This window comes from Streptosporangium sp. NBC_01639, from assembly GCF_045209755.1.
Lineage (GTDB): Bacteria > Actinomycetota > Actinomycetes > Streptosporangiales > Streptosporangiaceae > Streptosporangium.
In genome coordinates this window covers 4,175,884-4,402,983 of the sequence record NZ_CP109272.1, presented here as the reverse complement: position 1 = coordinate 4,402,983, position 227,100 = coordinate 4,175,884, and the positions used below count along the sequence as shown (strand labels likewise).

205 protein-coding genes and 5 pseudogenes (1 of these 210 only partly in view) are annotated in these 227,100 nt (G+C 69.2%); 97 read left to right on the top strand and 113 right to left on the bottom strand.

Annotated elements, in window-relative coordinates; genetic code table 11:
* The 11 genes from OHA77_RS19990 to OHA77_RS19940 all read right to left on the bottom strand — a co-directional run.
* Positions 1 to 756: the 5' portion of a tyrosine-type recombinase/integrase gene (locus OHA77_RS19990; protein WP_406319600.1), read on the bottom strand. Its footprint begins 456 nt before the window's first position; 756 of the gene's 1,212 nt are visible here — the first part of the coding sequence; it begins with the start codon at positions 754 to 756; its stop codon lies off the left edge, out of view.
* Positions 753 to 947: a helix-turn-helix domain-containing protein gene (locus OHA77_RS19985; RefSeq protein ID WP_406319598.1), complete on the bottom strand. Its 195-nt coding sequence runs from the start codon at positions 945 to 947 to the stop codon at positions 753 to 755. The genes OHA77_RS19990 and OHA77_RS19985 overlap by 4 nt, the downstream gene beginning before the upstream one ends.
* Complete coding sequence (locus OHA77_RS19980; RefSeq protein ID WP_406319596.1) at positions 944 to 2,614, bottom strand: replication initiator; 1,671 nt, start codon at positions 2,612 to 2,614, stop codon at positions 944 to 946. The genes OHA77_RS19985 and OHA77_RS19980 overlap by 4 nt, the downstream gene beginning before the upstream one ends.
* The gene (locus OHA77_RS19975) at positions 2,611 to 2,772 is read right to left on the bottom strand and encodes a hypothetical protein (protein WP_406319595.1); all 162 of its coding nucleotides are present in this window, start codon (positions 2,770 to 2,772) and stop codon (positions 2,611 to 2,613) included. The genes OHA77_RS19980 and OHA77_RS19975 overlap by 4 nt, the downstream gene beginning before the upstream one ends.
* Positions 2,765 to 2,965, bottom strand: coding sequence for a hypothetical protein (locus OHA77_RS19970; protein ID WP_406319593.1), 201 nt, complete (start codon positions 2,963 to 2,965; stop codon positions 2,765 to 2,767). Before OHA77_RS19970 ends, OHA77_RS19975 begins: the two co-directional genes overlap by 8 nt.
* Positions 2,962 to 4,416 (bottom strand): FtsK/SpoIIIE domain-containing protein, encoded by a 1,455-nt coding sequence (locus OHA77_RS19965; RefSeq protein ID WP_406319591.1) that lies wholly within the window; start codon positions 4,414 to 4,416, stop codon positions 2,962 to 2,964. Before OHA77_RS19965 ends, OHA77_RS19970 begins: the two co-directional genes overlap by 4 nt.
* An 88-nt stretch (positions 4,417 to 4,504) precedes the next feature.
* Complete coding sequence (locus OHA77_RS19960) at positions 4,505 to 4,825, bottom strand: hypothetical protein (protein ID WP_406319590.1); 321 nt, start codon at positions 4,823 to 4,825, stop codon at positions 4,505 to 4,507.
* Positions 4,822 to 5,265: a plasmid replication, integration and excision activator gene (locus tag OHA77_RS19955; RefSeq protein WP_406319589.1), complete on the bottom strand. Its 444-nt coding sequence runs from the start codon at positions 5,263 to 5,265 to the stop codon at positions 4,822 to 4,824. The genes OHA77_RS19960 and OHA77_RS19955 overlap by 4 nt, the downstream gene beginning before the upstream one ends.
* 121 nt (positions 5,266 to 5,386) lie before the next feature.
* Positions 5,387 to 6,118, bottom strand: a complete 732-nt coding sequence (locus OHA77_RS19950; protein ID WP_406319587.1) for a GntR family transcriptional regulator — start codon at positions 6,116 to 6,118, stop codon at positions 5,387 to 5,389.
* Positions 6,119 to 6,261: 143 nt separating this feature from the next.
* Positions 6,262 to 6,510 (bottom strand): hypothetical protein, encoded by a 249-nt coding sequence (locus OHA77_RS19945; RefSeq protein ID WP_406319586.1) that lies wholly within the window; start codon positions 6,508 to 6,510, stop codon positions 6,262 to 6,264.
* A 35-nt stretch (positions 6,511 to 6,545) separates the two neighbouring features.
* Complete coding sequence (locus OHA77_RS19940; protein WP_406319584.1) at positions 6,546 to 6,890, bottom strand: hypothetical protein; 345 nt, start codon at positions 6,888 to 6,890, stop codon at positions 6,546 to 6,548.
* A 316-nt stretch (positions 6,891 to 7,206) separates the two neighbouring features.
* Here OHA77_RS19940 and OHA77_RS19935 point away from each other — a divergent pair.
* Positions 7,207 to 7,413 (top strand): annotated as a pseudogene (locus OHA77_RS19935) (hypothetical protein); the annotation flags it as partial.
* Positions 7,414 to 7,689: 276 nt separating this feature from the next.
* Complete coding sequence (locus tag OHA77_RS19930) at positions 7,690 to 8,700, top strand: XRE family transcriptional regulator (protein ID WP_406319986.1); 1,011 nt, start codon at positions 7,690 to 7,692, stop codon at positions 8,698 to 8,700.
* On the opposite strand, the gene cutA is transcribed toward OHA77_RS19930, so the two are convergent.
* The 3 genes from cutA to OHA77_RS19915 all read right to left on the bottom strand — a co-directional run bounded on the left by cutA (position 8,666) and on the right by OHA77_RS19915 (position 12,615).
* Positions 8,666 to 8,929 (bottom strand): divalent-cation tolerance protein CutA, encoded by a 264-nt coding sequence (gene cutA / locus OHA77_RS19925; protein ID WP_406319583.1) that lies wholly within the window; start codon positions 8,927 to 8,929, stop codon positions 8,666 to 8,668. The genes OHA77_RS19930 and cutA overlap by 35 nt on opposite strands.
* Before the next feature lie 368 nt (positions 8,930 to 9,297).
* On the bottom strand, positions 9,298 to 11,706 hold the full coding sequence (locus OHA77_RS19920; protein WP_406319581.1) for a tetratricopeptide repeat protein: 2,409 nt from the start codon (positions 11,704 to 11,706) through the stop codon (positions 9,298 to 9,300).
* Positions 11,707 to 12,354: 648 nt separating this feature from the next.
* Positions 12,355 to 12,615 carry a hypothetical protein gene (locus OHA77_RS19915; protein ID WP_406319579.1) on the bottom strand — a complete coding sequence of 87 codons (261 nt, stop codon included), beginning with the start codon at positions 12,613 to 12,615 and terminating at the stop codon, positions 12,355 to 12,357.
* A gap of 395 nt (positions 12,616 to 13,010) precedes the next feature.
* On the opposite strand from OHA77_RS19915, the pseudogene dnaA reads away from it, so the two are divergent.
* Both dnaA and dnaN read left to right on the top strand, forming a co-directional pair.
* Positions 13,011 to 14,042 (top strand): annotated as a pseudogene (gene dnaA, locus OHA77_RS19910) (chromosomal replication initiator protein DnaA); the annotation flags it as partial.
* A 574-nt stretch (positions 14,043 to 14,616) separates the two neighbouring features.
* Positions 14,617 to 15,618, top strand: a complete 1,002-nt coding sequence (dnaN, locus tag OHA77_RS19905; protein WP_406319577.1) for a DNA polymerase III subunit beta — start codon at positions 14,617 to 14,619, stop codon at positions 15,616 to 15,618.
* An 891-nt stretch (positions 15,619 to 16,509) separates the two neighbouring features.
* On the opposite strand, the gene OHA77_RS19900 is transcribed toward dnaN, so the two are convergent.
* Positions 16,510 to 16,905 carry a hypothetical protein gene (locus OHA77_RS19900; protein WP_364268872.1) on the bottom strand — a complete coding sequence of 132 codons (396 nt, stop codon included), beginning with the start codon at positions 16,903 to 16,905 and terminating at the stop codon, positions 16,510 to 16,512.
* Positions 16,906 to 17,193: 288 nt separating this feature from the next.
* On the opposite strand from OHA77_RS19900, the gene OHA77_RS19895 reads away from it, so the two are divergent.
* The 5 genes from OHA77_RS19895 to OHA77_RS19875 all read left to right on the top strand — a co-directional run bounded on the left by OHA77_RS19895 (position 17,194) and on the right by OHA77_RS19875 (position 20,956).
* A complete protein-coding gene (locus OHA77_RS19895; RefSeq protein WP_406319575.1) occupies positions 17,194 to 17,817 on the top strand; it encodes a DUF6000 family protein in 624 nt (207 codons plus the stop codon).
* A 601-nt stretch (positions 17,818 to 18,418) separates the two neighbouring features.
* On the top strand, positions 18,419 to 18,826 hold the full coding sequence (locus OHA77_RS19890) for a hypothetical protein (RefSeq protein WP_406319573.1): 408 nt from the start codon (positions 18,419 to 18,421) through the stop codon (positions 18,824 to 18,826).
* 431 nt (positions 18,827 to 19,257) lie between these two features.
* Positions 19,258 to 19,644: a hypothetical protein gene (locus OHA77_RS19885; RefSeq protein WP_406319572.1), complete on the top strand. Its 387-nt coding sequence runs from the start codon at positions 19,258 to 19,260 to the stop codon at positions 19,642 to 19,644.
* Positions 19,645 to 20,123: 479 nt separating this feature from the next.
* Positions 20,124 to 20,600 (top strand): hypothetical protein, encoded by a 477-nt coding sequence (locus OHA77_RS19880; protein WP_406319570.1) that lies wholly within the window; start codon positions 20,124 to 20,126, stop codon positions 20,598 to 20,600.
* Between the two features lie 182 nt (positions 20,601 to 20,782).
* Complete coding sequence (locus OHA77_RS19875; RefSeq protein ID WP_406319569.1) at positions 20,783 to 20,956, top strand: hypothetical protein; 174 nt, start codon at positions 20,783 to 20,785, stop codon at positions 20,954 to 20,956.
* 210 nt (positions 20,957 to 21,166) lie between these two features.
* Here the strand turns inward: OHA77_RS19875 and OHA77_RS19870 are convergent, their stop codons facing one another.
* Positions 21,167 to 21,457 (bottom strand): hypothetical protein, encoded by a 291-nt coding sequence (locus OHA77_RS19870; RefSeq protein WP_406319568.1) that lies wholly within the window; start codon positions 21,455 to 21,457, stop codon positions 21,167 to 21,169.
* A gap of 4 nt (positions 21,458 to 21,461) precedes the next feature.
* Positions 21,462 to 21,671, bottom strand: coding sequence for a hypothetical protein (locus tag OHA77_RS19865; protein ID WP_406319566.1), 210 nt, complete (start codon positions 21,669 to 21,671; stop codon positions 21,462 to 21,464).
* A gap of 96 nt (positions 21,672 to 21,767) precedes the next feature.
* On the opposite strand from OHA77_RS19865, the gene OHA77_RS19860 reads away from it, so the two are divergent.
* On the top strand, positions 21,768 to 22,004 hold the full coding sequence (locus OHA77_RS19860; protein WP_406319564.1) for a GntR family transcriptional regulator: 237 nt from the start codon (positions 21,768 to 21,770) through the stop codon (positions 22,002 to 22,004).
* A 140-nt stretch (positions 22,005 to 22,144) separates the two neighbouring features.
* A complete protein-coding gene (locus OHA77_RS19855; protein ID WP_406319562.1) occupies positions 22,145 to 22,792 on the top strand; it encodes a DUF6461 domain-containing protein in 648 nt (215 codons plus the stop codon).
* A gap of 269 nt (positions 22,793 to 23,061) precedes the next feature.
* Here OHA77_RS19855 and OHA77_RS19850 read toward each other — a convergent pair whose 3' ends face one another.
* Positions 23,062 to 23,886, bottom strand: coding sequence for an IS3 family transposase (locus tag OHA77_RS19850; RefSeq protein ID WP_406312888.1), 825 nt, complete (start codon positions 23,884 to 23,886; stop codon positions 23,062 to 23,064).
* Between the two features lie 47 nt (positions 23,887 to 23,933).
* Positions 23,934 to 24,221, bottom strand: a complete 288-nt coding sequence (locus OHA77_RS19845; protein WP_406312792.1) for a transposase — start codon at positions 24,219 to 24,221, stop codon at positions 23,934 to 23,936.
* Between the two features lie 842 nt (positions 24,222 to 25,063).
* Between OHA77_RS19845 and OHA77_RS19840 the strand changes: the two genes are divergently transcribed.
* The 3 genes and pseudogenes from OHA77_RS19840 to OHA77_RS19830 form a co-directional block, all read left to right on the top strand.
* On the top strand, positions 25,064 to 29,818 hold the full coding sequence (locus OHA77_RS19840; protein ID WP_406319561.1) for a DEAD/DEAH box helicase: 4,755 nt from the start codon (positions 25,064 to 25,066) through the stop codon (positions 29,816 to 29,818).
* 41 nt (positions 29,819 to 29,859) lie between these two features.
* Complete coding sequence (locus OHA77_RS19835; RefSeq protein WP_406319559.1) at positions 29,860 to 30,363, top strand: hypothetical protein; 504 nt, start codon at positions 29,860 to 29,862, stop codon at positions 30,361 to 30,363.
* A 59-nt stretch (positions 30,364 to 30,422) separates the two neighbouring features.
* Positions 30,423 to 30,755 (top strand): annotated as a pseudogene (locus tag OHA77_RS19830) (transposase); the annotation flags it as partial.
* A 63-nt stretch (positions 30,756 to 30,818) separates the two neighbouring features.
* On the opposite strand, the gene OHA77_RS19825 reads toward OHA77_RS19830, so the two are convergent.
* The 7 genes from OHA77_RS19825 to OHA77_RS19795 form a co-directional block, all read right to left on the bottom strand.
* Positions 30,819 to 31,436, bottom strand: a complete 618-nt coding sequence (locus OHA77_RS19825; protein WP_406319557.1) for a signal protein — start codon at positions 31,434 to 31,436, stop codon at positions 30,819 to 30,821.
* 51 nt (positions 31,437 to 31,487) lie between these two features.
* Positions 31,488 to 31,919: a hypothetical protein gene (locus OHA77_RS19820; protein ID WP_406319556.1), complete on the bottom strand. Its 432-nt coding sequence runs from the start codon at positions 31,917 to 31,919 to the stop codon at positions 31,488 to 31,490.
* Between the two features lie 509 nt (positions 31,920 to 32,428).
* Positions 32,429 to 33,478: a hypothetical protein gene (locus OHA77_RS19815; protein ID WP_406319555.1), complete on the bottom strand. Its 1,050-nt coding sequence runs from the start codon at positions 33,476 to 33,478 to the stop codon at positions 32,429 to 32,431.
* Positions 33,479 to 33,966: 488 nt separating this feature from the next.
* Positions 33,967 to 34,662, bottom strand: coding sequence for a hypothetical protein (locus OHA77_RS19810; RefSeq protein WP_406319553.1), 696 nt, complete (start codon positions 34,660 to 34,662; stop codon positions 33,967 to 33,969).
* Positions 34,659 to 35,060, bottom strand: coding sequence for a hypothetical protein (locus OHA77_RS19805; RefSeq protein WP_406319551.1), 402 nt, complete (start codon positions 35,058 to 35,060; stop codon positions 34,659 to 34,661). Before OHA77_RS19805 ends, OHA77_RS19810 begins: the two co-directional genes overlap by 4 nt.
* Positions 35,061 to 35,072: 12 nt before the next feature.
* On the bottom strand, positions 35,073 to 35,429 hold the full coding sequence (locus tag OHA77_RS19800; protein ID WP_406319550.1) for a hypothetical protein: 357 nt from the start codon (positions 35,427 to 35,429) through the stop codon (positions 35,073 to 35,075).
* Positions 35,430 to 35,455: 26 nt separating this feature from the next.
* The gene (locus tag OHA77_RS19795) at positions 35,456 to 35,629 is read right to left on the bottom strand and encodes a hypothetical protein (protein WP_406319548.1); all 174 of its coding nucleotides are present in this window, start codon (positions 35,627 to 35,629) and stop codon (positions 35,456 to 35,458) included.
* 132 nt (positions 35,630 to 35,761) lie between these two features.
* On the opposite strand from OHA77_RS19795, the gene OHA77_RS19790 reads away from it, so the two are divergent.
* Positions 35,762 to 36,148 carry a hypothetical protein gene (locus OHA77_RS19790; protein WP_406319546.1) on the top strand — a complete coding sequence of 129 codons (387 nt, stop codon included), beginning with the start codon at positions 35,762 to 35,764 and terminating at the stop codon, positions 36,146 to 36,148.
* 147 nt (positions 36,149 to 36,295) lie between these two features.
* Here the strand turns inward: OHA77_RS19790 and OHA77_RS19785 are convergent, their stop codons facing one another.
* Complete coding sequence (locus tag OHA77_RS19785; protein ID WP_406319545.1) at positions 36,296 to 37,330, bottom strand: hypothetical protein; 1,035 nt, start codon at positions 37,328 to 37,330, stop codon at positions 36,296 to 36,298.
* Between the two features lie 310 nt (positions 37,331 to 37,640).
* Between OHA77_RS19785 and OHA77_RS19780 the strand changes: the two genes are divergently transcribed.
* The 4 genes from OHA77_RS19780 (at position 37,641) to OHA77_RS19765 (ending at position 41,366) form a co-directional block, all read left to right on the top strand.
* A complete protein-coding gene (locus OHA77_RS19780) occupies positions 37,641 to 38,489 on the top strand; it encodes a phosphotransferase (protein ID WP_406319543.1) in 849 nt (282 codons plus the stop codon).
* Between the two features lie 288 nt (positions 38,490 to 38,777).
* Positions 38,778 to 39,218, top strand: a complete 441-nt coding sequence (locus OHA77_RS19775) for a hypothetical protein (protein ID WP_406319542.1) — start codon at positions 38,778 to 38,780, stop codon at positions 39,216 to 39,218.
* 302 nt (positions 39,219 to 39,520) lie between these two features.
* The gene (locus tag OHA77_RS19770) at positions 39,521 to 39,916 is read left to right on the top strand and encodes a hypothetical protein (protein WP_326826807.1); all 396 of its coding nucleotides are present in this window, start codon (positions 39,521 to 39,523) and stop codon (positions 39,914 to 39,916) included.
* A gap of 16 nt (positions 39,917 to 39,932) precedes the next feature.
* The gene (locus OHA77_RS19765) at positions 39,933 to 41,366 is read left to right on the top strand and encodes a hypothetical protein (RefSeq protein ID WP_406319540.1); all 1,434 of its coding nucleotides are present in this window, start codon (positions 39,933 to 39,935) and stop codon (positions 41,364 to 41,366) included.
* Here the strand turns inward: OHA77_RS19765 and OHA77_RS19760 are convergent.
* From OHA77_RS19760 to OHA77_RS19740, 5 genes are all read right to left on the bottom strand, one after another.
* A complete protein-coding gene (locus tag OHA77_RS19760) occupies positions 41,350 to 42,165 on the bottom strand; it encodes a hypothetical protein (RefSeq protein ID WP_406319539.1) in 816 nt (271 codons plus the stop codon). The two genes, OHA77_RS19765 and OHA77_RS19760, sit on opposite strands and share 17 nt — an antisense overlap.
* Positions 42,166 to 42,175: 10 nt before the next feature.
* Entirely contained in the window at positions 42,176 to 45,508 is a 3,333-nt protein-coding gene (locus OHA77_RS19755; RefSeq protein ID WP_406319537.1) for an NB-ARC domain-containing protein, read from the bottom strand.
* A 507-nt stretch (positions 45,509 to 46,015) separates the two neighbouring features.
* Positions 46,016 to 46,735, bottom strand: coding sequence for a hypothetical protein (locus OHA77_RS19750; RefSeq protein WP_406319535.1), 720 nt, complete (start codon positions 46,733 to 46,735; stop codon positions 46,016 to 46,018).
* A complete protein-coding gene (locus OHA77_RS19745) occupies positions 46,735 to 50,217 on the bottom strand; it encodes a hypothetical protein (RefSeq protein WP_406319533.1) in 3,483 nt (1,160 codons plus the stop codon). Before OHA77_RS19745 ends, OHA77_RS19750 begins: the two co-directional genes overlap by 1 nt.
* Before the next feature lie 12 nt (positions 50,218 to 50,229).
* The gene (locus OHA77_RS19740) at positions 50,230 to 50,553 is read right to left on the bottom strand and encodes a hypothetical protein (protein ID WP_406319531.1); all 324 of its coding nucleotides are present in this window, start codon (positions 50,551 to 50,553) and stop codon (positions 50,230 to 50,232) included.
* 629 nt (positions 50,554 to 51,182) lie between these two features.
* Here OHA77_RS19740 and OHA77_RS19735 point away from each other — a divergent pair.
* The 3 genes and pseudogenes from OHA77_RS19735 to OHA77_RS19725 all read left to right on the top strand — a co-directional run bounded on the left by OHA77_RS19735 (position 51,183) and on the right by OHA77_RS19725 (position 54,806).
* A complete protein-coding gene (locus OHA77_RS19735; RefSeq protein ID WP_406319529.1) occupies positions 51,183 to 53,051 on the top strand; it encodes an FAD/NAD(P)-binding protein in 1,869 nt (622 codons plus the stop codon).
* 342 nt (positions 53,052 to 53,393) lie between these two features.
* Positions 53,394 to 53,747 (top strand): annotated as a pseudogene (locus OHA77_RS19730) (hypothetical protein); the annotation flags it as partial.
* A 234-nt stretch (positions 53,748 to 53,981) separates the two neighbouring features.
* On the top strand, positions 53,982 to 54,806 hold the full coding sequence (locus OHA77_RS19725; protein ID WP_406319846.1) for a putative PEP-binding protein: 825 nt from the start codon (positions 53,982 to 53,984) through the stop codon (positions 54,804 to 54,806).
* Between the two features lie 226 nt (positions 54,807 to 55,032).
* On the opposite strand, the gene OHA77_RS19720 is transcribed toward OHA77_RS19725, so the two are convergent.
* Complete coding sequence (locus tag OHA77_RS19720) at positions 55,033 to 56,649, bottom strand: ADP-ribosyltransferase domain-containing protein (RefSeq protein WP_406319527.1); 1,617 nt, start codon at positions 56,647 to 56,649, stop codon at positions 55,033 to 55,035.
* A 202-nt stretch (positions 56,650 to 56,851) separates the two neighbouring features.
* Here OHA77_RS19720 and OHA77_RS19715 point away from each other — a divergent pair, with 202 nt between their 5' ends.
* Positions 56,852 to 57,526: a macro domain-containing protein gene (locus tag OHA77_RS19715; protein WP_326826817.1), complete on the top strand. Its 675-nt coding sequence runs from the start codon at positions 56,852 to 56,854 to the stop codon at positions 57,524 to 57,526.
* A 368-nt stretch (positions 57,527 to 57,894) separates the two neighbouring features.
* On the top strand, positions 57,895 to 59,718 hold the full coding sequence (locus OHA77_RS19710) for an ABC transporter substrate-binding protein (RefSeq protein ID WP_406319526.1): 1,824 nt from the start codon (positions 57,895 to 57,897) through the stop codon (positions 59,716 to 59,718).
* A 14-nt stretch (positions 59,719 to 59,732) separates the two neighbouring features.
* Here OHA77_RS19710 and OHA77_RS19705 read toward each other — a convergent pair whose 3' ends face one another.
* From OHA77_RS19705 to OHA77_RS19685, 5 genes are all read right to left on the bottom strand, one after another.
* Positions 59,733 to 60,545 carry an SDR family NAD(P)-dependent oxidoreductase gene (locus OHA77_RS19705; protein WP_406319525.1) on the bottom strand — a complete coding sequence of 271 codons (813 nt, stop codon included), beginning with the start codon at positions 60,543 to 60,545 and terminating at the stop codon, positions 59,733 to 59,735.
* Positions 60,542 to 61,390, bottom strand: coding sequence for a polysaccharide deacetylase (locus OHA77_RS19700; RefSeq protein WP_406319523.1), 849 nt, complete (start codon positions 61,388 to 61,390; stop codon positions 60,542 to 60,544). The genes OHA77_RS19705 and OHA77_RS19700 overlap by 4 nt, the downstream gene beginning before the upstream one ends.
* On the bottom strand, positions 61,383 to 62,585 hold the full coding sequence (locus OHA77_RS19695) for a C45 family autoproteolytic acyltransferase/hydolase (RefSeq protein ID WP_406319522.1): 1,203 nt from the start codon (positions 62,583 to 62,585) through the stop codon (positions 61,383 to 61,385). The genes OHA77_RS19700 and OHA77_RS19695 overlap by 8 nt, the downstream gene beginning before the upstream one ends.
* A gap of 63 nt (positions 62,586 to 62,648) precedes the next feature.
* Positions 62,649 to 63,941, bottom strand: a complete 1,293-nt coding sequence (locus OHA77_RS19690) for an MFS transporter (RefSeq protein WP_406319520.1) — start codon at positions 63,939 to 63,941, stop codon at positions 62,649 to 62,651.
* Between the two features lie 94 nt (positions 63,942 to 64,035).
* Positions 64,036 to 64,785, bottom strand: coding sequence for an SDR family oxidoreductase (locus tag OHA77_RS19685; RefSeq protein ID WP_326826823.1), 750 nt, complete (start codon positions 64,783 to 64,785; stop codon positions 64,036 to 64,038).
* Between the two features lie 215 nt (positions 64,786 to 65,000).
* Between OHA77_RS19685 and secY the strand changes: the two genes are divergently transcribed.
* On the top strand, positions 65,001 to 66,314 hold the full coding sequence (gene secY, locus OHA77_RS19680; protein ID WP_406319518.1) for a preprotein translocase subunit SecY: 1,314 nt from the start codon (positions 65,001 to 65,003) through the stop codon (positions 66,312 to 66,314).
* On the opposite strand, the gene OHA77_RS19675 is transcribed toward secY, so the two are convergent.
* The 6 genes and pseudogenes from OHA77_RS19675 to OHA77_RS19650 all read right to left on the bottom strand — a co-directional run bounded on the left by OHA77_RS19675 (position 66,289) and on the right by OHA77_RS19650 (position 70,245).
* Positions 66,289 to 66,894, bottom strand: coding sequence for a response regulator transcription factor (locus tag OHA77_RS19675; protein WP_326826959.1), 606 nt, complete (start codon positions 66,892 to 66,894; stop codon positions 66,289 to 66,291). The two genes, secY and OHA77_RS19675, sit on opposite strands and share 26 nt — an antisense overlap.
* Positions 66,895 to 66,984: 90 nt before the next feature.
* On the bottom strand, positions 66,985 to 68,139 hold the full coding sequence (locus tag OHA77_RS19670; protein ID WP_406319516.1) for a sensor histidine kinase: 1,155 nt from the start codon (positions 68,137 to 68,139) through the stop codon (positions 66,985 to 66,987).
* A gap of 228 nt (positions 68,140 to 68,367) precedes the next feature.
* The gene (locus OHA77_RS19665) at positions 68,368 to 68,493 is read right to left on the bottom strand and encodes a hypothetical protein (RefSeq protein ID WP_406319514.1); all 126 of its coding nucleotides are present in this window, start codon (positions 68,491 to 68,493) and stop codon (positions 68,368 to 68,370) included.
* Positions 68,490 to 68,666 (bottom strand): tannase/feruloyl esterase family alpha/beta hydrolase, encoded by a 177-nt coding sequence (locus OHA77_RS19660; RefSeq protein ID WP_406319513.1) that lies wholly within the window; start codon positions 68,664 to 68,666, stop codon positions 68,490 to 68,492. Before OHA77_RS19660 ends, OHA77_RS19665 begins: the two co-directional genes overlap by 4 nt.
* A 99-nt stretch (positions 68,667 to 68,765) precedes the next feature.
* Positions 68,766 to 69,108: pseudogene (locus tag OHA77_RS19655) on the bottom strand (hypothetical protein); the annotation flags it as partial.
* A 369-nt stretch (positions 69,109 to 69,477) separates the two neighbouring features.
* Complete coding sequence (locus OHA77_RS19650) at positions 69,478 to 70,245, bottom strand: SDR family NAD(P)-dependent oxidoreductase (protein WP_406319511.1); 768 nt, start codon at positions 70,243 to 70,245, stop codon at positions 69,478 to 69,480.
* Between the two features lie 302 nt (positions 70,246 to 70,547).
* On the opposite strand from OHA77_RS19650, the gene OHA77_RS19645 reads away from it, so the two are divergent.
* Complete coding sequence (locus tag OHA77_RS19645; RefSeq protein WP_406319509.1) at positions 70,548 to 70,739, top strand: hypothetical protein; 192 nt, start codon at positions 70,548 to 70,550, stop codon at positions 70,737 to 70,739.
* On the top strand, positions 70,736 to 71,674 hold the full coding sequence (locus OHA77_RS19640; RefSeq protein ID WP_326826829.1) for an RNA polymerase sigma-70 factor: 939 nt from the start codon (positions 70,736 to 70,738) through the stop codon (positions 71,672 to 71,674). The genes OHA77_RS19645 and OHA77_RS19640 overlap by 4 nt, the downstream gene beginning before the upstream one ends.
* A 170-nt stretch (positions 71,675 to 71,844) precedes the next feature.
* Here OHA77_RS19640 and OHA77_RS19635 read toward each other — a convergent pair whose 3' ends face one another.
* From OHA77_RS19635 to OHA77_RS19615, 5 genes are all read right to left on the bottom strand, one after another.
* The gene (locus tag OHA77_RS19635) at positions 71,845 to 72,378 is read right to left on the bottom strand and encodes a hypothetical protein (protein WP_326826830.1); all 534 of its coding nucleotides are present in this window, start codon (positions 72,376 to 72,378) and stop codon (positions 71,845 to 71,847) included.
* Between the two features lie 193 nt (positions 72,379 to 72,571).
* A complete protein-coding gene (locus OHA77_RS19630) occupies positions 72,572 to 73,777 on the bottom strand; it encodes an ABC transporter permease (protein WP_406319506.1) in 1,206 nt (401 codons plus the stop codon).
* Positions 73,774 to 74,475, bottom strand: coding sequence for an ABC transporter ATP-binding protein (locus tag OHA77_RS19625; protein WP_406319504.1), 702 nt, complete (start codon positions 74,473 to 74,475; stop codon positions 73,774 to 73,776). Before OHA77_RS19625 ends, OHA77_RS19630 begins: the two co-directional genes overlap by 4 nt.
* Positions 74,472 to 75,605 (bottom strand): efflux RND transporter periplasmic adaptor subunit, encoded by a 1,134-nt coding sequence (locus OHA77_RS19620; protein WP_406319502.1) that lies wholly within the window; start codon positions 75,603 to 75,605, stop codon positions 74,472 to 74,474. The genes OHA77_RS19625 and OHA77_RS19620 overlap by 4 nt, the downstream gene beginning before the upstream one ends.
* On the bottom strand, positions 75,602 to 76,132 hold the full coding sequence (locus OHA77_RS19615) for a hypothetical protein (RefSeq protein ID WP_406319500.1): 531 nt from the start codon (positions 76,130 to 76,132) through the stop codon (positions 75,602 to 75,604). The genes OHA77_RS19620 and OHA77_RS19615 overlap by 4 nt, the downstream gene beginning before the upstream one ends.
* 224 nt (positions 76,133 to 76,356) lie before the next feature.
* On the opposite strand from OHA77_RS19615, the gene OHA77_RS19610 reads away from it, so the two are divergent.
* The 6 genes from OHA77_RS19610 to OHA77_RS19585 all read left to right on the top strand — a co-directional run bounded on the left by OHA77_RS19610 (position 76,357) and on the right by OHA77_RS19585 (position 83,145).
* On the top strand, positions 76,357 to 77,013 hold the full coding sequence (locus tag OHA77_RS19610; RefSeq protein ID WP_326826835.1) for a response regulator transcription factor: 657 nt from the start codon (positions 76,357 to 76,359) through the stop codon (positions 77,011 to 77,013).
* Between the two features lie 85 nt (positions 77,014 to 77,098).
* The gene (locus tag OHA77_RS19605; protein WP_406319497.1) at positions 77,099 to 78,346 is read left to right on the top strand and encodes a sensor histidine kinase; all 1,248 of its coding nucleotides are present in this window, start codon (positions 77,099 to 77,101) and stop codon (positions 78,344 to 78,346) included.
* Between the two features lie 392 nt (positions 78,347 to 78,738).
* Entirely contained in the window at positions 78,739 to 78,951 is a 213-nt protein-coding gene (locus tag OHA77_RS19600; RefSeq protein ID WP_406319496.1) for a hypothetical protein, read from the top strand.
* A gap of 183 nt (positions 78,952 to 79,134) precedes the next feature.
* Positions 79,135 to 81,552, top strand: coding sequence for an MFS transporter (locus OHA77_RS19595; protein WP_406319494.1), 2,418 nt, complete (start codon positions 79,135 to 79,137; stop codon positions 81,550 to 81,552).
* Positions 81,553 to 81,728: 176 nt separating this feature from the next.
* On the top strand, positions 81,729 to 82,583 hold the full coding sequence (locus OHA77_RS19590; RefSeq protein WP_326826838.1) for a YceI family protein: 855 nt from the start codon (positions 81,729 to 81,731) through the stop codon (positions 82,581 to 82,583).
* 82 nt (positions 82,584 to 82,665) lie between these two features.
* Positions 82,666 to 83,145 carry a MarR family winged helix-turn-helix transcriptional regulator gene (locus OHA77_RS19585; RefSeq protein WP_406319492.1) on the top strand — a complete coding sequence of 160 codons (480 nt, stop codon included), beginning with the start codon at positions 82,666 to 82,668 and terminating at the stop codon, positions 83,143 to 83,145.
* 100 nt (positions 83,146 to 83,245) lie between these two features.
* On the opposite strand, the gene OHA77_RS19580 is transcribed toward OHA77_RS19585, so the two are convergent.
* Complete coding sequence (locus tag OHA77_RS19580; RefSeq protein WP_406319490.1) at positions 83,246 to 83,683, bottom strand: hypothetical protein; 438 nt, start codon at positions 83,681 to 83,683, stop codon at positions 83,246 to 83,248.
* 10 nt (positions 83,684 to 83,693) lie between these two features.
* The gene (locus OHA77_RS19575) at positions 83,694 to 84,776 is read right to left on the bottom strand and encodes a DUF6745 domain-containing protein (RefSeq protein ID WP_406319488.1); all 1,083 of its coding nucleotides are present in this window, start codon (positions 84,774 to 84,776) and stop codon (positions 83,694 to 83,696) included.
* A 456-nt stretch (positions 84,777 to 85,232) separates the two neighbouring features.
* On the opposite strand from OHA77_RS19575, the gene OHA77_RS19570 reads away from it, so the two are divergent.
* A complete protein-coding gene (locus tag OHA77_RS19570) occupies positions 85,233 to 85,634 on the top strand; it encodes a spore-associated protein A (RefSeq protein ID WP_406319486.1) in 402 nt (133 codons plus the stop codon).
* Between the two features lie 586 nt (positions 85,635 to 86,220).
* The gene (locus OHA77_RS19565; protein WP_406319485.1) at positions 86,221 to 86,616 is read left to right on the top strand and encodes a spore-associated protein A; all 396 of its coding nucleotides are present in this window, start codon (positions 86,221 to 86,223) and stop codon (positions 86,614 to 86,616) included.
* Positions 86,617 to 86,739: 123 nt separating this feature from the next.
* Here the strand turns inward: OHA77_RS19565 and OHA77_RS19560 are convergent, their stop codons facing one another.
* Positions 86,740 to 87,372: a DNA-binding response regulator gene (locus OHA77_RS19560; protein ID WP_406319483.1), complete on the bottom strand. Its 633-nt coding sequence runs from the start codon at positions 87,370 to 87,372 to the stop codon at positions 86,740 to 86,742.
* Between the two features lie 94 nt (positions 87,373 to 87,466).
* Here OHA77_RS19560 and OHA77_RS19555 point away from each other — a divergent pair, with 94 nt between their 5' ends.
* The 4 genes from OHA77_RS19555 (at position 87,467) to OHA77_RS19540 (ending at position 92,927) form a co-directional block, all read left to right on the top strand.
* A complete protein-coding gene (locus OHA77_RS19555; protein WP_406319481.1) occupies positions 87,467 to 88,336 on the top strand; it encodes an oxidoreductase in 870 nt (289 codons plus the stop codon).
* 484 nt (positions 88,337 to 88,820) lie between these two features.
* On the top strand, positions 88,821 to 90,827 hold the full coding sequence (locus OHA77_RS19550; protein WP_406319479.1) for an endo-1,4-beta-xylanase: 2,007 nt from the start codon (positions 88,821 to 88,823) through the stop codon (positions 90,825 to 90,827).
* Between the two features lie 361 nt (positions 90,828 to 91,188).
* Entirely contained in the window at positions 91,189 to 92,292 is a 1,104-nt protein-coding gene (locus OHA77_RS19545) for a sensor histidine kinase (RefSeq protein WP_406319478.1), read from the top strand.
* Positions 92,283 to 92,927: a response regulator gene (locus OHA77_RS19540; RefSeq protein WP_406319476.1), complete on the top strand. Its 645-nt coding sequence runs from the start codon at positions 92,283 to 92,285 to the stop codon at positions 92,925 to 92,927. The genes OHA77_RS19545 and OHA77_RS19540 overlap by 10 nt, the downstream gene beginning before the upstream one ends.
* 68 nt (positions 92,928 to 92,995) lie before the next feature.
* Here OHA77_RS19540 and egtD read toward each other — a convergent pair whose 3' ends face one another.
* The 4 genes from egtD to egtA form a co-directional block, all read right to left on the bottom strand.
* The gene (egtD, locus tag OHA77_RS19535; RefSeq protein WP_406319474.1) at positions 92,996 to 93,976 is read right to left on the bottom strand and encodes an L-histidine N(alpha)-methyltransferase; all 981 of its coding nucleotides are present in this window, start codon (positions 93,974 to 93,976) and stop codon (positions 92,996 to 92,998) included.
* A gap of 162 nt (positions 93,977 to 94,138) precedes the next feature.
* Positions 94,139 to 94,846 (bottom strand): ergothioneine biosynthesis protein EgtC, encoded by a 708-nt coding sequence (gene egtC / locus OHA77_RS19530; protein WP_406319472.1) that lies wholly within the window; start codon positions 94,844 to 94,846, stop codon positions 94,139 to 94,141.
* Positions 94,847 to 96,148 (bottom strand): ergothioneine biosynthesis protein EgtB, encoded by a 1,302-nt coding sequence (gene egtB, locus OHA77_RS19525; RefSeq protein WP_406319471.1) that lies wholly within the window; start codon positions 96,146 to 96,148, stop codon positions 94,847 to 94,849. It abuts the gene before it with no gap.
* On the bottom strand, positions 96,145 to 97,371 hold the full coding sequence (gene egtA / locus OHA77_RS19520; protein ID WP_406319470.1) for an ergothioneine biosynthesis glutamate--cysteine ligase EgtA: 1,227 nt from the start codon (positions 97,369 to 97,371) through the stop codon (positions 96,145 to 96,147). The genes egtB and egtA overlap by 4 nt, the downstream gene beginning before the upstream one ends.
* 122 nt (positions 97,372 to 97,493) lie before the next feature.
* Here egtA and OHA77_RS19515 point away from each other — a divergent pair, with 122 nt between their 5' ends.
* Complete coding sequence (locus OHA77_RS19515) at positions 97,494 to 97,778, top strand: anti-sigma factor family protein (RefSeq protein WP_406319845.1); 285 nt, start codon at positions 97,494 to 97,496, stop codon at positions 97,776 to 97,778.
* On the opposite strand, the gene OHA77_RS19510 is transcribed toward OHA77_RS19515, so the two are convergent.
* Positions 97,743 to 98,015, bottom strand: a complete 273-nt coding sequence (locus OHA77_RS19510) for an anti-sigma factor family protein (RefSeq protein ID WP_406319468.1) — start codon at positions 98,013 to 98,015, stop codon at positions 97,743 to 97,745. The two genes, OHA77_RS19515 and OHA77_RS19510, sit on opposite strands and share 36 nt — an antisense overlap.
* An 8-nt stretch (positions 98,016 to 98,023) precedes the next feature.
* A complete protein-coding gene (locus OHA77_RS19505) occupies positions 98,024 to 98,674 on the bottom strand; it encodes an RNA polymerase sigma factor (RefSeq protein WP_406319466.1) in 651 nt (216 codons plus the stop codon).
* 250 nt (positions 98,675 to 98,924) lie between these two features.
* Here OHA77_RS19505 and OHA77_RS19500 point away from each other — a divergent pair, with 250 nt between their 5' ends.
* The 6 genes from OHA77_RS19500 (at position 98,925) to OHA77_RS19475 (ending at position 103,012) form a co-directional block, all read left to right on the top strand.
* Positions 98,925 to 99,377: a hypothetical protein gene (locus OHA77_RS19500; protein WP_406319464.1), complete on the top strand. Its 453-nt coding sequence runs from the start codon at positions 98,925 to 98,927 to the stop codon at positions 99,375 to 99,377.
* A complete protein-coding gene (locus OHA77_RS19495) occupies positions 99,374 to 99,676 on the top strand; it encodes a transcriptional regulator (protein WP_406319462.1) in 303 nt (100 codons plus the stop codon). Before OHA77_RS19500 ends, OHA77_RS19495 begins: the two co-directional genes overlap by 4 nt.
* A gap of 114 nt (positions 99,677 to 99,790) precedes the next feature.
* Positions 99,791 to 100,756: an asparaginase gene (locus OHA77_RS19490; protein WP_406319460.1), complete on the top strand. Its 966-nt coding sequence runs from the start codon at positions 99,791 to 99,793 to the stop codon at positions 100,754 to 100,756.
* 97 nt (positions 100,757 to 100,853) lie between these two features.
* Complete coding sequence (locus tag OHA77_RS19485; RefSeq protein WP_406319458.1) at positions 100,854 to 101,189, top strand: PadR family transcriptional regulator; 336 nt, start codon at positions 100,854 to 100,856, stop codon at positions 101,187 to 101,189.
* The gene (locus OHA77_RS19480) at positions 101,186 to 102,070 is read left to right on the top strand and encodes a hypothetical protein (protein WP_406319456.1); all 885 of its coding nucleotides are present in this window, start codon (positions 101,186 to 101,188) and stop codon (positions 102,068 to 102,070) included. Before OHA77_RS19485 ends, OHA77_RS19480 begins: the two co-directional genes overlap by 4 nt.
* Positions 102,071 to 102,145: 75 nt before the next feature.
* On the top strand, positions 102,146 to 103,012 hold the full coding sequence (locus OHA77_RS19475; protein WP_406319454.1) for a hypothetical protein: 867 nt from the start codon (positions 102,146 to 102,148) through the stop codon (positions 103,010 to 103,012).
* 23 nt (positions 103,013 to 103,035) lie between these two features.
* On the opposite strand, the gene OHA77_RS19470 is transcribed toward OHA77_RS19475, so the two are convergent.
* From OHA77_RS19470 to OHA77_RS19450, 5 genes are all read right to left on the bottom strand, one after another.
* Positions 103,036 to 103,365 (bottom strand): DUF3140 domain-containing protein, encoded by a 330-nt coding sequence (locus tag OHA77_RS19470; RefSeq protein WP_406319453.1) that lies wholly within the window; start codon positions 103,363 to 103,365, stop codon positions 103,036 to 103,038.
* A 1-nt stretch (position 103,366) separates the two neighbouring features.
* Complete coding sequence (locus OHA77_RS19465) at positions 103,367 to 103,594, bottom strand: DUF2945 domain-containing protein (protein ID WP_326819245.1); 228 nt, start codon at positions 103,592 to 103,594, stop codon at positions 103,367 to 103,369.
* 273 nt (positions 103,595 to 103,867) lie between these two features.
* Positions 103,868 to 104,803 (bottom strand): NADP-dependent oxidoreductase, encoded by a 936-nt coding sequence (locus OHA77_RS19460; protein WP_406319450.1) that lies wholly within the window; start codon positions 104,801 to 104,803, stop codon positions 103,868 to 103,870.
* A gap of 105 nt (positions 104,804 to 104,908) precedes the next feature.
* Complete coding sequence (locus OHA77_RS19455; RefSeq protein WP_406319448.1) at positions 104,909 to 105,508, bottom strand: TetR family transcriptional regulator; 600 nt, start codon at positions 105,506 to 105,508, stop codon at positions 104,909 to 104,911.
* Complete coding sequence (locus OHA77_RS19450) at positions 105,508 to 106,518, bottom strand: aldo/keto reductase (RefSeq protein ID WP_406319447.1); 1,011 nt, start codon at positions 106,516 to 106,518, stop codon at positions 105,508 to 105,510. Before OHA77_RS19450 ends, OHA77_RS19455 begins: the two co-directional genes overlap by 1 nt.
* A gap of 234 nt (positions 106,519 to 106,752) precedes the next feature.
* On the opposite strand from OHA77_RS19450, the gene OHA77_RS19445 reads away from it, so the two are divergent.
* A complete protein-coding gene (locus tag OHA77_RS19445) occupies positions 106,753 to 106,968 on the top strand; it encodes a hypothetical protein (RefSeq protein WP_406319445.1) in 216 nt (71 codons plus the stop codon).
* Positions 106,969 to 107,013: 45 nt separating this feature from the next.
* Positions 107,014 to 107,910 (top strand): DMT family transporter, encoded by an 897-nt coding sequence (locus OHA77_RS19440; protein WP_326819250.1) that lies wholly within the window; start codon positions 107,014 to 107,016, stop codon positions 107,908 to 107,910.
* A gap of 16 nt (positions 107,911 to 107,926) precedes the next feature.
* Here OHA77_RS19440 and OHA77_RS19435 read toward each other — a convergent pair whose 3' ends face one another.
* Complete coding sequence (locus OHA77_RS19435; RefSeq protein ID WP_326819251.1) at positions 107,927 to 108,436, bottom strand: VOC family protein; 510 nt, start codon at positions 108,434 to 108,436, stop codon at positions 107,927 to 107,929.
* Positions 108,437 to 108,510: 74 nt separating this feature from the next.
* On the opposite strand from OHA77_RS19435, the gene OHA77_RS19430 reads away from it, so the two are divergent.
* Positions 108,511 to 108,960, top strand: coding sequence for a MarR family transcriptional regulator (locus OHA77_RS19430; protein ID WP_326819252.1), 450 nt, complete (start codon positions 108,511 to 108,513; stop codon positions 108,958 to 108,960).
* 18 nt (positions 108,961 to 108,978) lie between these two features.
* Here the strand turns inward: OHA77_RS19430 and OHA77_RS19425 are convergent, their stop codons facing one another.
* The 4 genes from OHA77_RS19425 to OHA77_RS19410 all read right to left on the bottom strand — a co-directional run bounded on the left by OHA77_RS19425 (position 108,979) and on the right by OHA77_RS19410 (position 111,657).
* Complete coding sequence (locus tag OHA77_RS19425; RefSeq protein ID WP_406319442.1) at positions 108,979 to 109,902, bottom strand: RNA polymerase sigma-70 factor; 924 nt, start codon at positions 109,900 to 109,902, stop codon at positions 108,979 to 108,981.
* A 155-nt stretch (positions 109,903 to 110,057) separates the two neighbouring features.
* The gene (locus OHA77_RS19420) at positions 110,058 to 110,531 is read right to left on the bottom strand and encodes a carboxymuconolactone decarboxylase family protein (RefSeq protein WP_406319440.1); all 474 of its coding nucleotides are present in this window, start codon (positions 110,529 to 110,531) and stop codon (positions 110,058 to 110,060) included.
* The gene (locus OHA77_RS19415; protein WP_406319439.1) at positions 110,516 to 110,782 is read right to left on the bottom strand and encodes a hypothetical protein; all 267 of its coding nucleotides are present in this window, start codon (positions 110,780 to 110,782) and stop codon (positions 110,516 to 110,518) included. Before OHA77_RS19415 ends, OHA77_RS19420 begins: the two co-directional genes overlap by 16 nt.
* Complete coding sequence (locus OHA77_RS19410) at positions 110,779 to 111,657, bottom strand: SCO6745 family protein (RefSeq protein ID WP_326819256.1); 879 nt, start codon at positions 111,655 to 111,657, stop codon at positions 110,779 to 110,781. The genes OHA77_RS19415 and OHA77_RS19410 overlap by 4 nt, the downstream gene beginning before the upstream one ends.
* A 115-nt stretch (positions 111,658 to 111,772) precedes the next feature.
* Here OHA77_RS19410 and OHA77_RS19405 point away from each other — a divergent pair, with 115 nt between their 5' ends.
* A complete protein-coding gene (locus OHA77_RS19405; RefSeq protein WP_406319437.1) occupies positions 111,773 to 112,303 on the top strand; it encodes a CGNR zinc finger domain-containing protein in 531 nt (176 codons plus the stop codon).
* 217 nt (positions 112,304 to 112,520) lie between these two features.
* Here the strand turns inward: OHA77_RS19405 and OHA77_RS19400 are convergent, their stop codons facing one another.
* Entirely contained in the window at positions 112,521 to 113,855 is a 1,335-nt protein-coding gene (locus OHA77_RS19400; protein WP_406319435.1) for an ROK family protein, read from the bottom strand.
* A 77-nt stretch (positions 113,856 to 113,932) separates the two neighbouring features.
* On the opposite strand from OHA77_RS19400, the gene xylA reads away from it, so the two are divergent.
* The 6 genes from xylA to OHA77_RS19370 all read left to right on the top strand — a co-directional run bounded on the left by xylA (position 113,933) and on the right by OHA77_RS19370 (position 120,526).
* On the top strand, positions 113,933 to 115,084 hold the full coding sequence (gene xylA / locus OHA77_RS19395; RefSeq protein WP_326819259.1) for a xylose isomerase: 1,152 nt from the start codon (positions 113,933 to 113,935) through the stop codon (positions 115,082 to 115,084).
* Positions 115,081 to 116,472, top strand: a complete 1,392-nt coding sequence (gene xylB, locus OHA77_RS19390; RefSeq protein WP_406319433.1) for a xylulokinase — start codon at positions 115,081 to 115,083, stop codon at positions 116,470 to 116,472. Before xylA ends, xylB begins: the two co-directional genes overlap by 4 nt.
* A 183-nt stretch (positions 116,473 to 116,655) precedes the next feature.
* Entirely contained in the window at positions 116,656 to 117,366 is a 711-nt protein-coding gene (locus tag OHA77_RS19385) for a DUF998 domain-containing protein (RefSeq protein ID WP_406319431.1), read from the top strand.
* A gap of 101 nt (positions 117,367 to 117,467) precedes the next feature.
* A complete protein-coding gene (locus OHA77_RS19380; protein ID WP_406319429.1) occupies positions 117,468 to 119,675 on the top strand; it encodes a nitrate- and nitrite sensing domain-containing protein in 2,208 nt (735 codons plus the stop codon).
* A gap of 93 nt (positions 119,676 to 119,768) precedes the next feature.
* Complete coding sequence (locus OHA77_RS19375) at positions 119,769 to 120,158, top strand: roadblock/LC7 domain-containing protein (RefSeq protein ID WP_326819263.1); 390 nt, start codon at positions 119,769 to 119,771, stop codon at positions 120,156 to 120,158.
* The gene (locus tag OHA77_RS19370) at positions 120,155 to 120,526 is read left to right on the top strand and encodes a DUF742 domain-containing protein (RefSeq protein ID WP_326819264.1); all 372 of its coding nucleotides are present in this window, start codon (positions 120,155 to 120,157) and stop codon (positions 120,524 to 120,526) included. Before OHA77_RS19375 ends, OHA77_RS19370 begins: the two co-directional genes overlap by 4 nt.
* Positions 120,527 to 120,586: 60 nt before the next feature.
* Here OHA77_RS19370 and OHA77_RS19365 read toward each other — a convergent pair whose 3' ends face one another.
* The 4 genes from OHA77_RS19365 to OHA77_RS19350 all read right to left on the bottom strand — a co-directional run bounded on the left by OHA77_RS19365 (position 120,587) and on the right by OHA77_RS19350 (position 124,388).
* Positions 120,587 to 121,162: an ATP/GTP-binding protein gene (locus OHA77_RS19365; RefSeq protein ID WP_326819265.1), complete on the bottom strand. Its 576-nt coding sequence runs from the start codon at positions 121,160 to 121,162 to the stop codon at positions 120,587 to 120,589.
* Complete coding sequence (locus OHA77_RS19360; RefSeq protein ID WP_406319427.1) at positions 121,143 to 121,478, bottom strand: DUF742 domain-containing protein; 336 nt, start codon at positions 121,476 to 121,478, stop codon at positions 121,143 to 121,145. Before OHA77_RS19360 ends, OHA77_RS19365 begins: the two co-directional genes overlap by 20 nt.
* A gap of 76 nt (positions 121,479 to 121,554) precedes the next feature.
* Complete coding sequence (locus tag OHA77_RS19355; RefSeq protein ID WP_326819266.1) at positions 121,555 to 121,962, bottom strand: roadblock/LC7 domain-containing protein; 408 nt, start codon at positions 121,960 to 121,962, stop codon at positions 121,555 to 121,557.
* A complete protein-coding gene (locus OHA77_RS19350) occupies positions 121,962 to 124,388 on the bottom strand; it encodes a nitrate- and nitrite sensing domain-containing protein (RefSeq protein WP_406319425.1) in 2,427 nt (808 codons plus the stop codon). Before OHA77_RS19350 ends, OHA77_RS19355 begins: the two co-directional genes overlap by 1 nt.
* 157 nt (positions 124,389 to 124,545) lie before the next feature.
* On the opposite strand from OHA77_RS19350, the gene OHA77_RS19345 reads away from it, so the two are divergent.
* On the top strand, positions 124,546 to 125,367 hold the full coding sequence (locus OHA77_RS19345) for an SDR family NAD(P)-dependent oxidoreductase (protein ID WP_406319423.1): 822 nt from the start codon (positions 124,546 to 124,548) through the stop codon (positions 125,365 to 125,367).
* Between the two features lie 162 nt (positions 125,368 to 125,529).
* On the opposite strand, the gene OHA77_RS19340 is transcribed toward OHA77_RS19345, so the two are convergent.
* Complete coding sequence (locus OHA77_RS19340; protein WP_406319422.1) at positions 125,530 to 127,503, bottom strand: NAD(P)-binding protein; 1,974 nt, start codon at positions 127,501 to 127,503, stop codon at positions 125,530 to 125,532.
* 252 nt (positions 127,504 to 127,755) lie between these two features.
* On the opposite strand from OHA77_RS19340, the gene ccmA reads away from it, so the two are divergent.
* Positions 127,756 to 128,397, top strand: a complete 642-nt coding sequence (gene ccmA, locus OHA77_RS19335; RefSeq protein WP_406319420.1) for a heme ABC exporter ATP-binding protein CcmA — start codon at positions 127,756 to 127,758, stop codon at positions 128,395 to 128,397.
* Entirely contained in the window at positions 128,394 to 129,896 is a 1,503-nt protein-coding gene (locus tag OHA77_RS19330; protein ID WP_406319418.1) for a DUF6297 family protein, read from the top strand. Before ccmA ends, OHA77_RS19330 begins: the two co-directional genes overlap by 4 nt.
* 100 nt (positions 129,897 to 129,996) lie before the next feature.
* Here OHA77_RS19330 and OHA77_RS19325 read toward each other — a convergent pair whose 3' ends face one another.
* The 3 genes from OHA77_RS19325 to wecB form a co-directional block, all read right to left on the bottom strand.
* Positions 129,997 to 131,676: a DEAD/DEAH box helicase gene (locus OHA77_RS19325; RefSeq protein WP_406319416.1), complete on the bottom strand. Its 1,680-nt coding sequence runs from the start codon at positions 131,674 to 131,676 to the stop codon at positions 129,997 to 129,999.
* Positions 131,677 to 131,999: 323 nt separating this feature from the next.
* On the bottom strand, positions 132,000 to 134,057 hold the full coding sequence (locus tag OHA77_RS19320) for a glycosyltransferase (protein ID WP_406319414.1): 2,058 nt from the start codon (positions 134,055 to 134,057) through the stop codon (positions 132,000 to 132,002).
* A gap of 63 nt (positions 134,058 to 134,120) precedes the next feature.
* Positions 134,121 to 135,290, bottom strand: coding sequence for a non-hydrolyzing UDP-N-acetylglucosamine 2-epimerase (wecB, locus tag OHA77_RS19315; RefSeq protein WP_406319412.1), 1,170 nt, complete (start codon positions 135,288 to 135,290; stop codon positions 134,121 to 134,123).
* 56 nt (positions 135,291 to 135,346) lie between these two features.
* On the opposite strand from wecB, the gene OHA77_RS19310 reads away from it, so the two are divergent.
* The 5 genes from OHA77_RS19310 (at position 135,347) to OHA77_RS19290 (ending at position 142,179) form a co-directional block, all read left to right on the top strand.
* Positions 135,347 to 137,014 (top strand): glycosyltransferase family 4 protein, encoded by a 1,668-nt coding sequence (locus OHA77_RS19310; protein ID WP_406319410.1) that lies wholly within the window; start codon positions 135,347 to 135,349, stop codon positions 137,012 to 137,014.
* Between the two features lie 243 nt (positions 137,015 to 137,257).
* Entirely contained in the window at positions 137,258 to 138,475 is a 1,218-nt protein-coding gene (locus OHA77_RS19305; protein WP_326826961.1) for a nucleotide sugar dehydrogenase, read from the top strand.
* 19 nt (positions 138,476 to 138,494) lie between these two features.
* Positions 138,495 to 139,583 carry a glycosyltransferase gene (locus OHA77_RS19300; protein ID WP_326819276.1) on the top strand — a complete coding sequence of 363 codons (1,089 nt, stop codon included), beginning with the start codon at positions 138,495 to 138,497 and terminating at the stop codon, positions 139,581 to 139,583.
* A gap of 60 nt (positions 139,584 to 139,643) precedes the next feature.
* Positions 139,644 to 141,494, top strand: a complete 1,851-nt coding sequence (locus OHA77_RS19295; RefSeq protein WP_406319408.1) for a DUF4434 domain-containing protein — start codon at positions 139,644 to 139,646, stop codon at positions 141,492 to 141,494.
* 19 nt (positions 141,495 to 141,513) lie between these two features.
* Entirely contained in the window at positions 141,514 to 142,179 is a 666-nt protein-coding gene (locus OHA77_RS19290) for an NUDIX hydrolase (protein WP_406319407.1), read from the top strand.
* Positions 142,180 to 142,191: 12 nt separating this feature from the next.
* On the opposite strand, the gene OHA77_RS19285 is transcribed toward OHA77_RS19290, so the two are convergent.
* Positions 142,192 to 142,788: a Uma2 family endonuclease gene (locus OHA77_RS19285; protein ID WP_406319844.1), complete on the bottom strand. Its 597-nt coding sequence runs from the start codon at positions 142,786 to 142,788 to the stop codon at positions 142,192 to 142,194.
* A gap of 83 nt (positions 142,789 to 142,871) precedes the next feature.
* On the opposite strand from OHA77_RS19285, the gene hisC reads away from it, so the two are divergent.
* The gene (gene hisC, locus OHA77_RS19280; protein ID WP_406319405.1) at positions 142,872 to 143,933 is read left to right on the top strand and encodes a histidinol-phosphate transaminase; all 1,062 of its coding nucleotides are present in this window, start codon (positions 142,872 to 142,874) and stop codon (positions 143,931 to 143,933) included.
* 63 nt (positions 143,934 to 143,996) lie between these two features.
* On the opposite strand, the gene OHA77_RS19275 is transcribed toward hisC, so the two are convergent.
* The 6 genes from OHA77_RS19275 to purD all read right to left on the bottom strand — a co-directional run bounded on the left by OHA77_RS19275 (position 143,997) and on the right by purD (position 152,513).
* Positions 143,997 to 145,286 carry a GTP cyclohydrolase IIa gene (locus OHA77_RS19275; RefSeq protein ID WP_326826963.1) on the bottom strand — a complete coding sequence of 430 codons (1,290 nt, stop codon included), beginning with the start codon at positions 145,284 to 145,286 and terminating at the stop codon, positions 143,997 to 143,999.
* Between the two features lie 224 nt (positions 145,287 to 145,510).
* Positions 145,511 to 146,779, bottom strand: coding sequence for a UDP-N-acetylglucosamine 1-carboxyvinyltransferase (murA, locus tag OHA77_RS19270; RefSeq protein ID WP_406319404.1), 1,269 nt, complete (start codon positions 146,777 to 146,779; stop codon positions 145,511 to 145,513).
* Positions 146,780 to 147,094: 315 nt separating this feature from the next.
* On the bottom strand, positions 147,095 to 148,237 hold the full coding sequence (locus OHA77_RS19265; protein WP_406319402.1) for a type II toxin-antitoxin system HipA family toxin: 1,143 nt from the start codon (positions 148,235 to 148,237) through the stop codon (positions 147,095 to 147,097).
* Positions 148,238 to 148,284: 47 nt separating this feature from the next.
* Positions 148,285 to 149,928 carry a DUF262 domain-containing protein gene (locus OHA77_RS19260; RefSeq protein WP_406319400.1) on the bottom strand — a complete coding sequence of 548 codons (1,644 nt, stop codon included), beginning with the start codon at positions 149,926 to 149,928 and terminating at the stop codon, positions 148,285 to 148,287.
* Between the two features lie 56 nt (positions 149,929 to 149,984).
* Complete coding sequence (locus tag OHA77_RS19255; protein WP_406319398.1) at positions 149,985 to 151,019, bottom strand: hypothetical protein; 1,035 nt, start codon at positions 151,017 to 151,019, stop codon at positions 149,985 to 149,987.
* Positions 151,020 to 151,202: 183 nt separating this feature from the next.
* Positions 151,203 to 152,513 carry a phosphoribosylamine--glycine ligase gene (gene purD / locus OHA77_RS19250; RefSeq protein ID WP_406319396.1) on the bottom strand — a complete coding sequence of 437 codons (1,311 nt, stop codon included), beginning with the start codon at positions 152,511 to 152,513 and terminating at the stop codon, positions 151,203 to 151,205.
* Between the two features lie 385 nt (positions 152,514 to 152,898).
* Here purD and corA point away from each other — a divergent pair, with 385 nt between their 5' ends.
* Entirely contained in the window at positions 152,899 to 154,017 is a 1,119-nt protein-coding gene (gene corA, locus OHA77_RS19245) for a magnesium/cobalt transporter CorA (RefSeq protein WP_406319394.1), read from the top strand.
* Between the two features lie 111 nt (positions 154,018 to 154,128).
* On the opposite strand, the gene OHA77_RS19240 is transcribed toward corA, so the two are convergent.
* The 4 genes from OHA77_RS19240 to fbaA all read right to left on the bottom strand — a co-directional run bounded on the left by OHA77_RS19240 (position 154,129) and on the right by fbaA (position 158,182).
* Entirely contained in the window at positions 154,129 to 155,055 is a 927-nt protein-coding gene (locus tag OHA77_RS19240; RefSeq protein WP_406319392.1) for a glycerophosphodiester phosphodiesterase family protein, read from the bottom strand.
* Positions 155,056 to 155,140: 85 nt separating this feature from the next.
* The gene (locus OHA77_RS19235) at positions 155,141 to 156,424 is read right to left on the bottom strand and encodes an adenylosuccinate synthase (protein ID WP_406319391.1); all 1,284 of its coding nucleotides are present in this window, start codon (positions 156,422 to 156,424) and stop codon (positions 155,141 to 155,143) included.
* Between the two features lie 128 nt (positions 156,425 to 156,552).
* Positions 156,553 to 156,975 carry a DUF3151 domain-containing protein gene (locus OHA77_RS19230; protein WP_326819286.1) on the bottom strand — a complete coding sequence of 141 codons (423 nt, stop codon included), beginning with the start codon at positions 156,973 to 156,975 and terminating at the stop codon, positions 156,553 to 156,555.
* 184 nt (positions 156,976 to 157,159) lie between these two features.
* On the bottom strand, positions 157,160 to 158,182 hold the full coding sequence (gene fbaA / locus OHA77_RS19225; protein ID WP_406319389.1) for a class II fructose-bisphosphate aldolase: 1,023 nt from the start codon (positions 158,180 to 158,182) through the stop codon (positions 157,160 to 157,162).
* A gap of 166 nt (positions 158,183 to 158,348) precedes the next feature.
* Between fbaA and OHA77_RS19220 the strand changes: the two genes are divergently transcribed.
* Positions 158,349 to 159,074 carry a DedA family protein gene (locus OHA77_RS19220; RefSeq protein ID WP_406319388.1) on the top strand — a complete coding sequence of 242 codons (726 nt, stop codon included), beginning with the start codon at positions 158,349 to 158,351 and terminating at the stop codon, positions 159,072 to 159,074.
* A 53-nt stretch (positions 159,075 to 159,127) separates the two neighbouring features.
* Positions 159,128 to 159,553 carry a hypothetical protein gene (locus OHA77_RS19215; RefSeq protein ID WP_406319386.1) on the top strand — a complete coding sequence of 142 codons (426 nt, stop codon included), beginning with the start codon at positions 159,128 to 159,130 and terminating at the stop codon, positions 159,551 to 159,553.
* Between the two features lie 18 nt (positions 159,554 to 159,571).
* Here OHA77_RS19215 and pyrE read toward each other — a convergent pair whose 3' ends face one another.
* Positions 159,572 to 160,108 (bottom strand): orotate phosphoribosyltransferase, encoded by a 537-nt coding sequence (pyrE, locus tag OHA77_RS19210; RefSeq protein ID WP_326819290.1) that lies wholly within the window; start codon positions 160,106 to 160,108, stop codon positions 159,572 to 159,574.
* Positions 160,109 to 160,327: 219 nt separating this feature from the next.
* On the opposite strand from pyrE, the gene OHA77_RS19205 reads away from it, so the two are divergent.
* Positions 160,328 to 162,760, top strand: coding sequence for a zf-HC2 domain-containing protein (locus OHA77_RS19205; protein WP_406319384.1), 2,433 nt, complete (start codon positions 160,328 to 160,330; stop codon positions 162,758 to 162,760).
* A 246-nt stretch (positions 162,761 to 163,006) separates the two neighbouring features.
* The gene (locus OHA77_RS19200) at positions 163,007 to 164,203 is read left to right on the top strand and encodes an NYN domain-containing protein (RefSeq protein ID WP_406319382.1); all 1,197 of its coding nucleotides are present in this window, start codon (positions 163,007 to 163,009) and stop codon (positions 164,201 to 164,203) included.
* A gap of 589 nt (positions 164,204 to 164,792) precedes the next feature.
* Here OHA77_RS19200 and OHA77_RS19195 read toward each other — a convergent pair.
* Positions 164,793 to 165,671, bottom strand: a complete 879-nt coding sequence (locus OHA77_RS19195) for an alpha/beta fold hydrolase (RefSeq protein WP_406319380.1) — start codon at positions 165,669 to 165,671, stop codon at positions 164,793 to 164,795.
* A 94-nt stretch (positions 165,672 to 165,765) separates the two neighbouring features.
* Here OHA77_RS19195 and OHA77_RS19190 point away from each other — a divergent pair, with 94 nt between their 5' ends.
* Together OHA77_RS19190 and OHA77_RS19185 are read left to right on the top strand one after the other, a co-directional pair.
* Entirely contained in the window at positions 165,766 to 167,718 is a 1,953-nt protein-coding gene (locus tag OHA77_RS19190) for a BTAD domain-containing putative transcriptional regulator (RefSeq protein ID WP_406319379.1), read from the top strand.
* 454 nt (positions 167,719 to 168,172) lie between these two features.
* On the top strand, positions 168,173 to 168,502 hold the full coding sequence (locus OHA77_RS19185) for a cupin domain-containing protein (RefSeq protein WP_406319377.1): 330 nt from the start codon (positions 168,173 to 168,175) through the stop codon (positions 168,500 to 168,502).
* Positions 168,503 to 168,722: 220 nt separating this feature from the next.
* Here the strand turns inward: OHA77_RS19185 and OHA77_RS19180 are convergent, their stop codons facing one another.
* Both OHA77_RS19180 and OHA77_RS19175 read right to left on the bottom strand, forming a co-directional pair.
* Complete coding sequence (locus OHA77_RS19180) at positions 168,723 to 169,550, bottom strand: alpha/beta fold hydrolase (protein ID WP_406319376.1); 828 nt, start codon at positions 169,548 to 169,550, stop codon at positions 168,723 to 168,725.
* Positions 169,551 to 169,572: 22 nt separating this feature from the next.
* Positions 169,573 to 170,418, bottom strand: coding sequence for an alpha/beta fold hydrolase (locus OHA77_RS19175; RefSeq protein ID WP_406319374.1), 846 nt, complete (start codon positions 170,416 to 170,418; stop codon positions 169,573 to 169,575).
* Positions 170,419 to 170,625: 207 nt separating this feature from the next.
* Between OHA77_RS19175 and OHA77_RS19170 the strand changes: the two genes are divergently transcribed.
* Entirely contained in the window at positions 170,626 to 170,970 is a 345-nt protein-coding gene (locus OHA77_RS19170) for a hypothetical protein (protein WP_406319372.1), read from the top strand.
* 257 nt (positions 170,971 to 171,227) lie between these two features.
* On the opposite strand, the gene OHA77_RS19165 is transcribed toward OHA77_RS19170, so the two are convergent.
* The gene (locus OHA77_RS19165) at positions 171,228 to 171,908 is read right to left on the bottom strand and encodes a DUF899 family protein (RefSeq protein WP_406319370.1); all 681 of its coding nucleotides are present in this window, start codon (positions 171,906 to 171,908) and stop codon (positions 171,228 to 171,230) included.
* Positions 171,909 to 172,386: 478 nt separating this feature from the next.
* Here OHA77_RS19165 and OHA77_RS19160 point away from each other — a divergent pair, with 478 nt between their 5' ends.
* Entirely contained in the window at positions 172,387 to 173,415 is a 1,029-nt protein-coding gene (locus tag OHA77_RS19160) for an LLM class flavin-dependent oxidoreductase (protein WP_326819301.1), read from the top strand.
* A 658-nt stretch (positions 173,416 to 174,073) separates the two neighbouring features.
* Here OHA77_RS19160 and OHA77_RS19155 read toward each other — a convergent pair.
* Positions 174,074 to 174,706 carry a response regulator gene (locus OHA77_RS19155; protein WP_326819302.1) on the bottom strand — a complete coding sequence of 211 codons (633 nt, stop codon included), beginning with the start codon at positions 174,704 to 174,706 and terminating at the stop codon, positions 174,074 to 174,076.
* Positions 174,707 to 174,708: 2 nt separating this feature from the next.
* A complete protein-coding gene (locus OHA77_RS19150; protein ID WP_326819303.1) occupies positions 174,709 to 178,884 on the bottom strand; it encodes a HAMP domain-containing protein in 4,176 nt (1,391 codons plus the stop codon).
* A gap of 122 nt (positions 178,885 to 179,006) precedes the next feature.
* Here OHA77_RS19150 and OHA77_RS19145 point away from each other — a divergent pair, with 122 nt between their 5' ends.
* Positions 179,007 to 180,545: a SpoIIE family protein phosphatase gene (locus OHA77_RS19145; RefSeq protein WP_326819304.1), complete on the top strand. Its 1,539-nt coding sequence runs from the start codon at positions 179,007 to 179,009 to the stop codon at positions 180,543 to 180,545.
* Positions 180,546 to 180,643: 98 nt separating this feature from the next.
* On the opposite strand, the gene OHA77_RS19140 is transcribed toward OHA77_RS19145, so the two are convergent.
* From OHA77_RS19140 to rho, 3 genes are all read right to left on the bottom strand, one after another.
* Positions 180,644 to 182,410, bottom strand: coding sequence for a prolyl oligopeptidase family serine peptidase (locus OHA77_RS19140; protein WP_406319368.1), 1,767 nt, complete (start codon positions 182,408 to 182,410; stop codon positions 180,644 to 180,646).
* 174 nt (positions 182,411 to 182,584) lie between these two features.
* Positions 182,585 to 183,415 (bottom strand): putative RNA methyltransferase, encoded by an 831-nt coding sequence (locus OHA77_RS19135; RefSeq protein WP_406319367.1) that lies wholly within the window; start codon positions 183,413 to 183,415, stop codon positions 182,585 to 182,587.
* 70 nt (positions 183,416 to 183,485) lie between these two features.
* On the bottom strand, positions 183,486 to 184,691 hold the full coding sequence (rho, locus tag OHA77_RS19130) for a transcription termination factor Rho (protein WP_406319366.1): 1,206 nt from the start codon (positions 184,689 to 184,691) through the stop codon (positions 183,486 to 183,488).
* Positions 184,692 to 184,925: 234 nt separating this feature from the next.
* On the opposite strand from rho, the gene OHA77_RS19125 reads away from it, so the two are divergent.
* A complete protein-coding gene (locus tag OHA77_RS19125) occupies positions 184,926 to 185,672 on the top strand; it encodes an MBL fold metallo-hydrolase (protein ID WP_406319365.1) in 747 nt (248 codons plus the stop codon).
* Positions 185,673 to 185,843: 171 nt separating this feature from the next.
* On the opposite strand, the gene OHA77_RS19120 is transcribed toward OHA77_RS19125, so the two are convergent.
* Entirely contained in the window at positions 185,844 to 187,064 is a 1,221-nt protein-coding gene (locus OHA77_RS19120) for a nitrate/nitrite transporter (RefSeq protein ID WP_406319364.1), read from the bottom strand.
* Positions 187,065 to 187,751: 687 nt separating this feature from the next.
* Between OHA77_RS19120 and OHA77_RS19115 the strand changes: the two genes are divergently transcribed.
* The gene (locus OHA77_RS19115) at positions 187,752 to 189,263 is read left to right on the top strand and encodes a S1 family peptidase (RefSeq protein WP_406319363.1); all 1,512 of its coding nucleotides are present in this window, start codon (positions 187,752 to 187,754) and stop codon (positions 189,261 to 189,263) included.
* Between the two features lie 317 nt (positions 189,264 to 189,580).
* Here OHA77_RS19115 and OHA77_RS19110 read toward each other — a convergent pair whose 3' ends face one another.
* Positions 189,581 to 190,171, bottom strand: coding sequence for a helix-turn-helix domain-containing protein (locus OHA77_RS19110; RefSeq protein WP_406319362.1), 591 nt, complete (start codon positions 190,169 to 190,171; stop codon positions 189,581 to 189,583).
* Between the two features lie 144 nt (positions 190,172 to 190,315).
* On the opposite strand from OHA77_RS19110, the gene OHA77_RS19105 reads away from it, so the two are divergent.
* Positions 190,316 to 191,539, top strand: a complete 1,224-nt coding sequence (locus OHA77_RS19105) for a benzoate/H(+) symporter BenE family transporter (protein ID WP_406319361.1) — start codon at positions 190,316 to 190,318, stop codon at positions 191,537 to 191,539.
* A 173-nt stretch (positions 191,540 to 191,712) separates the two neighbouring features.
* On the opposite strand, the gene OHA77_RS19100 is transcribed toward OHA77_RS19105, so the two are convergent.
* Positions 191,713 to 192,237, bottom strand: coding sequence for a hypothetical protein (locus tag OHA77_RS19100; protein ID WP_406319360.1), 525 nt, complete (start codon positions 192,235 to 192,237; stop codon positions 191,713 to 191,715).
* A 111-nt stretch (positions 192,238 to 192,348) separates the two neighbouring features.
* On the opposite strand from OHA77_RS19100, the gene OHA77_RS19095 reads away from it, so the two are divergent.
* The 5 genes from OHA77_RS19095 to OHA77_RS19075 all read left to right on the top strand — a co-directional run bounded on the left by OHA77_RS19095 (position 192,349) and on the right by OHA77_RS19075 (position 195,676).
* Positions 192,349 to 192,561, top strand: a complete 213-nt coding sequence (locus OHA77_RS19095) for an FAD-dependent monooxygenase (protein WP_406319358.1) — start codon at positions 192,349 to 192,351, stop codon at positions 192,559 to 192,561.
* 112 nt (positions 192,562 to 192,673) lie between these two features.
* The gene (locus OHA77_RS19090; protein WP_326819317.1) at positions 192,674 to 193,312 is read left to right on the top strand and encodes a hypothetical protein; all 639 of its coding nucleotides are present in this window, start codon (positions 192,674 to 192,676) and stop codon (positions 193,310 to 193,312) included.
* An 11-nt stretch (positions 193,313 to 193,323) separates the two neighbouring features.
* Positions 193,324 to 194,304, top strand: coding sequence for a hypothetical protein (locus OHA77_RS19085; protein WP_406319357.1), 981 nt, complete (start codon positions 193,324 to 193,326; stop codon positions 194,302 to 194,304).
* Between the two features lie 98 nt (positions 194,305 to 194,402).
* Positions 194,403 to 195,371, top strand: coding sequence for a magnesium transporter CorA family protein (locus OHA77_RS19080; protein ID WP_406319356.1), 969 nt, complete (start codon positions 194,403 to 194,405; stop codon positions 195,369 to 195,371).
* 62 nt (positions 195,372 to 195,433) lie between these two features.
* Positions 195,434 to 195,676, top strand: coding sequence for a hypothetical protein (locus OHA77_RS19075; protein WP_406319355.1), 243 nt, complete (start codon positions 195,434 to 195,436; stop codon positions 195,674 to 195,676).
* Positions 195,677 to 195,730: 54 nt separating this feature from the next.
* Here OHA77_RS19075 and OHA77_RS19070 read toward each other — a convergent pair whose 3' ends face one another.
* Entirely contained in the window at positions 195,731 to 196,384 is a 654-nt protein-coding gene (locus OHA77_RS19070; RefSeq protein WP_326819320.1) for a response regulator transcription factor, read from the bottom strand.
* Complete coding sequence (locus OHA77_RS19065) at positions 196,372 to 197,502, bottom strand: sensor histidine kinase (RefSeq protein ID WP_406319354.1); 1,131 nt, start codon at positions 197,500 to 197,502, stop codon at positions 196,372 to 196,374. The genes OHA77_RS19070 and OHA77_RS19065 overlap by 13 nt, the downstream gene beginning before the upstream one ends.
* 131 nt (positions 197,503 to 197,633) lie before the next feature.
* Between OHA77_RS19065 and OHA77_RS19060 the strand changes: the two genes are divergently transcribed.
* The 3 genes from OHA77_RS19060 to OHA77_RS19050 all read left to right on the top strand — a co-directional run bounded on the left by OHA77_RS19060 (position 197,634) and on the right by OHA77_RS19050 (position 199,725).
* Positions 197,634 to 198,011 (top strand): DUF6069 family protein, encoded by a 378-nt coding sequence (locus OHA77_RS19060; protein ID WP_326819322.1) that lies wholly within the window; start codon positions 197,634 to 197,636, stop codon positions 198,009 to 198,011.
* Positions 198,012 to 198,110: 99 nt separating this feature from the next.
* Positions 198,111 to 198,992, top strand: coding sequence for an ABC transporter ATP-binding protein (locus OHA77_RS19055; RefSeq protein ID WP_406319351.1), 882 nt, complete (start codon positions 198,111 to 198,113; stop codon positions 198,990 to 198,992).
* Complete coding sequence (locus OHA77_RS19050; RefSeq protein ID WP_406319350.1) at positions 198,985 to 199,725, top strand: ABC transporter permease; 741 nt, start codon at positions 198,985 to 198,987, stop codon at positions 199,723 to 199,725. The genes OHA77_RS19055 and OHA77_RS19050 overlap by 8 nt, the downstream gene beginning before the upstream one ends.
* A gap of 248 nt (positions 199,726 to 199,973) precedes the next feature.
* Here OHA77_RS19050 and OHA77_RS19045 read toward each other — a convergent pair whose 3' ends face one another.
* The 6 genes from OHA77_RS19045 to OHA77_RS19020 all read right to left on the bottom strand — a co-directional run bounded on the left by OHA77_RS19045 (position 199,974) and on the right by OHA77_RS19020 (position 207,239).
* Complete coding sequence (locus OHA77_RS19045; RefSeq protein ID WP_326819325.1) at positions 199,974 to 201,089, bottom strand: sn-glycerol-3-phosphate ABC transporter ATP-binding protein UgpC; 1,116 nt, start codon at positions 201,087 to 201,089, stop codon at positions 199,974 to 199,976.
* 45 nt (positions 201,090 to 201,134) lie between these two features.
* Positions 201,135 to 202,163 carry an NAD(P)-dependent alcohol dehydrogenase gene (locus OHA77_RS19040; RefSeq protein WP_406319349.1) on the bottom strand — a complete coding sequence of 343 codons (1,029 nt, stop codon included), beginning with the start codon at positions 202,161 to 202,163 and terminating at the stop codon, positions 201,135 to 201,137.
* Between the two features lie 12 nt (positions 202,164 to 202,175).
* Complete coding sequence (locus OHA77_RS19035) at positions 202,176 to 203,096, bottom strand: carbohydrate ABC transporter permease (protein WP_406319348.1); 921 nt, start codon at positions 203,094 to 203,096, stop codon at positions 202,176 to 202,178.
* Positions 203,097 to 203,104: 8 nt separating this feature from the next.
* Positions 203,105 to 204,040, bottom strand: a complete 936-nt coding sequence (locus tag OHA77_RS19030) for a carbohydrate ABC transporter permease (protein WP_406319346.1) — start codon at positions 204,038 to 204,040, stop codon at positions 203,105 to 203,107.
* The gene (locus OHA77_RS19025; RefSeq protein ID WP_406319345.1) at positions 204,041 to 205,504 is read right to left on the bottom strand and encodes an extracellular solute-binding protein; all 1,464 of its coding nucleotides are present in this window, start codon (positions 205,502 to 205,504) and stop codon (positions 204,041 to 204,043) included.
* Between the two features lie 247 nt (positions 205,505 to 205,751).
* On the bottom strand, positions 205,752 to 207,239 hold the full coding sequence (locus tag OHA77_RS19020) for a mannitol dehydrogenase family protein (protein WP_406319344.1): 1,488 nt from the start codon (positions 207,237 to 207,239) through the stop codon (positions 205,752 to 205,754).
* A gap of 309 nt (positions 207,240 to 207,548) precedes the next feature.
* Between OHA77_RS19020 and OHA77_RS19015 the strand changes: the two genes are divergently transcribed.
* Complete coding sequence (locus tag OHA77_RS19015; protein WP_406319343.1) at positions 207,549 to 207,719, top strand: hypothetical protein; 171 nt, start codon at positions 207,549 to 207,551, stop codon at positions 207,717 to 207,719.
* Positions 207,720 to 207,744: 25 nt separating this feature from the next.
* Here OHA77_RS19015 and OHA77_RS19010 read toward each other — a convergent pair whose 3' ends face one another.
* Positions 207,745 to 208,389 carry a LysE family translocator gene (locus OHA77_RS19010; RefSeq protein WP_326819331.1) on the bottom strand — a complete coding sequence of 215 codons (645 nt, stop codon included), beginning with the start codon at positions 208,387 to 208,389 and terminating at the stop codon, positions 207,745 to 207,747.
* 238 nt (positions 208,390 to 208,627) lie between these two features.
* A complete protein-coding gene (locus tag OHA77_RS19005; RefSeq protein WP_406319342.1) occupies positions 208,628 to 209,506 on the bottom strand; it encodes a DUF4429 domain-containing protein in 879 nt (292 codons plus the stop codon).
* 121 nt (positions 209,507 to 209,627) lie between these two features.
* Here OHA77_RS19005 and OHA77_RS19000 point away from each other — a divergent pair, with 121 nt between their 5' ends.
* The 3 genes from OHA77_RS19000 (at position 209,628) to OHA77_RS18990 (ending at position 214,574) form a co-directional block, all read left to right on the top strand.
* Positions 209,628 to 210,905 (top strand): aminotransferase class I/II-fold pyridoxal phosphate-dependent enzyme, encoded by a 1,278-nt coding sequence (locus OHA77_RS19000; protein WP_406319341.1) that lies wholly within the window; start codon positions 209,628 to 209,630, stop codon positions 210,903 to 210,905.
* A 150-nt stretch (positions 210,906 to 211,055) separates the two neighbouring features.
* The gene (locus OHA77_RS18995; protein ID WP_406319340.1) at positions 211,056 to 212,297 is read left to right on the top strand and encodes an MFS transporter; all 1,242 of its coding nucleotides are present in this window, start codon (positions 211,056 to 211,058) and stop codon (positions 212,295 to 212,297) included.
* Between the two features lie 393 nt (positions 212,298 to 212,690).
* Positions 212,691 to 214,574 (top strand): ABC transporter ATP-binding protein, encoded by a 1,884-nt coding sequence (locus tag OHA77_RS18990; RefSeq protein WP_406319339.1) that lies wholly within the window; start codon positions 212,691 to 212,693, stop codon positions 214,572 to 214,574.
* 128 nt (positions 214,575 to 214,702) lie between these two features.
* On the opposite strand, the gene OHA77_RS18985 is transcribed toward OHA77_RS18990, so the two are convergent.
* Positions 214,703 to 216,121: a rhamnulokinase family protein gene (locus OHA77_RS18985; protein ID WP_406319337.1), complete on the bottom strand. Its 1,419-nt coding sequence runs from the start codon at positions 216,119 to 216,121 to the stop codon at positions 214,703 to 214,705.
* 2 nt (positions 216,122 to 216,123) lie between these two features.
* Complete coding sequence (locus tag OHA77_RS18980; RefSeq protein WP_406319336.1) at positions 216,124 to 217,173, bottom strand: LacI family DNA-binding transcriptional regulator; 1,050 nt, start codon at positions 217,171 to 217,173, stop codon at positions 216,124 to 216,126.
* A 296-nt stretch (positions 217,174 to 217,469) separates the two neighbouring features.
* Between OHA77_RS18980 and OHA77_RS18975 the strand changes: the two genes are divergently transcribed.
* The 7 genes from OHA77_RS18975 to OHA77_RS18945 all read left to right on the top strand — a co-directional run bounded on the left by OHA77_RS18975 (position 217,470) and on the right by OHA77_RS18945 (position 227,072).
* Positions 217,470 to 218,933: a sugar ABC transporter ATP-binding protein gene (locus OHA77_RS18975; protein ID WP_406319843.1), complete on the top strand. Its 1,464-nt coding sequence runs from the start codon at positions 217,470 to 217,472 to the stop codon at positions 218,931 to 218,933.
* Between the two features lie 64 nt (positions 218,934 to 218,997).
* Positions 218,998 to 220,020, top strand: coding sequence for an ABC transporter permease (locus OHA77_RS18970; protein WP_406319335.1), 1,023 nt, complete (start codon positions 218,998 to 219,000; stop codon positions 220,018 to 220,020).
* A complete protein-coding gene (locus OHA77_RS18965) occupies positions 220,010 to 221,074 on the top strand; it encodes an ABC transporter permease (RefSeq protein WP_406319334.1) in 1,065 nt (354 codons plus the stop codon). The genes OHA77_RS18970 and OHA77_RS18965 overlap by 11 nt, the downstream gene beginning before the upstream one ends.
* A gap of 11 nt (positions 221,075 to 221,085) precedes the next feature.
* Positions 221,086 to 222,171, top strand: a complete 1,086-nt coding sequence (rhaS, locus tag OHA77_RS18960; RefSeq protein WP_406319333.1) for a rhamnose ABC transporter substrate-binding protein — start codon at positions 221,086 to 221,088, stop codon at positions 222,169 to 222,171.
* A gap of 111 nt (positions 222,172 to 222,282) precedes the next feature.
* Positions 222,283 to 223,458 carry an L-rhamnose isomerase gene (gene rhaI, locus OHA77_RS18955; protein ID WP_326819342.1) on the top strand — a complete coding sequence of 392 codons (1,176 nt, stop codon included), beginning with the start codon at positions 222,283 to 222,285 and terminating at the stop codon, positions 223,456 to 223,458.
* 91 nt (positions 223,459 to 223,549) lie between these two features.
* Complete coding sequence (locus OHA77_RS18950) at positions 223,550 to 225,592, top strand: bifunctional aldolase/short-chain dehydrogenase (protein ID WP_406319332.1); 2,043 nt, start codon at positions 223,550 to 223,552, stop codon at positions 225,590 to 225,592.
* A gap of 52 nt (positions 225,593 to 225,644) precedes the next feature.
* Positions 225,645 to 227,072 carry an L-fucose/L-arabinose isomerase family protein gene (locus OHA77_RS18945; RefSeq protein ID WP_326819344.1) on the top strand — a complete coding sequence of 476 codons (1,428 nt, stop codon included), beginning with the start codon at positions 225,645 to 225,647 and terminating at the stop codon, positions 227,070 to 227,072.
* The last annotated feature ends 28 nt before the right edge of the window (positions 227,073 to 227,100 follow it).

The window sequence follows — 227,100 nt, the reverse complement described above, 5'->3', positions numbered from 1 at the left end:
GAGTTCGGCGATCACGAGCTTGGTCTTCCGTTCGGTGTCGGCATCGCGGTTCTTGATCCGCTTCACCGCGTGCGTCACGCGCAGGGTCCGGGTTTCCGGGTCGAAGCCGCTCCACATCAGCCCGAGTGCCTCACCGCGGCGGAGCCCGAAGACGAGCGATAGCAGGACGAGCACGCCCATCCGATGCTCTGCGACCGAGTCGAGGAGCTTGTGCGACTGGTCGACCGTGAGCGTCCGGCCCTCGTCGGTGTTGAGCCGGGGAGGCATGGACAATGCCGCGACGTTCCGCGCCACCAGGCCCTCACGTTCGGCCTGCCCCAGAGCCTTCCGGAGTACGGCCCGCATGATCCGGACGCTATTGGGCTTGTACTTCTCCCGCTTGGTCTGCCAGAGGGCATCGACGTGGGCGACGGTCAGCGCGGTGAGCTTGTGCCGCCCGAGTCCCGGCTTGAGGTGGAGCCGTACCGTGTCTTCGTAGTCGTCCAAGGTCGAGTCCGCGATGTGACCGGGAAGCGTGGACAGCCACCGGTCGAGGAACGCCCCAACGGTGATTTTGTCGTCGGGAACGGGAAGGCCCTTGGCGATGCCTTCTCGGATCTTCCGGATCTTCTCGACGACCTCGGGCCGGGTCTTGCCGGAGACCTTCTTGCGGATGCGCTTTCCGTTCGACCCGTATCCGATGGAGATGGCCCCGCGCCACCGGTCACCGTCCTTGTAGATCGAGTCCTCGTTGTGGCCACGCTTCTTCGTGCTCATGCTGCTTGCTCCTCTTCCAGGTGTGCGACGTACTCGGCGAGCGCGGTCGGGGGGATCCTGCGGAGGGTGCCGACACGGACCGAGCGGAGAGCGCCCGATCGCATCAGCGCGTAGACCGTGGTCCGGCCGACGCTGAGAAGCTCCGCCGCCTTCTCAGGCCGCAGAAGCAGGGGATCGAGGTCATCGGTCATGCCGCCTCCCTCATTGCCGAAAGATCTTGGGTGGGTTGCCCGGTCGCTTTGGCTTGCAGGGTGATGAGGGTTGCTCGCCAGCGTTGGCGTTCGGCGACCATCCGCAGCAGCCGCAGGGCAAGGGACGGGATGGTGTCGTCGCCGGCTGGGGCTGGTTTCCAGATGTAGCGGTGCGGGTCGGGGATCTCGTCGGCCAGGCCGAGGGCTTCCATGACCCAGGTGCGGCGGTCGCGCTTGTGCTCGGCCAGGGTCTTGTTCGACCACTTGCGCGAGACCAGGACGCGGCGTCCGGCGTAGCCGAGGTGTTCGGGCTTGTGCGCCTTGCCCCGGCATCGGCCCGGAGCCATGCCCGCCTTGGCTCCCTTGGGCTGCACCCCGTATCGGAGCCAGTTCGGGCAGGCCGGAGAGCAGGGTTCGTAGCGGAGTGCTTCGGTCATCCGGGCGGCATGCGCGCGCTGGGCGGGGTTGTCGGTGTCGAGGGTGTCGCCGAGGCTCTTGGTCAGGTACTTGGACAGGTAGCGGATGCATTGGTCAGCGTCGGGGGTTCCGGCGAGGATGCCCTGCACGTCGACTTGGGGGCCGAAGCGGAGCACGTGCAGGGGTTCGGCCTCGTCGTCGGCGTCGAGCCGGTCGAGCGCCTCTCGCCAGGTCGGCAGGAGTTCCCCGGTGGCTGGGTCGAGGTAGTCGCCGTCCTGACCGTCCGCGTGGGTCTGTCCGTCGGGGAGGTCGGTCCGCGGCGTCCATACCGGCAGGTGATCGCCGTCGAACTTGACCTCGTCGACGGCTGGCCACCACACCTGGTGGTACGTAGCCGCCGCGATGGCCTTGATCTCCGCGCGCGGCATGGTGCCCCGTACAGCCATGTGCAAGTGCGGGGCGAGCCGTTTTTGTGGTTCGACGGAGGAGAAGTACTGCACGTCGTAACCCGCGACCCGGCGCAGGTTCTGCACGAAGCGGTCGACCAGCTTGGAGAAGTGCAGGGCGTCGCGAGCCGCCCGCGGGTAGTCGTAGGTGTCCGGATCGACGGGCACCCCGTGACCCGCCCGGACACGACCGTAGGAAGGAAGCGTCAGGGTGACGAACAACGACGGCCGGTAAGCCTTGCCGTCGGAGCTGGTGAAGGTCCGGCCGAGGGTGGTGTTCTGCCGGGCCCGCTTGGGCAGATCAGGGGCGTCCTGGCGGCGCCGGGTGGAGCGGTTGCGCTTGCCGGTCGTACGGCCGAGCAGGTTGCCCCGCATCCCCGCGGCGTTGATCTCCTCATCCAGTCCGGTGAGTACCGCGTCGAGGTCGGTGGTGTCGTCGCCGGCCTGTTCGGCGGTATCGCGCTGGGCTTGCATGTCGGCGCGGAACTCCACCAGCCAGCGCTGTTCCTCGGTCGGCTCATCCGGGGTGATCGCCGGTTCGTCCTCCAGGTGCCAGCCTTCGCGGCATTGGGCCATCCGCAGGTAGCGGTTGCGCTTGGCGCACGGCGGACACTTGGCCTCCATCGTGGCCCCGCACGGCACGTTGACGTCCTCGGTGAGCCCGGTGTGGACATCCAGCCGTCGCAAGACGACCGGGCGGATGCACACCCCGTTGTGCTTGGCGATCTCCACCGCGACGTCCAGCGCTACCGGCATGGCCTGTCGTGCGGCCCGGGAGAGGCTGCGGTCGTTCGGGTCGGTCATGCGTCCTCCCATTCGTCGTCGGGATCGAGGTCGATGAAGGCGCCCTGTCCGCACTCGTGGCACTCGACCAGGCCGCGGATCAGGTCCAGCCAGAGCGTGTTGACCGCGCCGCAGGCCGCGCAGCGCAGCCCGTCGAGGATGTGCGCCAGCTCAGTCACGGCCGCTCCCCTCCACCTCGGTCAGGTCGGCCGCCAGCCGAAAGACGCTGCCGTAGGGGTCGGTGGTGACGCGGACGTTGAACAGTTCGAAGGCCAGCACGGGCTGAGAGCGGCGCGGCCCCAGCAGCGCGAGCACGGGCCGTTCGCACAGCCGGGTGATCTCCTCATCGGTGCCGTAGAAGCAGATCCTCATCGGGTCACCTCCACCGCGGGCAACGGAACCGTGTCCGGACCGGGAGTGAAGCCGGCGGCCATGGTGTGGATATCGGTGTCGGAGACGTAGGCGGCGCGGACCCGGATCGGATCGGGCGAAGACTCCAACCGCACGTAGGCGATGCCCGCGCCTTGGTCGGGGATCGGGGAGATGTGATCGGCCAGCGCGCCCCGGTCACGGGCGCCGTCGCCGAGGACCATGTCCACCTGTTCGGACTCATCGAGCCGGAGCGCGATCTTGTCGGGGAACAGGTTGCGGATGTTCAGCACGTCTTTCCGCGGATCCTGCAACGCCGCCATGACACCGACGCCGACCGCCCGCCCTTGGGTGGTGAGCGTGGCCAGGGCGGCGGAGATACGGAGTTTCAGGCCTTTGTCGGACTGGTAGGCGGTGAGGAACGCCACCTCGTCGACCATGACCAGGACGAACGGGTCATCGAGGGTGGGGGTGTGGTTGCGCTGGAGTCCGGCGAATCGGTCGGCCCGTTCCTGCATCACCGCGACCGCGGCTTCCAGCAGCTCGGCGCAGCCGGCCGGGCTTGCGGCGTAGCGGTCGCCGAACAGGTCTCGGCCGAAGGACAGTTCCATCCGTTTGGGATCCAGCGCCCAGATCTCAACGAGGCCCGCGCGGACGGCGGGCAGTAGGCCGCGGATGGTCGACCAGATGACCGACCCCTTGCCCGCCCCGGTGGCCCCGGCGACCAGGACGTGCGTGCCATGGACCTTCAGCCGCCACGGGGTGCCGTCCTCACAGGTGCCGATCTCCACCGGCCCCACCGACGCCGCATCAGGGATCGGTAAGGCAGGCAGAGGTGTGGCGAGGGGATCGTGGCGGGGGAAGACGAGCAGCAGCCGACCGGCACGAGCGACCGAGACCCGGCAGGAGCGCGCGCCGAACCCGTGCGCGAGGTGCTCGGTGCGGTCGGTCCAGTCTTTGACCGCTTGGCCGTGCAGCATCTTCACCGTGACCAGGTCGGCCCATGAGGTGCACCGGATGGAGACCAGGCGGGGTAAGTAGTCCCGGCCGCGTAGGTGCCGCCCGAGACCGGAAATGATCATTACTGGTTGCCAGTGCCGCCGGTACACCCACACCAGTCGCCAGAAGGCCAGCAGCCACCAGCCGATCCAGTGATTGAAGGAGGCCCGGCCGAGCAGCGCCCAACCGGTGAGGCCGAGCAGCGCCAGGGCGACGAGGCCGAGGCCGTACTGCCAGCCGTACAGCCAGGCCAGCACGCACGGGGCGGTGGCGACGGCCGAGGCGATCGGGTGGCGCCAGACCAGCCGCACCAGGCCGGCCAGCAGCCGCCAGACGAAGATGACAATGGTCACGAACGCCGGAGTACGGAGCACAGCCGGGCGGAACACGACGGCGGTATCCGGGGTGGTGGAGACGAGCTGTTGCGCCTCGTCGCCGGGCAGTTTCTTGAACATTAGACTGAAGCTCTCTTCCTTGATGTGGTGTCGGGGGAGAACCGAGGGGCCGCCGGAAGTTGCACCTTCCAGCGGCCCCGCTTACGTCTCAGGCCGGGATCTCATCCAGGCCCGGCAGGGTCGGACTGGCCGCCTGCTCGGCGTGCAGGCGTTCGCAGTCGGCCAGGTATCGTGCGGACGCGTTGAAGATCTCCCGAGCGAGGGACACGTCCTGCTCGGTCACCGGCCCGCCGCCGGTGGTCGAGACCGAGATCTGGGCCTCAGGGGTGGCCAGGTCCAAAAACGGCCGCTTGTCGCCGGTCACCGCGGCCAGCACGCCGATCTCCGGAGTACTGAAGGCGACATCGAGCCGGATGGACCCGTTGCGTAGTACGGCTGTGACGTAGGTGTAGGGCTTGGGGGTGCTCATGCCGCGACCTCCTTACCGGCCGCCGCAGCGGCGGTGTGCTTGGCCGAAGCGGGAACCGCACCAGCTCGGGGAGCGCGCATCGCCCGTGCCCGGATGGACCAGGCCAGCCGGCCGGTGTTCTGGCCGACGTAGGGGGTGACGGTCATGGCGTCGAACTCGACCGGGACGAACGGCAGGCCCGGCAGCGAGGCCGGGGGAACCGGTTGCACCGCGGACAGGATCTTGACCGCTACCGTTTTCTGTCCGGCCTTGACGGTCGGGTCGGCGTCCATGACCGCGACCTGCCACACCGGTTCGCCGGTGGTCTTGTCCTTGGCGTAGACGGTTCGCCCGCCGGTGGAGGCGGTGAAGTCCTTGACCTGCTCGACCTCGCCGACGATGTAGCAGCCGTGCGGGAAGACCTGGTCGAAGCTGATGGGGATGGGGCCTTGGATAGCCATGGCGCAACTTCTCCTCTTCTTGACTGATCAGCATGCTTGACTGACCAAGTTGCATCTCTATTAAGCACGAAGCCCGCTTGGTTAGTCAAGTGCACCAAGCGGGCTCGTGAGGAAAGTTGGATTACCGGATCGGGTAGGCGTCTTCCAGCTCGTGACGATCGCCGGGGAGAACGGTCTCCACCACGACCCACGGTTTGCCGGTCGCATCACAGGCGACGGCGTAGACGGTCAGCAGCGCGGCCGAACTCTTCACGTCCAGCAGCTTGCGCTCTTCTACCGTGGGGTTGCGTGCCGTGATGTGCTCGATGATGTGATCCAGGGAGACGCCGGCCGCGCTCTCCACATAGCGTCGGATTCCCTGCCGGAGATCGGCCTCCTCGGCCAGGGCCGTACCTTCACCGACCCCGGCCGGAACCCAGGTCGCGGAGATCTCGGTTGGCTCGCCGTCGCGTTCCACCAGGATCTTGCGCAGGATGACGGGGGACTTCGGTTCGATGCCGAGGTAGGCCGCGATGCGGTTGGGAGCCTCCACCGGTCCGGCCGTGAGCAACCTGCTCGCGGCTTGGGTCTCTGTCCGGTCGAGGAGATCGCGGCCCGTCCTGGCCTGTTGGTTCGTGGGCATCGCCGGGCGACCACGTACGAAACGGCCCTTGCCCTGTTGGGTGACGATCCAGCCTTGATCGCGAAGTACGCCGAGTGCCTTGACCACCGTGGGCCGTGCCATGCCGAACTCCGCCATGAGCGTGTGTTCGCTGGGCAGCAACGAGCCCGCAGCGTACTCGCCGGAATCGATGCGCCGTTCAAGCTCGGCGATCAACTGCGCGTACTTGGGAGGCGTGTACTCAAACGACATTAAAGCCTCACATTCAACATGCTTGCCTAGCCAAGCAGGCTATCAGCGCATGTTAAAGATGCGAAGGGCTTCGTCCGACAGGAAGTCATCACCCCGCGACGCGGCGGCATGGGCACGGGGGTGAACCATGCCGCCGCGCCCGCCTATCGGGCCTCGCCGGAGAGCAACGCCCTCCATACATCGTCGGCCTCACGGATCGACCAGCGATAGGTCTCATGGACTTGCGTGGCGTCTTTGTGCCGGAGCGTGCGACGGATGAATGCCTGCCCCCCGGCCTGGCACAACTCATACAGCGTGCTGCGGCAATCGCACGTCCAGGTGACCACCCGCAGGCGCATCACCCCCTTGTACGGCGCACGCCAGACCAGCCGCATGTGATCACGCAGCGGCATCGCCGCATGCGGGCTCAGGCACCCGCCTTCCCCGATCACTGCGGAGCCCCGGTGCTCGGCTCCGGACGGGGGTGTTTCTTCAGTAGTTCGGCGTAACGACCGGCCACGCGGCGAGCAGCCGTCACCGGGTCATCGGCAGGAGCGAAGGCATGCCATCCGGGACGACCACGCCACGGCCGCTGGCCCGAGCCCCAGCGGAAGACGAGGCCATCGGTCCAGACGACCAACTCATACCAGACCGACACCAGAGCGAGCCCGTATCCGTCATGAACGTCAGCGTCGATCTCAAGGGCGGCCAACTCATCTCGTAACCGCTGCGCCGCATCCACGGGTGCGATGATCTTGTCTCGGCCGGTGGCCGCAAACTGGTGCGTCTCCATCACGCCGCCACCTCGCCGAGGCCGGCGCAGTCGAAGCACTCGACCCGGACCGGCTTGACCACCTGGCCGTCGATGCGGCATTCAACGTCCGCGCGGCTCCTGCGGATCCAACGCCAGCCACTACCACGGCAGGCCTGGCACCCCTCATTCGTCGGTTCGCCCTCGGTAATCATGGGTCAAGGGTGATCACCTGGGATTACTCAACCCATCCCGAGCCGGAATCCTTGCGCCGAATAGTCGATATCCCTTGACGGGATACCCCTCAGCGACAAGCGTTGGATATCCGACAGTCGAGGCACCAAAGGGGTTACGTCATATGCCCGCAGAAGCGGCTGGACCAGTCGTTATCCTGCCGGAACTATGGCAACGCCCGGAAATGCTAGCGGCCCTCCAAAAACGCAATATCGGTCATGTCTTCCGGTTGATCCGCCAATACGCCGGGGTCAGTCAGACACGTATCGGCGTCGCGGTGAATCTCAGCCAGGGCAAAGTCAGCGAGATCATGAAAGGGACCGTCCAGGTCACCTCATTCGACGTGTTCGAGCGCGTCGCCGAAGGCCTACGCATGCCCGACTCCGCCCGCATGGCCTTGGGTCTTGCCCCTACCCGACCCACGTCGCCACGGCTGATCAGCGCCGTTCCCCATCCCGCCGCAGTCATCCCGTCGCGGGATGGAACGGCAACAAGTGCCCCGCCTAGCGTGGAGAACGTTGCTGCCGTTGGCCTACCTCAGATCGCCGACCCTTGGGACGTCGACGTTCTGACCCTGGCCTGGATCGTGGGAAGGCTGGACTCACACGTGGATCGCCGAACGATGCTCATCCTCGCCGCCGGAATGACCGCCGAAGCCGCGGCCACCATCGCCGACCCCTGGGAACGCCTCTCCCGCGCCCTGTCCGGGCCGCAGACACTCGACGAAGACACCATCGAACGCCTTGAAGCCCGCACCATCGGATTCCACCGCCTGGAATACGTCCTGCCCGCCCGAGCCATCTACCAAGGACTCACCACCCACATCAACGAACTGAGCAACCTGCTCCAGAGTGGCCCGCCCGATCGCTTCCGCCGCCGCCTGGCCGCCACCGCCGGCGAAGCCGCCACCCTCGCCTCCTGGATCGCCTGGGACCTCAAGCAGCCCGGCCAGTCCGCCTCATTCGAGCGCGTCTCCGCCCTGGCCGCCAAGGAGAGCGGGCACCCGATCATCCAGGCCTGCACTTACGCCTACAAGTCCTACGCCGTCGAAGGGCACGCCGCCTACGAGGCCGTACGGCAGGCACAGCAGTTCCTCCCCACCCAGGGAGACGACGCCACCCGGGCATGGCTACTCAGCCGAGAAGCCGAAGAGTTGGCCGCACTCGGCGACCGCCGCGCCATCGACCTGCTGCACCAGGCCGAAGAGGCCTACGGCCGAGCACGACCCCACCGCGAACGCGCCTGGACCCGCTTCCTCGACCCCGGCCGCATGGCCGCCTTCCAGCTATCCACCTACGTGCGACTCGGCGACGAACACCGGGTGATCGAAGCCGGCCAGGCCGCACTGTCGGCCATCTCCCAAGACGCCGACCACAAGAAAGTGGCCGTCATCTACGCCGACATCGCCCAAGCCCAGCTTCAGATAGGCGACGTTGCCGAAGGAACCGCCTACGCCCGCCGCGCCCTGGAATCCGCCCAGCGCAGCGAATCAACCTGGGGACTACAGCACCTCACCAAGGTGGAGAAGGCCCTCGCCACCCAGCCCGAGCAGGCAGCCAAGGAGCTCCTTGGCGACATCGCCTCTACTCGCCGGACCCTGGGATCGTCTCCCGCCTGATCCACTCCATGTAGTCAGCGGTGCCAGCTACCAAGGGCACCGCGACGATCTGCGGCACCTCATAGGAGTGCAGCCCCCGCACACACCGGGCGAGCTCCTCGAAGCGCACCGCGGTGGTCTTCATCAGCAACAACCACTCCTCAGAGCGCCGGATCTCACCCGCCCACCAGTAGGTGGACTCGATCGGGGAGACGATCTGACAGTCAGCGGTGAGTCGTTGCCCGACCACTGCCGAACAGATTCGATCCGCCTCCTCACGGCTGCTGGCAGTGACACGGACCTCGAAGCAATCCGAAGCATTTTGAAGCATGCCGATACATTGCCGAATTGTTCTCATAGGTATCAAGCGGCGGCGCGCCGCGCCGCCGTACCCGGCCCTCTGCCACACGCCGACCGGGCGTGCGGCGTGGGCGCCGGTCCCGGTCGGCGGCGACCCGGGCCGTCCACCGACCCGCGCACCGCCGTAACCGATGTTGCTCACCAATGTCAGCGGCACGCCGCCGTACTGCTTTCGTCCCTACGATCGCCCGAGCGTGGTTGGTCTCCGCCTGGGTTCGGGGCGATCGACGATCCAGGACTTCGTTCCTCAGTTCTGGATCACCGGGCAGCCCGAGCCAAGGCCAGATTCGTCCGCACAGTCGCAGTCAAGAGATGCTCAGTACTCAAGATCCGGACGCAGTCGATGAGGGTTTGCTCATACAGGCGGATGGCGCGGTCCAGGTCCCCGGCCGCTTCGTAAGCACCGGCGAGGTTGTTGCGGCTGGTTAGGGTGTTGGGGTGGTCTTCGCCCAGGATCCGGATGCGGTCGGCGAGGGTTTGCTCATACAGGCGGATAGCACGGTCCAGATTTCCCGCTGACTTGTAGGTATAGGCGAGGTTGTTGCGGCTGCCCAGGGTGCCGGGGTGGTCTTCGCCCAGGACCCGGATGCGGTCGGTGAGAGTCTGCTTGAACAGGCGGATGGCGCGGTCCAGGTCCCCAGCCGCTTCGTAGGCCTTGGCGAGGTTGTTGCGGCTGGTCAGGGTGTCGGGGTGGTCTTCGCCCAGGACCCGGATGCGGTCGGTGAGAGTCTGCTTGAACAGGCGGATGGCGCGGTCCAGGTCCCCAGCCGCTTCGTAAGCGCCGGCGAGGTTGTTGCGGCTGGTCAGGGTGTCGGGGTGGTCCTTGCCCAGGACCCGGATGCGGTCGGCGAGGGTTTGCTCGAACAATGGAATGGCACGAGCCAGGTCCCCAGCCGATTGGTAGGCACTGGCGAGGTTGTTGCGGCTGGTCAGGGTGTCGGGGTGGTCCTTGCCCAGGACCCGGATGCGGTCGGCGAGGGTTTGCTCGAACAATGGAATGGCACGAGCCAGGTCCCCAGCCGATTGGTAGGCACTGGCGAGGTTGTTGCGGCTGGTCAGGGTGCCGGGGTGGTCTTCGCCCAGGACCCGGACGCAGTCAGCGAGGGTTTGCTCATACAGGCGGATAGCACGGGCCAGGTCCCCGACCGCTTCGTAAGCGCCGGCGAGGTTGTTGCGGCTGCCCAAGGTGTCAGGGTGGTCCTTGCCCAGGACCCGGATGCGGTCAGCGAGGGTTTGCTCGAACAAGCGGATAGCACGGGCCAGGTCCCCAGCTGCTTCGTAAGCGCCGGCGAGGTAGTTGCGGCTGCCCAAGGTGCCGGGGTGGTCTTCGCCCAGGACCCGGATGCGGTCAGCGAGGGTTTGCTCGAACAATGGAATGGCACGAGCCAAATCCCCAGCCTCCTCCAGGTAGCGAGCTGCGAGGTTTTGCACGGTCAGAACGCGGGCCATGGTCGTTGGGGTGATAGTGGATTGTGGGCTGAGGGCGTACTGGTGCAGAGCGGCAGCTTGGTCGATGAAGGCATCCCGGTCCAGACGATCCCACATCACTCTTGCTATTGGCGGGCCACAGTCCTCGGCCCACTCGGCAGCAGTCAGCAGCACCTTGTCCAAGCGGTTCTTCTTGCGTGCACTGTCGCTGATCACTCGTTGGATGAAGCGGTGCATGCTCACCGTCGATCCATCCACGCTCACCACGATCAGCGACGCATCGGTCAAGATCCCAATCGCGGTATCTACTCGTGCGCTATCACCGGTGGTGATCTTTCCCAGCAGGCCTGGATGAGAGGCGGCCCGATGCAGCCACGAGCGCGGCACACCCGAAGGCGACAGCACGGCCAACAGGTCCAGCAGCCCTCGTTCTACCCGGACCTTGCTCCCCGAGCCGAGCTGAGCCAACGACAGCAGGACGGCTTGCGCGGCCCCGTGCGGGTAGCTCTCACCCGGAATCGGCTGCAACATCTGCTCCAGCGATACCGACCGCAGACGCTTGATGTAGGTGGCGTAATCCAGATGCTCACGGCGGATCACCCACGCCGCCTGAGCCAGCGCCAGCGGCAGCTGATCCACCTCCGCCGCTAGAGCCAGCGCACCGGCCTCATCGTCACGGCCGGATCGCTCCCGTAGGAACGCTACTGCTTCCGTCTGAGTGAACACCTCGACCGCAACCGCGACCCCGAGGTTTTCCACCTGCCGGTTGTTACTGGAGATCACCACCTGGACTGCGCCCAGCGCTGGCAACCACCGTCCCGCCAGGTCGGCATCGGTCAGGTTGTCCAACACCACCAGACAGCGGTCTTTGCGGCTACTTAGCCACTGCTTCAATCGGCGCGCCCCAGCAGCGGCGTCCTCTCCCTCAACACGGATCCCGACTTCCTCCGCCACAGCGTTCAAGCCGGCCAGGAACTGATCGTCGGTTTCAGCGTTTACCCAGGCCACCAGTGGCCAGCCCTCGTCGGCTCGTTTACGCGCATACGCTGCCGCGATCTGTGTTTTGCCCACACCCCGGGCGCCGGTCAACGCGCACACCACCGCCGCCCGGCCCGATCCGGCCGCTTCTTCCAAGGCGTCCATCAACCCCGGGCGAGGTTGAAACGCCACCGGCCGCCGCGGGATGTCCCCCACGATCATTGGTTCACTGCGACTGGCATTGGCCAGTTCCTTCAGCACCGGTGGGCCCGCGGCAGGAGCCAATGCCACTTCTACTCGTACCGGAACGGGTACGGGCTCAGCAGCAGGCACAGCAAGAGGCGCGGGTCCCGCCGACGCCTTTGAAGACAACCACGCGCCGGTGCACACACAGATCGCGCCTCCGGCGTACCAGAGCGCTTGAACCCACCCCGGGCCGTTGACCTGGTTGGTAGCAACCCCAGCACCGACCGTCACCAAGCCGCTCGCGGCCGTCAGCCACCAACGCTTGGCCCGATTCACTCCCATAAATCCAGCAAACCCTTTGCAGCCCCCTCCCCGGGCTAGGGAAGCACTACAGAGATCAAACCGGGATCAAACCACTTGACGTCAGGCCGTGCCACTCGCATGCCAGTACGGGCGGGTAACCAGAGGGACTCATGGGGGCTCACGAAGAGAGCCGAACCCGCTCTGACCTGGAACGCATCAGGCCAGCGGGTCGCATACCGAAGTCTTCCAAACTGGTCGTCACGAACAGCCTTGGCTGTTCTCTGTTCAGAGAAGGTTAGCTAGCCAATTCGACAGCGGCCGGCTCCCTTGCTGTTGAGCGAAATCTTCGCCCTCGATGTAAACGAGAAGCGGAGGGTCGTCACCTTCGTTGATCACGACGAACGCGAACATGTAGCCCTGTCATGTCGACACCACCAGGGCGTTAGGTGGCAGTTCGTACGAGGTGGGCATGTCGGCCACGATGGCTCTCGCTTTAGCGGAATTTTCGGGGATCTCGGACATGTAAGCGATGCCGCTTTGCTTATGAAAGATCGGGTTGCGTCCCGGGCCACGACCGTACTGCCGAAGCCAGTCCTCATAGACATAAGGCATATGGCTGAGGCCGTGATCCTGGAGGATGGCACTGATATCCGCGTCGGTGCATCCTTCCCAGGTCAGCATGCCCACGATGGTATGCAGAGAGCGCGACGGTATACCACGGGATATATGCGGGATGATCTTCTCTAGCAACGTTGGGACAAGGGTCGTATGACGAGGTCAGAGGCATAGCCCAGTGAAGAACTGCAGCTCACTGTAAAACCACTGGCAGTATGTATCGCCCTCAAGATCGTCTGATGGTGACTGGTCTTCCTATGTGGTCGGGGAATCGGCGAGCCGGTATTTCGTCCCGGAGTGTCGGCTCGCTGGTTATCTTGATGTGTCGGGCCTAAAAGCATTTTTCCTCCAGTCCAGCAGCTTGACTGATTCGCAGGATCCGGTTCCTTAGTCCTCATGAACGACACTGTGGTGCTCGTTGCCCTCACCGGCTTTGCCAGGAATGTTCTGAGGAGTCCGCCCGGCTGAATCCGAAGTACACCTTCGAGACCTTCGTCATCGGTTCCAGCAACCGGTTCGCGCACGCGGCCGCGGTCGCGGTGGCCGAGGCCCCCGCCAAGGCCTACAACCCGCTGTTCATCTACGGCGACTCCGGCCTGGGCAAGACCCACCTGCTGCACGCGATCGGCCACTACGCCCAAAGCCTCTACGACGGCGCGCGGGTGAGATACGTGAGCTCGGAGGAGTTCACCAACGACTTCATCAACTCCATCCGCGACCACAAGGCCGACAACTTCCGGGGCCGCTACCGGGCCGTGGACATCCTGCTCGTGGACGACATCCAGTTCCTGGAGGGCAAGGAGCAGACCCAGGAGGAGTTCTTCCACACCTTCAACACCCTGCACAACGCCAACAAGCAGATCGTCATCTCCAGCGACCGGGCCCCCAAGCAACTGGTCACCCTGGAGGACCGGCTCCGCAACCGGTTCGAGTGGGGTCTGATCACCGACGTCCAGCCGCCCGAGCTGGAGACCCGCATCGCGATCCTGCGCAAGAAGGCGATCCAGGAGGGCCTGGCCGCGCCGCCCGAGGTGCTCGAGTACATCGCCAGCCGGATCTCCACCAACATCCGCGAGCTGGAGGGGGCGCTGATCCGGGTCACCGCGTTCGCCAGCCTCAACCGGCAGTCGGTCGACCTGCAGCTCACCGAGGTCGTGCTGAAGGACCTGATCAGCGAGGACGCCGGGTCCGAGATAACGGTCGCCACGATCATGGCGTCCACCGCCGCCTACTTCGGCCTGTCGATCGACGACCTGTGCGGCGGCTCGCGATCGCGTGTCCTGGTGACCGCCCGGCAGATCGCCATGTATCTGTGCAGAGAGCTCACCGACATGTCGCTGCTGAAGATCGGTCAGCAGTTCGGCGGGCGCGACCACACCACCGTCATGCACGCCGACCGGAAGATCCGTTCCCTCATGGCCGAGCGTCGTTCGATCTACAACCAGGTCAACGAACTCACCACAAGGATCAAGCAGCAGTCGCGTAATGGGTGAGAATTTCTCTCTCATGATGCGCGGCTGTGGAAAACCTTGTGGATCAGGGGCAAGGCCATGGCCGGAGCAAGCCATCTGAGCGACCAACCGCCATCGTCCAAAGACTGGTCAGCCTAAGTTCCCTTCGAGACGTGGGGATAACTTTGGGGAGAAGTCGGGGACAACTTGGGGACACCTCGTGGATAACCTGGGGACGCCCTATGAAAAGAGTGTTCCCCAAGGACAAGACGACCTCTTACCCCGTGGAAAACCTGGGGAAACCTTGGGGATAACCGGTGGACAGACTGTCCATGATCTGGGGACGGCCTGTGGGTACATCGCTGTTTTCCCCAGCACCACGAGTTGTCCACATCGTTCACCCACAACCTCGGTGGATGAAAAAACCCTAGTTGACCTGCGAAAACAACGTCCTTCCACAGTTTCCACAGCCCCTAATACGATGACCCCTTGTATCTCTAACTAGAAAAACCAAGAGCCAAAGAAGGGGCTCCCGGGGAGCGCACGTGCGGGACAGTGAAGACCCGAACCCAAGGCACCGAGCGAAGAGCGCTCGACACACAGGAGGCAGATCCACGTGATGTTCCGGATCGAGCGAGACGTGCTCGCTGAGGCGGTCGCATGGACGGCACGCAGCCTTCCGGCACGTCCTTCCGTGCCGGTGCTGGCCGGCATGCGTCTCGAGGTCACCGAAAAGGGGCAGCTCAAGCTCTCCGGCTTCGACTACGAGGTCTCCGCCGAGGTGACCCTCGAACCGCAGAGCGGCGAGGCGGGCGTGGTGCTCGTCTCGGGAAGGCTGCTGGCCGAGATCACCCGGGCGCTCCCCGCACAGCCGGTGGACTTCGTCGTGGACGGCGCGAAGGCGGTCGTCACCTGTGGCAGCGCCCGGTTCACCCTGCTGACCATGCCTGTGGAGGACTACCCCTCCCTGCCGACGATGCCCCCGGCCGCCGGACGGGTGGGCAGCGACGTGTTCGCCTCGGCCGTCGGTCAGGTCGCCGTCGCCGCGGGCAAGGACGACACCCTGCCGATGCTGACCGGCGTGCGCATGGAGATCGAGGGCGACACGGTCACCCTCGCCGCCACCGACCGCTACCGCCTGGCCGTACGAGAGCTGAAGTGGCAGCCGGGCCAGCCCGACTTCTCGGCGATCGCCATGATTCCCGGCAGAACGCTCGCCGACGCCGCCAAGGCGCTGGGGAGCACCGGTGCCGAGGTCGAGGTCGCGATGAGCTCCGCCGGAGGCGCCGGCGAGGGCATGATCGGTTTCTCCAGCGCCGGACGGCGCACCACCACCCGGCTTCTCGACCCGGAGTTCCCCAAGTACCGGTCGCTGCTGCCGACCCAGTTCTCCGCCCGCGCGGACCTGTCCACAAGCACCTTCGTCGAGGCCGTCAAGCGCGTGGCGCTGGTCGCCGAGCGCAACACCCCCGTCCGGATGGCCTTCCGCGGCGGCGAGGTCGTGCTGGAGGCGGGCAGCGGCGACGAGGCCCAGGCGGTCGAGGTGCTGCCGGTGGACTTCGACGGCGACGACATCAACATCGCCTTCAACCACCAGTTCCTGCTGGAGAAGACTTAGGGCTTAACCCCCCCTACCCACGGAAGGAGCAACGTCCTCCAGGGTGGAGCAGCCGAAAGTGTCATGCTCACCACCCAGACTCTCTACCTGAGAACCGGCGAGGCCGTCGCCCTAAAGCGAACGACCCCCTGCGCCAACAGGGAGCCGCTCTCACGCCCGATCCACTCAGCTAGTACGAAGGGACGTCTCATCATGAGGTTATTCCAAGGATCCTCACGGAGTAACACCGAATCTGCCACCAAACCGCCCGGCCTTCCTCACCGCTGGGTAACCATCCTCGGGTTCTCCGGACTCGTTGGAGCTCTCGTTGGTGTGGTGGCCGGCTTCGCAGTGGGTGGCATCGCAGGTCTAGGCGCTGGTTTGACTACGGGCATCGGGATCGCTGTGCTCCTCGCGACCTGGCTCCAGAAGGCGATCGACTGACGTAAGGTTCTCCCGTCCTCCTCCCTAGACAAGAGCCCAGGCCAAGCACACTGAGTCAAGGGCGCCCATGGCGTCGCTTCGCGATCAGCTTCATTGACCCTTGACTCAGCAGTCTCATCTTGAGATCGGCAGCTCCGAGGAGGACGGGAAAGACCAGGGGATGGGGCAGTACTGCAACGAGTACTGCAACAGTCCCTCACAATGGCTCACGATCACACCCATCCAGCACCATTCGGGGGCAGGTCGGAAGCCCTTGACCGTGGCCGGAATGGTCCTGATAAGGAAGCGGTCTTGAAGGTCAGGCCGTTCCGGTTGCGTACCCGATGGGGCGGGCAATCGCGGGAGGTTGTAGTTGACTTGACTGAAGTGGCACGTGAATGGCCGCCGGCACGCACACAACGCTGAGGTCGGCGCTCGAGCAGCTCGCGGTCCCGGTTATGCGCCCTTCCATTAGGAGGTGCGATCGCTCTATTTGGCAATGAGATCAATCGTAGCGACGACGGCCGAGATCATGCCGCAGAAGGCAGCGGTGGTGGCCACCGACTTCTCTGGCGCAACCCATAGTCCTCGGTTGAGTTCACGCCACTTCGGCGGCACTACAGCGAACTTCAGCTTCTGCCACTTGTGCTGCTGATACGAGCACCCCATCAGGAGGCCGTGAGAGTTTTTCCGGCAGGGTTCTCTACCGCGTGTGAGGGCGCCGCACCACACCGGCACGCGAAAGAGAAAGAACACCGTGGTCAACCCGGATAGAGCAAGCAAGCCCGCAGGGCCGACTGATTGAGTCAGCCAACCTGTGATCACCACCACAAAGAGCAGGTAACCCCAGTACTTCCCGAGTGATCCCGATTTTCGTTTGGTCACGTCCGGACACTACTGAATGCATCAGAGCATGAACAGAGAGCAAGTATTCACCCCAAAGCTACGCGCATGTCACGTTGACGAGGCTCGCCTCCTAGGGGTAGGCGGCGCAATGCCGGAGGCCGTCCTCAATGAGGGTAACGCCGTGCCCATTGCGTGCCCGATGGGACGGGAAACGAGGGGGAACAGCGGGGAGTCATGAGGGACGCGATCAGGGCGCGGAGCTGCGTTTTCACAGGTCGAGCAAGATTGGCATGCGTCTTTGCGAGCAGGATGTCAGAAGATGTGTCGGTGACTGACCCGATGGATGACCCGGGATTCGAGATCGTTGAGCGCTACGTGATCGGCACACCAGGGTCGGAGGCCGACCGCTACCTCGATCTCCTCCACGGCAATTTTCTCAACCTGCCCGATTGGAAACGAGCTGAGTTCTTCCAGGCGCTGGTCCGCGATGCCCGGCAGGTCACTGACACTGAGCTTGAAATCATGCTCGCACCAGGAGAGTTCGCCGGCTGGCGGGAGCGGCTCACTGCCGCGTGGCTCATCGGGCTCGACCAGCGCACCCAGTTCCGGGGCGTCCTGGCCGACCTGCTCTTGGAGAGCGACCTCGTTTACGCCGGTCAGGGTTACAGCTTCGCTCTTACCCGGTTCGGGCAGCCCCGGGATGCCGACATTCTGACCGGATACCTGGAGCGGTACCTGCCGCAGCGTGATTGTCACTACGACCAGGATTGGGTTCTCGGCGGGCTGCTCCACCTCGATGAGGTGCTGGGTATGGACCGCGCCGGGAGGTTCCTCATCCCCGGAGGGCTCTGGAGTGGCTCCTCCATTTCCCGTGAGAACCCGCTTGACTGTCACCTTCGGATCGCCGAGCTCCTGCGTTTCGCCGACCGAGCGATGGAAGCCAGTGCTTGAGAGCGCTGGAACGGCGATCGCAGGGTTGAAGGCGGTCGCTCACGAGCTGTGGGATATGCGCGGGATGATCTTCTATGGTCAAGGGCGCATGAGGTACTTTCACCCAGGTGGGAGGGCATGTCGCCGCTGGGAATGTAGCCCTCTTGAAAACCGCTATGCCTCCGGCAGGGGCGCTCGACTCCGGGATGATCGTCAGTACGCGGCCACAGGGCCGTATTTGGCTGAGGTGGGCCTGATCATCCCGTCTGCCGCGACCCAGGCAAGCCCAGCAGGCCAACTCCTCCGGCTCAAGCCCGTCTGTGACTGTTGGCATCCCATGACCGAGGAACGGCGACCGGCGAACGGACACACGAAGACGGGCTTGCCCCTCCGTCGCCGGCCCGCTGCCGCTTCGCGGTGGGTCGAGGCAGACGGGATGATCAGACAGGCGGAGGCATGCGCGGCGCGCAGTTCGAACCCTGTGCGGGTTGCAGTTTGGGTTGCAGTTCACCGCCGTACCAGCTCGTTCCAGGAAGACCACCGAGGGGCATTGGTCCAGGTGGGACTGTCCTGAACGGTCACGCCCTGAGCTGCTAATGCGGATTGTGCCTACAGTTCGCCTATGTCTCTCTTCAGAAGCCTGGCCACCGCCAAGGCGGGCCATGTAACCGTCAGTAAGGTGTTCATGGCGTCGATCATTCTTGTCTCGGCGGTTGTTGGTGGCGTGGTGGCGAGCTTGCTGCCGCTGGGCAAAGTCCCGCTGATCCTCGCTGAGGGGCATGCTCAGCTCACCATTGACGGGTCGGGTTCGTTCCAGCCGGATGATGGAGTGTTGGCCTTACTTCCGGCTGACGTGTGGTGGACCGACAGCAGCGGTGGCGATCATGTCGGAGGTCGTCCCTCGTGTCTTTGGGACGATAAGGACAAGGGCAATGAGAACAAGTGGTCTCGGGTTGAGGCCGGTTATCGGTGGATGGAGATGCCGAGCGGTGGATCTTATCCCTTGGTCGCGTGGCTCAAGTGCCCGTAGCCTGCGGAATATACGCGGAATGATCTTAGTGGTCGGGGTCGTACAGCATGGCCACGCCGCAGGTTAGGAGTTACGAACAGGCGGGAACGGTCACGCACTGTAAACCGTCGGCACTCCGATTTTGGGAGCCAACTTGGGAGCCAACGGGCCGTATGACCCCGAACCGAGCTGGATTGATACGAACAGGCGGCCCGTCCGCGACCTGCGTGGCGAACTGGTCTGAACGCTCTCGGACGTTGTTTGGGGACCTACGGATCAGAAGGTTGGGGTTTCGAGTACCTCCGGCCGCACAGCAGGTCAAAGGCCCTCTGGGATCATCCCGGAGGGCCTTTTTCATGTCCGTACAGCAACGGGGTCTAACGGCCGCTACCGATCGAGTGCCCTGGGTCTGCTCCACATGAGAGGTATCCGCCGCAGAGGAGAGGGAGAGCGTGACCGGGATTCGCATCCTCACGTTCAAAGCCTGGCGAGAGAAGCGCTATGTCGGCCTGGCGGAGGTTCTTATCTCCCTCGGCCCCGTGCTCGAAGGCTATCGTTGGCAATTGATCATCGACTGGCTGGTCTCTCCACAGGCTGAAGCGATCACCGAGGCCACGGCGGACTCGCTGGTGACCACGGGTCGTCTCATCGAACTGTTCAGCGTGGAGTGCCAGCTCATCGATGGAGAGCTTGTCGGCCACGGCGACAGCCCGTCGGTGCCGGAGGTGAGGATCCGAGCGTTCGACAGCGGCCACTGGGATGTGCAGACAGACAGCTCTGAGCTGTTGGAGAAGATCGTCACGCTCTATCCCGACGCACAGGAGCTTCCCGAGTGGTGAATCCGCGAGACATGCTGCGGAAGGCCCTCCAGGAGTGGCGCATCCTGGAGGGCCTTCGTCGGTCGTTCCGTGTGGGTGATGCCGTCCAGCGGTCGCCTTCCTCGGTGTCGAGACTGGCGTTCAAGCGATCGAGCGCTTTGCGGGTCTCGGGTGACGGGATCTGCGTGTAGACATCCATGGTCATCGAGATCTGCGAATGGCGCATGATGCGCATGGCGACCCGGGGGTGAACGTCGAGCAATCTTGCTAACGCCAGTGCTAACAACAGGTCTGAACGAACCTGGACGACCGTGGACCGAGGGACTCCGTAGAGCCTGCCCAAGCAGGCCCGGAAAACGGCAGTGGACGGTCCTGAACGATCGTGTTCTAACTCGTAATGAAGAGGCCACAGGCCGAGCCTGAGATAAGAGGCATCCAGAAGCAGCAGTAACTACATCACACCTATCAGGTGGATATTTGTGGCCGTTAGGCTCTGGGTCATGAAGCGTTCGATCATCGCGATGTTGGCACTTGTCTGGATGGGCATCGTCATGATCGGTGCTGGTGTAGCCGCTCATGCCGGCCTGTTCCCTTACGGGTGCACCGCTGACGATGACCGGCTCGCCGCCTCTCTGAGCATTCTCAGCATCCTCGACGCCCATCCGGCAAACGCGACACCGCAGAAGGGGCGCAGTAGCTCCTGTGACAGCGATGATCGGATAACGTCCGTCGGACAGACGTATCGGCCCTCGGGGCCGCGAGCCGACGTGCTGTCCTTCTACCGAGATGTTGCGATCAAGGATGGGTGGGCGCCCCCTCTGGATGATGACGGTGAAGGGGTGAGTTGCTTCACCAAATCCGTCGGCGGGAGAGGGGTTGAACTCTCGGTGTGGTTTTTGGACGAACTGGGAGAGGAGTACGGCGATGACTACGACGTGGACGTGACCTCTTCCCTGGACGGGGGAGGCTGGTGTTGACGCTTGGATGCTCCTGGCGAGGTGTCTGCCCTTGCCTACGGATCAGAAGGTTGGGGTTTCGAGTACCTCCGGCCGCACAGCAGCAAGAAGGCCTCTGAGTAGGGATTATCCGCTCGGGGGCCTTCTTCTTTTCTTAGTCGTCCGGGGTTCTTGCTAACACCCTTGCTAACAGGGGCTCTCGGGTGGCTCCCACTACTGGCCGATGGCATTGGGAGGCCAACACCGACGCCGGGTTCTTTCATCTGCGCATCCACACCGACAGGCTCAGCGTGAACGCAGTCGCGGACGAGATCATGAACGCCTACGACCGGCTACGGACGGCCGAGTCTCCTCACGGGCAGGAGCGCCATCCGTGAGCCGTGCCGCAACCTCAGTCGGAATCAGATCGAGCTGCCACTAGGTTCCGCAGTTCCGGCACCGGGCACCATCCGGTAGAGGACGCTGATAAGACCGCTCGACACGGCTGTGCTCACACTCGGTGCCGCCTGGATAGCTGCGGCCACAGCGCTTCGCCGTGACATCGATGATCACGACAAGCGGCACTTCTCTGGAACTGGTCTGCCCGCTCATCGGGCTTGCCCTAGAAGGATCCGTAGCCACAACTGCTCGGTCTCGCGGGTCTGCAGCCAGGAACTTTCATGTACGGCGATGCCGTCGTGCCGGTAGGTCCGGCGGACGAATGCCAGGCCGCCGGCCATGCAGAACTCATAGGTGATGCGTCGGCACGGGCAGGTGTGCTCCCGGATCCGGTCGGCGCGCGGAGCCTGCGAGCGCCATGCCACGCGCTCATGCTGGCTTTGCAACGGAGCAACGTGGAGCGAATGGTAGGTCTCGGTCAGGTGGCCCAGATCGCTCATGGCCTCACCGCCGCGCGTCTTGTTCGCGGAGGAGCACGACGAAGGTGGGAAGGTCGTCGGCGCAGACGGTTTGCAGGAGACCTGCCTCGACTTGTGAGTTGGTGAGCATCTCGCCTCGTCGGGTGCCGTAGAAGACGCCGGCATCGCTGCGGAACACTGCCCAGGCCGGGAAGGTCGTACGGAGCGTGTCGAGGTCGCTGGTCACGGAGGTCATGGCATGACAGTAGGCCAACATGTCCTATCCTGTCTATACCATTCCTAGGAATTGTTGTTCTATGTTCGCAGGTAGGAGCATACCTAGAGTCGTCTTGTGATCGAATGGGACCCCAGGCTCTACAAGTGGGAGCAGATAGCGAACACCGTTGCCGAGCGCATCAAAGACGGCACCTACCCACCCCTGACGCTGATCTCCGAGGTGAAGCTCCAGGAGGAGTTCGACGTTGCCCGGATCACCGTCCGCAAGGCCATGGAAGCCCTACGAGGGCAGAAATTGATCACGACCAAGCCCGGCAAGGGATCGATTGTCACGCCTGCCGACGGTTCGTGACCGGATAGAACGCTAGCCTCGGCACGCTGAGTCGAGACGGCAAGCCGAAGGGCAGACCGAGCATCGGCATGCTCAGGGCGAACCCTCACCGGTGAACCGCCTGCGCCCGTTGTGTCGGTGGGCGCTGCGAGCATGACGGGATGATCGCGACCCCTGACGACTACTCCCGGTTCCCCTCCGAGCACCTCCCCGATCTGGGGGGCGCCTACTGCTTCACCTACGTCCGCGGCCGGACGCCTGAGGAACTGGTGACCCGGCTCGGCGTCCGGGTTGAAGACCGCTCTCACATGACGCTTGACGAGCTGACCCGGGATTCCTACTCCAGCGCTTACGAGCGGCGAGCCTTCGGTGCCGTCGCTGTCGGAGACTGGGTGCTCATGGTCGAGGCCAACGGCTCGCTCGGCGTCACCGACGAGATCATCACACCGCTGTCGGCGGGCACCCGCCTCGTCTCCCACTTCTACCTCGACATCAAGTGCATGGACTACTTCCACTGGCTCGAAGACGGAAAGACCCGATTCGAGTATCTGAACCAGGACGGCTACTCCCACTGGATCAAAAACGGAAAGATCCAGCTTGAGTTCCCGCACTATGAAGGCTACTCAGAGGAGATGCCGGACGAACTCGCAGAGACCATGAAGCGGATCGACTCCGTCTACCCACCACACACCTACCCCCACGAGGGGCCGGCGTTCCTCCTGGCCGAGCGCCTCACCGGGATCACGATGACGCCGCGGTTGCTGGAGGAGTCCACCTACCTGTGCGGAGCCGTTTCCGAACCGAGGTGAGCGGAACCCATCGGCAGCGACCCCGGCGAATCGGCCGCGGCCGGTGGATCACTCTGCTGAAAGTCCCTGCGGAGTCCACGAAGGCTCTCTACTTGCAGACCTGTCGTGCCAGGCCATCAGGACGAGAAAGCCTCAGCGGACGTGACGCCAGATCTCCGAGGGAACAGTGCCAACCGAGCCAAGATCATCATGAGTCATGGGCTGCGGATGAGAACTTTCTGTACGTCTTCTGAGGTTCCCCCCGTACTACAGCCACCGATGGTGTGGGATCACGAGGTTGCGTCTGAGGGCTTGTAGAGCTCCTCGAACGCGATTGGGCTGTTCATGTCGATGCTGGAATGACGCCTATACGGGTTATACCAGCACTCGATCCATTCAAACATCGCGCTGGCCAACTCGGCTCTTGTTGACCATTTGTTAACGTCGAGCAGTTCGAGCTGCATCGTTCCCCAGAACGATTCCATCATGGCATTGTCGTAGCAATCGCCGACGGTTCCCATCGAGCCGAGGAGTTCAGCATCACGGAGCCGTTTCCCGTACGAGAACGATGTGTACTGTGTTCCGTGGTCAGAATGCAGGATCGTCTTCCTGCTGGGCGGGTTACGGCGGGCGACGGCCATGACCATCGCGTCGACGACCAGAGCGCTGGTCTGGCGTATGTCGATAGAATGGCCGATGATGCGACGAGAATAGGCGTCCATGACAGCGGCGCAATACAGTTTCCCTTCGTCGGTGGGGTGCTCGGTGATGTCGCTGACCCACAGCCGGTCCGGCGCTTGCACCGTGAAGGCCCGGCGGACCAGATCCTCCTCGGTGGCGGCGTTGACGAGGTTGCGGCGGCCCTTGCGCCGGTAGATGCCCTGGATGCCGGCCTCACGCATGAGCCGTTCGACGCGCTTGCGGTTGACCTCCAGGTCCAGGCCGAGCGTCAGCTCCGCGTGGATCCGCGGCGAGCCGTAGCTGTAACGTGACGTCTCATGGATGTCACGGATCAGCTTCAGTAGTTCGGTGTTTCTTTGGTCGCGTGGTGACTGCGGCCGGCCAACCCAGTCTTTGTAGCCCGATCTGGAAATGTTCAACACCCGGCAGGCCACCGCGACAGGAAAGTCGTCATCGGCGAGTTCACGGACCAGCGCGTACCCTATTTTGGGAGCACGTTCTCCCGGGCGAAATACGCAGCCGCCCGCTTGAGGATCTCATTCTCCAGCTCAAGCTGCCGGGTTCGGCGCCGCAGATCGGAGAGCTCCTTCTTCTCCGCGCTGGTCAGCTGCGCACCGCCGTTGTCATCGGTGTCGGCCTGGCGCATCCAACTCCGCAGACAGGAATCGCTGATACCCAGGTTTTCAGCAAGGACAGAGACCGGTTTATCACCCTTACGGGCAAGTTCGACGGCACGCTGACGGAACTCGATCGGGTGAGGTGCAGGCACGAAGCACTTCCTTCCCAGCCGACACAGGGTCAACTCAGGTGAGGTGGCCGTGCTACGGGGGGAAGCTCATTCAAAGGCGATCCTCCTGCGGCGACCCGCCGCGCTGCGGGCGGTCGCTGGCCGCGCTGCGGCTCTTCGGCCGGTCGCGGCCAGCACCACCCACGCGCTTAAGATCACCAGACGGCAGACCACGAGAGACCAAGAAGCTTTTTGTCAGCGTCGTTGCGGTAGCGGCCGTGACGATCGCCCACTTCGGCGATGGCCGTAGCCGGTTGGGCGATCGGCTGCTGCGGCCTTCGTTCCTCAGGCCTTGCCACCGGGCAAGTGAGGGCGGCTGACGGCAATATCCGCCACAGCTGCACGTCAGGCAGCATCGATACTCTCTATCTCAGTTCCCGGTAGATGAGCAAGGGAGATTGTCGAACCTGAAAAGCACGAGGTCGGCAAGTCGATTCCGCCTGGATTACCTTCGCCGAGAGCGCGGATGCCCAGCGCAGATCATCGGTCGGCCATCGGGTTAGCGGCGATCCTTCGGGCGATCCAGGCCCGCAGCATCCCCGCTCAATGAATGTCCCCTTTTAATCCATTTATGATCTATGTTGTATTTTAGTGTGTATATAATCAAACCTGTGCTCGTTGTCAATAATTTTTCTTGTCCGTAAGAGGACAATTATTTCCTTACTTTATGGTCAACCTCCGCGTGTTTTGTGGCGTCTTTATCCGGCAAGAGCCGGGCGCGCAAGGGCAGGAATCAGACGTTGGCGACAAGTATTCAAGAAGTTCTTGAAGAGCTAAATATCTCCTCGACCAGCTGGTGGGACAAGGGGGATAAGTTCGAGCGATTGATCGCGGCCTACCTGCGTACGGACCCCTCGTGGTCCAGCCGGTTCGGTCAGGTCTGGCTCTGGAACGACTGGCCCGGACGGGCCGGAAAGCCCGACACGGGCATTGATCTCGTCGCCCAGGAGCGCGAGACGGGCGACCTGGCCGCCATACAGTGCAAATTTTACGACCCCAGCCATTCTCTCCAGAAAAGCGACATTGATTCGTTTTTCACCGCATCCGGCAAGAGTGGCTTCTCTTCACGCCTTATCGTGTCCACAACGGATAAATGGACCAAGCATGCGGAAGATGCCCTAAGAGGCCAACAAATCCCCGTAACACGCCTGCGGGTGCAGGATCTGGATGAGTCGAGCGTCGACTGGTCGCAGTTCAGCCTTGACGCCCCCGAGGTGATGAAGCGCAAGGACAAGAAAGACCTGCGCCTCCACCAAAAACTCGCGCTGACCATGGTGCGCGAAGGCTTCCTGTCTCACGCCAGGGGCAAGCTCATCATGGCGTGCGGCACGGGCAAGACACTGACCTCGCTCCGCATCGCCGAGGACCTTGTCCCAACGGGCGGCAGCGTTCTCGTGCTGGTCCCGTCCATCTCCCTGCTCTCCCAGACGCTGAAAGAGTGGACCGCAGAGGCCAAGGTGCCGTTGCGGCCGTTCGCCGTGTGCTCGGACACCAAGGTGGGCAATCGGAGCGATAACGAGGACATCTCCCCGTACGACCTCGTCTTCCCCGCCACGACCGACACCGCCAAGCTGTATACCCAGATCACCGGTGGAGGCCCGAAGGGGAAGATCACGGTCGTCTTCTCCACCTACCAATCGTTGCCGGTGGTCGCCGAGGCCCAGCGCAAGGGTCTTCCCGAGTTCGACCTGGTCATCTGCGACGAGGCCCACCGCACCACCGGTGTCACCCTGGCCGGCCAGAGCGAGTCGAACTTCGTCAAGGTCCACGACCAGCAATACGTGAAGGCCGCCAGGCGCCTGTATATGACCGCCACCCCGCGCCTGTACGACGACAGCAGCAAGTCCCAGGCCGAAGACGGCTCCGCGGTGCTCGCGTCCATGGACGACGAGGCCCTCTACGGGCCGGAGTTCCACCGCCTGGGCTTCGGCAAGGCGGTGGAACAGGGATTGCTCACCGACTACAAGGTCCTGATCCTCACGATCGACGAGGGCGTAGTCGCCAAGACCCTCCAGGAGGGCTTTTCCGGCGAAGGGTCCGAACTGGCCCTCGATGACGCGGCGAAAATTATCGGCTGCTGGAACGCGATGGCCAAACGCACCGGAACCTTCGCTGACGGTTCCGGATTTGCTGAGGGCGAGGAGCCGATGAAACGCGCGGTGGCCTTCGCCCGCTCCATCGCCGACTCCAAGCAGATCGCAGAGCGGTTCAACGACATCGTTGACGCCTACGACGGTGCGGACGATGACGTACTTCGCTGCGAGGTCGACCACGTCGACGGTACGTTCAACGCCCTGACACGCAACACGAAGCTGGACTGGCTGAAGCAAGACCCCGGCCCGGCCACGGCCCGGATCCTGTCCAACGTCCGGTGCCTGTCCGAAGGCGTCGACGTCCCGAACCTGGACGCCGTGCTCTTCCTGCACCCCCGCAACTCCGTGGTCGACGTCGTCCAGTCCGTCGGCCGGGTGATGCGTCTGACACCTGGCAAGAAGTACGGCTACATCATCCTGCCCGTCGCCATCCCCGCCGGGATGTCGCCGGAGAAGGCTCTGGTTGACAACAAGCGCTTCAAGACGGTCTGGGAGGTCCTCCAGGCCCTGCGCGCCCACGACGATCGCTTCAACGCGACCGTCAACCAGATCGACCTGAACAAGAACAAGCCCGATAACAAGATCGGCATTGGCCGTATCGGCCCTACCGACGAGTCGGTCGGGGGTGCGGACGGCTCCGGCACCGCCGAGAGCGACGAGGCCGCCAAGGACAAGGCAGCCCAGAGCGCTCAGCACATCCAGGACGCGCTGTTCTCCATCAGCGACTGGCGGGATGCTATCTACGCCCGCATCGTCAACAAGGTTGGCGAGCGCCACTACTGGGAGAAATGGGCCGAGGACATTGCCCAGATCGCCAACCGCCACGTCACCCGCATTAAGGCCGCTCTGGCGATCCCCGAGAAGAAGGCCGCCTTCGAGGAGTTCGTCGGCGAACTGCGCTCGAACATCAACCCCGGTGTCGGCGAGGCCGAGGCCATTGACATGCTCGCCCAGCACATCGTCACCAAGCCCGTCTTCGACGCCCTGTTCAAGAACTACGGCTTCGCCGAGCACAACCCCGTCTCCAAGGCCATGCAGCGGATGCTCGACATCCTCGACGACCAGGGCATGGACGCCGAGACCAAGTCCCTGGAGGGCTTCTATGCCTCGGTGAGAGTCCGCGCCGAGGGCATCGACAACGCCGAGGGCCGGCAGCGCGTCATCATCGAGCTGTACGACAAGTTCTTCAAGACCGCTCTGAAGAAGACCGTCAAGGCGCTCGGCATCGTCTACACTCCCGTCGAGGTCGTCGACTTCATCATCCACTCCACCGAGCAGGCCTTGGCCAAGCATTTCGGGCGCTCTTTGTCCGACGAAGGCGTTCGGATCATCGACCCCTTCGTCGGTACCGGCACCTTCCCGGTCCGCCTCCTTCAGTCCGGCCTGATCAGGCCCGAAGATCTGTTGCGCAAGTACGCGAGCGAGCTGCACGCCAACGAGATCGTGCTCCTCGCGTATTACATCGCCGCCATCAACATCGAGGCCGCCTTCCACGACCTCGTCGGTGGCGAGTACCGGCCCTTCGAGGGCATCGTCCTCACCGACACCTTCCAGCTCGCCGAGGGCGCCGCCACGTTCGATGGGATGGAGGTCCTGGAGGGCAATAGCGAGCGCGCGAAGAAGCAGAAGACACAGGACATCACGGTCGTCGTCGGCAATCCGCCGTACTCGGTGGGGCAGGATAGCCAGAACGACGACAACCAGAACCTCAAGTATGAAGAGCTGGACGAGCGCATCGCCAGCACATACGCCGCGCAGTCGACGGCAACGCTGAAGCGGAATTTGTACGACTCCTATGTTCGGGCCATTCGCTGGGCTTCCGACCGAATCAAGAACGAGGGAGTCGTCGCGTACGTTTCCAACGGCGGCTATATCGATGGCAACACTTTCAACGGGCTGCGCAAGTCCCTGGTCGACGAGTTTGACGCGATCTACTGCTACAACTTGCGGGGCAACCAACGCGCCGCTGGCGAGCAGTCCCGCAAGGAAGGCGGCAAGATCTTCGACTCAGGCAGCCGAAACACCGTCGCTATCCTGATCCTCGTCAAGGGCGGCAAAGGCTCCGATATGGGCGCGGGGTGCACGCTGTACTACCGGGATATCGGGAACTCCCTCAGCCGTGAAGACAAGCTCCGCATCGTCGGCTCGCAGCGCCTAGACACGGTGGACTGGCAGCAGATCAAGCCGAACACAGACGGGGACTGGATCAACCAGCGAGACGAGCGGTTCGCCACGTTTCAGGCGCTTGGAGAGAAAGACAAGGTTCGACGTATGGAGCCCATTTTTCGGCTTCACACGAACGGCGTCGTGACTGGACGAGATACTTGGTCGTACAATTTCTCCGAAGTGAAACTCAAGGAGAATATGAAGTCAATGATCGACTTCTACAACTCCCAGGTCCAAGGGTTTTCTGAATATTGCCAGGTAGAGAAGATTACCTCGCCCAAACCTTCCGATGTGAAGGGGTACATCGCTTTCGATCCGAAGAGGATCAGTTGGAATCGCGCTGACGAGGGAGCTATCGCGAGGGGGAAGCGTTACACATTCAACAATGAGCGAGTTGCTTCGGCTGCTTACCGGCCGTTCACTAGGCAGCACCTCTACATGGACCGTCAGGTCAATGCAACAGTGTCACAGGTGCCCCAGGTATTCCCCACGCCGGAGCACGAGAACTTCGGCTTCTACATTACCGGAACGGGCTCTGACGAACCGTTCTCCGTCCTGATGACTGACGCCATCCCTGACCTACATGCGGTCGGGACCATGAGCGTTGGCCCCCACTTCGCCCGCTACACCTACCGTGAGCTCGGTAAGGGCGACGACCTCTTCACCGCCTCCGAAGAAGAGGGCGGCTACGAGAAGGTCGACAACATCACAGATGCCGCCCTCGCCACCTATCGCAAGGTGTACGCCGACTCCGCGATCACCAAGAACGACATCTTCTACTACACGTACGGCCTGCTCCACTCTCCCGACTACCGCGCCCGCTTTGCCGCAGACCTCAAGAAGTCCCTTCCTCGAATCCCCAAGGTGAGCGACTTCCATGGCTATGCCGAGGCCGGCCAGAGGCTCGCCGACCTGCATATTCACTACGAGCAGGCCGAGCCGTACAAGGGCATCGTGGAGAAGGTCTCCGGTAACGCAACTGGCACCTCGCCCCGCGAGCTGTACTACGTGGCGAAGATGAAGATCCCCAGGGTGAAGGGGGAGTCGGACCGCTCGACCATCGTCTACAACAACCGGGTCACTCTCACCAACATCCCGGAAGAGGCATACCGCTACCAGCTTGGCGCCCGCTCCGCCGTCGAGTGGATCATTGACCGGTACCAGGTGAAAGTCGACAAGGACTCCTGCATCACCAACGACCCCAACGACTGGTCCGACGATCCGCGCTACATCATCGACCTCCTCAAGCGGATCGTGACGGTCAGCCTGGAGACGATGAAGATCGTGGATCAGCTCCCACCACTGGAAATCTTGGAGTAGCCGACCACCCTGGTTGTAGCAGCGGCGATTGCCCCCTGCATGTGCCCATTGAGCTTCTTAAATTAGCCCACTTAGGAGAAATGGTGACTAGTAGCTCTGAATCAAATCTCGACATTACGATCAATTCGACGATTTTAGGAGATGTCGAGGTATCAATCGAAGTCGACGGCCTCCCGTTGAAGTGGGATATACTCAGCGAAGTTTCTCGCCTATTCGAGGAAACCGAAGGCGTGCGCGAGACGCGGACCATCTACGATGCTGTAGAACTACCGCCTGACAGCACGGGTGCGGCACCAGAAGCTGTAGGAATCTGGGCGCTTCTAGGCGGTGGATGCGCATCCTTAGGAGTGGTCCTTAGATATCTAGTGCAGTACGCCAAGCTGAATCGACCGAATATCCACATCAAAGCCAAGATTAATGGCGAAGATGTAGAGATAGATATTGATCAAGTTCGGGCCATCGATGATGTCATTCGCCTTGTTGATGCACTTAAGACTGACGCCGCGGCCAATGTGGGTAAAACAAAACAAATTGAGGGTGGGTAAAGCCCGCCGCCGAGCAGGCGCGCACCCAGCGCGCGTGGGTGATCGAGGCGCTACAGAGCAAGTATCCAGCGGCGTGTGAGCACCTGGAGGCCGCCCGCGGTGAGCTGCTGGCCTTCGCGGACTTCCCGCGGGAGGTCTGGCGGCAGATCTGTCCGAACAATCCCCAAGAGCGGCTGAACAAGGAGATCCGCCACCGCACCGATGTGGCTGGAATCTTCCTCAATCGCACCTCAATCATCCATATTGTCGGTGCGGTTTTGGCCGAGCAGACCGACGAGTGGACCGAGACCTGCCGCTACATGGGTCTGGACGTGCTGGCTAAGACCCGGATGCGTGTTATCGCAGGAGACACACCGCGACAGAAACCAATTCCGCAGATGCTTACCGCTTAGCCTGCAGAAACAGGATCACGCGGAGATCAATTCATACACCACTCCGCTGGACGTGACCGGTACTCATGCTTGCTGCTCGGTCTCGACGACGAGTGTGTAATCAACGCCTATGTGGAAGTCGCCAGAGGATCCGCGAATGGTCAGTATGTGACGGCCGGGCTGCAGCGGCTGGAGCCGCGCCCAGATGCCGCAAGCGTAGGATGTGGCCGTTCCCTCCTCGCCTGTCAGAGGGTTGCCCGCCACGCCGGTCACAGCAACGTTGTCGTCTTCTATCTGTTCAGGCGTGACCAGCTTACCGTCGAGGGCGGCTCTGCCTTCCGCGATGGCCATGAACTCCTTGCACGACGCCTCGGAACCGACCTGATTCACCAGTGGGAAAACAATTGGTCGCCCCGCGGGAACCCTGCATGTCCGCTGCAAGCTATCGCCGAAGGTTCCGGCGAGGAACCATACATCCTCTGGCTGGTTCCGGTCGCAGAACTCCCCGGTCGTGTCCGTCACGGGGTTCGTGCTCTCGCCTTCCGAGGCCGCCCAGGTCCACCAGCGTCCCTGGATCGTCTCTGCCGACGAGGCGACCGGTTTCGGAGAGGTAATTCTGTCCGCACTGCTCTCTTGAGCTACCCCACAGCTGGCGAGGAGACCAACGGCCAGCAGAAGCGGTATAGCGGATTTAGGAGACATCCGGGAATCATAGACCCGAAGAGCATCTACCCTTCCGTACGGATCAGGTGGTCAGGTGTCGTATGAGCCGTCCCATGGTTCGTAGAAACCGATGGTGTCCGGGTAGAGCTCAGCGTGTTCGGTGCCTTCGAAGGTCTCGATGACGAGGCCGAACAGCACTCCGTCGACGACGTGCTGGAAGGGGCGGATGGCGATGTCGCCGAAATGGAGGCCGGGGAGGGTGTCGAGCCACTGCTTCCGTTGCTCTTGCGCCGCGTCGACGGCCGTTCGGTGATTGTCGTCGGTTCCGGTGCGCTCGATGCGGGAGTCGAGGTGGTGGCCGGCGGCGTCGAAGGTGTGCAGGACGGCGTACCAGCGCTTGTGCGCGGGCCAGTCGTCGGTGATCGTGTAACCCTTCGGGGAAGGCGGCGACGATGGAGCCGAGAAACTGGCCGCCCTCCCAGTGCCCGATGGTGCCGGTGCGGTAATCGGGCTCGTACTCAATGGGGATGATCTCGGGGACTGTCATGCGCGGGAGAGTAGCGATCGGGTACGACAATGCCTCTGCACTGTGCGTGATCTTGCTAACGGAAGTGCTAACACCGTTCCTGGACGCGAGTGGACACCCACAGAAGACGATCAAGCGTGAGGCGCTTCTGAGCAGGTCTTTCTGACGCCGGTAGACGCCCCTGGACGATTTCGAACTGGCTACGGATCAGAAGGTTGGGGTTTCGAGTACCTCCGGCCGCACAGCAGCAAGAAGGCCCCTGAACAGGCGTTACGCCGTCAGGGGCCTTCTTGGTTTCTTGATCGTTCGGGCCTCTTGCTGGCACCCTTGCTACCAGGGCGTCTCTCCTATTCACCGATGGCATCCACGAAGACATCAGCTGCAGAGGCTTCCGCCGCCGCCCAGATCACAGGGCGTAGACCCGCAGCGTGATGGACGGATCAGCATGGCCGAGCCGAACGGCGACGACGTGGACCGGGACGTCGGCCAGGAGCGCGGCTTCCTACTACCAGAACGGGAGGTTGGATCGGCGATCTTCCACGGCGTCGTAAACCATACGCAGCCATGGTTGACGAACCTCCGGAAGTCGTGCCAGCGCGTGGAGGAACATTTCCCGGTCGAGCCGGAACGGGCCGAACGGCAGCGGCGGTGGAGGGTCATCGCGATAGACGCCGTCGGGTAGCCCGCCCGACGCGGGGCGAAGCCGCCGATTGCGGCTGAAGGCCATATACATCCACACATCGGCAGCCAGTGGCACCGCTGCCTCCGTGCTGGACGACCATGTCTCCCCAGTCTGCGGGTGCCGCGGAACCAAAGCGATGTCCGTGACGGTGGCGGGCAGGCCCGGCCCGGCCCGGGCCAGGCTCTTCGTCGGCGGCTCGGTCGGGAGCAGGGCATCGAGCGCCGGACGGAACGCATCGGCGACAGGACCATTGGGAACCACGACCCGTGCACCGCCCGACGCGGCCAGCAGGTGTGCCAGCGCCACCGAGACCGCTGCCTCCCACACCGGGCTCCACGCCCCGATCGGATCAACCGGCGGTCTCTCCGGCTGCTCCCGCAGTTCCTCCCAGCTGAGCGCTCGGCGGGCGGGCGCATCGACGTCGAGGGGACGTACGGCGCGCGGGTCCAGCCACACCACCTGCCAGTACGAGCAGTCGTCGATGAGGGTGGCCACGGCATGCCCGCACTGCGCGCACGCCAGGTTGGGGCCGTTTCTGCTGTCCAGACCACAGCAGAGGCCGTCGCACCGCTCCGGAATCAGCACGGTCCCGCGGACGTCACCCAGCGCGACCGCGACCGCTCCCGGCGGCCCGTACGACAGGGCATAGGTCGGCGCGTACACACCGCGGGCTTCTGCCTCATCCGCGCCGATCTCCTCCCACCGCCGCCACGGCGGGCCGGAGGGTTCCGGGTTCACCGCGTAGGTCCCAGGCTCCATGAGCACGGGAAGTAGTGCGTGGCCGTACTTCTGATGGGCGTGAGCGGGGAGCGCGACCTGCGACACGGGTAAGGTCAGCGAGGCATCACAGCCCGCACACGTGAACACGATCATGAGCCCTCCCACGTCACGGTGCTTGGATCATCTTGGCTCAGAGCCAATCTTGAGAGAGTCGCTCGACGCCGATTCAGCGAAAGACCACGCCGCATCTCACGAGGGATGAGGAGTGCCGTACAGCAGCCGATACAGCAACACCGCCTTACAGGATTACCCTCCACCGACCCGCAACCACCATCTGAGCAGGGCGAGACGCCGTTGACGAGGCATTTGCCCTTGCCTACGGATCAGAAGATCGGGGTTTCGAGTACCTCCGGCCGCACAGATGCAGGAAGGCCCATGAGCAGGCATTACGCCGTCAGGGACCTACTTCGTTGTAGTGCTCAACCGGCCTCTTCGGTGTCTGTGGGAGCCGGCCTGGGAGCCAAAGGCACAGGTCCGCCCAGCAGAGTTCCGGAGATCGCCTCCGTCGCCGCACGCTTGTCGCCCTTCATCAGAAGTAATGATGACGTCGGGTATCGGAATCTTCTGGATGCCTCTGTTGATCAAAACTTGCGATCTTGCTCTGGGAGGTAGGGGCTGAAATGGTCGGCGACGATCCCCGCGATCGCGGCGGCATCGCGGGAACCGTCGACTTCGATCACATGGATGCCGAGCTGGTGGGCGGTGCGGATGGCGTCCTCCGCGACGAGGCGATCCCGGGTGAGGCGGTTGGCCTGTGCGCGGGCCGGATCGCTGACGCGGTGCCCGAGCGAGGCGGCGCGCGGTAGTTCTTGGAACTGGTGTCGGCGGAACTCTGGCGTGGGCACCATGACGACCATCCGGCGCGGTGAGTCGATGATGGGTGCGACGAGTTCGGGGCGGAGTCCCCAGCCTTCGGCGATGATCGGGTGACCTGAGACGAGCGCGCGCAGGTCGTCCAGGGCCCACTCGAACCGGTCCGGGAAACCGGCCAGGGTCGCGGTGGCCATCTCTTCCGGGGTGGTGTGGACCCACAGCTTGTCCGGGTCGGGCTCGGTGGCGGGCTCGCCGAGGTCGACGCGACGGGCGATCCGGCGATCGTTGTGACCGCGGGCGTCGTGGTAGTCGTAGTGGTAGACGGTGATGCGGTATTGGACGGCCAGGAGCCGGGCCACGGTCGACTTTCCGGCCCATTGGCCACCGCCGATCCACAATGCGCGGTGCAACGTACCGAAGGGATCCCAGACTTCGCTGTCCGCAAGGGGGTTATGGCTGGTCATCTGGCGTCCTCCCATGTTGAGGTGCGGCGGCTGATTTCGGCGGCGTAGTCGGCCCGGTCGCCTGCGGACAGATGTTGCCAGGCGACGTCGGTGTGGATACCCATGGTCCGGGCGAGGATCGCAGCGGGGATCTCGGTGGCGAGTTGGAAGAGCGCGGTGCTGCGAACCTGGTTGGCCGGATCCCGAGCGGGTTCAGTCGCTGCGTCAGCTGCGCGGTGCTGATCGGCTGTCCCGGCTGTCCGCCGGAGGGCTTCGAGCCCGGGATGGAACGAGTCGGATGGAGGGCCCAGCACCTCATTGAGGCGCTGGTTGATCAAGCACCGGACGCACTGGCCGGGGTGCGGGTAATCAGGGTCGCTGCAGGTGGGGCAGACGTGCCAGACCTTCGGGGCGGTCATGAGGCTGGCTGATCACCACTCGTCCCAGCCCGACCATGCGTACCAGGGCCCGGAGATCGGATCGAGCTGATCCATGTCGTCCTCGGGCATCTGGCCCGCCGGGCTCCACACGAAACCTGCCGATGTGCTTACCAGCCAGTCATCGATGCTGAATCGAGCACCGCCGCCAGGCGTCGCCTCTGACCAGCAGACCGGATAGAGACCCACCTGCCGGCATTCGTGCGAGGAGGTGCCACTTCGAGCCACGGCCTGGGCGTGGTCGGCCAGAGCGGCCTGCGACAACGCGAACCGTACCCGGAACGGGACGTCGGCGGTGATCGCCAAGAAGGTGCAGCCGACAATGATCCACGGCATCAACCAGCGGAGCAAGTGCGCGGACACCGCGTCGACGTCAGCTACAAGCGCTGCGATGCCCGTATGATCCCCAGTAGGCAGACCGAGCCGCCCACGAAGAACGCCCAGAGGAATAGTTCGACGTACAGGTACGGTGCGCTGGCCCACCACAGGCACACGAGCGCCGTGAGCGAGAACGCCGTGAGCAACGGCCATCCGGGCGGCTTGGTGATCACGGCGCTACCTTAACCACTCGCCGGGCAACACCAACAGCTGGCGTAAACGCAACGGGATCTGACGGCCGCTACCGATCGAGTGTCTTGGGGTTCACTCCGCATGAGAGGCATCCGCAGAGGAGAGTGAACCGTGTGACCGAGATCCGCATCCTCTCGTTCGCAGCTTGGCGAGGAGGTCACTATGTCGGCCTGGCGGAGGTCCTTGCTTCCCTTGGTGCCTTGATCGAGGGCTATCGCTGGCAATTGATCATCGACTGGCTTGTTTCTCCGGAGACCGGGGCGATCACCGAGGCCGCGGCGAACTCACTGGTGACCACGAATCATCTCATCGACCTGTTCAGCGGGGACTGTCAGCTCATCGATGGAGAGCTCATGGGCTACGCCGACAGTCAGCCGGTGCCGGAGGTGAGGATCCGAGCGTTCGACAGCGGCCACTGGGATGTGCGGACGGGCAACTCCGAGCTGTTGAAGAAGATCATCGTGCTCTATCCCGACGCGCATGAGCTTCCCGAGTGGTGAGTCCGCGAGACTCACCACGAAAGGCCTCTCAGGAGCATCCTGGAGGGCCTTCGTCGGTCGGTCCGCGTGGGCGATTGCGTCCAGCGGTCGCCGAATAGTTGTCACCCAGCCGTGTAAGCATCTCCTGCGTGGCGGCTTGGGCCAGCGTCATTCCCATCGAGCCCGAACGATCCCGTCCTCATCCGGCAGGACCGCGACGAGCGCTCCGAGCTGGTCGACCGCGTCGACTGGATACACCCCGCAGCGATCGGCCTTGCGGGCCGCATCCAACCAGGCCGACAGGTCATCGTCGTCCAGTAGGTAATCGTGGCGGAGCCGCCCCGTGTCCCTGTCCTCGATCAGGCACATCACGCCGACGACCGAGGAGTCCGCATCGAGCAGGAGCCGAGCCTGTTCTGCGATCTCGCCCATGCCACTGTCGCTCACCTCCAGGGGGGCGCCGATGAAGGCAGTGACCAGGGCGCGAGGTTTGAGCGCGGCGCGGACCCGGGCGATTCCGGTTCCGAGGGTCACCAGGTGCCAGCGCCAGGTGTTGTAAGCCCACATCTCCAGCAGAGGTAGCTCCCCACCTGTCTGGGCCGCCAAGAGCTCCACCTCCGCCCAGAACCGCTCATCCGCCGACCGATACGGCGTCGGATCCTCCAGATCCAGGTCATAGGGAGAGATGAAGTCCTCCTCCACGAAGAGCCCCAGCCGATGCCCCTGGTCCACCGCCTGAGAGCAGGGTTGGTGACTGTTGACGTAGAGGTAGTAGTCCCAGCCGACCTCGGCGCTGAAACGGCCTTCCGCCTCCAGCCGGCACCACACACCGTCCTCGCGCAACATCGCCCGCACCAGCTCCAGCCCCGCCGCGAGCGATACCTGCCGACCGTCATAGAACTCCTCCGCCAACAGGCCGGAGGTCGCCGGACCGTAGCCCGGTAGCAGAGGCCCGGGGGCGAAGTCGCGACCGAACAGGGGAGTACGCACAGCCAACTCGGTGATCCCCGACTCCTGGGCGAACAGCTCCACCGCCTTCAGGTAAGCCGCCTCCACCTGCTCGTATCGCTCACGCGTGAGCACCTGGCCATCGAAGACCTGACCGATCTCACTGATGCAAGTCCAGTCGTCCCCGATGAAGGCCCCGCTCTCGTTTCTGAGCCGCGGATCGTACTTGGTCACTCTGAACCGGTAGTCGAGCATGCCCCATCGTCCTGGAAGGTGAGAATCTCGACAAGATCAACAAGAGTGGCCCTGTCAGGCATCAGCCGAAGCAGGACACCGGTCGAAGCTTCGCCGGATGAGACCCCCGATAGTGTTAAGGCGTCAAGCGGCGATGAGAACATCGGACGCGAAGGCGTGGTCGGCGGCCATATGAGTCCGAGCCGATGGTCATGCGGTTCCTGGCCGGCCGCCATCGGAAATCCTGGCAGATGGCCAAGGAAACCACTCGATCATGCCCATGCGCCGCAGTACGGTCTAACACTTGGACGGATTGAAGAGGGGAACCGCAATGAGCTCCGTCACCTACGTCGAACCTGCTGAATCCGAACCCGAGATCGCGCTGATCGGCGGTGACGTCACCGAGGGTGTCGTGCGCGTCGGCAACACAGTGCGGCGTCCGGTCGGCTTCAACGCTCCGCTCGTCCATGCCTTGCTCCGCCACCTGGAGGCGGTCGGATTCGCGGGTGCTCCGCGATTTCTCGGCATTGACGCGGCCGGACGTGAGGTGCTGACGTTCATCACCGGCGAGGTCGCCGGACGGCCGAGGCCTGCGTGGATTGCCGACGAGGCGCGGCTGGCCTCGGTCGGCCGCCTCGTCCGGGCCTACGACGACGCGGTCGCCGGTTTCGTCCTCCCCGCGGGTGTGCGGCCCGCCTCCGGACTCGTCGAGCAGCCAGACATGCCGCCCGCGCCACCCTATCCGGCCGAACTGGTCGGGCACATGGACTTCACACCCGACAACATCGTGTTCCAGGACGGCAAGGCCGCCGCGCTCATCGACTTCGACCTGGCCAAGCCGGCCTCCAGGGTCGATGAGGTGTACAACGCGATGCTTCACTGGGCCCCGCTGGGTGACCCCGTCGACGCCGCGCCGCTGCTGCAGGACGTCGACGTGCCGCGCCGCTGCCGGATCCTCGCCGACGCCTACGAGATGCCGGACACGGACCGTTCCCGGCTCGTCGAGGTGGCCGTCCTGCGGTCAAGGCGGGCATGGTTCTCGATGAAGCAGATCGCCGAGGAGCAGGGCGGCGGTTGGGCGCGGATGTGGCAGGAAGGCATCGGCGATCAGATCAAGCGGCGGGAGGCGTGGTTGGAGCGGAACGGGGCGGCGATCGAAACGGCGTTGACCGCCCCATAGGCTCCTTCGCGACGGGAGCAACGACGGTCTCACCGGCCTCGGACAGGCGGTTCCGAAACGCGGTGACGTCGATTTCACCCGAAGGGGCCTGCCCTGGAACCGGCCGGTCCTCATGGCCGAGCAGAAGCAGCCCTGGCCCGGGCCGGCGAATCGCGTCTGGCGTTGCAGAGCAGGGCATGAATGCCGAGGCCTCGCATCGCGCGGCGGCCACGGAAGGACGTAGCCGTTTCCTGCCGTTTCGCCTACGGTGCTGGCGTGCGAACTCGGGCACAGGAAATGGTACGGCCGTTGGCGGATGTCATCGCGGCGGTCGCCGTCGTCGGGATGTTCTGGGTATTGCCCACGGTTGGCGCCGCTTCGTGGCCGCGGATGGTGGCGGGATCGGTGCTGGCGGCAGTGACCGCCGGAGCGATGATCTTCCGGCGGCGGCTGCCGTTCGCAGCGACGATGACTGCCGGGGCCGCCACTTTCCTGGGCAGTGTCCTGGGGATCTGCCAGGATCCGATGCTGGCCGCGGCCTGGTGCCTGTATCCGCTCGCGATCGAGCGTGCGCGGCGTACCCGTCTCGTGGTCGCGGTGCTGACCGGCGTGTTCGCGGCTCTGGCGCTGGTTACCGGCGTACCGGAGGGGGATGTGCGCGGCCTTGGCGAGCTCAGGGATGACCGTCCTCACGGCGGTCCTCGTCGTGCTCCCGGACTACCTCTTCCAGCGCGCGGCCGCCGTCGCTGACGGCGATCCGGGCATCGGCGGTGCGAGCGCGGCTCCCTGCTTCAATCTGCGTACAGAAAATCTCCTGAGGGGTGTCGTTCGGCGGAGTGAGATCTTCCACGGCCGCGCAACCCGCCGGCTGGCAGACGTCGAGGTGGGCGCACCCTTCGGTGGTGCCCTGACAGAAGTCGACCGGGCGCCGACCGTCGTGGTGAGCCCGGCTCCGGGAGCTGAGGAGGCACCGAGGCCGTTGTCACCGGAAGCTCGAAGTAGGCGACCGAACGGCCCTTGCCGGGGCAGGTACGGCCTGAGATGCTGACGCGGTGGATCCTGTATCGCTGATCGTGGCAGCGCTGACGGCGGGCGCGGTAGCGGGCGCTCAAGGCACGATGACGAACGTGGTGACCGACGCGTACACAGGCCTGAAGGCGTTGGTGCTGCGTCGCTTCAACGGACAGGCGGCGGGTGAGACGGCCCTGGAGAGGCTCCAGGACAATCCGGAGGCCTGGCGTCCGGCGTTGACGGCGGAGCTGGAGCGCGTAGCGGCCGGTGGCGACGCCGACCTGGTGCAGGCGGCGCAGCGGCTGATGGAGATGCTGGATGCCGAAGGCACCGAGGCGGGCAAATACCAGGTAGACGCCCGAGGCGCCCAGGGTGTGCAGATCGGCGATCACGGCACCCAGCACAACGCCTTCAACGCCGCCCCGCCCTCCGCCTGATCCCGGTCGCCGGGCCATGCGCGTTCGAGGGGCCGTACGTGTCGCCGTCTCGCTGGCCGCCGCCGGGGGATGCGTCTGCGTGATCCTCCGTGTCACGGGTCTTCTCTCCGGTCGGCCGATCGGCGCGGCCGACAACACCGACGGGATCAGGCTTTACCGCGGTGCGGGGCTCATTCCCGACACGGCCGACCGGCGCTCGGACTGGAAGAACGGGGTCGTCGTCCATTTCACCCGCGGCGTGCCCAGTTTCGATCCCATTCCGTCGGCGGCACTGAAGATCCTCCGGGCCGCCGTGCGCGGCCACCCGGAACACTGGTCGCTGACCCGGCTCGGCGGGACCTACGCCCTGCTTACCGGCGCGGTGGCCGGGGCCGCCGCCTGGGCCCTGTCCGCTGACGGACCGGCCCGGCCCCTGGTCCTGCTCCCGATCCTGCTGCCCCTGGCCGACCGTGACTTCGCCCGGTTCTTCATCTCCACCTACTCCGAACCGGCCGGGCTGCTGGCCGTCGCCGCCCTGCTGTCCGGAACCGCGATCCTGGCCGCTAACCGGCCCGGTCAGCGCGTCGAGCGGGTGGTGGGGCTGGCTCTGACGGGCGGAGGCGGCCTGCTGGCCGCCACCACCAAGAACGCTTACGGGCCGCTGCTGCCGCTCGCCGCGGTGGTGTGCGCGGAAAGTGGACGGATCGCCGGTTACGCGGTCGCCTCGGCGATCCTGGGAGCCGCCGTCAGACCGGTCGTGACGGCGCAGCGCTGGCAGTCCCGGGCCTACCACGGGGTCAACACGCACAACCTGATATTCACGATGCTGCTCCCCGAACTGGGCCCTGGTGCGACCGTCGCCGTCGGTCTGCCGCCGGAAGCCGCCGCGTACTCCGGTCACGGCAGCTCCGACGCAGAGGGCGTTCCGCTGGACCCCGATGCCATCCCCGGCTGGCGGGCCGTCATCGGTGACGACCCCGGCGGCGCTCGTAACGCCGCCTACCGGTATCTCGCCCGGCATCCGGCGGCGCTGGCCCGCGCGGTCGGCGTCGCCATGCAGGCCACCCAGGGCCGGGGCATCGACTACCTGCGCGACGATCCGCTCCCCGCCGGTGCGGACATACCCAAGAAGGTCACCCCCACCGGGTCGATGGGCCACGATGGTGACGCTCTGCGTGCCTGGCTGGACGGCCTGCCTGCCCCGTGGCACCCGTCGCTGCTCGCCGCGTTGGGGATCGCCATCGGGTCGGCATCACTCGCGGGCCGGCCTCGGAGCGACCTCGTCCATGTGCTGATCCGCGTCGCCGGAGTCAGCGCGGCCGGCGCCGTGGGGGTCGCCGCGCTTGCCGTGGTCGGCGACGGCTACTACGAGATCGCCAAGCATGTCTGGCTGTCCGCCTACCTGCTCGACGTCACCGGTGCCGCGCTCCTCGGCGCTGCGGCGGCGGCCGTGGTCAGCGGGGCATGGTGAGTCCCGCTATCCGGGGGTCTGGACGCCATCCGGTTGCGGCATGCCGCAGCTGCCACGCCTCGGACCAGGCCCCGGTCACCTGGCGTACGGACGACCCCTCCTCCGCGTCCTCCCGTACCGTGATCTCCCCCCAAGGGACGAGACCGCAGAACCAGTTTCCGGCGGCGATGTCCGACGCACTGAACCGTACCGGCCCGGTCCGCGCACCGATGTAGGTTCCGAGGTGCAGATAGGTCAGGTCGAGCCAGCGGCCTGCCCCCAGCCAACTGCCGCTGCTCAGCATGCTCCGCACACCGAACCCCGGCGTGCCGTCGCGTTTGCGCACCGTGAACTCGTTCAGGTGGGGGCCGGTCCGTTCGATGTGCCGCGGCAGCGGCCGGTAGTCGTGGACGACGCCGTCGGGCACCAGTGTCCACTCCTCCTGCCGGTCACCGGTGACGACCAGCCGCCTCGGCACCTCGGGCGGAGACGACGGGACATCGAACCGCAGCCGCAGGAACGGTTCGTCCCGTTCGCTGTTGCCGGCGATGCCCGCCGCATGCGCGATCAGGGCGCGGGAGTCCAGGGTGCGGGAGTCCATGGCGCGGGGGTCGTCGTTGGACGCGGTGAGGAACGCCTCGCCGAAATGGCGGTAGGGGCCTGCCGGTTCGACTCCCTCCGCGTACCAGACGAAAGCGACGCCTTCCAGGTCGGGGCAGTGCACGAAGTTGGCGAACTTGACGCAGCGGACGCCCACGAAAGAGCCGTCGACAGCGGAGAAGGCTCGGTAGCAGCTCACATGCGGGCCGGAGTCGAACATGGCCTCTCCGTCAGGTCGTGGCGTCCCTGACGCCGTGCGGCAGATAGCGGAACAGGTAGACACCGGCCTCGCCCACCGTGCACAGGAGCGGCTGGTCGGGATGCCAGGCGAGGTGCAGCAGCGGGGTGACGACGCGCAGCCCGCACCAGGGTTTCTCGCTGCCCGGACGCCACAGCCTGAGCCGGCGCTCGCCGATGTCGGTGGTGACGAGGGTGCCGTCGGGCATGAAGACGCAGTCCGTGACCCCGCTGGTATGCCGTGCCAGGGTCTGGCGCAGCCGGCCGGAGGCGACGTCCCAGATCTTGCCGGTCCGGTCATGGCCGGCCGAGGCGAGGAGGGCGCCGTCGGGCGAGAAGGCGCAGCTGCTGACAAGGTTGGTGTGACCCCTGAGGACGGTTCGCGTCGTGCCGGTGCCGACCTCCCAGAGACGGATGGTGTGGTCGTGGGAGGCCGAGGCGAGGAGTGCGCCGTCGGGTGAGAAGACACAGGCAGAGACCGCCCCGGTATGGCCGGTGAGGGTTCGCAGCGGTTGTCCGGTGGCCGTGTCCCAGAGCCGAACCGTGTCGTCGTGGGAGGCCGAGGCGAGGACGGTGCCGTCGGGCGAGAAGGCGCAGTCGGCGACCGCTTCGGTGTGCCCGGTCAGGACGGTGCGGGCCGTGCCGGTGACGGTGTCCCAGAGGCGGATCGTGTGGTCGTGGCCGGCGGTGGCGAGGAGGGTGCCGTCCGGTGAGAACGCGCACCCGCTGACGGTGTCGGTATGGCCCTCGAACATCTGCCGCAGGTCACCGGTGAGAACGTCCCAGAGCCGTACGGTCCTGTCGTGCCCCGCGGTGGCGACGACCGTGCCGTCCGGTGCGAACGCGCTGGTGTACTGCCATCTCAGCGCATGCTTCGACTGCTGGGAGCCGGCCCCGGTCTGCCAGAACTGGAGCTTCCAGTCGTGGCTCGCGGTGGCGAGGAGGGTGCCGTCGGGTGAGAAGGCGCAGGAGGTGACCGATTCGGAGTGGCCGGTGAGGGTTTCTTGTTCTTGGCCGGTTGCGATGTCCCAGATGCGGGCGGTCAGGTCGTGGCCGGTGGTGGCCAGGAGGGTGCCGTCGGGTGAGAAGGCGCATGCCAGCACCGGGGCCGTGTGGCCGGTGAGGGTTGTGACGGTTCTGCCCGTCACCGTGTCCCACACGCGTGTCGTCCGGTCGTGGCTTGTGGTGGCGAGGAGGGTGCCGTCGGGTGAGAAGGCGCAGGAGGTGACCGATTCGGAGTGGCCGGTGAGGGTTTCTTGTTCTTGGCCGGTTGCGATGTCCCAGATGCGGGCGGTCAGGTCGTGGCCGGTGGTGGCCAGGAGGGTGCCGTCGGGTGAGAAGGCGCATGCCAGCACCGGGGCCGTGTGGCCGGTGAGGGTTGTGACGGTTCTGCCCGTCACCGTGTCCCACACGCGTGTCGTCCGGTCGTGGCTTGTGGTGGCGAGGAGGGTGCCGTCGGGTGAGAAGGCGCAGGAGGTGACCGATTCGGAGTGGCCGGTGAGGGTTTCTTGTTCTTGGCCGGTTGCGATGTCCCAGATGCGGGCGGTCAGGTCGTGGCCGGTGGTGGCCAGGAGGGTGCCGTCGGGTGAGAACGCGCACGCCGACACCGCACCCGTGTGGCCGGTCAGGATCTTGACGGTTCTGCCCGTCACCGTGTCCCACACGCGAGCCGTCCGGTCGTGGCTCGCGGTCGCGACGAGCGCGCCGTCCGGAGAGAACGCGCAGTGGCTCACCCCGTTCCGGTGACCGGTGAGGGTACGGAGGATCACCAGGCCCGGTTGGTCCGGCAGCGGCCAGGCAGGCACCAGTTGAGGAGAGGACAGCTGGTGGCGGTAGGCGTCCACCACGGGCTCCAGTGCCGGAACACCGCTGAGATAACAGTAGAGCGTGGCGTCCAGGGCCGTCGGCGGGTCGCCCGGCGTGAGCAGCTCGGCCATGGAGCCGAGCGCGCGCCGCAGGGACTGGGCGATACCGGTGGGCACCTCCACCAGATCCACCTCGACAGGCACCGATGACCCGAGGTTCGCGATCTTCGCCGCCACCCACCGGAGATCGCACACCAGGGCTTCGCGCTCCTCCTCTCGCCCGGAGCGCGCCAGATGGTGGGGCAGATGGTGCCAGAGGTACGGGGCGTCCGGAGGAAGCGCCCACCAGGGCGACGCGGATTCCGGCGTCGGCGGCAGCAACTCGGCGGCCGACCGGACCATCAACTCGTGCCGGAAGGCGAGCTCCTCGTCCGTCAGCCGGTGCCGGAGGTAGGAGCCCAGGATGTCGTGCAGCCGTACCGCGGGAGCGTCGTTCTCCCAGCCCGGCAGGACGAGTCGCAGCCGGACGAGCCGCGCGCGGAGCCTCTCGGCCTCGGACGCCATCAGGCCGCCGGTGGTATGCCACAGGCGGGACAGCAGTTCCGCCGGGATAGAGGTGTCCTCGGGAACGACCGCCAGGTCGAGGTAGCGGTCCTGTTCGTCTGGCGCGAGCAGGGCAAGGCTGGCATCCACTGTCGCCCTGACCGCGTGGCTCCGGCCGTCCTCGTCGCCCAGGTCCGTGTCGAACGCGGCAGGGCCGCCGGCCTCCAGCCGCCGCAGCACCCACTGCGCCGCCTGCCGTACGGTCGCCCCCGCGGCGAGCTGGTCGGTGAGCGCGGCGTTCACGAGGCTCAGCAGCAGTGGCCATCGGCCGGTAACGGCGACGAGCCGGGCGAGCAGGTCGCGGGGCACCTCGCCCACCCCGTCGGTCAGCGTGGTGATCGCCTGTTCGGTCGTCATCTCGTCCACGAGGACCGAAACCCCCCTCCGAGGTGCGACGCCCGCGTTGCGGGTGGTGATGAGGCGCCGGCAGGACCGGCCGCCGATCATGAACGGCGCGAGCTGCTCCGGCCGCCACACATCGTCGACCACGAGGAGGATCGGGCCGCGGGCGTCCAGGAGCTCGCCGAGCCGTCCGCCCGCCGCCTGGGGATCGGCGGTCTTGACGACGTCTCCCGACAGTATCTCGCATAACCCGCTGATCAACCCGGCCAGCCGCGCGCCGTGGCTGTGCTCGCCCACCGTGACCCAGAGCAGTCCCCCGGTGAAGCGCTCGGACACCCGGGGGTCCTGGCAGAGCAGCATGGCCAGCGTGGTCTTGCCGAACCCGCCCGCACCCTCGATCGCGGTGGTGAGCGTCGTCGGTCCCGCGTCGTCCCTGGTCACGCCGGCGAACAGGGCGGTGTAGAGATCCGGCCGGGCGATGACGGGACCGGTCGGCGCCGGCGACATCCACGGCCGGAGGATCTCCGGGCGCGGTGCGAAGACGTTGACCTGAACGCCGCCGTCGCCTATCTGCACGCCCTGCGCTTCACGCGCGTCAATGGAAGGAGGAACCGGCTCGCCAATGGCCATCGGCAACCTGATCATTCATCGGTACGGAGGACACGCCGGATGGCCACTGCTGGCCTTGGTACGTTTCATGCAGCGAAATTAAGCTTAGTGATCCTCATCGTTTCTGAGAAGTGCGGGCCGCTGATAATAGTGAATCAGCCGTGGCTTATGATCACGAGTTCCGGCGATCTCCGGGAGGTCATCCGAGTGATCTAGACGGGCGAAGCAGCGGAGTCGCCGATCACTGTTGATCGTGAAGGAAAATCGCGCCGTGAGCTGTTTTCGCTGAAACGAGCACAATTTCCGCTACCTGATCAGGTGGGCGAAATAAGGGTTTTATGGCACTATTGCATGCCGGATATGATTGGTTGTCATCCCGAAGTGGCGATCGGCTTTCCCGCTTGCGCGTGCTCATACCGCGACTTCCCTACCGGCCGCGGGGGTGTGTGCGGCCGGAGTGGATATCGGCGGGGTCTACGACGCGTCCTCCGGCCGCCGCCACAGCAGCGCGGCGGCGGCGCGTGCCGTCCGGTGGTAGGGCGGCAGCTCGTCACCGCTCCAGTACACCTCGACCTGTGGAGCGTTCTCCCCCATCTGGACCAGCTCGCGCTGGGCGTCCATGGCCAGGTCCCAGGCCGGGGTGCCCGGGTCCACCTCGGCGAGGTAGACCCGCCGCGCGTCCTGCGGCGGCTCTCCCGGTCCGAACCGCCAGGCCCGCCAGACCGCGACGACGCCGGCGTGCTCGGTCAGGGCGTCGACCACGAGGTCGTCCGTGAGGTCGGTCGGCCCGCCACGGGCATCCTCCGGATCCGGAGCGGCCGGGACGGGTGTCCCGGCGGACGCCGGAGCCTCCGGCAACGCCGGGACGAAGAGATGATCCGTCTCCGGGATGACCTCGGAGATCGGTATCCGCCGCACCGTGGCCGGCTCCTCCCCGGCTCCGAACTCCCCGAGCGTGGCACGCAGGATCTCGGCGTCGGCCGTCGTCAACGACACGCCGAGGCCGGCCGTCGCACCCGACAGCGTGTCCGGGAGGTAGGCCAGGTCGCCCTCGGCCAGCATGGACCGGGTGTGGGACACGAACTCGTCGGGGACACGGCCGCCCAGCCGGAACAGCAGCCGGTGCAGGCCCTCGAAGATCCGTCTGACCGCGTCGTCGGGCTCACGCGGCTCGGCGGCCAGGTCGCCGTCCATCACTCCTCCTCCATGATGAGGATGTCGTACCTGTCCGGAACCTTATCCAGCTCGCCCCGCCGGACCAGGTCCTCCGCGGTCCGGGCCAGTGAGTCGCGGATCTGCGCCTCCAGCTCCGGGTTGCGCACCTGCCGGCCGTGCGAATGGGGCGGCAGCAGGACCTCTCTGTCTTCGGGGTGGGTGGAGAAGATCGAGATGTCCCGCCCGTAGCCGCCGGCGAGCTGCCAGACGACCAGCACTCCGCGGTCTCCCACCAGGTTCTTCGAAACGTACTTCACGGCTACTTCCAGGCTCAGGCTCAGGCTCAGGAACTCGCGTGTCGTCCCGTGCGGGAACAGCCTCGACCCGTAGATGGGCGAGTGCACCGGGGTCAGCCAGTCTCCCCGGTAGGCGAGCACGGGCCGGTCGGGGGATCCGACGGGGGGAAGCTGCATCAGGGCGTCGTGCGCCATGTCGGCGTGCCAGCGCATCTCGGCGGCCAGGCGCGGCATCACGTCGCCGAGGCGTTCGCGGATCTCACGCCAGGCGGCCCGCTGCGCGCTGCGGGCCTCCCGGATCCGGTTCTCGGCCTGCCGCGCCTCCGCCCTGCGGCCCGCCGCCCGATGCTCCTCCCTTTCGTGTTTCGCCTGGTCCATCGCATGGGCGGCGTCGACCCATTTCCGGGCCGTCGGGTTCAGCGGTGACCGGGGGGTCAACGGGCCGTCGCCCTCGTGCAGCAACGGCCGCAGCAGGAACGAGAGCGCCCGCCCCTTGCCACCGTCTTCGGCGAGCTCTCCGAGATAACCGGCCAGCCGCCTCTCGACCTTCAGATCCATGACTTTCCGTACGGCCGCCTCGGACATGCCGCCGGTCCACAGCCGCGTCCGCGTCACGTTGTTGATCAGGTCGTGGCTGGGCCGGGTGTACACGGTCAGCGCCATCATGTGTCCCGGCGACAGCCGTTCTCCCATCGCCCGCACACTGGCCGGGTCCAGCGGGTCGGCGCCGTTGCGGCGCAGCCAGTCGGCGAGCGCCGGATCGGTGACGAGCCCGCTGCCGAACTGCTCTCCCAGTCGTCCGGCGATGTCCCGCACCACCGGGAACCGCGTCTCGGCGAACCCGTCGGGATCGGTGGCGTGGTGGAGGTATCCGGTCTCGTGCGGGAACAGTCCGCCGGGCAGGATCTCGGTGCGCAGCGTGTGCAGGTCCATGCCCGGCAGACCGCGGTACAGGTCCACGGCGCTGGCGCGGGCGGACGGCCAGGTCGCCAAGGGTTCGAGGTTGGCGAGCTGTGCGCCCCGCACGATCTCGAACAGCGAGTGGTCCCGGCTCGGCAGCATCCAGCCCAGCAACGCACCGAGGAAGCGCTCTCTTGCGATCCGGTCCATGCCGAGGAACTCGGCCGCCACCATCATCCGGGTGGCCGTCGCCGAGATACCGTCGACCACGGAGTGACCGGCGTCGGTGGTCAGCCTGGCCCATCGGCCGGAGGTGTTCTCGTGCAAGGTCCGGCCCTCTCGCCAGGGCAGCGGAGCGCCCGGGTGCAGGGGTCCGTCGGTGCCCGAGTCGGCGAACGCCCGCTCGAACCGGCCGAGAGGAGTGCCCTGGCCCTCGTAGTAGGCCGGAGTCGTGATGAGCCCGAGCCGCTGCTGCTCTTCGGGGCTGCGGAGCTTCCGATACGCCTGGCTCTGGATCACTTCGGCGAGGTCGCGCACGCCCCGCTCGGACAGCATGATGACGTTGCCGGTCTGCAGCGGGTCGCGGGCGAATCGCGCTGTGCCCATCAGCCATGTGTCGAGCTTTCCGAGGACCACCCGGTGGACGCTGCCGTCCAGTTGCCGCCGCGTGCGTTCCAGCAGGTCGAGGTCCATGCCGGCGGCCCGCGCCTTCTCCCAGTGGTCCAGGTCGAAAACGTCGAGAACGACCTTCGTCAGGGTCCGCGGATGGCCGTCGTTGAAGTAGGCGGCGTTGTAGAAGGCCGTCATGAGTTCCCGCAGGTTTCCGTGCGCGAGCAGCTTGTCGAGCGTGACGCGGGTGCCGACCTGTCCGGCGCTGAAGGGGGCGTCGTCGCGGAAGAACACCTCCTCGACCCGTCGTGCGAGGTGGGCGGGGCTCTCGTCCGGCGCCTGTGAGGTGAGCGCCGTGAGGGTGTCCCGCATCCTCCGCACCGCCGTGCGGGCCGCCTCCAGGGTCTGTGGATCGTTGAAGTAGTGGGCGCCCAGCCGCTGCTCGAACCGTTCGACGTCGGCCGCCCACCGGGGGTCGGTGAAGAATCCCTCGAAGGCGAACGGGACGCGGGCCAGGTTGTGCGAGGCGCCCGCCGGTGCGGGTCGGCTGCGCTCCGCTGCCCACGGCGCCGTCCCGGCGCTCTGCCCGGCGGGACCCGCCGCATGGCCGGGGGAGTCACCGCCCGGTATCGCGTGCGCCGGGACGGCGCCCAGGCCATCCGCAGCCGAATGGGCAGGCCGGTCCACTCCACCGCTCAAGAAAGTGTGACGTCCCGCTTCGGGAGAGGCGTCGCCGGGCGCGGTGCTCCGGGCAGGGCCGGACGCCGGGTCGGAAACGATCGCGTGGGGACCGGCAGCGGGTGGGGTCGCGTCCCCTGGACGGAGGTGCGGGGTGGTCAGGTGTGGAGTGGTCAGGTGCTGGCCGTCGGCGCCCAGACCGGCGGCGACCCCGCTCTTGAGGATCAGGTCCCAGTCCAACGGCTGACCGTCCAACTTCAGGCCGGCGGCGGTGGTCGCCGCCCCGGTGATGCCGTACTGCACCGCCCGCCCGGGCAGGGTGCTCATGAGATGGGCCAGCACCTTCTCCCCCAGCGCCGCCTCCGCCCGCAACACTCCCGCTCGCAGCGCCGGCGTGGCCAGCCGGCCGAGCAGGCCGCCGAGCAGGCCGGTCAGCAACCCGTTGATCGCGCCGTCGCGTACGGTGGTCGCCAGTTGGTCCCAGTCGATCCCGTCCCGCCGTCCCCCTGCCACCTGGGAGTACTGCACGCCGAGATCCAGCGCCGCACCGAAGGCGGCGAACACCGCGATCAGGATCGCGGTGTTCTTCGCGATCTGCAGCACCGTCATCCGGGTGACCTGCAGGACCGACCTGAGCAACCACGGCGCCTGCCAGATCACCACGGGCAATACCGTCAGCAGTAGCAGCACGATCAGAGTGATCATGCGTTCGGCGTACTGGATCGCCACGCCCACGCCGTTCAGCGCGATCGCCGTGTCGATCAGCTGCTTGACAAGGTCGGCCTGTCGGCCGCCCACCTTCTGCCGGACGTGCCGGACGAACGCCTCCTGGGCCGCGCCGTCCCACCGATCACCGATCAGCTCCGCCAGGACGGCATCCGCCGCCGGGGTGCCGGCCACCACCCGGTGCGCCGCGATCACGCACGCGTCGGCCATCTGGAAGCAGCCCTGTGCCTGTCCCTCCGGCCAGGCCGTCCCGGTCACCCAATCCACGTACGGTCGCAGCGGCTCCGGCACCACGCACCCGTCGAAACCCACCTGCGACCCCTGTCAGATCTTCGATGAAGACGGATCGTCCAGGTGGCCGTACCACTCTCGCGACCGGTAGTCGGTCGCGGACGTGCTCAGGCCCTCGCTCGTCCCGTCGAGTTCGGCGAGATACCCGTCGAAAGCGGTGAAGATCTTTTCCTCGATTCCGGGCAATTTCCTGGCCAGCTCCACTCCGTACACGTCGTGGCCCAGGGAGGCCCGATCCCGGTCGAAAGCCTGCCGAAGGTCCTCTCTGGCCTCCGCTGCATCGTCACGGTGACCCCTGACGACCGAGCTTTCGCGCCGCAGTGCCTCCCATGCGACGAAGTAACCATCCCGGTTCATGCCTGACCCGGTTGAGACAGGAGCGGCTTGAGAGCCGCCCTTTCGCCGAACAGCTCCTCGATCGGTACGTCGTCAGGGGTTGACAGGCCCGTCAGCTCCTTGTGGAACGGCTCACCCACGGTGATCCACCTCTCGTGTCGGCGCTGCGGTGAATGTAAGTTAGTGAGCTCGGGTGACATGTACGTGATCATCTGGCCACGTGCGATCGACGGCAGGGTGACTTGTAGATCATCTACTCGCGGGCCAAGCGGGCTCAGGACCGGCGCCGCCGGCCGACCGGCCGCTGTGCGTCCGCAAAACCGTCAACCTCTGGGGGCTGGAGCGGCCCGGAGGGCCTTCGTCGGTCGCTGCACAGCACTGCCGTCCGGCATCACGCCCTGCTGACCGGCCATTCCGTCGTCGACATCGGTTCCCGCTGTGACGGTCAGGTGTCGTCGACGCGGCTCCGGCCGGAATCACCCCACCGGTTTATTCGAGCACGATAAGTCCCATGGCCTCGGCCAGTGCTTTCAGAGGATGATCGACGGTAACGTACCCATTGATTACTCGATCCGCTGCACGGGACGACGCGACCTCGGTCATGTCTTCCGGTTTTCGCCGGCCATGCCAGAGAGGACAGGGGTAGCAAGGTGAAATGCGCCGACCGAAACCGCCGGGTTGTCATTGTTGGAGCGGGTCTGGGAGGCACCGCCACCGCCATTCGTCTTCTTCGTTTCGCCAGGGAGCCTTTGCAGGTCGTGTTACTCGAGCGGCGCCCGGAATATCGGGGTGCCGGAGTGGCGTATCACCGGGCGGGCAACCACTGGCACCACGTGTTCAACATCCAAGCGGGCCGCATGTCGGTGTTCCGGGAGGACGTCGACGACTTCGTTTCGTGGGCCAACCACGAAGCCGACCGAATCGACTGGCCTGCGGAGTGGCGGAGTTTCAAATTCACCGAGTCCGGGCCCGCTCCCCGCCGAATCTACCCCGACTATCTCGCCAGTCGCCTCGCCGAAGCCGCTCGCGAAGCGTCGGAGGGCGTGACCCTGGTCGAAGCCGACGGGGAGGTAGTCGATCTGGAAGTCCTCGGTGACCACGTTCACGTGGTCGTCGAAAATCTTTCCCCGTCGGCAGGTGGCGACGGCACCGACCGGACGGTCCTCGAAGCCGACCATGTCATTCTCGCGACCGGGCTCGAAACGAAGCGCCCGTTTTTTGCGGCCGGTGTGATGGACCACCCCTCGTTCGTACGGCACCCGTACTCGGAGACGGGGATCGAGCGATTTCTCGGCCTTCGGCAGGACGCCGTCGTGGCCGTCGTCGGTACGCTGCTCAGCGCGTACGACTCGGTGACGCTTCTGCTGCGCCGCGGCCACACGGGAAAGATCTACATGATCTCTCGCTCCGGCCTGACGCTCCGCACCTATCCCCCGGATCATCAGCACCGCGTCCTCACCCTGCCGCCGCCGCGACTCCACAATGACGTCTACGAAGGGCGGGAGGATCTCGTTCGACGGTTCAAGGACGAATGGGAGCGGGCCTGCGCCACCGTGGCCCGCGATCATCCCGAAGTGTCACCAGCCGTGATAACAGAACGAGTCGCCAAATCGTGGGAGCCCTATCTGCCGGAAATCCTGGAGCGCGTACCGTCTTCCGATCTCCGCGCGCTCCTCGACAGCTACGGAAGTCTGCTGGCCATCCTGCGAGTGGGCGCGGTGGCTTATACGACTGAGATGGTCGATGCCGCGATGGCCGACGGCAGGCAGGTCATCCTCACCGCCGGGAGAGTCGAGGAGATCCGTAGCACCGAGGCGGGCACGCTGGTCTTGTCCGTCGCGGGACAGGCTTCGACGCAGACCATCGAAGCCGATCTCGTGATCTCCAACTTCGGCCGGGAGTCCGACTACGAGCGGGTCGACTCACCACTCTGGGCGAACCTGCTGCGCAGAGAGATCGCCCTGCCGCATCGGCGCACCGGACGGGGAGTCGAGGTGGACGGCCGCGGCAACCTCGTCGGACCGACGGGCGACCCCACCGGCCCGATCTCCGTGATAGGCGGTCCGCGCGAGGGCGACGAGATCGTTCGATACGGGCGGGCGGGGGCGTTCGCGTTCAACCTCGCCGCGATCAAGAACCACTCGGTGGAGGTCGCGGCCACCGTGCTGCACCGGCTTGAGTCCTGTTACGACGAGCAGGCCGACGATGTCGCCGCGACGTTGGCCGGCACCCCGGACCGGGAGGCGAACGAAGCGGCCTTGCATGCGATCATGCTCGACGTGCGGCGCATGGCCGCTCGGCGGCGCGGCGACCGCCAAGCTCTGGCGACCCGCCTCGAAGAAAGCATTCAGGCGATTCAAAATATCACTGCTCGGAAAGGTGGAATTGCCGCGACGGATCGCACATTGCGGTTCGCCGTAAGCGCTGCCGCCACGGTGAAGCTGAAAGATCTTTCCGTGACGCCGCGAGATCTTCGTGCTCTTCTCGGACTTGCGGAACCGGTGGATCCGGGTAACTGAAGCGGAGGTGTTTCCGTCCGCGGAGTCGATGAACCAGGTGATATACGGATCTTCCGCGCGGTGGCTGTCATTTTTGCCGGCCTGCATTCCTTCGTGCCGCTTGAAGCGTATCTTGCGCGGTGTCGTCATCATGGTCATCGAAAAGCACCGGGATCCGCCGGAGTCGTGGAAGCCGCCAGTCCAGGCTAGCGCGATTCAACAGCCGTCAGACGCTTCTCGAATGCGCTCCTGACATCTCGATCTTTCATCTGTATTGGCCATGAATAAGACGCGTCCGATCAGCAGCCAAGAAGACGCGTGGTCGGCCGGACGACTGCGAAGCTCGTGTCATGACTCCACCGAATGCAGTGGATCGTGGGCAATGTCGAGGCACTGATGCCGCCGGTCGCTCAGACGATGTTCAGGGACGACTTTGCCCAGGCACCGTACTCCGCGCTGGAGCGGCGGGTGGAACGAACGGGTCGCCATGAAACCACCTGTGCTTTCGCCGTCCGTAATTCGACCGGGAACCAATGGAAGGTTGCCGTGAGTCCTCGCGAAATTCCAGGGATTCTGCTGGCCGGTTCGTCGTCGACGAGTGTGCGCGGTGCCTGCAATCACACCAGGAAACCCGTCGACGGTTCCGTCCTGGTCGTCGAGGCGCTCGGCCCGGACCTTTACGACGCCATCATCGCCTCTTCCGCCGTGATCTGTTCCCGTGGCGGTCGAACCGGTCACATGCAGTCCCTGTGCCGCACCCGAGGAATTCCGGTCCTGCGCGTTGCCCCGTCCGATCTCGCCGATCTCGCCGGGCTCGTCGGTCACGTCACGGTTCGGACCGATCGCCAGTCGGTCGTGCTCGGCGAAGCCGAATCCTCTGGGCATCCTCCGGAATCCTCGGTCGTCACCCCCGATGATCTCAGCTCGATCTGTGTGGTCATCGCCGGCGCGATGGATATCCAGTCGATGAACGCGCTCACTCCCCGTGTCGAGCAGGTGGACTGCTACTTCATCCGCGAGGAATTCGTCTGCCTCTCGGCGGGGTTGAGCCCACTCGACTCGCTCAGGGCAGGAGCCGACGAGGCCGAGCGCTACGGGATCGCCGTCGCGTCGGAGCTGTGCTCGCTCGTCAAAGAGCTGCTCCCCGGCCAGCGTCTTGTCATGAGACTGCTCGACCTCCGGTCGGACGATGCCGCTCAGATCACGACCGGGGTCGAGGTCGACCACGAACCCAATCCGGAGCTCGGTCTGCACGGTGCACGGGGGCTGCTGAAAGAGCGCCACTACCCGCAGGCGTTCCAGGCTCTCCGCACCCACGTACGGGAACAGCTGGGACCGGAGTCGGCGCGGGTGAGCTTCTCGGTGCCGTTCATCAACGACCAGGACGAGTTCCTGCAGTTGCGGCTGCACCTCGGCCTGCCCGAGGACATCCCCCTTTCGGTCTTTGTCGAGACTCCCGCCGCCGTTCATTCGGCGGCCGGATTCTGCGCCGCCGGAGCCAGCGAACTGTTCGTCGGGACCAAGGACCTGACCCAGTTCTATCTCGCCGCGGACCGGGGCAACCACCTGGTCGCCCCCTCCTACCAGACACGGCATCCGGCCGTCATGGCCGGCCTGCGCCAGGCGGTTGAATCAGGTGGCGGCACCGGCACCCCGGTTCACGTGTTCGCCCTGGGCGTCGACCTGGACTACTACGTGAAGCACCTCCCTACGGGCAGGTTCATGATGTGCACCGCCGAACTGCAACGACTCGCTCGTGAGGTGAGCTCGCGGTAGCGCCTCGTCGAGCGGGCCGAGCCGCGGACCGTGCCCGCAGGTGCCGCCGCCGGTGGCCAGGGAGCCCGAGCCGGGGTGATCGGCGGCCCGGAGCGTCGTCGCGGGGCCGCCGGAGCGTCAGCGCGTCTCCTCGAGCGAGGACACCCCCGTCTTCGGGCGGGGGAGGACGGGAATCCCCTTTCTCCGGGAAGGAGGGGACGTCACGAACGGAGACGCCCTCCGCTGCTCACGCCACCAGGTGCTGCTCGGCCAGCTCGGTCAGCCTCACGGTGTACAGACCACCACGCTCGGCCTTCACATCGGTCACCTTGAACTGCGTACCGGGGGCGAGGATGAACTCCTCCTCCCCGGTGAACGCGGAGAAACCGCGGATGCCCACGGCCCGCACGGGGAGCACCTCGAAGAGCGTCCGCTTGCCGCGGCCGCCGAGGAACGATTGGGCCACGCTGAGCTTCGACGTACACGAGGACACGCCCCACCACGTCACGGTCCGGCCGAGCGGGTACTGCGCGCGCAGGTCCAGCGACACCCCGCGCCACAGCGGCTCCTTGCGGGCCGGCAGGCGCGACACGGCCGAGAACAAGAGTCGAAGGTACGGAAGGTACGGAACGATCCGGGCGCGGTCCGGATTGCGGAGGGCCGCGTTGATCTGCCGGTAGAACGCCGACTCGCAGGTATAGAGGTAGAGGGCCGCGATCTCGTCGGCGGACAGACCGTCGGAGGCGTCGGCCGCCAGCTTCTCACCGAACCGGTACGACTGCTCCATGTGCAGGTCGAGATCCGACAGCAGCTTGGCCACCGGGGCGCCGGCCTCGCGGAAGTCCATCAGCGGGGTGTCGAACACGCCGGTGATCGCCGGGAGGTCCAGCCCTTCGTCCTTGACGCCGGCGAGCCGTTCAAGGTAGAGCTGATGCAGCTCCATCGTGGAGGCGATGAACGCCCCCATGCGGTCGGCCGTTTCCGCGTCCGCCCCGCCGGCCTGCGCCGCGAGCTTGTTCCACCCCTTGCTGGGCAGCCAGTCGATCTCGTCGGCCCCGAGCTCCTCGAGTGCCGTGTTCACGGCGGCGAAGTGGTTCCCGTCGCAGAAGATGTCGCCCTGGGCCGCGGGGTTGGGGTGGTCGATGTGCCGGACCTCCACCTCGGGATACTTCCGCTGGAGCCGGAGTACGACCTCTTTCAGGCTGCGGGCGTGCACCCCCCACCACGCGAACACCACGCCCCGGTCCTGCTCGTCGGCGTTCTGCTTGGCCTTCAGGATCTCCTCGACGAGCCTCTCGACGACCGGTCGCCAGAACGCGGTGTGCTGGTCGGTGGCCATCGCCTTGTCGCTGCTGGCGGTGAGTGCCGCGTTCAGCAGCAGCACACCCTGCGTGAGCATCGCCTGGAACCACTCCGGCGGCTGCACGGTGTCGTGCTTCTTCAGGAGCGCGCGGATGTCCGCGATCGGCGTCTTCTTGGGGATGCTGTGCTTCCACATCGCCGCCGCCTTGATGATGCAGCGGATGGTGATGACCTTGCCGAACTGGCTGTCCTTCCAGTCGTGGAAGGTGTTGTCGAACATGGCGATGCCGGTGGCGCTCTCCGCCCGCGGGTAAGGGTTCTGGCCGAAGACGACGACCTTCCACTTGTGCGGCGGGTGGGGCTTGAGCGCCTGGAAGGTCAGTTCCCGGACGGGTACGACCATCGGGCTGCGGCCCGGGCCGATGAACGCGGCCGCGGCCGGCTGCGCCTCGATGACCGGCTTCAGGAGCGGCAACCACGGCTCGCCGCCGCCCTTGAAGAGTTCGGTGAGGGCCAGCGGGTCGTTCGGGTCGGGCGGAGTGGGGGCGTTGACGTCGCTCATCGTGAGCTCCCGGATCGGCGAGCCGTACTCGGTGACGGCACGGGTGAGTGAAGTGGGGGGAATTGTGCCGTGGGAAGACCCCGAATGCGATCTCGGAGAACCGGGAAGCCCACCCGTTCCTCCATCGAAGATCTGGTTTGTCGGTGTGGCGCGATAGCTTCGTGGGCGTTGGAGAGACCCCTTCCCGCACCCGGAGTGAGCCATGACCGTCGAACATGTGAAGCCACCGCTCAAGGTGGTGCTGGTGGACATCAACGCGAAGGTGGTTCCGGCGTGGCGGGCGGCATTCGCCGACACCCCCGAGGTCGAGATCCACAAGGGATCGATCCTCACTCAGCACGTCGATGCCTGGGTCAGCCCGACCAACTCCCGCGGGCGGATGGACGGCGGGGTCGACGCGGCCATCAAGCGGCACCTCGGGGCGGGGATCCAGTTGCGCGTCCAGCGGGCGATCCGCGATCGGTTCGACGGGTCGCTGCCGGTGGGAAGTGCCGTGTGCGTACCGTCCGGGGCGACCAACCCGAGGTTCCTGATCTCGACGCCGACGATGGTGGAGTCGGTGCAGAACGTGAGTGAGACGCTGAACGTGGCTCTGGCGTGCGCCGCCGCGTTCCAGGCCATTCACATGCAGAACGAGAAGGAGCCGGGCAGCATCGAGTCGGTGGCGCTGGTCGGCATGGGTGTGGCGACGGGCAAGGTGCCGCCGCGGGTGTGCGCCAACCTGATGTGGACCGGCTACACCCTGTTCAACGACTACTGCTTCCGGGACTACGACGACCTGCGGAAGACGATCCGCGAGCAACTCGACGACATCGAGAGCCATCCCGAGGAGGAGCGGGTGCGGATCAAGCCGCCCGCGGACCGGTCCCGTGGCTGACGAGGCGTAGGGCGGCTGAAGGGCGGAGCCCGGAAACTCGACGCCGGCGGACCCGGACTGACCGGCTTGGCCGAACGCACCGGCGGCCGGACCGCCGCCGGAGCACCAGTGGACGGCCGCTTCGAGCTGGTCGTCGAGTTCATCACAGACGCCGCCGCCTGACCGATATATTGTACTTTCTGGATAAATGACGGGTATCGTCGCTAAATGCGGAGCCTGCCGAGGATGGACTCGCCGTACCCTCCGCCGCGACCCCCGGCCTCCGAGTACGGGTCACGGCGGATGCCGGCCCGTCCTTTCGGGCCGGTCCGCCCCTCCGCGCCTGTCCGCCCCTCCGCGTCGGCCCGTTCCTTCGCGCAGGGACGGCCGTGGGCACCGGTCCGGGCCGCCGGATGAGGGCCGTCGCGGGCGGCGGTGCCGAATTCCAGGCCAGGGTCGTGGTGGACGCCGGACGCCGGGTCCTCACCGGAGACGCCGCGTTCTTCACCCGCAACCGTCCACTGGTCGACCACGCCAGACGGGCCACGGCCGAAGGACCGGCCGTGCTGCGCTACTACTGGCGGTCGGCGGACGGGGTGCTGTTCCGGGTGACCGTCGAGACGTCGGACACCGAGCGCGGGCCGGTGTCCGGCCTGCACGCCGAGCGGAGCGAGCCGCCCTGGGGCCTGACGTCACGCGAGCACGAGGCGCTGACGTGCGTCGCCGTCGGCATGACCAACCCCGAGATCGCCGGCCACCTCGGCTGCGCCGCCCGTACCGTCGCCACGCACGTCGAGCACATCCTGGCCAAGCTGGGCGCGCCGTCCCGTGCGGCCGCGGCCGCGCTGGCCGTGGCCGAGGACGCGCTGCTGGCCCCCCTTCCCCGGTGGGCGGGGTCCGGGATCACCGCCGTCGCCCGGGTGACCCGCGACCAGGACGACGCCGCGGAGCCGGCACCACCCCCCACCACGGACCGATCCGGCCCGCCGTCCGGCACCGTCCGCCGGTCGCCGACGACGCGGTCCGCCGGGCGGCGCCCGATCCGGCTCGGCGCGATCTACCCGCTCGACGGCCCCCGCCGTTTCGACGCGCTGGCCATGCGCCGGGGCGCCGCGATAGCCGTGGACGAGCTCAACGCCCGAGGGGGCATCGGCGGACGGCGGCTCGACCATCTCGTCACCGAGGTCTCCGGTGACAGCGACGCCGACCTCCTGGCGGCCGTCGACCACCTCCGGGCACACAACGTCGACGCCATCACGCTCGGCAACGTCAGCCCCCGGCACCACCTCGGCGCGATCACCCTCGCGGCCGAATACCGGGCGCCGCTCATCCATTCCATGGTCTCCCCGGACATCACCGAACACGTGTATGACAATCCAGGCGTGCTGGGGCAGACGTTCCAGGTCTGCGCCACGGAGACGGCCTACCTCTCGGGTTTCGTCCGCACGCTGGACCTGCTCACCGGGTCGGGCCAGTGGAATCCACCCAACCGGCGACTGGTGGCGCTGGTGCGCGAAGGCGGCCACGACGCCGGGCACGGGGTCGTGCTCGACGAGCTGGCCGCCACCCACGGGTGGGACCTCGTGACGGTGCTGCCGATCCCGGACACCGGGGTCCCCTGGCCCGACGTCGTCGCGTCGGTCCAGAGGGACGACCCGGCGGCCGTCTTCGTGTGCACCTATGTGGAGGAGGAGCTCAGGCGGTTTCTCCAGGAGATGCGGAAGGCGCGGAGCCGGTCGCTCGTCCACACGGTGTGGACTCCGACGATCCCGCACTTCGAGGACCGGATGGGCGGGCTGGCCGAGGGGCTGCTGTGGTCCACGGTCATCGGCACGTACGGCGATCCGGTGAGCGCGCGGTTCATGCACCGCTACCGGCGCGCCTTCGGCGAGGAGCCGGGCAGCGGCAGCGCGGCGATCCACTACGACATGATCCACATGCTGGCCGGGGCATGGGCCGCCGTGGACCGGCCCTGGGACTTCGGCGCCGTCGTACGCTCCCTGCGTGAGACCGTGCACCGCGGCGCGGCCGGGCCGTACTACTTCGGTGGCCGGGGCCAGCGGGCACTGGCGTATCCCGACGACACCTGGGACGCCTCGCTCGCCCACGCGCACCTTGTCCATCAGGTGCAGGGGGGCCGGAGCCAGGTGATCGCCCCGGTGGAGATCGCCCAACGCCGCTTCCAGCCACCCGCGGTCGCGTCGGACGGCTGACCCTTTCGGCGGGCTCAGGCACCTTGTCGCCGTGGCGCCAGCCACGAGGGCGCGTCGGGCGAGCCGAGGCCCGCACCGCCGTCGGCGGCGAGCACATGGCCGGTGACCCACGCCGAGCTCCGGTGGCACAGCCACAGCAGGCTGGGCACGATGTCGCCGGGCGTGGCCACGCGACCCGCCGGACCGCCCGCCCGTACGGCGTCCACATACGCGCCGGGCACCGGGTTCAGCGACGAGCCCACGTCGACGAAGCCGGGCGCCACGGCGTTCACCCGCACCCCCATCGGGCCGAGCTCCAGGGCGAGCCCGCGCGTCACCGCCTCCAGCGCCGCCTTCGAGGCCGCGTACACGGTGGTGCCCGGCCGCGGACGCAGCGCGCCGCCCGTGCTGGTGAACACGACCGAGGCCGGGCACCCGTGCCGTACGCAGAGGCCGGCCAGCGTGGTGGCCGCCATCAGCGCCGAGCGGGTGTTGACGGCCATCACCGTGTCGAAAAGATCATCGGTGGTCTCCAGCGCGCGCCGGGCGGGGAACAGCCCCGCCACGTGCAGGAGCGCGTCCAGCGGGCCGTAGCGGCGCCAGGCCTCCTCGACGACCGCCTGCGCGGCGCCCGGTCCGGCGAGGTTGGCCACGAGGTGCGGCCGGTCACGGTGGTCCGCCACGACCGATGATCGCGGCGAGTCCACCGCGACCACCTCGGCATGCGCCCGGTCCAGCGCCGCGCACACCGCCGAGCCGATCCCCCCGCTCGCCCCCAGCACCAGTACCCGGGCCCCCTCGAAGGACAGCGGCTGCTCCTCCGGAGGCCCGCCGGGCGCCACCGTCATGCGGAGCCCCGCCGGAAGGCGCGTGCGGTGTCGAGACAGGTACGGAACGACACCGGCCGCTCGCGGCACGCGTCGAGCAGCCGTTCCAGCCCCATCATGCGATGGCCGCGGCCGATCACCTGCGGGTGGAAGGTCAGCACGCACACCCCGCCCGGCTCCTCGCGGATCATGTAGTCGACGTCGTCGAGGAAGTTGCGGAACACGCTGTCGGGGCTGCGCAGTCCGGGCATGATCGCGGTGTCGGTCCGCAGATACTCGAACTGCGGATAGTCGTCGAGCGACCAGGAGACCGGCAGCTCGACGAGCGAGGTGGGCTCACCGAACCGGTAGGGGCCGTCCGGGTCGGCGACGTCGCCGCGCCGGGCGTAATAAGGGGTGTAGTCGGTGCCCATGAGACTGGAGTCGTACTCGCATCCGAGTTCGAGCAGCACGTCGACGGTCGAGGGGGTGAAGTCCCAGCTCGGCGTGCGGTTGCCCACCGCCTCGTAACCGGTGACCCGGCGGATCGACTCGCGGGCCCGCTGCGCGGCGGCGAGCTCTCCGGCCCGGTCCAGCTTCGACACCGGTTCGTGGAGGTAGCCGTGCAGCGCGATCTCGTGACCCGCGTCGGCGATCATGGCGCACTGCCCGGGATAGGTGTCCACCGTGTGCCCGGGGATGAAGAACGTCGCGGTGATCTCGCGCTCGCGGAGCACCGCGAGAATACGGGGTATCGCGTGGGCGCCGAACTCGCCCCGCGAGATCGGCCCCGGCGAGGTCTGGCCCCGGGCCAGCCACAGTGAGATCGCGTCGAAGTCGAAGGTCAGGCAGATCGTCGACTCCCGCGTACCGGGTGTGTCAGGCATCTACGGCCTCCAGGGGAACGGGCTCGGGACCTGGTGCGACGTCCGAGCCGGGCGGGAAGTGGACGTCTGGTGAGGAGCTGTCCGCGAACACGTCGTCCAGGTTCCACCGGGCGTACGGCCGCGTGCACGGCGGCTCGGCCGCGATGTAGAGATCACGGGTGCCGAGGTCCATCACCACGGAGTAGACCGACGTCACCGCCTGCTCCGCGGGGATCCCGGGGTCGAGGTGGCGGCAGATGCCGTCGGGGAACGAGTAGTGGTCGCGCAGGGCGCCGACGATGTCGGCGAGGGTCAACGTCCTGGCCGCCGCCGCGTCTTCGAGCAGGTGGCGTGCCCGCGACGGGCGGAGCAGGGTCAGCGCCGAGGTGGCGGCCTTCCTGTCGACCAGGGGCAGCGGGCTGGCGAAGTGGTTGGAGTGGGTGATCAGGCCGTCCTCCGGGAGCAGGTGGCCGAACACCTCCGGCGCCACCTCAAGGTCGATCGCCTCGCCGCCGGCGTCCGCGATGAGCAGGTTCCCCGACGATATGCGCCGCACGTCCAGAACCTTGCGGTGGGCCTCACTCATCGTCCTGGACTGCAGAACCCCGCGGAGGAGGTAGTGGTACGGCACACCGACGCCGCCGGTGTCGCGGTCGGAGACCAGCAGGTTCGCGCACACCCCGAGCCCCGCGGAGTTGAGCCCGCTCTTCGCGAGCATCCCCGCCTCGGCCAGCGTGAGCACGGAGAAGCCCTCCGTGTCCCGGGTGGCCAGCAGGAACGTGACCGGTCCCTGCTCGGGGTGCCAGTCCCAGTTCTGGGCGAGCAGGGTGTGCCCGTCGCGCGTGTACTTCGGCAGGACGGCCACCGAGGTGCACCCCTCATCGCGGTAGCCCGTGCCGTACAGCATCTCGGTGCGCGCGTTGAGCGCCGTGACGTGCTCGATCGGCTGGCCCGCGCCTTCGGCGAGCCCTTCGAGCATCTCCGCGATCCGCGTGTCGTACTCCCTGGCCACCCCGAGGTACGTCGCGCCCCAGCGGAGCACGTCGGCGTCGGACAGGCCGGCTCCGTCGCGGAACCGGCGCAGGTAGGTCTGGATGCTCCGCTCGACCAGGTCGCCCGTACGGCGGCCGAGCTCGGCGCCCATCTCCCGGTACGTCCCCTCGACCGCTATCAGCGGGGGACCAGCCGGGTGAGCGGGCCGGTCGTGCTCGTTCATCGGTTGCCTTTCTTGGATCGGCGGCAGTCCCGTCCGACGGGTCCGGGTGCCGGACCGCGGGACTCAGTGCAGGACGCGGTGGGCGCTCTCCCTCATCCCCAGCACCACCGCGAGGGTGACCGCCGCCGAGACGATCGGCAGCAGCGCGGCGGACAACCCGGACCCGGTGAGCTCCACCACCCCGGTGGCGACGAACGGCGCCGTGCCGCCGAAGGCCATGACCGCGAAGTTGTAGCCGATGGACATGGTGGAGTAGCGCAGCTTCGTCGGGAACAGCTCGGAGATGGCGGCGGGGCCGGGGCCGGAGAACATCGCCAGGATGACGGCGATGATCAGCTGCCCGGCGTACACCCCCACGGTGTTCCCGCTGCCGAGCAGCGCCATGACGGGCCAGCTCAGCACCAGGAACCCGAGCGCGCTGCCCAGCAGCAGCGGTTTGCGCCCGATCCGGTCCGACAGCGCGCCGAACACGGCGATGAGGACGGTGAGCGTGATGAGGCCGACGATGTTGGACGTCCGCGCCACGTCGGCGTCCACCCCGGCCACGCCGGTGAGCCAGGTGGGCAGGTAGGTCAGGAAGAAGAAGTAGGCGACGGTCCACAGCATGGTGAAGCCGAAGCCGCGGGCGATGCTCGGGAACTGGGTGCGCAGACCCTCGCGCAACGGGCTCTTGGCGGTCGAGCCCTTCGCCTGCTCCTCGCTGAAGGCGGGCGTCTCGGCGAGGCCGAACCGGAGCCAGAGCGCGGCGATCGCGGTCAGCGCCGACAGCAGGAAGGGCAGCCGCCAGGCCCAGCCCGTCAGCTGCTCGTCGGTGAAGATCGAGGAGTTGAGTGCCACGACGCACGAGGCCAGGAGGAAGCCGCCGGCCGTCGACACCTGGTTGAAGCTGCCGAAGAAGCCACGCCGCCTCGCCGGGGCGTACTCCACCAGGAACGCCGCCGAGCCGGCCCACTCCCCGGCCACCGAGAAGCCCTGGACCATGCGCAGGACGACCAGCAGGATCGGTGCCGTGATCCCGATGCTCTCGTAGGTCGGCAGCACGCCGATGAGCGTCGTCGCCGCACCCATCATCAGCACGCTGACGACCAGGGTGATCCGGCGCCCGAACTTGTCACCGAAATGCCCGAACGTGATGGCACCGAGCGGGCGCATCAGGAAGCCCACCGCGAACACCGCGAAGGTGTAGAGGGTGCCGACGAGACTGCTCGACTCGGGGAAGAACAGCTTGCCCAGCGTCACCGCCGAATAGGCGTACACCAGGTTGTCGTAGTTCTCCATGATGTTGCCGAAGCTTCCGGCGACGACGACGCGCAGGGAGCCGGTCTGCGGGGCGGCGTCCCTCGTGCTTTCCGGCATCGGCGGCTTTTCCCGCTCTCGTCGGGCGGTTCCACTGGAAGTGAGGTTGTCGGTCATCGCGGCCTCCGCGTCAGGAGAAGGGGGGAAGTACGGGTCAGGTGGCGATGTATCCACCGTCCACGGGTAACAGGGCGCCGGTCACGAACGACGCTCTGGGCGAGGCCAGGTAGGTCACGGCGTCGGCCACCTCGGACGGGTCGCCCGGCCGCCCCATCGGCGCGCGCGTGACACGCGGCCGGATCTGCTCCTCGGAGAGGTCCTGCAGCAGCGGGGTGACGAACACTCCCGGAAGCACGCTGTTGACCCTGATGCCCCGTCCGGCGAGCTCCACCGCGGCGGACTTCGTCAGCATGTGCTGTCCGGCCTTGCTCACCTGGTAGGCCACCGACGACGGCGGCGACGGGTGCCCAGGAGGAGGGACATGGCCGTAGATGGACCCGATGTTGACGACGCTGGCGTGCGGACTGGCGGTGAGCTCGTCGATGAACGTCCGGATGCCGGTCCACGGAGCCCACAGGTTGGTCCGCAGCACCCGGTCCCACTCGTCGTCGGATGTCTCCAGCAGGTCCTTGCGCGCACTGACGCCGGCGTTGTTGACCAGGATGTCGAGCCGTCCGTGAGTCGCGCGGACGGTGCCGGCCAGCAACTCCCAGGAGGTCCGGTCGCACACGTCCAGCCGCTGGTAGGCGGGCGTGTCCGGGCCGTTCGTCCAGGGTTTGCCGGTACGGTCGCGCAGGTCGCCGTAGACGACGTGCGCGCCGGAGGCGTGCAGGCCGTCGACGATGGCGGCGCCCAGGCCGGTGGCCCCGCCGGTGACGACCGCGACCAGTCCGCTCAGCTCCATGGGCCCTTCCCTCCGCTCCCTCGCACGCTCGGCGGGTTCCGTGGAAACATCCTGTACGCGCTCTCACCTCCCGTCCTCCGTCAGATGACGGATGCGCGACCCCGGGCTCCGCCACCACGGCGCCGGCCGGCCGCCGGAGGCCTACGCGGATCTGCGTACGGCGATGCCGCAGGTGAGCGGATGTCCCGTCGCGGCCGCGCGGCCAGACTCGGCGCATGCTGACCGTGCTCATCCGTGCCTTCCGCGTGCCCGACCTCCGCAGGAAGATCCTCTTCACCCTGGCGATGGTCGTGCTGTTCCGGACCGGGCAGATCCTGCCCGCGCCCGGTGTGAACGTGGTCGCGGTGCGGGAGTGCCTGAGCGGGACCCGTGGCGGGCTCGTCGACATGCTGCAGCTGTTCAGCGGCGGGGCGATGCTGAAGTTGTCGGTGTTCGCCCTCGGGGTCATGCCGTACATCACCGCCGGCATCGTGATCCAGCTGCTCACCGTGATGGTCCCGCGCCTGGAGGCGCTCAGGAAGGAGGGGCAGCAGGGGCAGGCGAAGATCACGCAGTACACGAGATATCTGACGGTGGCACTGGCCGTGCTCAACGCCACCACGGTCGTGTCGTTGGCCCGCGCGGGCCGGATCTTCCCCTCCTGCAACCGGCAGGTGCTGCACGACCAGGACCCGATGACGGTCATGGTGATCGTGGCGACCATGGTGGCGGGGACCTGCGTGATCATGTGGCTGGGAGAGCTGATCACCGATCGGGGGATCGGGAACGGCATGTCCATCCTGATCTTCACGCAGGTGGTCGCCGTGTTCCCCTCCTACATGTCGAACATCTTCGTGCTCAGCCCGGTCGCGCTGGTGACGATGCTGGTCGCGGGGGTCTTCCTGGTTGCGGCGGTGGTGTTCATGGAGCAGGCGCAGCGGCGGATCCCGGTGCAGTACGCCAAGCGGATGGTCGGGCGCAGGATGTACGGCGGGACCTCGACCTACCTTCCGCTGAAGGTCAACCAGGCCGGGATCGTCCCCGTCATCTTCACCTCGTCCCTGCTCTTCCTCCCGCAGCTGGCGATGGGGCTGATGGGCGGCACAGGACCGGTCGCGGAGTGGATCTCGCGCTATCTCGTCTCGGGCGACCACCCGGTCTACGTGACGGCGTACCTCCTGCTGATCGTGGCCTTCACCTACTTCTACGTGTCGATCACCGTCAACCCGGCGGAGGTGGCCGACAACATGAAGCGGCTCGGCGGATTCGTGCCGGGCATCCGGCCGGGGCGGCCCACCGCGGAGTATCTGCGGCATGTGCTCTCGCGGCTGACCGCGCCGGGAGCGGCCTATCTCGGCACGCTGTCACTGATCCCGATCATCGCGTTCGTGATATTGCGTGACCCCGGGACCCAGCAGAACTTCCCGTTCGGCGGGACGACCGTCCTCATCATGGTCGGGGTGGGGCTGGACACGGTCAAGCAGATCGAGTCGCAGCTGGAGCAGCGCACCTACCAGGGCTTCCTCAAGGGACCGTCAGCCCGGACCTGACCGCGAAGACGACCAGTTGGGCCCGGTCGCGGGCGTGGAGCTTGACCATGGCGCGGCTGACATGGGTGCGGACGGTGTCGGGACTGATGACGAGTTCCGTGGCGATCTCGTCGTTCGACCGGCCGGTGGCGACCCAGGCGACCATCTCACGCTCTCTGGGGGTGAGCCGGTCGAGCCCCTCGACCGGGGCGGCGTCGTGGTGGCTGAACCGGCCGATGACCCTCCTGGTGACGGAGGGGGAGAGCAGCGCCTCACCCGAGGCGACGACCCTGATCGCGTGGGTGAGCTCCTCGGGAGCGCTGTCCTTCAGGACGAACCCGCTCGCTCCGGCCTGGAGGGCGGCGAAGACGTACTGGTCGAGCTCGAAGGTGGTGACGACGACCACCCGGATGGCGTTGAGCGCCGGGTCGGCGGCGATGGCCCGCAGCGTGTCGATGCCGTCCATGCCGGACATGCGGATGTCGAGCAGCAGGACATCGGGCCGGGTGTCACCCAGCAGCCGGAGGGCCGCGGCGCCGTCGGCGGCCTCACCCACGAACTCCAGGTCGGGCTCACGGTCGATGAGCGCCCTGAGCCCCATACGCACGACGGCCTGGTCATCGGCGAGCGCCACCCGGATCGAACCCGCCGGAGGGTTCACCCGGCACCTCCGATCATGGGACTTCCCCCGTCATACGGTCCCTGCGCCCGAGGTCTCTGCGCCCGAAGCCCCTGTGCCTGCGATCCCTGTGCTTGCGGTCCCTGCGCCCGCGGTCTCTGCGGGAAAGCGTGCCACGACGCGGAAACCGCCGCCCTCCCGGGGGCCCGTGCTGAACATGCCGCCGGCTTCCTTCACCCGGTTCCGCATCCCGGTCAGCCCCCGGCCCTCGGCCGTTCCTGAGGTGCCGTTCCCCCGGTCGGCGATCTCCAGCACGAACGCGCACGGATCACTGGCCAATCGGACCAGGGCCCTGGTCGGACCGGCGTGCCGCAGGACGTTGGTCAACGACTCGCGTACGACCCGGTAGACCGTGCCTTCGAGGTGCGCGGGGACATCCGGCCTGGCCGGTTCGACGTCGACGGGCAGCCCGGCCGCGCGCACCCCGTGGATCAGCGCGGGCAGGTCGTGGTCTGCGGCGGTGGGGTCGATGAGGTCGAGCGCGGAGCGGAGCTGGTTGAGCGCCTGCATGCTGGTCGAACGGATCGCCTCCAGTGACTCGCGGGCCTGGTCGGGGCGCTCGTCGAGCATGAGCAGGGCGACCCCGGCCTGCATGGCGATGGTGGCGAGGCCGTGTCCGGCCACGTCGTGCACCTCCCCGGCGATGCGGGCCCGCTCCGAGGCGATCAGCTCCCGCATGCTCAGGGCGGCCTGCGCCGTCCCGGTGACCGGGCCGGGGCGGGGCGGGACCACCGCGTCGGCCGCCGTCCGCAGGGGCTCCGCGAGCGTCGCCGTCCGCGTCGCCCCTGCCGTACGTGTCGCCCTCGCGGGCTCCGCGTCCGTCGCCGTATGCGGCGGCATCGACGTCGACGTCCGCGTCGCCGCCTTCACGAGCAGCGCCGGGTGGGCCGGGATCCGGGCCGCAGCGCCGGCGGCGTCCGTGGTCTGGCCGGTCGACGTGCCGATGCCGAGAGCCCGGCCCGCCGAGGTGCCCGTGCTCAGCGACTGGTCGGTCGTGCCGTGGGCCTGGGCGAGGCCACTGAACGGCCACGGGATGGCCAGCCAGCCCACCCACGCCAGCATGAGGATGACCGGCAGGTCACGCAGCCGTCCCAGACGGGACAGCGCCGCCGCGGCCGCCGCGAAGGAGACGCGCTGGCGGCCGTCCGGATGCGTGTGCTCGGTCACCATCCCCCATCAGAACAAGCTTGTATGACGCGATCCTAGCCAGTATCGGATGGTCCTGCCCGGGGCCGGTCCACGCGTTACCGGAGAACACCGTGGACACCATCGTGCTCGTCGGTACTTGGTCGGTTTCGGCTCACCGACCGGCCATTCGGCGGCGCGGTTGGCCCCGCGAGCGGGCCCGGGAGGTTCGCACCACAGCTCGCGGGGTGGGATGACGCGGCGAGTACGTCACGGGGGCGGACCGTACTCGTCACGCCGGTGCAGCGGCGCGAGCGCGGTGCTCCAGGCGAGCGGCTCGTCGACGAGCCTGTGCACCTCCTTGATGTGCAGCTCCTGCGGCTTGACCAGTGTCAATCCGCCTTGGAGGTGGGCTCACAGGTGAAGTTCCGTGCCTGGTCGGTGCTGCCGTGGCCGGTGTAGCGGGCCGCGAGTGGGTAGGCGCACACCGGTCGTGACAGGGTTGCCGCGCCGGTGACCGGGTCGGTCAGTGCGGCCGGGATGGACTGTGGCGCCTGTCCGTGCTCCACCCATGCCACCATCGCCGCCAGCGGGTCGGTGGGGGTCGAGCCGGCCGTCGGGCTTCAGCGCCCAGCCGCCGGTGTATCCGTCGGTCGATGGGACCCCGCAGTCGGTGGCCGCGGACGCGTATCCGCCTTTGAGGGTCTCCGCAAGGGAGGGGCTGACGTACCCCGGTGCTGGGGCATAGAAGATTCCGCAGGCGTAGCCACCTCCGCCGATGCCCTGGAAACGCCCGTTCCATTTCGCGGGCAGCCAGACGGTGATATGGATGGGGTTGTCCGCGGGGTCGGTCTGGGTCAAGGCCACAGCGCAGAAACCGGGTAGCCCGGTGATCGGGGTGGTCGCCCCGGGCGGGGTGTAACCGCCTGTGGTGTTGAGGATCGCGGAGTTCACCGTGACGTGGGACAGCCGCAATACGGACGTCAGGTAACCGGTGCTGCACCGGGCCATGGAAGAGCCGGGCGCGGCGGATCGCCGGGCGGCGTCGGCCGCGTCGGCGGTTGGCGTGGTTGCGGGCAGCACTGCCGCCAGCAGGGCAATGAATGCCAGGCGGTTAAGCCGGGCCACGAGGCGAGCTCGGCGGCGCAGGCCACCGATAGGACCGTTCATCGGCTACTTACCTTCATTGTGGTGACAGTGAAAAATCAGACACGGTCAACGTGAGCGAGCGTGTCGCGCTGATCGGCACGGCGCCGAATGTCAGGTGGCGAGCCCGGCGGTTCGCTGTACGGACGACTTCGCCATCTGTGCGGACGACTTCGGACATCGACAACGTGACGATCAGCGGCGACGCCGGCCGGAAATCAGCCGTGGCGCCCGCTACCAGGGCACGGGGCCGTCCTCGTTGAAGAACCCACCGGTCGGCCCGTCCGCACCGAGCGTGGCCAGGCGCACCAGGACCGCGGCGCCCTGCGCGACCGTAAGGTACCCACGGTGGTTGTTGATCTCCGTGTCGACGTAGCCGGGGTCGGCGGCGTTGATGAGGATGCCGTCCTTCCACAGCTCGTTGGCGTACTGCACGGTCAGTGCGTTCAGCGCGGTCTTGGAGGGCGTGTACGCGGCCGACGCAGGCAGCCCGGCCAGCGGCCCGTCCGGGATGCTGGCGATGGTCAGTGACCCGGCGGCGCTGCTGACGTTGACGACGCGCGGCGCCGGTGACCGCCGCAGCAGCGGGAGCATGGCGTTGGTCACCGTGATCACCCCGAAGACGTTGGTCTCGAACACCGCCCGGACCATGTCCAGCTCGACGGAGCTCGGGATTTGATCGTGGGCGTCTTCGGGTGCGACCTGTCCGGAGCCGGTGATGCCGGCGTTGTTGATCAGCACGTCAAGGTGGCCGTGGTGTTCCTCGATCCACTCCGCAGCCTCCTGCGCGGTGGCCGGGTCGGTGACGTCCAGGGTGACCGCGTGCGCGTCGCCGCCCGCCACGCGTACCGCCGCGGCGGCCTCCGCACCGCGTCGCAGGTCTCTGGCGCCGATCAGGACCGTCATGCCCAGCGCGGCGAGTTGCTCGGCGGTCGCGCGGCCGATGCCCTTGTTCGCCCCGGTGATCAGCGCCACCTGCTGGTGCGTCTCGTGCTCATTCATGGCCAAGCTCCTGTCAGAGAGGGACTGTCTCCCCTACGACGAGACAGCCCGGCGAAGATGTGAGAACCGCCGAGTGTGACCTGCGCCTCCCACGCCTGACGCTTGTGGCATGGCACCGAGCGGCAGCGGTGGCGGTTGCCTGATCAGCGGCCCGGTCTTGGGCCTGCGGGCGGCCGAGCACGTCTCGGGTTTTGCCCCAGACGGCGATCCCTCCTGACTTCTTGCCTCCGATCTCACAAACGGCTGGGCTGTCTCGTCTCAGGTGGCAGAGCCAGGCTCTGAGTAGCGGGAAGGTGATGGTCATGCGGGTGTTCGTGACAAACAGGGGACAGATCACCTGCTGGTCGCGGCCGAGGCGACCGGCCGGGGAGGTGGTGGCGGTGATGATGATGACCAAGGGGCGCGGTTTCTCGAACGTCAAGGCCAAGTGGGAGCTCGGCTGGGCCGTTCACCATCCGTCGTGGTGTCAGGGCGTTGAGGAAGGGTTGATGTGAGGCGGGTCAAGGAGTTCGAGGAGCTGCGGCCGCTGCTGTTCTCGATCGCCTACCGGATGCTGGGCAGTGTGAGCGAGGCCGAGGACGCGGTTCAGGAGACCTGGCTGCGCTATGAGGCCTCCCCGATCGAGCCCAGGTCGGCTAAGGCGTTCCTGTCGGCCGTGGTGAGCCGGATCGCGATCGATGTGCTGCGGTCGGCCCGCGTCCGCCGGGAGGAATACGTCGGGCCGTGGTTCCCCGAACCGCTGCTGACCGACCCCTACCAGGACCCGGAGCGTTCGGCGGAGCTGGCCGACTCGGTGTCGATGGCGGCCCTGCTCCTGCTGGAGCGGCTCAGCCCGCTCGAACGCGCGGTCTTCGTGCTGCGGGAGGTGTTCGGGTTCAGCTTCCGGGAGATCGCATCGGCGGTGGAAAGATCGGAGGCGGCGTGCCGCCAGCACGCGGTGCAGGCCCGCCGCCACATGGACGCGGGTCGGCCCCGATACGAGGCCGACCGCAAAGAGCGCGAGGAACTCGCCGGACGATTCTTCGACGCCTTCAAGGAAGGCGACATCGATGGGCTACGGGAGTTGCTGGCCGCCGACGTTCACATGATCGGTGATGGTGGCGGTAAGGCACCGCAAGTGGCCACCCAGATCATCGGCCTCGAGAGCGTGGCCGGGGTGCTCGCCGCACTCGTCCCGCCGTTCGTCCGGATCGGCGGTCTCATGGAGCCGCACGAGGTGAACGGCCAGCCGGGCGCGATCCTCCGCGACCGGGACGGCAGGGTCGTCAACACCTTGGCGCTCGACATCCTCGACGGGCAGATCCAGACGATCCGCACGGTGAGCAACCCTGACAAGCTCGGCCACCTAGGTCCGGTGGCCGACTCCTGGGCGATTCTCCGCGAGGCGACCGGGCCCGCGGGCCCCGGACTGACGGGGTCCTTGTCCTGAGCCTGATCCGCCAGGCCGCCACCCGGACGCCGTCAGGGGAGCGTGGGCCGCAGGTGCTGCCGCGCCCATACCTCCGGGGTCCTTACGGGCCGGTGCCCGGCAAGGATCCCGGAGGTGTGCTCACCTACCGCACCGCCGGGCGGGAGCGCCCCGGCGTCGCGGGCCGGGCCTCAGTCGTCCTTCTTGTCCTTCGCCTTCTTGCCGTCCGCGGTCACCGCGTACCATTCCCCGCCGAAAGCCTCGACATCGTTGCCCTTGACGTCGCCGGCATTCTCGTCCTTGACGTAGTAGTAGAGCGGGTGGCGGTTGTAGGTCACCTGTGACGTACCGTCCTCCCTCTTGGTCGTGCCGAGCAGATCCGCCTTGACGCCGTCGCCGGCCTCGGGCTCTCCATCGGTGATGTACGGCGGCCACGCCGCCGCGCAGTCGCCCGAACATGACGACGTGTCGTCCTTGTCCTTCTTGAAGAGGTAGAGCGTGCGGCCCTCCTCGCCTACCAGGACCTTTCCGATCTCCGTATCCCCCAGCTCGATCAGGGCCCCGCTCATCGGTCCTTCGGACATGTCGGGACTCGCGTACGGGCTGGGCGACGCGTTGACCTGGTCCGCGGCGATCGGCGCGGCCGCCTCCTTCTCACCGGCACCGCCGCATCCGGCCGCGAGCAGGCCGAGTGCGAGCACACCGGCGTGGAGCAACTTCCTCATCTCGCCCTCCAGGGGAGTGTCACCAACACTCCTGCCAAGGAGATAGGGGACCGCACGGATCCGCGCTCGCGACACGGACGCTTGGACAGGCCTTTGCCCGGCCCCGCCACCGCCGATCCGAAGCGGTGAAGGATTCCCCGCCACGCCCTCCGCCGACGGGACCGCGGCGCGGCGAGCGCCTCCGCCGACGGGACTACGGCGTGGCGAGCGCCTCCGTGGGGGAAAGGCGGGAGGCGCGGATCGCCGGATAGAGGCCGGCCAGGGCGCCGATGGCGAGGGTGGCGGTGACTCCGCCGAGCACCACCCAGATCGGGACGACGGCCGGCCAGCCCTTGTAGGCGGCGTAGCCGTAGGTGACCACGGCACCCAGCAGCGCACCGCCGGCCCCGCCGAGAGCGGAGAGGATGAGGGATTCGGCGAGGAACTGGGTGCGGATCTGACCCCGGGTCGCGCCCAGCGAGCGGCGCAGGCCGATCTCCGCCCGTCGCTCCAGCACCGAGATGACCATGGTGTTGGCCACTCCGACCCCGCCGACGAGCAGGGCCACCGCGCCCACGCCGAGCAGCAACCCGGTGAACGCCTCACCCGCGGCCTGTTTGGCGGCGAGCGCGTCCGAGGGGCGGGAGACCTCGACCTCGTTGGGCGCCTCCGGGTTGGCGGTGGCGCCGAGCACCGAGCGGGCCGACTCCACTTGGGACTCCTCGGAGCGGGTGTAGACGGTGGTCGGGTGCCCGTCGAACCCCAGCTCGGACTCGGCCACCGGCCAGCCGACCAGTGCCGCGGTGTCCAGCTCGGGGGCGAGCGGGGCCGGGGCGAGGATGCCGAGCACGGTGAACCAGTCGCCGCCGATCAGCACCTGCGTGTCGGGGCCGGCGCGGCCGATGCCCAGCCGTTTCGCGGCGGTCGCGCCGAGCACCGTCGCCGGGTAGGTGCCGGTGGCGGCGTTGAGCCAGGTGCCGCTGCGGACCCGGGCCCCGATGACGGAGTTCAGGTCGGCGCGGGCGGCGTAGGCCGCGATCCCCTTGGTCTCCGCCACGGGAATCTTGTCGGTGCGGTAGACCTTCGCACCGTCGACGAGGCCGATGGCCGACACCGACTCCACCGGTCCGATCCTGCCCACCATCGCCTCGGCCTCGGTGGGCAGCTGGGCCTGCTCGCCGGTCATGGTCGTCCCCGGCGAGACGGTGAGCACGTTGGTGCCCAGTGAGGCGATCGTGCGGTCGAGCTCGGCTCGGGAGGAGGAGGTGATACCGACGACGGCGACCATCGCGGCGATGCCGATGGCGATCCCCAGCGCGGAGAGGAAGGCCCGTGCGGGGCGGGTGCGCAGGCCCACCGCGCCGACCCTGACCACGTCGCGCGGCCACATCCGGGCGGGCTGCAGTACGTCGGCGGTCATCGGCTCACCCCCGGCACAGCTGCGGCGCCGTCGTGCCGCGCGGAGTCGGACACCATCCGGCCGTCACGCATCCGCACCTGGCGGGGCAGGGACGCGGCGATCTCCCGATCGTGCGTGATGATCACAACGGTGGTGCCGGCGGCGTGCAGCTCGCGCATGAGCTCCATCACCCCGGCTCCCGAGGCGGAGTCGAGGGCGCCGGTGGGCTCGTCGGCGAGCAGCAGCGGCGGGTCGCCGGCCACGGCTCGCGCGATGGCGACACGCTGGCGCTCGCCGCCGGACAGCTCGTGCGGCTCGTGGTCCATCCGGTGGCCCAGCCCGACCCGCTCCAGCGCCGCCGCCGCGCGGCGGCGCCGTTCGCCGTGCCGCAGCCCGGAGTACAGGAGCCCGTCGGCCACGTTGTCCAGCGCCGGCGTGCCCGCGGCGAGGTGGAACTGCTGGAAGACGAAGCCGATGCGGCTCGCCCGCAGCGCGGACAGCTTGGCGTCGGAGAGCCGGCCCACCTCGTGCCCGTCGATGCGCACCCTGCCGGAGGTGGGCCGGTCGAGGGTGCCGAGCACGTTGAGCATGGTCGACTTGCCGGAGCCGGACGCGCCCACGATGGCGACGAGCTCACCGCGGCCGATGTGCAGCGAGACGCCGGCGAGCGCGGTGACGCCGCCGGGGTAGACCTTCGTCACGTCGGTCAGGGAGATCATCCCGGCATCCCCACCGTCGTGCCCTCGGTGATCCCGTCCCCGGACACCTCAACCCGGCCGCCGGTGAAAAGGCCGGTCTTGACGGGAACGTACGACGAGGTGGAGCCCGTGACGACCTCCACGCCGAAGCCGCCCTCCTGTAGCGCCAGCAGCGCGGCGACCGGGACGGTGAGCACGTTCTCACGCGTGCCGGCGGTGAAGGAGACGTCCACCGAGGCCAGGGTGTAGGCACCGGCGGCCCGCTGCGCCTTCTTACCCGTGAGCTCGACCACCACCTCGACCTTGGTCTGCGGGTCGTCACCCTGGCCGCTACCCGGTTTGATCACTGTGGAGACCTCGTCGACGCGGCCGTTGATCGTCGTGTCGTCGGGGAGCGTGATGGCGACCTTGGCGCCCTTCTTGGCCAGCCGCTGGTCGGTGGTGTCGAGTTCCGTGGTGACGGCCCTGCTGGTGCCGGTGTACGAGAGCACCTTGCGGCCCGGCGAGGTCGGGTCGCCTTCCTCGGCCTGGAGGGTGTCCACGCGGAGGGCGCCGGAGGCGAAGACGACGCGTCCGAGCTCGACGACACCGGTCTCCTCCAGGCCCCGGTCCTCCTGCCACCGCATGACCGCTTCCGCCGTGTCGTAGGTGTAGTCGTCGTCCACCGTGAACCCGCCGTAGCCGAGGGCCTTCAGGTTCCGCTCCAACTGCTTGACGTCCGGACCCTCGATGCCCTGCTCCAGGGTGCGGTACGCGGGCATCGAGCCGTACATCAGCGTCACCGGCCGGTCGTCCACCTCGTACAGCGCCTTGCCCCGGGTGATCCGCCGGCCGGTGGCGGGCAGGCGGGTGATCGTGCCGGGCAGCCGCCCGGTCACCGTGGTGGCCGGGCCGTAACCGAGCTCCCCGTCGGCGCTCTGGGCTTCGGTGAGCGTCTGCCGGGTCACCTCGGCGGTCTTCGGCGGCAGTGTGCTCTCCGCCGTGCCGCTCGCCGGACTGCCGCCGCCGAAACCCAGCGACGCGGCGGCGGCCGCGCCGCCCGCGGCCACGACGACGAGCGCGGCGGCGATCCGCCCGCCACGGCGCTTCCGCCGGCGCGGGCGCGTCTCCTCGGCGGGTTCCCGGTCCGGCACGGCGGCTCCGTCCGTCACTGGTCCGCTCCGCCGCCCGGGCCGCCGGAGAAGATGCCCTGGCAGCTCTGCTGGGCCTTGGCGAAGTCCGGGTCCTCGCCCATCTTCCTGTCGATCCTGATCCCGCGCTGGCCCGGCTGGGGGTCGGGGAAGTCCTCCAGGCCGTTCTCGCGCATGCACGCGGCGAACTTACGGCCTCTCTCCTCGGCCTCGGGATCCGCCTGCTTGGAGCCGTTCTCCTGCGGGCTGTACTCCCGGCAGGCCTCCATGGCCTTCTCCGACTGCTCACCCTTCTTCAGGGTGAGCCGGATGCCCCCGCCCGGCTCGGGGTCCTCCATGTCGACGCCGTGCTCGCGCATGCACTGGGCGAACTTCACCCCCATCTCGTCCGGGCTCACGCTCTTGGCGGCGCCGGCCGCCCCGGTGGGCTTCTTGTCGCCACCCGCCGAGGCCACCGTGCTGCCACCGTCGTCCGCGCCGCATCCGGTCAGGGCCAAGGTCAGCGCCAGCGGCAGCGCCGCCAGGGTGCCGCGGGTCCACAGTCGCATTGTTCCGTCTCTTTCCGTCGTGGCCGGACCGCTTCCGGCCTGTCGGAAGGTGATGTAACGCGACGGTGTGTTTCCCCGCCGTTTCCATGGCCGCCGGTCGTCTCCACGGCCACCGAAAACGATCACTAACGGCGAGGAAACGCAGTGATCGGCGACCATTGCCGCAGGGACCGTCACGCGTCGGTGTGCGGAGCGGCCCCGGCCCAGGGAGAGGAAGACGACGGATGCGGGTACTGGTGGTGGAGGACGAGCCGTTGCTCGCCGACGCGATCGCGGAGTGGCTGCGCGACGAGACGCACGCGGTCGACGTCGCGTACGACGGCGCGGCGGCGCTGGAACGCGCGAGCGTCAACGACTACGACGTGGTCGTCCTGGATCGGGACCTGCCCGCCGTACCCGGCGACAAGGTCTGCCGCGAGCTGGTCGAGGCCGGCTCGGCGGCGCGGGTGCTGATGCTCACCGCCGCCGCCGAGGTCACCGACCGCGTGTCCGGCCTCTCGATCGGTGCCGACGACTACCTCACCAAACCCTTCGCCTTCCCCGAACTGGCCGCCCGCGTCCAGGCGCTCGGGCGCCGCTCCCGGCCGGCGGCGCCGCCGGTGCTGCGGCGCGCGGGCATCACCCTGGACCCGGCGCGCCGCGAGGTGTTCCGCGACAACCGCTACGTGCCGCTGTCGAAGAAGGAGTTCGCCGTCCTCGCCGAGCTGCTGCGGGCCGACGGGGCCGCGATCTCCGCCGAGCACCTGCTGGAGAAGGCGTGGGACGAGCACACCGACCCGTTCACCGGAGCCGTCCGGATCGCCGTTCTCAAGCTGCGCCGCAAGCTCGGCGAACCGCCGATCATCGAGACCGTCACCGGGGTGGGGTACCGGATCCCTTGACGTCGTCCCCGCTCCGAAGGGAGGGGGTTCCCACGCGTTTCCTCCCCCGCCCGAAGGCGGAGGTATCCACGTTCAAGGAGATTCGATGAACCCGCCGAGACTGCTGCCGCAGCGCATCACCCTTCGGGCCCGGCTGACCCTGCTCTACGGCGGCCTGTTCCTCGTCGCCGGGATGGTGCTGCTCGGCACCACGTATGCGCTGTTCAACCAGCAGCTCACGCGCTCCGCACCGAAGATCCTCACCCTGGAGAAGTCCGACCCGTCCGCCACCGCGGGCAGCGCGGCGCCGAGGCGGCAGATGCTGTTCCTGAGCAAGAACGGCGAATCGATCACCGGGGCCGATGCCGAGAACTGGATGAGGGAGCAGCAGACCACGCTGCATGACGCCGCGACCACCTCGCTGCTCACCCTGGGCGGGATCGCGCTGGTCGTCGTCGGCGGAGCCGCGGCCGGTTTCGGCTGGCTGGTCGCCGGCCGGGTGCTGGCCCCGCTGCACCGGGTCACCGACACCGCCCGGCGGATCGCCGCGGCCCCGGCGGCCGGCCGGGGACTGCACGAGCGCATCGCGCTGCGCGGCCCGGACGACGAGGTCAAGGATCTCGCCGACACCTTCGACGTCATGGTCGAGCGGCTCGACGGTTCCTTCGACGGGCAGCGCCGCTTCGTCGCCAACGCCTCGCACGAGCTGCGCACCCCGCTGACCCTGGGCCGCGCGCTGGTCGAGCTGGCCATGCACCGCAAGTCGGCCTCCGAGGACGTCAAGCAGCTCGGCGAGAGCCTGCTGGAGATCAACTTCCGGCACGAGCGGTTGATCACCGGGTTGCTGCTGCTGGCCGGCTCGGAGAACGAGATCACCGAGCGGCTCCCGGTCGACATGGCCGACGTGGTCGGCCATGTGGTCGCGCAGACCGCCCCGGAAGCCGAGCGGGCCGGTGTCGCCGTGCACGAGCGGGCGGCCGAGGCGCCCACCACCGGCGACGCTCTTCTGCTGGAGCGGCTGGTGCACAACCTGGTGGAGAACGGCATCCGGCACAACCTCGGCGAAGGCGGCCGGGTGTGCGTCACCAGCCGCACCCGGGAGGACGGCCGGGTCGAGGTGGAGGTGGGCAACACCGGACCGGTGGTGCCGCCGTACGAGATCCCGGCGCTTTTCGAGCCGTTCCGCCGGCTGGGCGCCGACCGTCTGGTCACCGCCAAGGGCGCCGGGCTCGGCCTGTCCATCGTGCGCTCCGTCGCCCAGGCCCACGGCGGCGAGGTCGCCGCCCGCCCACGCGAGGGCGGCGGCCTGACCGTGACCGTGATTCTGCCCGCCTGTCCCGTCCAGGTCGGGTGACCGTCTCCTTGCCTCCGTCCGTGCCGCGGCACCGACGGCCGTGGCGCGGAACCAGCGGAACCACCTGCGGGCGGCTCCTGGCCTCGCCGGGCTCGGTGAGGCATCGGTCACAGGCCCGGGAGAGGCGTTCTCTCCCGATCGCCGTGCCACCAGGCACTCCGGTGGTTCACGGCCGAGCCCGGATCAAGATCAGAAAAAAATGACGCACACCCACTGACAGGTTGCCTCGGGCAATTATATATATTTGCCCGAGGCAACCAGATTTAAGCGATCAGGTCATTGGGGGACGTCCACGAGAACTACCTGTCCGGCCGGACGACACGCACGCGGTGACCGGAGCGGTCAGACGAGACGTGCCGTTCACCGGTTCCGGGACGGATCTCATGCCCCCGGTGACACCCCAGAGGTGCGGCGAGGCACCTGTCGGCCGGTCGGCCGAGTCGCTGAAAGCCCATCGGCCGACGGCCGGTGGGCGGGTGACCGTCCGGCGGCTCGACGTGGCCCGGCCCCCCAGCCTCCACGTCCGGCGGGTACGGCCCGCACCCGACGGCGGGTGTGACGAGGAAGCCACTCACCTCGACCCGCCTGCCCGCAACGTTCCCTGACGACCGGTCCGACGAGGAGACCACCGGGCTCTCAGCCCTCCTCGCCGGGCTCCGCACGGGCTCCGACGCGCACTGTGCCCGCGTCGCTCGTCTCCCCCGCACGGTGCAGACAGTGAAAGGATCTCAATGACAACCGCAGTACCGGCCGAGGCGCGGGAAGCGGCACCCGATTCGGATGCTCCGATGACACATCGGCAGATCATGGAAGCGCTGTCGGGACTGCTGCTCGGCCTGTTCGTGTCGATCCTGTCGTCGACCGTCGTGTCGAACGCGCTGCCCACCATCGTCTCCGATCTGCACGCGGGCGAGACCACCTACACCTGGGTCATCACGGCGACCCTGCTCGCGCTCACGGTCTCCACTCCCATCTGGGGCAAACTCGCCGACCTGGTGAGCAAGAAGCTCCTGGTCCAGGCCGGTCTGGTCATCTACGTCGCCGGCTCGGCATTCGCCGGTCTCGCCCAGAACCCCGGGATGCTCATCGGAGCGCGGGTCGTCCAGGGCATCGGTGTCGGCGGTCTCAGCGCCCTGGTCCAGGTCGTCATGGCGGCGATGATCTCGCCGCGCGAGCGCGGCCGCTACTCCGGTTACATCGGCGCGGTCTTCGCCCTCGCCACCGTCACCGGCCCGCTGATCGGCGGTGTCATCGTGGACACCTCGTGGCTCGGCTGGCGGTGGTGCTTCTACGTCGGCGTACCCTTCGCCGTCATAGCGCTGATCGTCCTGCAGAAGACCCTCCACCTCCCCGTGTCCACCCGCAAGGCCAAGGTCGACTGGAGCGGGGCCGTACTGATCTCCGCCGCGGCCTCGCTGCTGCTGATCTGGATCTCCTTCGCCGGCGCCGACTACGACTGGCTGTCGTGGCAGACCGGTGCGATGGTCGGCGGCGCGGTCGTGCTGGCGCTGCTTTTCGTGCTCGTGGAGATGAAGGTGGCGGAGCCCCTCGTCCCGTTGCGGCTGTTCCGCAACAAGGCGATCACTCTGGCCGTGCTGGCCAGCCTGTTCGTCGGCGTCGGGATGTACGGCGTCACGACGTTCCTCAGCCAGTACTTCCAGCTGGCTCGCGGCGAGTCGCCCACGATGGCCGGGATCATGACCCTGCCCATGATCCTTGGACTGGCGCTGTCGTCGGCGGTCGTGGGGCAGCTCATCTCCCGCACCGGCCGCTGGAAGATCTTCCTGATCATCGGCGGCATCTCCCTCACCGCCGGATTCGCCCTCATGGGCATGCTGCGCGCCGACACCAACTACTGGCTCACCTCGATCTACATGTTCCTCACCGGCGTGGGCGTCGGCATGACCATGCAGAACCTCGTCCTGTCCGTGCAGAACCAGGTGCGGCCGCAGGAACTGGGCACCGCCAGCTCGGTGGTCACATTCTTCCGCACACTCGGCGGTACGGCCGGCGTCGCGGCACTCGGCGCGGTGCTGACCAACCGGGTCGCCCAGTACACCACGGACGGCCTGGCCGAGCTGGGGATCCAGAACACCGCCGACGACGGCACGATCCCGAAGCTCTCCGCGCTGCCCGCCCCGGTCCGCGCGGTCGTCCAGGCCGCGTTCGGCCACGGTGTCGGAGACGTGTTCCTGTACGGCGCACCCCTGGCGCTTCTCGCGCTGATCGTCATGCTCTTCATCAAGGAGGTCCCGCTGCGGTCCTCCAACAGCGAGCCGCTCCCGGCGGACAGCGACGCGCTTCCGGCCAGGGGCACGGCATCCGGCCGCCACGCCCACCGCGAGGCGCAGGAGCGGATGGCTGCGAGCACCGCCGATCAGCGCGGTTTCAGTGGCTCCGCCCCGGCCCGGGAACCGGCCCAGAGCACGGCGTACACGTCGGAGCTCCAGAGCAGCGGAATCCGTGGCCGCATCCGCAGTGGAGACGGAACTCCGGTGGGCCACGCCACCCTCACCCTGATCGACGTACGGGGACACCAGCTCGGCCGTGCGACCACCCAGCCCGACGGCACATACAACCTGTGGGCCCCCCGCAGCGGCACGTACGTCCTGATCGCCTCGGCCGGTGAGCACGATCCGCAGGTCGCGACCCTGGTCGTCGGCGACCATCCGCTGGAGTTCGACCTGGTGCTCGCGGGCTCCGGCAAGCTCACCGGCACCGTGCGCGACACGGAGGGCAAGCCGGTCGACCAGGCGATGGTCATCGTGACGGACGTGCGCGGAGAGGTGGTCACCACGGGTCTGACCGGCGAGGACGGCGTCTACGGCTTCAGCGGCGTCGTCGCGGGGACCTACACCATCGCGGTCAGCGCCGGCGCGTACCGTCCGGTGGCGGTGCCGGTCGAGGTCGGCACCGGCCAGACCACGCAGGACGTCGAACTGTCGGCCGGTGTCCGGGTCCGCGGCACGATCCGCGCCGGGAGCCGGGGCGACCTGCTCGCCGACGCCCGGGTCACGCTGCTCGACGGGGCGGGCAACGTCGTCGGCACGGCGACGACCGGCGAGGACGGGGAGTACGCCTTCGCCGACCTCACCGGCGGCCAGTACACCGTCATCGCCACCGGATACCCGCCGGTGGCGAGCTCTCTCACCCTGACCGGCCGGGGCGACGACGGGCACGACCTCTGGCTCGGCCACCCGGAGTGACATCGGTCGCCGGGCCGCGCCCACGAAGAGGGACCGGCCCGGCAGGGCTGGGAGCGGAGCCCGGCAGCGGCGGAGCCGGGGCCGGGGCCCGACAGGGCTGGGAACGGAGCCCGGCAGCGAGGCGCCCGGCACACCGGGCGCGGTCACCCCAGTAAGCGAGCGAAAGCAGGATCACCATGTACACCAGCCCTCAGGACTTCGAAAGCGCGCCTTCGGGGCGGCGCGGTCTGCATGCCCTGGTGCGGACGAAGGACGGCTGGGCGGTGCCGTACGCGATTGTCACCGTGACTGACATGTCCGGCAACCAGGTCGTGCGGACGGAGACGGACGCCGAAGGCGCGGTGCTGACCGAGCCGTTGGCGCCCGGCGTCTACACCGCCGTCGTCACCGCGGCCGGATACGCGCCCATCGCGTCGACGGCGATCGCGACCGCTTCCGGCGCCGCCGAGCTGGGCACACTCGTGCTCGCGCGGCAGGGCGGTGTGGAACTGCCGCCGCCCGGCCGGTGGGCCATCGACCCCGCGCATTCGAAGGTGTCCGCGACCGCGCAGCACCTCGGGCTGTCCAGCGTGCAGGGACGGTTCGCCGAGTTCTCCGGCCGGATCGAGGTCGGCGCGACCGCCGAGGCGTCCAGCGTCGCCGTCGAGATCGACGCGACGTCGATCGGCACGGGCAACGACACGCGTGACGACCATCTGCGTTCGGCGGACTTCCTCGATGTCGAGTCGTATCCGACGATCTCCTACTGGAGCACCGGGCTGTCCGCCGCCGGTCCGGACCGGTGGACGCTGCACGGGGTCCTGATGATGAGCGGGATCACGCGCCCGGTCGATCTCGACCTGACCTACCTCGGCACGAGCCCCGACCCGTGGGGTGGCCTGCGTGCCGCGTTCCACGCCGTCACCGAGTTGCGCCGCGAGGATTTCGCGATGAACTACAACCAGGTGGTGCAGGCGGGGATCTCGCTGATCGGGGCCACCCTGAAGGTCGAGCTGGACGTCCAGGCGGTCCAGGGGGAACTCGCGCCGTAGATCTGATCGTTCCACCGGATGAGGGATGACCGGCTCTGCGGAGATGGCGGATAATCATCACCACCCGAAGGGAGGAGGCACGATGACCGAGACACAGGCGGCGCCGGTTCCCATCGACGGGAACGGGGCCCACTGCGCGGTCGAGCACCAGCTCGGTGTCCTCCTCCGGCGTTCCCGTGCGCTGTCCGCGGAGCTGGGCCGCGTGGTGCACCCGGAGTTGGAGCCCGGCGCGTACGGGCTGCTGGTGCGCATCGGAGAGGTGGCTCCGGCGCGCTCCAGCGACCTGGCCACCTACTTCTGTGTCGGCAAGGCGACCATCAGCCGTCAGCTCAAGGTCCTGGAGGGGCTGGGGTTGATCGGGCGTGAGCCCGATCCGCTGGACGGCCGCGCCCACCTGCTGAATCTGACCGACGAGGGGCGGGTGAAGCTCGGCCGCGCGCGGACGGCCCGACAGGAGCGCTACCACGCGATGCTCGCCGCCTGGCCGGAAGAGGACGTGCGGTCGCTGGCCCAGATGCTGGCCCGTTTCAACGCCCTCACCGACACGCCTGGCGACACCTGACCCGGCCCGGCCCCGGCGGCGGCGAGCGTGCGGCATTCGGCCGCCGGGTTCCCGTGGGAGAGGCCGTCCCCGGCGGACACCCTGCCGAGTGCGCCAAAGATCAGTCCGCGACGAAGCGGGCCCTGCGCCCCTCGTGCTCGCGCTGCCGCCGGACGACGTAGGCACCCGGCGTGCAACCGGTGGCCCCGTGCTCGGGATGCAGCAGGTAGGCGACGGCCGAGGTCTCGAAGATGCCGATCGCCAGCCCGTCGGAGTCCGACACATCGGTCGTCCACCGGCAGGTGCCCGGGTCGGCGACGAGCGTGTGCGGATTGCCCCCGGCCGCGCCACGGAGCAGTTCGACCCCCTCGGGGGGCACATCCGTCCAACTGGCAGCGGTCCAGAACTGTACGGACGACGCGACGACGGAGCGCGGGATGACGATGAGGTCGCCCTGGGCTTGGAGCCCGTCGACGACCGGGATGCTCGCCGCCTGCTCGAGGTGGTCGAGCACGGTGAGCCCGGTCTGCTGGGAGAGTGATGCGAGAGTCACAGTCATGGAAGTCACCTCAGGTTCGGCGGACGAGAAGGGAGTACTGCTCGGCGGACAGCCCGTAGGTCCAGCCGGCGGCGGCGATCGGATCGTCGAAGAAGCCCGGCACGGTCAGCCCGTACCGGCGACGGCGCCCGTCGCGTTCCAGGGATCCGTTGACCGCGAGGAGCACCCTGGTCTCCTTCCGCATGTCGAACAGCCGCAGCTCCGAGCCGGGGTTGCCGGGGTCCGGCGCGGCGGCGACCAGCCGCAGCCCGGCCTGGCCGATGTAGGACGCCCAGCCGATGTGCTCGATCGCGCACCGCCTGACCTCGACGTTGCCCTCCGCTGCGATCCGCTGGACGCTCGGATCCGTGATCACCCAGGAGGGCACCTGCGTCCCATGCCAGGAGTACACGTCCCACCCGTCCGCGTAACGCACGGCGGGGCCGTCCGCACAGTGCAGCCGCACTTCGCCGTCGTCGCCCCACACCTCCGTGTGCACGGCGACGGGCCGCTCGGAGATGACGCACACGTCCTCGTGAGGCCACCACCAGCCGGATGACCGGGCCGCTGCCGCCCACAGGTCGAGCTGCCGGGTCTGCTCGGGAGTGAAGACCACGCCGGCCGCCCGGCGGAGGGCGTCGTAGTGGGCGATCCAGGAGACGCACTGCGTCCCGTACCAGCCGCTCCCCGGGTAGGACTGCGCGTCGTGTGCCGCCCGGACCGGAATGAGGAGCGAACCGTTGGTGGACCGGGAAAGCGAGCTGCGGACCTCCTGGCGGATCAGCCGGTCCATCGGCTGATGTACCCATCTGACCTGGGCGTCGAGTCCGCGGCACAGCTCCCTCATCAGGGCGGAGAACCGGGGTGGCAGCGGCCATTCCGACGTGTGGGCGGCGGCCTTCGAAGGCCGGGAACGCACACCCGGTGGGACGGTCGTCAGAGCCCCGACCGGTGACGGGACCCAGTGGAAACGTGGTGGAGCGAGCCCGATCCGGTGGTAGAGCTCGGAGATCGCGGCCTCCGCGGCCGGACGGTCGGCGGGCAGCGTCGACAACGCCCGGCCCAGCCATTCTTCGCGGATTTCAGCAGCTTCCCGCTGCACGAGAGCGCTCACCGGATGAGGGTGGCGTCGTCCTTTCCAAAGATCATGGCAGGAATGGTGACAGATCGACCCGGCGCATGTCCAGCGCGGACGCATGCCGCCCTCGATGCGCACGGAGCCGAAGGCCGCGAGACAAACGGGCTCCCGGTCCGTCCCGGGAACCGCGTACGGGGAGCCGCCGGCGTGAACGGGCGCTTCCGCATCGATGGGCCCGCAGACGAGAACGAGGCTTTTGCCACCATTGACGTCTACCTAACAAGTATGTATAACTTTCCTGCGAGTGATCAATTATGGCCGCCCGGAAATCGTGGAACTCGACGGGTCTCCGTCACGGGTCCGGCCTGCCCGGTCGTCTTCTGTCAGGGCGCCACCGCAAGGGTGCGCGCACCACGACGTCTGCCGACCGGCGGGTTGCGCGGCCGTAGATGATCGCGCTTCACCGAACGACCACTCCTCAGGAGATTTTCTGTGCGCAGATTGAAGCAGGGAGCCGCGCTCGCAGTCGCCACCGTGGCCGCGCTCGCCGGAACCCTCGCCACCGGCAGCCCGGCGATGGCGGCATCGACGCCGATCGGGGCCTGCGGCGGCGGCTCCTACCACGAGATCGACCGGCACGACCTGGGCAAGGCCACCGTCTACCTGCTGTACAACGGCACCACCAACTGCGTGGTCACCTGGAAGGACAGCCGCAACAGCACCTACGTCAACGCCGTGATGCGCGTCGAGGGGAGCACTACCTGGGGCCAGGACCCGGGTAACTTCTCGACTTACGCAGGCCCGGTGAAGATCTCCGCCAAGGGGAAGTGCATCCAGTGGGGCGGCGACTACGGCAGCGCGTATTACACCTCGCCCTTTGAGCACTGCGGCTGATCAAGGCCCCTGGTCCCGCGTGGATCCGTCGGCCGACACGCTCGATGCCGTCGGCCGACACGCTCGATGCCGTCGGCGGTGGGACCTCCTCCACCGCCGCTGACGCGTGAATGGCTGTCTCCGGCTTCCCCGATCCCGAAGCAGCTAGATCGGGCCCGGTTCGCGGGCTCGGACGCCTGCCTGGAAGCGGGACTCGGCGCCCAGCGCCGTCATCAGTTCCGCCACCCGGCGGTACGTGCGCACGGAGCCGAAGGCCGTGAGACAAACGGGTTCCCGGCCCGTCCCGGGAACCGCACGCAGGGAGTCGCCGGCCCTCCGCATCGACGGGTCCGCAGAGGAGAACGAGGCTTTTGCCGCTCTTGACTCCTACCTAACAAGTATGTATACCGTAGCTGCCACAGATCAATTATGGCTGCCCGGAAACCGTGGAACTTGATGGCCTCCGTCACGGGTCCGGCCTGCCCGATCGTCTTCTGTCGGGGCGCCACCGAAAGGGTGTGCGTATCTCGACGTCTGCAGCCCGGTGGGTTGCGTGGCCGTAGATGATCTCGGCTTCGCCGAACGACTACCCCTCAGGAGATTTTCTGTGCGCAGATTGAAGCAGGGAGCCGCGCTCGCGGTCGCCACCGTGGCCGCGCTCGCCGGGACCCTCGCCACCGGAAGCCCGGCGATGGCGGCATCGACGCCGATCGGGGCATGCGGCAGCTCCTACCACGTGATCGACCAGCACGACCTGGGCAAGGCCACCGTCTACCTGCTCTACAACGGCAGCACCAACTGCGTGGTCACCTGGAAGGACAGCCCCAACAGCACCTACGTCAACGCCGTGATCCGGGCCGGGGGGTGGGCCTGGGTCGCGGACCCGGGTAACTACTCGACTTACGCCGGCCCGGTAAAGCTCTCCGCCAAGGGGCAGTGCATCCAGTGGGGCGGCAACTACGGCAGCACGCAGTACACCTCGCCCTCTGAGCACTGCGGCTGATCAAGGCTCTTGGTCCTGCGTGGATCCGTCGGCCGACATGCTCGATGCCGTCGGCGGTGGCACCTCCTCCACCGCCGACGGACGCGTGAATGGCTGTCTCCGGGTTCCCCGATCCCGGAGCAGCTAGATCAGGCCCAGTTCGCGGGCTCGGACGCCTGCCTGGAAGCGGGACTCGGCGCCCAGCGCCGTCATCAGTTCCGCCACCCGGCGGCGGTAGGTGCGCACACCGAGGCCCAGCGTCCGCGCCGCGCTCTCGTCCTTACAGCCCGACGCCAGCAGCTCCATCACTTGGGGCGCGAGCGTGGTCAGGTCAGCGTGCTGCGCACGGTAAACCGCCAGTTCCGTCGCGGACCGCCACGCGGCGTCGAAGAGTGACTGGATGTTCTGCACCACCGCGGCCTCGGTCACCACACCGTAGCTGCGCCGGCCCTCGCTGAGGTCACCGGCGAGGATCGCGAAGCGGCGGTCGATGATGACCGTTTCATTGATGTCGTCCTGCGTGACGCGGACCTGGGCGCCGTGCGCGGCGGCCGTGTGCACGTGTTGCGCGGTCGGCGGGTGCAGCAGCATCCCCGACTGGTACAGCTTCCGCATCTTCGGCTCCGTCTCCTGGACGAGGCTGTCCGGCGCACGCCTGGTCGCCGCCCACGTGTTCAGGTCCCGCGCCGCGCACGTGATCTCACTGGCCGTCGCGAACAGGTGGGCCGTGCGCGCGAACAGCTCCTCCTCGCCGCGGACGGTGGTTACCACACTCATGCCTCCAGTGTCACCGAAGACAGCCCCAGCTGTCGAAGGCGGCAGGAAGTTGCCAATCCGAGCAGCGGAAACCCGGCGTGGACAGGCTGGAGCCATGACCACATCGATCGACGCCACGGCTGCGGGCACATGGCAGCTGGGCGACCGCACCGTCAACCGCATGGGCTTCGGCGCCATGCGTCTCGCACAGCGTTCCGACGGCACGCCCAGTGACCGCGAGACCGCCAAGAAAGTCCTGCGCAGGGCCCTCGAACTGGGCGTCAACCACATTGACACAGCCGCGTTCTACTTCTCCGCGACCCGCGCCGCCAACGAGCTGATCAACAGCGCGCTCGCGCCCTACCCGGATGATTTGGTGATCACCACCAAGGTCGGCCCCGGTCGTGACCCGGCGGGCGATTTCCTGCATGTGAGTACCAAGAAGGCGCTTCGCGGCCAGGTCGAGGAGAACATCCGCCAGCTCGGGCTCGACCACCTCGACGTCGTCAACTTCCGTCTCGGGCAGAGTCTCGACCGCGGTGAGGGGTCGCTGGCCGAGGGATTCGGCGCGCTCGCCGAACTTCAGCAGGAAGGTCTCATTCGGCACCTCGGTATCTCCAACATCACCGCCGACCACCTGACTGAGGCACTCGACATCGCGCCGGTCGTGTGCGTCCAGAACCAGTACGGACTCTCTACGCGCCGCGAGGACGACGCGCTGGTCGAGCTCTGCGCCGAGCACGGCATCGCGTTCGTGCCGTTCTTCGCCATCGCCGGCGGCACCGAACAGGCCGCGGTCAGCGAGGTCGCGAAGGCGCACGGCGTCAGTGAAGCGCAGGTCAGGCTCGCGTGGACGCTCCACAAGGGACCGAACGTGCTCGCCATCCCCGGCACCGGCAACCCGGCGCACCTCGAGGAGAACATCGGGGCCGCCGGGTTGCGCCTGAGCGACGACGACCTGTCCCGCTTGAACACGATCGAGTGATCTGCGGAGGCTCCTGGTGAACATGGTCACGCGGACGGCAGGCCAAGCTCTGTCCATGCAGGTCAAGCCCATATCCGTGGTATTTTCCGCGATTACTGCGGGGCCTTCCGCCGGCCACGGGCTGCGGTGTTCCGACACTCCGTGTTCTTGGTCAGGGGTCCCATTCCCACCTGCGGAAAAGGCACGGTCACCAAGAAATAGCCTAATCGAATCCCGAAAGTTTTCGGTGGGTTTTTCCAGGTATTCAGACGTATAGAGTCTATGAAACATTCATTTTTTCGAAACATTACGGAAATCTATTGACACATTTCGTAGGCATTCACAGAATGAGTCCCGAGTAGAGCTCTCCAGATCTGCACCCGGGTGCCCAGCGGCAGACCGCCGGCTCAACGCGGCTCTGCGACCTAAGTACGGTGCCGCGGCGAACCGCGGCACCGTACGCACATCCCCCATTTCCGATCAATGTTCCACTGGAGGAACGGACATGATCGACAAAGCCGTCCCGCACGGCAGGTATCACATGGGCCGCTCGGGTGTTCGAAACGCGCTCGTTCTCGGCACCGTCGGTGTCCTCAGCGCAGCTCTTGCCGTGGCCCTGTCCGCCCCGGCCAGCGCAGCCAGCACACTCGGCGCGGCCGCCGCCGAGAAGGGTCGTTACTTCGGCGCCGCCGTCGCCGCCAACCACCTCGGCGAATCGTCGTACGCCACCGTGCTCGACCGTGAGTTCAACTCCGTCACCCCCGAGAACGAGATGAAGTGGGACACGGTCGAGTCCTCCCGCGGCTCGTTCAACTTCGGGCCCGCCGACCAGATCGTCAACCGCGCACAGAGCAAGGGCATGAAGGTCCGCGGCCACACCCTGGTGTGGCACTCGCAGCTGCCCGGCTGGGTCAGTGGCCTGTCCTCCGCGAGCGACGTGCGCACCGCGATGAACAACCACATCAACGGCGTGATGGCCCACTACAAGGGCAAGATCCACTCCTGGGACGTGGTGAACGAGGCGTACGAGGACGGCGGCAGCGGGGCCCGGCGCAACTCGGTCTTCCAGCAGCGCCTCGGCAACGGCTTCATCGAAGAGGCCTTCAGGACCGCCCGGGCCGCCGACCCCAACGCCAAGCTCTGCTACAACGACTACAACACCGACGACGCCAACGCCGCCAAGACCAGGGCCGTCTACAACATGGTCAGTGACTTCAAGGCCCGCGGCGTGCCGATCGACTGCGTCGGCTTCCAGTCCCACTTCAACAGCCAGTCCCCGGTCCCGGGCAACTACCAGCAGAATCTCGCGCAGTTCGCCGCCCTCGGCGTCGACGTGCAGATCACCGAGCTGGACATCGAAGGCTCCGGCACCGCCCAGGCCAACAGCTACCGGTCGGTCGTCAACGCCTGCCTGGCGGTGTCGCGCTGTACGGGCATCACGGTGTGGGGCATCCCCGACCACTACTCATGGCGCAGCAGCGGCACCCCGCTGCTCTTCGACAACAACTACAACAAGAAGCCGGCCTACGACGCGGTCCTCACCGCCCTCGGCGGCTCCGGCACCACCGTCCCCACTCCGACCCCCACCCCCACGTCTGGCGGCGGCGACTGCAGCGCCGGATACGTCGGCCTGACCTTCGACGACGGACCCAACCCCAGCACCACCAACACGCTGCTGAACACGTTGAAGGCGAACGGGGTGCGGGCCACGCTGTTCAATGTCGGTCAGAACGCCCAGAACAACGCATCGCTGGTCAGAGCCCAGCAGGACGCCGGGATGTGGATCGGCAACCACAGCTGGACCCACCCGCACCTGACCCAGCTGAGCAGCTCACAGATCCAGTCTGAACTCCAGCAGACCCAGCAGGCCATCCAGCAGATCACCGGAACCGCGCCGAAGCTGTTCCGGCCGCCGTACGGGGAGACCAACTCCACGCTCAAGTCGATCGAGCAGCAGCTCGGCCTCACCGAGATCATCTGGGACGTCGACTCGCAGGACTGGAACGGCGCGAGCACCGCCCAGATCGTGCAGGCCGCCGGCACCCTGCAGAACGGCCAGATCATCCTCATGCACGACAACTACGCGACGACGATCGCTGCGATTCCGCAGATCGTCGCGGGCCTGAAGAGCCGCAACCTGTGCGCCGGCATGATCTCGCCGTCGACCGGCAGGGCCGTCGCACCGACCGGCGGCACCGACCCCACGCCTTCGCCGACTCCCACGCCGACCCCGACCGGCGGTGGCGGCTGCACGGCCACCATCTCCCAGGGGCAGCAGTGGAGCGACCGGTTCAATCTGTCGGTCACGGTCTCGGGTACCAACTCGTGGATCGTCACGACGACCGTGCGCAGCCCACAGAAGATCATCGCTACCTGGAACGGCACCCCGAGCTGGGACGCAAGCGGCAACGTCATGACGATGAAGCCCAACGGCAACGGGAACACCTTCGGCTTCACGATCCAGCACGGCGGGAACTGGACCTGGCCGTCCGTCTCCTGCCGCGTGGGCTGACACCCGCGCCGAAGCCCTGAGTGACAACCGGCAAGAAGGCCGTGTGGTGGGGTGATCTCCCGATCGCCCCACCACACGGCGCTACGATCATCAGCCCAAGGAATGCCGGCACCGGCGCGTTCACCCGCCGAGTGCCGGGCCCAGCCCGTCGAAGACGTTTCCGGCCAGGGACGGCAGGCCGCACCGCCCGCCTGGCGGAATGAGGCGCCTGCCGGTACCTGCGGTTTTCCGCAGCCTCGAACCGGCCATGCACCTCATTCCGGACATAGGATGATCGCTCCTAGCCTCTGAGGCATGTCGGATTGGCTGATCGAACTGATGGAGACCCTCGGAGCGCCGGGCGAGCGGCGCAGGGGGCGGCATGCACTCCGTGGCTAAGGGACTGCACCTGCTGGGGGCGGTGATCCTCGGGACCGTCACCGCCCTGGTCGGTCTCGTCTTTCTCCTGCCGGTGCTGCCGTTCGCCCGCCGTGGCGCCGTGCGGGAGGCGGCGCGGCGGCTGGCCGTGCTCGAAGCCCGCCGCCTGCGGCTCGACCCCGTCGCCCTGGGCCTCGACGCGACCCGCTCCGACGGGCAAGAGGTGCGTTACCTGGCGGCCAGGCTGCCGGTGGGCATCCTCGGCGGCATGACGGTCGCCCTGCTCGTCTGCGGCCTCGGGGTGGCCGGAGTCCTGGGCTGGTCCTGGGGCAGGGGCCTGCCGGTCGACGGCATGCTGCCGACCGCGCCACTGCTGGCCTACGCCGCCCTGGCCGGGGTGGTTCTGCTGTTTTTGAACCTGTCGGGCCTGGTGGGCGCGCACGCACTGGAACGGCGGCTGGCGGTGCGGATGCTCGCCCCCGACCCCACCGAGGTGCTGCGCCGCCGCATCACGGAACTGGCGGAGAGCCGCGCGGGCGTGCTGGCGGCGGTCGACGCCGAGCGGCGCCGGATCGAGCGGGACCTGCACGACGGGCTGCAGCAGCGGCTGGTGGCACTGTCCATGCTGGTCGGACGGGCCCGCCGGGGACGGCCCGAACTGCTCGCACAGGTGCACGAGCAGGCGCAGCAGGCGCTGGTCGAGCTGCGCGAGGTGGCCTGGCGGGTCTATCCCTCGGGACTGGACTCACTCGGGCTCGCCGACGCGCTGGCCGGCGTGGCCGAGCGCGCCGGCATCCCGGTCAAGGTCGTGTGCGAGCTGTCCGCGCGCCCGCCGACGGCGGTGGAGACGGTCTCGTACTTCGTGGCCAGCGAGGCGGTGACCAACGCGGCCAAGCATGCCGGGGCCACCGCGGTCACCGTCGAGGTTCGCGAACGCGACACAATGGTCGTCGTGCGCGTACACGACGATGGAATCGGTGGGGCGAACGCGGCGGGCGGCGGCCTGTCCGGGCTGGCGCGGCGGGTGGCCGCGCTGGACGGCCGCTTCACCGTGACCAGCCCGGCCGGCGGGCCCACCACGATCACGGCAGAGCTGCCGTGCGGGTGATCCTTGCCGAGGACTCCACCCTGCTGCGTGAGGGCCTGGTGCGGCTGCTGAACGAGGAGGGCCACGAGGTCCTCGCCGCCGTCGGCGACGGCGAGGCGCTGGTCGAGGCGGTCGCGGCGCAGGAGCCCGACGCGGTGGTGGTGGACGTACGGATGCCGCCCACGCACAGCGACGAAGGACTACGCGCCGCCCTGGAGATCAGGCGGCGCTGGCCGGAGGTCAAGGTGCTGGTCCTGTCGCAGTACGTGGAGAAGAAGTACGCCACCGAGCTGATGAGCTCGAACGTGGAAGGCGTCGGTTATCTCCTCAAGGACCGGGTGGCGCAGGTCGGCGACTTCCTGGACGCGCTGGAGCGGGTCGGCGCCGGGGGCGCGGCCTTCGACCCGGAAGTGGTACGGCAGCTCCTGGCCCGCACCAGCCACGCCGACCCCCTGGCCCGGCTGACCGCCCGAGAGCGCGAGGTGCTGGAACTGATGGCCCAGGGCATGACCAACGCCTCGATCGCCCAGGCGCTGCACGTTTCACAGAGCGCAGTGGAAAAGCACGTCAACGCGCTGTTCGACAAGCTGTCGCTGTCCCACGCCACCGGCTACAGCCGCCGGATTCTGGCCGTCCTGCGCTACCTCGGCTCCTGAGCCGGAGTCGACGCTGTCGACCGCACCACCTGCCGGGCCGGCGGCGCAGGCCGTCGGCGGCCGGCCGGTCACACCCCGGCCAGCACCAGACTGAAGTCCCCGGTGGGGTCGGTGTAGTGGTGGAGCACCGTGAACCCGGCCGCGGTGAGCTCCCGCCGCAGCCCCTCGGGGCGGAACTTGGCGCTGATCTCGGTGCGCATCTCCTCCCCGTCGGCGAAGGAGACGGTCAGGCCGAGACCGTCGACCCGCACGTCCATGGCGCGGGTCGCGCGCAGCCGCATCTCGATCCAGTCGCTGCGCAGGTCGTAGATCGCGACGTGCTCGAAGGCGTCCGGCTCGAAGTCGGCGTCCAGCTCCCGGTTGACCACCCGCAGGACGTTCCGGTTGAAGGCGGCGGTCACCCCGGCCGCGTCGTCGTAGGCCGCGACCAGCCGCCCGGTGTCCTTGACCAGGTCGGCGCCGAGCAGGAAGGTGTCCCCGGGCCGCAGGGTGGCGCGCAGCTCCTTGAGGAACACCTCGCGTGCCGCCGGATCGAGGTTGCCGATCGTGCCGCCGAGAAAGGCCACCATCCGCCGCCCTCGACGGGGCAGCAGGGCCAGCTGGCGCTCGAAGTCGGCGCAGACCGCCCGCACGGTCAGGTCGGGATAGCGGACGGTGAGCCGCTGCGCGGCATCGCCCAGGGTGACCGCGTCGACGTCCACCGGCGTGTAGGTGCGCAGCGTCCCCGTGACGGAGAGCGCGTCCAGCAGCAGGACGGTCTTCTCGCTGGTCCCCGAGCCGAGCTCGACCAGGGTGTCCGCGCCGCTGCGCGCCGCGATGTCCACCGCCTCCCTGCGCAGGATGGCCAGCTCGCGACGGGTCGGATAGTACTCCGGCAGCCGGGTGATCTGGGAGAACAGCTCGCTGCCCGCCGCGTCGTAGAACCATTTGGGCGGCAGCCATTTGGGTGTCGACGCCAGCCCGGTGCGGACGTCGTGTTCGAGCGCCTGGCGCAGGTAGTCGTGATCGAGGTGGTTGACCAGGTGTACGGCTGACTGGCTGACGGACACGGGTCCTCCTGGGTCGATGGGTCACGGTCCCTCTCGCCTGCCGGCTCGCCGGCCCGTGACCGGGGTGCTGTGGTTACGGTGATCTCGTGCTGTCCGGTCACGGACCGGCCATTTGCGGCCCGCCGGTCTGTGCTCAAAGTCCTCCTCCCGCCGGTATCTCGCTCACAGCGGCTGGATGCGCACGCCGGCGGGTGAGGCGAGGACCAGGCTCCGCTCCGGTACGGCCTGCCAGCCGGACCGGTCGTCCAGCGGCTCGCTCGCCACGAGCACGCCGTCGTCGAGACGGAGGAAGAGCGTGTCGCCCCAGACGGTCGCCGCGATCGACGTGCCGTCGCAGGCGAGCAGGTTCAGGCGGGCCTCGGGATCCTTCGTCCCGGCATGGACGACGACCTCCGCCAGCGCGTCGCCGAGCGGGTGGCCCAGGCGCCGCCGTACGAACACCGCGGCGGCGAGCCAGGCCGAGTCGCAGGAGCTCTCCGCGTCGTCGGCGAGCTCCCGCACCGCCTCCCGCTCGACGCGGCCGTTGTGGCTGAGCAGCCACGGCCCGTCGGCGAAGGGCGCGGTCGCCGTCTCCTCGATCGGCATGCCGACGGTGGCCGACCGTACGGCGGCCAGCAGGCAGCCCGAGCGGGCGGCCCGGGCGAGACCGGGCAGGTTGGCGTCCGTCCAGATGGGGACCGCGCGCCGGTAGCGGACGGGTTCCGGGCCGGTGGCGTCGTTGTACCAGCCGATGCCGAAACCGTCGGCGTTGACCGTGCCGTAGCGCTGCAGCCGCGGGGCGTAGGACTGCCGGAGCAGGCCGTACCCGGGCTCGTGGATCAGTGAGGTGAGGCTGCGGGGCGGACCCAGCCAGGCCGCGTGACGGCACATCTACACCTCCTCCGGGGAGGCGGACCGGGCGCAGCGGAAACCGGAGAAGATCTGCCGCCGGATCGGATGGTCCCAGTTCCTGAACGTCGTGCGGACCGCGGCCGGGTCGGCCGCCCAGGACCCGCCGCGGAGCACCCGGTAGTCCTTGCCGAAGAAGACCTCGCTGTACTCGCGGTAGGGGAAGCTGCGGAAACCGGGGTAGGGCAGGAAGACCGAGTCGGTCCACTCCCACACGTCCCCGATCATCTGCTCGGCGCCGTAGGGGCTCGCCCCGGCGGGGAAGGCGCCGAGCGGAGCGGGCCGGGCCGCCCGGTGGCCGAGGTTCGCCCGGTCGGGCCGGGGAACGTCGTCACCCCACGGGTACGTCCGCGCCCGTCCGGCCGCCGCGTCCCAGCCGCAGGCCTTCTCCCACTCGGCCTCGGTGGGCAGCCGCCTGCCGGCCCAGCGGGCGTAGGCGTCGGCCTCGTACCAGCACACGTGCTGGACGGGCTCCTCCATGGGCACCGGCTCGGTCCGGCCGAAGCGGGTGCGCCACCAGGTGCCGCCCTCCCTGGTCCAGAACAGCGGGGCGGTGGCGTGGCTCTCCTGCCGCCACCGCCAGCCCTCCGGTGCCCACCAGTGCGGATCGTCGTAGCCGCCGTCCTCGATGAAGGCGGCATAGGCGCCGTTGCCGACCGGGAAGCGGTCGATCCAGTAGCCGGGCAGGTGGATCCGGTAGGCGGGGCGCTCGTTGTCGTAGGCCCACGGCTGGATGTCGGTGCCCATCAGGAAGGAGCCCGAGGGGACGAACACCTCCTCCTCGCCGGTGACCCTGCCGGGAGGCAGGACGCCGTCGCGGACCAGCCCGGGTTCCTTGGACAGTTGCAGGGTGGCGAGCATCGTCTCGTCGTGCTGGTGCTCGTGCTGGATCACCAGGCCGAAGACGAAGCCGTCCCGATGGAGCGGGTCGGGGCCGTGCAGGTCGATCGAGTCGAGGACGTCCAGCACCCGGCCGCGTACGCCCTCGATGTAGTGGCGCGCCTCGACCGGGCCCAGCATGGGCAGGCTCGGGCGGTTCGCGCGAGGGTGCTTGAACGCGTCGTACAGATCGTCGATCTCGGGCCGCAGCGGGGTGATCCCCCCGGCCTCCCGCAGCACCCACAGCTCCTCGTAGTTGCCCACGTGCGCCAGGTCCCACACCAGCGGGGACATCAGCGGCGAGTGCTGCCGCAGGAGCAGGTCGTCCTCGGTGTCGGTGTAGGCCAGTGACCGGTTCCGCACCGCGGTCAGCTCCGTGGCGATCCGTTCCTTGAAGTCGCTCATACCTGTCCTTCCTCGGTCAGCCAGGCCGGCAGACGCCGGGCCGGCCCTTTCACCAGTTCCAGCAGGTCCACGGCCGGCGGGCGGCCGGGGGTCACGTGACGGTCGGCGAACGCGGCCACCTCACGGGTCAGGGCCGCGGACACGCCCAGGCGGGGCATCGCCGCCAGGGCGGCCCGGAAGCAGGTCTCGGCCGCCCTCCGCAGCCCGGGGTCCGCCAGGCCGCGCCGCGCCGCCTGCGGCCACATCGCCGCGTACGGTTCGACCGCGTCCATCGCCGCGTCCGCCACGCGGTCGTCCGTCACGAGGGCGTGGGTCACCGCCACGCACACCGGCCAGTTCGCCGGGTGCTGGGCGTCGAGGTAGCGGATCTCCAGCCAGCCGCGAGGCCGCACCGGAGGGAAGATCGTCGTGGCGTGGTAGGCCAGATCCACCAGGGTCAGCGGGCGGGTGGGTGCGGTCAGCCAGTCACGGAAGGTCGAACCGTCGCGGATGACACGTAACCGCTCCCCCTCCTCGCGCACGAGCATCAGCCGGGCGTCGAGCAGGTAGGCGGCCCAGGCCGCGGCGGGGTCGGCGGACGCCGGAACGGGGGCCGTCCGGGTGCGGTCGAGGTTCTCCCACACCGCCTGGCGGCCCGACATCCACCCGCACGGCCGGCCCTCGCTGAGCGGTGAGTTGGCGAAGGCCGCCATCAGCACGGGTCCCAGCAGGTGCGCGCGCTCCCACCGCACCGCGGGCCGCTCTCCCAGATCCAGGTTGACCTGGATCGACGTCGTCGAGCACATCATCAGCGCCCCGTACGGCATGCCGAGGAACGCGGCCATCGCCTCGTAGCGGGGCAGGCGCAGCTGTCGTCGCGCCGGCCGTATCGGATCGAGGCCCACCCCGGCCAGCACCAGGCCCGCCTCCCGCAGGGCCGCGCGCGTGGCGTCGACGTCGGCGGTGAGGCCGGCGATCGCCTCCGGCAGCGGTCCGGCCGGGCCGGAGAGCTCAAGCTGGCCGCCCGGCTCGAAGGTCACCCGGCTCCCGCCGGGCAGCGGTGGCAGGGCGTCGGCGGTCCTGGCCACCGGTACCTGACGGCCGGGATCCTCGCGGTCGAAGACCAGGAACTCCAGCTCGACTCCCACCTGGTCCCCGGCGGGGCCGAGGAAGCAGCCTCGGGCGAAATCCTCCACGTCCGAGATATCCCGGACCAGAGTCTCCTCGGCGGCCAGATCGGTCATCACGCCCCCTTCGTCCGATGTGTACGGATCTATAGACCCGCGAGTCGCACGAGCGTTACAGGGGGCCGGGTGTAACGGATCGATCCGCAGCCGGAACTACGCCGTATGGAACACGGGTGGGGATGATGCGAGCCGGATCGCGATGGGGGCGGGCGACCGGCTGCCGGGAGGCTGCGGGGCTCGTCACGGACTACCTCGAAGGGGAACTGCCCGCCGGCCGGCGGCGATCCCTCGAAGGCCACCTGGCCTCATGCGCCGCGTGCGCCGTTCATCTGGAGCAGATCCGGGTGACGGTCCGGGTGCTCGGCTGCCTCGGGGCGGGAGTCGTCCCCGATCGGGTGCTCAGCAGGTTGTGCGGTGCCTTCCTCGGTTCAGGGACGCCTTCTTTCCCGGAAGGCGGACAGTAGCCGCTCGCGCGTTTCACCGGGCAGGCCTTCGGATTGCAGGTCGCCGAGGGTGACGAGGGTGGTGCGGAACTGGGCGAGGTAGCGTACGCAGCCCTCGCAGGCGCCGAGGTGCTCGGCGAACCGGTCGCGGGTGGGCCCGTCGAGCCCGTCCTCCAGGTAGGCGGTGACGAGCTCCACCGACTCGTCGCAGCTGAACCGCTTCACGACGCTGACCGCCTTACCGTCTAGATCCTGCACTGATTCCACTACGCCGACCGCCTCGCCGTCTCGAAGTACTCCTCCAGCCGCCCGCGCACCGACGCGCGGGCGCGGTGCAGCAGGACACGCTGGTTGGCCGCGGAGATCTCCAGGATCTCGCAGACCTCCTCGGATGTGCACCCCTCGACGTCGCGGAGGGTGATCACCGCTCGCTGCCTGGGGGGTAGCTCGGCCAGGGCCGCCGCGATCCGGCCGCGCACCTCCGCCGCGAGCACCTCGCCCTCCGGAGTCGGCCAGACGGCGGGGAGCTCCTTCCAGCATCCGGGAAGGGGGTCGCCCGCGCCCTGGAAGCGTGCACGGTCGACCGTCGGTCGCTCCTGCTCGAAGACGCTGCTCCACGGGACCGTGCGGTTCTCCCGCACGCCCCGTTTCTTGGCCGTGTTGACCAGGATCCGGTAGACCCAGGTCTTGACCGACGAGCGGCCCTCGAAGCCGTCGATTCCCCGGATCACCGCCAGCCAGGTGTCCTGGACGATCTCCTCCGCCGAGTCGCTGGTGGACACGTGCGACCGGGCCAGCCAGAGCATCCCCCGCGACCAGGTGTCCAGCAGGGCCGCGAACATCGTTTCGTCCCCGGCGCGCAGCGCCGCGACGACGACGTCGTCCGGGGGCAGTCCACCGCCCGGCAAGGGCTCCACGATCGTCTCCTCCTGGTCGGGCCTCTGGAACCTTCGGGGAAGCGCTTCCGGAGCGAGGCCAGTACGCAGAGGAGAAGATTCCCGCCCGGAACCGGACCGACACCTTCTCCCGCCCGGCGGGTGGAGCCGGGCTGTTCGCACCGGTGCCCCGGGAGACTCCGGCGTGATCCGGGGCACCCGCCACCCTTTTGTTTCCGTTGTGGAAAGTTGTGTGTTGACGAACTGGAAAGCGAGTGACAGACTTTCCTATATGGAAACACACGATGGATCCGGTGCTCCCACTCCCCGACCGACCCCCGAAGAGGCGAGCGCCGCGCTCCACGAAGTGGAGCAGGTCCGCTCCTCGCTCGACGCCGTCCCCATACCGGGGTGGTACATGCCCCTCCTGGCCCTCCTGGCCGGCGGGACCGCGCTGGCCCAGCTGCTGCCGACGGCCGTCACGGTCGTGGTGGTCCTGCTCATGGCGGTGGGGATCGGGCTGACGGTGCGACTGTACGTACAGAAGGTCGGGTTCCTCAGGCAGGCCAAGGGGCGTGAGGTGTGGCCCGCGGTGGTGCCTCTCGTGGTCATCTACCTTGCCGCCGCCGTGCTCGACCTGGCCTACGGCCAGGAGTGGGGGTGGATCGTGGCAGCCGTCCTGGGTGCGGGCACCATCCTCGGTATCGGCTACTACCACCAGCGACGTGTTCGGAGGCAGGCATGACGGTCGTGCGCGAGCCCGCGGACGGCTTCGACGCGACGATCCACGCACCGAACCGGCTGCGCGTCTGCGCCCTGCTGGACGCGGTGGCCGAGGTGGAGTTCAGTGCGGTCCAGGAACGGCTCGACGTCAGCGCCTCCGTGCTCAGCAAGCACGTGAGCGTGCTGATCGAGGCCGGCTACGTCAAGCAGCGCAAGGCCACCCGCGACACCCGGCAGCGCGTGTGGCTCCAGTTCACCCCCGCCGGTCGCGCCGCCTACCAGGCCCACGTCGCCGCCCTCCGAGCGATCGTCGGCAAATAACCCCATTGGGGTCATCTATGGGTTATAAAGAGGACGGCGGTGCGGGGAGTGCCCGGTCCCGCCCCGCCGGGCCTGCCCCGAGGGCCGCGGAGCGACCATCGAAGGGATCATGTGGTGAAGCGCGTGCTGCTGCTGGCGACCGGTGACACCATCGCCCACTCCCGCCGTCCCCCGCACGTCGCATCCGGGGCCGAACTGCTGGCGGCCCTACCGTCGGCCGCGCCGGCGGTCGAGGTGGTGGCCGAGGACGTGATGGCGGAGCCCAGTTGGGACACCTCACCCTCGACCATGCTGGGACTGGCCCGCCGCGCCCGTTCGGCCATCCTTGAGCGGGGGTTCGACGGTGTCGTGATCACCCATGGCGTCGACACCCTGGAGGACACCGCGTTCCTCACCGACCTGCTCGCGGGCCGCGCGGCGGAGCGCGGCGGGATCGTCCTGACCGGCGCCGTGCACCCGATGGACGACCCGTCGGCCGACGGCCCGCGCAATCTGACCGCGTCCCTGGCCGCCGCCGCCGATCCCGCACTGCGCGGCGCCGGCGCCGTCGTGTGCGTCGCCGACGGGCTGCACGCCGCCCGCTGGGCCACCCTGGCCGACGCCACGAGTGTGGCGGGCTTCTCCTCGGCGCCCCACCCGGTGCTGGGGCACGTGACTGACGGGAAGGTCGAGCTGCGGGCCGTACCGCCGCCCCGGCCACCGGTGACGGCGGGGGATCCGGAGACGGACGTGGCCCTGATCAAGACCTACCCGGGGATGGATCCCGTGCTGCTCACCGCGGTCGTGGACGCCGGCGCCCGGGGAGTCGTGCTGGAGGGCACCGGTACGGCCAACGTGCCGGTCGATCTCTTCACGACGATCGGCGAGCTGACGGAGTGGGGCATCCCGGTGGTCGTCGCCTCCCGGAGCCGCACGCGCGAGGTTCCGCTCGACGACCTGCCCCTCGGCTCGGGCCTGGCGGGGAAGATGGGGGCGATCGGAGCCCGCGGTCTCCCGCCCTCGAAGGCGCGCTGCGCGCTGATGGTCGCCCTCGGGACGGGCGGGGTGGCGGCCGTGCGCGACTGGTTCGCCAGGCTCTGACCGCGGGGCCGGGGCCGGTCGGTTCCTCGCCGCGAGACGGCGGGCCCCGGCGCTCGCAAGTTGACCATACTCCGTAGAACGAAGTATGGTCCTCGGCATGCCAAGAGGATCATCAGAAGTCAGCGAGCCGATGTACTTCGTCCTCGCCACGCTCCTGGACGGCCCGCTGCACGGCCATGCGATCATCAAGCGCGTCGCCGAGCTCTCGGGAGGACGCGTCAAGCCGTCCGTGGGCACCCTCTACGGCGTCCTGGATCGGCTGGCCGCCAACGCCGTGATCGTCGTGGACCGCGAGGAGACCGTGGACGGGCGCAGGCGGCGCTACTTCCGGATCACCGACTCGGGCAGCGCGCTGGTCCGGGCGGAGGCCGAGCGCATGCACGAGGCCGCCTCGGTGGTCAGGGGCCGCGCTCTGGGGGCGTTCTTCGCATGACAGCGCTTGAGCGGCGCTACCGCCGGCTGCTGCTGGCCTACCCCCGCGGTTACCGGTCCGCCTACGGCGACGAGCTCATCGGCCTCCTGCTCGACACCGCCGAGCCCGGCAGCTCGCTGCCGTCGCCCAAGGAGGCGGCCGGGCTGGTCGCCGGCGGCCTGCGTGCCCGCGTGACGCAGGCCACTCGGGGCCCCGCCTGGGTCGACGGGCTGCACCTGGGGACCACGGTGCTGACCGTCGCCAACCTGGCGGTGCTGGTGCCGTTCGCGCGGTCCCTGCCGCTGTGGGTGGCGCTGTCCGCGCTCGCGGTGCTCGCCGTGCTGCGCGGGTGGGTACGGCTGGCACTTCCGCTCGTGCTGCTCACCGGCCTCAAGGCGGGGGCCCTCGCCACGGCCGCGCTTCTGCTGGACCACACCCTCCTGCCGGTGCTGCCGGACTTCCTCGGCGCGCACGCCCTCTACTCCACCGGCGGGCTCTACAGCGCGGTCGCCGGCCATGTGCTCGCCTTCGCCGGGCTGCTGGCGCTGGCCGCGCGCCAGCGGCCGGTCCGCGCACGGTCATGGTGGTGGCTCGCGACGCTCCCCGCGATCGCCGCGGCCGACCCGGCCTGGCTGGGCCGTGCGGACGGAGCCTCCCCGCCGGGGACCAGGGTCGCGGCGGAGATCGTGCTACTCGGCCTGGCCGTCTGGGCCGGGCATCTGGCGCGGGACCCGCGCTGGGCGCTGGCCTCGGCGATATACCTGCTCGCGGTGTCGGTCGCGTTCGCCGAGAGCCTCCCCTACCTCTCCCGGCGGGACGTGGCCTACTGGGCCCTGCTGGCCTTCCTGACCCTCGCCACCGCGGTCGTGCCGTACGGCCGCCGCAGGCGCGCCCTGCACTGACCTTTCCCGCCCCCGGCGACGTCGATCCGCGGCGTACGCCCTCCTCGTCATGCCTTCCTCCTGGAGTGAGATCACATGTCCGTGAGATTCACCGTCACAGCCGTCCTCTCGCTGGCTGTACTGACCGGATGCGGTTCGCAACCCGCCGCCGGTCCCGTCCCCGGATCCACCGCCACCCCCGCCCAGAGTGCGGGGACGCAGGCCGATCGGCAGATCCAGCAGATCAAGGCGGACTGCATGAAGCAGAAGGGCTTCACCTACATCCCGTTCGTCCGACCCCCGCTGAAGGAGACCGAGACCCAGCGGAAGATGGAGGAAGGCGACCTCGATGCGATGAGGGAGTTCCGGGCGAAATACGGTTATCAGGTCTTCGCGGCCCACGTCTACCCCGATGACCTGGCGTCGGGCGCCTTTGTCGAGGAAGCGATCCCCGCCGATCCCAACGATCGCTATCGCGGATCTCTCAACGAGACGCAGTTCAACGCCTACAAGGAAGCGGACCAGGCCTGCTTCGGCAAGGCCGTCAAGGAGGTGCTGCACAAGACCTCGTCCGCGGAGATGAACTACCTGATGCAGCGCTTGGACATGATCAAGCGGCTCAAGGAGCGAGAACTCGACGGCGACCCCAAGATCGCCGAGCTGGCGGTGCCCTTCGGTGACTGCCTCAAGTCCAAGGGATACCCGGTGCCCTCACTCAAGCCGACCGCGATGGCGCGGCGCGGCATGGAGGCCTTCCGCGCGGAGGAGGCGAAGTTCGGTCCGGGTGAGAACGGCTCCATACCCGATCTCACCGCCGACCAGGCCCGGCCGTACCTCGCCAGGGAGATCAAGGACGCGCTCGACGACCTGGAGTGCGGCAAGGACTTCTACGCCGCCTACACGCCCAAGGAGCGGGAGATCAAGCTGCGGGTGACGCGTGAGTTCGGTGAGGTCAACGGCTGAGCGAACCCGGGTTCTTCAGGCGGCTACTTGAGCGGGTCGTGTCCCCAGTTCATCAGGGAGTGCCGCCACGGGGTGTCCTCGACGTCGCCCGACGGGCGCTGCGCGAGGTGGCGGTGGACGTAGCCGGTCACCTTCCGCATGTGGGCGTAGTCGTCGTCGGACAGGTCGCCGATGTGCTTCCTGAGCAGCTCGATGATCCGGCGGCCGGATGCGTGACCGGTCGACTCGCCGCCCCCGGCCTTGTCCCCGACGGCCTGGGATGCGGGCGTGCCCAGCCAGCTCTCCAGCTCTCCGGCTGTCATGTTGACCGCCTCGTCGAAGGCCGCCGAGATCTGCTTCCGGTCCTCGGCCATGTCAGCTCTTCCTCCGCAGCGCCGCGGGTTTGTGCACGGCGGTCTTGCCGCTCCCGTCGCTGCGGACGAGGTACTGGGGATCCTCAGGCGAGGCATCGACGATCCGGCCGGCCGCGTCGGTCCTCTCGATGAGCTTCTTCTCCACCTTTCCCGACACGGTGGACCCGTGACTGCTCCAGGTGACCTCGTCACCGACGGCCAACTCGTCCTTGCTCTGGTTTTTGGTCATACGATCCTTCTACCCCTTTCGCCGAATCGGACATCAGCGGCGATGTCTCCGTTTGATGCGCCGGAGGCCGAGCCGATCGCTGTCAGGGTCACCAGGGCGGCTTTTCCGGACCAACGCCATGGCCGAGATCCGCATGGCCGCCCCACGGGCGCTGTCACTGCTGCACAAGCAGCAGGTTCGTCTCGGTCGCCCTTCGCGGTTCGGCGGCGGCGACGGCTTCTCCAGTGGTGACGGCGCTTTCGGGAGTCATGTGCAGCCCTCCGCGAGGATCGGTCAGCCGAACCGCAGGACGAACCGCCCGCGAACGCCGCGCCGTTCGAGCGAGCGATGCGCGTCGGCGGCTCGGGAGGCCGGCAGTTCGCCGGCCACGCGGACGGTGAGCCGTCCTTCACCGGCGAGTTCGGCGAGCCGGTCGAGCTCGGCCGCGGCCTCGACGTAGTCGCGGACGAAGATCGGGGCGACGTGGACTCGGTCGGTCCCGTCGCCCTGGTAACCGCGGACGGTGACGACGGTGCCGCCGTCCTTGACGGCAGGGAGCACGGCGGCCTCCAGCACGGCGGCGTCGACGAGCCCGTCGACGCCGTCCGGGCGGTGGCGGCGGACCATTGCGGCGAAGTCGTCCCCCCGCGGCACGACCTCGTCGGCTCTGCACTCGCGGACGAAGGTCTCGTCCTGCCGGGCGGCGTCGGCGACGACGACCAGCCCGGCCTGCTTGGCGAGCTGGACGACGTACCCGCCGACGGTGCCGGCGGCGCCGGTGACGGCGACCGTCGCGCCGGCCGGGAGCGCCAGCGTGTCGAGTGCGAGCCGGGCGGTGAGCCCGTTCATCGGGAGGGTGGCGGCCTGAACGTCCGAGAGTCCGGCCGGGATCTTCGCGACCGAGCGTGCCGACATGACGAGGTCTGCCCGGTAGCCGCCGTGCGCACCTGAAGGCACCACGATGGCCATGACGGCGTCCCCGATCGCGAACGGGCGGTCGACGGCGGGACCGATCTCGGTGATCACGCCGGCGACCTCCATGCCCGGCACCCGCACCGCGTCCGCCTCATCCTGCCGCGGACGAGAACGGATCATCGCGTCGGTCGGGTTCACCGTGGCGCTGCTCACCTGGATCCTGACCTGACCGGGACCGATCGGTTCGGCCGCCAGGTCGAACTCGCCGAGAGCGTCCGGTCCACCTGGCCGCGTCACTCCGATTGCTTGAACCATGGTCGTTCGTCCCTCCTTATTCGTCTTATTCGTTGCCGCCTGGTGGCGATGGGCAGGGCCAGCCGTGCCGCTGACGAGTCACGGCGTGTGCTCGGCCGGGTTCTGCTACGGCGATGTGGGGGCGTGAAGACCATCGAGCAGCAGGCTGCACACCTCGTCGAGTTCGGCGCCGATGCCGGGGTTCTGCCATTCGGCCGCGTGGGCGAGGTGGTTGAACTTGGCAGTGGCGTTGAAGACCACGCGGGCGGTGGCCTCCGCGTCGTCGGTGCGGAGGCTGCCGTCGGCGGCGCCGTCGGCGACGATGGCCGTCAGCTGGCCCAAGAGGTCGGCGACGTGGTCGGTGGCGACGCTGCTGTGCGCGGCCGCGAGGATTCCATAGGCGGCGAACAGCTCCGGGTCCTCGCGAATCTTGGCCTGCTTCCCGGCCAGGACGGCGTGCAGCCAGGTACGCAGTCGCTGCGCCGGCGGGACCGCGCTGTCGGCGGCGATGACGGAGAGGGCGTCGCGATTGCGGTCGAGCCAGCGCCGGGTCACGGCCTCGCGCAGCGCCTGCTTGGAAGGGAAGTGCTTGTAGACGGCGGCGTGGCTGACCCCGAGTGCCCGTGCGACGTCGACGACGGTTGCCTTGTCCGGTCCGTGGCGGCGCAGGATCTCCTCGGTGGCCGCCAGGATGACGTTCGCGTCCAGCGGGGTTCGGGCAGGCATCAGCGCCTGCCGCCCGTTCGCTCGCTGTCCAGGAGTGCGAGCAGGGCGGGGGCGTAGCGTTCCCCGGCGACCGCCCCTCGCGGAACGGCCTGCTCGATTGCGTCCAGGTCGTCCTCGGTCAACCGCAGGCCGGCGGCGTCCACCGCCTCGGCGATCCGGCGTGGTCGGCTGGCCCCGACCAGCGCGACGATGTCCCGGTGCACGCGACCCTGCGCGAGCACCCACGCGATCGCGAGCTGTGCGACCGTGGCGCCGCGGGAGGCGGCGATCTCCTGCAGCCGCTCGACCAACGCGAGGTTGGCCTCGATGTTGCCGGCGGCGAAGCGGGGCAGGTGACCGCGATGCCGTGCGTCGCCGGCCGATGGTCGCCACGTCCCGGTCAGCATTCCTTGGGCGAGCACCCCGTAGGCGGTGACGCCGATGCCCAGTTCGCGGCAGGTGGGCAGGATCTCGTCTTCGACGCCGCGGCTGAACAGTGAGTACTCGATCTGGACGTCGGTGATCGGGTGCACGGCGTGGGCGCGGCGGATCGTCTCGGCGCCGACCTCGGACAGCCCGATGCCGCGCACGTAGCCCTTCTGCACCATCTCGGCCACGGCGCCGACGGTCTCCTCGATCGCGACAGCGGGGTCCAGCCTGGCCGGGCGATAGATGTCCACGTAGTCGGTGCCCAGCCGCTGCAGCGAGTAGCCCAGGAAGTTCGGGATCGCGTCGGGTCGGCCGTTGATGCCGCGCACGCTGCCGTCCACGCCGAACAGCGCGCCGAACTTCACGCTCACCACGGCGCGGTCGCGGGCGGTGGGTCGCAGCGCCTGCCCGATGAGCGTCTCGTTGTGACCCATCCCGTAGTGGTCGGCGGTGTCGATGAACGTGATCCCGGCGTCGAGCGCGCTGCGAAGCGTCGCGATGCTCTGCTCGTCGGCGCTGCGTCCGTACGCGCCGGACATGCCTGCACAACCGAGCCCGACCGCCCCCACACCGACGTCGACGCCGAGTGTTCTCTGCTCCATACGAGAAACGCTAAGCGGGTTGGTAACAGATGTCAAAATTTGTAACTTGCTACCTTGGCCGTTACGGGTCCAAAGCGTGGCGGCCTCTTCGAGCAGCCGAACGAGATCAAACGTAGAGGTGTCATCGATCGGACTCTCCTGTTCGTGAGAACGGGGCAGGCAGGCGTGTTCGTGCTTGCAGGGAGTTCCGTAGGGACGACCGCAGGTGCCCAGGGAGACCTTGCGGAGCTTGAAATGCTGCTGGAAGTCTCGCCATTCCTGGTCGGTCGGCTCGTGATATTCCTCGATCGGGTGGTCCGCGCGTCGGCGGTCGAGGAAGGCCAGGAGGTACCTGCGGACGGAGTGTTGCTGCGTAGTCCGGTCAACGACTCGGTGACGGCCACCTCGGCGGCCGCCGGTCTCACGTCCGGATGGTGGATCATGATCGCTGTCGGGGTAGTGCGGTGGTGAATAGTTTGGTCTGGGATGAAATATCCAGCCCATAAAGTTCCGCGTATGGAGCAGACCAGCACAGCCGACACCCGGGTGGATCGCCGGGCACTCATCGCGGCGGGCGTCACCGTGGTGCTGTGGGCCTCGGCATTCGTCGCCATCCGCAGCGCCGCGCAGTATTTCTCCCCCGGCGCGCTGGCCCTGGGGCGGCTGCTGGCGGGCTCGGTGGTGCTCGGCGCCATCTGGCTGGTCCGGCGTGCGGGGCTGCCGCCGCGCGCCGCGTGGCCCGGCATCCTGGGCTCGGGAATCCTGTGGTTCGGCCTCTACATGGTCGTCCTGAACTGGGGCGAGCAGGAAGTGGACGCGGGAACGGCGGCGATGGTTGTCAACGTCGGTCCGATCCTGATCGCACTCCTCGGCGGCTGGCTGCTCAGGGAGGGGTTCCCGCCCCGGCTGATGTCAGGGATGGCGGTGTCGTTCGTCGGCGCCGTCGTGGTGGGGGTGTCGATGTCCGACGGCGGTCGCTCGTCGGTCCTCGGGGTCCTGCTGTGCCTGCTCGCGGCGGTGACGTACGCCGGAGGCGTGGTCTGCCAGAAGCCCGCGCTGCGGCACGCCTCGGCGCTGCAGGTCACCACCTTCGGCTGCCTGGTCGGTACGGTGGCCTGCCTGCCGTTCGCGGGCCGGCTGGTGTCGGAGGTCGCGGACGCCCCGCTGTCCGCGACGTTGAACGTCCTCTACCTGGGTGTCTTCCCGACCGCCCTGGCCTTCACCACCTGGGCCTACGCGCTCGCCCGCACCACCGCCGGCAAGATGGGCGCCACGACCTACGTCGTCCCGGCCCTGGTGGTCCTGATGGCCTGGGTGGTCCTCGACGAGATCCCCGGCTGGCTGACCCTCATCGGCGGCCTGCTCTGCCTCGCGGGGGTGGCCGTCTCCCGCGGTCGGCCCGCGAGGGCGTGAGCCCCGGAGGGAGCGGTCAGGCGGGTGTCGAGACGCCGAGGCCGCCGCGGGTCCGCGCGCCGTAGCGCTCCTTCTCCCGGGCGATGTCGAGGGGCTTGATGCCGCTGCGCCCGCTCAGCACCTCCTCGGTGAGCAGGTCGGCCGGGACCAGCCAGGACACCTCGAACTCCAGTCCGTCGGGGTCCTTGGCGTACAGGGCCTTGGTGGTGGAGTGGTCCGAGGCGCCGACCAGCGCGTCCAGCTCGCCGAGCTTGAGCGCGATCCGCTCCAGCTCCTCCAGGGTGTCCACCTCCCAGGCCAGGTGGTAGAGGCCGACGGTGGATCGTCCGGCGCCGGAGGGCCCGGCCTGGGCGCCCAGCTCGAACAGGCCGAGGTCGTGGTCGTTGGTGGAGCCGGAGGCCTGCAGGAACGCGGCGCCCCGCATCTCCATGACGATCCGGAAGCCGAGGGCCTCCTGGTAGAAGGCCACGCTGCGCTCGACGTCGCGCACGAACAGGACCGCGTGGTTGAGCCGTTGGACCGGCATGGTTCCTCCCGTAGAAACTTGAACTCTCAAGTAGATTACCGCCGAGTGCTTGAGAGTTCAAGTAAGCTGGGCTTGTGACGCGATGGCTGGACGATGACGAGCAGCGCACCTGGCGTGCGTTCCTGGCGGCCTCCCAGACCGTCCAGGAAGAGCTGGACCGGCAGTTGCAGCGGGACTCCGGCATGCCGCACGCCTACTACGCGGTCCTGGTGAAGCTGTCGGAGGCACCGGGCCGCACGCTGCGGATGAGCGAGCTCGCGTCGGAGGTCAACTCCTCGCAGAGCCGGCTCTCCCACGCGGTGGCCCGGTTGGAGGAGCGCGGCTGGGTGCGGCGCGAGCCGTGTGCGGCCGACCGGCGGGTGAGCTGGGCGGTCCTCACCGACGAGGGATTCACCGTGCTCGCCGCGGCGGCGCCCGGTCACGTCGAGGCGGTACGGCAGAGCCTCTTCGACCGGCTCACCCCCGAGCAGGTCACCCAGCTCGCCGCGATCTGCGACGCGGTGCTGAGGAAACCGGAGATCTGATCGGCCCTGGAGACCCGGTCATTCCGTGGGCCGGCGTGCCCGTCTTACTTCGCGGTCGATCGCCCAGACATCCGCTACCGGGCCCACGTGCCCGAGCTTGTCAGGGTTGATCACCGAGCGGATCGTCTGGATCTGCCCGTCGAGTACATCGAGCGCCAGGGTGTGGAGCACCCTGCCGTCCCGGTCACGGAAGATCGCCCCCGGCTGGCCGTTGATCTCGTGCGGCTCGAACGTCACGTCGACCCGGGCCAGCCGGGGGAAGACGGAGGCAAGCAGCCGGGCCACGTTCTCGGCGCCGATGACGGCCCTGGCCAGCTGCGGGGCCTTGCCGCCGCCGTCGCCGACCATCGACACGTCGGCGGCGAGCAGTTCCCGCAGGCCGGCGACGTCGCCTTCGCGGAGGGCGTCGAAGAACCGCGACGCCAGTTCCTCCCGCTCCTTGCGGACCGTCTCGAAGCGCGGCCGCCCGGCCTCCATATGCCGCCGCGCCCGCACCAGCAGCTGCCGGCACGCCGCCTCCGACCGCCCCACCGCCGCGGCGACCTCGTCGAACCCGAAGCCGAACACCTCCCGCAGCACGAACACCGCCCGCTCCAGCGGGCTGAGCCGCTCCAGCAGCAGCAGCGCCGCCATCGACACCGAGTCGGCCAGCTCCACCGATCGCGCCGGATCCTGATACGGATCGCTCAGCAGCGGCTCGGGAAACCACGGGCCCACGTACTCCTCCCGCCGCACCCGCGCGGAGCGCAGCACATCGATCGAGATCCGCGTCACCGCGGCCGACAGCAGAGCCTTGGTCGACGTGGGCCGGGTCGCCGAGCCGTCAAAGCGCAGCCATGTCTCCTGCACCGCGTCCTCGGCCTCACCCACACTGCCCAGAATCCGATAGGCGATCGAAAACAGCAGCGGCCGCAGCTCCTCGAACTCCTCGACCTTGCTCACGCGGAATCCCTCCCCTTGAAGCCTCCCACCCGGCCGTACTCACCGGCGCAGGCATCTCCTGATGGTCATCCGGACCATCGGCAGGCCGGAGCAACGCCCCGAGCCCGAGGGCCCCGGAGCCCGCAGCCGGACCCCGGGCCGGTCGCTGATGCCGTTCAGTGGAGCTGCCCGGGCTCGTAGTCGCCGGCCGGCTGCCGGGCGATGATGTTCAGCCGGTTCGCCGCGTTCATGAACGAGACCAGGAGCGCCAGAGCGGTGAGCTGCTCCTCGTCGTAGTGCTTGGCGGCGTACGCCCACACCTCGTCGCCGACCCCGTCGGCCGCATCCGCGACCCGGGTTCCCGCCTCCGCCAGCGCCAGCGCGGCCCGCTCGGCCTCGGTGAAGACGGTGGCCTCCCGCCACGCCACGATCAGGTTCAGCCGCACCGAGGTCTCGCCGGCAGCGGCGGCCTCTTTGGTGTGCATGTCGATGCAGGCGGCGCAGCCGTTGATCTGACTTACCCGAAGCGCCACCAGCTCCTGCGTGGCGGCCGGCAGCGGCGAGTCCCTGAGCGCCTTGCCCGCCGACATGAGGTGCTTGAGGGCCTTGCCGGCGGTCGGGTCGGCGAAGTAGTTCAGTCGCGCGTCCATGGTGTGCTCCTCTGCGGTCGTCGGTGGCTACACACCCTGAGACGAGATAGCCCGACCTCCTGTGACATGGACGAACGTGACCTGCGTCTCCCGGCCGGCCGGCCGGCGTCGGCGGTGAGCCGGTCGTGGAAGGCGACGACCGCGTCCTCGTCCTCATGCCACGGCGGGCCGGTGAACGCCTCGCGGTAGACGCTCACCAGTTCGGACCGCCGTACGAGCGTCTGCTCGCCGGTCAGTAGTTCGAGTCTCACACCGGCGCCTGGACCTTCCCGATGCCCAGCGTGCTGGTCATCGGGAGGACACCGGACTCGAAGGCGGCACCCAGCAACGGGAGGCTCAGCTGGGCCAGCCGTTCGGCGCGCTGGGTGCCCAGCGCCCGCCACGGACCGGCGGCGAGGTCGTCGGTCATCCGCTCCACCTGATCGCGCAGCCGTCGCCCCTGCTCGGTGGCCTGTCCGTCAGCGTCGACCAGCCCGCGGCCGGCCAGCCGGTCCTGCGCCGCCGCCCACTCCTGCTCACTCCAGCCGCGTCCGGCGAAGTTCGCCACCGGAGCCGCGCCGACCGCGGCGAAGGAGACCAGCGCCTCGCAGCCGTCGAGATCGGCGGCCATCAGCGCCGCCAGGTGGCCGTCGCCGCGATGCTCGCGCAGCACCGTGTAGGCCTGCCAGAGCACGAGATGCGCCTCGTCGGGCCAGGGCAGGTCGAGGTTGGCGGCGGCCAGCGGCCGGTGCGCCACACTCACGCTCTCCGCCGCCCACCTGGCCAGCTCCGCCGCCTCGGCGATGTCGGGACCGTCGAGCCGGTCGCCGAGCAGGGCGCGGTAGGTGGCGTCCACCGCCCGCAGCCGGGCGTCCAGGACCTTCTCGGGAGCGGCCGTCGCCCAGATCGCCGGAACGTGCTCGGCGACCGTGGCCGGGCTGAAGCTGTAGGCGGTGGCGGTGGCCAGCCGCGGACCGGCGGCCCCCAGCGGTGCCCAGCGCCAGGCGAAGTAGCTCGGCCACCGGGACTCGACGTCGTAACCGAGTCGCGCCGCCTCCTCGAACGCCTGAGACGAGAAGTACAGCATCGCGTGCACCGGTTCGATCTGGTGCCACATCCTGCGCGAGAGACTTGCGTGTTCCGACATGATTTCCTCACTGGCTAGATAGGCTATGCCAGTGACTTTAGATCCCTGGCGCATCACTGGTCAAACGCAAATAGATAGTTATGTCGAACGGCACGTGCAGCGCGCCGTACTTCTGGTGAACGAGTTGACCGTCGACCGGGCACACGGGCGGCAGGTCACGCCGCCGGCCACGGGACCGGACCGCTGGACGGCCATCCAGGAGGCGCTCGCCGCGGCCGGACTGCCACGGAGCGATTCGCTCTCGCCCGCCGACGCCGATCGGCTCGCGGTCGTCGCCGCCCGGCTGCGCCCCGCCTTCGGCACGGAGGCACGCACCGAGCCCGTGATCGAAGGTCTCAATCAGTTGCTGGTACGGCATGGGGCCGTCCCCAACCTGCACGGTCATCCGGACAGGTCCCCCGTGCTGGCCTTCCATCGCGCGGACGCGCGTCTGGTCGACGCCTGGACCGCCGACGCGGCCACCGCCCTGGCCATGGTCATCGGCGTCGGCCAGGGAGAAAGACTCCGGTCCTGCGAGGCCGCGAACTGCGAGCGGGCCTTTTTCGACACCACGCGCAACGCCTCCCGCAGGTTCTGCGGCCTGTCGTGCCAGAACCGCGCCAAGGCCAGCGCCTACCGGCTGCGCCGGGCGGCGAGGACGGACTGAGCGCCTACCGGCTGCGCTGAGGGGCGAGGACGGACTGAGCGCCTACCGGCTGCGCTGAGGAGCGAGGACGGACTGAGGGACGCCGACCAGATAAGGCGGCAAAGTTCCTGCCGGAGGGCCCCCGGTGATGCCGGCGAAATTTTCACCCGTGGGCTGCCGTAACCGCGCAGTGAGCCGGGGAGGGTCGGACCCGTCGGGTCGGTGGGACCGGTCGCGGTCAGCGCGGGGCGGTGGGCGTCCTGGCCGCGGCCAGGTGGGCGCCGGGGTCGGCGATGATCCGGTGGATGACCTGCCCGGCGGCGCCCAGGGTCGCGGCGTCGCCGCCGAGCCGGGAGACCGTGAGCTCGGGGACGGCATGGCGCATCGTGGCCAGCCGGGCGGTCATCGTGTCGTGAGCGGGGCCGTGGATCCACGGGAACAGCGGGGCGAAGATGCCGCCCAGCACGATCGTCCCGGGATCCATCAGGTGGACCGTGGAGGTGAGCGCCACGCCAAGTGCCCGCCCGGCACGCTCGCAGGCGCGCAGCGCGCCGGCTTCGCCCGCCCGGAGGCGTTCCACGAGTTCGGGGATGCCGCCTGCGACGCCGGCCGTCCCACCCGGTCCGGCCACTCCACCCGGTCCGGCCACTCCACCCGGTCCGGCCGTTCCTCCCGGCCCGAGCGCTCCCGCCGCGCCGGCCACCCCGCCCGGTCCGGCGGTCCCGGCTGCTCCGGCCTGCCCGCCCGGTCCGGGCGGCTCGCCGAGCCCTGCGGCCCGCAGGAGGGCCTCCTGGCCCGCGTACTGTTCCAGGCAGCCCCGTCCGCCGCAGCGGCAGGCGGGGCCGTCGGGGGAGACGACCACGTGGCCGAGCTCTCCGGCCAGGCCCCGGGCGCCGCGGAAAAGGGCACCGCCGACCACCAGGCCGGCGCCGATGCCGATCTCCCCGGACACGTGGAGGAAGTCGCCTGCCCCGGAGCCGAACCAGAGCTCGCCCAGCGCGGCCAGATTGGCCTCGTTCTCCACCTCCACGGGGAAGTCCAGCAGGTCGCTCACGCGGACGTCGTGCCAGCCGAGGTTCGGGGCCGAGTGCAGGAGCCCGCCGTCCACGGGGCCGGGGACGGCGAGGGCGGATCCGGCGATGGTGAGACCTTGGGAACGTGCTTCATCCACAGCTTTGTGGGCAAGTTTCTGCAGGTGGGAAAGGGTTTCCACAGGCGTGGCAGTGTGGTTGTCCACAGCCTGTGCACAGCGCAGCCGTACCGAGAGCGTGAGGTCCACGACGCACGCGGACAGGTAGTCGACGTTGATCTCCAGACCGAGGGCCGCGACCCGCTCTCCGCTGAGGTCGATCGCGGTGCCCGGACGCCCCCGCTCGCCGTCCCGCAACGCACCCGACTCGGTGACCATGCCCGCGTCGAGCAGGTCGCCGACCATCTTGGACACCGTGGTCTTGGTCAGTCCGGTGATCTCGGCCAGTGCCGCACGGGTGATCGGACCGCTCCGGCGGACCTCGCCGAGGACCACGCCGAGGTTGCGGGCGCGCATCGAGTCATGGCGTACGGCCTGTGTCATGGAACACCCCCTCTTGACGATCCCACCACCTCGTATCATATTAAGTCCATAAAGTGGATTAAATCGGAGGACCGCAGATGAGCGACTACACGCCCACGCCCCAGGACCGCTTCACCTTCGGGCTGTGGACCGTGGGCTGGCAGGCCCGTGACCAGTTCGGAGACGCGAGCCGCGCTCCGCTCGACCCGGTGGAGAGCGTCCACCGGCTCGCCGAGCTCGGCGCGTACGGGGTCACCTTCCACGACGACGACCTGCTGGCCGTCGAACCGGACCGGGACAGGGCCGTCGAGCGCTTCAAGAAGGCCCTGGCCGAGACGGGGATGAAGGTCCCGATGGCCACCACCAACCTCTTCACCCACCCGGTCTTCAAGGACGGCGGGTTCACCAGCAACGACCGCGAGGTCCGCCGCTACGCCCTGCGCAAGGTGATGCGCAACCTCGACCTGGCCGCCGAGCTCGGCGCGACCACCTACGTCTGCTGGGGCGGGCGGGAGGGCGCCGAGTCCGGCGCCGCCAAGGACATCAGAGCCGCGCTCAGCCGATACAAGGAGGGCATGGACCTGCTCACCTCCTACGTGATCGACAAGGGCTACGACATCAGGTTCGCCATCGAGCCCAAGCCGAACGAGCCGCGCGGCGACATCCTGCTCCCGACCGTCGGCCACGCGCTGGCGTTCATCAACGAGCTGGAGCACTCCGAGCTGGTCGGTCTCAACCCCGAGGTCGGCCACGAGGAGATGGCCGGGCTCAACTTCGCGCACGGCATCGCGCAGGCGCTCTGGCACGGCAAGCTGTTCCACATCGACCTCAACGGCCAGCACGGCACCCGGTACGACCAGGACCTGGTCTTCGGCCACGGCGACGTGAAGAACGCGTTCTTCCTGGTGGACCTGCTGGAGAACGGCGGCTACGACGGCCCCCGCCACTTCGACTACAAGCCGCTGCGCACCGAGGACGCCGAGGACGTCTGGGTCTCGGCCGCGGCCAACATGCGCACCTACCTGATCCTGAAGGAGAAGGTGAAGGCGTTCCGCGCCGACCCGGAGGTCGCCGAGGCGCTCGCCGCCAGCAGGGTCGCCGAGCTGTCGGAGCCCACGCTGGCCCCCGGCGAGACGCTGGAGGACCTGCACCGCGACGACTTCGACGTCGAGCGGGCCGCCGCGCGCGGCTTCCACTTCTCCCGGCTGAACCAGCTCGCCATGGAGCACCTCCTCGGGGTCCGCGGATGACTCTCGTGGCCGGGGTCGACTCGTCGACCCAGAGCTGCAAGGTGGTGATCAGGGACGCCGCGACCGGAGCCCTGGTGCGGCAGGGGCGCGCGGCCCATCCGGACGGGACCGAGGTCGACCCGGCCGCCTGGTGGTCGGCGCTCCAGGAGGCGATCGCGCAGGCGGGCGGGCTGGACGACGTCGCGGCGATGAGCGTCGGCGCCCAGCAGCACGGCATGGTCTGCCTGGACTCCTCCGGCGCCGTCGTGCGGGACGCGCTGCTGTGGAACGACACCCGCTCCGCCGGGGCGGCCCGGGACCTGGTGGCGGAGCTGGGCGGGCCGGCCGGGTGGGCCGAGGCGGTCGGCAGCGTGCCGGTCGCGTCGTTCACGGTGACCAAGCTGCGCTGGCTGGCCGAGCACGAGCCCGGCAACGCCCGCCGTACGGCCAGGGTGTGCCTGCCGCACGACTGGCTCACCTGGCGGCTGGGCGGGGAGTCGGTGACGGACCGGGGTGACGCGTCCGGGACCGGATACTGGTCGCCCGCGACCGGCTCCTACCGGACCGACCTCCTCAAGATGGCCTTCGGTTCCGTCCCCGAACTGCCGCGCGTACTGGGCCCCCGCGATCCGGCGGGCGAACTGCGCGTCCCCGGTTCCTCCCGGCCGGTACGGCTCGCCGCCGGGACCGGGGACAACATGGCCGCCGCTCTCGGGGTGGGCGCCCTGCCGGGCGACGTGGTCGTGTCGATCGGCACCTCGGGGACGGCGTTCGCGGTCGCCGAGGGTCCGAGCGCCGATCCCACCGGTGCCGTGGCCGGGTTCGCGGACGCCACCGGGCGGTTCCTGCCGCTGGTGTGCACGCTCAACGCGGCCCGGGTGCTCGACGCCGCCGCCCGGCTGCTCGGGGTCGACCTCGACCGGCTCGGGCAGCTCGCCCTGCAGGCCCCGGCCGGGGCGGACGGCCTCGTCTGCGTGCCGTACCTGGAGGGCGAGCGGACTCCGAACCTGCCGGCCGCCACCGGTTCGCTGCACGGGCTGACCCTGGGCACCTCGACCCCCGCCCACCTGGCCAGGGCCGCGGTGGAGGGCATGCTCTGCCACCTGGCGGACGCCCTCGACGCCCTCGGGCTGGACCCGGCCCGGGTGCTGCTCATCGGAGGCGGTGCCAGGTCGGAGGCCGTACGGCGGATCGCCCCGATGGTCTTCGGACGGCCGGTGGTCGTCCCCCGGCCCGGGGAGTACGTCGCGGACGGGGCGGCCAGGCAGGCCGCCTGGCTGCTCGACGGCGGCGACGAGCCGCCGGTCTGGGAGGCGGCCGGGGCGGAGCGCTTCGAGGCCGACGCCACACCTGCCGTGCGAGCCCGCTACGCCGAGGTCCGTGACGCCCAGTTCCACGACGGGCGCTGACGGCCCGCTCCGCCCGCCGTCGCCGGCCGTCTCAGCCGAGGTCCGTGACGCCCGGATCTCCGGCGGGCGCTGACGGCCGGCCCCCGCCCGGCCCGCTGTCGCCGGCGTCTCAGGGGTGGGTCAGGGTCGGATCAGGGGCGTCGCCGGATGTATGGACAGGGTCCGGTGGGACAGTCTTGGCCCATGCTCGCGTTGAAGAGGCTCTACCCGCTGGTCGCCTGCGCCGGGATCGTGATGGCCGCGGTGGCCACGGTCGTCGGCCAGCTCGACCCGGACCCCCACCTGGACCCGCTCAACCTGACGATCGGCGAGTACGCGGCGCTGGACCGGGGAGGGGCCGTCGAGCTCGCCATGGCGTCCCTGGGGGTGGGGTCCTTCGCCCTGGTCGCGGGCCTGCGGGCGGCCAGGGCGTCGGTCGGCGTGGCGGCGGAGCGGCTGATGCTGGCGTGGAGCACGGCGCTGGTCGTCATCGCGGTCATGCCGGCCACCGCTCCGATGTACGACTACGTGTCGGTCGCCGCTTTCGTCACCGTGTTCGTCTCCATGCCTGTGGCGGGCGCGCTGATGGTGACGCGGTTCCAGCAGGACGAGCGGTGGCGGGCGGTGGCCAGGCCGGTCGAGTGGCTGGCGCTGGCCGGCGGGTTCGGGCTGCTGGCGATCACCTACGTGGCGCTCCCCGGCGGCCAGGTGCTGATCGGCCTCGCCGAGCGGGTGCTGCTCGGCGCCGAGGTCGCCCTGGTCGGCGTGCTGGCCGTACGGCTGTCGCAGCTGACCTGGATGCGGGTCGTACGGCTGTCGCAGCCGGTCTGGACGCGGGCCACCGCTCGCGCCTCACGCGCCGCTTTGAGCGGACTTGTCTCAGGACATGACTATTTCATGACAGGTCACAAATAGGATACGAATCCCTCTACCAGTCAGTGCTATCCTCAGCGGCGATCTAGAGATCTCCGGAGGCCTCCGCCTCCGGCGCTCCAGGACCGGACCGTAGAGGTGACATGGCATCGAGCAAGTCCATCCGGTTCAAGATCTCGGTGCTGGTGGCCATCCCGCTCACCTCGCTGGTCGCCCTGTGGGGCTTCGCGGCGACCGTCACCGTCGGCGACTCGGTGAGTCTGCTCGAAGTCACCACGCTCTACGACTCCTTCGGCGCGCCCGGTGACACGCTGAACGGTGCGCTGCAGCGTGAGCACCTGCTGTCGGCCGAGTACATGGCGAGCCGATCGGACGCCAACCGCGCCACCCTCGCCGGGCAGCGCGTCGTCACCGACCAGGCCCGCGAACGCTTCCGGAAGGCGACCACCTCCGCGTCGGCCCAGTCGGCCATGAGCGCGGAGATGAGGGCCCGCTTCGACGAGTTGACGAGCCATGTGAACGCGCTCGACACGGTCCGGGCCAAGATCGACAGCGGCCGGATAGGGCCGATCGCCCTCGTCAACGACTTCTCCACGGTGCCCGACGCCCTGAACCGGCTCTTCACCGCCATGAGCCTCAGCAACGACCTGCCGCTCTACCGGCAGTCGCGCGGCCTGTCCGTGATCGTCTACGCCAAGGACTTCCTCGGTCGTGAGCGGGCGCTCGCCGCCGGGGTGCTGGCACGTGGCCGCCCGCTGGCGGGGAGCGAGCTGCGCCTGTTCACGCAGCTGTCCACCAAGCGGCTCTTCCTCATGGACCAGGCTCTTCCGGAGCTGGCACCGGAGCTGCGCCGGCCCTTCGACGAGCTGACCGACTCACAGCTGTACAGCAGGTTCACCGGCCTGGAGGAGCGCCTGCTGGCTGGGGCTCGCGTGTCGCCCACCGACTGGCGGGCCGCCAGCGACGCCCTGGAAGCCGCCTACCAGAGATCCGTGACGGCGGCCGGTGTCGCCCTCTACGACCGCGCGACGCCGGACGCCGTGGCGACCTTCGCCAAAGCGGGCATCGCCGGCGTGCTCGGACTCGTCGCGGTCATCGCGTCGCTGATGGTCTCCTACCGGGTGGGCAGGGGGCTCACCAGGGAGCTCGCCGGTCTGCGGGGGGCGGCCGCGGAGTTGGCGGAGGTACGGCTGCCGCAGGTCATGGAGAAGCTGCGCCGCGGCGAACGCGTGGACATGGCGGCCGAGGCCCCCTCGCTGAAACCGCTGGGCAGCACGGCGGAGGTCCACGACGTCGCCGCCGCCTTCGACAGCGTCCAGCATCGCGCCGTGAACGCGGCCGTGGAGCAGGCCAGACTGCGCGAGGGTGTCGCCCAGTCCTTCCGCAACCTCGCCCGGCGGAGTCAGTCCCTGCTGCAGCGCCAGCTCAAGCTGCTCGACGGAATGCAGAAGCAGGCCGAGGATCCCGACGCGCTGGAGAACCTGTTCCGGCTCGACCACCTCACCACCCGCATGCGCCGCCACGCCGAGGGCCTGGTGATCCTCTCCGGTGGCGCCGCGGGCCGCAAGTGGCGCTCCTCGGTCCTGATGGAGGACGTATTGCGCGGCGCCGCCGCCCAGGTCGAGGACTACGCCCGGGTGCGGATCTACCCGATGCCCGGCACCACCCTGGTCGGCAGTGCGGTGGCGGACATGATGCACCTGTTCGCCGAGATCATCGAGAACGCCACGGTCTTCTCACCGCCCGGGGGCGAGGTGTCGGTCCGGGGCGAGCTCGTGGGACGCGGCTTCACCATCGAGATCGAGGACAGGGGACTCGGACTGACCGCCGAGAAGCGTGCCGCGATCAACGAGCGCCTGGCCAGCCCGCCGGAGCTCGACCCGGCCGAGACCGACCGGCTCGGATTCGCGGTGGTCGGCCTGCTGGCCGCTCGGTACAAGATCGGCGTGACGCTGCGGACCTCGCCGTACGGCGGGACCGGCGTGGTCATCCTGCTGCCGGAGTCCCTGCTGGGCGACCCGGAACCGGTCGAGCCGGCGGAGCCGGCGCTGCGGGAGATCACCGGGGGCGCCGAGCCGGTGGAGCGCCTGCGGGCCGTCGCGCCCCGACCGCCCGCGGAGTCTCCGGCGCCGGCCCCCGCGGATCTGTGGAAGTCGCCGCGGCGTGTCAACGGCGGGTTGCCCCGCCGGGTGCGTCAGGCCGCCATCTCGCCGCGGTTGCGGCAGGATCCGTCTCCGGCCGCCGAGCTGGCGGCGCGGTCTCCTGAGGAGGCACGGGCGCTGCTGAGCTCGCTGCAGGCGGGATGGCGGCGCGGGAGGTCGGACGGGGAAGACGGCGGTGGGGAGCCGTGAGGCGGGGGTGGGAGCGCCACCGCCGGGCCCGATCGGCGGAACCGACGGAGACCACAACGATTGTGATCATCAGAGGGGAAGGGGTTTAACCACGTGCCGGGTGAGCTGTATTGGCTTCTGGATGACTTCGTCACGAGTGTGGCGGACGTCTCGCACGCGCTGATCCTGTCCAACGACGGGCTCATGGTGGCCTCGTCCCGAGAACTGAGCAAAGAGGACGCCGATCACCTGTCGGCGGTGGCCTCCGGTTTCCAGAGTCTTGCCAAGGGGACCAGCCTGCAGTTCGGCGGCGGAGCCGTACGGCAGACGATGGTGGAGATGGACTCGGCGTTCCTCTTCGTCACCTCGGCCGGCCAGGGGAGCTGCCTAACGGTGATGACCACGGGGGCCGCCGATGTGGGCCTGATCGCCTACGAGATGGCCCGTCTGGTCACCCGGGTCGGGCAGCACCTCGCCACCGTGCCCCGGGTGACCGGCCAATGAGCGATGAGATCGAGTGGATCGACGAGGAGGCGGGGCCGGTCGTCCGCCCCTACGCGGTGACCGGCGGGCGGACCAGCACATCCTCCGGCGCCTTCGACCTGCTGTCCATGGTGGTGGCGACGGGGTCGGCGGTCTTCGCGAACGCGCACCTGGGTTCGGAGCACCGGCGGCTGCTCGGCCTGAGCCGGCGGACCCGGCCGATCGTGGAGATCGCCTCGGACGCCGGACTGCCGATCGGCGTGATCAAGGTGCTGCTGGGGGATCTGCTGGACCAGGGCCTGATCCTGGTGCGCTCGCCGATCCCGGCCGCCACGGCTCCCCCGGAAGGACTCCTGCAGGAAGTGATCAGCGGTCTCCGGGCGCTGTGAGACCCGAGGCCGCGCCTGGCCGGCCGGTCCGCGGTGAAGACCGCGGACCGCCGGATCCGGTCAGCGCTGGCTCGCCGTCAGCACTTTGAGGGAGTGCTCCACGAGCGTCACCAGCACGACCTTGGCCGACGCGCGGCGCCGGACGTCGCACAGCAGTACGGGCACGTCCGGGTCCAGGTCGAGGGCCACCCGCACGTCCTCGCTCTCGTAGCGTTCGGCTCCGTCGAAGCAGTTGACCGCCACGATGAACGGCGTGCCACGCTGTTCGAAGTAGTCGATCGAGGGGAAACAGTCGGTCAGCCGCCGGGTGTCGGCCAGCACGACCGCGCCCAGCGCGCCGTAGGACAGTTCGTCCCACATGAACCAGAACCGCTCCTGCCCGGGGGTGCCGAACAGGTACACGACCAGGCCCTCCCGGATCGTGATGCGGCCGAAGTCCATGGCGACCGTGGTGGTGGTCTTGCCCTCCACGCCGTCGACGTCGTCGATGCCGATGCCGCGGTCGGAGAGCACCTCCTCGGTACGGAGCGGGCGGATCTCGCTGATCGCGCCGACGAGCGTGGTCTTGCCCACCCCGAAGCCGCCCGCGATGAGAATCTTGAGCGCGACGGGTTCGTCAGAGGGCCCGAAGTCCATTGATCACTTCCTTGAGAATGCGCTCGCTCGCCGAAGCGCGCCCGATCGAGATGAGCTGGTGGTCCTGCAGGTCACCGAGGAGAACGCGGACCACACCCAGTGGCAGGTCGAGGTCCGAGGCGATGTCGGCCACCGATGTCGCGGTGGTGACCAGGGAGAGGATGCGTTCCTGTTCCGGTCCGGGGACGAAGCCATGGGGCACGATGGCCCCGGTCGCGGTGACCATCGCGACCAGGTCCAGTTCGTCGCCGGATGAGCGGGTCCGCCCTCCGATGAGCGCATAAGGCCGGACGATCGGCCCGGCCTCCTCGTCCATCCACTGCATCATCCGGGTCCCGTGCCTTCGGCTGGGGAACCGAACGACCGGTGTCCTCTGTGCGCGCCCGCCTCGTTCACGAGAGCCCTTGGCGGGGAAGGGTGGAGATGTGCTGGCCAACCCGCTTGACCAGCATCGCCATCTCGTAGGCGATGTGGCCGACGTCGGCGTCGGAACTGCTCAGCACGGCCAGGCAGGTTCCCTGGCCGGCGGCCGTGACGAACAGGAAGGCCGACTCCATCTCCACGATCGTCTGGCGCACCTCACCGCCGCCGAAGTGCCGGCCGGCCCCGCGCGCCAGACTCTGGAATCCGGCCGCGACCGCCGACAGGTGTTCGGCGTCCTCCCGGCTGAGTCCCTTGGAGAAGCCGACGGCGAGCCCGTCGGTGGACAGGATCACCGCCTGGCGCACCGCGCCCACCCTGGTGGTCAGGTCGTCGAGGAGCCAGTTCAGCTCGCCGGTGTTAGTCGCTTTTCCGGTCATTAGTCCCCCTTATCGCCTGTCGTCTGGTGTGCGAAGTCATTTCCCTGTTCCTCGCGCCCACGCCGTCCCCCCGCCTGGAAGGCGGAGAAGAGAGCGCGGACCTCGTCCGGCGAACGCTCGGGGGGCTCCGGCGGCTGCTCCGGCTCGACAGGCGCCGGGGACTCTTGCCGTAGCTGTGGGGCCAGGTTCGCCTGCCGTACCCGGCGGGGCAGGTTCCCCGGTCCGGTGGTCTCGCGAACCGGCTCGCCGGCCGTCCTGAGAGCGGGCTCCCCGACCGGTGCGCGAGGCGGCTCGGGGGTCGGCGAGCCGATCGGCTCATGGGCCGGCCCGCGGCCGGGCCGGTGGGCGGCCTCGCGACCCGGCAGGTCGGTCACCACGGAGAGGGCCGGTGTGGAGGGGGCCGGCGCGGCGAGCGGCGGCGCGGAAGAACCCGCGGCTGAGGGGACCGTCCTCGTCCGGCGCGGCAGCCCCGACTCGGAGCGCGGCAGACCCGGCTCGGAGCGACCGGTGGTCAGGGCGGCGGGCGGCGCGGGCGTGAAGAACTCCGGCTGCCCCTCGGCGAGCCGCTCGGCGGTGATGGTGAGCGGCGAAGGAGTCTGGGCGAGCACCGTGCGGGGAATGAGCACGATGGCCGTGGTGCCGCCGAACGGTGAATCGCGCAGCAGGACCTGGATGCCGTGCCGGGCGGCGAGCTGGCCCACCACGAACAGGCCGAGCCGGTCGCTGTCGGCCAGATCGAACTCCGGCGGGTCGGCCAGCCGCTCGTTGATCGCCTCGTACTCCGTGGGGCTCAGGCCCAGGCCGCGGTCCTCCACCTCGACGGCGAATCCGTTGGACACCACGTCACCGCGGACGGTCACCATGGTCTGCGGCGGTGAGTAGAGCGTGGCGTTCTCGACGAGCTCGGCTATCAGGTGGGCGATGTCGGCGACCGCGGCCCCGTCGAGCGACGCGTCGGGCATCGGCGGCACGCTGACCCGTTTGTAGTCCTCGACCTCGGAGATCGCGGCTCTGACGACGTCGACCACGGCCACCGGCCTGCGCCAGGTCCGGCCGGGCGCGGAGCCGGACAGGATGATCAGGCTCTCCGCGTGCCGCCGCATGCGGGTGGTCAGATGGTCCAGGCGGAACAGGTCCTCAAGGCTGTCGGGGTCGCCTGCCCGGCGCTGCATGCTGTCCAGCAGGGTGAGCTGACGGTGGAGCAGGCCCTGATTGCGCCGGGCCAGGTTCACGAAGACCTGGCTGACGCCGCGGCGCAGGTTGGCCTGGCCGACGGCGGCCTCGACGGCGGTGTGCTGCACCGAGCCGAACGCGTGCGCCAGGTCGCGGACCTCGGCCGAGCCGTTCACCACGATCGGCGGGGCCTCGGCGTACACGTCGACCTCCTCGCCGCGCCGGAGCCGTTCCACGACGCGGGGGAGCCGCTCCTCCGCCAGATCCAGCGCCGCCGAGCGGAGCCCGGCCAGCTCGCCGACCAGACGGCGGCCGAAACGGACCGAGATGATGATCGACGTGATCACCGCGATCAGGCCGATGCCGCCGGCCACGACGATCCGCACCATGATGTCGGTGGCCACCGACTGGGACCGCTTGGCCAGCTCCTTGGAGGCGGAGAGGCCTATCTGGTCGAGCCAGGTCGCGACTCCGTCCGTGGTCGCCTTCCAGCCGCGCGCCTCGGGGGGAAGGGTCCCACCGGTGGCCCCTACGACGGCTTCCTCCAGTGCGACGAACTTCTCGAAGGCCGCGGAGTCGAAGGTGTCCCGGTACGGGCCGCCCAGCTCGGTGTCCAGGGCGGACAGGCCGCGCGCGTGCAGGAAACGCCGGGTGGAGACGTACCCGCCGAAGGCGCTCCGCTCCTCGGCGGACATCCGGTAGTCGATCAGCGCCCCGCTGATCAACGCGTTCTCCCTGGCGAGGATCTCGCGGGCGTTGCCCATCGACTGCATGGCCGCGGCCTGCTGGTAGATCGCCAGGTCGGGGACCGCGGCCATCTGGTCGTACAGCAGGAAGACCGAGTCCAGGATCCGGTTGTAGTTCGACAACACCACCAGCCGGGCGTCCTGGCCGCCGTCGATGCCGGCGCGGATGGCCGGCAGCCGGTCGAGCTGGTGAACCAGGGTGTCCAGCGCGGCGCTCAGCTCCGGGCTGTGGGCGTCGTCGGCGAGCGCGGCGTCGCGGAACTTCTCGACAGCCCGGTCGGTACGGCCGCGCTGCTGGCCGATCTCGCTGGTCAGGACCCGGGAGCTGATCGCGACCGAGGACTGCGTCCGCTCGGCCTGCAGTTCGAGCCCCAGCTGGGTGGAGGTGAGGCCGACGGACTGGTATCGGGAGTTCGCCTGGAACAGGTCCACCCCGTCGCCGACGGTCAGGTTGAGGACGAATCCCCAGAGCGCGCTGAGCGACAACAGGGGTAAGAGCAGCAGCAAGAAGATCTTTAACCGAATCGACCGGTTTCCAGAACCCATGCCCACTCGTCCCAACTTCTGAGCGTGTGGAGGCTTTCGTGACTTTGGGGTGAATATGCCTCCGGAAGATCGCACAGGAGACTAGCACCGATAAGGTCACTCCGCAGTGGAGGATCTGATGATTAGTGTGATTACTGGGGCTAGTGCCGGAATCGGCGCGGCCGCCGCGGTTGAGCTCGCCAGGCGCGGGCAGCAGGTCGTCCTGGTCGGCCGCGATCCCGCCAAGGTGGCCGGGGTGGCCGAACGGGTCAGGGCCGTCTCCGGAACGGCGCCGGAGACCCTCACCTGTGACTACACCTCGCTGGAAGACGTCCGCCGGCTCGGCGCGGAGCTGCTCGCCCGCTATCCGCGGATCGACGTGCTGATAAACAACGCGGGTGTGATGACCACCGAACGGACGCTCACCCGCGACGGCCACGAGACGATGATCCAGGTGAACCACCTCGCGCCGTTTCTGCTGACGAACCTGCTGCTGGACCGGGTGACCGGCCGGGTGATCACCACCTCGTCCCGGGCGGGCAAGACCGGGCAGGTGGATCCCTCCGACCTGAACAGGGAACGGCGGCGCTGGAGCGGCTGGATGCAGTACGGCGACACCAAGCAGGCGGGTGCGCTGTTCACGGTGGAGCTGGCCCGGCGGCTCGCCGGGACGGGAGTGAGCGCCACCTGCTTCCATCCGGGGGTGATCAAGACGGAGTTCGCCGCGAAGACGTTCCTGATGTGGATGGTGAAGAACATCCCCGGCATGGGCCAGACCGTCGAGCAGGGCGCGAGCACCATGGTCCATCTCGCCACCCACCCGGACGGCGCCGCCCACCCGGGCCGCTACTTCGCCAAGAGCGCCCCCCAGACCGTCCCCACGGGCATGAGCGATCCCGTCCTGGCCCGCACCCTCTGGGACGCCAGCGCCGCGGCCGTCGCCCTTCCCGCCAAGGCGTAGCGGGCGCCCGGCAGGACCACCACCCTGCCGGGCGTCACGGCGATGACCGCCCGCTCAGGCCCGCGGCTCCCGGCCGCCCGCCCAGGTCCGCGGCTTCCCGGCCGCCCGCTCGGGTTCGCGGCTCCCGGCCGCGCGCTCAGGCCCCGGCTCCCGGCCGCTCTCTCAGGCCTGCAGCTCCCCGACCGCGCGGTAGGCGGCGGTGATGGCGGCGTCGGCGTAGGCGGCCGGTACGGAGTCGGAGTTGGCGATCGCGATCCGGCCCGCCCGCCGGCGGGCCAGAGTCGCCGGGAGCGGACCCCCGGGGTAGAAGTCGAGATTCCACGGGGTGGCGTACTCGGGCGCGTAGCCGTGCCCCCACCGGTTGACCGTGATCGCCTGGATGTCGCGGCCCGGGTCGAAGCCGCCGGGACCGAGCAGCCGGGTGAGCTGGTCGCGGATGCTGTACTCCAGATAGTCGTAGGGCGTTTTGATCAACGCGTAGCGGCCGGCGACCGAGCCGGCGGCGGGTGACATGCCCGGCACGGCGGGAGCGGAGATCATGTGCACGTTGATCGGCTGGTCCGGCGTCATCGGGGGCCGGTAGTCCCCGATGCTCACCGGGTAGTCGAGTTCGGCCACGGACCAGTAGGCGCCGGTGAAACGGGTGCGGTTGACGCCCATCTTCTGCCAGGCGGTCCAGCCGCGGAGCTGGACGGTCGCGTACAGCATCGGCACCTTGACCGCCTTGCGCAGCGCCTCCTTCTGCTCGGCCGGAAGCTCGCCGACCAGATAGGGGATCACCATGTTCCAGCAGGCCATGATCACGTTGGTCGCGCCGACGGTCCTGACCACGTCCCCGTCGAAATATCCCACCGTGGCGCCGGTGGCCGTGGCGGGGTCGCCGTCGTTGGCGACCGAGACCACCGGGCTGGAAAGGCGGATGCTGACCTGGTTGCCCGGCAGGTCGAGCCGGCCGTAGTCGAACGTCGCGGTGCTGATGTCGTCCATGTCGGCGGCCGTGGTGAATCCCGGGATCATCCGTCCGATCATCATCCGGACGATGGCCTGGTTCCCCTCGGGAAAGTGGTAGATGTACGGATCGTCCGCACCCCATCCCTTGATCATGCTGGGCGAGTTGTACGGTGACGGCGCGGTGCGGTCGAGGCCCAGACCCTGGAACCCGGGGTAGCCGTACTCTCCGGCGCTGCCCCAGGCGTCGATGGCGCCGAAGGCGTCGGAGCCGTAACCCCACTCGTCGTTCGGCATGGTCTGGACGAACCGCAGCACGTCCGGGTGGACCTTGCAGACGTCCTTGAGGAAACCCGCGTAGGTCAGTCCGGCCAGGCGCTCCTTCTTCTGCCCGTCGGACAGCCCGGGGAACCAGTCCGGCGGGTCCCCGTAGAGCATCAGCAGGTCCTCCCTGGCCTGCTCGGCGACCGGCAGTTCGGCGATCCACCGGGAGGCCGCGCGGCCCGGCGCGAGGACGACCAGCTTCTCCGCGGTGAAGGTCTCCCGGTCGCAGTAGACGCTGTCGTACATCCCGAGGTCCGTGTAGAGCCTCTGGTCGAAGTACTTCTCGAACTTCTTGACCTTCACCCCGATCTTGCCGAGCAGGTCCTTGCCCTCGGGCGTCCACACCGAGGGGGCCTCGATCGACTGCGATCCGCCGTACCCGATCAGCAGCCCCCTGCGGTCCTTCGGGTGGAACTCGTTGCGCCGGGCGTGCCCGCCGACCTCGTCGTGGTTGTCCAGGACCAGGATCCGCGCGTCCGGCGCGCGCTCCAGCCACCGGTGGGCCGCGCAGACGCCGCTGATCCCCGCCCCGACCACGACCAGGTCGTAGTGCTCGCCGGTGGGCTCGGGAACGCCCGCGTAGTCCCAGAACCGGTCGTCCCGCAGGGCGTGGGGCACGCTGAGCGCCTGGGCGGTGTTGCCCCGCAGGCCGGTGAGGTCCGGTGGATAGCCGGCCTCCCGCGGAACCTTGAGCCTCTCCGTGCCGATGGCGTTGGGCAGCCCCGCGGCGCATCCCGTCAGGGAGCCCAGTGCCGCGACCCCCGCCACCGCGGCCACGCCGTCGAAGAAGTCCCGGCGGGTGATGAGCCGGTCCATGCCCAGCTCCCGGGCCTTGCCCGGAGTGACGTCCTGAGGATCGCTCATGGGGCCGATCCTCACGACGGGGATCGGCGGCCGGAGCCGCCACGCGGCGCTCCCGGCAAGTCTTTGCCCGCTTTAGTGGAACACCATCCGCGATGTCCACCGGACGCGCGTCAGGTGGTGCCGTCCGGAGGGGCTGGCCGGAAACGCCCTTTCCGCCGCCGGCCCCGAGATCCGCCGCCGGCCTGCGCGTACGGCTTCCCGGGCCGTCGCCCGGAATGCACGCGGGACGCCCGCCGCGATTAGGGTCGAACGGTGAATGAACCGATCATTGTGGTCCGCGACGTTGAGGTGATGCTCGGCGGGAACCCGGTGCTCCAAGGCGTCGGGCTGACGGCCACCGCGGGGGAGATCGTCGCCGTGGTCGGGCCGAACGGGGTGGGGAAGTCGACCCTGCTCCGCTGCGTCGCCGGCCTGCACCCACCCGACTCGGGAGAGGTCGACGTCTTCGGCGGGCAGCCCCGGGACGACTCCGCGTTCTGGCGTGACGTGGCGCTGGTGGGCGACGAGCCGGCCTGGTACCCGGGACTGACGGTCCGGGAGCACCTGGAGCTGATGCGCGCGGTTCACGCGTCGGCCCGCCTGGCGGTCGAGGATGCCCTGGAGGCATTCGACCTGCGAGAACGCGCCGACGCGGTGCCGCTGACCCTTTCCACCGGCCAGCGCCAGCGGCTCTCGCTGGCGTCCGGCCTGCTCCGGCCGAGTCGGCTGCTGCTGCTTGACGAGCCCGAGCGCGGGCTCGACTCGGACTTCCGGCGGCGTCTGGCGGCGATCCTGACGGATTACGCGGCCGGGGGCGGGACGGTGGTGATGGCCACCCACGACCTCCAACTCGCCGAAGCCACCCGGGCCCGTCATGTCGTGCTGGCCGCCGTGCGGGCGGGGAGCACCCGGTGAGCGGCCTCGCGGACCCGGTCCCGGCCGTGCGCGCTTTCCTCCGGTCACGCAAGGGCGGTCAGCCGAGCTGGCTGGACCGTTATACGGCCCTGTTCGGACTGGCGGTGGCCGCCGCGGTCTTGGCCCAGCCCGCGTCCTCGGCGTTCGCGGCCGTCACCCGGCAGAGCGATCCGGCACGGGCCGCGGCAGGGGCCGCGCTGATCATGTTGGCCTACGCCGGTCTTCTCGTCGTCACCCGTGCGGCCGGTCCGGTCGCCGTGCCGGCCGCCGACGCCGCGTGGCTGGTGCTGTCCCCGCTGGACCGGCGAGGCGTGCTGGGCCGGACCGCGGGCCTGCTCGCGGCGGTCTCCCTACCGGCCGGGATCGTGCTCGGCGTGGGCGTGCTCGCCGTGCTGGGATCGCCCGACGGATCGGTGGTGAGGCTGATCACGGCGGTGGTTCTCGGCCTGGCGGCGAGCGCCGGGGGCATGGCCGTGGCGGTGCTCGCCCAGGCGTCGCAGACCTGGAGCTCGTGGCTGCAGGCGACCGTCGTGGTGACGGTCCTGCTGGCCGCGGCCGTCGCGCTGCTCGGCTCCGGCGCGGGGCGCCGGCTGCTCGCCGCCGCGTCCGCGCCCGTGCCGTACGGCATGGCCCTGGCGGGAGCGTCCGCCATGGTGGCGGCCCTGCTCGTACGGCGGGCATGGGCGTCACTGGGCGATATCCCCGCACGGACCGTGCTGGCCGCCTCCAGCCGGGTGGGGCACGTGGCCACGGCGGCGGCCGGCATGGAACCCGGGGCCCTGACCTGGATCGCCGAGGACAACCACTGGCGCGGGCGCCTCCTGCGCTCGCGCCGGTGGCCGGCGCTGCCGGCGCCGTCGGCCCAGGCATGGCAGGACTGGCGCCGGCTCTCCCGGCGGCCCGGACGGTTGGCGGCGATGCTGGGCACCTCCCTGCTGCCGTTCCTGGTCGCGCGGGCCACCGGTGGCCTCGGCCCGCTGACGGCGGCAGTGGTGATCACCGGTGCGCTGGCCGTCGCGGCGGCGGGCACCTCGGGTGCACGGCGGGACGGCGACAACCCCGCTCTGGCCCGGCTGCTCGGTGTCGGTTTCCGCGAGGGCCTGGCCGCGAGAGCGGTGTTGCCGGTGCTGCTGAGCGCCGGTTGGCTGACCCTGGCCCTGGGCGGCCTGGCGCTGGAAGGCGCCCTCACCTCCGGCCCGTGGTGGCTGCTGGGGCCGGCGGCAGCCCCCGCCGTGGCCGCAGGAGCGCTGCGGACGGCGCGCCGGCGGCCCGTCGACCACTCGATGCCGGTGATCGACACACCGGGGGGCGCGATCCCCACCGGACCGCTCCTGTGGGCCGTGACCGGCGTCGACCTGGCCACCCTGGGATGCGTCCCCCTGCTCCTGGCGTTGACCGTTCAGCGGCCGGTTCCGGAGGCGTTCCCGGCCGGGCAGGTCCTGCTCGGCGCCGCCGTCCTCTCCGGCTACCTGTTCCGCGCGCGGCGGGACGTCCGGTGAACCCGGCCTCCGTGCACGGCCCCGTCCACCTGTTCCGCGCGGGACGTCCGGTGAACCCGGCAGCCCGTACCGGGTCCCGACTGCCCGCACGGAGCGGAGGTCAGCGCGACCCGTAGCGCTCCCGGCGGACCGTCGCCTTCCGCCCCTTGATGGTGGCTCCCCGGAGGGTGGCGATCACCTCGTCGGCCGCGGACTCCGGGACCTCCACGAGTGAGAAGCGGTCGGAGATCTCGATCGCCCCGACCTCGCGCCCGCTGAGCCGCGTCTCGCCCGCTATCGCGCCGACCAGGTCCTGCGGCCGGACCCCGGAACTGCGCCCGGCACCGATGAACAGGCGGGTCATCCCGCCCGCCGGGCCACGGCCGCGCCTCTCCTGAGGCCCGGTGTTCTCCCGGCGGCCGCGGCCCTCCCGCCCGGCCACCGGGGCGACGTCCGGGATCTCCTCCTCGTCGTCCGCGCCCCCGCCGGCCTCGTGCGCCAGCTTCACCGCCGCGAGCGCCACCTCCATGATGTCGAACTCGTCGGCGAGCGTCTCGACCACGACGCGGAAGCGCTCCAGGTCGTCCTCCAGGAGGCTCTCGTGCAGCGCGGCCCGGGTCAGCTCCAGCCGCCGGGCGTGCAGGTCGGCGATCGTCGGAACCTTCTCCACCGTGATCCGGCGCTTGGTCACCCGTTCGATGGTCTTGAGCATCCGGTGCTCCCGGGGCTCCGCCAGGGTGATGGCCACACCCTCGCGGCCGGCCCGGCCGACCCGGCCGATCCGGTGCACGTACGACTCCGGCGCCGAGGGGACGTCGTAGTTGACCACGTGGGTGAGCTGCTCGACGTCAAGCCCCCGCGCGGCCACGTCGGTCGCGACGAGCAGCTCCGCCGTCCCGCTCCGCAGCCGTCCCATCACGCGGTCACGCTGCTCCTGGCCCATTCCGCCGTGCAGTGCCTCGGCGCGGTAGCCGCGTCCGTTCAGCGTCTCGGTGAGCTGGTCGACCTCGTCGCGGGTGCGGCAGAAGACGATCGCGGCGGTGGGCGCCTCCACGTCCAGCACCCGCCCGAGCGCCGCGGGCTTGTGCGCGCGCGGGACGATGTAGGCGACCTGCCGTACCAGCGGGGCCTCGCCCGGGGCCGTCGTCTCGCGCCCCATCTCGATCCGGACCGGGTCGTTCAGGTGGCGGCGGGCTATCCCGTTGATGCGCGGCGGCATCGTCGCCGAGAAGAGCACCGTCTGCCGGTCCTCGGGGGTCTCCTGGAGGATCGCCTCGATCTCCTCGGCGAACCCCATGTCGAGCATCTCGTCGGCCTCGTCCAGCACGACCATCTTGAGATCGTCCAGCCGGAGCGTGCCGCGCCCGATGTGGTCGAGTGCGCGGCCTGGCGTCGCGACCACGACGTCGACCCCCTGCTGGAGCGCCCGCAGCTGGCGGCCGATCGGCTGCCCGCCGTAGATGGGCAGGATGCGCGCGCCCAGGTCGCGGCCGTAGTGGTGGAACGCCTCCGAGACCTGTACGGCCAGCTCGCGGGTGGGCACGAGCACCAGCGCCATCGGCTGCCCGCCCGCGCCGTCCGGGGCCATCCGCTGGAGCACCGGCAGCGCGAACGCCGCGGTCTTCCCCGTCCCCGTCGCCGCCTGCCCCAGCAGGTCGCGCCCCTCCATCAGCGGCGGGATCGCCTCGCGCTGGATCGGCGTGGGCTCCTCGTAGCCGAGGCGGGTGAGCGCGTGCAGCAGCTCGGGCCGCAGCGCCAGGTCGGCGAAGCTACTTGTTTCCTCTGGCGTGTTCAGGGTCATGTCGGGCTCCTCGTTCCGGGACGGACGCGCACGGGACCCAACTGGCTCCACGTTCCACCCCCGCGGCGTGTGTTCCATCCTTGGGGCGATCCCGCCCACCGGTTCCGCCGGCAGCGCGGCTGCCGTGGCGGTTGACCGGCCGCAAGTGCCGTCAGGTCGGCCGACCGACCCTACCGGTGCGGGACCGGACGCTGCGAACCAGGCAGCCGTCGGCAGGCCAAAGTACGTAATAAATGACATTCCCCGCCGCGGGCCGGACGAACAGTTCCAGCGGTGCCGCCCGCCCGCGGCATCCGGCCCACGCGGCGCGCGACCGGGTGGGGTCAGATCATCACGTGCGCCTCGGGGTGCCCCACGAAGGAGAACTGCGCCCCGCGGGTGAGCTTGTGGTCGTCGGGCTGCCAGGTGTGCATCGAGGGGTCACCGCTGCGCCAGTAGACGAAGTTGAACCGGTCGGCGGAGTAGATCTTTACCCGGTCCTCCTTCAGCCGCTTGACCAGCCGGGTGTCCTCGCCCCGGGTGATGTCCTCGAACCCGTAGTGGCGGAACATGTCGGCCTTGCCGAGGAAGGTGCCGCCCTGGACCAGCCAGCTGTAGCGGTGCTCCAGGCCGGGCATGCGCAGCATCGTGGTGTTGGTGCCCTCGAAGTAGGCGTAGTGCCCGCCCTTGCCGACGAGTTCGGCGTCGGAGTAGTCGAAGGCCCGTACCAGGTCGGACAGGTAGTGCTCGCCGTAGAGGTTGTCGTCGTCCATCTTGGCGATCAGCTCGCCCTCGGCGGCGGCGATGCCGAGGTTCATGCAGGCGCCCAGGGTCAGCGACGGGTCGGCGGGCAGCACCACGACGTCGGAGATCCCCGCCATCCGGGCCTTGTCGGCGACCACGACCGGGTCGATGTCCAGGCCGTGCAGGACCATCACGAGCTGGAGCGGCCGGTGGATCTGCTTGGCCACCGAGGCGATGGCGTGCTCGATCTGCGAGGCGCGGTTGGTGGGCAGCACCACCGAGATCGACCGGGCGTGCCGGGTGACGGGCCTGCCGAGGAACGACAGGATCTGGTCGACGCGGTGCGTGAACAGGTGCTTGTCGAAGACCTCGCGCATGGCCAGGTGGCCCTGGCGGGCGCGGAGCTCGGGGCTGTTGATCAGGTGCAGGACCTGGTTGTAGGACTCCAGCTCGTCGCGGGCGATCGGGATCAGCGAACCGAAGGTCTCCTGGACGGCCCGGGACCAGCCGGAGACGACCGAGGTGGAGCAGGCCGACAGCTCGAAGACCCGGCGCGCGCACATGGTCGGCGAGTCGAGCACCGAGTTCACGTTCAGGAAGACCTTGTACATCTTGTACGCGGCCAGCATCCGGTCGTAGGGGAGTTCGCCCACGATGTGCGGGACGTACTTCTCGGGCCAGGCGTACTTCTCGTCGACCGTCCCGTTGCGGGCGAAGATGTGCAGGCCCAGTTCGCGGATCGGGGCGAGGACGGTCTCCATCTGCTCGCGGCGCTCGGGGTGCTTGTCCCGGAAGTACATGCCCGCGAAGACGACGTCGTGCAGACGGCCGCGCCGCTCCTGGATCGGGTTGTGCACCCGGGGCTGGGCCGCGAACTGCAGGACGTCGACCCGGTCGTGCCCCAGCACCTCGCGGTACTTCGGAACCATGTCGCCGTCGCAGGTGAAGACGTGGTCGAACAGCTTGGCGGTGTCGATGAAGAAGTCGAAGTTCGGCGGGTCCTCCTTGTTCCAGAAGACCGTGGGGACGCCCTCTTCGCGGCACCAGTCGATCAGGGCGCGCAGCTCCGGCTTGGGGGCGTTGGACCCGGTCATCTGATAGCGCCAGCGGCCCTGGTTGCCGTGCCAGGCCGACTCCACGAACAACAGGTCGGGCCGGCGCTCGGCGAAGATCTCCGGCCAGTCGCGGAGGCCGAACTCGATCTGGTCCCACTCGTATTTGAACGCCATCCGGGAGAAGTCATCCAGGATGACCGCGACCTTCAGGTCCGGCCGGTTGATCGGCCCGGCGGGCCACTTCATCTGCGGCACGTCCACGACGGGCCCCTGGTGGTCCAGCTCCTCGATCACCGCGGCCACCGGCCGGGGTGCCACGGGCCCCTTGCGGGGTTGCAGCGCCATGCGCAGCTTGCCCGGCAGCCGCACGACCCCGGACCCCTTGGCGCCGGTGATGGCCTCGGCCACCCGGTAGGGCCGCTGGACCTTGGTGGACTCCAGCTTCCACTGGGCGTAGTCGGCGCGGGCCTCGGCGATGGCCAGCCGCCGCTCCAGGTCCCGGACCCGCTCCTCGAAGCGCTCGACGGCCTTACGCTCCTCGGGCAGCCAGTTGACCGGTCCCAGGCGCCGGTACGCGGGCTCTTCGGGGGTCTGCTCACTCATGGGGGATCGCCTTTATCCGGGGTCGTGCCAGCGTATGACGTACACCGCGCCGAAATTGCCGTTTTACAGGGATTTGGGCGGTACGGCCTGTGCCGCGGGGGAGAGGTTGCCGCCCTTGAGCCAGGAGTCGATCACCCGGGCGATCCGGGGGCCGGCCTTGCCGTCCCAGAGCGGCGGGAGCTCTCCTGCGGGGGTCGCCGCGCCGTCGGCCAGCGCCTTGTCGGCGGCGGCGGGCAGCAGCGCCGGGGTGACCAGGCGGTTCGTGCCGTGGGTGACGGTGATCGGCCGCTCGGTGTTGGGCCGGACGGTCAGGCAGGGGACGCCGAGCATCGTGGTCTCCTCCTGCACACCGCCGGAGTCGGTGACGACCAGGGACGCGCCCCGGACCAGGGAGAGGAAGTCCACGTAGCCCAGCGGATCGACGATGAGCAGGTTCCCGCCGGTCACCAGTCCCGCCGCCGCCAGGCGCTCGCGGCCACGCGGGTGGATCGGCACCACGACCGGAAGGCGCTCACCGACCTGGAGAACGGCGTCGACGAGCTCCTTCGCGGAGGCGGGGTCGTCCACGTTGGCGGGCCGGTGCAGGGTGGCCACGCCGTACCGCTCCGGCAGTCCGAGCCGGGCACGGACCGGGGCCGGGTCCAGGCGGTCGAGTGCCGAGAACAGGCTGTCGATCATCGGGTTGCCGACGAGGTGGACGCGCGCCGGGTCGACTCCCTCGCCGGCCAGGTGCGAGAGGGCGTCGGGCGAGGTGGCGAAGAGGATGTCGGACAGGGCGTCGGTGACGACCCGGTTGACCTCCTCGGGCATCCCCCGGTCGAAGGAGCGCAGGCCCGCCTCGACGTGCGCGGTGGGCACGTGGAGCTTGGCGCAGACGAGGATCGCGGCCAGCGTCGAGTTCACGTCGCCGTAGACCACGACCAGCGTGGGCCGGTGCGCCAGGACGACGTCCTCCAGGCCGGTCAGCAGCGCCGCCGTCTGGCGCGCGTGCGAGCCGGACCCGACACCCAGGTTGGCGATCGGCTCCGGGAGCCCGAGGTCGGCGAAGAACACGTCCGACATCAGCGCGTCATAGTGCTGGCCTGTGTGGACGATGCCCTGCCGCACCCCCAGTTCGGCGAGAGCGCGCACCACCGGAGCGGCCTTCACGAAGTTGGGCCGCGCGCCGAGCACGTGCAGGACGAGGGGATTTTCGGGCTCCGGGGTCGTCCCCACGGGGGCGTTGTCCCTCATTGACCTCGCCTTTCATACGGGAGTATGGCAAACGTTGCCTATGGTACGGTCACCGCGTGGTATCCGATGCCAGCAGGCCAGACTCCCCCAAGGTTTCCGCGAAGTCGGCCCGTGCCGGTCTGGGCGGGCTCATCCGCGGGTTCGTCAAGCACCCAGTGATCGTTTCCCGGGTCGTGGCGACCAAGGTCAAGTCCGATCCGGTCCGGGTCGCGCAGGCCGCCGCGGAGACACTCCCGCCGGGTCTGCGCCCCGTGGTGGGGCGGGTCGCCTGGCCCGTCGCCCGCCGCGCCAGGATCATGGTCCGCAAGTTCGGCATGCGCCTGGTCAAGGGACCGTGGAACGACGCCAAGGAGCACTTCGACTCCGGGCGGATGACCGAGGCCGTCGCGGTGCTCCAGCCGTACGTCAAATACCCGTTCATCAGCCGCCGGGCCACCTACTACGCCGGTGAGCTGGCCGCCATCCAGCCGAACCCCATCCCGCCCAAGTCCAAGGTGATCGTGGGCGAGCGGGTCGAAGGCCGGGTGCTGCACTGCGTCACCAACGCCCTGCCGTTCACGCAGGCCGGATACACCGTGCGCACGCACCGCATCGTCACCGCGCAGAAGGCGGCCGGACTGGACCCGCACGTCGTGACCAGCTGGGGCTGGCCGATGATGCAGGGCCACGTCGATGTCACGCCGTACGAGGAGATCGACGAGATCCCCTACCACCGGCTGATCCCGAGCGGAGACGTGCCGTTCGAGAGCCATGGCCGCATGATCCGGGGCGCCGGCGAGGTGACCGAGCTGGTCAGGACGCTCCGGCCGCAGGTGCTGCACGCCGCGACCGACCACCGCAACGGCTCGGTGGCGCTGGCGGTGCGGGAGCGGACCGGTACGCCGCTGGTCTACGAGGTCCGGGGTTTCCTGGAGGAGACCTGGGCGTCCCGCGACCCCAAGCGGGTCGGCAGCCAGCGGCACGTGCTCCAGCGCGACCGCGAGGCGTTCATCATGCGCTCCGCGGACGCCGTGGTCACCCTCGCGGAGACCATGGCTGTCGAGATCGTCGAGCGGGGCGTGCCCCGGGAGAAGATCTTCCTCGCGCCCAACGCGGTGGACGACTCGCTGCTGGCCGCCGACTACGACGGCGCCGCGTTCCGCTCCGCCTACGGCATCGAACCCGGTGAGATCGTCATGGGCTCGGTGTCGAGCATCGTGGCCTACGAGGGTTTCGCGACCATGATCAGCGCCGCGGCTCTGCTGCGGGACCAGGGCGCCCCGGTCAGGCTGCTCCTCGTCGGCGACGGCGCGGAGCGCCCGGCCCTGCTGGAACAGGTCGAGGAGTTGGGGCTCGGAGACCTCGCGATCCTGCCCGGCCGGGTCGGTCCGGACGAGGCGCTGCAGGCCCAGGCGGCCATCGACATCTTCGTCTGCCCCCGTGAGGACCTGCGGGTCTGCCGGTTGGTCACGCCGTTGAAACCCGTCGAGGCGATGGCTCTCGGCAAGCCGGTCGTGCTGAGTGACCTGCCTGCCCTGTCGGAGCTCGTGGGCTCCGATGGAGCCGGGCTCCTGGTCCCGGCCGGTGACCCCGAAGCGCTCGCCAAGGCGCTCGCCGGGCTGCGCGACGATCCGGATCGGCGAGCCGCGATGGGTGAGGCGGGCCGGGCCGAAGTGGCGGCGAAGCGCACATGGAGCCGCGTCGCGGAGACCTACCGTGACATTTACCGATCGCTTGCCGGTTGATGGTCTGATGTTGAAGGTGAGCTACCCAGCCGTTTGTGATGCGTTCAAACGCATTAGGCGTGGGTTGCGCGGACTTGAGATAGCCTTTGCCACCATGAAGTGTTGTTTCCGGCTTTCCAAGGTCATCCCGTGAGCGAGCGCAGCCAGCCGTCCAGCGGGCAGAGCGCCGTCGCGGACGTGGTTGAGGAAGGTGGCCGTGTGAGCACCTACGACCTGGCCGTGATCGGTCTCGGTTACGTCGGCATGCCCCTGGCCAAGGAGGCCGTGGCGGCAGGGCTCCGAGTCGTCGGTTTCGAGGTCGACCCCGGCAAGGTGGACGCCCTCAACTCGGGACGCTCCTACATCGACGACCTGACCGACGCCGACCTCGAACACATGCTGGCGGGCGGATTCAGCGCCACCCTGGACGAGTCCGTGCTGGCCGACAGCCGCACCGTCGTCATCTGCGTGCCGACCCCGCTGGACGAGGACCACCGCCCCGATCTGTCCGCGGTGGAGGGTGCCACCGGCACCGTCGCCCGGAACCTGTCGACGGGCACCCTCGTGGTCCTGGAGTCCACCACCTGGCCCGGCACCACCGACGAGGTCGCCCGCCCGATCCTGGAGGCGTCCGGCCTCGTCGCGGGCACCGACTTCCACCTCGCCTTCTCCCCCGAGCGCATCGACCCGGGAAACCCCAAGTACGGCCTGCGCAACACCCCCAAGGTCGTCGGCGGCTACACGGCCGCCTGCCGGGACCGCGCGGTCGGGTTCTACTCCCAGTTCGTCGAGCAGGTCGTGCCGGTCAGCGGCACCCGTGAGGCCGAGATGGCCAAGCTTCTGGAGAACACCTACCGGCACGTCAACATCGCCCTCGTCAACGAGATGGCGATCTTCTGCGACGAGCTCGGGGTCAACCTCTGGGAGTCCATCGAGGCCGCGGCCACCAAGCCGTTCGGCTTCCAGAAGTTCCTGCCGGGACCGGGCGTCGGTGGCCACTGCATCCCCGTCGACCCCTCCTACCTGTCCTACACGGTGCGCAAGCTGGGCTATCCGTTCCGCTTCGTGGAGCTGGCGCAGGAGATCAACGAGCGGATGCCGTCCTACGTGGTGGCTCGCGTCCAGCGGTTGCTCAACCGGCACAAGAAGGCCGTCAACGGCTCCAAGGTGCTCCTGCTCGGCGTCACCTACAAGCCCGACATCGCCGACGAGCGCGAGACGCCGGCCCTGCCGGTCGCGCGGGCGCTGCTGGAGCTCGGCGCGGAGCTGGTCTTCGCCGACCCGTACGTCAAGGAATGGCACGTGGACGGAGACCCGGTGCCGCGTGAGGAAGACCTCTCCAGGGCGGTCGCCGAAGCCGATGTGACGCTGCTGCTGCAGCAGCATGCCGCCTTCGACCTGTCGATCGTCGAGGACCACGGCAGGCTCGTGCTCGACACCCGAGGCGTCCTCGCCGAGGGTGAACGCGTCGAGCGGCTCTAGCGACGGAGGGCTGCGCTCAGTGCACGTGCTCGTCATGACGGTGGTGCATCACCCCGAGGACGCCCGGATCCTGCACCGGCAGATCCGCGCGCTCGTGGATGCCGGTCATGAGGTCACGTATGCCGCCCCCTACACGGCACGGGGCGTCATGGCCCGGTCCTGGGTGAACGGCGTCGACCTCCCCCGTGCGGCCGAACGCAAGCGGCTGTCGGCCGTGCGCGCCGCCCGCAAGGTGTTCAAGCGCATGCGTGACCAGGTCGATCTGGTGATCATCCACGACCCCGAACTGCTGCTCGCGGTCGTGGGTGTGCGCAAGCGGCCCCCGGTGGTCTGGGACGTGCACGAGGACACCCCGGCGACGCTGTCGCTGAAGCCGTGGCTGCCCGCGTTCCTCCGCCCGCCGGTCCGGTTCCTGGCCCGGATGCTCGAAGGCACGGCGGAGCGCCACCTGCACCTGCTCCTCGCCGAGACCGCCTACGCCGGCCGGTTCCACCAGGCCCACCTGGTCGTCCCGAACGAGACCTGGGTGCCCGACGACGCGTCCCCGCCGGGAGACGACCGGGTCGTCTACCTCGGCTGGCTGTCGGAGGCGCGCGGGGTGCGCGACGCCATCGAGGTCGCCCGGCTGCTCCAGCCGTACCGGGTGGCGGTCGAGCTGATCGGTTACGCCGACCCCCAGTCCCGTCCCGCGCTGAACGCTGCGGTGGCGGAGGGCGTCCTGGAGTGGCGTGACTTCATGCCGAACGACGAGGCGCTCAAGCGGCTCGACGGCGCGCTGGCCGGTCTCTCGCTCCTGCACGACGAGCCCAACTACCGGCACTCCATGCCTACGAAGATCGTGGAGTACATGGCCCACGGGATCCCGGTGATCACCACCCCGTCGCCGCGCGCGGTGGAGCTGGTCGAGCGCTACAACAGCGGCGTGGTCGTCCCCTGGGCCGACCCCAAGGCGGTGGCGCAGGCCGTGGTCTTCCTGAGGGACGACGTCCGCGAGCGGCATGCTCAGGGCGCCCGAGGGTATGCGGCGGCCCGTGCGAACCATCACTGGCCGAACTCGGCACGCCGTTTCGTATCTCAGCTTGAGGCCTGGGCAGGGGTCAAGAGCTGACTTCTTGTATGGCGATGCTGTTTATGTCCGCCTGATCACAAGAACGGTAGTGTCCTGATCGTGCGTTGGTTCACCGCTCTCCTCGGCGTGGCGATTCTCGCGGCGGTGGCGGCGATCGTGCTCGTTCTCCCCCTGGGCAGGGACGCTCCGGAGAGCGGCAGGCCACCGGTCGCGTCGTCGCCCTCCACCACCTCCTCCGCGGCGTTGACCCCGGAGGCGAGCGCCTTCACCGACCCGTGTGGAACGTTCGAGACCGAGACGCCCACGCCGTACGCGGTGACCGGCTACTGGCTCATCCCCACCGTCGACCACTGCACCTGGCGGCGGCAGCTCGCCGCCATCCACGAGGTGGGCGGCGACACCGTCATCCGGATCGGCTGGGGCATGCAGGCCCGCCGCGTCGACGACGAGGGCCGGGTGCTGGCCAACGAGGGCGACGAGGTGGACGCCCGCTACGAGCCGTGCGTCGAGGACGGGCTTCCCTGCGTGGCGGCGGCCGAGAAGGATCTCAAGGCGGCCAACCCGGGCAACCGGGTGAGCTGGACGTTCGTCTACCGGACCGACGAGGCCTTCGGCCCCGACCTGTTCCGCTGCCCCGAGTTCGAACGGAAGATCACGGTCGGCAAGACCGTCTTCTACCGGCTCATCACGACGGAGGACGGCACCGACGACGCGAGCTGCGCGAACATCACGGCCAAGGGCCGCGGCTACCATGTGATCCTGATCGCGGCCGCGGAGAAGGACAGCCTCGCCGAGCTGCTCGACCTCGGCGACCAGTTCGGGGTGCGGGTCTTCCCGGCGCTGCCGCTGGCCCCCCGTGACCCGGCGCAGAAGACCCGGGCCGCCAAGCAGGGGACCAGCACCCTCATCACCCTCACCCGGCGCATCCTGCAGGACTACGGTGCCCGGTTCCAGGGCCGGGACTCGCTCGGCGGCTTCTACCAGCCGTTCGAGCTGCAGATGCGGGAGATGCGGTACACGGGGTCGATCGACCCGGTGGAGGCGGAGAAGGACCATCCGACGCTGAAGGTCTACGCCGCGCAACACCAGATCGTCGAACAGGAGATGCCGGGCAAGCCCATCCTCGTCAGCCCCTATCTGGACGCGCGCAAGGATCGGCCGATCAGCGCCACGCCCAAGCAGGTGGCGGCGGGCTTCGAGGCACTGGCCAGGACCGGAGTCGGGATCATCGCTCCGCAGGACAGCCGGGGGACCGGCAAGGTCGGGCTGTTCTGGCCGGACCAGCGTGCGGACCCGGTGGACGAGAGGCTCGCTCCGGTGGTCGGGGAGACGGCGACCAACGGCGGCGCCTACCACGGCTCCACCCGCGATTACTATCGGGAGATGGCCGTGGCGCGGGAACGGATGGTCGAGCAGGGTTACAACGTGCAGCTCTGGGCCAACGTCGAGGCGTTCGAGCCGGCCAAGGGGGAGGCCTGCGAGGACAGGACGGGCGACCGGGGCCGCACCGACAAGAAGCGGCTCGACACGGCCGTGACCCAGGTCGGCCGCTACGTCTCCAAGGTCGTCTCCTACATGTGGAGCGACTTCTTCACCTGCGGCTCGCCCTCGCTGGCCGAGGAGATCGTCCGCGACTACAGCCGGCCGATCCCGGTCGACGCCGTCCGCAAGGAGCGCGACATCCAGGACGGCATGGAGGTCCGGGGATACAACATGCCCCTGGGCTCCAAGGTGACGATCACCTGGGACGGCCAGGACACCCCCAGGACCGTCGAGGTGGCCGGCGTGGACCTGACGGAGCCGCCGCCGGACCTGCCCGCCCGGATGGGGACGGCCTGGATCCCGTTCGACTGGACCCAGGTCCCCGACGACACCTGGGTCAGGGTCGAGGTCGCCTCGCCCGACGGGCACCAGGCCGCCGAGGCTCTACACGTCCGGGTGAGCGCCTAACCGGTGTAACGTGCCTGGCATGGTTCCGCGCATTCCCGTCAGCGTGGATCTGGTCGTCCTCACGGTGCGCTGCCAGGCGCTGAGCGCGCTCGTCTGGCGGCGTGACAAATCCCCCTACGAGGGACGCTGGGCCCTGTCAGGCGGCTTCATCCAGCTTGACGAGGACCTGCCCGCCGCCGCGGCCAGGGTCCTCGCCGAACGGGCGGGCCTGCCCGGCGCGCCGGTCCACCTGGAGCAGCTCCAGACCTACGGCTACCCCGACCGTGACCCGCGTCAGCGCGTGCTGAGCGTCGCCTACCTCGGTCTCGCCCCCGACCTGCCGGCCTCCACCGAGGCCCACATGAGCTGGGAGCCGGTCTCCGCCCTTCGGGACATGGCCTTCGACCACCGGCGCATCATGGTCGACGGGATCGAGCGGGCCCGCAGCAAGCTGGAGTACACCCCGCTGGGGGCGGCCTTCTGCCCGCCGGAGTTCACCGTCGCCGACCTGCGCCGGGTCTACGAGATCGTCTGGGGCCGCACGCTGGACCCCCGCAACTTCCACCGCAAGGTCACCAAGGCCGAGGGCTTCCTGATGCCCACCGGCCACACCACCACCCGCGACGGAGGCCGCCCCGCCAAGCTCTACCGCCGCGGTCCGGCCGTGCTGCTGCACCCCCCGATGCTCCGCTCCCTCAAGGAATGACCGGGATGGCGGTCAGAGGTCGTCGATCTCCGCCAGGTCGATGTCGACCTCGAAGGGGAGGCCGAGCTTCAGCCGGTCGTGGTGGATCCCGGTGAGCGCGTAGGACCCGGTCGCCGGGTCCAGTTCGTAGACATAGACCGTCGGGTGGCCCTCGGCGTTCTCGATCCGCCAGAAGTGGGGGATGCCCGCCGCCGCGTAGAGGGCGGGCTTGCGCTCCCGATCGCGGATCTCGGACTCGGTGGAGACCACCTCGACGGCCAGGACGACGTCCTCCGGCCGGTAGGTGGTCTGGCGAGGCCCCGTGACGGCTTCGACGTGGACCACCAGGATGTCCGGCTCGGGACGTTGCCGCTTTCCGAGGGTCACCGTCATCTCACGCCTGATCCGCAGATCGGCCGGGACCGCGCGCCGCAACTCGCTCTCCAGAAGGAAGAGCATCGACATGTGGAAATTGGTCTGGGGGCTCACGAAGACGAGAGTGCCATCGATCAGTTCGGTATGCGGGGGGATCCCCGGAAGCTGGTCGAGGTCTTCGGCGATGAATCCTTCTTTGGGGGGAATCGCCCATGCGGGCAGCGACTCCACCTCTGACAGCGGTGCGATGCTCATGTCGTCCTCCCGGTCGGGCACGCCTCTCACCTCCAGTCTTACAGGATGATGCCCCATCCGCCCGCTCCTCATAAAGTAAGACCATGCCTCGTTTCCGCGCGATCCTGGACACAATGCCCCCTTACAAGGCGGGCAAGGCCGTGGTGTCAGCCGACGGCCGGTCCTACAAGCTGTCTTCGAACGAATCCCCCTACGCGCCGCTGCCCTCGGTGGTCGAGGCGGTCGCGAAGGCCGCCGCCGAGATCCACCGCTATCCCGACCCCGCGTCGGCCGGGCTGACGGACGCCATCGCCGAGCGGTACGGCGTGCCGCCCGAGCACGTCGCGCTCGGCGCCGGTTCGGTGACGGTGGCCCAGCAGCTCTTCGAGACCGTGAGCGAGCCGGGCGCCGAGGTGATCTACGCCTGGCGGTCGTTCGAGGCGTACCCGCTCCTGGCCGACCTGGCCGGGACGACCTCGGTCCAGGTCCCGCTGCTGGGCGAGACCCACCATCTGGACGCCATGGCCGAGGCGATCACCCCGCAGACGCGCATGCTCTTCGTCTGCAACCCGAACAACCCGACCGGCACGGTCGTCCACGCGGCCGAGCTGGCGGCCTTCCTCGACCGGGTCCCCGAGAACGTGCTCGTCGTCCTCGACGAGGCCTACCACGAGTACGTCAGGGACGCCGACGTCACCGACGGGCTCACCGTCTACCGCGAGCGGCCCAACGTGGCCGTGCTGCGCACGTTCTCCAAGGCGTACGGCCTCGCCGGGCTCCGGGTGGGCTACCTGATCGCCGACGAGCCGGTGGCGGCCGCCGTACGGAAGACGACGGTGCCCTTCGCGGTCAACCACCTGGCCCAGGCTGCGGCCATCGCCTCCCTGGCGGCCGAGGACGAGCTGCTGGAGCGGGTGGACACGGTGGTCAAGGAGCGCACCCGGGTCCGTGAGGCCCTGATCGCCCAGGGCTGGACGGTGCCCGTCACCGAGGCCAACTTCGTCTGGCTCCGGCTGGGGGAGCGCACGGCGGAGTTCGCCGGGGCCTGCGCGGCCGAAGGCGTCGCGGTGCGTCCCTTCGCCGATGAGGGCGCCAGGATCTCCATCGGCTCTCCCGAGGCCAATGACACCTTCCTGGCCGCCGCCGCGGCGTTCCGGCGCGGCTGAGACGGGCCGCGTGGTCCGGGGCCGCCCCGGGTGGGGCGGCCCCGCGGACCACGGGAACCGTGCTCAGCGGTTGCCGAGCTTCTCCACGATCAGACGGTAGAGCTGACGGGGCCGGCCCGGCTGCGGGGTGCGGTTCGGCGGAAGCGGCCACGCGAGTCCCTCGTCGACCAACGTGCGCAGCAGCCGCCGTGCCGTGCGCGGGGTGACGCCGAGCATCTTGCCCGCGCCCTCCGCGTCCACCACCGTGTCTCCCCCTTCCAGCTTGGCCGCCAGGCGGGCCAGCACCTCCACGCCCTTCGGCTTCAGCGGCCCGCCGCCCTGCGGCGGCACCCTGGGCGCGGGGACCAGCGCCCTGCCCTCGCGGTCCACCGCGAAGCCCTGCGCCTGCTTGCCCGCCTGGGTGCGCGCCAGGGCCGCCCGTGCGTGGGACTCGGCGTCATGGGCCGTACGGCCCATGCCGACCCCCACCTCCACCGCGAGGCCGAGCTCGTCGCGCACGCGCGCCGCGAACGGCAGCACCCGGAAGCCCTCGGTGGCCGTCGCCACCGAGCCCCGGGTCGCGGTGACCATGTAGCTGTGATCGTCGATCGAGGTCACCGACGCGTTGATCCGGTTCGCCTCCTGCACCAGCAGCCGGTGCAGGGACAGCCGGAGCTCGTCGCGCCAGTAGCGCGGCGCGGCCCGGCGGACCGGTTCACGGAGTGTCGGCACCTCCACCAGGACGACCGTGAGCTGTGACTCCTCCAGCCGGTGGTGCGCGCCGAGCAGGGCCGCCGTGTGCAGCGCCGTACGGACCGCCGCGGAGGTCGGCCGGATCCTGACGACCGGGACTCCGGCCGCCTGCAGGCGCTCGGCCACGGCGGGCAGGCAGGTCAGCGCCCCACTGGTGGCGCCCTGGCGGGCCAGACGTTCGTGGAAGGCCGCGATCGTGCCGGTGGCCCCCGGCTCGTCGCGGCTGTGCACGTCCGTGGCCGGCAGGTTCAGATCGGTGTAGGCCTCCTCGACGTCGGCCCGGCTCAGCACATCGACACTGACCCTGCGCGGGTCGATCCGCTCGTCCAGTGCGGCCCTGGCCAGCGCGGCGATCAGGGCGGCGCCGCCGAGCTGGACATACGTCGCAGGCATCGTCAGCACCCCTGAGCGTCGCGCCAGGTCATAGGGGACCGGACTGGCGAAGAGGCAGGCGTCCACCCCTGCCCCCAGCCGGGTCACCTTGTCGGCGGCCTCCTGCTCGTCCCGGTAGGCAGCGGCCACCAGGCGGCAAGGCAGGGGAGCCGCCGCGTGTCCCATCAACATCACCCGCTCCACAAGGTCATGGGGGCCCACCACACCGATAGTGAGGTCCGGTGTCATGGCACCCGGGCGTGACACTCGTGGAGTTTCTTCGGCCCGCTCGACCAATGTTCGTCCCATCCTGCGTCCGTTTGTTTTCGGCTCTCTTTTGGAACGATCGCTTGTGGGGGCCGTAATGTCACGCCCGATTTGCCGCCAATTCCGGGGGGAACCCGACGGCTAAACCCCTAACAGTAAGTGTTTACACAGGTCAGGGCGCTTTTTGGGAGACTGAAACCCACTGATTATGAGGATGAAATCTCTCGTCGTACATCTGCGCCCAAGGCCTGCATGCGCTCGGCCAGATATGAGTGGCCGCGGTCGATGAGATAACCGGATTCGATGACGGTCTCCCCCTCGGCGGCGAGACCGGCAAGAACCAGGGCGATTCCGGAACGGAGATCGTGTGCGGTCACCTCGGTACCGGTCAGCGGAGTGGCGCCGCGGACGACGGCGCTGTTCTCCTTGACCTCGATGTCCGCGCCCATCTTGTTCAGTTCGGAGGCCAGGGCGAAACGGCCGTCGAAGATACGCTCGTGAATGTAGCTGGCACCTTCGGCGAGGCAGGCGACCGTCATGATCGGCGACTGCAGGTCGGTCGCGAACCCCGGGTAGGTGTCGGTGATGACGTTGATCGGGCGCAGCGGGCGATCCCGGCGCACATGGAGCACCGCACCGTGGTCGGAGAATTCGACCCCCATCTGCTCCAGTTTGTAACGGACCACGCCGAGGTGGTCCAGATCGGCGCCGACCAGGTTGACCTCGCCACCGGTGATCGCCGCGGCCATGGCGAACACGCCCGCGTCGAGACGGTCGGGCATCACGGTGTGCTCGACGGCCTGGAGCTCCTCCACGCCCTCCACGGTGATGAACCCGGTGCCCCCACCGCTGATCTTCGCGCCCATCCGGGTCAGCATCTCGATCACATCGAGGACCTCGGGCTCCAGTGCGGCGTTCTCGATCACGGTGGTGCCGCGGCCGATGGCGGCCGCCATGATCAGGTTCTCGGTGCCGGTGTGTGAGGGGGTGTCCAGATAGAGCGTGGCGCCGGTGAATCCGGCGGTCTTGACGTGGATGACGGCGTCGCCCTCGTCCACGATCGCGCCGAGGCGCTTGTAGCCCAGGTAGTGGAAATCCAGGTTGCGGCTGCCGAGGTTGCAGCCGCCCACACCCTCGATGATCGCCTCACCGAGGCGGTGCAGCAGCGCGGGCACGAAGAGCACGGAGCCACGGAAGCGACGGGCGATCTCGGCGGGCAGCACCGGGCTTTTCAACCGGGAGGCGTCGATCACCAGGGTGCGCTCGGCCTCATGAAGCTCGACTTTGGCGCCGATCGCCTCGGCCAGCTCGACTGCGCGGCGCACGTCCTCGATGATCGGAACATTGCGCAGGACCGTGCGGCCCTTGGCCGCCAGCAGCGCCGCACCGATCATGGGCAGCACGGCGTTTTTGGCACCCTGGATGAAGGCGGTTCCACGGAGGGGGTTGCCACCGCGCACGCGGTAACGGACCATGCGTCATGCTCCTTGGGGAAGGGGAATCGGAGATTGTCGTGACTCAAAAACGAGTGGCGGCAGCCAGAGGGGTTGTCGGCCAACAGTAGTCGCTGGACGTCCCTGAACCGGCCACTTCGGGTGGCAATTACCCCATAGGTCACTGATCACTCGGTTGCTCCTGCGCTCCAGGTAACGGTTGCACGACAACGGAAGTGCAGAGGCTGGCAGAGGTCGACCCGAGGCTGTCCGATCCGGCCATTTGGGGCACCGCACAGGTCACGGATCCCGACCGGGTGGCGCACACGCTTCACTGGCCTGAGTCTGCCAGCACGCTCACACTTCTTTGACGAGAGGAAGGCCACGCAGCCGTTCGTCGATGTGATCGACGACGAAACGCGGCACGGGGCAGCTCTTCCTGACGGCGGCCCATGAGTCGGCCATCGCGCTGACTGTCTGCCTGACGGTGCCCACCACCCCGTCCGGGTCGGTGCCGATCGTTTCGGCGAAGGTGCGAAAGTGGTCCAGGGTGATGTGCCGGGTGTCGGGCTGCTCTCCGAGCGGCAAAGTCAGGGTGTCTCTCCGGAAGCTCTCGTAGGACATGACCGAGACGAGGTCGTAGGCTGGCGAAAGCTGCCGCTGCCGCCCCCCGGGATACTGCAGTGGCCAGTTTTTCAGGTGCTCGTCGGTATTTCCCATCACTATGCAGGCAGTCAGCCGCCGTACGTACTCGTCGAGGTCATGAGGGCATTCACGACGGATGACCCGTCCCACATCCTCGGCCCGGCCGCGTTCCTTCTCATACGGCAGCAGGCCGAAGATCTGGGCGAAGTCCTCTTGGTGGATGCGCCGGCCGCCCACCCGGTCGAACCGTCGGATGGCGAACGCCATCTGCCCGGGGGTGACCAACTCGACCGGTACGTTATCCAGCTCCTCCATGGGGACCAGCAGGTGGTCTGGCACCTTGATGCCTGCGAGCGCCGACCAGGTCATCATGGCGTGTTCGTTCTCCGGGAGGAGAACGTGACTTCGGCTGGGAAACTTCACGATCCAGTCACCGCCGACTCCGATGTAACGGAAACCACCAGATGTGCGGATCATCGAGAGCTTCACCTGCATTCCCGCGAGGGAGAAGCTCATCTTCTGCGAGTCGGGGCGTGGCGCATCGTGATCGGCTGAGCCTTCCGGGACGGTGTCGTCACCGATGACACGCACGGCTCCAGGCAGGTCGTGCCCCAGGTGGGTCAGCAAGCCGAAGTCGCTGACCGACTTCAGCCCGAGCTGGGTAGTTACGAGTCGTCGTAACCCAGACTCCCGCTCTGGGAGGAGGTTGGCGAACCACGAGGGCAGTTGGCCACCTACCCTCTTTTCGACGATACGAGGGTTGTACTCGTATTGCAGACCCAGAACCCGTCGGTCCACCGTCCGATCCAGGTAGCGGAAGGAGATCCTTCCTGCTCGTTGCTCGAGGACGCCCACGGCCCGATCCTCCAACAGGACTCGAGCGGACGTCATCCGGCTCGTCATCAGATGCTCTCCGAGGAGATCAGATCGGTCAGGCCCGGCCCGTCGGGGAAACCGAACAGCGCGTTTTCCTGCACGTGGTCGGTGACGGCCGTCTGGATCAGCTTCGCGCGGTGCCCGATGAACTCGTGCATCAGGCCCTCTCGCCAGAGCTCCAATCCTCTTTCGTCGATGAGATGGCTCTCCAAGACCTCTGGATCGAAATCTCCACAGGACAGTGCCCGGCGGACGTCTGCGGCGGACACGTTCCGTGGGTGCAACAAGCAGTTGGCCACCGTTTCATATGGCCCATAGCGCGACTTACCGTCTGTGACAATGGGAAGCAGAGGGCCCCCGCGCTGTTCCATGAGCGCTCTCGGGTCCGCCACGGTGCCGGCCAGACCCTCATCTTGGGGATAGGTGAGAACTCGAGGGCGCCGGGACAGCATTCCGAGAAGATTGACCTTCGTGCGCACCTGACCGAGCCCGATGGCGCTGAGATCGGGCTCCCAGTCCTGGTACGGCGGAAGCAGGTCGAGCAGCCGGTCCGCACTGGCGACCGGGTCATCTGTGATGGCCCCGCCGTACCTCTTCGCTGTCGAAGCATGATTTCGCTGTGTCAGGTCGAGCACCGAGCCCCGCCAGACCCAACGGCGGAGGAGTTCTGCTGCCCGTCCTTCGGGAGGCCCGAACCGTGCCGCGAATCGCACCAGGATCGGCAGGAAAGACAGGTGCGGCAGCAGCTCCGCATGGGGAATGGCCGCTTCGTCCCGCAAAAAGTCGATGACAGCGCCGAGCGCCCGGAGGGCGGTCCGGAACGTCTCGCGCCGGTCATCATCGTCGAGCAAGCTGAGGGAGGGGACGTTGCCATGCCAGTTAACGGAGGTTTCACCGGCTCCGTCCTCCCGCGTGGCGAGAACCGACCGTATGAGAACGGGCTTGGGGATCGTGCCGAAGCCGGATCTCCGCACAGCTGAGCCCAGCGTGCCCAGGTCATCGGTGCCCGTTTGATCGGATCCCGCCCGGCGGGCGTTGTCGATCTCATCACGGCGCAGCGAGACACCGGAACTGTTGATCCTCTGGAAGATCTCGGAATACATCGCGTCGTTGCCTTCGATGACGTGCATGGCGATGGGATAGCCCCGCACCGCCGTCACCATGTCGTGACACCGTGCCAACTCAGCGGTGGTGAGCCAGGGGCGCTCCTGCTGCCATGCGAGCGTTTTCCCGACGTGCAACGCCGCAGGTAGGGGAAACCTGTGTTCCGGTATGTGCTGGTGCCGATCGGCAGAGACGAACGTGTTCTCCGCAGGGTCGAAGAAGACACGGAACCGCGGGTCGGTGGTCTCTGGCGGAGCGGCGAGGGCTCCCACCAGGCTGATGATGCGCTGCTGTCCGTCGATCACCCAGTAGGCGGACGGTTTCGCATCCGCCGTGATCGTCAAAGGGCCCATCCGGTAGGTGGACGCGTCGGCGGGGCGTTGCGAAACAACCAGGTTCCCGACGGGGTAACCCCGCAGAACGCTCTCGAAGAGCTTCACGACATGCTCGCGCCCCCAGACGTAGGGACGCTGGAAGGACGGGATACGGATATCTCCGGCCAGGGTCAGGGAGACGAGGTGGTCAAGAGTCGTCTGTTCCACCAGCGGCCGGGTGACCGGGGCCATGACACCTCCCATCTTTCCGATCAATGGTAAGCGGGAAACTTGACTCCTACCTGCTGTTATCTGCTATTCGAGCCGCCGGCGGCGGTCAGCGGCGAGGCGGCGGACAGGAGATTGGCGGCCCGCTGGTCGACGAAGCGGGTGACGACCTGCTGGCCGTACCCGAAGGCCATGGCCCAGACCAGGATGGCGGGCTGGGAGCCGAGCCCGGAGAAGCCGGGGACGGAGCCGGAGTTCAGAATCAGCAGGCCCAGTACGGAGGTGGCCACCCCCGCCGGGGCCTTGAGCAGGTTCTGGACCACCGCCAGCGAGTAACGGGTGGACAGGTCCGAGTGGGTGGAGAGCGTGGCCGCCGTGGCCAGTGCCGCGCCCAGCATCCCGATCAGGGCGACCAGCGGGACGTCGCCGTGGCCGGGCCGCAGACCGCCGGTCGGGCAGACCTGCGCGGGCAGCTGCCCCTGGACCTGGGCCACCGCCTGGTTGCCGCACATCGGGATGACGTCCGGCCAGATCGCGCCGACGGCCACCACTCCCAGCACGATCAGGCTCAGCATGACCACCCCGCCGAGCAGCAGGTTGCGGAAGCTGCGCACCCGGCCGGTCTCCATCGCCTGCGCGGTGTAGGCGGCCCGCAGCACCGACTGCATCAACGGCCGGTCGCCCTCCCCCAGGTCTCCGGCGGCGAGCCGGGCCTGCAGGTGCGCCAGCCGGGGGTCGTCACCGGGCAGGTACGCCCGGCCGATCGCCGCCACCTCGGGGGCCCGGCCGCACAGCTCGGCCGTCGGCAGCACGCCGTACATCATCACGGTCGCGCTGTTGACGTTGGACCAGGCACCCTCCACGGCGTGGCCGGTCAGCCAGCGCCGCAGGCCGTTCCTGCCCTGCGCGTAGGACTCCGCACGGGCCAGGTGCGTGCCGATGCCCTCGCCCACGGACACCAGCTGGCCCGCCCCGTCGCGGATGGTCAGGGCGCGTTCGGTCTCGGCGCGGATCTCCTCGCTGCGGGTGGACACGTAGACCCGCCAGGTGCCCGGCCAGCGCAGCACGCCGGTGTCGCCGATCCGTTCTGGGAATGCCGACTGGTCGAGCGCCATCGTTCCTCCGTGGGGGGCGGAGCGGCCGGGACGGGCAGAGACTGCCCCCGGCTTATCGCGGCATGCCGATCAGACGCTACCGGAATACGGGCCGGGGTTCCGGCCTCCGGACGGGGTGAAGGCCGGATGGGAAGACCTCCCGAGCCTTGACATCCACCCCGCCCTCCAGGAGGGCGGGGAACGTCAGGCGTCCCGTCCCGCCTCCGGTGCCTCAGGTGCCGCCGGGTGAGCGGCCCGGGCGTCCCCGGGAGCCGTCCCGGAGAGCACGTCGCCTCCCGCGATGTCCGTGCGGTGGTGCGAGCCGCGCAGCCGGACGCGGCCGACCGCCTCGTAGGCGGCCGCGCGTGCCGCGGCCACGTCGGGGCCGGTGCCGACCACGCTGAGCACCCGCCCGCCGGCGGAGACGATCCGGTCGCCGTCGGACGCGGTCCCCGAGTGCAGGACGTAGGCGTCGCCGCCGACGTCGGAGAGCCCTTCGACGACGTCGCCCCGGACGGGGTCGGCCGGGTAGTTCTCCGCCGCGACCACCACGGTCACCGCGGCGCCGTCCCGGTAGGACAGCGGCCCGAACCCGCCGAGTGTCCCGTCCGCGCAGGCCAGCAGCAGGCCGCCGAGCGGTGTCTCCAGCCGGTCCAGCACGACCTGGGTCTCCGGGTCGCCGAACCGCGCGTTGAACTCGATCACCTTCGGCCCCCGCGAGGTGAGAGCCAGCCCCACGAAGAGCACCCCGGTGTACGGCATGCCGCGCCTGGCCAGCTCGGTCACGGTCGGGATGACGGTCTCGGCCATCACCCGGCGGGTGAGGTCTTCGGGCGCCCACGGCAGCGGCGTGTAGGCGCCCATGCCACCGGTGTTGGGGCCCTTGTCGCCGTCGTAGGCCCGCTTGTGGTCCTGGGCGGGCTGGAGCGGCACGGCCGTGAACCCGTCGCAGAGCGCGAACAGCGACACCTCGGGACCGTCGAGGAACTCCTCGATGACGACCCGCTCGCACGACGCGGCGTGGCTGAGCGCCTCGTCCCGGTCCTCGGTGACCACCACGCCCTTGCCGGCCGCCAGGCCGTCGTCCTTGACCACGTACGGTGTGCCGAACTCCGCCAGCGCCGCGGCGGCCTCCTCGGGGGTGACACAGGTGCGCGACCGTGCGGTGGGCACGCCCGCCGCGACCATGACCTCCTTGGCGAACGCCTTGGAGCCCTCGATCAGGGCGGCGTCCCGGGAGGGCCCGAAGCACGGGATGCCCGCCTCCCTGACCGCGTCCGCCACCCCGGCGACCAGCGGCGCCTCGGGGCCGATCACGACCAGGCCGGCCTCCAGCTCCGCGGCCAGCCGGCTCACCGCCCCGGGGTCGGTCGGGGTCACCGGATGCAAGGTCGCGACCTGTGCGATGCCGGCGTTGCCGGGAGCACAGTGAACCTCGGTGACCTGGGGGTCTGCTGCCAGCGACCGGCACAGGGCGTGTTCACGCCCGCCGGATCCAATCACAAGAACGCGCACTCGCGAGAGCCTATCGGCCCCCGCCCGGCGCACTGTCCACAGGCTGTGGACAGAGGTTCCGCGCGTCGGCGCGACGGGCCGCGGCCGTAAAGGACGTGTGAATTCTGTCAGGTTCCGGCTGATCTCCCATGGGGCGCAGGGGTAGGCTGGGTGACATGCCAGATCTGTGCTAGGTTTGGTCGGCTATGCCTGTCTCTTGCTGATTGGAGGTGGTTGGGGATGTCCTCTGGCGATCCCAGCAGTACGTGCCGCGCACGCCTTCTGTGCGCACTCTCCCACCACTCCGGATCAGTGCCCGACCGGGCTCCGCGCGCATTCCCCTGTTGAACCGAGGTGACATCGCGTCGCGCGTGGACGCTGCCAGGCCGGGCGGGAAAGGCTCGCCATGCGCTCCTCGCTTCTTTTTCCCCGTATCAAGCACGTGCGGACCCTGCGCGCTCCGCACGCCCCCGCCGCCCCCTTCGGTGACCGGATGAACGGCGGCTGCGTCCCGCCGAGCGACTCGCTCGTCGAATACGCCGCCTACATCGACGGTAAGAAGATCGACGCCCTGGGCATCCCGGACGCCCTGGATCTCGTCCGCACCCACAACGCGGCCGAGGAGCAGGGCAACGCCTTCGTCTGGGTCGGCCTGCACGAGCCCGACGCCCCCGAGGTCGAGTGGTTGGCGGAGGTCTTCGCCCTGCACCCGCTCGCCGTCGAGGACGCCGTCAAGGCTCATCAGCGGCCCAAGGTCGAACGCTACGGCGACTCGCTGTTCATGGTCCTCAAGACCGTCGCCTACATCGACCACGACGTGCTGACCGCCACCAGCGAGATCATCGGCACCGGCGAGATCATGGTGTTCGTCGGACCCGACTTCGTAGTGACCGTACGGCACGGCGAGTACTGCCCGCTCTCGGAGGTGCGTGAGCGCCTGGAGGACAAGCCCGAGCTTCTCGGGCGGGGCCCGACCGGCGTGTTGCACGCGATCGCCGACCACGTCGTGGACCGCTACCTCGGCGTCGCCGACCTGATGCAGACCGAGCTGGAGGACGTCGAGGCCATGGTCTTCGCCGACGTCAGCGCCCGCGACATCAGCCGGATCTACAACCTCAAGCGCGAGATGATCGAGATGAAGCGGTCCGTCACCCCGCTCCAGTCGCCCATGTCGACGCTGGCCCAGCGCCGGATGATCCCCGCGGAGATGCGCGAATACTTCCGCGACGTCGTCGACCACCTGGCCCGGGTCTGCGAGCAGGTCGAGTCGTCCAATGAGCTCAGCAACTCCATCCTGCAGGCGGCGCTGGCCCGCTCCAACGCCCTCGCCAACGAGGACATGCGGAAGATCTCCTCATGGGTCGCCATCATGGCCGTGCCCACGATGATCGCCGGAATCTACGGGATGAACTTCGACCACATGCCCGAACTCGACTCCGTCTTCGGCTACCCCGTCGTGATCGGTGTGATGGTGATCGCCTGCTCGCTGCTCTACCGGGGGTTCCGCCGCAACGGCTGGATGTGACCGCCGGGCTCCGCGCGCGGCCGGACGCGGCGCACCGCGGCCGCCACGCCCCGCGCGCCGCCTGACCGCGACGCGACGGGAGGCTCCCCGGTCCTCGGGCCGGGGAGGAGGTCAAGCCACGCTACGGCGCGCGGAGGTGACGGGCACCGGCACGCGCATCCCCCGGTCGGCCCACAGGGCACGCATCCGGTCGGGGTAGTCGGTGACCACCCCGGCCACCCCGAGATCCAGCAGCTCGGCGGCCCGCTCGGGCTCGTTGACGGTCCAGACGGCCAGCGGCAGCTCGGCCTTCTCGGCCTGGCGGACGAGCTGCTCCTCCACCAGGACGTGCTCCGGGGACAGGGTGGTGCCGCCGGCCGCCACGGCTGCGGCCGGGATGTCGCCGTCGAAGTCCTCAAGCCGCATGCCGTTCAGCCACGCGCTATCCATGGTGGCGCGCTCGATCAGGGCGTAGCGCTGGGTCGCGGGGGCCAGGGATCGGGCGATGTCGAGGATCCGCCAGTCGAAGCTGAGGATCGCCGCCCTGCCGAGCCGGTGATGCCGGTCGAGCTCGGCGATCACCATCTCGGTGAACTCGCGGGGATCGGCGCTGAGGTCCGGCCTCGTCGGATCGGACTTGAGCTCCACATGCAGCCGCACGCCGTCGGCGCCGTAGGCGTCCACCAGCCCCAGCACCGCGCCGAGCGTCGGCATCCGGGTGCCGGGCACCGGCACCTGGGTCGGGGCGAAACGGTCCGCGGGGTTGCGCGGCAGCCGTACTCCGCACTCAAGGGTGCGCAGCTGCGCCAGGGTGAGTTCACCGACAGGTCTGCCCACGTAGGGGAAGAACGGGTCGCCATGGCGGACCGGCCGGGTGTCGGCGCTCGTCACCGCCGACACCGTGAGGTCGTGGGTGAGCACCAGCCGGCGGTCGGCCGTCAGCGCGACGTCCAGCTCCAGCGCGTCGACGCCCAGTTCGAGGGCGTGGGCGAAACCGGGCAGGGTGTTCTCCGGGCGAAGGCCGCGGGCTCCGCGGTGACCATGAATCTCGGCATGCACGGAAGGACCATACCGACCCGGCGTCCCGAACTCCCGGTACGGCTCGCGCCGGAGAGGCGCCGGGTGCAAGCCGTACCGGGTGAAATCAGATCATCGAGTGGATCTGGAGCGTCTCGGTACGGCCGGGGCCGACGCCGACGGCGGAGATCCGGGCGCCGCTCATCTGCTCCAGGGCCTTCACATAGGCCTGCGCGTTGGCGGGCAGATCCTCGAAGGACTTGGCGCCGGAGATGTCCTCCTGCCAGCCGGGGAACTCCTCGTACACCGGCTTGGCGTGGTGGAAGTCGGTCTGGGTCATCGGGATCTCGTCGTAGCGGACGCCGTCGACCTCGTAGGCGACGCAGACCGGGATCCTCTCCAGGCCGGACAGCACGTCGAGCTTGGTGAGGAAGAAGTCGGTGACGCCGTTGATCCGGGTGGCATAGCGGGCGATCACCGCGTCGAACCAGCCGCAGCGGCGGTTGCGGCCGGTGGTCACGCCGTACTCACCGCCGGTGGTGCGCAGCCAGTCGCCCATCTCGTCGGTGAGCTCGGTCGGGAACGGACCGGCGCCGACGCGGGTGGTGTACGCCTTGAGGATGCCGATCACGCGGGTCAGCCGGGTCGGCGGGATGCCCGAGCCGGAGCAGGCGCCGCCGCTCGTCGGAGAGGAGGAGGTGACGAACGGGTAGGTGCCGTGGTCGATGTCGAGCAGGTTGCCCTGGCCGCCCTCCAGCAGCACCACCTTGTCCTCGTCCAGAGCCTTGTTCAGGATCAGCGAGGTGTCGGCGATGTGCGGCGTGAGGCGCTCGGCGTAGCCGAGATACTCCTCCAGAACCTGCTCGGCATCGATCGCCCGGCGGTTGTAGATCTTGGTGAGGATCTGGTTCTTCTCGTTGAGGGCGACCTCGATCTTCTTGCGCAGGATGCCCGGGTCCAGCAGGTCCTGGACGCGCACACCCATCCGGTAGATCTTGTCGCCGTAGGCGGGACCGATGCCCCGGCCGGTGGTGCCGATCTTGGCCTTGCCGAGGTAGCGCTCGCTGACCTTGTCGATGGCCTTGTGGTGAGGCATGATCAGGTGCGCGTTCGCCGAGATCAACAGGCGCTCGGCGGAGACCCCGCGGGCCGCCAGGCCGTCGATCTCGCTCAGCAGCACACCCGGGTCGATGACGACACCGTTGCCGATCACCGGCACGACGTTCGGAGACAGCACGCCGGTCGGAAGCAGGTGCAGCGCATACTTCTGGTCGCCGATGACGACCGTGTGGCCCGCGTTGTTTCCGCCCTGGTATCTGACTACGTAGTCGACCTTGTCGCCAAGCAGGTCGGTCGCCTTACCCTTACCCTCATCGCCCCACTGGGCGCCCACGAGAACGACAGCCGGCATCGTTGATCTCCCACCACAAAAACGAAAACCCCTGACGCAATCGCGACAGGGGCTCTTGCGTGGAGAGAATACCCGACTGAGTGACATAAAGGGGATCCCCCACCCCCGGGGGGAGAGATCCCGGGGACTCAGCGGCCGATCAACTCCTCAGCGGCTGCGACGCTGGAGTCCTTCAGGAACTGGAAGCAGCGTTCGGCCTCGTCCTTCTCGCCGATGGCCTGGGCGGCGCGGGCCAGCGCGTGGAGACAGCGCAGGAAACCACGGTTGGGCTCGTGTTCCCAGGGGATCGGGCCGTGCCCCTTCCACCCCGCGCGGCGCAACTGGTCGAGACCGCGGTGATAGCCGGTGCGGGCGAACGCGTACGACGTCACGGCGTGTCCGTTCACGAAATACTCGTCCGCGAGCGCGGCCCAGGCGGCAGGGTAGCCGGGGAAGCGTGCGGCGACATCAGATGCCTGAGCGCCGGATTCCAGCGCCTCTCGGGCCTCGGGAAGGTCAGGCAGCCGGGTGGGCGGCGGGCCGGCGAGGAGGTTCTCGTGCGATTCCGTCATGGCTAGTGAGCGTACTTGCTGGGTTTACCCAGCAGGAGGGCCGCTTCCCTGTTATCTCCGGACTGTTTGGACGGTCAGGGTCCGACCGCCGCTCCTGCCGCCGGAGAGCGGCGCGGTGCCGCCGGTCGTCTCCGGGCCGCCGGTCTCCGGACGGTCGTCCGCGGACCGGCGGCCGGAGGGCCGATCAGGCGAGCCTGGTGCCGGCCGACTTCAGGTTCTGGCACGCCTCGACGATGCGGGCCGCCATCGAGGTCTCGGCGGCCTTGCCGTAGGAGCGGGGGTCGTAGGCCTTCTTGTTGCCGACGTCGCCGTCCACCTTGAGCACGCCGTCGTAGTTCTTGAACATGTGCTCGGCGATCGGGCGGGTGAAGGCGTACTGCGTGTCGGTGTCGATGTTCATCTTGACCACGCCGTAGGAGATGGCCTCGTGAATCTCCTCCAACCGTGAGCCGGAGCCGCCGTGGAAGACCAGGTCGAAGGGCTTCTCCCGGCCGTACTTCGCACCCACGGCCTCCTGGATCTCCTTCAGCACGCTCGGGCGGAGTTTGACGTGGCCCGGCTTGTAGACGCCGTGCACGTTGCCGAAGGTCGCCGCGAGCATGTAGACGCCCCGCTCCCCGAGGCCCAGGGCCTCGGCCGTCGCGAGGGCGTCGTCGGCGGTGGTGTAGAGCTTCTCGTTGATCTCGCCGACGACGCCGTCCTCCTCACCGCCGACCACGCCGATCTCCGCCTCCAGGATGATCTTGGCGCGGGCGCATTTCTCCAGGAGCTCCTGGGCGAGCTGGAGGTTCTCCTCCAGCGGCACGGCGGAACCGTCCCACATGTGCGACTGGAACAGCGGGTCCTGCCCGCGGGCCACCCGCTCAAGGGAGATGTCGATCAGTGGGCGGACGAAGCCGTCGAGCTTGTCCTTCGGGCAGTGGTCGGTGTGCAGCGCGATCGTCACGGGGTATTTGGCCGCGACCACGCGGGCGTACTCCGCGAGGGCCGCCGCGCCGGTCACCATGTCCTTGACGGCGGTGCCGGACAGGAACTCGGCCCCGCCGGTCGACACCTGGACGATGCCGTCGCTCTCAGCCTCGGCGAACCCTCTGAGCGCGGCGTTGAGAGTCTGGGACGAGGTCACGTTGATCGCCGGATAGGCGAATTCGTTGGCCTTGGCCCGGTCGAGCATCTCGGCGTAGACCTCTGGAGTCGCGATAGGCATCGTTGTCATCTCCCTAGAGACGGCTGTGAGCGGCTGGCGAGGGACTTCTGGCGACATGGCCCGTCGGCCAGTATTCCGGGTTCCTTCCCGGCCGGATAGCTCCTCACCACTTCTGCCTGTGCAATCTCTCGGCCCGGGGTCCTTATCACCGGTAAGCTTCACGCCGATGGACCTTCTGCACAACATCCTCGACCCCAAGTGGTGGCTCGGCCTGCTCGGCCCGTTCGCCACCGTGGGCGTCCTCGGGATCATCTTCGCCGAGACCGGGCTGCTGCTCGGCTTCTTCCTGCCGGGCGACTCGCTGCTCGTCGCGGCGGGTGTCTTCAGCACCGCCGAGGCGGCCGCGGCCATCCCCGGCCTCAGCCCGCTGTCATTCCCGCTGCTGCTGGTCCTGGCCCCGATCTGCGCCATCGCCGGCGCGCAGTTGGGTCACCACCTGGGCGCCACCTACGGCCGCAGGATGTTCGAACGGCCCGACTCCAAGATTTTCAAGCAGGAGTACGTCGACAAGGCGGAGTACTACTTCGGGAGGTTCGGCCCGTCCAAGGCCGTGGTGCTCGCCCGGTTCATCCCGATCGTCCGCACGTTCCTCAACCCGGTCGCGGGCATGCTCGGCATGGACCGCAAGCGGTTCTTCCTGTGGAACTGCGTCGGAGGCATCATCTGGACCGACGGGATGCTGCTCTTCGGCCGCCTGGTCGGTTCGGCGGTGCCCGACATCGACAAATACATCCTGCCGGGCGCCATTGTGATCATCCTGCTCTCGATCATCCCGATCATCAGGGAGTTCATGAAAGGCCGCAAGGGCGGCGCCGCCACCGCCCCGCTGCCCCAGGGAAAGCACCACCGCGGCACGCCCACCCGCCCGCCGGGCGGCGACGGCCGGTTGTGAATCGGCACCCGGACCGGTCGTAAGGCACTCCACCAGCGGCTAGCCTCCACTGTGTGGGACGCCACAGGTCCGACCCGATGGGTGTCGCCCGCCTCGTGCTCGCAGGCCTGGCGGTGCTCGCGTTCGCCGCCCTGCTCGTGGCGGGCGTCCTCTCGCTGGTCGGCGTGCTCAGCGCGGACCCGGAGCCCGGCGCGCCGCCCTCGTCGGCCGCCACCGCCCCCTTCGCCACCCCCGAGCAGGTCCCCACCGTCCGCGTCCAGTGCTTGCGGCAGCAGTGCCCCAGGGTCTTCCTCAAGGTCGCCGGGGGCGATGTGCTGCTCGACAGGGAGATGGCCGAAGGCGAGCAGGTCCAGTCCTTCGACGCCGGGATCGACGTGGTGCTGACCGACTCCGCGGCCGTCCGCGTCGAGGTGAACGGCGCCGTACGCCCCCCGGGCAAGGCCGGGGAGCGCCAGGAGTTCACCGCCACCCGCGGCTGACCGCCGCCGGGAGAGGACTCAGGCCAGGCCGAGGTCCTTGAGGTCGTAGGCGGCCCGGTACGGCAGGCCGGCCTCGGCGATCGCGGCGGCCGCCCCCCGGTCCACGATCACCGCCACCGCCACCACCTCGGCACCGGCCTCGCGCAGCGCCTCCACGGCGGTCAGCGGGGACCCGCCGGTCGTGGAGGTGTCCTCCACCGCCAGCACCCGCCGTCCCTTCACGTCCGGCCCCTCGATCCTGCGCTGCATCCCGTGAGCCTTCTGCGCCTTGCGGACCACGAACGCGTCGAGCTCCCGCCCCCGCGCCGCAGCCGCGTGCAGCATGGCGGTCGCCACCGGGTCGGCCCCCAGGGTGAGACCGCCGACCGCGTCGTAGTCCAGGTCCTCGGTGAGGTCCAGCATGACCCGGCCCACCAGAGGAGCCGCCCGTCCGTCCAGGGTCACCCGGCGCAGGTCCACGTAGAAGTCCGCCTCCATCCCGGAGGACAGCACGACCTTGCCGTGCACCACGCCCTTACCCTTGATCTCCGCCAGCAGGTTCTCACGATCGCTCATGGCAACAAGATTAGGGCGGACGCGACAGCGCCCCGGGCCCGGCCACCGCCTTCCGAGTGCTCGACCCCGGACGCCGAAAGGCCCGGGACGCTCTGATCCGCACCGTCTCGGCCTCCCTCCCACCCCGGCCCGCCGCACGCAAAGACGCGATCTCGGGTTAGTCATACCGCCGACTGTGGAATTATCCGGCTGGCAACTCTGGGTAATCATGGGGTAACAATGAGTACGAAAACATCTCAAGGCGATGCCGAGCTGCTGGCCGAGGCCCGGTACGGGAGCCTCGCGGCCTACGACCAGCTGTACGGACGGCACGCACCGGCGGCCCGGATCCTCGCCCGGTGCCTGCTGCGGAGCGCCGGCGAGGTCGAGGAGGTCGTGGCGGAGACGTTCAGCAGGGTCCTCGCCCTCGTCAGGCGGGGGGAGGGTCCCGAGGAGGCGTTCCGGCCCTACCTGCTCACCGCGCTGCGCCGTACGGTCCAGGACTGGTCATGGGGGGAGGGCGGGCAGGCGACCACCGGAGAGACGGGGGTGCCCTTCGTCGATCCCGCGCTCACCGGTCTGGAACGCTCACCGGTGGCCAGGGCCTTCCTGTCCCTGCCGGAGCGGTGGCAACTCGTCCTGTGGCACACGGGAGTCGAGGGGGCCCGGCCGGCCGAGGTCGCTCCGTTCCTGGGCCTGACGGCCAACGGGGTCGTCGCGCTGGCCTACATGGCCAGGGAGGGCTGGCGCCAGGCCTACCTGCGGGTGCATCTCGAAGGGCTCCCCCGGCGGGCGTGCCTCCCGGTGCTGGACAGGATGGGTGCCTACGCGCGAGGCGGCCTGGACCGGGAGGACGGCCGTGATCTGGACGAGCACATGGACGGCTGCGCCGACTGCCACAACGCCTTCCTGGAGATCGCCGACGCCAACCAGGAGCTACGCGTCATCGTCGGCCCTCTCATCGCCGGCCCCGCGTTCACCGGATACCTCGCGGGACTGGACAGGGCGGCCATCGCCGGCATGGGCGGGCCGCTCGGCTGGTGGCGACAGGCGTCCAAGCCCCGGCGGCGGGCCCTCGCGACCGGTGCGGCGGTCGGCACGGCCGTCCTGGCGGCGGCCCTGGTCCTGATCACGGCCCAGGAGCTGCCGAGCGCGCCGGCCGCACCGACCGCGCCGACCCTGCCGACCGAAACGACCGCACCGGTCGCACCGGCCGCACCGGTCGCACCGACCGCGTCGGCCGCGCCGAGGGCGCCGATCTCCGAACCGGTGCCGATCGCCGCCCTCGAACCGTCGTCACAGGGTCCGCTGTCCGCGCACCCGGAGCCGGGGTGGACGCACCGGCCCCAGGCCCTGGCCCCGCCGCCTGCCGCGAGGCCGCGCCCCGCGCCCGCGCCACGCCTGACCGCCAGGATCGACGCTCTCGGCGCGCTGGTCCGGTCCGAGGCGGGCATCGTGGCGGTACGGCTGCGCAACGCCGGAGACGGGGAGAGCGGGGAACTCGTCGCCGACGTCGGTCTGCCGGACGGGGTGACGGTGCCCGCGGTGGCGCGCCGGGGGTGGGCGGTCGCCGAGGTCAAGCCGGTCGGCACGGTCGACGGCTGGGCCTGCCGCGCCGGCGCCGGAGGCGCGCGGTGCTCCAGGAGGCCGCTGGCGGCCGGCCGGACCACGGCGATCTTCCTCCGCGTCCTCGTCTCCCCGACGGCGGCCGAGGGAGCGGCGCCGTCGGTCCGTGTCTCCGGTGCGGGGAGCGGGGTGACGGCCACGTCGCGGACCGGGGTCCGGGCGGTCGGCGCTCCCGCCCGGTTCGCCACCGACGGGCAGGTCATCACCGCTGCGATCGGCAACACCCTCCTGGACTGCGGGTCCACCGACCCCGCATGCCAGATCGCCCGTGCCCGCGCGGGCGACCGCCGCGACAACGACCTGTGGGAGATGACCGCCCTCGACCAGGACCGTGATCCGTCGACGGGGAGTTCGAGCGCGGCACGGCTGACCCTGCCGAGGACGGGCAAGGTGGTCTGGGCCGGGCTCTACTGGTCGGCCAGCGCGCCCGCCGGCGGGCTGATCAAATTCAAGGCGCCGGGGGACCGGGGATACCGGCAGGTGAAGGCCGAACGGGTGGTCGAGAAGGACCTGCCCACCGGCGTGGGATACCAGGCGTTCGCCGATGTGACGAGACTGATGAGCACGCTCCACGGGACCTACTGGGCGGCTGACGCCTCACTGGTGCCCGGTTTCGCCCGGCACGCCGGGTGGAGCCTGGTGGTCGTCGCGGCCGATCCCCGCCAGCCGTACAGCCATGCCGTCGTCGTCGACACCGTCACCGTGGTGGACCGCGCGCACGGGCCGGCGTGGATCCCCCTCGACGGACTGACGCCCACCGCCGCACCCGCGCGGATAAACCTGGTGACCTGGGAGGGCGACGCCGGTGTGCGAGGGGATCAGGTCACGCTCGGCGGACGCCCGCTCCGGCCGGCCGGCGGCGAACGGGACGCGGGCAACCCCTTCGACGGATCCGCCACGGGCGCCGAGGGCATGGGCATGACCTTCGGTACCGACGTGGACGACTTCCAGGCCGCCCTGGGTCGCCGTCCGGTGCTCAAGGTGAGCGGCGACCAGGACGGCCTGCTCTTCGGGGCGGCGGCGGTGCGGGTCGTGGCCCGTCCGTGAGCAGCGGGATGCTCGGTAAAGCTCCGGGGCCGGTACGGTCAATCGGTAGGGCTCAAGAACAGGACGAACTGGTACGGTCTGCGTTAACACTCCGGCGTATGGTCAGGCGCAGGTCGAATCGTCGGGATTCACCCTCGGACGATCAGTTGCTTGATTACCCTGAGGAAGGGCCGTCTGGCTGATCTCAGGGGTCTTTCAGGCTTGTCTGAGCCGAAAGGGCGGGCCACGTAGGAAGGGCGGTGTCGCGTGGATCGCTGCGCGCTGTTCGTGGACGCAGGCTACCTGCTGGCCGACGGCGCGATGGCCGTACATGGGACTCGCCATCGCGAGGCGGTTTCCTGGGACTATCCGGGACTGCTCAAACTGCTCAGCAGCCTGTCCAAGGATCGCACCGGGCTGCCGCTGCTGCGGTGCTACTGGTACGAGGCGAGCGTCGAAGGCCGCCGCACCGCCGAGCATGACGCGCTCGCCGACATCCCCGGACTCAAGCTCAGGCTGTCGCGCATCCGCCCGGGACGTCGCGAGGGGGTGGACGCCCAGGTCCACCGCGACCTCATGACGCTGGCGCGCAACAGCGCGGTCTGCGACGCGGTGGTGGTCAGCGGCGACGAGGATCTGGCGCAGGTCGTCTGTGACGCCCAGGACCTCGGCATCCGCGTCACCGTCGTGCACATCGCCACCGACGGCAACTGGGCGGTGTCCCGTTCGCTCCGCCAGGAATGCGACGACCTGATCGAGATCGGCGGCGGCCATCTGCGCCCGTATGTCAGCCTGACCGGCGGTGCCGTGGACCCGCCTCACCTGGCCAACGGCCATCAGCCGACCGGCAACGGCCATCAGCCGACCGGCAACGGGCAGGTCACGGCCGCTCCCACCGCCGGCAGCAACGGCGCCGCACACGCCCACTCCCCGGCCCCCCGCGTCAACCCCGCGCCCTCCCAGCCCTCCCAGCCCGCGCTGCCGTCCTATCCGAGCTACAACCACGAGCCTCCTCCGGCTCCGGCTCCGGCTCCGGCTCCGCAGCAGGCCCCGCCGCCCCCGGCTCCCAACGGCCCGACCGGTCCGATGCCGGCCGCCCCGCAGTACGCCTTGGGCAACACCGGAAACACGCCCAGCTACCAGCCCGGCCAACTCGGCGTCTACACCGGTCCTCAGGCGGCTCCCGTGCCGATCCAGAGCATGGCCAACAGCAGCACGACCACCCTCTCCGACGCCGTGAAGGCCGCCCACAAGGAAGGCTACGATTTCGGCGAGTCCGTCGCCAAGGACGCTCCCGCCCTGTGGCTGGAGGCCGTGCTCGCCCGTAAGCCCCGCATGCCTTCCGACCTGGAGGCCCGTCTTCTCCAGGGCTCCTCTCTACCGATCGACTTCCTCCTCCATGACGAGGTCCGTCACGCTCTCCGGCGGGGCTTCTGGGATGCCCTGGAGCGCGCTCGGCGCTAGGTTTCCGCGGTGGCCTGGCGCCTCTGGAGCCGGTTCGCCGTGGTGGGTCTTCCGGCTTGTCAGTGTTCGCGTCGTGGGGGTTTCGCTGTGCGCGCTGCCCTCAGGGCGTTCTCGTCTGTCGCTGCGATAGGTGTTCCGGTCTGTCGCTGTGTCCGTTGCGGTGGGCGGGGTGCTCTGGTTTGCGGCGGGTGGGTGCTTCGGGGTTCGCCGTTCGCGCTGCGGTGGGTGGGTGTTCCGGCCGGCCGTCGCAGTCACCGTCTCGTTTTTCAGGCCTCCGGCCTGACGGGCGCGCTGGTTACGGTTTTTTATAAGCCGGCCGGAACACCCACCCACCTCCGCGCCAGACGGCCCCGCCGTACGGCGTGCAGGCCGTAGCCGCTTGCTTTCGGGCCGCCCATGGATCTCGCTGATGCTGAAGCGATCCGTGCGGGGCCGTTCAGGGCCGGTCGCCGTAGCTGAAGCCTTGCTCTTCGACCAGTGCAGGGTTGGGCGCCGCAGCGGGATGGGCGGTTGCGTCCACGGAAGTGGTGTACGAGTTTTCGCTGGTGACAGGCGTGGCACGGAGGTGGCGTTCCGGCTCGTGAGGTGATCAGCGGGTGAGGAGCTCGCGGAGATGCTTGACGATCTCGGTGGGGGCTTCTTCGGCCATGAAGTGGCCTGCGGTGGTGGTGTGGTGGTGGAGGTCGTCGGTCCATGCCTGCCACCGGGCGGTGGCGTCGTAGCCGAGGGCCGCGCCCCAGTCCTGCTGGATGACGGTGACAGGCATGCGCAGGCGGCTGCCGTGGGCGCGGTCGGCGGCGTCGTGGGCGACGTCGATCCCCGCGGATGCACGGTAGTCGGCGACGATCGAGGGGATCGCCTCGCGGCAGGCGGTGAGATAGGCGGCGCGGGCCTCAGTGGGGATCGCGGCGGGGTTCTTGATCCACTGGTCGAGGAAGGCGCCGAAGAACGCGTCGGGGTCGGCGGCGATCATCTTCTCGGGGAGGCCGGGCGGCTGGGCCATGAGGTAGAGGTGCCATCCGACGGTGGCCGAGACCCCGTGCAGGACGTCCCACATGTCGAGGGTGGGGAGCACGTCGAGACTGGCCAGGTGGGTGACGGACTCGGGGTGGTCGAGGCCGGCGCGGAAGGCGACGAGCGCGCCGCGGTCGTGGCCGGCCAGGGTGAACCGTTCGTGGCCGAGGGCGCGGGCGAGGGCGACGACGTCGGCGGCCATGGTGCGCTTGGAGTAGACGTCGGGGCCGGTCTCGGCGGGCTTGTCGCTGGCGCCGTAACCGCGCAGGTCCGGGCAGATGACGGTGTGGTCGGCGGCGAGGTCGGCGGCGACGTGCCGCCACATGAGGTGGGTCTGGGGGAAGCCGTGCAGCAGCACGATCGCCGGCCCGGATCCGCCGACGGCCGTGTTCAGCGCGACGCCGTCAGCGACGGGGACGCGGTGGTAGGTGAAGCCCGGAATGCCGTTCGACATGGGATTTCTCTCCTTCGCTGATCCGATGCCCCAGGCTGCCCGGCCCCGATGAGCGTCCGATCAGCGCTAACGTGGGGCCGAGGGGGGAACGGGGATGGGCGTGTTCATCGGGGTCCTCGGGCCGGTGGCGGCGTGGGACGCCGCCGGTTCGGTGATCTCGCTCAAGGGGCCGAGGCATCGGGAGGTCCTGGCGCGGCTCGTCGCGGCCAGGGGCCGGGTGGTGCCGGTCGATCTGCTGGCCGCCGATCTGTGGGAGGACCCTCCGCAGGGCGCGATCGGCTCGATCCGCACGTTCGTCGGGGCGCTGCGCCGTGCCCTGGAACCCGATCGGCCGCCCCGCACCCCGCCGCGCCTGATCGTCACCGTCGGGACCGGATATTCCCTGCGCACCGCCCCGGACGCCGTCGACGCCTGGCGGTTCGAACGGGCCGTCGAGGCCAAGGAACCGCCCGCCAGGCTCCTCTCCCTGCTGGACACGGCGCTGGCGCTCTGGCGCGGACCCGCCTATGCCGACTTCGCCGCCGCCCGGTGGGCGGAACCGGAACGGGCCCGGTCGGCGGAGCTGCGGGCGCGCGCGGTGGAACGGCGCGCCCAGGCGCTGCTGGACCTCGGCCGGGCCGCCGAGGCCGTGCCCGATCTCGACGCGCACGCCCACGCCCATCCCTGGCGGGAGGAGGGGTGGCGGCTGCTGGCCCTGGCGCTGTACCGGGCGGGGCGACAGGCTGACGCGCTCGCCGTCCTGCGCGGAGCCCGTTCCGCGCTCGCCGAGCAGCTGGGCCTGGACCCCGGGCCGGGACTGCGGGATCTGGAGGCCGACATCCTGCGGCAGGCCGACCGGCTGGACGCGCCCGCCGACCCGGCGGCCCGGGTCTGGGCGAGTGCGGTCGCCGCCCACGACCGGGCGGCTCCGGACGCGCGCCTGCGGCTGGAGGCCACGGTCGGGCTCATGCGGGGGCTCGCCGTCACCGGCGCGGACGGTCTCCTCGCGGGCCGGGAGCACCGCGCCGCCGCGGTGGAGGCCGCCGAGGAACTGGGCGACGCCGAGCTGACCGCCCGGGTGATCGGCGCCTACGACGTCCCGGCGAACTGGACCCGGTCCGACGATCCCGCGCAGACGGCCCGGATCGTCGCGGCGGCCGAACGCACCCTGGCCCGTCTCCCCGAGGACACCGCTCCCGGCGTGCGGGCGCGCCTGCTGGCGACCGTCGCACTGGAATCGCGCGGCACGGCGGCCCCGCGGGCACGGGCAGCGGCGCTGGAGGCCGAGCGCCTCGCCCGCGATCTGAACGATCCGGCGCTGCTGGCCTTCGCCCTCAACGGGGTGTACATGCAGACGTTCGAGACGACGGGCCTGTCCGGACGACGGGACACGATCGGAGCGGAGATCGCCGCGGTGTCCGTCCGGCACGGCCTACCGAGCTACGAGGTGCTGGGCCACCTGATCGGGCTGCAGTCCGCCGCGGCGGTCGCCGACTTCACCCGGGGAGACCGGCACGCCGTCCTCCTGGACGGCCTCGCCGAGCGCCATGGCCGGCCGCTGGTGTCGGTCTTCACCACCTGGTATCGCGTGCTCCGCCTCGCCGAAGACCCCGAGGTCCCCTTCGCCGCCAAGGAGGCCGCCTACCGGGCCGCGGCCGTCCCTGTGGACTCGGCCGGCATGCCGGGCCTGAGCGAGGGCCTCCCGCCCCTGGCGCTGCTGGCCTTGCGAGTGCGCCACGACCGGGCGCCCGAGCCGGAGGACCCGGACCGGTTCGGACCGTACCGCCCGTGGGCCCTCCCGGCGCTGCTGCTGGCGGCCGAACGGCGGGCCGAGGCGGCCGAGGCGTTGCGCGCCGCTCCCGATCCGCCCCACGATCTCCTCGCCGAGGCGCTGTGGGCCCTCCTCGCCCGAGCCGCGCTGTCGCTGGGCGATCTCCCGGCCCTTCGGCGGGCGCACGCCGCGCTGCTCCCGGCCGCGGGCGAACTGGCGGGGGCCGTAAGTGGCCTGATCAGCCTCGGCTCGGTCTCGGCGATCCTCGCCGAGATCACGGCGGTGCCGGATCTCTAACCCGCGCCGTACCTGGCCCGCATCATGAGGACGGCCTCGTCCACCATGTGGTCCGTGGACGCCCCGTCGGGCGCCCAGGGTCCCAACGTGGGCGCTCGCGCGGTCTCTGATCGTCCGCCTTCGTGACGTGAGCACCATGGTCACCAGCGGGAGCCCGCCACCCATGGCCCACGGGAGGCCATGGAGAGCTTGCGGGAACGCCACGCCCTACCCGCGATCATCAATACCGCTGATGCGCTGCCGGACCGGCTCATGGCGTAGGTCACGGCATCTGAGTTCAGCGGGGACGGCGGCACCGGATGGGGTCGGCCTGGATGAGGAGGGCGTGCCGGAAAGCAGCCGGGATCGCTCCGGCTACCGGCTGCGGCCATAACCCCAGGGGCGTTCGCCCTGCCCGGCTCGCGAGTACGGGTGGCTGTGAATCCGGGATCGAGATGGCGGTAGGGTCGCCGCCATGCAGATCATCAAGGGAGCAGGAGAGTGGGCGCGGCCGGCTGCCGAGGCTGCCAACGACTGGGTCGAGCACCTCAAGGTGCCGGACCTGTCCGTTGGGACGTACTGCATTTCGGCAGGCGGGGTCGACACCCAAAGCCCGCACACCGAAGACGAGATCTATGTGGTGACCGCGGGCCGGGCCAGGATCATGACACCGAGTGGGGAGGAGGAGGTCGGCCCCGGCGCGGTGATCTTCGTTCCGGCAGGTGAGGAACACCGCTTCGTGGATATCACGGAGGATCTGGCGCTGTTGGTCGTGTTCGGCCCGGCCTACGGCTCGCGCGGATGAACCGGAGAAGGCCATCACGTTCAACACCCTGGTCGCAATTCTCCTCAACCCGGTAGAGCGTCCTCGAACTGCGCCGGCTCCTCCGTACCCAGCGTGAGCTCCGCGGCCTTGGCCGAGTCGGTGATGGGGAGCGGGCGGCCGGCCGTCGGCGTGAGACCTGGCCAGTGTCGGCATCCGCGCGGCCCGGAGGTGAATCGGCAGGACACCGTTCTGGGCCGGGTCAGAGGATTTCGCGGAGGCGGGTGGCGAAGGCGCGGGGGTGAGTGGTGTTGCCGTTGTGGCAGCCAGGGAAGTAGGTGAGGTCGGTGCCGAGGAGGCCGGCGAGTGCTGCGGCGCATTGGTAGGGGAAGGCGGGGGTGAGGGAGGTGCGGCCGGCGGCGGGGACGATGCGGGCGGGGGTGTTCTTCAGGGCGGTTATGTCGGTGGCGCCCAGTGTGCTGCGCCTGAGTGCCGGCACGTCGTTGGTGAGCAGGAAGTGGATGTTGGCCGCCCGCTGTTCAGGGGCCTGCTGCTGGACGGTGAGGTCGGGCTCGGTTTCCAGGGTGGTCAGGTCGATGCCGACGAGCGCGCCCATTTCGGTCATGGCCGCGAGGGCGCCCTGCTGGTGGTAGGTCTCCGCCAGCTGGTCCAGGTTCTGCGCGAGGGGGGTGCGCTGGTCGTCGGACAGCAGGCCGATCGCGCCGGGTTCGTGGGCGACGAGGGCGGCCACCTGCTCGGGGTGGCGGGCGGTCAGGGTCAGCGCGACGAGGCCGCCGAAGCTGGAGCCGAACAGGTGCGCGGGCTCATCGGTGAGGGTGTTCAGAAGGTGGTGGACGTCGTCGGCGTGGGTGTCCATGGACACCGGCCGGGCGGGATCGGTGAGAAGGCTGCGTGAGAGGCCGCGGCGGTCGTAGGTGACCACGGTGTAATCGCCGATCAGCTGGTCGACCAGGTCGGTGGTGCGGTCTGCGTCGCCGTCGCCGCCCTGAAGAAGGAGCAGCAGCGGGCCGGTGCCGCGGACCTGGTAGTACAGGTCGGCGCCGGAGACGGGCAGCAGGTGGCTCTTCATTGCGGGGGTCTCCTTGCGGGGGTCAGACGGCGCTGAGGGCGTTGCGAAGGGCGGTGGCGTAGGCCTTCGGGTGGGTGGTGTTGCCGTTGTGGCCGCCTGGGAAGTGATGCAGGTCGGTGCCGAGCAGATCGGCCAGAGCGAAGGCGCATTTGTTGTCGAAGACGGTGCGTGGGGTGGTACGGCCGAGGGCCGGCACGATGCGGGTGGGAGTGGTGGTGAGTGCGGCGACGTCGAGGGTGTCGTCGATGACCGCGGTGAAGTCGTGCTGGAGGAAGTAGTCGAAGTTGCGTACCCGCTGGGGGGTCATCGGCTGGGGGGTGAGGCCGGGTTCGGCGTCGGGGTTGGCGGGGTCGATGCCGAGCACCTGGGCGACCATCTTGAGGGTCGCGGGCAGGCCGTCGCGGCGGTGGATCTGCTGGATGTGGGCGAGTTCCTGTTCGTGGTGGGCGCGCTGGTCGGCGGGCAGCAGCCGCGGGGTGACGGGTTCGTGGGCGATGAGGGTGCTGATCTGGCCGGGGTGGTCGACGGCCAGGTGGAATCCGATGGAGGCGCCGAGGCTGCAGCCGAGCATGAGGACCGGTTCGTCGGTGAGGGCGGCCAGGAGCCGGTGTACGTCGTCGGCGTGTTCGGCCATGGAGGCTCCGCGGGTGGGGTCGTCCAGGGTGCTGCGTGACAGGCCGCGGCGGTCGTAGGACAGCACGGTGTAGTCGCTCATGAGGTGGTCGGTCAGGTCGGTGCTGCGTCCGGCGTCGCCTTCGCCGCTCTGGGAGATGAGCAGCATCGGGCCGGTGCCGCGGAGTTCGTAGTAGAGCGTGGCGCCGGGAACGGGCAGCCGGCCCGTGGTGGTGTCTGTCGTGGTGGTGCGCATCGGTGGTGTCCTCTCAGTCGGCCGGTTTGGCCGGTCGGTCCGTCTGACACAACCATAAAGCATCAAAATAGATGCATCAAGACAGATGTATCTTTTTTTGATGCATGTTCCGGTGTGGCTGGAGTCGAGCTGCGCCGAACCCTGATGAAGATCGGGGAGGAGGCCCGGGGCCTGTCCGGCGGCTCAAGGCGTCGTACGCTCCAGAACATGCACAGCACCCTGACGGAGCACGCCCGGTGTCTCTACGGAGACGAGTACCGGCCTACGCCAGAGTGCGACCTCGACCATCAGGAGCGCTATTTCCTAGAAGAGCTGACCTTCGCTGACGCGGGTTCGATCCTGGCCATGCTGCGTGAGCTCTGCCCGCACGTGGTCGACGGCCGTCTGCCGGTCTGGGTTCGCAACCTGTCCTATCGGCTGGTCCTTCTGCAGCGACCGGACGAGCCGGCACTGATGCGAGAGGCCGCCGAGAACCTGTGGTTGCACGGACCGGACTGGGACGACATCGCAGCAGACCTGACGCGGCGGGCAGACGCTCTGGAAGCGGGTTGATCATGGCTTGAGCCGGAGGCGGGCCGGGGATGCCGCTGCGCGAAGTACTCGCGCTCGCTCGTCTCGGTCAGGCTCTTGGCCACCGGACCCTGTTCTCACCTGCACGCTTGCCAGACCGATTACTTCTCACACCGTTGCACGGCGGCTGGGGACATGTTCGGAAGGAGGCCCTTTCTGGTGAAGAAGGCCCTGGTCGTGTCCGCGCTGACGGCTGTGCTGCCGGTCGGCGCGATCGTGCTCGGGTCGGTGACCGAAGGTCAGTAGTCGAGGCTCGGGAACCAGTCGCCCCGGCCGTAAGGGGTGAGGTCGAGGAGGTGCCAGGCGGGGGCGAGGAGGTCGATGCCGCGCTGGTCGATGTCGTCGGCCATGCGAGGGTGGGTGGAGTAGAAATGGCGGACCCCGCCGTTGTCGTCGCGGGTGAAGACGGAGATGGTGGAGTCCTGTTCGCCGTTCTTGTCCTCGCTGCCAAGATCGTACTTGAAGGTGCTGTCGCCGCAGCTCAGCAGTCGCAGCCGGTGCCAGCCGCGGTTGCGGGCGTGCTGCCGCAGGGCGGGCGGGTCGGCGGCCGCGGCGATGGCGAAGTCGGCGTTCTGGGCGATGTGGTGGGCGATGCCGTTGAAGCCGTCGATCCACAGGGTGCACATGGGGCACGGGTCGGTCTGCAGCTTGCCGTACATCAAGTGGTAGACGATCAGCGGGCGGTCCGACGCGGTGAAGAGCCCGCTGAGGGAGACCTCGCGGATCGGTGCGTCGCCCGCGTCGAGGTCGGCGGGGCCCTCGATGAAGACGTAGTCGTCGACGGGCGGCCCCTGCGGGAGCGCCCGCCGCTGGGCCGCGACCTTCTCGCGGTGGCGCATGAGGTCGATCTCGGCCAAGCGCAGTTCCTCGCGGGCGGCGAGGTACTCCGCCGATTCGCCGGCCGGTTTTGTCTGCCGCATGGCGTCCTCCTGGGGTAGCGATTCCCCGGTCCCCGGTCCGATCCCCGGGTCCCCCAGCTCTCCAAGTCCATGGCGGTCCCAAGCCGACACCCGGAGAGGAGTCCAACAGCGCTGACATGCTCGGACATGGCTTAGCGCACGATCCGGTCTCGATGTTTCCCATACCCCGAAACCGGCCGGCACATCGGTCTCCAGGTCCTCCACCGTGGCCGGAGCACGCGCCACTCGCGGATCCCGCGCCACCGCCGATTCCGGCCTCCTCGCCTTCGCCATCAGAGCAAGCCGAACGACGAGGACGATAGACCTTAGAATCCCCGAAACCCCATCAAATCTCGACGAAGCCGGAGCGCCGGCCGACAAACCCAAGTTCTGGGGCTACGCAGGCCACAACGAGCTCAAATGAACTCAAGGATTATTTCTCACTCCCGGCTGCCTCCAACCTACTATTCAGGTAGAAATTAGGAAGAAAGGTGGGGGTATGAAATTCCTCGCAAGCACCCTGCTGTCGACCGACCCGGCGTTGTCGCTGCCAGGAGAGACCGAGCACGAAAGGCTCCGCGCTACCGTGGACCTCGCGGTGTGGGCCGAAGACCTCGGTTACGACGGTTTCGGCGTGGGGGAGCGACACAACCCTGGCTTCCTCTCCTCCTCGCCGGCGGTGCTGCTCTCGCACATCGCCGCGAAGACGTCGTCCATCCGGCTGTTCACGACGGTGACCGTGCTGTCTCTCAACGATCCTGTGCGGGTGGCCGAGGACTACGCGATGCTCGACCACCTCAGCCAGGGACGCCTGGAACTGGTCATCGGCAAGGGTAACGACGCGCCGTCCCTGAAGCTCTTCGGAGCGCGGCAGGAGGAGCAGTGGGATCGGCTGGCCGAAGGCTACGAGCTCCTGCGGCGGCTGTGGCGGGAGGAGGCGGTCACGTGGTCGGGACGGTTCCGGCCGGATCTGCATGAGGCAACGACTCGGCCGCGTCCCTTCCAGGCGCCCGCGCCTCGCGTGTGGCACGGCTCGGCGTCGAGCGAGCAATCCACCGAACTCGCCGCGTCCTGGGGCGATCCGCTGTACTCGGCGAACGGCTTCAAACCGGCCGAGCACTATCTGAGGCTCGTGCGGCACTATCGGGAGCGCCTGGCGTTCCACGGGCACGACCCGGTGGCGATCCCCCTCGCCGTCGGCGCCCATTCACCGGTGATCGCCACCCGGTCCCAGGACGCGTACGCGCTGGCCCGCCCGGCGTTCGAACGTTTTCGGCAGCAGCCCGTGGCGGCGAGCAACGGTTTCCCGTACGACAGTCTTGAGGACTTCGTCGAACGGGGCTCGGCGCTCATCGGCAGCCCGGCCCAGATCACCGACAAACTCCTGGCCCTGCACGAGGATTTCGGCAACGACCTGTTCGGCGTCGGCTTCGAAGGCTTCTTCTTCACCGACGCCGCGACGACCCGCGGGCACCTGGAGCGCTTCTTCGCCGACGTGGTTCCGGTCGTACGCGCCACACTGGCGTAACACCCCTGCCTCGGATCTCCTCATAGTGGGAACCCCGATGCCGGGAAAGCAACCGGTCGCCGAAGGCGGATCGGGAGCGGTAAGGGATGTCCAAGAGGCCGAGCGGGAGTGATCACAGCCCGGCCCTCGCCGGTCTGGAGTTTCGCCCTCTCCGCCTGACCCTGCACTGGCCGGAGAGGAACGCGTCAGCTACGGCGACCGGCCCTGAACGGATCGCTTCAGCCTCACAGGGCCCGCCGGCGGCCGGAAGTGAGCGGCCCGGTGCCCGGCCCTGCACTGGTCGGAGAGAAACGCGTCAGCTACGGCGACCGGCCCTGAACGGTCCCATAGAGCTTGCTTCAGCATCAGCGAGATCCATGGGCGGCCGGAAAGCAAGCAGCTACGGTCCGCACGCCGTACGGCGAGGCAGCCTGGCGCGGAGGTGGGTGGGTGTTCCGGCCGGCTTATAAAAAAGCGCGACCACTGCGCCCGTCAGGCCGGAGGCCTGAAAAACGAGACGGTGACTGCGACGGCCGGCCGGAACACCCACCCACCGCAGCGCGAACGGCGAACCCCCGAAACACCCGCACCACGCACAGCGAAACCCGGAACACCCGCACAGCGAAACCCGAAACACCCGCACCGCAAACGGCGAAACACCTTCCACACCGGGCCCAGGTCAGGTGAGCGCGTCGAGGCCCGCCCGGAGATGGCTGAGTCGGTGGGAGAGGTCGGACAGCGGACTGGAGAGGCTCGGGTCGTTGGACTTGCGAGCCAGCTCACTGACCCGGACGAGTTCGTCCTCGACCGCGCTGAGCCGCTTGGACAGCTCGGGGAGCACGGCCGCCTGGTCGGTCGCCTCGCCGGGGGGAAGCTCGGAGCCGAGGCGGTCGCGGAGCATGGACGCCTGCTCGGCCAGACGGCGGTTCATGTTGTAGAGCTCGACGAACACCGCGACCTTGGCCCGGAGCACCCAGGGGTCGAACGGCTTGGTGAGGTAGTCGACGGCCCCGGCGGCGTAGCTGCGAAAGGCGTAGTCGGGGGCGCTGTCGATGACGGTCAGGAAGATGATCGGGATGTTGCGCGTGCGCTCGCGGCGCTTGATGTGAGACGCGGTCTCGAAGCCGTCCATGCCGGGCATGCGCACATCCAGCAGGATCAGCGCGAACTCGGTGCTCAGCAGCGCTTTGAGCGCTTCCTCGCCCGATCTGGCCCGGACAGGGATCAGGTCGAGGGAGCTGAGAATGGCCTCGAGCGCGATCAGGTTCTCCTCCCGGTCGTCGACCAGGAGGATCTTGGCTCGATCCGGCATCATCACTCCCCTTCGTCGGAGTCGCTTGCCTTACCCCGGGTGAGCCAGCCGCGCAGGCGTTCCAGCAGGCGGTCGACGTCCACGGGCTTGGGCACATAGTCGGAGGCGCCGGACGCGATGCTCTTCTCCCGGTCGCCCTGCATGACCTTAGCGGTAAGCGCGATGATCGGCAGATCGGCGAACTGCGGCATCCGGCGGATCGCGGACGTGGTGGCCCAGCCGTCCATCTCGGGCATCATGATGTCCATCAGGACCAGGGCGACGTCCTCGTTGCGTTCGAGCTGTTCGATGCCCTCACGGCCGTTCTCCGCGTAGACCACGGTGGAGCCGTACCGTTCGAGCACGCTGGTCAGCGCGAACACGTTACGGATGTCGTCGTCCACGATCAGGATCTTGGCTCCGGCGAGCGGGTCGTCGCCGCCCTTCCAGGGCGGGCCCTCGTTCTGCGGGAAATCCGTTTCCGGCAGACTCTCCGGCAGCGCGAGCGACGGCAGGTTGTCGGGCTCCTCCAGCACTCCGACGAGCGTCTGGTTGCGGGGCGAGGAGTTCGGAGCGGCCGCTCCGCCGTCGCGGGAGGCCAGCGGCCCGCCGTAGGACGGCGGCAGGTAGAGGGTGAAGGTGCTTCCCTGGCCGACCTCGCTGAGCACATGGATCTCGCCGCCGAGCAGGCGGGCGATCTCGCGGCAGATGGACAGACCCAGGCCGGTCCCGCCGTACTTGCGGCTGGTGGTGCCGTCCGCCTGGCGGAACGCCTCGAAGATGACCTCCAGCTTGTCGGCGGCGATGCCGATGCCGGTGTCGACCACCTCGAAGGCCAGGATGTCGTCGGCGCCGCGCAGGGTGTCGTCCACGAAGGCCACCGCGCGCTGGGCGCGGATCACCCGCAGCCGCACCTCGCCCCTGGGGGTGAATTTGATCGCGTTGGAGAGCAGGTTGCGCAGCACCTGCTGGAGGCGCTGCTCGTCGGTACGGAGCTCCTGTGGAATCGACGGGTCCACCTCGACCGCGAACGACAGGCCCTTGTCTTGGGCCAGTGGCGCGAAGGTGGCCTCGAAGTAGTCGACGAGCTTGGGCAGCGAGATCTGCTGAGGATGGATGTCCATCCGACCGGCCTCGACCTTGGACAGGTCGAGGATGTCGTTGATCAACTGGAGCAGGGCGGAGCCGGCGCCGTGGATGGTCCTGGCGAACTCCACCTGCTGGAGGGTGAGGTTGCCCTCGGCGTTCTCGGTGAGCAGCTTGGCCAGCACCAGCAGGCTGTTCAGCGGAGTGCGCAGCTCGTGGGACATGTTGGCCAGGAACTCGGACTTGTAGCGCGAGGAGACCGCGAGCTGCTCGGCACGCTCCTCCAGCGTACGGCGGGCCTGCTCGATCTGGAAGTTCTGGATCTCGATGGCCCGGTTCTGCTTGGCCAGCAGTGCGGCCTTGTCCTCCAGTTCGGCGTTGGAGCGGCGGAGCTCCTCCTGCTGACGCTGAAGCTCGTCGGAGCGTTCCTGCAACTCGGTGGTGAGACGCTGCGACTCGGTCAGCAGGTCTTCGGTCCGGGAGTTGGCGATGATCGTGTTCATCGTGACGCCGATGGTCTCGACGAGCTGGGTCATGAAGTCGTGGTGGACCTCGCCGAACTGGCTGAACGAGGCCAGCTCCACCACGCCGAGGACCTGGGCCTCGAACAGGATGGGCACCACGACGATCTGGGCAGGGGTGGAGGAGCTGAGACCGCTGTCCACGGTGAGGTATTTCGCGGGAACGTTCTCCAGGATGATCCGCTTACCCTCGAAGGCGGCCTGCCCGACGATCCCCTCGCCGACCGCGAAACGCTGGCGGATCTTCGAACCGGGGCGGGCGCCGTATCCGGCGATCAGGTAGAGGTCGTGGTCACCGGTGGGTTCGGCCAGGTAGAAGGCGCCGTAGTGGGCGGAGACCAGGGGAGTCAGCTCGCCCATGATGAGCTTGGCGACCTCCATCAGGTCGCGGTGGCCCTGCATGAGCCGGGAGATCCGCGCCAGGTTGGACTTCAGCCAGTCCTGCTCCTGGTTGGCGGTGGTGGTGTCGCGGAGCACGGACACCATCGTGTTGATGTTGTCCTTGAGCTCGCCGATCTCACCCCCGGCGTCGACGGTGATCGAGCGGGTCAGGTCGCCGCGGGCGACGGCGGTGGTGACCTCGGCGATCGCCCGGACCTGGGTGGTGAGGCGGCCGGCCAGCTCGTTGACGTTCTCGGTGAGCCGCTTCCAGATGCCCTCGGCGCCCTCGACCCGGGCCTGGCCGCCCAGTTTGCCCTCGGAGCCGACCTCGCGGGCCACGCGGGTGACCTCGGAGGCGAAGGAGGACAGCTGGTCGACCATGGTGTTGATGGTGGTCTTCAGGGCGAGGATCTCGCCCTGCGCGTTCACGTCGATCTTGCGGGTCAGGTTGCCGTTGGCGACGGCGGTGGTGACCTCGGCGATGTTGCGGACCTGGTAGGTCAGGTTGTTGGCCATGGAGTTGACGTTGTCGGTGAGGTCTTTCCAGACGCCGGAGACGCCTCGGACGCGGGCCTGGCCGCCGAGCTGTCCTTCGGTGCCGACCTCGCGGGCGACCCGGGTGACCTCGTCGGCGAACATCGACAGCTGGTCGACCATGGTGTTGAGGGTGTCCTTGAGCTGGAGGATCTCCCCCTGCGCGTCTGCGGTGATCTTCTTGGACAGGTTGCCCTGGGCCACCGCGGTGGACACCGCCGCGATCTGGCGGACCTGGGTGGTCAGGTTGTTGGCCATGACGTTGACGTTGTCGGTCAGGTCCTTCCAGGTGCCCGACACCCCGCGCACCTGGGCCTGGCCGCCGAGCTGCCCTTCGGACCCGACCTCGCGGGCCACCCGGCTCACCTCGGAGGCGAAGGAGGACAGCTGGTCGACCATGGTGTTGATGGTGGTCTTCAGGGCGAGGATCTCGCCCTGCGCGTCCACGTCGATCTTGCGGGTCAGGTCGCCCGTGGCGACGGCGGTGGTGACCTCGGCGATGTTGCGGACCTGGTAGGTCAGGTTGTTGGCCATGGAGTTGACGTTGTCGGTGAGGTCCTTCCAGACGCCGGAGACGCCTCGGACGCGGGCCTGGCCGCCGAGCTGTCCTTCGGTGCCGACCTCGCGGGCGACCCGGGTGACCTCGTCGGCGAACATCGACAGCTGGTCGACCATGGTGTTGAGGGTGTCCTTGAGCTGGAGGATCTCCCCCTGCGCGTCCGCGGTGATCTTCTTGGACAGGTCGCCCTGCGCCACCGCCGTGGACACCGCCGCGATCGCCCGGACCTGGGTGGTCAGATTGCTCGCCATGACGTTGACATTGTCGGTCAAGTCCTTCCAGACGCCGGAGACGCCGCGCACCTGGGCCTGGCCGCCCAGCTCGCCCTCGGTGCCGACCTCGCGGGCGACCCGGGTGACCTCCTCGGCGAACGCCGACAGCTGGTCGACCATCGTGTTGACGGTGTTCTTCAGCTCGAACATCTCACCGACCGCGTCGACGGTGACCTTGCGGCTCAGGTCGCCCCGCGCGACGGCCGTGGTGACCAGCGCGATGTCGCGGACCTGTGCGGAGACACGGCTGGACATGGTGTTCACGGCCTCGGTGAGGTCGCGCCAGCTCCCCGACATGCCCCGTACGTTCGCCCGGCCGCCCAGGCGGCCCTCGGTGCCGACCTCGCGCGCCACGCGTGTCACCTCGGAGGTGAACAGCGAGAGCTGGTCGACCATGCCGTTGATCGCCTTGCCGAGGCGGCGCACCTCGCCCCGCGCGCTGCGATCGAGGTCTATCCGCCGGGAGAGGTCTCCCTTGGCCACCGCGTCGATCACGTCCGCCGCGCCGCTGACCGGCCCGACCAGGGCGTCGATCAGGGCGTTCACCGAGTCGACGCTCTCCGCCCAGGAACCCACGCCTGGACCCGCGGTGAGGCGCTCGCCGAAGCGGCCCTCCTTCACCACCTCGCGGCGGACCCGGTGGAGCTCGTTGGCGAGGTGCTCCCGACGGTCGGCGACCTCGTTGAGCAGCAGACGGATCTCACTCAGAATCCCGGGAGGGGCATGCGGCACCCGGCGACGGAAGTCACCGTCGCGCCAGGTGATGAGCGTCTGAAGAATCGGCTTCAGGTCCGATTCACTGTAACGTCGCTCCTCGACGTCAGGCACGGTGTTGGCCGTGGTCATGTGACCTCCTTGACTCCCGGGGGGGCGCAGCCGCGAGTCATCCCAGTCTGTCACGGTGCGCAACCCGTAGTCCCGCCTTCGATTTACCCCATGCCGACAAGAAGTGTGGTAGGCACGGAATGATGACCAATGCTCCCCGAGCCGTCCTGGCTGCGACGTTCGCCCCAGGAGACACGGCCGTCCCCGCCGTCAGACGGTTCACCAGAGAGGTGATGACCGCCTGGGCCGCCACGCCCCTGCTCGCCCAGGCCGAGCAGCTGGCGGAGGAGTTCGCCGCACAGGTGCCCGAGGCGCCATTCGAGGTCATCTGGAGCCACTTCGGGAACGGCGTCCGGCTTGAGGTCCGCCGGAAGGACGCTCCCGGGGCGACGCCCGACGCCCCCACCGTGCCGGTCGACGAGTGGGGTGTCACCTTCGCCGGTGAGCACCGCGTCCACTGGGCGCGACTGCACCTGTCCGGCTCCACCGAGCGGGTGGCGGCGGAGTGGTCCACCGACCAGCCCAGCCGGGGACCGGTCTGGCTGGGCTTCCTCGCCGATGCCAGCGACCTGCTGGCCGGCACCCTCGACCCGGACATGGTGCCCGCGATCATCTCGCAGATCGTCGTGCCCCGGCTGGCCACCTGGTGCGCCGTCTACACGTGGAGCGGCGACGGCGGCCCGCAGCGGCCGGCCTACCTGTGGCACACCGACGAGCGGCGCATCGACGGCCTGCGCGAGGAGCTTCTCACGGCCCAGATCCCGCAGGCCGGCGGTTCCATGCAGCTCGGCGACTCGCAGATGCTCGTCATACCGCTGCTCGCACGAGGGCGGGCGCTGGGGGCGATGTGCCTGGGCCGACCCGACCGGTTCGCCGAGGACGTCTTCCAGTACGCCGAGGACATCGGCCGCCGCGCGGCTCTCGCCATGGACAACGCCCGGCTCTACGCCACCCAGGCGGCCGCCAACCGGGCGCTGCAGCGCAGCCTGCTCCCTCCCAACGAGCCGGGCGAGATCCCCGGGCTCGACCCCGCCGTGGTCTACGAGCCCGCGGGGGAGACCAACGAGGTCGGGGGCGACTTCTACGACCTGTTCGCCGCCGGGGACGGCTCCTGGCGGTTCGCCGTCGGCGACGTCTGCGGCACGGGCCCCGAGGCGGCCGCGGTCACCGGCCTGGCCCGTCATACCCTGCGCCTGCTCGCCAGGGAGGGGTACGGCGTGGCGGCCGTCCTCGACCGTCTCAACCAGGCGATCCTGGAGGAGGGGGAGCGGGCGCGGTTCCTGACCCTGCTGCACGGTGAGATCAAGCCCGTGCCGACCGGGCTGGATGTGTGGATGGTCTCGGCCGGCCATCCCGAGGCGATCCGGCTGCGGCCCACCGGGGTCGTGGACACGGTGGTGACCTCCCAGTCGCTGCTGGGGGTCTTCCCCGAGGCGACCTTCAAGGCCGAGCTCGTCCACCTCGACCCCGGCGACGTGCTCCTCGCGGTGACCGACGGGGTGACCGAGCGGCGCCAGGACGGCCGGCTGCTCGACGACGACGGTGGGCTGGCCAAACTGCTGGCCGAGTGCGTGGGACTGTCGGCGAGGGCGGTCGCCGAGCGGATCCGCCGGGCCGTGCAGGACTTCGCCCCGGAGCCGAGCGCGGACGACCTGGCGATCGTGGTCCTGCGCGCCCGATAGGAGACGGCGGCCACGCACCCCGTTCCACGGTTCGCGGTGTGCCGCGAACCGCCGCGCGAGCTGCCTGGGAATCCCCGTCCTTCGGGGCGGGGAGCAGGTCAGCTCTCCGTTCTGACGTGCTTGCGGGCGAACTCGAGCTGGGCCGCCATCTGTGCGATGCGCTCGGAGACGACCAGCGAGCCGTGGCCCGCGTCGTAGCGGTGGACGGTGTGCTCGTGGCCGCGTTCGGCGAGCCGGGACACGTAGGCGTCGATCTGCCCGATCGGGGAGCGGGGGTCGTTCTCCCCGGCCAGGATCAGCAGCGGTGCCTGGACCTGGTCGACGTAGGTGATCGGCGAGCAGTGCGCGTACCGTTCCGGCTGCTCGGCGGGGGAGCCGCCGAGTAGCGCCCGGTGGTAGGCCCGTAGCGCCTCGGTCTCCGCCTCGTAGGCGGCCCGGTGGTCGGCGATGGGCGCCGTGGCGATGCCCGCCGCCCACACCTTGGGCTGGCTGCCCAGGCCGAGCAGGGTGAGGTAGCCGCCCCAGGAGGCTCCGGACAGGACGAGCCGGTCGGGGTCGGCGATGCCGCGCGCGACCACGACCTCTCTGACGGCGGCAACGTCGGACAGCTCGATGTGCCCGACCTCGCCGGTCAGCGCGTCCCGCCAGGCCGAGCCGTAGCCGGTCGAGCCCCGGTAGTTGACCCGGACGACCGCGAAGCCGAGGTCCACCCATGCGGCGACCTGCGGCACGAAGGAGTCGTTGTCCTGCGAACCCGGCCCGCCGTGCAGCAGGAAGACCGTCGGGAACGGTCCCGATCCGCGTTCGGGGCGGGACACCAGTGCGTGGATCCACCCGTCGGGGCCCTCCACGTCGACGTCCTCCACCGGAACGGACGGCGGGGAGGTGGGTCCGCCGTGGTTCAGCACCACATGGCCGCTGCTCGACCGGATCACCGGCGGGTGGGCGCCGCTGGACCAGGAGTACTCGACGGAGCCGTCGGGGCGGGGCACGGCGGCGTCGATCACACCGTGCTGGGTCTCGATCGGGAAGAGCCTGCCGCCGGGCAGGTCGTAGCGGTGCAGGTGGGTGCGGCCGCGGTTGCGCCGGACGACGAGCAGTGAGCGGCCGTCGTCGTACCAGTCCGCGGTGATCTCACCGGGGTCGCGTAGCCAGATCTCCCGCCGGTCGTCACTCTCCGGATCCCAGACCAGCGGTTCCGGGCGGTTCCTGCGCTCGTGCAGGGTCAGCAGCCGTCGGTCGCCCATGATGGGCGCGAAGTGCAGGCCGAGGACGCCCCTGCCGGGACCGTCGTGCAGGTCGCCGACGGTGTCGCCGTTCTGCCTGACCACTCTGAGCGAGGGGTGCCGGGAGTCGCCGTGCTCGCTGTGGCTGATCGCGATCAGGGAGCCGTCCAGGGACATGGCGGCCACCGAGGCGGCTTCGGCGTGCTCGTAGATCGTCTGGGCGGGCCTGCCGGGCCGTACGAGGTGGATCGTGAAACCCTCACCCGGCCGGGCGATGCCGATCGCGGCCTCGCCCGTCGCGGAGAGGGCGATCCCCGCCGGGTAGCCGGGTGCGAGCTCGACGGGCTCGTCGGGGCCGCCCATGAAGGGCTGGCGCATCCAGCGGCCCCACTCGTCGCCGTCGGTGTCGGAGAACCACCAGATCGACTGGCCACCGGGATCGATCGCGCCGTGCGCTGTGCCCATGGGCCGGGTGGTCGCCTGGCGGGCGGAGCCCGTCGCCCGGTCCCAGGCGTAGATCTCCCAGGCGCCGGAGGCGTTGCTGCGGTACATGGCGCGGGCGGGAGCCCGGCGCGCCCACACGGGCAGTGTCACGCGCGGCGCCTGGAACCTGGCCTGCCAGCGCTCCTCCGCCTTCATATGGCGTTCCCTCCGTCAAGGCGTTCGCTTCAGGCGTCCGGGCGCGGGCTCGCCGATTGCCGTCCAGTATGTCGGTTCCCTCACCCATTTGCCTGTGTAATGTGGCGGAATTTAGGACTAAATACCCCTTCAGTGACATGTGTTCTGAAGGAAACTGTCAAGCGCGCCACTTGATCAGAAGAGGTGCTTGAAGGTAGACATGCGAAAAGAAGCGGTCACATAACTTGTTTTCGGTAGTTCCATTATTTTTCTTCGCATGTCTTCCGGCGCGGTGTGCCAGGCGCTGGGGCCCATCCCCACGACCGCTTCGACCGCCTCGTGCCCCAGGGCCATCTCGAACTCGTGGACACTCTGCCCGGCTTCGACGAAGTGGCCGCCCAGGCTCTCCGCCACCCGCCGCTCCTTCGACTCGTCCACCGAGAGCAGCCCCAGCCGCTCCACCAGCGGTGCGAGGTGCCGTGCCGTGGGGGTGACCACCACCAGCGCACCGTCGTCCCGGAGCACCCGGGCGAACTCCGCCCCGTTGCGGGGCGCGAACACGTTGAGGACCACGTCCACCGTGCGGTCTCCGAGGGGCAGGGGCCTCCACACGTCGGCCACCACCGCCCCGAGCCGGGGATGCGCCCGCGCGGCCCGCCTGATGGCGTGCTTGGACACGTCCAGCGCGATTCCGACGGTTCCCGGGATCCGGTCGAGTGCCCGGGAGAGGTAGTGTCCGGTCCCCGCGCCCGCGTCCGCGATCACCTTCACGTCGGTACGGCAGGCGCCTGCGACCGCCTCCGCCAGGGGGTCGAAATGCCCCGCCCCCAGAAAGGCCTCCCTGGCCGCCACCATCGCCGTGCTGTCGGCCGTGCCGGGGGACTGGGAACCGGTCAGCAGGCTGACATATCCCTGTCTGGCGACGTCGAAGGCATGGCCTTGTGAGCAGCGGAGAACCCGGTCGCCCAGGCTCAACCCGTCGCCGCAGACCGGGCAGATGAGAAAGTCGACGACGTCGTCCAGCATTCCCCCATCATCCCGTCTTCCGGACGGGACCGGACGCCGCCCCGGTCCGCATCGCGGCCTGTCCGCGGGGTCAGGAGGTGGTCTGCTGGACCTGCCGGAGGAAGGCGTCGTTGGAGGGGGTCTCCCGGAGTCTGCCGGTGAGGAGCTCCAGTGCCTGCTGCTTCTCCAGTCCGCCCAGGGTGCGGCGGAGCCGCCAGGAGAGCTGGTGCTCACGCGGGTCGAGGAGGATCTCCTCGCGGCGGGTGCCGGAGGCGTCGAGGTCGACGGCCGGATAGAGGCGCTTGTCGGCGAGGGCGCGGCTGAGGCGCAGTTCCATGTTGCCGGTGCCCTTGAACTCCTCGAAGAGGGTGTCGTCCATCCGGGAGCCGGTCTCGACCAGGACGGTGGCGAGGATGGTCAGCGAGCCGCCGTCCCGCAGGTTGCGGGCGGCGCCGAAGAAGCGGCGCGGGGGCAGCAGGGCGGCGGCGTCCAGGCCGCCGGCGAGGGTGCGTCCGCCGCCGGGGGCGAGGTTGTTGTAGGCGCGGGCCAAGCGGGTCAGGGAGTCGAGCAGGACGACGACGTCGTGGCCGTTCTCGGCGAGGCGCCTGGCGCGTTCGACGGCGAGTTCGGCCAGCGCGGTGTGGTCGCGGTCGGGCCGGTCGAACGTGGACGCGGCCACCTCGCCGCGGATGGACTCGCGCATCTCGGTGACCTCCTCGGGACGCTCGCCGACGAGCACGACCATGAGGTGGCAGTCGGGATGGTTGCGGGTGATCGCGGCGGCCAGGTCCTGCAGGACCATGGTCTTGCCCGCCTTGGGCGGGGCGACGATCAGGCCGCGCTGGCCCTTGCCGATCGGCGCGAACAGGTCGACGACCCGGGTGGTCATCGACTCGGTCTCCAGGCGGAGCCGTTCGCGCGGGTGGACCGGCGTCATGTCGGCGAAGTCGGGTCGCTGCCGCCAGTCGGCGGAGCCGTTCACGCGCTGGACACCGTCCAGCCTGTCGTACGGCCTGCGGGCGGTGGCGACGACGTGGTCGCCGGGGCGCAGGCCGTACTGCCTGATCTGGGCGTGGGGGACGCGCACGTCGTCCGGGCCGGGCAGGTAACCGCGGGTGCGGATGTGGCCGGTCTTGTCGCGGACGTCGAGGAGGCCGGTCACGGTCTCGACGGGGGCGCCGTGCTCGCTCCCGGCAGGGGCGCCGCTCCCGTTCGCGGGGTAGGCGTCGCTTTCGCGTGGGCGCGGCGGACGCGGGGTGCGCGAACGCTTCCTGGAGGTGGTGGTTTCGATGGTCATGGGTGACCTTTCACGGGGGAAAGGCCATCGCGGGCCTTTCGCGGAGGGAAGCCGGCTGCCCGGGCAGGCACGGTGCGGCGGGGTGCCCGAATGGACACGATGTGGCCGCACGCCTGGAAGGACGCGGCAGAATGAAGCGGAAAGCGGGGCGGATCATCGCACGCGGCTCGGCCGGCGGTGCGTCACGCCCGCTGTCACAGTAGCACCGTCAATCCGTATCGAACAGGAGACCGGATGCCACACCAGTCTATAACAGTCGCGGGCGTCGAGGTGTTCCCGCTGTGTGACGCCGTGGGCCCGATGGGTGATTCGATCCGGCGTCCGATGCCGGAGATGTTCCCCGGCGGCTGTCACGGCGAGTCCGACGAGTGGGTCCTGCACTTCCACTGCTACCTGCTCCGTGACGCGGCGGGCAGGACCGTGCTGGTGGACACCGGGATCGGTACGGAGAGCTCGCCGGCGGCGAGCTGGGCGCCGGTCCCCGGGGTGCTCGGTGCCGAGCTCGCCCGGGTGGGGGTGGGCCCCGACGAGGTCGACGCGGTGGTCATCACGCACCTGCACAGCGACCACGCGGGCGGCGCGGTGATCGACGGCGTGCCCGTCTTCGCCAACGCCCGGCACGTCCTCCAGCGGGCCGAGATCGACACGGCGGCCGAGGGGATCCTCGACCACGTCGTCCGGCCACTGGGCGACCGGGTGCAGGTGGTGGACGGTCAGGCCGACGTGCTCCCCGGCGTCCGGGTGTTCCACACGCCGGGGCACACCCCGGGCCACCAGGTCGTCCAGGTGGGCGAGCTGGTGCTGACCGGCGACGTGGTGCTGCACCCGGTGCAGCTGGCCGACCCGAAGGTCCCCTATCTCTACGACACCGACCCCGAGCTCGCCGCGGCGACCCGTGTCGAGCTGCTGGAGCGGGTCAGGGCCGAGCGGGGGATGATCGCCACCGCCCATTTCGAGGAGCCTTTCACCAGGCTCCGCTGACCGTGATCTCCGCGGGGCCGTGAACCGGGTCGTCCGCCGGGACCGTTACGGCCCGCGGCTCCGCCGCGGCGGCCCGTACGGCGCGAGCGGTCTCGCGACCCCGTACGGCGTGAGCGGTCCCTCGCGACCCCGTACGCCGGCACCCGCACGGGGGACCTCTCCCGCGACGTGTCAGGCGCTCGTCTGGGCGGCCAGGAGCAGGCGCCGCGCCTTGCCCCGGTAGCGCAGGACCTGGACCGCGCCGAGCGCCCAGATGGGGTACTGCACGATGAAGGCCCAGCGGAACGCGTCCGGGCCGGTCTCCCCGACCAGTTCGAGGGTGACGCCGACCAGGGCGATCACCGACATGGACGCGACGAAGCCGCCGCCGTTCACGATGCCGGTGGCCGCGCCGATCCGGGCGGCCGGGTTGAAGGTCCTGGCGTAGTCGAAGCCGATCATCGACCCGGGGCCGTTGGCGGCGAGCACCGCCACGAGCAGGACGAGCAGCCAGAGCGGTGCCGGGCCGGGCCAGGCCAGTACGGCGGTCCACGCCGCGGCGGTGGTGCCGATCACGGTGAGGACCATCCGGGAGCGGTGGAACGGGAACCGCCCGGCGAGGTAGCCGAGCAGCGGCCCGCACACCATGCCGCACAGGGTCAGTGTGGACAGCAGCACACCCGCCGTGGAGGGGGACAGCCCCTGCCCCTGGACCAGGAACGGGTAGCCCCACAGCAGCTGGAACGCGGCGGCCGAGCACTGGGTGGCGGCGTGGGTCCACATGCCCAGCCGGGTGCCGGGCTCGGCCCAGGCGGCCCTTAGGCCGGGAGGGCCGTCCGCCCGCTCCGGGCGTGTGTCGCGCAACACCGTGACCAGGAGGAACGCCGACAGCACGCCCAGTCCGGCGGCGCCCAGGAAAGTGGGCGTCCAGCCGTAGGTGTGCAGGGACTGGATCAGGGGGACCGTCGAGGCGATCGCGCCCAGCTGCCCGATCAGCCCGGTGAGCTGGACCATCACCGGATTGCGGTGCGCGGGGAAGTGCAGGTTGACCAGCCGGATCACGCTGATGAACGTCATCGCGTCACCGCAGCCGATCAGCGCCCGGCCCGCGATCCCGGGCAGCAGCCCTTCGGCCAGGGCGAAGACGAGCTCGCCGCAGGCCATCACGGTGGCTCCGGCGACGAGCATGCGCTTGGACCCGAGCCGGTCGACGAACACTCCGACGGGCACCTGCATGGCCGCGTAGACCAGCAGTTGCAGCATGGCCAGGGTGGAGAGGCCGGCCGCGCCGACGTCGAGCCTGGCGGCGGCCTCGATGCTGGAGACGCCGAGGGACTGGCGGTGGAAGACCGCGATGATGTAGGCGAGTACACCGATGGCCCAGAAGGTCACCGCTCTGGACCGTGGCGTCATGAGTTAGATATTACTTTTAGGGTTTTTTACGGATATGAGGGGGTCTGGCCTCCGGTGGAACCCCGGGCGGTCAGGAGTCGGCCGGCCGATCGCCACCGGGCGGCGTCCGCGTTCCGCGGCCCGGCGCCGGACACGGGTCCCGATAGTCCTGAAGAAACTTTGGTCGGACATGCCCCCGGCCTGTGGTGATGCGGGGATCGAAGTGCAATGCGAAGGAGGTTGCGCGTTACACAGGCGCGTACACGGCATGTTTTACAGAGGCGACCTGCGAGAACAGCATGTTGATCTTTCTGTAGAACGAATGATCGTTTGCGCCGCTTAACGATCATATGTTGCGGCTTTCCGGCCTACCGGTACTGGACCCCAGGTGGGAAGCCCGCCTAGCGTGCGGGCCGTTCAGTCCTCGATGTAGTGCGGGAATGCGCGGTCGAGCGGCTGCCCGACCGTGAGGATTTCGCTGCCGCCGAGCGTCGGTGGACCGGAGCGGATGAGCGAGGACGCTACCGTTTGGCGCTGGTGGCACGATCGTTGGCGGCACCCCAGATTCCCGCCCGCGTGGCGTGCGGATTTTGCGACCTTGACCGGCGACGGCCGTATTAGGGTGGCGTTGCCCATATCACATGATCAACCAGTGATATGAGGCGCTCTCCCCCTCATGCTTTGAAAGCCGAGGTCGAGGAGAGGCCTATGTTCCGCAGGCATGCCGTTACCACGGGATATGTCCTAGCGATCACCGCGCTCGCCCTGGCTGCGGTCCCGGCCGGCGCTGAACGCCAGGCAGCGGGCCCCGCAGCCGCGGTGACCGCCTTGGTCGCGCTGAAACCGCCGCCGGGCATGCTGGAGGCGCTCCAGCGCGACCTGGGTCTCACCCCGGCCCAAGCCCAGACCCGCCTGCTGAATGAGGCCCGCCTGACACCGGTCGTGCCGCAACTTCAAAAAGCGCTCGGTGCCCGTTTCGGCGGCGCCTGGCTCAGGGGAACCACCGCGCAGACCCTGGTGGTGGCCACCACCAGGGCCGCCGACCTTCCCCAGATCCTCGCCGCGGGCGCTCAAGCCGAGATCGTCACCTGGCCGCTGACACACCTCACCGCGATCAAAAAGAAGCTCGACCGGGCTCTGCCCGTGCGGCCGGTGGTGGCCAGCGTGCGCTACGTCGACGTGAAGACCAACAAGGTCGTCGTCCTCGCCTCGAAACCCGAGGCGGCCAAGACCCTCATCGAGAGCGCGGGGGTGGATAAGTCCGCGGTGATCGTGCTGTCGTCCAACGAGCAACCCCGGCCCCTGTATGACCTGGTGGGTGGGCAGACCTATTACGTCGGCGGCACAACCCGCTGCTCGATCGGCTTTCCCGTGTTCAAAGGCACCCAGAACGGTTTCATCACCGCCGGCCACTGCGGCAAGCCGGGCCAGGCCACCACCGGCTTCAACCGGATCGCCCAAGGCGTCTTCCAGGAATCCTCCTTCCCGACCAACGACTACGCCTGGGTCGCCGTCAACGCCAACTGGATCTCGACGCCGACGGTGGACAACGGCAGCGGCGGCACCGTGCCCGTCGTCAGTGCCAAGGTGGCCGCCGAGGGCGCCTCGGTCTGCCGGTCCGGTTCCACCACCGACTGGCACTGCGGCATCATCCAGCAGCGCGACGCCAGCGTCACCTACCCCCAGGGCAACGTCTTCGGACTGACCCGCACCAACGTCTGCGCCGAACCCGGCGATTCGGGCGGCTCCTTCATCTCCGTCGACCAGGCCCAGGGAGTCGCCTCCGGCGGCTCGGGCGACTGCAGCTTGGGCGGCACCACCTACTTTCAGCCGATCAGCCCGATCCTCAACGCCTACGGCCTGTCCCTGCAGACCACCGCGGGCAATCCCCCGGCCCCGAGCACGGGCACCTGCACCGGCTACCCGAGGGCCGCCACCGGCACCCTGACCAGCGGTCAGACCGCCGACCAGACACCCCAGCTGGGCTATCAGTCGATCTCCCAAGGTACCCATTCCGGCTGCCTGGAGGCCAACGCGGGCGCCGACTTCGACCTGTATCTGCAAAAGCAGATCGGCTCGACCTGGAGCACCGTCGCCTCCTCTGAGGGCGCGACTCCCAACGAGCAGATCGCCTACACCGGTACGGCCGGCTTCTACCGCTACCAGGTGGTCTCCTCCAGCGGCTTCGGCCCCTACACCCTGGGATTCAACGCACCGTAACCCACCCCGGCCCTCCTCTGTCGCTACGGGGTACGGAGGTGGGCAAACAGCCTTCAGACGCTCGCCCGCCTCCGCGGATAAACCCCGATTCACCCGCCGGGGTGCGGCAGGTCCAGCGGGCGCGACAGGTGCGGCGTGTCTCGGGGTGGGGCCAATTCAGGCCGACATGACCACGATCGTTCGTGTCATTCAACGATCATGCGTTACGGCTTTCGGGCTACCACGAAACCCCGCATCATCACAGGCCAGGTGCGTATCCGACCAAAGTTTCTACAGGACTGCCGGGACCCCGACACGCAGGTCGCGAAGATCGAGGACTAGTCGGACGGCGGGGTCGCGCGGCGGCGCGGGTAGCGGATGAGCAGGCTGGCATGGACGTCCTGGTCGCCGATCGCGGAGTAGGTGTGCGGGACGTCCGAGTGCCAGGTGAGGTGCTCGCCCGGCCCGGCCCGGAGGGGCGCGTCGCGCGGGCCGGCGACCAGCGTCCCGGCGAAGACCGTGAGGTGCTCGGTGACGCCCTCGTAATGGGCGGGGGAGACCTGTGCGGACCCCGCGGGGATCACCAGCCGGTAGAGCTCGTAGGTGACGGCCTCGTCCTCGAAGACCTGGAGCAGCACGCCCTCGACGGCGGTGCCCAGGATGACGGGATCGGTGCCCAGGACCAGCGCCAGGGGCACGCCGAGCTGGGCGGTGACCGCCCAGAGCGTTTCCAGGGTGGGATTGCGGGTGCCGTTCTCCAGCCCGGAGAGCGTCGCCTTGCCGATGTTCGCGCGCCGCGCGAGTTCGGAGAGCGAGATGTTCCGCTCCTCTCTCAACCTGCGGATTCGCTGGCCTACCTCCGGTGTGCCGGTCTCCTGGGCGGGACGAGGGCTTTGTGCGCCGGGCTCCATGAAGCTATCGTGCAGCATGACGGTCGTTCCGTTTACGGAACGCATGCCGTACGGGCCCGGCGGTCAGGTGGGACGGCCTCCGGGCGGGTGAGCGGCGGGCCGGGTGAACCGGGACGGTCCGGAGCGGCCGCCGGGGTTCCGGAGCGTGGAGAGGACGACAGGATGACGCGACTGCTGCAGCCCATGCTGGCGGGGGTGGTGACCGCACTGGTCGGCTTCGCCAGTTCCTTCGCCGTCGTGCTGGCCGGGCTCCGGGCGGTGGGCGCCGACCAGCGGCAGGCGGCGTCCGGCCTGCTCGCGCTCTGCCTGGCCAACGGTGTGGTGGCGATCTGGCTGGGCCTGCGCCGGCGCATGCCGATCACCGTCGCCTGGTCGACGCCGGGGGCGGCGCTGCTGGTCGCGACCGGCGCCCTGGAGGGCGGGTTCCCCGTCGCGGTCGGCGCGTTCGCGGTCTCCGGCCTGCTCATCACCGCCGCGGGACTCTTCCCCCCGCTGGGGCGATGGATCACGGCCATCCCCACCCCGATCGCCGCCGCCATGCTCGCCGGGGTCCTGCTCAACCTGTGCGTCGCGCCGATCCGAGCCCTCGGCGAGGTGCCGCTGATGGCCGGGCCTGTCGTGCTCGTCTGGGCGCTGTTGAGTCGTTTTGCCAGCAAGTGGGCGATTCCGGGGGCGCTGCTGGTCGCCGTCGTGGCCATCGCGCTGACCGGGCCCAGCCTCGGGGCGGTGGACGTGCGCCCGGTGGCCGAGCTGACCGTCCCGGCCTGGAGCGCTACGGCCATGATCAGCATCGCGCTCCCGCTGTTCCTGGTCACCATGGCCTCGCAGAACGTGCCGGGCATGGCGGTCCTCGCCGGATACGGCTACCGCCCCCCGCTGCGCGGCATCCTCGTCGGCACCGGCCTGGCCAGCACCCTCGGTGCGCCGCTGGGCGGGCACGCGGTGAACCTGGCGGCCATCACCGCGGCGCTGGCCGCCGGTCCGGACGCCGACCCCGACCCGGGCCGCCGCTGGATCGCCTCGGTCACCGCCGGAGGTTCGATGATCATCATTGGGATCGGTTCCGGGCTGGCCACCGCGCTGGTCCTGCTCTCCCCACCGGTCCTGATCGAGGCCGTCGCGGGCCTCGCTCTGATCGGCGCGCTCACCTCGGCGATCAGCGCCGCGGTGGCCCGGCCGGAGGGCAGGGAGGCGGCGGTGGTCACATTCGTGGTCACCGTGTCGGGGCTGACCCTGCTCGGGGTGGGTGCGGCGTTCTGGGGACTGGTGGCGGGAGGGCTCATGCTGCTCCTGCAACGCGGAAGGGCTCCACGGGTCTCCCCCGAGCCGGAGCAGGACGGGGACCGGCCGTCGGCGGGAGTCTCCGGGGAGCTCAGCCGACCGTGATCCTCCAAGGGCCTGATCCGGTACGGCGGAGCACGGCGGCCGGCCGTTCGAGCGGAGCATGACCGACGCGTTCGCCTCCGCCGGTCCCAGCGGACGGTTTCCCCCGGAAAAGCCCCGGCCGGTACGGCATGGGTTGCCGTACCGGCCGGAAGCGGAGAGCCGGGGAGAAGGGGCTACCGGCCGTCTCCCGGGCGCCCGTGGCGACCGGCGACAAGCTGGTCGGCGCTGTGCTGGCGGGGGACGTCGACCCGGGGGTGGGGCGCCGTCGTCTCGTCACGGTCGTCCACCCCGTCGTGGTCCCGGTCGATCCGCGGGCGGGCCGCCGTCTGGGTGCGGTCGTCGATGCCGTCGTGGTCCCGGTCGACCACCGGAGCGGCGGCGGCCACGGGAGTCTCGGGAGTCTCCTCCAGCTTCCGCTCCAGCTCCCGCTTCTCCTCCTCCAGGCGGGCGACGCGGTCACGTGCCTCCACCCGGGAGGAACGGACCTTGCGCCGGTGCGTGGCGGAGCGGCGCATGCCGCTGAACATGACCGCCAGACCGAGCAGGAAAAGCGCCCCCGTGGCGGCACCGGCGAAGAAGAACTCCAGCTGGGAGAGCTGGATCGTCTGATCGAAGACGGTGAACGACGCGGGGGTGGTGGCGGTGGCGGCTTCGTCCCAGGAAACCGCGACCACGGCCGCGCCCGCGAGTATGATCAAGAGGAGTCCCAGCACTATCATGTGACCTCATCTCGGGCAGCGTCTGTTGTGGTATCGCTGCTGCCCTGTAGCGGCGGGATTATTCACCGGGCCGCACGGTTGCCGGAAAACATGGCGGAGACCGACGTCGCGGTCATCGGCGCGGGGCAGGCCGGACTGTCCGGCGCCTCCTTCCTGAGCAGGGCCGGGCTCGATCTCATGGTTCTCGACCGCTCTCCGCGCCGCTCGCGTCCGCCTGGTCGGTTACGGCCCCTCGGTCGGCACCATCGGGGCCGGCCATGCGGACCGTACCGCCGTCCGGCACATACGCCGGCTCGTCGGTGATCCTGTCGAGGGGGTCCCGGTAGCAAGCGCGGCGCCGTGCCAGAGGTTGCGTAAACGGTTACCGAAGGCGAAGATCACCGTGTTTGCGTCGTTGCCCTTGGAAGGAATACGGGTGCCCCAAACCCCCCACAGCGAATCGGGAACCCGAGGCCTGCTCCTGGCCCCGCTCGCCGCCCTGCTCACGTTCGTCATGTTCCTGGCGCTCACCCCGCCGGCGAGCGCCAACACCTTCGGGTGGTCGTACCTGCATCCGTCGGGATGCTGCATGCAGGCGGACAACAGGGACCACTACTACAACTACTCGTCACTGACCTCGTACATGAAGGTCGCCGGCAACTACGCCATGATCCACCTGGACTCCCAGACCGACATGGCCACGCACTACGACTCATCCTCCGACGTCCACACCGACGTGGAGATGTTCGACCAGTACTACGACGACTACTGGGGTCTGGACTGGAACGGGTCGAGCACCGGCAAGAACGTCCACGCCCACGCCAAGTGCGTGCGGGGCATCAGTCCGGGGCTCATCAACGGCTGGTGGAAGTGCGACCAGTATGAGATCCGCTTCGATCTGGCCGACATGAGCGGTTTCTCGGAGAACGAGCGCAAGCATACGGCCTGCCACGAGGTCGGGCACAGCGTCGGGCTCGGCCACTCCTCCGAAAGCGGCTCCTGCCTGAAGTCGGGCCGCGCCACCGTGCGCAGCTACAGCTCGCACGACGTCGCGCACATCAACGGCCGATTCTGAGGACGGGACACATGTCGAAGATGCTCCGATCCCGCACCGCGGGGGTGGGCCTCACCCTCGCCGTCGCCCTCGGCCTGGCGACCGCCGCCGGAGTGGCCGCAGCCCGGTCCGGTGAGCCCGCTCCCTCGTTCTGGTCCATGATGCGCTCCGGCGTGGGCGAGTCGACCGGCACGTACCTGTACGACTCGCTGGACGACCTGACGCCCGGCGCGCCTGCCTCCGGCGCCTTCACCCCCGCCGCGGCACTGCTGGAAGGCACCGTCGTCGGCATCGAGCCGGGGATCGCCTTCGGCTCTGACGACAGCGCGAGTGCCGCGCCCGTCGTCGGCTACGACACCCCCGACGCGGCGATCCGTTACGCCAGTCTCGTCGTCAAGGTGGACCGCGTCCTGTCCGGAAAGCTCGGCCTAGGCCAGCAGAACGGCCAGATCCGGCTGCAGATCGAGCAGCCGAAGCAGAGCACCTTGGCAGACCTGCGGGCCTCTGTCGGCAGCGCGGGGCATGGCCTGTTCTACGTGTACAACGCCCTGGAGCGGCACCAGGCCGAGGGGCGGGTGGTGCCCCAGGCGCTGGCCGGCTACCTGGCCTCGGTGCATCTGCCGATCGGCGAGGGCGTGTTCGTCGCGCAGGCACCGGGCCAGCCGGTCATCGCGCCGCTCATGGACAGCCCGGAACGGGTGGATCAGATACTCAACGGCGCCCCGGCACCCGTGGAGGAGCCGCCGGACCTGCCCTCCCCCCGGCCGCCCAAGCCGTCGGATTTCCCGCATGACGACAATCCGGACGGGACACCGACGGCCGCCCCTGTCCCGGACCCCACGGACGACCCCGACGCCTCGGCGGTGGACATCCCGGACCCGGTCACGACGGACGTCCCCGGCCCCGTGACAAGCGAGCCCACGGTCGGCACTCCCACCTTGGACCAGCTGAGGAGCCGCGCGGTGCGCGCGGCGTGTGCGGTCGGCACCAGCACCACGCCGACCACCTGCTGACCGGACTCCCCACGGAACACGATCCCGCCGGGGCCACGGTGGCAGCGGCGGGAGAAACACATCTTGACTACCCGGCGCCGGGTCTTAATGTGGACGGAATGGAACGCACTCGCCTGTATCGCAACGGAGTCATGGAGGCCGAGGGCTTTCCCATCGACGACGTCTCCGAATACGTCGGAGACCCGTCCGCCGTGGTCTGGTTCGATCTGTGCGCGCCCTCGCCGGCGGACCTGGCGAAGATCAGCGAGGAGCTCGGCCTGCACCCGCTGGCCGTCGAGGACGCGCTCCAGAGCCAGCAGCGTCCCAAGCTCGACACCTACGACAGCCACCTGTTCCTCAGCGTCTACGGCGCCAAGCTGGTGGACAGACGTCTGGAGCTCATCGAGATATCTGCTTTCGTCACCAAGAACGCCCTGGTCACCGTCAGAGAGAGCCCCCGGTTCGACATCGACGAGGTGCTCAGGCGCTGGGACGCGAACGCCGAGATGGCCAAGTACGGCGTGCCGTACCTGCTGCACGGTCTGCTCGACTACGTGGTGGACGGGCACTTCGAGGTGCTGCAGGCGATGGACGACCGGGTCGAGGCGCTGGAGGACGACCTCTTCGAGGAGAACACCGGCGACCGGGCCTACATCCAGCGCCAGACCTTTGAGATGCGCAAGAAGCTGGTGCGGTTCCGGCGGCTGGCGGTGCCGGTGCGCGAGGTCGTGGGCAGCCTGCTCCGCAGGAGCGTGGAGGTACTGGATCCGGCGCTGGACCCCTACTACCAGGACGTCTACGACCACACGCTGCGGGTCGCCGAATGGACCGACTCCCTGCGCGAGATGGTGGGCAACGTCCGCGAGGCCCACATCAACCAGCAGGGCTTCCGGCTCAACGACATCATGAAGAAGATCACGAGCTGGGCCGCCATCATCGCGGTGCCTACGATGATCACCGGGTTCTATGGGCAGAATGTGCCGTATCCCGGCTTCAGCCAGCCGATCGGCTTCTGGACCTCCACTCTCGTCATCCTCGTGGCCTCGTCCATCCTCTATCTGATCTTCAAGAGGAGGGGCTGGCTCTAGTAGGGCTTTGTTAGGTATCCCGGGTGCTGAATCAGAGATAATCTCGTGGTTTTCTTTCGGCTGTGACACCTGAGGAGATGGAAAAGGTCCGTCCGCTCGCCGGGGTGGCGCGGATGTACTGCGGCGCGCTGGGCAAACGCGGCAACTGTCAGATCTTCACGATAGAAGAGGAAGGCCAGTTTGAGACCTCCCTCCGCAGAGCGATTCTGAAAGGCCACAACCTTCATCTCCCGTGCAGCACCGCATCAAGAAGCTCTCCCTACATCAAGCCCCTCTCCACGTTCGTGACGCACCTACTCGTCTAGTACAGCGTGTACGCGGAGATGAGCGATATCGGCGCTTGCCTGGCACCAGGCTGGTCAGGTCAGACCCGCGTCATGGGCGAGGATCGCGATCTGGGTGCGGTTGTCCATGCCGAGCTTGGTGAGGATGCTGGAGACGTGCGCCTTCACGGTCGTGATGCCCATGGCCAGATCCGCGGCGATGTCGGCGTTCGTCTGGCCGCGCGCGATCGCCAGGGCCACCTCGTGCTCGCGAGGGGTGAGGGCGGCCAGCGCGGCACGGGCCCGCTCATAGGCGCCGACCTGCGCGACGGTGCGCTCCATCAACCGCCGGGTGATGCGCGGGGACAGGATCGGATCGCCCACGGCGACCCGGGTGACCGCCTCCACGATCCGCGGCGGCGGGGTGTCCTTCAGTAGGAACCCGGCAGCGCCCGCGCGGAGGGCGTGCAGGACGTTCTCGTCGGTGTCGAACGTGGTCAGCACGATCACCTCAGGCGGGCGGGCACGGGCGCGCAGCCGGCGGGTGGCGGTGATGCCGTCCACACGCGGCATCCGCAGATCCATCAGGACGACGTCGGGGGCGTGGGCGTCGGTGGCCGTGATGGCCTCCTGGCCGTCGGCCGCCTCGCCGACGACCGTGATGCCGGCGGCGCCGTCCAACATCATGGACAGCCCTGCGCGGACCAGGGCATCGTCGTCGACCAGTAACACGCGGATCACGCGGGCCATGTTAGCCGGGCCTGGAGCCGGAACTCTCCTTCAGCATTGTGGTGATCCAGTTGCCCGCCGGCCAGCCGTACCCGCTCGGTGAGCCCGACCAGGCCGAGGCCGCTGCCGGGCGCGAGTGGGGCGGTGCCCGCCGGGGCCAGCGGGTTGCGGATATCGATCAGTAGGGGGGTGCCGGGAGCGCCGCGCAGCAGCACGTCCACCGGCCGGCCGGGGGCGTGTTTGCGGGCGTTGGTGAGCCCTTCCTGGACGACGCGGTAGGCGGTCCGGGACGCGGCCTGCGGCAAAGCGCCGTCGTCGGTGACCTCCTCGCGGAGCCGCACCTCCTGGCCGGCCTCCCGTGCGTCGGCGATCAGGCCGGGTAAGTCGGCCAGCGCCGGCCGGGCTTCCAACTCGTCCAGTTGGTCGTCCTGCTCGCGCAGCAGGCTGATCACCTGGCGGAGCTCCTCCAGCGCCTGGTGGACTCCGGTGCGGATCACCCCGGCCGCCCGGGCGAGCTGCTCGGAGGAGGAGTCCGGGCGGTATTCCAGTGCCCCGGCGTGGGTGGCCACCAGGGACAGGCGGTGGGCCAGCACGTCGTGCATCTCCCGGGCGAGCCGGCGGCGTTCGGCCATGCGGGCCTCGGCGATCCGCCTGCCCTGCTCGGCCTCGGCGCGGTTGGCGCGCTCGTGCAGGGAGAAGAGCAGGGCGCGGCGTGAGCGGGCCAGCGCGCCCCAGCCGAGCAGCGCACCGTAGGAGGCGCAGATCAGCAGTAACCACCACTGCTGGGAGATGCCGGAGTTCGGCCGCCACAGCCCCTGGACCACGTGGGCCGCGACGCCCGCGGCCGCCACCGCCACCGCGACGGGGAAGCGCTTGCGCTGGGCCACCTGCAGCGCCCCCATCGTCGCCGCCGCAGTGGCCACGGGGGACAGAGTGGCCAGGAGCGTGGCGGCCAAGGCTCCCGAGGTCGGCCACCACAGCTGAACGAGCGCCGCGACCAGGCTCACCGCCGCGACGATGACGTCCAGCCCCCACGTGGGCTCGTCGGCCAGGCTCCACAGCGTTAGGGCGCTCAGGCCGCCCATCCCGAGGACCACGCTGGCCACCGCGATCGAGTACGAGGATCGGATCTTGCTCACCGGGTCAGGATAATCGCCGGTTCGTAGACGCCATCACCTACCAAAGGAGGACCCATACCCCACCGGAGGAGAACACAGAGCGACCGTGCGCCCGATGTGGCGGATCGGGCAACCGGGCGAAGCTGACCGGCATGAACACCTCAGCCAAGCGAATCCTCCTCACCGTCGTCGGTGCCCCTGCGGCCGCCCTGGCCGTCTGGGCCCTGGCCGTGCCGGTCGCCGGAACCACTCTGACCGTCCGCATGGGCGCCGGCACGCAACCTGTGGAACCGGGATCGGTCCTGGTGGTGAGCCTGCTGGTCGGGCTGACGGGCTGGGCGCTGCTGGCCGTCCTGGAGCGGTTCGCGTCCCGGCCCGGCCGGATCTGGACGATCGTCGCCCTGGCCGTACTCGTCCTGTCCCTGTTCGGGCCGCTCGGCAGCGCCGTCGGTATCGCCACGATGCTGGTGCTGGTCCTGATGCACCTGGTCGTTGGCACCGTGCTCGTCCTGGGGCTGGCACGGCGATGAACCCGCCCGGGCCCGTCACCCGCCAACCAGGCGCGGGCGGCCCGCCCACGACCATTCGCACCCCGCTGGACAACGCTGACCCGGCACAGGAGACATGACATGACCATCCTCGTCAGAGCGATCGAGGCCACCCGCCGCTACGGTGACGTGCTCGCGCTCGACCGCGTCTCGCTCGACATCAAGGCGGGCGAGCTGGTCGGGCTGCTCGGCCCGAACGGCGCCGGCAAGTCCACCCTCATCAACCTCTTCGTAGGACTGCGCCGGCCCACGTCGGGCACGGTGGAACTGTTCGGCGGCTCGCCGCTGGACCCCGCCCTGCGGCGCGGCATCGGCGTGACCCCCCAGGAGACCGGGCTGCCGGAGTCGCTGCGTCTCGGCGAGATCGTCGACTTCGTCTCCGCGCACTTCCCCGAGCGCTACGGTACGGCGGAGCTGCTGGCCAGGTTCGGCCTAGGCGACCTGGTCAGGCGGCAGGTCGGGGGACTGTCCGGCGGGCAGAAGCGCCGTCTGGCAGTGGCGCTGGCCTTCGCGGGCCGGCCGCGGCTGGTGTTCCTCGACGAGCCCACCACCGGGCTTGACGTGGAGGCCAGGCGAACCCTGTGGGAGGGGATCAGGAGCTTCCACGCCGACGGCGGCACCGTGGTGCTGACCAGCCACTACCTGGAGGAGATCGAGGCGCTGGCGCAGCGGGTGGTGGTGATCGGCCGGGGCCGGGTGCTGGCCGACGGCACCGTGCAGGCCGTGCGCGACGTGGTGGGCGTGCGCCGGGTCTCCTTCGCGGCGCCGGCCGTACCCGATCTGCCCGGGATCTTGCGGAGTTCGGTCGAGGACGGCCGGGTGCACCTGCTCACCACCGACTCCGATCTGCTGGTCGCCGAGCTGGTACGCGCCGGGACGGCCTTCGCCGACCTGCAGGTGCGGCCGACCTCGTTGGAAGAGGCCTTCATCACCATCACCGCCAAGGAGGAAGCACGTGTCTAACCTCATCCTCACCCACACCCGCTACCAGTTCCTGGAGCAGTTGCGCGTCCCGATCTCGCTGGTGGCCAGCGCGTTCTTCCCCGCGGCCGCGATGCTGGCGTTCGTGGTGCCCTTCACCGGAACCGACCCGGCGAGCGCCACGTCGGCGACGGCCGGGATGATGCTGTTCGGCGCCATGTCGGCGGCGCTGATCGGGCTGAGCGTCAGCGTGGCCCAGGACCGCGAGCGGCCCTGGGACCCCTACCTGCGCACGCTGCCCGCCGGCCCGCTGCCCCGCTTCGCCGGCCGCATCCTGACCACGATGGCCGGCACGCTGCTGTCGGTGGTACCGGTCCTGCTCATCTCGGCCTTCCTCACCGCCGCCGCCATCTCCCCGCTCCGCCTGGCGATGGGCATCGGCGCGCTGCTGGTGGGCTCCGTGCCGTTCATGCTGATGGGTTTGTTCATCGGGTACGCGGTGTCGTCCAAGGCGGCGATCGCGGTGTCGCAGGTGGCATACTTCCCGATCGCGGCGCTAGGCGGGCTGCTGATGCCGCTGGAGGTCATGCCGGGTTTCGTGCAGTCCCTGGCGCCGTTCGTGCCCAGCCGGGGCGCGATAGAACTCATGTGGGCCGCGGTGGCGGGCCGCACCCCCTCCCCCGTCTCCCTGGTCGCCTTCGCCGTCTGGATCATTCTCGCGGCGGTCGCCGCCACCTGGGCCTACCGCCGAGACGAGGGCCGCCGCTTCTCCTGATCCGTTTCTCGGCTCCTGACCGATTACCCGGGCCAGGTGGGCGATCGGCACATTCATCGCGGGATGGCGCCAGGAAGCAGTTCCTGGATGACGACCTGAGAGTGAACCAGTTCACTAGGGCCGCGTTCCCCGGCGCAGGCGGACGGGCTCACCGCGTTCCACCCGCGGTACGGCCGTGCTCCCCGCGGCCGCGCGGAGTCACGGACGTCGTGACCGGGTACGGTCCGGGAACCCGGAGGCTCCGGCGGTCAGGTGGGTAGCCGCCGGCCGGTGACGGCGGAGAAGAGCCGCTCCTTGCCCAGCATGATCCGCAGACGGACCTGGTCGCCCTTGGCCGGCGGCGCGTTGGGGTCGACCCGGGCGATGACGGTCTGTTCGAGGAGCTCCGGGTAGGTCGTGTCGGTGTAGCGGCCGTAGAGGAAGGCGTCCGAGCCGAGCTCCTCGACGACGGTGACGTTGACCGGGAAGGTCCTGAAACCACCGTCGTCCTCCCCCACCACGTTGAGAGCCTCGGGCCGGAAGCCGATGATGACGCGGTCGCCGCCCTCGCTCCGGAGCGCCTTGAGCGTCTCGCCGGTCAGCCGTATCCGCGTCCCGGCGAGGACCGCCTCCTCGCCTTCGACGCGGAACTCGGCCAGGTTCATCGCCGGGGAGCCGATGAAGCCGGCGACGAAGACGTTGGCCGGATGCTGGTAGAGGCGCAACGGCGTGTCGACCTGCTGGAGAAGCCCGTCCTTGAGGACGGCGACCCGGTCGCCCATCGTCATGGCCTCGATCTGGTCGTGGGTCACGTAGACCGTCGTCACCCCGAGCCGGTGCTGCAGTTCGGCGATCTGGGTGCGGGTCTGCACGCGCAGCTTGGCGTCCAGGTTGGACAGCGGCTCGTCCATGAGGAACACCTTCGGCTCGCGCACGATCGCCCGGCCCATGGCCACCCGCTGCCGCTGTCCGCCGGAGAGCTCCTTGGGCCTGCGGTCGAGGAACTCCTCCAGGTCCAGCAGACGGGCAGCCTCGCGGACCCGGCGGGCACGCTCGTCCTTGGAGACCTTCATCACCCGCAGGGCGAAGCCCATGTTGTCGGCCACCGACATGTGCGGATAGAGCGCGTAGTTCTGGAAGACCATCGCGATGTCCCGATCGCGCGGCGGCAGATGGGTGACGTCGCGCTCGCCGATGGCGATGCGCCCGCCGTCGACCCTTTCGAGCCCGGCGAGCATGCGCAGGGAGGTGGACTTCCCGCAGCCCGACGGGCCGACGAGCACCAGGAACTCGCCGTCGTTGATGTCGAGGTCGAGGCCGTCCACCGCGGGCCGTTCGGTTCCGGGGTAGACGCGGGTCGCCTCGTCGTAAAGGACTCTGGCCATCGATCTCTCCTTACGGGTCGCTGAGAAAGGCTGACTCGGGGGCCGTCACTCCTGTGGCCGGACGACCGCCTTGACCAACCCGGGGTCGCGGGTGCCGGCCGTGAGCGCCTGCTCGACCTCGGCCAGGCCGTAGTGGCCGGTGACCAGGGCGTCCAGCCGGACGCGGCCCGCCGCGGCCAGCGAGATGGCCGCCGGCCAGGTGTTGGCATAGCGGAACGTGCCCGTCACCTCGATCTCGCGTGTCTGCACGTGCGACAGCGGCAGCGGGACCTCGTCCCCGCCCATGCCGATGAGGACGACCCGGCCGGCCCGCCCCACCGCCCGGACGGCCTCCCCGATGGCGGCCGGATGACCCGAGCATTCGAGCAGCACGTCGGGGTCGAACCCGGCTTCGGCCAGGCGGTCCTCACGCACGTCGAGGGTCTCGCTCGCGCCGAGGTCGCGGGCCAGTCCGAGCCGGGTGGGGTTGATGTCAGTGATCATGACATCGGTGGCGCCGAAGGCCCGCGCGGCCTGCAGGCAGAGCAGTCCGACCGGGCCGGCGCCGGTGACGAGCACGCGGGCGCCCGGCCCGACCCGCGCCTTCCGGCAGGCCCACACACCCACCGACAGCGGCTCGATCAGGGCGGCGGCGTCATCGGACAGCGCGTCCGGGACGGGGTGGGCGAACTCCTCGTGCACGACGACGTACTCGCAGAAGGCACCGTCGATCGGCGGGGTGCCGAAGAACCGCATCCGCGGGCAGAGGTTGTACCGGCCGGCCCGGCAGAGCGGGCAGGTGAAGTCGGGCACCCCCGGCTCCAGGGAGACACGCTGCCCCGGGCGGTGCCGGTCGGCCCCGGGACCGGCGCCGGCCACGGTCCCGCACGGCTCGTGGCCGAGCACCAGCGGGGACCGCATCACGAAGTCGCCGATCCGCCCGTGTTCGTAGTAGTGCACGTCGGAACCGCAGGTCCCAACCGAGGCGACCCGTACGAGCACCTCCCGGGGGCCGGGCTCGGGCCGAGGCCGCTCCTCCGTCGTGATCTTGCCTATCTCGTGCAGTACGGCCGCGCGCATGGTGGGTTCGGTCATGGCCCTTCGCTCCTACTCCCCGGTGACGGCGCCGAGGGTGAGCCCGGTGACCAGCCAGCGGCGTACGGCGAGCCCGGCGAGCATCATCGGCACGACCACGATCGTGCCGATGGCGGTGAGCTGGCCCCAGTCGATGCCCGTCTGGGTGACCAGCTGGGAGGCGGCGATGGGCAGCGTCTGGGAGTTCGGTCCGGAGAAGACCACGGCGAACGCATAGTCGTTCCAGGCGAAGACCAGGCACAGCACGAAGGTGGTGACCAGCCCCGACTTGGTCAGCGGGAGGATGACCGTACGGAAGGCCTGCCAGCGGGTGCAGCCGGCGACGAGCGCGGACTCCTCCAGGGACGGCGGCACCTCGGCGAAGAACGCGCTCATCAGCCAGATGGCGAACGGCAGGTTGAAAGTCAGGTAGGCCAGCACCAGGCCGGGAATCGAGTCGATCAGGCCGAGCCCGCGGAAGATGAGGAACAGCGGGACCACGATCGCCGCGATGGGCGCCATACGGGTCGAGATGATCCAGAAGGCCAGGTGCTTCTTCCCGTGCATCCGGGTCCGCGCCAGGCCGTAGCCGGCGAGCGCGCCCAGGCAGACCGCGAGCACCGCGGAGATCCCGGCGGCGAGGACACTGTGCCAGATGTAAGGCCCGAGGTTGTTCGAGCCGGTGAACAGGTTGCGGTAGTTGTCCAGGGTCGGCGCGAACAGGACCTGCGGCGTGGCCGCGGTCACGTCCGTCCGGTTCTTGAACGACGACAGCAGCATCCAGAGAAGGGGGACCAGCGTCCAGAGCAGGGCTACGGTGAGCAGGATCGCCACCGTCCAGCGGGTGCGCCGGCTGCTGTCCTCAAGCGGGGACTGCGGCACCCCTGGCGGGGCCGCGACGATCACTCGCCCGTCTCTCCGCGCGGCCTGGCCGGCGGGCGAACGCGGCGTCATCGAGGCGCTCATCGGGTCAACCCCCTGGTGTCCAGCAGCCGGACGAAGGTGCGGGCGATGAAGATCGAGAAAGCCAGCATCGCCAGGCCGATGGCGGCGGCGTAACCGAAGTCGAAGAAACGGAACGCGGTCTCGTACAGCCGGATAGGGACGATCTTGGTCGCGTCCGCGGGCCCGCCGTTGGTGGTGACCCAGATGATGTCGAAGTAGCGGATGGCGTCCATCGAGCGGATGAGCAGCGCGACGAGCAGCACGTTGGAGATCGCCGGGAAGACGATGTACCGCAGCGTCATCCACCCCGGGGCGCCGTCGACGGCGGCGGCCTCCCGCACCGACTGGGGCACGCCGGACAGCCCGGCGAGGGTGATCAGGGCGATCAGCGGGGTCCACTCCCATACGTCCATCAGCACGACGGCGGCGAAGGCGCCGACCGGGCTGCCGAGGATGTCGCCGCTGAAGCCGAGGGAGCGCAGCATCCACGAGTAGAGGCCGAAGGTGGAGTCGGTGAGGTAGCGGCCCAGCAGACCGACGATCACGGGTGCGGCGAACATCGGCAGCAGCACCAGGCTGAGCAGGATGTTGCGGGCGCGCAGCACCCGGTACAGGCACAGCGCGATGCCGAGCCCCAGCACCATCTCCAACCCGACGGTGAGCACGAAGTAGATGAGCGTGCGGAGCCACGACATCCACATGTCGGGGTCGGTGAAGAAGCGCACCCAGTTGCCGAGGCCCACCGGTTCGAGCCGCACTCCGCCCAGCAGCCGGACACGGGAGAAGCTCATCGCGATCAGGGCGAGGAAGGGCACGATCGACAGTGCGGCCAGCAGGATGAGGCCGGGGATCATCATCTTGCCTTCGAAACCGATCCGCGGCTCCTTGGGAGCGGCGGCCTCGGGCCGGGTCGATCGGCGGAGCACCGGTGAGGAGTCCGCGGCCTGCGCCATCTAGGCCACCCACCCTCGTGCCACGATCCGGTCCACCCGCGACTTGATCGAACGCATCGCCTCCTCCGGTGACCCCGACCCGGTGAGCATCCGGGACAACTGCGTGAAGATCGCGGTGTTGCACTCGTTCCACATCGGGATCTTGGGTCGCAGGCCGATCCGGTCGGACTGCCAGGCCTGCCGTACCGCGGCGGCCGTGAGCATGTTGGGCATCGGTGAAGGCCGCTTCTCGGCCGCACGCACTTCTGGCAGCTCGTACACGGAGGTCCGGGTGGGGGTGCCCCCGCCGGCCTTGCTCCTGAGGTTGGCGAGCTGCGTCTGGGGCGAGGTGGCCCACACGAGGAACAGCCAGGCCGCACCGCGCTCGTGCGGCAGCGTGTTCGCGCTGATCGCCACGCCCGTGCCCCCGTACATGTTGGCCGTGCCGGCCGGGCCCTTGGGCAGCGGCGCGTAGTCGACCTTGCCGGGGAGCACCTCCTCGTTGCTGGCCGCGTACTCGTGCCAGTTCGGGCACATCGCCAGCTGGCCCGCCCGGAACGCGGCGCCCACGCCGTCCCAGTCCCACGTCCTCGATGCGGGGTCGGCGATGCCGAGCAGCCGGTTGTAGAACTCCGCACCCGCGATCGCGGCGGCGGAGTCGAGCCGGCACGGGCCGGGGTCCCGCGACCCCATGCGCCCCACTTCCTTGCCGTCGTCGAAGTAGTCCCCGCCGTAGGACCACAGCACGTTGCTGAAGTCGTTCATCAGGGAGTCGTGCTGGCGGGCCTGGTGCCCGGTGCCGTACTTGACGTCCGACGTCGCGTTCTTGTTGAACCACCGGGCGATCTCGAAGTACTCCTCCCAGGTCCGGTCGCCGCCCGGAGTGGGGTCGAAGCCGAGGTCGTTCGCCATGCGGCTGCGATATCTGTCGAACAGGTCGCGCCGGTACTGCCAGATCATCGTCGGCGCGTCGTACGGCAGGGCGTAGACCGCTCCGGGGTCGATGAACCGGCCGGCGGCGTCGAGCTGGGTGGGGATGAAGTCCGTCATGCCGCCGGGCAGGTCCGGCAGGGCCGGATCGGCCTGCAGCGAACGCAGGTCCACCAGCCCCCGCTGGTACGGCGCGAGCACCTGGTAGGGGTCGGCGTAGACCACCTGGTACTGGGCCCGGCCCGAGGCCAGATCCAGGGCGACCCGCTGGACCAGGGCGGTCAGCTCCAGCGTCACGATGTTGACGTTGATCCCCGTCAGGTCGACGAACGGGCGGATGTTCGCGGCGATGGCCGCCGTGGGGGCGGTGTTCTCCGAGATGAAGTTCAGGGTGGCGCCCTTGAACTGGCGCCACTGGTCGCCGCCGGCGGTTCGCACCACATCGCTGCGGGAGCCGCAGGCGCTCAGGCCCCCGGCCAGAGTCAGCGACGCCCCGGTGGCCAAGGCGCCCCGGAGGACGTCGCGTCTGCTCGGCTCGCGTGGATAGCGGTCCACTGCACCTCCTGACACTCAGGTGGAGGCATCAATGACAGTCCTATTACATAAAAAATGGCGAAGTAAACACATATGTGATATTTTTTCATAAATTATGTAATATCTTTGTTTTCGCTACTCGAAGAGCCGGGCAGGCGTGCCAGGCCGCACGGATGTCGGCCGCCGATCAACGCGTCCAGGTCGTATGTTCCGCCGTTGTCGCGCAATTCACCCGTTGTTCCGCCACCGGCGATACGGGTGGAAAAGCTCAGGCGCGTATCCCCGGTCCCGCGAGTTCTCGCACCGTCGCACGGGCGCCCGCCGAGTGCAGCGATTCGAGTGCGCGCAGATACGGTTCGACGAACCGCCGGTCGTCGGCGAGGTCACCGAAGAGGTCTCGATTCTCGATGAAGGCCGTCGGGTGCTCACGCTGCGTCCTCGCGGTGGCCGTCAACCGCTCCTTCAACCGGTCGACCAGTTCGATCGGTTCGCCGGATTCGTCGACGCCTTCCGCGTAGCGCGCCCAGCCGGCCACCACGGCGGCCGCGCGCGTGACCTCGCCGCCGCGGGCCAGCTGCTCGCGCACCACAGGAAGCAGCCATTTCGGGATCCGGTCCGACGCCTCGGCGCACAGTCGGGCGAGCGTGTCCCGCACCTCGGGGTTGGCGAACCGTTCGATGAGAGTCCGCTTGTAGTCGTCCAGGTCGATGCCCGGCACCGGCCGGAGCGTCGGCGTGGCCTCGATGTCCATGTAGCCGAGAAGGAACGCGGCGATCGCCGGGTCGGTGGCCGCCTCGTGGGCGTACCGGTACCCGCTGAGGTAACCGAAGTAGCAGAGCGCCTGGTGGCCGGCGTTCAGCAGGCGCAGCTTCATCAGCTCGTACGGCTCCACATCCGCGACGACCTGGACCCCGGCCTCCTCCCAGGGGGGACGCCCGGTGGGGAAACGCTCCTGGAGCACCCACTGGGTGAACGGTTCGCAGACGACCGGCCAGGCATCCTCGACGCCGGACCGCAGCGCCAGGGCCTCGCGGTCCTGGTCGGTGGTGACGGGGGTGATGCGATCGACCATCGAATCGGGGAACGCGACGGCGTCCTCGATCCAGGCGGCGAGGCCGGAGTCGACGAGCCGGGCGAACGCCGTGAAGGTGCGTCGCGCGACATCCCCGTTCCGCTGGATGTTGTCGCACGACATGAGGGTGAACGGGGCGACCCCCCGGGCGCGCCGGCGGCGCAGGGCTTCGACGACGAGCCCGAACACCGTGGCGGGGGCCGCGCCGGGCTTCAGGTCCGCGCGGATCGCGGGGTTCTCCGCGTCGAACTCCCCGGTGACGGGGTGGATGTTGTAGCCGCCTTCGGTGACCGTGAGCGACACGATCCGGACCGCCGGGTCGGCCATCCTCTCGACGACCGCCTCCGGATCGTCGGGGGCGAAGAGGTATTCGACGATCGATCCGATGACGCTGGCCTCACGTGCTCCATCGGGGTGTTTCAACACGAGCGTGTAGAGGCCGTCCTGCGCGGTCAGCGCGTCGCGCATCCGCGAATCGCCGGGAAGGATCCCGACGCCGCAGATCGCCCAGTCGTGTGCCCTGCCGTCGTTCATCAGCCGGTCGAGGTACATCGCCTGATGCGCGCGGTGGAATCCCCCCACCCCGAAATGGACGATGCCGACCGTGAGCTTCGACCGATCGTAGGAGGGAACCGCCACCTCGTCGGGGAGGTTCCCCACTGTCTCCTGCCTCAGCGCGGTCACTGCCGTCGATCTCCTCTTCAGTGACGTCTCTGTTCTGTCTTTACGCCTGGCACGGCCAACTCCAACAGCCTCGAATTTCAAATTCTCGGCATAACATTTCATTCTCATAGTCGGAAGTGCGATTGATGGAGAAATCGCCTGCGGGGCCGGGCGAGGAGAACAGGGGTGCCGTCGACGCCCCGGTCATCGGCGACCGGCCCATGACCGGCGGCTCCCGGCGATTCCCGTGTCAACCAAGAAGATTGCGGGAATCGGTCATATCTGAACCTGTAATCCTCTGTGGAGTCATGGGTGATTACACAGGGGTTTGTGATCGCCCTGCCGGGCGCCGCGGTGATGTCCTCGCGGGCGACCCAGGGCGACCCAGGGCGACCCAGGGCGACCCAGGGCGACACCGGGGCGAAGGGTGAGACCCGGGTGAGAGTCGCCCCGCTTGCCAGCCCGGACAAGGACATGATGGTGCGGCAGTGCGGTGCTTGAGCCTTCACCGGCACGCGGACCTGGCTCAGGTGGGGCCGGGAGTGCGAGACAGGGCGGTGCGCAGCGCGAAGGCGCCGAGCAGGCCGCCTGCCGTGAACCGCTGGACGGTCATGGCGCGGGGTCGGGCGGCCAGAAAACCCGACACGCGTGCTGCGCCCAGCATGATCAGAGCGTTCACGGAGATCCCCACGATGATCTGCACACCACCGAGCTGCAGCAGTTGTCCCCAGGCCGGACCTGCCTGCGGGTCCAGGAACTGGGGCAGCAGGGCGGCGTACATGAGAGCGATCTTGGGGTTGAGCAGGTTGGTCAGCAACCCCATCGAGAACAGGCGGGCGTCGGAGACCGGAGGCAGGTCCTGGGCCGGGGCGAAGGGCGAGCGGCCGCCGGGCTTGAGCATGCCCCAGGCGAGGTAGGCCAGGTAAACGGCCCCGGCGAGCTTGACCACCGTGAACGCCAACGGCACAGCGGCGAACAACGCGGACAGGCCCGCAGCCGCGGCCAGCAGGTAGCACACGAATCCCACGGCGGTCCCACCGAGGCTGACCAGGCCCGCCCTGCGGCCTTGGGTGATCGCGCGGGAGGCAAGGTGGATCATGTTCGGTCCCGGAGTCAGGGCCATGCCCAGTTCGAGCAGGGCCACCCCTCCGACTGCGGTCAGAGTGATCACCGGTCAACCTCCTGGTCGTTCGTCGGGCAGCCGATACGGAATGGGTCGCCCAGTCGCAACGGACGGCTACGACGCACCAGCGGCGCCTGTCTCGCTCCTGCAGAATAGGGCTACGCCGCTTGAGATCTGCACGCACCGCAGGTCCCAGACGTCCTCGGCCAGGAGCGGCCCACGGCTCGGCAGTCACCCGGGCCGACAAGGCCGCCATGCTCGCCCGGCGCCGGTAGGCCCCGTCGTCTCAGAAGCGCCGGAGCAGCGCCTGCTTGGCGACGGTGAACTCCTCCTCGGTGAGCACGCCGTCCCGGCGCAGCTCACCCAGCTCGCGCAGGCGGCGCAGGAGGGCGTCGTGGTCGTCGCCCTTTTCTCCGGAGGGCGGCGCGGTCGTCTCCGGCGCGTCGAGGGCGGGAGGCGGCGCCGAGGGATGCGGCAGCCGTGCGAGGAGGGCGGTGACGAACAGCGCCGCGGTCCGGGTCTCCTTGTCCATGCCCCACAGGAGCAGGCAGTGCGGGTCGTGTTTGGGAGCCAGCTTGTGCGCCGGACCCCTGACCTGGAAACGGAGGTGCCCGTTCTCCAGGCCGGCGGACGGGATCCACTCCACCCCGACCAGGTCCTTCAGCGGGAACCGCTGGGGACCGGCCGACTTCTTGCCTCCCTCGACCGCCCAGTTCCACTCGACACGGACCGACTCGCCGTCGAACGTCGCGGTGCCGTCACCCCCCGACACCGCCAGCGGCAGCCCGGGACCGGGCAGCAGGTAGCGGTCGCTGGGGCCGTCGGGCACCTGCTCGATCACCAGGGCGTTGCGCACCTCGTCGACGAAGTACTCGGCGACGCCCGTGCGGTCGGGGTCGACGGCCAGCTGGTAGGGGTCGGCCGCCTCGGAGATGCGCCCGCGCGCCGCCTGGGTGAACGGGTCGGCGCCCTCGCGGAGCCGGAGCCGGAGCCGCCCGCCCTTCTTGCCGGGTTCGTAGGCGATGCCCGCGACCGCCGTCAGCGGGATCGCCACCTCGCCGAGGAGCTGCCGCAGCTTGTTCACGCTCCGATCGTGGCCGGGCACGATCCGCAGGATCTCGCCGTCGAACGTCCATGTCCCGTCCCGAACCATGACCTCCGCCATACCTGGATCTTACGGCGGCCACCACCGGCCGGTCTCCGGGGAAACCGGGCCGGTTTCCGGTCACGGCTCGGGGCCTTCTATCCTCGAAGTCCACCCGTGATCGGCAGGCGAAGGAACCCCCGTGACCTTTTCGGCCCTGAACCTCGACGAGCTGACCGCGCAGCGCGACCGCGCTCTGCGTGACTACGACGCGCTCGTCCGGCGAGGCCTCTCCCTCGACCTCACCCGGGGCAAGCCCTCGGGCCGGCAGCTCGATCTGGCCTCCGCCCTGCTGACCCTTCCCAGCGGTCACACCGCCGCCGACGGCACCGACTGCCGCAACTACGGCGGGCTGCAGGGCCTCCCCGAGCTCCGGGAGATCTTCAGCGGCCTGCTGCAGGTCCCCGCCGGCCAGCTCGTCGCGGGCGGCAACTCCAGCCTCTCGCTGATGCACGACTCCATCGTGCACGCCATGCTCGGTACGGTGCCGGGCGCCGCCCGCCGCTGGGCGGACGAGCCGCGGATCGCGTTCCTGTGCCCCGTCCCCGGATACGACCGCCACTTCGCCCTGTGCGAGCGGTTCGGCATCGAGCTCATCCCCGTGCCGATGAACGCCGACGGTCCCGACATGGACGTCGTGGAGCGGCTCGTTGCCGAAGACGCCCAGATCAAGGGGATCTGGTGTGTGCCCAAGTACAGCAACCCCAGCGGCGTCTCCTACAGTGACGAGACGGTGCGCCGCCTGGCGGCCATGCCCGCCGCGGCACCGGATTTCCGGATCTTCTGGGACAACGCCTACGCCGTCCACCACCTCACGGACACGCCGGTGGAGATCGCCGACCTGCTGGCGCTGTGCGCCGGGAACGGCAACCCCGACCGCGCCTTCGTCTTCGCCTCCACCTCGAAGATCACTTTCAGTGGGAGCGGCGTCGGTTTCTTCGGCTCGTCCCCGGCCAACGTGGCGTGGCTGCTCGGGCACATGGCCAAGGGGACCATCGGCCCCGACAAGATCAACCAGCTCCGTCACGTGGAGTTCCTCCGTGACGAGGACGGCGTCCTCGCGCACATGCGCCGCCACCGCGAGCTGATCCGGCCGAAGTTCGACGTGGTCGACCTGATCCTCACCAAGGAGCTGGGCGGCACCGGCCTGGCGTCCTGGTCCGCCCCGGCCGGCGGTTACTTCATCGGCCTCGACGTGCTGGAGGGCTGCGCGCGCCAGGTGGTGAGCCGGGCGGCCGGCGCGGGCATCGCGCTGACCCCGGCGGGCGCCACCCACCCGTACGGTAACGACCCCCGGGACAGCACCATCCGCATCGCACCCACCTACCCGGAGTTGGACGAGGTCGAGCTGGCCATCGCGGGCCTGGCCGTCTGTGTGCGTCTGGTCGGGACTGAGAAGCTGCTGGAGCGGGTCGGCTGAGCGTTCTGGCCCAACCGATCCGACGGCTTTTGGACCTATGGAGACGGCGGCCCGCTCCCTACGGTGGTCATACCCACCCGGTGGGAGAGGGGGAGACCTGGCGATCGGCGTCCACATCACCCGGCTCATCGGTGATGACCAAGGAGCGCCATGTCCGGCAGGATCATTCCCCCCTCGGGGCCGCCGCGGGTCCTTGCCCTGGCCCAGCTGGCCAACGCGTTCGGTGACGGCGCGTACTACGTGTGCTCGGCGCTGTACTTCACCCGGGTCGTCGGGCTCTCTCCGACCCAGGTCGGCTTCGGACTGACCCTCGGCTGGGCCCTCGGCTCCGTGGCGGGGGTCCCGCTCGGGCACCTCGCCGACCGCCGGGGAGCCCGGGGTACCGCGGCGCTGCTGGCGGTGGCGACCGGCGCGGCGGTCGGCTCGTTCCTGTCCGTCCGGTCCTTCGCCGTGTTCGTCCTGGCCGCCTGCCTCTACACCTGCTGTCAGTGCGGTCTCGGGGCCGCCCGGCAGGCACTGCTCGCCGGGCTGGTGGACCGGACGGAGCGCACCAGGATCCGGGCCCACCTGCAGGCGACGGTGAACGCCGGACTGGCGGTCGGCGCGGCGCTCGGCGGCCTGGCACTGTATTTCGACACCCGGCAGGCGTATCTGGCGGTCCTCGCGATGGACGCGCTGAGCTTCCTGGCATCCGCCCTGGTGCTGCTCCGGCTCCCCGCCGTGCCGCCCTCGCCGCCGGCACCCGCCGGGCAGCCCGTGCTGGCGGTGCTCCGGGACAGGCCGTACGCGCTGGTCTCCCTCCTCAACATGATCATGCTGCTGTACATGCCCCTGCTCAGCCTCGCGATCCCCCTGTGGATCGTGGAGCGGACCCGGGCGCCGGGTTGGACGGTGTCGGCGCTGCTGGTGCTCAACACACTGAGCGTGGTGTTCTTCCAGGTGCGAGTGGCCCGGCGGGTGACCGATCTGGGCACCGCCTCCCGGTCCGTACGGCGGGCCGGCCTGGTGATGCTCGCCTCGTGCGCGGTGTTCGCGCTGTCGGCGGCCGGGTCCTCGCCATGGGCCGCCGCGGCCGTCCTGCTCGTGGCCGCCTGCCTGCAGGTGCTCGGCGAGATGATGCTCGCCTCCGGTGCCTGGGAGATCGGGTTCGACCTTGCCCCGCCGGACAGGCAGGGTCAGTACCAGGGGTTCTTCGGTGCGGGCACGGCGGTGGCGAGGATGCTCGGCCCGCTGCTGCTCACCACGTTGATCGTCACCTGGGGTCCGCCGGGCTGGTTCCTGCTGGGCGCCCTGTTCGTGCTCGCCGGGTCCGCGATGGGGCCCGCCGTACGCTGGGCGGAACGGAGCCGGGCGGCCTCCGCCGACGCTCTCCAGCCGGTGTCCTCCTCCTGATCCCTCAAGGGTGGAGCACGAGTTCCTTGAGCACCTTGCGACGGTGTCGCGCGGACTGTGCGCCGCGATGTCGACCGTCGTATCGACGGACGGCCCGTCGGTCCGGGCCGGTCGCCGAGGGCGTGGGCGGCGGTAGCGGAGTTGACCTCAAGTTAAGTTGAGGATTTAGGGTCATCCTGTGCCGTCGACCGGGAACGCCGGCGATGCCGTGGCCCCACCGAGGGAACAGCCAGGGCGGAGCCGAGCGTGATCCGTGCGACGGCTGCGATCGCCACGGCCGTGCGGCCGTTCCGTCGTTCCGCGGAGACGGCCCGTGGCGCCGGTCGGAGAATTTCTGTCGGTGCCCTGTGCGATCGTCGTAAACGGTTCCCCCCAGACTGCGGAGACAACGCGATGGACATGGAAGTGACCGCGTGGACATCGCTCTACCACGCGATGAACGCGCAGGACGATCGGCGGCCTTTCTCCATGGCCGCGCTCCGGCGCATCAGCGTCTTCGCGCGGCCCCACCGCCGACTGCTGACGTCCTACCTGCTGCTCAGCGTCGTGACGGCGGCGCTGGCGGTCGCGACCCCCGTGCTCGCGGGCCGGGTCGTCGACGCGATCGTCAACGGTGCCGCGGTGGACGTCGTCGTCGTGCTCGCGGCGCTCATCGCGGTCATCGCGCTGGCGGAGGCCGGGCTCGGGCTGATGACGCGGTGGCTGTCGGCGAGCATCGGCGAGGGCCTGATCCTCGACCTGCGCACCGCGGTCTTCGACCACGTGCAGCGCATGCCCATCGCCTTCTTCACCCGCACCCGCACCGGGGCGCTGGTCAGCAGGTTGAACAACGACGTCATCGGCGCGCAGCGGGCGTTCAGCGACACCCTCTCCGGTGTTGTGGGCAACCTCGTGACGCTCGTGCTCACCCTCGCCGTGATGATCGGGACATCCTGGCAGATCACCCTGCTCGCCCTGCTGCTGCTGCCGGTGTTCGTCCTGCCCGCCCGGCGGATGGGCACCCGGCTGGCGCGGCTCGAACGTGAGGCGGCCAACCACAACGCGGCCATGAGCACACAGATGACGGAGCGGTTCTCCGCACCCGGGGCGACGCTCGTGAAGCTCTTCGGCCGACCCGCCGACGAGTCGGCCGAGTTCGCGGCCAGAGTCCGGCGGGTGCGCGACATCGGGGTGCGCACCGCGATGGTGCAGTCGGTGTTCGTCACCGCGCTGATGCTGGTCTCGGCCCTCGCCCTGGCCCTCGTCTACGGCCTCGGCGGCTTCTACGCCCTGCGGGGGCAGTTGGAGCCGGGAGCCGTCGTCGCGATGGCGCTGCTGCTCACCCGCCTCTACGCCCCGCTGACCGCCCTGGCGAGCGCGCGGCTGGAGGTGATGAGCGCGCTGGTGAGCTTCGAGAGGGTCTTCGAGGTGCTGGACCTCAAGCCCCTGATCACCGAGCGGCCGGACGCCCGGCGGGTGCCCGACGGACCGGTGTCGGTGGAGTTCGACGGGGTGCGCTTCGGTTACCCGTCGGCGGACAAGGTGTCGCTGGCGTCGCTGGAGGAGGTGGCGACCCTCGACACGCGCGGCGGCGTCGAGGTCCTGCACGGGGTGTCGTTCCGCGCCGAGCCGGGGCAGATGGTGGCGCTGGTCGGGTCTTCGGGTGCCGGGAAGTCGACGATCGCCCAGCTGGTGCCGAGACTCTACGACGCGGAGGAGGGCACGGTGCGCCTGTCCGGCGTGGACGTCCGGGACCTGTCGGCGGAGTCGATCCGCGAGACGCTCGGGATGGTGACGCAGGACGGACACCTTTTCCACGAGTCGATCCGGGCGAACCTGCTGCTGGCCCGGCCGGAGGCGGCGGAGGACGAGCTGTGGGAGGTGCTGCGCCGCGCCCGGCTCGCCGACCTCATCGAGGCGCTGCCCGACGGGCTGGACACCGTCGTCGGCGAGCGCGGATACCGGCTCTCCGGCGGTGAGCGCCAGCGGTTGACGATCGCGCGGCTGCTGCTGGCGCGCCCGCGGGTGGTGATCCTCGACGAGGCCACCGCGCACCTGGACTCCACCTCGGAGGCGGCGGTGCAGGAGGCGCTGGGCGAAGCGCTGGCCGGGCGGACCTCGGTGGTGATCGCACACCGGCTGTCCACCGTCCGGGCCGCCGACCTCATCCTGGTGGTCGAGGACGGGCAGGTCGTGGAGCGCGGCACGCACACCGATCTCCTCGCGGCGGGCGGCCGCTACGAGGAGCTGTATCGGACCCAGTTCGACCAGCCGTCCGTCCGCGAGCCGGTCCACTGACCGCATCGCCGCACCTGGTGCCCGCCGCACCGGCGAAACGCCCCGGTGGCAGGTCGGCTCACCGGACCGGCGAAACGTCCTGGTGGCAGGGCGGATCGCCGGACCGGTGAGGCGGTCGGAACGGCGACTCAGCGCCCGGTGAGCCGGTCTTCGGCGCGTGCCCACGCCGACTCTTCGCCGCGGGGACGGTAGGTGACGAGCTGCTCGCTCCGCCGGACGAGCGCCCGGATGTCGGAGACCACGCCCTGGGCACGTGCCTGGACCAGGGCGTTGCCGAGGGCGGCGGCCTCCACCGGGCCGGCGACGACCGGCAGGCCGGTGGCGTCGGCGGTCATCTGGCAGAGCAGCGTGTTGCGGGCACCGCCGCCGACCACGTGCACGACCTCCACGTCCTGGCCGCTGAGCCGTACGGCGTCGCGGATCGTCCTGCGGTAGGCGAGGGCCAAACTCTCCATCACGCACCGGACGACCTGCGCCCGGTCGGCCGGGGGCCGCTGGCCGGTGCGCTCGCAGAAGGCGGTGATCCGGGCGGGCATGTCGCCGGGCGGCAGGAAGGCCGGGTCGTCGGGGTCGATCACCGCCTGGAACGGCGGGGCCTGCGCGGCGGCGGCGAGCAGGTCGGTCAGCTCGATGTCACCCCAGGCGCGCACGCACTCCTGCAGAATCCACAGGCCCATCACGTTACGCAGGTAGCGGATGGTGCCGTCCAGGCCGCCCTCGTTGGTGAAGTTGGCCAGGCGGCTCTCCTCGGTCAGGACGGGCCGGGAGAGTTCGAGTCCGACGAGCGACCAGGTGCCGGAGGAGATGTAGGCGAACCGTTCGGTGGCGGCGGGCACCGCCACGACCGCCGAGGCCGTGTCGTGCGAGGCCACCGCGGTGACCGGGGTCGAGCCGGGCAGCCCGGTCTCGGCGGCGACCTCGGCGCGGAGCGTCCCGGCGGCCGAACCCGGCCGTCGCAGCTCCGGGAGGATTCCGGCCGGCAGGCCCAGCCGGTCGGCCAGTTCCCGGGCCCATCCCCCGGCCCGCACGTCGTACAGCCCGGTGGTGGAGGCGTTGGTGCTCTCCGCGCCGACGGAACCGGTCAGCCAGTGGGTCAGCAGGTCCGGGATCAGCAACAGCGTCCCGGCCCGGCCGAGATCGGGGTCGGCGAGCAGCTGGTAGACCGTGTTGAACGGCAGGAACTGCAGGCCGCCGATCTGGTAGAGCGCGTCGGCACCCACCTCGCCGGTCACCCGCTCCATGATCCCGGCGGTCCGCCCGTCGCGATAGTGCACCGGGTTGCCGATGAGCCGCCCGGCCCCGTCAAGCAGGCCGTAGTCGACCGCCCAGGAGTCGATGCCGATCGAGTCGACCGGACCGGCCTCGCGCAGCCCGTCCAATATCCCCCGGTACAGGGCGAGGATGTCCCAGTGCAGGGTCTCGCCGACCCGGACCGGACGGTTCGCGAACCGGTGCGCCTCGGTGAGGTGCACCTGCCCGTCGTCGATCCGCGCGGTCATCACCCGCCCACTGGAGGCTCCTAGGTCGACTGCCGCGTAAACGCTCATTCTCATTCCTCGTCCGTCGTCGGATGGCCGCCGTGCTGCCGCACCCGGCCGGTCGACTCGCGGACGACCAGCTCGGGCTGGAACACGATCTGCCGGTGGGCGTGCGTGCCGGGATCACCGCACTCCTCCAGCAGCAACTCGGTGGCGATCTGCCCGAGCTTGTAGGTGGGTTGCCGGACCGAGCTGAGCGACACCGCCGAGGCCGCCGCGAAGTCGATGTCGTCGTAGCCGATCAGGGCCACCTCACCGGGCACGTCCACCCCGGCCTGCAGCAGACCGCGGAGCATGCCGAGAGCGAGCAGGTCGTTGGCGCAGAAGATCGCCTCCGGTAGCCGGCCGGAGGCGATGAGCCTCGCGGCCGCCTCCTGCCCCGCCCGCGCGGTCATCGCCGGCGCCTCCACCGTCTCCAGGGCGGCTGAGGGGTCGAGACCCGCGGCGGCGAGGGCCTGCCCGGCGCCGTGCCCCCGCTCCACGCACTGCCGGATGGTCTGCGGGCCGGTGAGGTAACAGATTTTCCGGGCGCCGCGGTCGAGCAGGTGGGCGACGGCCATCCGGCCGCCGGCCACGTCGTCGACGGTCACCGAGCACTGGTCGGGCCGGTGGGCGGGGTGGTCGATGAGCACCACGCTGATACCGCGCTCGCGCAGCCGGTCGACCCGATGGGGGGCGCCGTCCGACGGGGTGATCAGCACGCCGCGTACCCGGTGTTCGGCGAAGACGGTCAGGTTGTGCTCCTCCTTGGACGGCGAGCCGGCCGAGTTGCCCAGGATCACCGCGTAACCGAGGTCGCTGGCGACGTCCTCGGCTCCGGCCGCCACATCGGTGAAGAACGGGTTGCCGATGTCCATGACCGACAGCCCGATGGTCCGGCTGTGTCCGGCGCGGAGCGTCGACGCCGAGCCGTGCCGGACGAAACCGAGCTCGCGGATCGCGTGTCTGACGCGCTCCCGGGTCGCGGGCGCCACCCGTTCCGGCCGGTTGAGCACGTTCGAGACCGTGCCGGGCGAGACCCGCGCGAGCTGGGCGACCTCCTTGATGCTGACATCGCCCAACAGTGCATCTCCTCGGTCCGGCACAGATTAAAACGTGTTAGTGATCGTAGGCAAGACCTTACCCAAGTCTCTCCCGGCTCCGCCGGTTTCCTGGACCGCGAGCCATGCCGAGGGCGGCGTAACGCGTTGGAAACGGCGTATTCATCCCCTATTGACAAGCTTCGATCTCGGGATTAGCGTCCCGGCAATCCCCTAAAACGTTTTTAATCAGGGAAGGGACGTGGCCGGTGAGCGAACCGGGCGAACGGGAGGCGTCGTCCTCCGAGCGGGTCCCTCCCGTCCTGGCGCTGGCCGGGGTGAGCAAGGCGTTCGGCGCCGTACAGGCACTGCGGGAGGTCTCCCTTGAGCTGTACGCCGGGGAGGCGCACGCCCTGGCCGGGGAGAACGGGGCCGGGAAGTCCACCCTGGTGAAGACCCTGGCCGGGGTGCACCGCCCGGACACCGGACAGGTCCTCCTCGACGGGGAGCGGGTGGAGTTCCACAATCCCGCGGACGCCCAGCAGGCCGGGGTGGCGGTGATCTACCAGGAGCCCACGATGTTCCCCGACCTGTCGGTCGCCGAGAACATCTTCATCGGCCGCCAGCCCCGGGCCTCGCTCGGCCGTATCGACCGCGGCGCGATGCGCGCCAGGGCCGCCGAGCTCTTCACCCGCCTCGGCGTCGCCCTCGATCCCGAGCAGCCGGCCCGCGGCCTGTCCATCGCCGACCAGCAGCTCGTCGAGATCGCCAAGGCGCTCTCGCGGGACGCCCGGGTGCTCGTCATGGACGAGCCCACCGCGGCGCTCTCCGGCAACGAGGTCACCCGGCTCTTCAATGTGGTGAAGGCGCTGCGCGAGCAGGGCTGCGCGGTGCTGTTCATCTCCCACCGGCTCGATGAGATCTTCGAGCTCTGCCAGCGGGTCACCACACTGCGCGACGGCACCTGGATCGCCAGCGAGCCGGTCGCCGGGCTGACCCATGACGGCCTGGTCCGCCGGATGGTCGGCCGCGACCTCGACACCCTCTATCCCAAGCAGGAGACCGAGCCCGGCGAGGTGGCGCTCAAGGTCGGCCGTCTCACCCGCGAGGGCGTGTTCACCGACGTCTCCTTCGAGGTCCGGCGGGGCGAGATCGTGGCGCTCGCCGGTCTGGTGGGGGCGGGGCGCAGCGAGGTCGCCCGGGCGATCTTCGGCGTGGACCGGTGGGACGCGGGGACCGTCGAGGTGAACGGCAGGCGGCTGCCGGCCGCCTCCCCGACCGCCGCGATGGCCGCCGGCCTGGCCCTGGTCCCGGAGGACCGGCGGCAGCAGGGCCTGGTGATGGACCAGTCGATCGAGCGCAACATCGGGCTCACCGGCCTGAAGGCGCTGCGCCGCGGGCCGGTCATCTCCCGGGCCGCCGAACGGGACCGTGCCCGTGACTGGGCGATCCGGCTCCAGCTCAAGTTCAACGGGCTGTCCGACGCGGTGAACGTGCTCTCCGGCGGCAACCAGCAGAAGGTCGTGCTGGGCAAGTGGCTGTCCACCCGGCCCGAGGTGCTCATCATCGACGAGCCCACCCGGGGCATCGACGTGGGCACCAAGGCCGAGGTCCACCGGCTGCTGTCCCAGCTCGCCGCCGACGGCCTCGCCGTACTGATGATCTCCTCTGACCTGCCCGAGGTGCTCGGCATGGCCGACCGGGTGCTGGTCATGCAGGAGGGGCGGCTGGTGGCCGAGATCCCGCGGGAGCGGGCGACCGAGGAGAGCGTGATGACCGCCGCCACCGGGAGGGTCTCGTGATCGGGTCGACGGAGAGAACCGGTGAGCGCGGAGCCCCCGTCGCGCGCCCGGCGGAGGGGGCCGTATGAGCGTCGTCACCGCCGGGCGGAGCACCCGGGGCGTGGTGGACCTGGTCTTCCGGGCCCGTGAGCTCAGCATCGTGGCCGCGCTGGCCGTGCTGGTCGCGGTGACCGCGAGCGTCAACGGCAACTTCCTGTCCGGCCAGGGCATGAAGGACATCTTCCTCAACGCCTCCATCCTGGTGCTGCTCGCCGTCGGCCAGTCCGTGGTGGTCATCACCCGCAACATCGACCTGTCCGTCGGCTCGGTGGTCGGCCTGGTGGCCTTCACCGTCGGTGACTTCCTCGCCGCCGACCACGGGCGGGGCATCGCCTTCGCGATCGTGCTGGGCGTGGCCATCGGCGCGCTCTGCGGCCTGGTCAACGGCCTCCTGGTCAGCTTCGGCCGGGTCCCGGCGCTGGTGGTGACCCTCGGCACGCTGTACGTGATCCAGGGGCTCGACCACTTCATCGCACACGGCCGGCAGATCAACGCGGTGGACCTGCCTCCCGCGCTGCTGTCCCTGGGCAACGGCACGGTGCTCGGCGTGCCGTACCTGCCGGTGATCGCCGTCGTGGCGATGCTGGCCGTCGGCTACTACCTGCGCTCCTACCCCTCGGGCCGGGACTTCTACGCGATCGGCTCCAGCCCGGAGGCCGCCGGTCTGGCGGGCATCCCGGTGCGCCGCCGGGTGATGGGGGCCTACCTGTTCAGCGGCGCCCTCGCGGGTCTGGCCGGGGTGCTCTGGCTGTCCCGGTTCGGCACGGTGGTGGCCGATGCCGCCAACGGCTGGGAGCTCCAGGTGGTCAGCGCCGTCGTGGTCGGCGGCGTGGCGATCACCGGCGGTGTCGGCACCGTGTACGGCGCGGCCCTCGGCGCGCTGCTGCTCACCACGATCACCAGCGCGCTGGTCGTGCTCAAGGTCAACCCGTTCTGGCAGCAGGCCATCACCGGCGCGCTGCTGCTCCTGGCGATCAGTGTGGACCGGCTGCTCGCGCTGCGGGTGGCCCGGATACTGCGGAGGAGGAACGCCCGCCATGGCTCCTGACGTGACGACCGCGGAGCCCGCGGACGGGGTGTGGGCCCCGGCGCCCGCCGGGCACGGCCGGCGCCCGTTCGGCCGGTTCCTCCGCTGGGACGTGCTGGTCGGCGTGCTGCTGGTGCTCGTCTTCCTCGGCGGCTCGGCCGGATCGCCCGGCTTCGCGAGCATCGACAACCTGTCCTTCGCCCTCGGCGACCTCGGGGAGATCGCCCTGATCGCGCTGGCGATGACCATGCTGGTGGTCGCCGCCGAGGTGGACCTGTCGGTGGCCTCGGTGCTCGGTCTGTCCAGCGCGCTGGTCGGCGCCCTCTGGGACGCGGGCTGGGCGATCGAGACGATCATCCCGCTGGTGATCGTGGTCGGTGCGGTGTGCGGCCTGGTCAACGGGCTGCTCGTGACCCGGCTGGGGCTGCCCTCGCTGGCGGTGACGATCGGCACGCTGGCGCTCTACCGGGGCCTCGCCTACGTCGTCCTGGGCGACCGGGCGATCGCCGAGTTCCCCCAGCAGTACGCCGACCTCGCCGTCGGCGACGTGCCGGGCACCCCGATCCCGTATCCGGTCATGCTCTTCGTCGTGCTGGCGGCGGTCACCGGGGTGGTGCTGCACGCCACCGGTTTCGGCCGGTCGCTGTTCGCGATCGGCGCGCAGCAGGAGGCCGCGCTGTTCGCCGGCATCCGGGTCAAGCGGATCAAGCTCATCCTGTTCGTGCTGTCGGGCACCGTCGCCGCCTTCGCCGGTGTCGTCTACACCCTGCGGTACGGCAGCGCCCGTGCCGACAACGGGGCCGGGCTGGAACTGGCCGTGATCGCGGCCGTCCTGCTCGGCGGCGTCGACTTCGACGGAGGCAAGGGCACCCTCGGCGGCGTCATCGCCGGTGTGCTGCTGATCGGGCTGCTCCGCAACCTGCTCATGCTCAACGACGTGTCGACCGAGATCCAGTCCATCGTCACCGGTCTGCTCCTGATCATCTCAGTGATCACTCCGCGTCTTGTCGCCGCGGTGGGGCAACGCCGGCGCAGTGCATCACCCACCTCATCGCCCGCACCCCCCGAATCCTGAGGAAAACGCCGATGCTCACTTTCCCACGGAGGTTCGCCTCGACGGCGGCTCTGCTCACCATGGTCTCGCTCGGTCTGACGGCCTGCGGCGGCACCACCAAGGACTCCGCCCCGCAGGGCGGCGGCACCGGGGCGTCGGCCGCCGCGCCGGCCTCGGCCGACCCGAGCGCCCCACTCAAGGAAGGCCTGAAGCTCGCCTTCCTGCCCAAGCAGATCAACAACCCGTACGAGACGATCGTCGACAAGGCGGGCATCGAGGCGGCCAAGGAGTACAAGGGCGAGGCCAAGGAGGTCGGCCCATCCGACGCCTCCGCCTCCTCGCAGGTCTCCTACGTCAACACGCTGATCCAGCAGCAGCAGGACGCCATCCTGATCGCGGCCAACGACGCCAACGCCGTCTGCGGCCCGCTCAAGCAGGCCATGGCCAAGGGCATCAAGGTCGTCTCCTACGACTCCGACGCCGCCAAGGACTGCCGGAACCTGTTCATCAACCAGGCCGATTCCGAGGACATCGGCCGCAGCCAGGTCAAGATGCTGGCGGACATGATCGGCAGCAAGGGCGAGATCGCGATCCTGTCGGCCACGGCCAACGCGACCAACCAGAACACCTGGATCGATTTCATGAAGGACGAGCTCACCAAGCCCGAGTACAAGGACATGAAGCTGGTCAAGGTCGCCTACGGCGACGACGACGACCAGAAGTCCTTCCAGGAGACCCAGGGCCTGCTCCAGGCCTACCCGGACCTCAAGGGCATCATCTCCCCGACCACGGTCGGCATCTCGGCCGCGGCCCGCTACATCTCCGGTTCCAAGTACAAGGGCAAGATCACCCTGACCGGTCTGGGCACCCCGAACCAGATGCGCGAGTTCGTCAAGGACGGCACCGTGCAGCAGTTCGCGCTCTGGAACCCCAAGGACCTGGGCTACCTGGCCAGCTTCGCCGCCGCTTCGCTCGCCTCGGGGCAGATCACCGGTGCCGAGGGCGAGAAGTTCACCGCGGGCAGGCTCGGTGAGTACACGGTCGGCAAGGACGGCGAGGTCATCCTCGGTGAGCCGTTCGTCTTCAAGGCCGACAACATCGACGAGTTCGACTTCTGACGGACGACGCAGTCGCGGCGTGCGTCCCATCCGCGCACGCCGTACCCCTATGAGGAGCCTGGACGTCCTCCCCGCCCTGAAGGCGGGGATGTCCAGGCTCAAGGAGATGTGATGAGTGACATCAAGGCCGCGCTGCGGGCGCAGGCCATCGAGACCCCGTCCTGGGCGTACGGCAACAGCGGCACCCGGTTCAAGGTGTTCGCCCAGCGGGGTGTGCCGAGGGATCCCTACGAGAAGCTGGCCGACGCGGCCCAGGTGCACGCCTTCACCGGGGCGGCACCGACGGTGGCGCTGCACATCCCGTGGGACAGGGTCGACGACTACGCCGACCTGGCCCGGCACGCCGCCGAGTTGGGCGTGCGGATCGGTGCGATCAACTCCAACGTCTTCCAGGACGACGACTACCGGCTCGGCAGCGTCACCAACCCCGATCCGGCGGTGCGGCGCAAGGCGCTGGACCACCTGCTGGCGTGCGTGGACGTGATGGACGCCACCGGGTCCGACACGCTGAAGCTGTGGTTCTCCGACGGCACCAACTACCCCGGCCAGGACGACATCCGCGCCCGGCAGGACCGATTGGCCGAGGCGCTGTCGGCCGTCTACGACCGGCTGGGTGCCGAACAGCGCTTCCTGCTGGAGTACAAGCTGTTCGAGCCCGCCTTCTACGTGACCGACGTGCCCGACTGGGGCACCGCCTACGCGCACTGCCTGCGGCTGGGCGAGCGGGCTCAGGTGGTGGTGGACACCGGCCACCACGCGCCGGGCACCAACATCGAGTTCATCGTGGCCTTCCTGCTCCGCGAGGGCAAGCTCGGCGGGTTCGACTTCAACTCCCGCTTCTACGCCGACGACGACCTGATGGTGGGGGCCGCCGACCCGTTCCAGCTCTTCCGGATCATGTACGAGGTGGTCCGCGGCGGTGCCCTCTCCGGCCGGTACGGCGGCGGCCCGGAGCAGGGGGTGGCGTTCATGCTCGACCAGTGCCACAACATCGAGCCGAAGATCCCCGGTCAGATCCGCTCGGTGATGAACATCCAGGAGGCCACGGCCAAGGCGCTCCTGGTCGACGCGGACGCGCTGGCGAAGGCGCAGGCTGAGGGCGATGTGCTGGGTGCCAACGCCGCGCTGATGGACGCCTACAACACCGACGTCCGGCCGCTCCTGGCCGAGCTGCGCCAGGAGACGGGCCTCGATCCCGACCCGATGGCCGCCTACGCCCGTTCCGGCCACTTCGAGAAGATCGCCGCCGAGCGCGTCGGCGGTACCCAGGCGGGCTGGGGCGCCTGATCCCCGCGCCCCGTCACGCCGGGTGTGTCCTGCGGCGGGGCGGGGACGGCACATCGTTAGAACACCGTTTATCCACTTGGGGGGATATTTCATGGCTTCATCGGTTGATGATCTGCTGCGGCGGTCGCGCGCGCTCGGCGCCGATCCGCGCAACACCAACTTCGCGGGCGGCAACACGTCGGCCAAAGGCGTGGCCGTCGACCCGGTGACCGGATCCGACGTCGAGCTGATGTGGGTGAAGGGCTCCGGCGGAGACCTCGGTACCCTGGCCGAGAGCGGCCTGGCCGTCCTGCGGCTCGACCGGTTGCGGGCGCTCACCGAGGTGTACCCGGGGGTGGAACGCGAGGACGAGATGGTCGCCGCGTTCGACTTCTGCGCCTTCGGCAAGGGCGGCGCGGCGCCGTCGATCGACACCGCCATGCACGGCCTGGTCGAGGCCGCACACGTGGACCACCTGCACCCGGACGCGGGCATCGCCATCGCCACCGCCGCCGACGGCCCGGAGCTGACGGCTCGGATCTTCGGTGACCGGGTGGTCTGGGTACCGTGGCGCCGCCCCGGATTCCAGCTCGGCCTGGACATCGCCGCGATCAAGGACGCCAACCCGCAGGCCGTCGGCTGCATCCTCGGCGGCCACGGCATCACCGCCTGGGGCGAGACCTCCGCCGAGTGCGAGGCCAACTCGCTGGACATCATCCGCACCGCCGAGGCGTACCTCGCCGAGCACGGCAGGCCCGAGCCGTTCGGCCCGGTGATCCACCAGCCGCTCGCGGAGGCCGTACGGCGGGAACGGGCCGCGGCGCTGTTCCCCCTCCTGCGGGGTCTGGCGAGCACCGACCTGCCGCAGGTCGGCCACTACACCGACACCCCCGAGGTCCTGGACTTCCTGTCCCGTGAGCGTCACCCCGGGCTGGCCGCGCTCGGCACCTCCTGCCCGGACCACTTCCTGCGCACCAAGGTCGCGCCGCTCGTGCTCGACCTGCCCGGCGACGCGCCCCTGGCGGACGTGGCCGTACGGCTCCGCGAGCTGCACGCCGCCTACCGGGAGGAGTACGCGGCCTACTACCACCGCCACGCCACGGTGGACTCGCCCCCGATGCGCGGCGCGGACCCCGCGATCGTGCTGGTCCCCGGGGTCGGCATGTTCTCCTTCGGCAAGGACAAGCAGACCGCCCGGGTCGCGGGCGAGTTCTACGTCAACGCGATCAACGTGATGCGCGGCGCCGAGGCGGTGTCGTCCTACGCCCCGATCGAGGAGGCGGAGAAGTTCCGCATCGAGTACTGGGAGCTGGAGGAGGCCAAGCTCCGCCGGATGCCCCCGGCCCGGCCGCTGGCCACCCGGGTCGCCCTGGTGACCGGCGGCGGCTCGGGCATCGGCGCCGCCACCGCACGGCGGCTCGCCGCCGAGGGCGCCTGCGTGGTCGTCGCCGACCGTGACCTCGCCGCCGCGGAGAAGGTCGCCGCCGAGCTCGGCGCCAAGGCCTACCGGCCCGAGGACGTCGCGACGGCCGTGGGAGTGGACGTCACCGACGAGGAGCAGGTGGTCGCCGCCGTACGGCAGGCGGTGCTGGCCTTCGGCGGAGTCGACCTGATCGTCAACAACGCCGGGCTGTCGCTGTCGCGGTCCCTGCTGGAGACCAGCGTCGCCGACTGGGACCTGCAGCACGACGTGATGGCCCGCGGCTCGTTCCTGGTCTCCAGGGAGAGCGCCCGCGTGATGATCGACCAGGGCATGGGCGGGGACATCGTCTACATCTCCTCCAAGAACGCGGTCTTCGCCGGGCCCAACAACGTCGCCTACGGCGCGGCGAAGGCCGACCAGGCGCACCAGGTCCGGCTGCTCGCCGCCGAACTGGGCGGGTACGGCATCCGGGTCAACGGCGTCAACCCCGACGGCGTGGTCCGCGGCTCCGGGATCTTCGCCTCCGGCTGGGGCGCCAACCGGGCGGCGGTCTACGGCGTGCCGGAGGACAAGCTCGGCGAGTTCTACGCCCAGCGGACCCTGCTCAAGCGCGAGGTGCTGCCCGAGCACATCGCCGCCGCGGTCTTCGCCCTCACCGGTGGGGAGCTGTCGCTCACCACCGGACTGCACATCCCCGTCGACGCCGGCGTCGCCGCGGCCTTCCTCCGGTGATTCCGGGATAGGTCCGCGAGATTCCCCGGTAATCCAGCGAGAGGAACATGTCATGAGCACCGAGCCGGCTCGGATCGCCGCCCCCCGCACCAGGGTGGGCCTCGTCGCCGGAGGCCTTGGCGCCTACTGGCCGCAGTTCCCCGATCTGCTGCCGCAGCTCCAGCGGTCGGCCGAGCGGGTCTCGGAGCGGATGCGCGAGCTCGGGTGCGACGTGGTGGACGTCGGCTTCGTCTCCGACGCGCAGGAAGGCGCCGCCGCGGCGGAGAAGCTGCGCGTCGCCGGCTGCGACATCATCGTGGGTTTCCTCACCACGTACATGACCGCCACCATGCTCCTCCCGGTCGCGCAGCGCAGCGGCGCACCGGTGCTGCTGATCAACCTGCAGCCGACCGAGTCGATGGACCACGCCGGCTTCGACACCGGTCAGTGGCTGGCCTACTGCGGCGCCTGCCCGCTGCCGGAGATGGCCAACACCTTCATCCGCTCCGGCATCCCGTTCCGCTCGGTCTCCGGCTATCTGGAGGACGAGCGGGCCTGGACGAAGATCGGGCGCTGGGTGAAGGCGGCCGGGGTGCGGGCCGCCCTCCGGCGCGGGCGGCACGGCCTGATGGGCCATCTCTACCCGGGCATGCTCGACGTGGCCACCGACCTCACCCTGGTCTCGGCGAACCTCGGCGGCCACGTCGAGGTGCTGGAGTTCGACGACCTGCGGGTACGGGTGGAGAAGGTGACCGACACCGAGGTCAAGGAGCGGATGGGCCTGGCCCGGGACGTCTTCGAACTGGCCGACACGGTCAACGACGACGACTTCTCCTGGGCGGCCCGGGTCTCGGTCGGTCTGGACCGGCTCGTCGACGACTTCGCCCTCGACAGCCTGGCCTACTACCACCGGGGGCTGGACGGCGAGATCCACGAGCGGCTCGGCGCCGGGATGATCCTCGGTGCCTCGCTGCTCACCGCCCGCGGCGTCCCGTCCGCCGGGGAGTACGAGCTGCGCACCTCACTGGCCATGTTGATCATGGACCGCCTCGGCGGGGGCGGCTCGTTCACCGAACTGCAGGCGCTCGACTTCACCCGGGGACACGTCGAGATGGGCCACGACGGGCCCGCCCACCTCGCCATCAGCTCGCGGCGGCCGCTCCTGCGCGGGCTGGGCGTCTACCACGGCAAGCGCGGCTGGGGCGTGTCCGTCGAGTTCGACGTCACGCACGGCCCCGTCACCGCGTTCGGGCTGCTGCACCGGCCGGACGGCCGGTTCGGCTTCGTCGCCTCCGAGGGCGAGGTCGTCGACGGACCGCTGCTGCGGATCGGCAACACCACCTCCCGGGTCGACTTCGGCTGCGACCCCGGCGAATGGACCGACGCCTGGAGCGCCACCGGGATCTCCCACCACTGGGCCCTCGGCACCGGCCACCGAATCGCCGAACTGCGCGCGGTGGCCGACCTCCTCGGCGTCGACCTGATCGAGGTGAAGCCGTAACCTCCAGGGCCCCAGGCCCGGAGCACCA

Excerpts from the sequence above, each read along its gene's own strand:
- OHA77_RS19985 (WP_406319598.1), bottom strand. The coding sequence starts at position 947 with ATGACCGATGACCTCGATCCCCTGCTTCTGCGGCCTGAGAAGGCGGCG.
- OHA77_RS19980 (WP_406319596.1), bottom strand. The coding sequence starts at position 2,614 with ATGACCGACCCGAACGACCGCAGCCTCTCCCGGGCCGCACGACAGGCC.
- OHA77_RS19970 (WP_406319593.1), bottom strand. The coding sequence starts at position 2,965 with ATGAGGATCTGCTTCTACGGCACCGATGAGGAGATCACCCGGCTGTGC.
- OHA77_RS19965 (WP_406319591.1), bottom strand. The coding sequence starts at position 4,416 with ATGTTCAAGAAACTGCCCGGCGACGAGGCGCAACAGCTCGTCTCCACC.
- OHA77_RS19960 (WP_406319590.1), bottom strand. The coding sequence starts at position 4,825 with ATGAGCACCCCCAAGCCCTACACCTACGTCACAGCCGTACTACGCAAC.
- OHA77_RS19955 (WP_406319589.1), bottom strand. The coding sequence starts at position 5,265 with ATGGCTATCCAAGGCCCCATCCCCATCAGCTTCGACCAGGTCTTCCCG.
- OHA77_RS19950 (WP_406319587.1), bottom strand. The coding sequence starts at position 6,118 with ATGTCGTTTGAGTACACGCCTCCCAAGTACGCGCAGTTGATCGCCGAG.
- OHA77_RS19945 (WP_406319586.1), bottom strand. The coding sequence starts at position 6,510 with ATGCCGCTGCGTGATCACATGCGGCTGGTCTGGCGTGCGCCGTACAAG.
- OHA77_RS19940 (WP_406319584.1), bottom strand. The coding sequence starts at position 6,890 with ATGGAGACGCACCAGTTTGCGGCCACCGGCCGAGACAAGATCATCGCA.
- OHA77_RS19915 (WP_406319579.1), bottom strand. The coding sequence starts at position 12,615 with ATGCTGACCTGGGAAGGATGCACCGACGCGGATATCAGTGCCATCCTC.
- OHA77_RS19890 (WP_406319573.1), top strand. The coding sequence starts at position 18,419 with ATGTCTCTCTTCAGAAGCCTGGCCACCGCCAAGGCGGGCCATGTAACC.
- OHA77_RS19880 (WP_406319570.1), top strand. The coding sequence starts at position 20,124 with ATGAAGCGTTCGATCATCGCGATGTTGGCACTTGTCTGGATGGGCATC.
- OHA77_RS19870 (WP_406319568.1), bottom strand. The coding sequence starts at position 21,457 with ATGAGCGATCTGGGCCACCTGACCGAGACCTACCATTCGCTCCACGTT.
- OHA77_RS19865 (WP_406319566.1), bottom strand. The coding sequence starts at position 21,671 with ATGACCTCCGTGACCAGCGACCTCGACACGCTCCGTACGACCTTCCCG.
- OHA77_RS19855 (WP_406319562.1), top strand. The coding sequence starts at position 22,145 with ATGATCGCGACCCCTGACGACTACTCCCGGTTCCCCTCCGAGCACCTC.
- OHA77_RS19825 (WP_406319557.1), bottom strand. The coding sequence starts at position 31,436 with ATGTCTCCTAAATCCGCTATACCGCTTCTGCTGGCCGTTGGTCTCCTC.
- OHA77_RS19815 (WP_406319555.1), bottom strand. The coding sequence starts at position 33,478 with ATGATCGTGTTCACGTGTGCGGGCTGTGATGCCTCGCTGACCTTACCC.
- OHA77_RS19810 (WP_406319553.1), bottom strand. The coding sequence starts at position 34,662 with ATGACCAGCCATAACCCCCTTGCGGACAGCGAAGTCTGGGATCCCTTC.
- OHA77_RS19805 (WP_406319551.1), bottom strand. The coding sequence starts at position 35,060 with ATGACCGCCCCGAAGGTCTGGCACGTCTGCCCCACCTGCAGCGACCCT.
- OHA77_RS19785 (WP_406319545.1), bottom strand. The coding sequence starts at position 37,330 with ATGCTCGACTACCGGTTCAGAGTGACCAAGTACGATCCGCGGCTCAGA.
- OHA77_RS19780 (WP_406319543.1), top strand. The coding sequence starts at position 37,641 with ATGAGCTCCGTCACCTACGTCGAACCTGCTGAATCCGAACCCGAGATC.
- OHA77_RS19765 (WP_406319540.1), top strand. The coding sequence starts at position 39,933 with ATGCGCGTTCGAGGGGCCGTACGTGTCGCCGTCTCGCTGGCCGCCGCC.
- OHA77_RS19760 (WP_406319539.1), bottom strand. The coding sequence starts at position 42,165 with ATGTTCGACTCCGGCCCGCATGTGAGCTGCTACCGAGCCTTCTCCGCT.
- OHA77_RS19750 (WP_406319535.1), bottom strand. The coding sequence starts at position 46,735 with ATGGACGGCGACCTGGCCGCCGAGCCGCGTGAGCCCGACGACGCGGTC.
- OHA77_RS19740 (WP_406319531.1), bottom strand. The coding sequence starts at position 50,553 with ATGAACCGGGATGGTTACTTCGTCGCATGGGAGGCACTGCGGCGCGAA.
- OHA77_RS19725 (WP_406319846.1), top strand. The coding sequence starts at position 53,982 with ATGGATATCCAGTCGATGAACGCGCTCACTCCCCGTGTCGAGCAGGTG.
- OHA77_RS19720 (WP_406319527.1), bottom strand. The coding sequence starts at position 56,649 with ATGAGCGACGTCAACGCCCCCACTCCGCCCGACCCGAACGACCCGCTG.
- OHA77_RS19715 (WP_326826817.1), top strand. The coding sequence starts at position 56,852 with ATGACCGTCGAACATGTGAAGCCACCGCTCAAGGTGGTGCTGGTGGAC.
- OHA77_RS19705 (WP_406319525.1), bottom strand. The coding sequence starts at position 60,545 with ATGACGGTGGCGCCCGGCGGGCCTCCGGAGGAGCAGCCGCTGTCCTTC.
- OHA77_RS19700 (WP_406319523.1), bottom strand. The coding sequence starts at position 61,390 with ATGCCTGACACACCCGGTACGCGGGAGTCGACGATCTGCCTGACCTTC.
- OHA77_RS19695 (WP_406319522.1), bottom strand. The coding sequence starts at position 62,585 with ATGAACGAGCACGACCGGCCCGCTCACCCGGCTGGTCCCCCGCTGATA.
- OHA77_RS19690 (WP_406319520.1), bottom strand. The coding sequence starts at position 63,941 with ATGCCGGAAAGCACGAGGGACGCCGCCCCGCAGACCGGCTCCCTGCGC.
- OHA77_RS19685 (WP_326826823.1), bottom strand. The coding sequence starts at position 64,785 with ATGGAGCTGAGCGGACTGGTCGCGGTCGTCACCGGCGGGGCCACCGGC.
- secY (WP_406319518.1), top strand. The coding sequence starts at position 65,001 with ATGCTGACCGTGCTCATCCGTGCCTTCCGCGTGCCCGACCTCCGCAGG.
- OHA77_RS19675 (WP_326826959.1), bottom strand. The coding sequence starts at position 66,894 with ATGGGGCTCAGGGCGCTCATCGACCGTGAGCCCGACCTGGAGTTCGTG.
- OHA77_RS19650 (WP_406319511.1), bottom strand. The coding sequence starts at position 70,245 with ATGAATGAGCACGAGACGCACCAGCAGGTGGCGCTGATCACCGGGGCG.
- OHA77_RS19645 (WP_406319509.1), top strand. The coding sequence starts at position 70,548 with ATGCGGGTGTTCGTGACAAACAGGGGACAGATCACCTGCTGGTCGCGG.
- OHA77_RS19635 (WP_326826830.1), bottom strand. The coding sequence starts at position 72,378 with ATGAGGAAGTTGCTCCACGCCGGTGTGCTCGCACTCGGCCTGCTCGCG.
- OHA77_RS19630 (WP_406319506.1), bottom strand. The coding sequence starts at position 73,777 with ATGACCGCCGACGTACTGCAGCCCGCCCGGATGTGGCCGCGCGACGTG.
- OHA77_RS19625 (WP_406319504.1), bottom strand. The coding sequence starts at position 74,475 with ATGATCTCCCTGACCGACGTGACGAAGGTCTACCCCGGCGGCGTCACC.
- OHA77_RS19615 (WP_406319500.1), bottom strand. The coding sequence starts at position 76,132 with ATGCGACTGTGGACCCGCGGCACCCTGGCGGCGCTGCCGCTGGCGCTG.
- OHA77_RS19610 (WP_326826835.1), top strand. The coding sequence starts at position 76,357 with ATGCGGGTACTGGTGGTGGAGGACGAGCCGTTGCTCGCCGACGCGATC.
- OHA77_RS19605 (WP_406319497.1), top strand. The coding sequence starts at position 77,099 with ATGAACCCGCCGAGACTGCTGCCGCAGCGCATCACCCTTCGGGCCCGG.
- OHA77_RS19595 (WP_406319494.1), top strand. The coding sequence starts at position 79,135 with ATGACACATCGGCAGATCATGGAAGCGCTGTCGGGACTGCTGCTCGGC.
- OHA77_RS19590 (WP_326826838.1), top strand. The coding sequence starts at position 81,729 with ATGTACACCAGCCCTCAGGACTTCGAAAGCGCGCCTTCGGGGCGGCGC.
- OHA77_RS19585 (WP_406319492.1), top strand. The coding sequence starts at position 82,666 with ATGACCGAGACACAGGCGGCGCCGGTTCCCATCGACGGGAACGGGGCC.
- OHA77_RS19580 (WP_406319490.1), bottom strand. The coding sequence starts at position 83,683 with ATGACTGTGACTCTCGCATCACTCTCCCAGCAGACCGGGCTCACCGTG.
- OHA77_RS19560 (WP_406319483.1), bottom strand. The coding sequence starts at position 87,372 with ATGAGTGTGGTAACCACCGTCCGCGGCGAGGAGGAGCTGTTCGCGCGC.
- OHA77_RS19555 (WP_406319481.1), top strand. The coding sequence starts at position 87,467 with ATGACCACATCGATCGACGCCACGGCTGCGGGCACATGGCAGCTGGGC.
- OHA77_RS19550 (WP_406319479.1), top strand. The coding sequence starts at position 88,821 with ATGATCGACAAAGCCGTCCCGCACGGCAGGTATCACATGGGCCGCTCG.
- OHA77_RS19545 (WP_406319478.1), top strand. The coding sequence starts at position 91,189 with ATGCACTCCGTGGCTAAGGGACTGCACCTGCTGGGGGCGGTGATCCTC.
- egtC (WP_406319472.1), bottom strand. The coding sequence starts at position 94,846 with ATGTGCCGTCACGCGGCCTGGCTGGGTCCGCCCCGCAGCCTCACCTCA.
- egtB (WP_406319471.1), bottom strand. The coding sequence starts at position 96,148 with ATGAGCGACTTCAAGGAACGGATCGCCACGGAGCTGACCGCGGTGCGG.
- egtA (WP_406319470.1), bottom strand. The coding sequence starts at position 97,371 with ATGACCGATCTGGCCGCCGAGGAGACTCTGGTCCGGGATATCTCGGAC.
- OHA77_RS19515 (WP_406319845.1), top strand. The coding sequence starts at position 97,494 with ATGATGCGAGCCGGATCGCGATGGGGGCGGGCGACCGGCTGCCGGGAG.
- OHA77_RS19500 (WP_406319464.1), top strand. The coding sequence starts at position 98,925 with ATGGAAACACACGATGGATCCGGTGCTCCCACTCCCCGACCGACCCCC.
- OHA77_RS19495 (WP_406319462.1), top strand. The coding sequence starts at position 99,374 with ATGACGGTCGTGCGCGAGCCCGCGGACGGCTTCGACGCGACGATCCAC.
- OHA77_RS19485 (WP_406319458.1), top strand. The coding sequence starts at position 100,854 with ATGCCAAGAGGATCATCAGAAGTCAGCGAGCCGATGTACTTCGTCCTC.
- OHA77_RS19480 (WP_406319456.1), top strand. The coding sequence starts at position 101,186 with ATGACAGCGCTTGAGCGGCGCTACCGCCGGCTGCTGCTGGCCTACCCC.
- OHA77_RS19475 (WP_406319454.1), top strand. The coding sequence starts at position 102,146 with ATGTCCGTGAGATTCACCGTCACAGCCGTCCTCTCGCTGGCTGTACTG.
- OHA77_RS19470 (WP_406319453.1), bottom strand. The coding sequence starts at position 103,365 with ATGGCCGAGGACCGGAAGCAGATCTCGGCGGCCTTCGACGAGGCGGTC.
- OHA77_RS19465 (WP_326819245.1), bottom strand. The coding sequence starts at position 103,594 with ATGACCAAAAACCAGAGCAAGGACGAGTTGGCCGTCGGTGACGAGGTC.
- OHA77_RS19460 (WP_406319450.1), bottom strand. The coding sequence starts at position 104,803 with ATGGTTCAAGCAATCGGAGTGACGCGGCCAGGTGGACCGGACGCTCTC.
- OHA77_RS19455 (WP_406319448.1), bottom strand. The coding sequence starts at position 105,508 with ATGCCTGCCCGAACCCCGCTGGACGCGAACGTCATCCTGGCGGCCACC.
- OHA77_RS19450 (WP_406319447.1), bottom strand. The coding sequence starts at position 106,518 with ATGGAGCAGAGAACACTCGGCGTCGACGTCGGTGTGGGGGCGGTCGGG.
- OHA77_RS19445 (WP_406319445.1), top strand. The coding sequence starts at position 106,753 with ATGCTGCTGGAAGTCTCGCCATTCCTGGTCGGTCGGCTCGTGATATTC.
- OHA77_RS19440 (WP_326819250.1), top strand. The coding sequence starts at position 107,014 with ATGGAGCAGACCAGCACAGCCGACACCCGGGTGGATCGCCGGGCACTC.
- OHA77_RS19435 (WP_326819251.1), bottom strand. The coding sequence starts at position 108,436 with ATGCCGGTCCAACGGCTCAACCACGCGGTCCTGTTCGTGCGCGACGTC.
- OHA77_RS19420 (WP_406319440.1), bottom strand. The coding sequence starts at position 110,531 with ATGGACGCGCGACTGAACTACTTCGCCGACCCGACCGCCGGCAAGGCC.
- OHA77_RS19410 (WP_326819256.1), bottom strand. The coding sequence starts at position 111,657 with ATGTCGGAACACGCAAGTCTCTCGCGCAGGATGTGGCACCAGATCGAA.
- OHA77_RS19400 (WP_406319435.1), bottom strand. The coding sequence starts at position 113,855 with ATGACACAGGCCGTACGCCATGACTCGATGCGCGCCCGCAACCTCGGC.
- xylA (WP_326819259.1), top strand. The coding sequence starts at position 113,933 with ATGAGCGACTACACGCCCACGCCCCAGGACCGCTTCACCTTCGGGCTG.
- xylB (WP_406319433.1), top strand. The coding sequence starts at position 115,081 with ATGACTCTCGTGGCCGGGGTCGACTCGTCGACCCAGAGCTGCAAGGTG.
- OHA77_RS19385 (WP_406319431.1), top strand. The coding sequence starts at position 116,656 with ATGCTCGCGTTGAAGAGGCTCTACCCGCTGGTCGCCTGCGCCGGGATC.
- OHA77_RS19380 (WP_406319429.1), top strand. The coding sequence starts at position 117,468 with ATGGCATCGAGCAAGTCCATCCGGTTCAAGATCTCGGTGCTGGTGGCC.
- OHA77_RS19370 (WP_326819264.1), top strand. The coding sequence starts at position 120,155 with ATGAGCGATGAGATCGAGTGGATCGACGAGGAGGCGGGGCCGGTCGTC.
- OHA77_RS19365 (WP_326819265.1), bottom strand. The coding sequence starts at position 121,162 with ATGGACTTCGGGCCCTCTGACGAACCCGTCGCGCTCAAGATTCTCATC.
- OHA77_RS19360 (WP_406319427.1), bottom strand. The coding sequence starts at position 121,478 with ATGGACGAGGAGGCCGGGCCGATCGTCCGGCCTTATGCGCTCATCGGA.
- OHA77_RS19355 (WP_326819266.1), bottom strand. The coding sequence starts at position 121,962 with ATGACCGGAAAAGCGACTAACACCGGCGAGCTGAACTGGCTCCTCGAC.
- OHA77_RS19345 (WP_406319423.1), top strand. The coding sequence starts at position 124,546 with ATGATTAGTGTGATTACTGGGGCTAGTGCCGGAATCGGCGCGGCCGCC.
- OHA77_RS19340 (WP_406319422.1), bottom strand. The coding sequence starts at position 127,503 with ATGAGCGATCCTCAGGACGTCACTCCGGGCAAGGCCCGGGAGCTGGGC.
- OHA77_RS19325 (WP_406319416.1), bottom strand. The coding sequence starts at position 131,676 with ATGACCCTGAACACGCCAGAGGAAACAAGTAGCTTCGCCGACCTGGCG.
- OHA77_RS19320 (WP_406319414.1), bottom strand. The coding sequence starts at position 134,057 with ATGAGTGAGCAGACCCCCGAAGAGCCCGCGTACCGGCGCCTGGGACCG.
- wecB (WP_406319412.1), bottom strand. The coding sequence starts at position 135,290 with ATGAGGGACAACGCCCCCGTGGGGACGACCCCGGAGCCCGAAAATCCC.
- OHA77_RS19305 (WP_326826961.1), top strand. The coding sequence starts at position 137,258 with ATGCCCCTGGCCAAGGAGGCCGTGGCGGCAGGGCTCCGAGTCGTCGGT.
- OHA77_RS19290 (WP_406319407.1), top strand. The coding sequence starts at position 141,514 with ATGGTTCCGCGCATTCCCGTCAGCGTGGATCTGGTCGTCCTCACGGTG.
- OHA77_RS19285 (WP_406319844.1), bottom strand. The coding sequence starts at position 142,788 with ATGAGCATCGCACCGCTGTCAGAGGTGGAGTCGCTGCCCGCATGGGCG.
- hisC (WP_406319405.1), top strand. The coding sequence starts at position 142,872 with ATGCCTCGTTTCCGCGCGATCCTGGACACAATGCCCCCTTACAAGGCG.
- OHA77_RS19275 (WP_326826963.1), bottom strand. The coding sequence starts at position 145,286 with ATGACACCGGACCTCACTATCGGTGTGGTGGGCCCCCATGACCTTGTG.
- murA (WP_406319404.1), bottom strand. The coding sequence starts at position 146,779 with ATGGTCCGTTACCGCGTGCGCGGTGGCAACCCCCTCCGTGGAACCGCC.
- OHA77_RS19260 (WP_406319400.1), bottom strand. The coding sequence starts at position 149,928 with ATGGCCCCGGTCACCCGGCCGCTGGTGGAACAGACGACTCTTGACCAC.
- OHA77_RS19255 (WP_406319398.1), bottom strand. The coding sequence starts at position 151,019 with ATGGCGCTCGACCAGTCGGCATTCCCAGAACGGATCGGCGACACCGGC.
- corA (WP_406319394.1), top strand. The coding sequence starts at position 152,899 with ATGCGCTCCTCGCTTCTTTTTCCCCGTATCAAGCACGTGCGGACCCTG.
- OHA77_RS19235 (WP_406319391.1), bottom strand. The coding sequence starts at position 156,424 with ATGCCGGCTGTCGTTCTCGTGGGCGCCCAGTGGGGCGATGAGGGTAAG.
- OHA77_RS19230 (WP_326819286.1), bottom strand. The coding sequence starts at position 156,975 with ATGACGGAATCGCACGAGAACCTCCTCGCCGGCCCGCCGCCCACCCGG.
- fbaA (WP_406319389.1), bottom strand. The coding sequence starts at position 158,182 with ATGCCTATCGCGACTCCAGAGGTCTACGCCGAGATGCTCGACCGGGCC.
- OHA77_RS19220 (WP_406319388.1), top strand. The coding sequence starts at position 158,349 with ATGGACCTTCTGCACAACATCCTCGACCCCAAGTGGTGGCTCGGCCTG.
- pyrE (WP_326819290.1), bottom strand. The coding sequence starts at position 160,108 with ATGAGCGATCGTGAGAACCTGCTGGCGGAGATCAAGGGTAAGGGCGTG.
- OHA77_RS19205 (WP_406319384.1), top strand. The coding sequence starts at position 160,328 with ATGAGTACGAAAACATCTCAAGGCGATGCCGAGCTGCTGGCCGAGGCC.
- OHA77_RS19195 (WP_406319380.1), bottom strand. The coding sequence starts at position 165,671 with ATGTCGAACGGCATTCCGGGCTTCACCTACCACCGCGTCCCCGTCGCT.
- OHA77_RS19190 (WP_406319379.1), top strand. The coding sequence starts at position 165,766 with ATGGGCGTGTTCATCGGGGTCCTCGGGCCGGTGGCGGCGTGGGACGCC.
- OHA77_RS19185 (WP_406319377.1), top strand. The coding sequence starts at position 168,173 with ATGCAGATCATCAAGGGAGCAGGAGAGTGGGCGCGGCCGGCTGCCGAG.
- OHA77_RS19180 (WP_406319376.1), bottom strand. The coding sequence starts at position 169,550 with ATGAAGAGCCACCTGCTGCCCGTCTCCGGCGCCGACCTGTACTACCAG.
- OHA77_RS19175 (WP_406319374.1), bottom strand. The coding sequence starts at position 170,418 with ATGCGCACCACCACGACAGACACCACCACGGGCCGGCTGCCCGTTCCC.
- OHA77_RS19170 (WP_406319372.1), top strand. The coding sequence starts at position 170,626 with ATGCACAGCACCCTGACGGAGCACGCCCGGTGTCTCTACGGAGACGAG.
- OHA77_RS19165 (WP_406319370.1), bottom strand. The coding sequence starts at position 171,908 with ATGCGGCAGACAAAACCGGCCGGCGAATCGGCGGAGTACCTCGCCGCC.
- OHA77_RS19160 (WP_326819301.1), top strand. The coding sequence starts at position 172,387 with ATGAAATTCCTCGCAAGCACCCTGCTGTCGACCGACCCGGCGTTGTCG.
- OHA77_RS19155 (WP_326819302.1), bottom strand. The coding sequence starts at position 174,706 with ATGCCGGATCGAGCCAAGATCCTCCTGGTCGACGACCGGGAGGAGAAC.
- OHA77_RS19150 (WP_326819303.1), bottom strand. The coding sequence starts at position 178,884 with ATGACCACGGCCAACACCGTGCCTGACGTCGAGGAGCGACGTTACAGT.
- OHA77_RS19145 (WP_326819304.1), top strand. The coding sequence starts at position 179,007 with ATGACCAATGCTCCCCGAGCCGTCCTGGCTGCGACGTTCGCCCCAGGA.
- OHA77_RS19140 (WP_406319368.1), bottom strand. The coding sequence starts at position 182,410 with ATGAAGGCGGAGGAGCGCTGGCAGGCCAGGTTCCAGGCGCCGCGCGTG.
- OHA77_RS19135 (WP_406319367.1), bottom strand. The coding sequence starts at position 183,415 with ATGCTGGACGACGTCGTCGACTTTCTCATCTGCCCGGTCTGCGGCGAC.
- rho (WP_406319366.1), bottom strand. The coding sequence starts at position 184,691 with ATGACCATCGAAACCACCACCTCCAGGAAGCGTTCGCGCACCCCGCGT.
- OHA77_RS19125 (WP_406319365.1), top strand. The coding sequence starts at position 184,926 with ATGCCACACCAGTCTATAACAGTCGCGGGCGTCGAGGTGTTCCCGCTG.
- OHA77_RS19120 (WP_406319364.1), bottom strand. The coding sequence starts at position 187,064 with ATGACGCCACGGTCCAGAGCGGTGACCTTCTGGGCCATCGGTGTACTC.
- OHA77_RS19115 (WP_406319363.1), top strand. The coding sequence starts at position 187,752 with ATGTTCCGCAGGCATGCCGTTACCACGGGATATGTCCTAGCGATCACC.
- OHA77_RS19110 (WP_406319362.1), bottom strand. The coding sequence starts at position 190,171 with ATGCTGCACGATAGCTTCATGGAGCCCGGCGCACAAAGCCCTCGTCCC.
- OHA77_RS19105 (WP_406319361.1), top strand. The coding sequence starts at position 190,316 with ATGACGCGACTGCTGCAGCCCATGCTGGCGGGGGTGGTGACCGCACTG.
- OHA77_RS19095 (WP_406319358.1), top strand. The coding sequence starts at position 192,349 with ATGGCGGAGACCGACGTCGCGGTCATCGGCGCGGGGCAGGCCGGACTG.
- OHA77_RS19085 (WP_406319357.1), top strand. The coding sequence starts at position 193,324 with ATGTCGAAGATGCTCCGATCCCGCACCGCGGGGGTGGGCCTCACCCTC.
- OHA77_RS19080 (WP_406319356.1), top strand. The coding sequence starts at position 194,403 with ATGGAACGCACTCGCCTGTATCGCAACGGAGTCATGGAGGCCGAGGGC.
- OHA77_RS19070 (WP_326819320.1), bottom strand. The coding sequence starts at position 196,384 with ATGGCCCGCGTGATCCGCGTGTTACTGGTCGACGACGATGCCCTGGTC.
- OHA77_RS19060 (WP_326819322.1), top strand. The coding sequence starts at position 197,634 with ATGAACACCTCAGCCAAGCGAATCCTCCTCACCGTCGTCGGTGCCCCT.
- OHA77_RS19055 (WP_406319351.1), top strand. The coding sequence starts at position 198,111 with ATGACCATCCTCGTCAGAGCGATCGAGGCCACCCGCCGCTACGGTGAC.
- OHA77_RS19045 (WP_326819325.1), bottom strand. The coding sequence starts at position 201,089 with ATGGCCAGAGTCCTTTACGACGAGGCGACCCGCGTCTACCCCGGAACC.
- OHA77_RS19040 (WP_406319349.1), bottom strand. The coding sequence starts at position 202,163 with ATGACCGAACCCACCATGCGCGCGGCCGTACTGCACGAGATAGGCAAG.
- OHA77_RS19035 (WP_406319348.1), bottom strand. The coding sequence starts at position 203,096 with ATGACGCCGCGTTCGCCCGCCGGCCAGGCCGCGCGGAGAGACGGGCGA.
- OHA77_RS19030 (WP_406319346.1), bottom strand. The coding sequence starts at position 204,040 with ATGGCGCAGGCCGCGGACTCCTCACCGGTGCTCCGCCGATCGACCCGG.
- OHA77_RS19005 (WP_406319342.1), bottom strand. The coding sequence starts at position 209,506 with ATGGCGGAGGTCATGGTTCGGGACGGGACATGGACGTTCGACGGCGAG.
- OHA77_RS18995 (WP_406319340.1), top strand. The coding sequence starts at position 211,056 with ATGTCCGGCAGGATCATTCCCCCCTCGGGGCCGCCGCGGGTCCTTGCC.
- OHA77_RS18990 (WP_406319339.1), top strand. The coding sequence starts at position 212,691 with ATGGACATGGAAGTGACCGCGTGGACATCGCTCTACCACGCGATGAAC.
- OHA77_RS18985 (WP_406319337.1), bottom strand. The coding sequence starts at position 216,121 with ATGAGCGTTTACGCGGCAGTCGACCTAGGAGCCTCCAGTGGGCGGGTG.
- OHA77_RS18970 (WP_406319335.1), top strand. The coding sequence starts at position 218,998 with ATGAGCGTCGTCACCGCCGGGCGGAGCACCCGGGGCGTGGTGGACCTG.
- OHA77_RS18965 (WP_406319334.1), top strand. The coding sequence starts at position 220,010 with ATGGCTCCTGACGTGACGACCGCGGAGCCCGCGGACGGGGTGTGGGCC.
- rhaS (WP_406319333.1), top strand. The coding sequence starts at position 221,086 with ATGCTCACTTTCCCACGGAGGTTCGCCTCGACGGCGGCTCTGCTCACC.
- rhaI (WP_326819342.1), top strand. The coding sequence starts at position 222,283 with ATGAGTGACATCAAGGCCGCGCTGCGGGCGCAGGCCATCGAGACCCCG.
- OHA77_RS18950 (WP_406319332.1), top strand. The coding sequence starts at position 223,550 with ATGGCTTCATCGGTTGATGATCTGCTGCGGCGGTCGCGCGCGCTCGGC.
- OHA77_RS18945 (WP_326819344.1), top strand. The coding sequence starts at position 225,645 with ATGAGCACCGAGCCGGCTCGGATCGCCGCCCCCCGCACCAGGGTGGGC.